The sequence below is a fragment of the Pseudomonas sp. GWSMS-1 genome (assembly GCF_049847425.1).
Lineage (GTDB): Bacteria > Pseudomonadota > Gammaproteobacteria > Pseudomonadales > Pseudomonadaceae > Aquipseudomonas.
Genome location: NZ_JBMHHV010000005.1, coordinates 2,166,009 through 2,393,335, shown reverse-complemented (window position 1 = coordinate 2,393,335; position 227,327 = coordinate 2,166,009). Strand labels below are relative to the sequence as shown.

The 227,327-nt window shown below is 58.9% G+C and carries 197 protein-coding genes, 5 tRNA genes and 19 pseudogenes (1 of these 221 only partly in view); 134 read left to right on the top strand and 87 right to left on the bottom strand.

Annotated elements, in window-relative coordinates; translation table 11 throughout:
* The 3 genes from ACEPAJ_RS14860 to ACEPAJ_RS14850 all read left to right on the top strand — a co-directional run.
* A protein-coding gene (locus ACEPAJ_RS14860; RefSeq protein WP_322948561.1) for a sigma-54 dependent transcriptional regulator crosses the window boundary here: on the top strand, positions 1-692 show its 3' portion. 781 nt of this gene lie to the left of the window's left edge; only the last 692 of its 1,473 coding nucleotides appear in the window; its start codon lies off the left edge, out of view; it ends in the stop codon at positions 690-692.
* Between the two features lie 183 nt (positions 693-875).
* On the top strand, positions 876-2,087 hold the full coding sequence (locus ACEPAJ_RS14855; protein WP_425915728.1) for a sensor histidine kinase: 1,212 nt from the start codon (positions 876-878) through the stop codon (positions 2,085-2,087).
* 5 nt (positions 2,088-2,092) lie between these two features.
* Positions 2,093-3,499: a sigma-54-dependent transcriptional regulator gene (locus ACEPAJ_RS14850; protein WP_425915726.1), complete on the top strand. Its 1,407-nt coding sequence runs from the start codon at positions 2,093-2,095 to the stop codon at positions 3,497-3,499.
* Positions 3,500-3,719: 220 nt separating this feature from the next.
* Here the strand turns inward: ACEPAJ_RS14850 and lapD are convergent, their stop codons facing one another.
* The 4 genes from lapD to ACEPAJ_RS14830 form a co-directional block, all read right to left on the bottom strand.
* On the bottom strand, positions 3,720-5,669 hold the full coding sequence (lapD, locus tag ACEPAJ_RS14845; RefSeq protein WP_425915724.1) for a cyclic di-GMP receptor LapD: 1,950 nt from the start codon (positions 5,667-5,669) through the stop codon (positions 3,720-3,722).
* A 10-nt stretch (positions 5,670-5,679) separates the two neighbouring features.
* Positions 5,680-6,372, bottom strand: a complete 693-nt coding sequence (gene lapG / locus ACEPAJ_RS14840; RefSeq protein ID WP_425915722.1) for a cysteine protease LapG — start codon at positions 6,370-6,372, stop codon at positions 5,680-5,682.
* 95 nt (positions 6,373-6,467) lie between these two features.
* Positions 6,468-6,866 carry a YbaN family protein gene (locus tag ACEPAJ_RS14835; RefSeq protein ID WP_425915720.1) on the bottom strand — a complete coding sequence of 133 codons (399 nt, stop codon included), beginning with the start codon at positions 6,864-6,866 and terminating at the stop codon, positions 6,468-6,470.
* A 9-nt stretch (positions 6,867-6,875) separates the two neighbouring features.
* A complete protein-coding gene (locus ACEPAJ_RS14830) occupies positions 6,876-7,460 on the bottom strand; it encodes a UPF0149 family protein (protein WP_425915718.1) in 585 nt (194 codons plus the stop codon).
* 168 nt (positions 7,461-7,628) lie between these two features.
* Here ACEPAJ_RS14830 and recQ point away from each other — a divergent pair, with 168 nt between their 5' ends.
* The 6 genes from recQ (at position 7,629) to ACEPAJ_RS14800 (ending at position 15,510) form a co-directional block, all read left to right on the top strand.
* Positions 7,629-9,755 carry a DNA helicase RecQ gene (gene recQ / locus ACEPAJ_RS14825; protein ID WP_425915716.1) on the top strand — a complete coding sequence of 709 codons (2,127 nt, stop codon included), beginning with the start codon at positions 7,629-7,631 and terminating at the stop codon, positions 9,753-9,755.
* 129 nt (positions 9,756-9,884) lie between these two features.
* Positions 9,885-10,901 (top strand): DUF2804 domain-containing protein, encoded by a 1,017-nt coding sequence (locus tag ACEPAJ_RS14820; protein ID WP_425915714.1) that lies wholly within the window; start codon positions 9,885-9,887, stop codon positions 10,899-10,901.
* An 82-nt stretch (positions 10,902-10,983) separates the two neighbouring features.
* Entirely contained in the window at positions 10,984-11,418 is a 435-nt protein-coding gene (locus ACEPAJ_RS14815; protein ID WP_425915712.1) for a MarR family transcriptional regulator, read from the top strand.
* Entirely contained in the window at positions 11,418-12,821 is a 1,404-nt protein-coding gene (locus tag ACEPAJ_RS14810; RefSeq protein WP_425915710.1) for a DHA2 family efflux MFS transporter permease subunit, read from the top strand. Before ACEPAJ_RS14815 ends, ACEPAJ_RS14810 begins: the two co-directional genes overlap by 1 nt.
* A 263-nt stretch (positions 12,822-13,084) precedes the next feature.
* The gene (locus ACEPAJ_RS14805) at positions 13,085-15,115 is read left to right on the top strand and encodes a FimV/HubP family polar landmark protein (RefSeq protein WP_425915708.1); all 2,031 of its coding nucleotides are present in this window, start codon (positions 13,085-13,087) and stop codon (positions 15,113-15,115) included.
* 113 nt (positions 15,116-15,228) lie between these two features.
* A complete protein-coding gene (locus ACEPAJ_RS14800; protein WP_425915706.1) occupies positions 15,229-15,510 on the top strand; it encodes a SelT/SelW/SelH family protein in 282 nt (93 codons plus the stop codon).
* 22 nt (positions 15,511-15,532) lie between these two features.
* On the opposite strand, the gene ACEPAJ_RS14795 is transcribed toward ACEPAJ_RS14800, so the two are convergent.
* From ACEPAJ_RS14795 to ACEPAJ_RS14785, 3 genes are all read right to left on the bottom strand, one after another.
* A complete protein-coding gene (locus tag ACEPAJ_RS14795) occupies positions 15,533-16,384 on the bottom strand; it encodes a DMT family transporter (protein ID WP_425915704.1) in 852 nt (283 codons plus the stop codon).
* Positions 16,381-16,716: a tRNA-binding protein gene (locus tag ACEPAJ_RS14790; protein ID WP_425915702.1), complete on the bottom strand. Its 336-nt coding sequence runs from the start codon at positions 16,714-16,716 to the stop codon at positions 16,381-16,383. The genes ACEPAJ_RS14795 and ACEPAJ_RS14790 overlap by 4 nt, the downstream gene beginning before the upstream one ends.
* An 82-nt stretch (positions 16,717-16,798) precedes the next feature.
* Positions 16,799-17,551, bottom strand: a complete 753-nt coding sequence (locus ACEPAJ_RS14785) for an AraC family transcriptional regulator (protein ID WP_425915700.1) — start codon at positions 17,549-17,551, stop codon at positions 16,799-16,801.
* Positions 17,552-17,683: 132 nt separating this feature from the next.
* Between ACEPAJ_RS14785 and ACEPAJ_RS14780 the strand changes: the two genes are divergently transcribed.
* Entirely contained in the window at positions 17,684-18,502 is an 819-nt protein-coding gene (locus ACEPAJ_RS14780; RefSeq protein ID WP_425915698.1) for a UDP-2,3-diacylglucosamine diphosphatase, read from the top strand.
* Entirely contained in the window at positions 18,499-19,542 is a 1,044-nt protein-coding gene (locus tag ACEPAJ_RS14775; protein WP_425915696.1) for a glycosyltransferase family 4 protein, read from the top strand. Before ACEPAJ_RS14780 ends, ACEPAJ_RS14775 begins: the two co-directional genes overlap by 4 nt.
* 8 nt (positions 19,543-19,550) lie before the next feature.
* On the opposite strand, the gene ACEPAJ_RS14770 is transcribed toward ACEPAJ_RS14775, so the two are convergent.
* Positions 19,551-20,939 carry an adenylate/guanylate cyclase domain-containing protein gene (locus ACEPAJ_RS14770; protein WP_425915694.1) on the bottom strand — a complete coding sequence of 463 codons (1,389 nt, stop codon included), beginning with the start codon at positions 20,937-20,939 and terminating at the stop codon, positions 19,551-19,553.
* 245 nt (positions 20,940-21,184) lie between these two features.
* Positions 21,185-21,511, bottom strand: coding sequence for an Mpo1-like protein (locus ACEPAJ_RS14765; protein WP_425915692.1), 327 nt, complete (start codon positions 21,509-21,511; stop codon positions 21,185-21,187).
* A gap of 150 nt (positions 21,512-21,661) precedes the next feature.
* Here ACEPAJ_RS14765 and ACEPAJ_RS14760 point away from each other — a divergent pair, with 150 nt between their 5' ends.
* Positions 21,662-22,663: an AraC family transcriptional regulator gene (locus ACEPAJ_RS14760; protein ID WP_425915690.1), complete on the top strand. Its 1,002-nt coding sequence runs from the start codon at positions 21,662-21,664 to the stop codon at positions 22,661-22,663.
* 16 nt (positions 22,664-22,679) lie between these two features.
* On the opposite strand, the gene ACEPAJ_RS14755 is transcribed toward ACEPAJ_RS14760, so the two are convergent.
* Together ACEPAJ_RS14755 and ACEPAJ_RS14750 are read right to left on the bottom strand one after the other, a co-directional pair.
* Positions 22,680-24,134, bottom strand: coding sequence for a TrkH family potassium uptake protein (locus ACEPAJ_RS14755; protein ID WP_425915688.1), 1,455 nt, complete (start codon positions 24,132-24,134; stop codon positions 22,680-22,682).
* An 83-nt stretch (positions 24,135-24,217) separates the two neighbouring features.
* Entirely contained in the window at positions 24,218-25,672 is a 1,455-nt protein-coding gene (locus ACEPAJ_RS14750; RefSeq protein WP_425915686.1) for a TrkH family potassium uptake protein, read from the bottom strand.
* A 154-nt stretch (positions 25,673-25,826) separates the two neighbouring features.
* Here ACEPAJ_RS14750 and ACEPAJ_RS14745 point away from each other — a divergent pair.
* Positions 25,827-26,197, top strand: a pseudogene (locus ACEPAJ_RS14745) (YkgJ family cysteine cluster protein).
* 76 nt (positions 26,198-26,273) lie between these two features.
* On the top strand, positions 26,274-26,840 hold the full coding sequence (locus ACEPAJ_RS14740) for a nitroreductase family protein (RefSeq protein ID WP_425915684.1): 567 nt from the start codon (positions 26,274-26,276) through the stop codon (positions 26,838-26,840).
* On the opposite strand, the gene ACEPAJ_RS14735 is transcribed toward ACEPAJ_RS14740, so the two are convergent.
* The 5 genes from ACEPAJ_RS14735 to ACEPAJ_RS14715 all read right to left on the bottom strand — a co-directional run bounded on the left by ACEPAJ_RS14735 (position 26,806) and on the right by ACEPAJ_RS14715 (position 30,271).
* Positions 26,806-28,149, bottom strand: coding sequence for an ATP-binding protein (locus ACEPAJ_RS14735; protein WP_425915682.1), 1,344 nt, complete (start codon positions 28,147-28,149; stop codon positions 26,806-26,808). The two genes, ACEPAJ_RS14740 and ACEPAJ_RS14735, sit on opposite strands and share 35 nt — an antisense overlap.
* Positions 28,150-28,220: 71 nt before the next feature.
* A complete protein-coding gene (locus ACEPAJ_RS14730) occupies positions 28,221-28,631 on the bottom strand; it encodes a Spy/CpxP family protein refolding chaperone (RefSeq protein WP_425915680.1) in 411 nt (136 codons plus the stop codon).
* 195 nt (positions 28,632-28,826) lie between these two features.
* Positions 28,827-29,504 carry a response regulator transcription factor gene (locus tag ACEPAJ_RS14725; RefSeq protein ID WP_425915678.1) on the bottom strand — a complete coding sequence of 226 codons (678 nt, stop codon included), beginning with the start codon at positions 29,502-29,504 and terminating at the stop codon, positions 28,827-28,829.
* Positions 29,505-29,507: 3 nt separating this feature from the next.
* Positions 29,508-29,918 carry a translation initiation factor 2 gene (locus ACEPAJ_RS14720; protein ID WP_425915676.1) on the bottom strand — a complete coding sequence of 137 codons (411 nt, stop codon included), beginning with the start codon at positions 29,916-29,918 and terminating at the stop codon, positions 29,508-29,510.
* A 53-nt stretch (positions 29,919-29,971) separates the two neighbouring features.
* Entirely contained in the window at positions 29,972-30,271 is a 300-nt protein-coding gene (locus ACEPAJ_RS14715; RefSeq protein WP_274088339.1) for a YciI family protein, read from the bottom strand.
* A gap of 152 nt (positions 30,272-30,423) precedes the next feature.
* Between ACEPAJ_RS14715 and ACEPAJ_RS14710 the strand changes: the two genes are divergently transcribed.
* The 7 genes from ACEPAJ_RS14710 (at position 30,424) to rluB (ending at position 36,389) form a co-directional block, all read left to right on the top strand.
* On the top strand, positions 30,424-31,287 hold the full coding sequence (locus tag ACEPAJ_RS14710) for a PHP domain-containing protein (RefSeq protein ID WP_425915673.1): 864 nt from the start codon (positions 30,424-30,426) through the stop codon (positions 31,285-31,287).
* Between the two features lie 13 nt (positions 31,288-31,300).
* Entirely contained in the window at positions 31,301-31,930 is a 630-nt protein-coding gene (locus ACEPAJ_RS14705) for an L-threonylcarbamoyladenylate synthase (RefSeq protein ID WP_425915671.1), read from the top strand.
* 48 nt (positions 31,931-31,978) lie between these two features.
* Entirely contained in the window at positions 31,979-33,193 is a 1,215-nt protein-coding gene (locus tag ACEPAJ_RS14700; RefSeq protein ID WP_425915669.1) for a tryptophan--tRNA ligase, read from the top strand.
* Positions 33,194-33,342: 149 nt separating this feature from the next.
* On the top strand, positions 33,343-34,041 hold the full coding sequence (locus ACEPAJ_RS14695) for a segregation and condensation protein A (protein WP_425918053.1): 699 nt from the start codon (positions 33,343-33,345) through the stop codon (positions 34,039-34,041).
* A 2-nt stretch (positions 34,042-34,043) separates the two neighbouring features.
* Positions 34,044-34,835 (top strand): SMC-Scp complex subunit ScpB, encoded by a 792-nt coding sequence (gene scpB / locus ACEPAJ_RS14690; protein WP_425915667.1) that lies wholly within the window; start codon positions 34,044-34,046, stop codon positions 34,833-34,835.
* A gap of 42 nt (positions 34,836-34,877) precedes the next feature.
* The gene (locus ACEPAJ_RS14685; RefSeq protein WP_411912029.1) at positions 34,878-35,057 is read left to right on the top strand and encodes a DUF1289 domain-containing protein; all 180 of its coding nucleotides are present in this window, start codon (positions 34,878-34,880) and stop codon (positions 35,055-35,057) included.
* Between the two features lie 132 nt (positions 35,058-35,189).
* Complete coding sequence (rluB, locus tag ACEPAJ_RS14680) at positions 35,190-36,389, top strand: 23S rRNA pseudouridine(2605) synthase RluB (RefSeq protein ID WP_425915665.1); 1,200 nt, start codon at positions 35,190-35,192, stop codon at positions 36,387-36,389.
* Between the two features lie 133 nt (positions 36,390-36,522).
* On the opposite strand, the gene ACEPAJ_RS14675 is transcribed toward rluB, so the two are convergent.
* From ACEPAJ_RS14675 to ACEPAJ_RS14655, 5 genes and pseudogenes are all read right to left on the bottom strand, one after another.
* The gene (locus ACEPAJ_RS14675; RefSeq protein ID WP_425915663.1) at positions 36,523-37,449 is read right to left on the bottom strand and encodes a GGDEF domain-containing protein; all 927 of its coding nucleotides are present in this window, start codon (positions 37,447-37,449) and stop codon (positions 36,523-36,525) included.
* A gap of 217 nt (positions 37,450-37,666) precedes the next feature.
* Positions 37,667-38,406 (bottom strand): annotated as a pseudogene (locus ACEPAJ_RS14670) (YciK family oxidoreductase).
* A 59-nt stretch (positions 38,407-38,465) separates the two neighbouring features.
* Positions 38,466-39,137 (bottom strand): N-acetylmuramic acid 6-phosphate phosphatase MupP, encoded by a 672-nt coding sequence (gene mupP / locus ACEPAJ_RS14665; RefSeq protein WP_425915661.1) that lies wholly within the window; start codon positions 39,135-39,137, stop codon positions 38,466-38,468.
* 5 nt (positions 39,138-39,142) lie between these two features.
* Complete coding sequence (gene ubiG, locus ACEPAJ_RS14660; RefSeq protein ID WP_425915659.1) at positions 39,143-39,841, bottom strand: bifunctional 2-polyprenyl-6-hydroxyphenol methylase/3-demethylubiquinol 3-O-methyltransferase UbiG; 699 nt, start codon at positions 39,839-39,841, stop codon at positions 39,143-39,145.
* 171 nt (positions 39,842-40,012) lie between these two features.
* A complete protein-coding gene (locus ACEPAJ_RS14655; protein WP_425915657.1) occupies positions 40,013-41,332 on the bottom strand; it encodes a TRZ/ATZ family hydrolase in 1,320 nt (439 codons plus the stop codon).
* Positions 41,333-41,456: 124 nt separating this feature from the next.
* Between ACEPAJ_RS14655 and mtnA the strand changes: the two genes are divergently transcribed.
* From mtnA to ACEPAJ_RS14575, 16 genes and pseudogenes are all read left to right on the top strand, one after another.
* Complete coding sequence (gene mtnA, locus ACEPAJ_RS14650; protein WP_425915655.1) at positions 41,457-42,533, top strand: S-methyl-5-thioribose-1-phosphate isomerase; 1,077 nt, start codon at positions 41,457-41,459, stop codon at positions 42,531-42,533.
* A gap of 243 nt (positions 42,534-42,776) precedes the next feature.
* Positions 42,777-45,544 (top strand): annotated as a pseudogene (gyrA, locus tag ACEPAJ_RS14645) (DNA gyrase subunit A).
* A 196-nt stretch (positions 45,545-45,740) separates the two neighbouring features.
* Complete coding sequence (gene serC, locus ACEPAJ_RS14640; protein ID WP_425915653.1) at positions 45,741-46,826, top strand: 3-phosphoserine/phosphohydroxythreonine transaminase; 1,086 nt, start codon at positions 45,741-45,743, stop codon at positions 46,824-46,826.
* Entirely contained in the window at positions 46,826-47,932 is a 1,107-nt protein-coding gene (gene pheA / locus ACEPAJ_RS14635) for a prephenate dehydratase (RefSeq protein ID WP_322948598.1), read from the top strand. Before serC ends, pheA begins: the two co-directional genes overlap by 1 nt.
* Positions 47,933-48,023: 91 nt before the next feature.
* Complete coding sequence (gene hisC, locus ACEPAJ_RS14630) at positions 48,024-49,130, top strand: histidinol-phosphate transaminase (RefSeq protein WP_425915651.1); 1,107 nt, start codon at positions 48,024-48,026, stop codon at positions 49,128-49,130.
* Positions 49,131-49,156: 26 nt separating this feature from the next.
* Positions 49,157-51,381 (top strand): annotated as a pseudogene (locus ACEPAJ_RS14625) (bifunctional prephenate dehydrogenase/3-phosphoshikimate 1-carboxyvinyltransferase).
* Entirely contained in the window at positions 51,378-52,064 is a 687-nt protein-coding gene (gene cmk, locus ACEPAJ_RS14620) for a (d)CMP kinase (RefSeq protein ID WP_425915649.1), read from the top strand. The pseudogene ACEPAJ_RS14625 and the gene cmk overlap by 4 nt, the downstream one beginning before the upstream one ends.
* A 152-nt stretch (positions 52,065-52,216) precedes the next feature.
* Positions 52,217-53,911: a 30S ribosomal protein S1 gene (rpsA, locus tag ACEPAJ_RS14615; protein ID WP_136666183.1), complete on the top strand. Its 1,695-nt coding sequence runs from the start codon at positions 52,217-52,219 to the stop codon at positions 53,909-53,911.
* A gap of 152 nt (positions 53,912-54,063) precedes the next feature.
* Positions 54,064-54,348: an integration host factor subunit beta gene (ihfB, locus tag ACEPAJ_RS14610; protein WP_090238453.1), complete on the top strand. Its 285-nt coding sequence runs from the start codon at positions 54,064-54,066 to the stop codon at positions 54,346-54,348.
* 786 nt (positions 54,349-55,134) lie between these two features.
* Positions 55,135-56,097, top strand: a complete 963-nt coding sequence (locus ACEPAJ_RS14605; protein ID WP_425915647.1) for a UDP-glucose 4-epimerase family protein — start codon at positions 55,135-55,137, stop codon at positions 56,095-56,097.
* Positions 56,094-57,112: pseudogene (locus ACEPAJ_RS14600) on the top strand (MraY family glycosyltransferase). Before ACEPAJ_RS14605 ends, ACEPAJ_RS14600 begins: the two are co-directional and overlap by 4 nt.
* 140 nt (positions 57,113-57,252) lie before the next feature.
* Positions 57,253-59,237, top strand: a pseudogene (locus ACEPAJ_RS14595) (polysaccharide biosynthesis protein).
* 272 nt (positions 59,238-59,509) lie between these two features.
* Positions 59,510-59,833: a ComEA family DNA-binding protein gene (locus tag ACEPAJ_RS14590; RefSeq protein WP_425915645.1), complete on the top strand. Its 324-nt coding sequence runs from the start codon at positions 59,510-59,512 to the stop codon at positions 59,831-59,833.
* 198 nt (positions 59,834-60,031) lie between these two features.
* Complete coding sequence (locus tag ACEPAJ_RS14585) at positions 60,032-60,838, top strand: SDR family oxidoreductase (RefSeq protein WP_425915643.1); 807 nt, start codon at positions 60,032-60,034, stop codon at positions 60,836-60,838.
* A 120-nt stretch (positions 60,839-60,958) separates the two neighbouring features.
* Positions 60,959-62,121: pseudogene (locus ACEPAJ_RS14580) on the top strand (CynX/NimT family MFS transporter).
* 109 nt (positions 62,122-62,230) lie between these two features.
* Positions 62,231-62,659: a hypothetical protein gene (locus tag ACEPAJ_RS14575; RefSeq protein ID WP_425915641.1), complete on the top strand. Its 429-nt coding sequence runs from the start codon at positions 62,231-62,233 to the stop codon at positions 62,657-62,659.
* An 18-nt stretch (positions 62,660-62,677) separates the two neighbouring features.
* Here ACEPAJ_RS14575 and ACEPAJ_RS14570 read toward each other — a convergent pair whose 3' ends face one another.
* The 5 genes from ACEPAJ_RS14570 to ACEPAJ_RS14550 form a co-directional block, all read right to left on the bottom strand.
* Entirely contained in the window at positions 62,678-62,917 is a 240-nt protein-coding gene (locus tag ACEPAJ_RS14570) for a YheU family protein (protein WP_274088666.1), read from the bottom strand.
* 68 nt (positions 62,918-62,985) lie between these two features.
* On the bottom strand, positions 62,986-65,739 hold the full coding sequence (locus ACEPAJ_RS14565; protein ID WP_425915639.1) for a 7TM diverse intracellular signaling domain-containing protein: 2,754 nt from the start codon (positions 65,737-65,739) through the stop codon (positions 62,986-62,988).
* A gap of 79 nt (positions 65,740-65,818) precedes the next feature.
* Positions 65,819-67,009: an osmoprotectant NAGGN system M42 family peptidase gene (locus ACEPAJ_RS14560; protein WP_425915637.1), complete on the bottom strand. Its 1,191-nt coding sequence runs from the start codon at positions 67,007-67,009 to the stop codon at positions 65,819-65,821.
* Between the two features lie 110 nt (positions 67,010-67,119).
* The gene (ngg, locus tag ACEPAJ_RS14555) at positions 67,120-68,856 is read right to left on the bottom strand and encodes an N-acetylglutaminylglutamine synthetase (RefSeq protein ID WP_425915635.1); all 1,737 of its coding nucleotides are present in this window, start codon (positions 68,854-68,856) and stop codon (positions 67,120-67,122) included.
* A 73-nt stretch (positions 68,857-68,929) separates the two neighbouring features.
* A complete protein-coding gene (locus ACEPAJ_RS14550) occupies positions 68,930-70,699 on the bottom strand; it encodes an N-acetylglutaminylglutamine amidotransferase (RefSeq protein ID WP_425915633.1) in 1,770 nt (589 codons plus the stop codon).
* Positions 70,700-70,811: 112 nt separating this feature from the next.
* On the opposite strand from ACEPAJ_RS14550, the gene ACEPAJ_RS14545 reads away from it, so the two are divergent.
* Positions 70,812-71,285 (top strand): MarR family winged helix-turn-helix transcriptional regulator, encoded by a 474-nt coding sequence (locus ACEPAJ_RS14545; protein ID WP_425915632.1) that lies wholly within the window; start codon positions 70,812-70,814, stop codon positions 71,283-71,285.
* Positions 71,286-71,325: 40 nt separating this feature from the next.
* Here the strand turns inward: ACEPAJ_RS14545 and dacB are convergent, their stop codons facing one another.
* Positions 71,326-72,774, bottom strand: coding sequence for a D-alanyl-D-alanine carboxypeptidase/D-alanyl-D-alanine endopeptidase (gene dacB / locus ACEPAJ_RS14540; protein ID WP_425915630.1), 1,449 nt, complete (start codon positions 72,772-72,774; stop codon positions 71,326-71,328).
* Between the two features lie 237 nt (positions 72,775-73,011).
* Here dacB and ACEPAJ_RS14535 point away from each other — a divergent pair, with 237 nt between their 5' ends.
* On the top strand, positions 73,012-73,353 hold the full coding sequence (locus ACEPAJ_RS14535) for a YggL family protein (RefSeq protein WP_274088659.1): 342 nt from the start codon (positions 73,012-73,014) through the stop codon (positions 73,351-73,353).
* A 66-nt stretch (positions 73,354-73,419) separates the two neighbouring features.
* On the opposite strand, the gene ACEPAJ_RS14530 is transcribed toward ACEPAJ_RS14535, so the two are convergent.
* The 7 genes and pseudogenes from ACEPAJ_RS14530 to ACEPAJ_RS14500 form a co-directional block, all read right to left on the bottom strand.
* A complete protein-coding gene (locus tag ACEPAJ_RS14530; protein WP_425915628.1) occupies positions 73,420-76,377 on the bottom strand; it encodes an HD domain-containing phosphohydrolase in 2,958 nt (985 codons plus the stop codon).
* A 78-nt stretch (positions 76,378-76,455) separates the two neighbouring features.
* Positions 76,456-77,532, bottom strand: a complete 1,077-nt coding sequence (locus tag ACEPAJ_RS14525) for an FUSC family protein (protein WP_425915626.1) — start codon at positions 77,530-77,532, stop codon at positions 76,456-76,458.
* Between the two features lie 3 nt (positions 77,533-77,535).
* The gene (locus ACEPAJ_RS14520; RefSeq protein ID WP_425915625.1) at positions 77,536-78,867 is read right to left on the bottom strand and encodes a deoxyguanosinetriphosphate triphosphohydrolase; all 1,332 of its coding nucleotides are present in this window, start codon (positions 78,865-78,867) and stop codon (positions 77,536-77,538) included.
* A 94-nt stretch (positions 78,868-78,961) separates the two neighbouring features.
* The gene (locus tag ACEPAJ_RS14515) at positions 78,962-80,125 is read right to left on the bottom strand and encodes an EAL domain-containing protein (RefSeq protein WP_425915623.1); all 1,164 of its coding nucleotides are present in this window, start codon (positions 80,123-80,125) and stop codon (positions 78,962-78,964) included.
* A gap of 74 nt (positions 80,126-80,199) precedes the next feature.
* Positions 80,200-80,556 carry a hypothetical protein gene (locus ACEPAJ_RS14510; protein WP_425915621.1) on the bottom strand — a complete coding sequence of 119 codons (357 nt, stop codon included), beginning with the start codon at positions 80,554-80,556 and terminating at the stop codon, positions 80,200-80,202.
* A complete protein-coding gene (locus ACEPAJ_RS14505; RefSeq protein ID WP_425915619.1) occupies positions 80,553-80,936 on the bottom strand; it encodes a phage holin family protein in 384 nt (127 codons plus the stop codon). Before ACEPAJ_RS14505 ends, ACEPAJ_RS14510 begins: the two co-directional genes overlap by 4 nt.
* 11 nt (positions 80,937-80,947) lie before the next feature.
* Positions 80,948-81,229, bottom strand: a pseudogene (locus ACEPAJ_RS14500) (DUF883 family protein); the annotation flags it as partial.
* 407 nt (positions 81,230-81,636) lie between these two features.
* Here ACEPAJ_RS14500 and ACEPAJ_RS14495 point away from each other — a divergent pair.
* A complete protein-coding gene (locus ACEPAJ_RS14495; RefSeq protein ID WP_425918051.1) occupies positions 81,637-82,845 on the top strand; it encodes an ammonium transporter in 1,209 nt (402 codons plus the stop codon).
* Positions 82,846-82,915: 70 nt separating this feature from the next.
* On the opposite strand, the gene ACEPAJ_RS14490 is transcribed toward ACEPAJ_RS14495, so the two are convergent.
* Positions 82,916-84,169, bottom strand: coding sequence for an OprD family porin (locus ACEPAJ_RS14490; RefSeq protein WP_425915617.1), 1,254 nt, complete (start codon positions 84,167-84,169; stop codon positions 82,916-82,918).
* A gap of 257 nt (positions 84,170-84,426) precedes the next feature.
* Between ACEPAJ_RS14490 and ACEPAJ_RS14485 the strand changes: the two are divergent.
* The 3 genes and pseudogenes from ACEPAJ_RS14485 to ACEPAJ_RS14475 all read left to right on the top strand — a co-directional run bounded on the left by ACEPAJ_RS14485 (position 84,427) and on the right by ACEPAJ_RS14475 (position 86,800).
* Positions 84,427-85,580, top strand: a pseudogene (locus ACEPAJ_RS14485) (DUF5610 domain-containing protein).
* Between the two features lie 47 nt (positions 85,581-85,627).
* Positions 85,628-85,869, top strand: a pseudogene (locus ACEPAJ_RS14480) (glutaredoxin family protein).
* A gap of 49 nt (positions 85,870-85,918) precedes the next feature.
* Positions 85,919-86,800 carry a chemotaxis protein CheV gene (locus ACEPAJ_RS14475; RefSeq protein ID WP_425915615.1) on the top strand — a complete coding sequence of 294 codons (882 nt, stop codon included), beginning with the start codon at positions 85,919-85,921 and terminating at the stop codon, positions 86,798-86,800.
* Positions 86,801-86,890: 90 nt separating this feature from the next.
* Here ACEPAJ_RS14475 and ACEPAJ_RS14470 read toward each other — a convergent pair.
* From ACEPAJ_RS14470 to mobA, 3 genes are all read right to left on the bottom strand, one after another.
* A tRNA-Pro gene (locus ACEPAJ_RS14470) sits at positions 86,891-86,967 on the bottom strand.
* A gap of 141 nt (positions 86,968-87,108) precedes the next feature.
* Positions 87,109-87,330: a YgdI/YgdR family lipoprotein gene (locus tag ACEPAJ_RS14465; RefSeq protein ID WP_322948949.1), complete on the bottom strand. Its 222-nt coding sequence runs from the start codon at positions 87,328-87,330 to the stop codon at positions 87,109-87,111.
* A gap of 10 nt (positions 87,331-87,340) precedes the next feature.
* Positions 87,341-87,988: a molybdenum cofactor guanylyltransferase MobA gene (gene mobA / locus ACEPAJ_RS14460; protein ID WP_425915612.1), complete on the bottom strand. Its 648-nt coding sequence runs from the start codon at positions 87,986-87,988 to the stop codon at positions 87,341-87,343.
* 67 nt (positions 87,989-88,055) lie between these two features.
* Here mobA and moaB point away from each other — a divergent pair, with 67 nt between their 5' ends.
* Positions 88,056-88,595: a molybdenum cofactor biosynthesis protein B gene (moaB, locus tag ACEPAJ_RS14455; protein WP_274088643.1), complete on the top strand. Its 540-nt coding sequence runs from the start codon at positions 88,056-88,058 to the stop codon at positions 88,593-88,595.
* Positions 88,592-89,806, top strand: a complete 1,215-nt coding sequence (gene glp / locus ACEPAJ_RS14450; protein WP_425915610.1) for a gephyrin-like molybdotransferase Glp — start codon at positions 88,592-88,594, stop codon at positions 89,804-89,806. The genes moaB and glp overlap by 4 nt, the downstream gene beginning before the upstream one ends.
* A 5-nt stretch (positions 89,807-89,811) precedes the next feature.
* Here the strand turns inward: glp and ACEPAJ_RS14445 are convergent, their stop codons facing one another.
* A complete protein-coding gene (locus ACEPAJ_RS14445; RefSeq protein WP_425915608.1) occupies positions 89,812-90,837 on the bottom strand; it encodes an AraC family transcriptional regulator in 1,026 nt (341 codons plus the stop codon).
* Positions 90,838-90,957: 120 nt separating this feature from the next.
* Here ACEPAJ_RS14445 and ACEPAJ_RS14440 point away from each other — a divergent pair, with 120 nt between their 5' ends.
* The 3 genes from ACEPAJ_RS14440 to ACEPAJ_RS14430 all read left to right on the top strand — a co-directional run bounded on the left by ACEPAJ_RS14440 (position 90,958) and on the right by ACEPAJ_RS14430 (position 95,762).
* Positions 90,958-92,553: an FAD-binding oxidoreductase gene (locus tag ACEPAJ_RS14440; RefSeq protein WP_425915606.1), complete on the top strand. Its 1,596-nt coding sequence runs from the start codon at positions 90,958-90,960 to the stop codon at positions 92,551-92,553.
* Between the two features lie 2 nt (positions 92,554-92,555).
* Complete coding sequence (locus ACEPAJ_RS14435) at positions 92,556-94,139, top strand: FAD-dependent oxidoreductase (protein ID WP_425915604.1); 1,584 nt, start codon at positions 92,556-92,558, stop codon at positions 94,137-94,139.
* A 63-nt stretch (positions 94,140-94,202) separates the two neighbouring features.
* Entirely contained in the window at positions 94,203-95,762 is a 1,560-nt protein-coding gene (locus ACEPAJ_RS14430) for an FGGY-family carbohydrate kinase (protein WP_425915602.1), read from the top strand.
* 50 nt (positions 95,763-95,812) lie between these two features.
* Here ACEPAJ_RS14430 and ACEPAJ_RS14425 read toward each other — a convergent pair whose 3' ends face one another.
* Complete coding sequence (locus ACEPAJ_RS14425) at positions 95,813-96,511, bottom strand: pirin family protein (protein ID WP_425915600.1); 699 nt, start codon at positions 96,509-96,511, stop codon at positions 95,813-95,815.
* 218 nt (positions 96,512-96,729) lie between these two features.
* Between ACEPAJ_RS14425 and yegS the strand changes: the two genes are divergently transcribed.
* Positions 96,730-97,626, top strand: a complete 897-nt coding sequence (gene yegS, locus ACEPAJ_RS14420; RefSeq protein WP_425915598.1) for a lipid kinase YegS — start codon at positions 96,730-96,732, stop codon at positions 97,624-97,626.
* Positions 97,627-97,766: 140 nt separating this feature from the next.
* Entirely contained in the window at positions 97,767-98,702 is a 936-nt protein-coding gene (locus ACEPAJ_RS14415) for a chemotaxis protein CheV (RefSeq protein ID WP_425915596.1), read from the top strand.
* Positions 98,703-98,727: 25 nt separating this feature from the next.
* Here ACEPAJ_RS14415 and ACEPAJ_RS14410 read toward each other — a convergent pair whose 3' ends face one another.
* Both ACEPAJ_RS14410 and ACEPAJ_RS14405 read right to left on the bottom strand, forming a co-directional pair.
* Complete coding sequence (locus ACEPAJ_RS14410) at positions 98,728-98,814, bottom strand: DUF1499 domain-containing protein (protein WP_425918049.1); 87 nt, start codon at positions 98,812-98,814, stop codon at positions 98,728-98,730.
* A gap of 29 nt (positions 98,815-98,843) precedes the next feature.
* A pseudogene (locus tag ACEPAJ_RS14405) lies at positions 98,844-99,206 on the bottom strand (DUF1499 domain-containing protein); the annotation flags it as partial.
* Here ACEPAJ_RS14405 and ACEPAJ_RS14400 point away from each other — a divergent pair.
* Entirely contained in the window at positions 99,205-100,011 is an 807-nt protein-coding gene (locus ACEPAJ_RS14400; protein ID WP_425915594.1) for an MOSC domain-containing protein, read from the top strand. The pseudogene ACEPAJ_RS14405 and the gene ACEPAJ_RS14400 sit on opposite strands and share 2 nt — an antisense overlap.
* 49 nt (positions 100,012-100,060) lie before the next feature.
* Here ACEPAJ_RS14400 and ACEPAJ_RS14395 read toward each other — a convergent pair whose 3' ends face one another.
* Complete coding sequence (locus tag ACEPAJ_RS14395) at positions 100,061-101,986, bottom strand: transglycosylase SLT domain-containing protein (protein ID WP_425915592.1); 1,926 nt, start codon at positions 101,984-101,986, stop codon at positions 100,061-100,063.
* Between the two features lie 370 nt (positions 101,987-102,356).
* Between ACEPAJ_RS14395 and ACEPAJ_RS14390 the strand changes: the two genes are divergently transcribed.
* Both ACEPAJ_RS14390 and ACEPAJ_RS14385 read left to right on the top strand, forming a co-directional pair.
* Positions 102,357-104,270, top strand: coding sequence for an ATP-binding cassette domain-containing protein (locus ACEPAJ_RS14390; RefSeq protein ID WP_425915590.1), 1,914 nt, complete (start codon positions 102,357-102,359; stop codon positions 104,268-104,270).
* 64 nt (positions 104,271-104,334) lie between these two features.
* The gene (locus ACEPAJ_RS14385; RefSeq protein ID WP_425915588.1) at positions 104,335-105,021 is read left to right on the top strand and encodes a DUF6901 family protein; all 687 of its coding nucleotides are present in this window, start codon (positions 104,335-104,337) and stop codon (positions 105,019-105,021) included.
* A gap of 38 nt (positions 105,022-105,059) precedes the next feature.
* Here ACEPAJ_RS14385 and ACEPAJ_RS14380 read toward each other — a convergent pair whose 3' ends face one another.
* A complete protein-coding gene (locus ACEPAJ_RS14380) occupies positions 105,060-105,500 on the bottom strand; it encodes a universal stress protein (protein WP_425915586.1) in 441 nt (146 codons plus the stop codon).
* 84 nt (positions 105,501-105,584) lie between these two features.
* Between ACEPAJ_RS14380 and ACEPAJ_RS14375 the strand changes: the two genes are divergently transcribed.
* The gene (locus ACEPAJ_RS14375) at positions 105,585-106,022 is read left to right on the top strand and encodes a hypothetical protein (RefSeq protein WP_425915584.1); all 438 of its coding nucleotides are present in this window, start codon (positions 105,585-105,587) and stop codon (positions 106,020-106,022) included.
* Positions 106,023-106,105: 83 nt separating this feature from the next.
* Here ACEPAJ_RS14375 and ACEPAJ_RS14370 read toward each other — a convergent pair whose 3' ends face one another.
* Positions 106,106-106,924: a hypothetical protein gene (locus ACEPAJ_RS14370; protein ID WP_425915582.1), complete on the bottom strand. Its 819-nt coding sequence runs from the start codon at positions 106,922-106,924 to the stop codon at positions 106,106-106,108.
* 483 nt (positions 106,925-107,407) lie between these two features.
* Between ACEPAJ_RS14370 and fadB the strand changes: the two genes are divergently transcribed.
* From fadB to ACEPAJ_RS14340, 6 genes are all read left to right on the top strand, one after another.
* On the top strand, positions 107,408-109,555 hold the full coding sequence (gene fadB / locus ACEPAJ_RS14365; protein WP_274088626.1) for a fatty acid oxidation complex subunit alpha FadB: 2,148 nt from the start codon (positions 107,408-107,410) through the stop codon (positions 109,553-109,555).
* A gap of 30 nt (positions 109,556-109,585) precedes the next feature.
* Complete coding sequence (gene fadA, locus ACEPAJ_RS14360) at positions 109,586-110,761, top strand: acetyl-CoA C-acyltransferase FadA (protein WP_274088625.1); 1,176 nt, start codon at positions 109,586-109,588, stop codon at positions 110,759-110,761.
* Positions 110,762-110,845: 84 nt separating this feature from the next.
* Positions 110,846-111,082, top strand: a complete 237-nt coding sequence (locus tag ACEPAJ_RS14355; RefSeq protein WP_425915579.1) for a DUF1653 domain-containing protein — start codon at positions 110,846-110,848, stop codon at positions 111,080-111,082.
* Positions 111,083-111,207: 125 nt separating this feature from the next.
* Complete coding sequence (topA, locus tag ACEPAJ_RS14350; protein ID WP_274088623.1) at positions 111,208-113,817, top strand: type I DNA topoisomerase; 2,610 nt, start codon at positions 111,208-111,210, stop codon at positions 113,815-113,817.
* A 71-nt stretch (positions 113,818-113,888) separates the two neighbouring features.
* The gene (locus tag ACEPAJ_RS14345; protein WP_425915577.1) at positions 113,889-114,407 is read left to right on the top strand and encodes a DUF6586 family protein; all 519 of its coding nucleotides are present in this window, start codon (positions 113,889-113,891) and stop codon (positions 114,405-114,407) included.
* Between the two features lie 78 nt (positions 114,408-114,485).
* A complete protein-coding gene (locus tag ACEPAJ_RS14340; protein ID WP_090238248.1) occupies positions 114,486-114,719 on the top strand; it encodes a hypothetical protein in 234 nt (77 codons plus the stop codon).
* A 111-nt stretch (positions 114,720-114,830) separates the two neighbouring features.
* On the opposite strand, the gene sulA is transcribed toward ACEPAJ_RS14340, so the two are convergent.
* Together sulA and lexA are read right to left on the bottom strand one after the other, a co-directional pair.
* The gene (gene sulA, locus ACEPAJ_RS14335) at positions 114,831-115,307 is read right to left on the bottom strand and encodes an SOS-induced cell division inhibitor SulA (RefSeq protein ID WP_274088622.1); all 477 of its coding nucleotides are present in this window, start codon (positions 115,305-115,307) and stop codon (positions 114,831-114,833) included.
* Positions 115,308-115,381: 74 nt separating this feature from the next.
* A complete protein-coding gene (gene lexA, locus ACEPAJ_RS14330) occupies positions 115,382-115,993 on the bottom strand; it encodes a transcriptional repressor LexA (RefSeq protein WP_425915574.1) in 612 nt (203 codons plus the stop codon).
* A gap of 270 nt (positions 115,994-116,263) precedes the next feature.
* Between lexA and ACEPAJ_RS14325 the strand changes: the two genes are divergently transcribed.
* The 4 genes and pseudogenes from ACEPAJ_RS14325 (at position 116,264) to ACEPAJ_RS14310 (ending at position 119,310) form a co-directional block, all read left to right on the top strand.
* On the top strand, positions 116,264-116,971 hold the full coding sequence (locus tag ACEPAJ_RS14325) for a TetR/AcrR family transcriptional regulator (protein WP_274088667.1): 708 nt from the start codon (positions 116,264-116,266) through the stop codon (positions 116,969-116,971).
* Positions 116,972-117,018: 47 nt separating this feature from the next.
* Entirely contained in the window at positions 117,019-117,543 is a 525-nt protein-coding gene (locus ACEPAJ_RS14320) for a L,D-transpeptidase family protein (protein WP_425915572.1), read from the top strand.
* Between the two features lie 21 nt (positions 117,544-117,564).
* Complete coding sequence (gene nagZ, locus ACEPAJ_RS14315) at positions 117,565-118,563, top strand: beta-N-acetylhexosaminidase (protein ID WP_425915570.1); 999 nt, start codon at positions 117,565-117,567, stop codon at positions 118,561-118,563.
* A 10-nt stretch (positions 118,564-118,573) separates the two neighbouring features.
* Positions 118,574-119,310: pseudogene (locus ACEPAJ_RS14310) on the top strand (S-methyl-5'-thioinosine phosphorylase).
* Positions 119,311-119,369: 59 nt separating this feature from the next.
* Here ACEPAJ_RS14310 and ACEPAJ_RS14305 read toward each other — a convergent pair.
* Together ACEPAJ_RS14305 and mfd are read right to left on the bottom strand one after the other, a co-directional pair.
* Positions 119,370-119,909 carry a CsiV family protein gene (locus ACEPAJ_RS14305; RefSeq protein ID WP_425915568.1) on the bottom strand — a complete coding sequence of 180 codons (540 nt, stop codon included), beginning with the start codon at positions 119,907-119,909 and terminating at the stop codon, positions 119,370-119,372.
* 11 nt (positions 119,910-119,920) lie between these two features.
* The gene (gene mfd, locus ACEPAJ_RS14300) at positions 119,921-123,367 is read right to left on the bottom strand and encodes a transcription-repair coupling factor (protein WP_425915567.1); all 3,447 of its coding nucleotides are present in this window, start codon (positions 123,365-123,367) and stop codon (positions 119,921-119,923) included.
* A 131-nt stretch (positions 123,368-123,498) separates the two neighbouring features.
* On the opposite strand from mfd, the gene ACEPAJ_RS14295 reads away from it, so the two are divergent.
* Positions 123,499-124,965 carry a glyceraldehyde-3-phosphate dehydrogenase gene (locus ACEPAJ_RS14295; protein ID WP_425915565.1) on the top strand — a complete coding sequence of 489 codons (1,467 nt, stop codon included), beginning with the start codon at positions 123,499-123,501 and terminating at the stop codon, positions 124,963-124,965.
* 120 nt (positions 124,966-125,085) lie between these two features.
* Here the strand turns inward: ACEPAJ_RS14295 and ACEPAJ_RS14290 are convergent, their stop codons facing one another.
* Positions 125,086-125,646, bottom strand: a complete 561-nt coding sequence (locus ACEPAJ_RS14290; RefSeq protein WP_425915563.1) for a chalcone isomerase family protein — start codon at positions 125,644-125,646, stop codon at positions 125,086-125,088.
* Between the two features lie 270 nt (positions 125,647-125,916).
* On the opposite strand from ACEPAJ_RS14290, the pseudogene ACEPAJ_RS14285 reads away from it, so the two are divergent.
* The 9 genes and pseudogenes from ACEPAJ_RS14285 (at position 125,917) to sthA (ending at position 134,541) form a co-directional block, all read left to right on the top strand.
* Positions 125,917-127,253 (top strand): annotated as a pseudogene (locus ACEPAJ_RS14285) (Na(+)-translocating NADH-quinone reductase subunit A).
* Between the two features lie 3 nt (positions 127,254-127,256).
* A pseudogene (locus tag ACEPAJ_RS14280) lies at positions 127,257-128,467 on the top strand (NADH:ubiquinone reductase (Na(+)-transporting) subunit B).
* Positions 128,460-129,248 (top strand): Na(+)-translocating NADH-quinone reductase subunit C, encoded by a 789-nt coding sequence (locus tag ACEPAJ_RS14275; protein ID WP_425915561.1) that lies wholly within the window; start codon positions 128,460-128,462, stop codon positions 129,246-129,248. The pseudogene ACEPAJ_RS14280 and the gene ACEPAJ_RS14275 overlap by 8 nt, the downstream one beginning before the upstream one ends.
* A 2-nt stretch (positions 129,249-129,250) precedes the next feature.
* Positions 129,251-129,919 (top strand): NADH:ubiquinone reductase (Na(+)-transporting) subunit D, encoded by a 669-nt coding sequence (locus ACEPAJ_RS14270; protein ID WP_274089555.1) that lies wholly within the window; start codon positions 129,251-129,253, stop codon positions 129,917-129,919.
* On the top strand, positions 129,919-130,527 hold the full coding sequence (gene nqrE / locus ACEPAJ_RS14265; RefSeq protein ID WP_090238197.1) for an NADH:ubiquinone reductase (Na(+)-transporting) subunit E: 609 nt from the start codon (positions 129,919-129,921) through the stop codon (positions 130,525-130,527). Before ACEPAJ_RS14270 ends, nqrE begins: the two co-directional genes overlap by 1 nt.
* Before the next feature lie 15 nt (positions 130,528-130,542).
* Positions 130,543-131,769, top strand: a complete 1,227-nt coding sequence (gene nqrF / locus ACEPAJ_RS14260; RefSeq protein WP_425915558.1) for an NADH:ubiquinone reductase (Na(+)-transporting) subunit F — start codon at positions 130,543-130,545, stop codon at positions 131,767-131,769.
* A 104-nt stretch (positions 131,770-131,873) separates the two neighbouring features.
* Entirely contained in the window at positions 131,874-132,797 is a 924-nt protein-coding gene (locus tag ACEPAJ_RS14255; protein WP_425915556.1) for an FAD:protein FMN transferase, read from the top strand.
* On the top strand, positions 132,794-133,021 hold the full coding sequence (gene nqrM, locus ACEPAJ_RS14250) for a (Na+)-NQR maturation NqrM (RefSeq protein ID WP_274089552.1): 228 nt from the start codon (positions 132,794-132,796) through the stop codon (positions 133,019-133,021). The genes ACEPAJ_RS14255 and nqrM overlap by 4 nt, the downstream gene beginning before the upstream one ends.
* 125 nt (positions 133,022-133,146) lie before the next feature.
* On the top strand, positions 133,147-134,541 hold the full coding sequence (gene sthA, locus ACEPAJ_RS14245) for a Si-specific NAD(P)(+) transhydrogenase (RefSeq protein WP_425915554.1): 1,395 nt from the start codon (positions 133,147-133,149) through the stop codon (positions 134,539-134,541).
* 153 nt (positions 134,542-134,694) lie between these two features.
* Here sthA and ACEPAJ_RS14240 read toward each other — a convergent pair whose 3' ends face one another.
* From ACEPAJ_RS14240 to ACEPAJ_RS14230, 3 genes are read right to left on the bottom strand one after another with little or no spacing between them, the layout of a single operon-like run.
* Positions 134,695-135,411: a glycerophosphodiester phosphodiesterase gene (locus ACEPAJ_RS14240; protein ID WP_425915552.1), complete on the bottom strand. Its 717-nt coding sequence runs from the start codon at positions 135,409-135,411 to the stop codon at positions 134,695-134,697.
* Positions 135,408-135,710 carry a phosphodiesterase gene (locus tag ACEPAJ_RS14235; RefSeq protein WP_425915550.1) on the bottom strand — a complete coding sequence of 101 codons (303 nt, stop codon included), beginning with the start codon at positions 135,708-135,710 and terminating at the stop codon, positions 135,408-135,410. Before ACEPAJ_RS14235 ends, ACEPAJ_RS14240 begins: the two co-directional genes overlap by 4 nt.
* Before the next feature lie 12 nt (positions 135,711-135,722).
* Positions 135,723-136,304 (bottom strand): PilZ domain-containing protein, encoded by a 582-nt coding sequence (locus ACEPAJ_RS14230; RefSeq protein ID WP_425915548.1) that lies wholly within the window; start codon positions 136,302-136,304, stop codon positions 135,723-135,725.
* A 94-nt stretch (positions 136,305-136,398) separates the two neighbouring features.
* On the opposite strand from ACEPAJ_RS14230, the gene ACEPAJ_RS14225 reads away from it, so the two are divergent.
* From ACEPAJ_RS14225 to ACEPAJ_RS14215, 3 genes are read left to right on the top strand one after another with little or no spacing between them, the layout of a single operon-like run.
* Positions 136,399-137,649, top strand: coding sequence for a lipoprotein-releasing ABC transporter permease subunit (locus tag ACEPAJ_RS14225; RefSeq protein ID WP_425915546.1), 1,251 nt, complete (start codon positions 136,399-136,401; stop codon positions 137,647-137,649).
* A 22-nt stretch (positions 137,650-137,671) separates the two neighbouring features.
* Complete coding sequence (gene lolD, locus ACEPAJ_RS14220; RefSeq protein WP_425918047.1) at positions 137,672-138,355, top strand: lipoprotein-releasing ABC transporter ATP-binding protein LolD; 684 nt, start codon at positions 137,672-137,674, stop codon at positions 138,353-138,355.
* Complete coding sequence (locus ACEPAJ_RS14215) at positions 138,355-139,599, top strand: lipoprotein-releasing ABC transporter permease subunit (RefSeq protein WP_425915544.1); 1,245 nt, start codon at positions 138,355-138,357, stop codon at positions 139,597-139,599. The genes lolD and ACEPAJ_RS14215 overlap by 1 nt, the downstream gene beginning before the upstream one ends.
* A 58-nt stretch (positions 139,600-139,657) precedes the next feature.
* Here the strand turns inward: ACEPAJ_RS14215 and ACEPAJ_RS14210 are convergent, their stop codons facing one another.
* Positions 139,658-140,185 carry a DUF2062 domain-containing protein gene (locus tag ACEPAJ_RS14210; RefSeq protein WP_425915542.1) on the bottom strand — a complete coding sequence of 176 codons (528 nt, stop codon included), beginning with the start codon at positions 140,183-140,185 and terminating at the stop codon, positions 139,658-139,660.
* 134 nt (positions 140,186-140,319) lie between these two features.
* Here ACEPAJ_RS14210 and ACEPAJ_RS14205 point away from each other — a divergent pair, with 134 nt between their 5' ends.
* From ACEPAJ_RS14205 to murB, 8 genes and pseudogenes are all read left to right on the top strand, one after another.
* Positions 140,320-142,542, top strand: coding sequence for a DNA internalization-related competence protein ComEC/Rec2 (locus ACEPAJ_RS14205; protein WP_425915540.1), 2,223 nt, complete (start codon positions 140,320-140,322; stop codon positions 142,540-142,542).
* A gap of 72 nt (positions 142,543-142,614) precedes the next feature.
* Entirely contained in the window at positions 142,615-143,247 is a 633-nt protein-coding gene (locus ACEPAJ_RS14200) for a MotA/TolQ/ExbB proton channel family protein (protein WP_090238163.1), read from the top strand.
* Positions 143,244-143,672, top strand: coding sequence for an ExbD/TolR family protein (locus ACEPAJ_RS14195; protein WP_425915537.1), 429 nt, complete (start codon positions 143,244-143,246; stop codon positions 143,670-143,672). Before ACEPAJ_RS14200 ends, ACEPAJ_RS14195 begins: the two co-directional genes overlap by 4 nt.
* A 13-nt stretch (positions 143,673-143,685) precedes the next feature.
* Positions 143,686-144,686: pseudogene (lpxK, locus tag ACEPAJ_RS14190) on the top strand (tetraacyldisaccharide 4'-kinase).
* Between the two features lie 61 nt (positions 144,687-144,747).
* Complete coding sequence (locus ACEPAJ_RS14185; RefSeq protein ID WP_090238153.1) at positions 144,748-144,933, top strand: Trm112 family protein; 186 nt, start codon at positions 144,748-144,750, stop codon at positions 144,931-144,933.
* On the top strand, positions 144,934-145,698 hold the full coding sequence (kdsB, locus tag ACEPAJ_RS14180; protein ID WP_425915535.1) for a 3-deoxy-manno-octulosonate cytidylyltransferase: 765 nt from the start codon (positions 144,934-144,936) through the stop codon (positions 145,696-145,698).
* Positions 145,698-146,162: a low molecular weight protein-tyrosine-phosphatase gene (locus ACEPAJ_RS14175; RefSeq protein WP_425915533.1), complete on the top strand. Its 465-nt coding sequence runs from the start codon at positions 145,698-145,700 to the stop codon at positions 146,160-146,162. The genes kdsB and ACEPAJ_RS14175 overlap by 1 nt, the downstream gene beginning before the upstream one ends.
* Entirely contained in the window at positions 146,159-147,178 is a 1,020-nt protein-coding gene (gene murB / locus ACEPAJ_RS14170; protein WP_425915531.1) for a UDP-N-acetylmuramate dehydrogenase, read from the top strand. Before ACEPAJ_RS14175 ends, murB begins: the two co-directional genes overlap by 4 nt.
* A gap of 93 nt (positions 147,179-147,271) precedes the next feature.
* Here the strand turns inward: murB and rne are convergent, their stop codons facing one another.
* On the bottom strand, positions 147,272-150,358 hold the full coding sequence (gene rne / locus ACEPAJ_RS14165; RefSeq protein ID WP_425915529.1) for a ribonuclease E: 3,087 nt from the start codon (positions 150,356-150,358) through the stop codon (positions 147,272-147,274).
* 580 nt (positions 150,359-150,938) lie between these two features.
* Between rne and rluC the strand changes: the two genes are divergently transcribed.
* Genes rluC through ACEPAJ_RS14150 form a run of 3 tightly spaced genes read left to right on the top strand, consistent with a single transcriptional unit; the run spans position 150,939 to position 153,547 of the window.
* Positions 150,939-151,892, top strand: coding sequence for a 23S rRNA pseudouridine(955/2504/2580) synthase RluC (rluC, locus tag ACEPAJ_RS14160; RefSeq protein ID WP_425915527.1), 954 nt, complete (start codon positions 150,939-150,941; stop codon positions 151,890-151,892).
* Positions 151,885-152,580 (top strand): HAD-IA family hydrolase, encoded by a 696-nt coding sequence (locus ACEPAJ_RS14155; protein ID WP_425915525.1) that lies wholly within the window; start codon positions 151,885-151,887, stop codon positions 152,578-152,580. The genes rluC and ACEPAJ_RS14155 overlap by 8 nt, the downstream gene beginning before the upstream one ends.
* On the top strand, positions 152,570-153,547 hold the full coding sequence (locus ACEPAJ_RS14150) for a S49 family peptidase (protein ID WP_425915523.1): 978 nt from the start codon (positions 152,570-152,572) through the stop codon (positions 153,545-153,547). Before ACEPAJ_RS14155 ends, ACEPAJ_RS14150 begins: the two co-directional genes overlap by 11 nt.
* 49 nt (positions 153,548-153,596) lie before the next feature.
* Here ACEPAJ_RS14150 and ACEPAJ_RS14145 read toward each other — a convergent pair whose 3' ends face one another.
* The gene (locus ACEPAJ_RS14145; RefSeq protein WP_425915521.1) at positions 153,597-154,175 is read right to left on the bottom strand and encodes a Maf family protein; all 579 of its coding nucleotides are present in this window, start codon (positions 154,173-154,175) and stop codon (positions 153,597-153,599) included.
* 116 nt (positions 154,176-154,291) lie between these two features.
* Here ACEPAJ_RS14145 and ACEPAJ_RS14140 point away from each other — a divergent pair, with 116 nt between their 5' ends.
* From ACEPAJ_RS14140 to ACEPAJ_RS14080, 13 genes and pseudogenes are all read left to right on the top strand, one after another.
* Positions 154,292-154,819 carry a YceD family protein gene (locus ACEPAJ_RS14140; RefSeq protein ID WP_425915519.1) on the top strand — a complete coding sequence of 176 codons (528 nt, stop codon included), beginning with the start codon at positions 154,292-154,294 and terminating at the stop codon, positions 154,817-154,819.
* A gap of 13 nt (positions 154,820-154,832) precedes the next feature.
* Positions 154,833-155,015, top strand: coding sequence for a 50S ribosomal protein L32 (gene rpmF, locus ACEPAJ_RS14135; RefSeq protein ID WP_090238127.1), 183 nt, complete (start codon positions 154,833-154,835; stop codon positions 155,013-155,015).
* 3 nt (positions 155,016-155,018) lie between these two features.
* Positions 155,019-156,029 carry a phosphate acyltransferase PlsX gene (plsX, locus tag ACEPAJ_RS14130; protein ID WP_425915516.1) on the top strand — a complete coding sequence of 337 codons (1,011 nt, stop codon included), beginning with the start codon at positions 155,019-155,021 and terminating at the stop codon, positions 156,027-156,029.
* Positions 156,030-156,133: 104 nt separating this feature from the next.
* Positions 156,134-157,072, top strand: coding sequence for an ACP S-malonyltransferase (fabD, locus tag ACEPAJ_RS14125; protein ID WP_425915514.1), 939 nt, complete (start codon positions 156,134-156,136; stop codon positions 157,070-157,072).
* Positions 157,073-157,087: 15 nt separating this feature from the next.
* Positions 157,088-157,831: a 3-oxoacyl-ACP reductase FabG gene (fabG, locus tag ACEPAJ_RS14120; protein WP_425915512.1), complete on the top strand. Its 744-nt coding sequence runs from the start codon at positions 157,088-157,090 to the stop codon at positions 157,829-157,831.
* Between the two features lie 195 nt (positions 157,832-158,026).
* Positions 158,027-158,260: an acyl carrier protein gene (acpP, locus tag ACEPAJ_RS14115; protein WP_058066290.1), complete on the top strand. Its 234-nt coding sequence runs from the start codon at positions 158,027-158,029 to the stop codon at positions 158,258-158,260.
* 107 nt (positions 158,261-158,367) lie between these two features.
* Positions 158,368-159,612, top strand: coding sequence for a beta-ketoacyl-ACP synthase II (fabF, locus tag ACEPAJ_RS14110; protein WP_425915510.1), 1,245 nt, complete (start codon positions 158,368-158,370; stop codon positions 159,610-159,612).
* Positions 159,612-160,425, top strand: a pseudogene (gene pabC / locus ACEPAJ_RS14105) (aminodeoxychorismate lyase). The gene fabF and the pseudogene pabC overlap by 1 nt, the downstream one beginning before the upstream one ends.
* Positions 160,426-160,428: 3 nt before the next feature.
* Positions 160,429-161,481 carry an endolytic transglycosylase MltG gene (gene mltG, locus ACEPAJ_RS14100; protein ID WP_425915508.1) on the top strand — a complete coding sequence of 351 codons (1,053 nt, stop codon included), beginning with the start codon at positions 160,429-160,431 and terminating at the stop codon, positions 161,479-161,481.
* A gap of 9 nt (positions 161,482-161,490) precedes the next feature.
* Positions 161,491-162,120: a dTMP kinase gene (tmk, locus tag ACEPAJ_RS14095; RefSeq protein WP_425915506.1), complete on the top strand. Its 630-nt coding sequence runs from the start codon at positions 161,491-161,493 to the stop codon at positions 162,118-162,120.
* The gene (locus tag ACEPAJ_RS14090; protein ID WP_425915504.1) at positions 162,113-163,099 is read left to right on the top strand and encodes a DNA polymerase III subunit delta'; all 987 of its coding nucleotides are present in this window, start codon (positions 162,113-162,115) and stop codon (positions 163,097-163,099) included. Before tmk ends, ACEPAJ_RS14090 begins: the two co-directional genes overlap by 8 nt.
* 36 nt (positions 163,100-163,135) lie before the next feature.
* Entirely contained in the window at positions 163,136-163,492 is a 357-nt protein-coding gene (locus ACEPAJ_RS14085) for a PilZ domain-containing protein (protein ID WP_090238100.1), read from the top strand.
* 63 nt (positions 163,493-163,555) lie between these two features.
* Positions 163,556-164,338: a TatD family hydrolase gene (locus ACEPAJ_RS14080; RefSeq protein ID WP_425915501.1), complete on the top strand. Its 783-nt coding sequence runs from the start codon at positions 163,556-163,558 to the stop codon at positions 164,336-164,338.
* Positions 164,339-164,772: 434 nt separating this feature from the next.
* Here ACEPAJ_RS14080 and ACEPAJ_RS14075 read toward each other — a convergent pair.
* Together ACEPAJ_RS14075 and ACEPAJ_RS14070 are read right to left on the bottom strand one after the other, a co-directional pair.
* Positions 164,773-165,831, bottom strand: a pseudogene (locus ACEPAJ_RS14075) (aminotransferase class V-fold PLP-dependent enzyme); the annotation flags it as partial.
* Between the two features lie 158 nt (positions 165,832-165,989).
* On the bottom strand, positions 165,990-167,420 hold the full coding sequence (locus tag ACEPAJ_RS14070; protein WP_425915499.1) for an IS1182 family transposase: 1,431 nt from the start codon (positions 167,418-167,420) through the stop codon (positions 165,990-165,992).
* Between the two features lie 222 nt (positions 167,421-167,642).
* Between ACEPAJ_RS14070 and ACEPAJ_RS14065 the strand changes: the two genes are divergently transcribed.
* The 5 genes from ACEPAJ_RS14065 (at position 167,643) to ACEPAJ_RS14045 (ending at position 171,504) form a co-directional block, all read left to right on the top strand.
* Entirely contained in the window at positions 167,643-168,281 is a 639-nt protein-coding gene (locus tag ACEPAJ_RS14065) for a TetR/AcrR family transcriptional regulator (protein WP_296126342.1), read from the top strand.
* Between the two features lie 79 nt (positions 168,282-168,360).
* A complete protein-coding gene (locus ACEPAJ_RS14060; protein WP_425915496.1) occupies positions 168,361-169,329 on the top strand; it encodes a GTP 3',8-cyclase MoaA in 969 nt (322 codons plus the stop codon).
* Between the two features lie 27 nt (positions 169,330-169,356).
* A complete protein-coding gene (locus tag ACEPAJ_RS14055) occupies positions 169,357-170,247 on the top strand; it encodes a radical SAM protein (protein WP_425915494.1) in 891 nt (296 codons plus the stop codon).
* 75 nt (positions 170,248-170,322) lie between these two features.
* Complete coding sequence (locus ACEPAJ_RS14050) at positions 170,323-170,925, top strand: DUF4823 domain-containing protein (RefSeq protein WP_425915492.1); 603 nt, start codon at positions 170,323-170,325, stop codon at positions 170,923-170,925.
* 9 nt (positions 170,926-170,934) lie between these two features.
* Positions 170,935-171,504: a DUF1285 domain-containing protein gene (locus ACEPAJ_RS14045; protein WP_425915490.1), complete on the top strand. Its 570-nt coding sequence runs from the start codon at positions 170,935-170,937 to the stop codon at positions 171,502-171,504.
* A 60-nt stretch (positions 171,505-171,564) separates the two neighbouring features.
* Here ACEPAJ_RS14045 and ACEPAJ_RS14040 read toward each other — a convergent pair whose 3' ends face one another.
* Positions 171,565-173,229, bottom strand: coding sequence for an electron transfer flavoprotein-ubiquinone oxidoreductase (locus ACEPAJ_RS14040; RefSeq protein WP_425915488.1), 1,665 nt, complete (start codon positions 173,227-173,229; stop codon positions 171,565-171,567).
* Between the two features lie 320 nt (positions 173,230-173,549).
* Between ACEPAJ_RS14040 and ACEPAJ_RS14035 the strand changes: the two genes are divergently transcribed.
* Both ACEPAJ_RS14035 and ACEPAJ_RS14030 read left to right on the top strand, forming a co-directional pair.
* Positions 173,550-174,299: an electron transfer flavoprotein subunit beta/FixA family protein gene (locus ACEPAJ_RS14035; RefSeq protein ID WP_425915486.1), complete on the top strand. Its 750-nt coding sequence runs from the start codon at positions 173,550-173,552 to the stop codon at positions 174,297-174,299.
* A complete protein-coding gene (locus tag ACEPAJ_RS14030; protein ID WP_425915484.1) occupies positions 174,300-175,229 on the top strand; it encodes an electron transfer flavoprotein subunit alpha/FixB family protein in 930 nt (309 codons plus the stop codon). It begins immediately after the preceding gene.
* 118 nt (positions 175,230-175,347) lie between these two features.
* On the opposite strand, the gene ACEPAJ_RS14025 is transcribed toward ACEPAJ_RS14030, so the two are convergent.
* The gene (locus ACEPAJ_RS14025; RefSeq protein ID WP_425915482.1) at positions 175,348-176,277 is read right to left on the bottom strand and encodes an alpha/beta fold hydrolase; all 930 of its coding nucleotides are present in this window, start codon (positions 176,275-176,277) and stop codon (positions 175,348-175,350) included.
* Positions 176,278-176,387: 110 nt separating this feature from the next.
* On the opposite strand from ACEPAJ_RS14025, the gene ACEPAJ_RS14020 reads away from it, so the two are divergent.
* The 8 genes from ACEPAJ_RS14020 (at position 176,388) to ACEPAJ_RS13985 (ending at position 183,866) form a co-directional block, all read left to right on the top strand.
* The gene (locus ACEPAJ_RS14020) at positions 176,388-177,215 is read left to right on the top strand and encodes a substrate-binding periplasmic protein (protein WP_425915480.1); all 828 of its coding nucleotides are present in this window, start codon (positions 176,388-176,390) and stop codon (positions 177,213-177,215) included.
* Between the two features lie 47 nt (positions 177,216-177,262).
* On the top strand, positions 177,263-177,580 hold the full coding sequence (locus tag ACEPAJ_RS14015; RefSeq protein ID WP_425918045.1) for a DUF4398 domain-containing protein: 318 nt from the start codon (positions 177,263-177,265) through the stop codon (positions 177,578-177,580).
* Positions 177,577-178,389 carry an OmpA family protein gene (locus ACEPAJ_RS14010; RefSeq protein ID WP_425915478.1) on the top strand — a complete coding sequence of 271 codons (813 nt, stop codon included), beginning with the start codon at positions 177,577-177,579 and terminating at the stop codon, positions 178,387-178,389. The genes ACEPAJ_RS14015 and ACEPAJ_RS14010 overlap by 4 nt, the downstream gene beginning before the upstream one ends.
* Positions 178,390-178,619: 230 nt before the next feature.
* Complete coding sequence (locus tag ACEPAJ_RS14005) at positions 178,620-180,059, top strand: PLP-dependent aminotransferase family protein (protein ID WP_425915476.1); 1,440 nt, start codon at positions 178,620-178,622, stop codon at positions 180,057-180,059.
* A 79-nt stretch (positions 180,060-180,138) separates the two neighbouring features.
* The gene (locus tag ACEPAJ_RS14000) at positions 180,139-181,881 is read left to right on the top strand and encodes a vWA domain-containing protein (RefSeq protein ID WP_425915474.1); all 1,743 of its coding nucleotides are present in this window, start codon (positions 180,139-180,141) and stop codon (positions 181,879-181,881) included.
* Complete coding sequence (locus ACEPAJ_RS13995; protein ID WP_425915472.1) at positions 181,878-182,459, top strand: RNA polymerase sigma factor; 582 nt, start codon at positions 181,878-181,880, stop codon at positions 182,457-182,459. Before ACEPAJ_RS14000 ends, ACEPAJ_RS13995 begins: the two co-directional genes overlap by 4 nt.
* A complete protein-coding gene (locus ACEPAJ_RS13990; protein ID WP_425915470.1) occupies positions 182,456-183,232 on the top strand; it encodes a hypothetical protein in 777 nt (258 codons plus the stop codon). Before ACEPAJ_RS13995 ends, ACEPAJ_RS13990 begins: the two co-directional genes overlap by 4 nt.
* Positions 183,233-183,566: 334 nt before the next feature.
* Positions 183,567-183,866, top strand: a complete 300-nt coding sequence (locus tag ACEPAJ_RS13985; protein WP_425915468.1) for a hypothetical protein — start codon at positions 183,567-183,569, stop codon at positions 183,864-183,866.
* A 292-nt stretch (positions 183,867-184,158) separates the two neighbouring features.
* Here ACEPAJ_RS13985 and ACEPAJ_RS13980 read toward each other — a convergent pair whose 3' ends face one another.
* The 7 genes from ACEPAJ_RS13980 to ACEPAJ_RS13950 all read right to left on the bottom strand — a co-directional run bounded on the left by ACEPAJ_RS13980 (position 184,159) and on the right by ACEPAJ_RS13950 (position 193,788).
* Positions 184,159-184,983, bottom strand: a complete 825-nt coding sequence (locus ACEPAJ_RS13980; RefSeq protein ID WP_425915466.1) for an SDR family oxidoreductase — start codon at positions 184,981-184,983, stop codon at positions 184,159-184,161.
* A gap of 169 nt (positions 184,984-185,152) precedes the next feature.
* A complete protein-coding gene (locus ACEPAJ_RS13975) occupies positions 185,153-187,141 on the bottom strand; it encodes an acetyl/propionyl/methylcrotonyl-CoA carboxylase subunit alpha (protein ID WP_425915464.1) in 1,989 nt (662 codons plus the stop codon).
* A 172-nt stretch (positions 187,142-187,313) separates the two neighbouring features.
* On the bottom strand, positions 187,314-188,111 hold the full coding sequence (locus tag ACEPAJ_RS13970) for an enoyl-CoA hydratase/isomerase family protein (RefSeq protein ID WP_425915462.1): 798 nt from the start codon (positions 188,109-188,111) through the stop codon (positions 187,314-187,316).
* Positions 188,112-188,246: 135 nt separating this feature from the next.
* Positions 188,247-189,407 carry a citronellyl-CoA dehydrogenase gene (gene atuD / locus ACEPAJ_RS13965; RefSeq protein ID WP_425915460.1) on the bottom strand — a complete coding sequence of 387 codons (1,161 nt, stop codon included), beginning with the start codon at positions 189,405-189,407 and terminating at the stop codon, positions 188,247-188,249.
* Between the two features lie 18 nt (positions 189,408-189,425).
* Complete coding sequence (atuC, locus tag ACEPAJ_RS13960; RefSeq protein ID WP_425915458.1) at positions 189,426-191,042, bottom strand: geranyl-CoA carboxylase subunit beta; 1,617 nt, start codon at positions 191,040-191,042, stop codon at positions 189,426-189,428.
* Between the two features lie 4 nt (positions 191,043-191,046).
* Complete coding sequence (locus ACEPAJ_RS13955; RefSeq protein ID WP_425915456.1) at positions 191,047-191,916, bottom strand: SDR family oxidoreductase; 870 nt, start codon at positions 191,914-191,916, stop codon at positions 191,047-191,049.
* Between the two features lie 84 nt (positions 191,917-192,000).
* The gene (locus ACEPAJ_RS13950; protein WP_425915454.1) at positions 192,001-193,788 is read right to left on the bottom strand and encodes an acyclic terpene utilization AtuA family protein; all 1,788 of its coding nucleotides are present in this window, start codon (positions 193,786-193,788) and stop codon (positions 192,001-192,003) included.
* Between the two features lie 243 nt (positions 193,789-194,031).
* Between ACEPAJ_RS13950 and ACEPAJ_RS13945 the strand changes: the two genes are divergently transcribed.
* From ACEPAJ_RS13945 to ACEPAJ_RS13935, 3 genes are all read left to right on the top strand, one after another.
* Positions 194,032-194,655 carry a TetR/AcrR family transcriptional regulator gene (locus ACEPAJ_RS13945; RefSeq protein ID WP_425915452.1) on the top strand — a complete coding sequence of 208 codons (624 nt, stop codon included), beginning with the start codon at positions 194,032-194,034 and terminating at the stop codon, positions 194,653-194,655.
* 118 nt (positions 194,656-194,773) lie between these two features.
* The gene (locus ACEPAJ_RS13940) at positions 194,774-195,544 is read left to right on the top strand and encodes a substrate-binding periplasmic protein (protein ID WP_425918043.1); all 771 of its coding nucleotides are present in this window, start codon (positions 194,774-194,776) and stop codon (positions 195,542-195,544) included.
* Positions 195,545-195,666: 122 nt separating this feature from the next.
* Positions 195,667-196,443, top strand: coding sequence for an amino acid ABC transporter substrate-binding protein (locus ACEPAJ_RS13935; RefSeq protein ID WP_425918041.1), 777 nt, complete (start codon positions 195,667-195,669; stop codon positions 196,441-196,443).
* A gap of 57 nt (positions 196,444-196,500) precedes the next feature.
* Here the strand turns inward: ACEPAJ_RS13935 and ACEPAJ_RS13930 are convergent, their stop codons facing one another.
* The 7 genes from ACEPAJ_RS13930 to ACEPAJ_RS13900 form a co-directional block, all read right to left on the bottom strand.
* Entirely contained in the window at positions 196,501-196,668 is a 168-nt protein-coding gene (locus tag ACEPAJ_RS13930) for a DUF2897 family protein (RefSeq protein WP_425915450.1), read from the bottom strand.
* Between the two features lie 75 nt (positions 196,669-196,743).
* Entirely contained in the window at positions 196,744-198,090 is a 1,347-nt protein-coding gene (locus tag ACEPAJ_RS13925; RefSeq protein WP_274089414.1) for a class II 3-deoxy-7-phosphoheptulonate synthase, read from the bottom strand.
* A gap of 133 nt (positions 198,091-198,223) precedes the next feature.
* Positions 198,224-199,978: an N-acyl-D-amino-acid deacylase family protein gene (locus ACEPAJ_RS13920; RefSeq protein WP_425915448.1), complete on the bottom strand. Its 1,755-nt coding sequence runs from the start codon at positions 199,976-199,978 to the stop codon at positions 198,224-198,226.
* 176 nt (positions 199,979-200,154) lie between these two features.
* Complete coding sequence (locus ACEPAJ_RS13915) at positions 200,155-200,886, bottom strand: sulfite exporter TauE/SafE family protein (protein ID WP_425915446.1); 732 nt, start codon at positions 200,884-200,886, stop codon at positions 200,155-200,157.
* Positions 200,886-201,668, bottom strand: a complete 783-nt coding sequence (locus tag ACEPAJ_RS13910) for an SDR family NAD(P)-dependent oxidoreductase (RefSeq protein ID WP_425915444.1) — start codon at positions 201,666-201,668, stop codon at positions 200,886-200,888. Before ACEPAJ_RS13910 ends, ACEPAJ_RS13915 begins: the two co-directional genes overlap by 1 nt.
* The gene (locus ACEPAJ_RS13905) at positions 201,668-202,603 is read right to left on the bottom strand and encodes a bile acid:sodium symporter family protein (RefSeq protein WP_425915443.1); all 936 of its coding nucleotides are present in this window, start codon (positions 202,601-202,603) and stop codon (positions 201,668-201,670) included. The genes ACEPAJ_RS13910 and ACEPAJ_RS13905 overlap by 1 nt, the downstream gene beginning before the upstream one ends.
* Positions 202,603-203,940, bottom strand: coding sequence for a flavin-containing monooxygenase (locus ACEPAJ_RS13900; RefSeq protein ID WP_425915441.1), 1,338 nt, complete (start codon positions 203,938-203,940; stop codon positions 202,603-202,605). The genes ACEPAJ_RS13905 and ACEPAJ_RS13900 overlap by 1 nt, the downstream gene beginning before the upstream one ends.
* A 161-nt stretch (positions 203,941-204,101) precedes the next feature.
* Here ACEPAJ_RS13900 and ACEPAJ_RS13895 point away from each other — a divergent pair, with 161 nt between their 5' ends.
* Positions 204,102-204,875, top strand: a complete 774-nt coding sequence (locus ACEPAJ_RS13895; RefSeq protein WP_425915440.1) for a spermidine synthase — start codon at positions 204,102-204,104, stop codon at positions 204,873-204,875.
* Positions 204,876-204,896: 21 nt separating this feature from the next.
* Here the strand turns inward: ACEPAJ_RS13895 and ACEPAJ_RS13890 are convergent, their stop codons facing one another.
* A complete protein-coding gene (locus ACEPAJ_RS13890; RefSeq protein ID WP_425915438.1) occupies positions 204,897-205,688 on the bottom strand; it encodes a crotonase/enoyl-CoA hydratase family protein in 792 nt (263 codons plus the stop codon).
* A gap of 354 nt (positions 205,689-206,042) precedes the next feature.
* Here ACEPAJ_RS13890 and ACEPAJ_RS13885 point away from each other — a divergent pair, with 354 nt between their 5' ends.
* Both ACEPAJ_RS13885 and ACEPAJ_RS13880 read left to right on the top strand, forming a co-directional pair.
* Positions 206,043-207,764 (top strand): DEAD/DEAH box helicase, encoded by a 1,722-nt coding sequence (locus ACEPAJ_RS13885; RefSeq protein WP_425915436.1) that lies wholly within the window; start codon positions 206,043-206,045, stop codon positions 207,762-207,764.
* Between the two features lie 249 nt (positions 207,765-208,013).
* Positions 208,014-208,670 carry a thiopurine S-methyltransferase gene (locus ACEPAJ_RS13880; RefSeq protein WP_425915434.1) on the top strand — a complete coding sequence of 219 codons (657 nt, stop codon included), beginning with the start codon at positions 208,014-208,016 and terminating at the stop codon, positions 208,668-208,670.
* A 59-nt stretch (positions 208,671-208,729) separates the two neighbouring features.
* Here ACEPAJ_RS13880 and ACEPAJ_RS13875 read toward each other — a convergent pair whose 3' ends face one another.
* From ACEPAJ_RS13875 to ACEPAJ_RS13860, 4 genes are all read right to left on the bottom strand, one after another.
* The gene (locus ACEPAJ_RS13875; RefSeq protein ID WP_425915432.1) at positions 208,730-209,116 is read right to left on the bottom strand and encodes a transcriptional regulator; all 387 of its coding nucleotides are present in this window, start codon (positions 209,114-209,116) and stop codon (positions 208,730-208,732) included.
* Between the two features lie 185 nt (positions 209,117-209,301).
* Positions 209,302-210,177: a protease HtpX gene (gene htpX / locus ACEPAJ_RS13870; protein WP_425915430.1), complete on the bottom strand. Its 876-nt coding sequence runs from the start codon at positions 210,175-210,177 to the stop codon at positions 209,302-209,304.
* Positions 210,178-210,325: 148 nt separating this feature from the next.
* Positions 210,326-210,778: a hypothetical protein gene (locus ACEPAJ_RS13865; RefSeq protein ID WP_274089514.1), complete on the bottom strand. Its 453-nt coding sequence runs from the start codon at positions 210,776-210,778 to the stop codon at positions 210,326-210,328.
* A 4-nt stretch (positions 210,779-210,782) separates the two neighbouring features.
* Entirely contained in the window at positions 210,783-211,994 is a 1,212-nt protein-coding gene (locus ACEPAJ_RS13860) for a pyridoxal phosphate-dependent aminotransferase (RefSeq protein ID WP_425915428.1), read from the bottom strand.
* A 400-nt stretch (positions 211,995-212,394) separates the two neighbouring features.
* Here ACEPAJ_RS13860 and msrB point away from each other — a divergent pair, with 400 nt between their 5' ends.
* The 3 genes and pseudogenes from msrB to ACEPAJ_RS13845 all read left to right on the top strand — a co-directional run bounded on the left by msrB (position 212,395) and on the right by ACEPAJ_RS13845 (position 213,876).
* A complete protein-coding gene (gene msrB / locus ACEPAJ_RS13855) occupies positions 212,395-212,796 on the top strand; it encodes a peptide-methionine (R)-S-oxide reductase MsrB (protein WP_425915426.1) in 402 nt (133 codons plus the stop codon).
* Positions 212,797-212,921: 125 nt separating this feature from the next.
* Positions 212,922-213,406: pseudogene (locus tag ACEPAJ_RS13850) on the top strand (glutathione peroxidase).
* Positions 213,403-213,876, top strand: coding sequence for a MarR family winged helix-turn-helix transcriptional regulator (locus ACEPAJ_RS13845; RefSeq protein ID WP_425915424.1), 474 nt, complete (start codon positions 213,403-213,405; stop codon positions 213,874-213,876). The pseudogene ACEPAJ_RS13850 and the gene ACEPAJ_RS13845 overlap by 4 nt, the downstream one beginning before the upstream one ends.
* Here the strand turns inward: ACEPAJ_RS13845 and ACEPAJ_RS13840 are convergent.
* Complete coding sequence (locus ACEPAJ_RS13840) at positions 213,852-216,164, bottom strand: response regulator (protein WP_425915422.1); 2,313 nt, start codon at positions 216,162-216,164, stop codon at positions 213,852-213,854. The genes ACEPAJ_RS13845 and ACEPAJ_RS13840 overlap by 25 nt on opposite strands.
* A gap of 98 nt (positions 216,165-216,262) precedes the next feature.
* Between ACEPAJ_RS13840 and ACEPAJ_RS13835 the strand changes: the two genes are divergently transcribed.
* Positions 216,263-217,156 carry an ATP-binding protein gene (locus tag ACEPAJ_RS13835; RefSeq protein ID WP_425915420.1) on the top strand — a complete coding sequence of 298 codons (894 nt, stop codon included), beginning with the start codon at positions 216,263-216,265 and terminating at the stop codon, positions 217,154-217,156.
* A complete protein-coding gene (locus ACEPAJ_RS13830; RefSeq protein ID WP_322950010.1) occupies positions 217,149-217,631 on the top strand; it encodes a GAF domain-containing protein in 483 nt (160 codons plus the stop codon). The genes ACEPAJ_RS13835 and ACEPAJ_RS13830 overlap by 8 nt, the downstream gene beginning before the upstream one ends.
* Positions 217,632-217,689: 58 nt before the next feature.
* On the opposite strand, the gene ACEPAJ_RS13825 is transcribed toward ACEPAJ_RS13830, so the two are convergent.
* Together ACEPAJ_RS13825 and ACEPAJ_RS13820 are read right to left on the bottom strand one after the other, a co-directional pair.
* On the bottom strand, positions 217,690-218,352 hold the full coding sequence (locus ACEPAJ_RS13825; protein ID WP_322950013.1) for a glutathione S-transferase family protein: 663 nt from the start codon (positions 218,350-218,352) through the stop codon (positions 217,690-217,692).
* Between the two features lie 52 nt (positions 218,353-218,404).
* Positions 218,405-219,172, bottom strand: a complete 768-nt coding sequence (locus ACEPAJ_RS13820) for a hypothetical protein (RefSeq protein WP_274089523.1) — start codon at positions 219,170-219,172, stop codon at positions 218,405-218,407.
* 222 nt (positions 219,173-219,394) lie between these two features.
* On the opposite strand from ACEPAJ_RS13820, the gene ACEPAJ_RS13815 reads away from it, so the two are divergent.
* The 4 genes from ACEPAJ_RS13815 (at position 219,395) to ACEPAJ_RS13800 (ending at position 219,805) form a co-directional block, all read left to right on the top strand.
* Positions 219,395-219,470: transfer RNA gene (locus tag ACEPAJ_RS13815), tRNA-Glu, on the top strand.
* Positions 219,471-219,508: 38 nt separating this feature from the next.
* A tRNA-Gly gene (locus ACEPAJ_RS13810) sits at positions 219,509-219,584 on the top strand.
* A 42-nt stretch (positions 219,585-219,626) separates the two neighbouring features.
* Positions 219,627-219,702: transfer RNA gene (locus ACEPAJ_RS13805), tRNA-Glu, on the top strand.
* A gap of 27 nt (positions 219,703-219,729) precedes the next feature.
* Positions 219,730-219,805: transfer RNA gene (locus tag ACEPAJ_RS13800), tRNA-Gly, on the top strand.
* A gap of 110 nt (positions 219,806-219,915) precedes the next feature.
* Here the strand turns inward: ACEPAJ_RS13800 and ACEPAJ_RS13795 are convergent.
* Positions 219,916-220,326: a PA2817 family protein gene (locus ACEPAJ_RS13795; RefSeq protein WP_322950016.1), complete on the bottom strand. Its 411-nt coding sequence runs from the start codon at positions 220,324-220,326 to the stop codon at positions 219,916-219,918.
* A gap of 75 nt (positions 220,327-220,401) precedes the next feature.
* Positions 220,402-222,849, bottom strand: coding sequence for an acyl-CoA dehydrogenase (locus tag ACEPAJ_RS13790; protein WP_425915417.1), 2,448 nt, complete (start codon positions 222,847-222,849; stop codon positions 220,402-220,404).
* 152 nt (positions 222,850-223,001) lie between these two features.
* On the opposite strand from ACEPAJ_RS13790, the pseudogene ACEPAJ_RS13785 reads away from it, so the two are divergent.
* Positions 223,002-223,502, top strand: a pseudogene (locus ACEPAJ_RS13785) (transglutaminase-like domain-containing protein); the annotation flags it as partial.
* An 87-nt stretch (positions 223,503-223,589) separates the two neighbouring features.
* Positions 223,590-223,796 (top strand): carbon storage regulator, encoded by a 207-nt coding sequence (locus ACEPAJ_RS13780; protein ID WP_425915415.1) that lies wholly within the window; start codon positions 223,590-223,592, stop codon positions 223,794-223,796.
* A 1,446-nt stretch (positions 223,797-225,242) separates the two neighbouring features.
* On the opposite strand, the gene ACEPAJ_RS13775 is transcribed toward ACEPAJ_RS13780, so the two are convergent.
* From ACEPAJ_RS13775 to ACEPAJ_RS13765, 3 genes are all read right to left on the bottom strand, one after another.
* On the bottom strand, positions 225,243-225,464 hold the full coding sequence (locus ACEPAJ_RS13775) for a hypothetical protein (RefSeq protein WP_425915414.1): 222 nt from the start codon (positions 225,462-225,464) through the stop codon (positions 225,243-225,245).
* Positions 225,465-225,545: 81 nt separating this feature from the next.
* Positions 225,546-226,172, bottom strand: coding sequence for a recombinase family protein (locus ACEPAJ_RS13770; protein WP_425915412.1), 627 nt, complete (start codon positions 226,170-226,172; stop codon positions 225,546-225,548).
* 179 nt (positions 226,173-226,351) lie between these two features.
* The gene (locus tag ACEPAJ_RS13765) at positions 226,352-226,570 is read right to left on the bottom strand and encodes a helix-turn-helix domain-containing protein (protein ID WP_425915410.1); all 219 of its coding nucleotides are present in this window, start codon (positions 226,568-226,570) and stop codon (positions 226,352-226,354) included.
* A gap of 77 nt (positions 226,571-226,647) precedes the next feature.
* On the opposite strand from ACEPAJ_RS13765, the gene ACEPAJ_RS13760 reads away from it, so the two are divergent.
* Complete coding sequence (locus ACEPAJ_RS13760) at positions 226,648-227,241, top strand: zinc ribbon domain-containing protein (protein WP_425915408.1); 594 nt, start codon at positions 226,648-226,650, stop codon at positions 227,239-227,241.
* The last annotated feature ends 86 nt before the right edge of the window (positions 227,242-227,327 follow it).

The window sequence follows — 227,327 nt, the reverse complement described above, 5'->3', positions numbered from 1 at the left end:
TATTGCAGGAGCGTACCTTTGAGCGAGTGGGCAGCAATAAAACCCAGAATGCCGATGTGCGGATCATTGCCGCTACACACAAGAACCTTGAGCAGATGATCGAGGCCGGCAGCTTCCGTGAGGATCTGTATTACCGCCTCAACGTGTTCCCGATCGAGATGGCCCCGTTGCGTGAGCGCATCGAGGACATTCCCTTGCTGATGAATGAATTGATTTCACGCATGGAGTTCGAGAAACGCGGCTCCATTCGGTTTAACTCGGCGGCCATCATGTCGCTGTGTCAGCATGACTGGGCGGGCAACGTCCGCGAGCTGGCCAACCTGGTCGAGCGCATGGCAATCATGCATCCCTACGGCGTGATTGGCGTGGGTGAGCTGCCGAAGAAGTTCCGTCATGTCGATGATGAAGACGAGCACATGGTTGCCAGCCTGCGCGATGACATTGATGAGCGCGCCACGCTGATCTCAGGTCTGCCGGGTGTGAGTTCTACGGCGATGCTGCCGCCAGAAGGCCTGGACCTAAAGGATTACTTGGGCAACCTGGAGCAGGGCCTGATCCAGCAAGCTTTGGATGATGCCAATGGAGTGGTTGCACGTGCCGCGGAGCGCTTGCGTATTCGCCGCACCACCCTGGTCGAGAAGATGCGTAAATACGGCATGAGCCGGCGTGATGACGAGGGGCAGGACGACTGAGGGCTTTTGCCCGCGTTCGTCAGTGACTTGGCGTTTGCTCAACCAATAAAGCCGAAGGTTTGACGCAACTTTCGGCTTTGTTTTTTAAGGCTGTGATTTTGATAGATATTTTTTCCGGCACGGGTATTGCTAACTCTCTTGCAACTGACTGTCTTATGACGGCTCGCTGCGCGAGAGAGACCCATGAACACCAACCTGCAACGCCCCCAAAATGCTGACGAGCCCGCCGCATCTGTTGAACAGGCCAGCCGTGCCGGCCTCGAACAGACGTTTGCCTTGTTTAACCAGATGTCGACCCAGCTCAACGCCTCCTACAGCATGTTGGAAGCGCGGGTAACCGAGCTTAAAGGTCAGCTGGCGTTGGTCAGTGCCCAGCGCATGCAGGAGTTGGCCGAGAAGGAGCGACTGGCTAACCGTTTGCAGAGCTTGCTGGATTTATTGCCCGGCGGCGTGATCGTGATCGATGGGCAGGGCGTGGTGCGTGAGGCCAATCCGGTGGCGCGTAACCTGTTGGGCCGGCCGTTGGTTGGCATGTTGTGGCGCGAAGTCATCGCCCGCAACTTTGCCCCGCGTAAAGACGATGGTCATGAAATTTCCCTTAAAGATGGCCGGCGCTTGTCGATTGCCACCCGCTCATTGCACGCCGAGCCGGGTCAGCTGGTGTTGCTCACCGACCTGACAGAAACCCGGCGCTTGCAGGATCAACTGTCCCGCCATGAGCGCTTGTCTGCCTTGGGGCGCATGGTGGCATCGCTGGCGCATCAGATTCGCACGCCGCTTTCTGCTGCCTTGCTTTATGCCAGCCACCTCACCGAGCAGGTGCTGCCGGCTGAACAGCAGCAGCGCTTTGCCGGTCGCCTGAAAGAGCGCCTGCACGAGCTGGAACACCAGGTGCGTGACATGCTGGTCTTCGCCCGTGGCGAATTACCATTACCGGATCGCTTGGCGCCCACCGCGCTGTTTGATGCGCTGCGTCGCGCTGCCGAGCCACATGTTCTGGGTATGCAGGTGCGCTGGCAGTGCGACAGCCGTGTCGGTGAGTTGCTGTGCAACCGCGACACCCTGGTCGGCACGGTGCTCAACCTGATCGAGAATGCGATTCAAGCGGGCGGCCGTGAAGCACAGTTGAAAGTTCATCTGTATCAGCGCGGCGAGACTGTGCGGCTGTGCATCAGCGATAACGGCCCAGGCATCGACAGCGCGACGCTTGCCCGGCTTGGCGAACCCTTTTTCACCACTAAAACCACCGGTACTGGGCTTGGCTTGGCTGTGGTCAAGGCCGTGGCGCGTGCCCATCAGGGCGACGTACAGCTGCGTTCGCGGCCGGGGCGCGGTACCTGCGCCATTATTACCTTGCCGCTACTCGGTGCTGTGCACCCTTTGATTCAGGAGTAACCCCCATGGCGAGCAAAATTCTGTTGGTCGAGGATGACCGCTCATTGCGCGAGGCATTGGCCGATACTCTGGCGTTGGGCGGGCATGATTACCGCGCGGTCGATTGCGCCGAAACAGCATTGCTGGCGATTGCCGAGGAGTCCTTTGGCCTGGTAGTGAGTGACGTCAACATGCCCGGCATGGATGGCCACCAGTTGCTGGCGCAAATTCGTCAGCGTCAGCCGCAATTGCCGGTGCTACTGATGACTGCGTTCGGCGCGGTTGAGCGCGCGGTGGATGCCATGCGCCAAGGCGCGGCGGATTATCTGGTCAAGCCGTTTGAGCCCAAGGCTTTGTTGAGCCTGGTGGACCGGCATGCTTTGGGGCGAGTCGCAGCCAGCGAGCAGGATGGCCCGGTCGCTGTAGAGCCTGCCAGCGTGCAACTGCTGGCCTTGGCCACGCGCGTGGCGCAGAGCGATTCCACGGTGTTGATCACCGGTGAGTCGGGTACCGGTAAAGAGGTGCTGGCGCGCTTTATTCATCAGCAGTCGCCACGTGCGAATAAACCCTTTATCGCCATCAACTGCGCGGCAATCCCGGACAACATGCTCGAAGCCACGCTATTTGGGCATGAAAAGGGCGCGTTTACCGGGGCGATTGCCAGCGCACCGGGTAAGTTCGAGTTGGCCGAGGGCGGCACCATTTTGCTCGACGAAATCTCGGAAATGCCGCTGGGCTTGCAAGCCAAGCTGCTACGCGTGCTGCAGGAACGCGAGGTGGAGCGGGTGGGCGCGCGTAAGCCGATCACTCTGGATATCCGTGTGTTGGCCACCAGCAACCGTGACCTGGCTGCAGAGGTGGCGGCGGGGCGCTTCCGAGAGGACCTTTACTATCGCTTGTCGGTGTTCCCACTGGCTTGGCAGCCGCTGCGTGAGCGCCCGGCGGACATCGTACCGTTGGCAGAACGGTTACTGGCCAAGTACGTGAAGAAAATGAATCACGCGCCGATTCGTCTTTCCCCTCAAGCGCAGATGAGCCTGACCAGCTACGGCTGGCCGGGTAACGTGCGTGAATTGGATAACGCCATTCAGCGCGCGTTGATCCTGCAACAAGGTGGCTTGATTCAGCCGCAGGATCTCTGCCTGCAGGCGCCAATCGGTTCTGCGCCAGTACCGAGTGCGCCGCCGCTGTTTGCAGTGCCAAGTGAGCACGCGCCGGTGTCGTTCGAGGCGCCAGCGGCAGATTCCGGTGCCTTGGGTGATGACCTGCGGCGCCATGAATTCCAGATGATCATCGACACCCTGCGTGCCGAGCGTGGCCGGCGCAAAGAAGCGGCTGAGCGCCTGGGCATCAGCCCACGGACGCTGCGCTACAAGCTGGCGCAGATGCGCGATGCAGGGATGGATGTGGAAGGCTACCTGTTTGCCAGTTGAGTCAGCTGAAACCTGATACGGATCAGTAGTCCGGCTGCAGGCTGAAATGCAGGCGCTGTAGGGTGGATGACGCTTTTTTCATCCACCCTAAGGTCGCTGTTGGTGGATGGGTAAAGCGTCATCCACCCTACGCCTGATCGCGAGTGCTCGTGTAGCCCGGATGCAATCCGGGGATGACCCTCGACATTCCCCCCGGATTACATCCGGGCTACGACGTTGATTACTCCTTCCACGGCATCGGTGCGCCAAGTAGGCGTCCCATCGCACCGTATAGCCCCAGCTCCTTGAGCACCGCAAGCTCGCCTTCGGTTTCCACCATTTCGGCAATCAACGGCAGGTCGATGCTGTTTGTGGCGCGGAATACCGCTTCGATAAACATGCGCTTGTCGCTTTCTTGGTCGATCGCGCGAATATAGGTGCCATCCAGTTTCAGGTAGGCCAGGCCCAGGTGGGTGAGGTTGCCGATCAGGCTGAAGCGCCCCCCGAAATGCTGCAGACCCAAACTGAAACCGCTGTCGCGGATGGCCTGGCTGAGGGCTTCCAGTTCGGCTGCCGGTGGCAGGTGGCGTTCGTCCATTTCAAAGGTCAGTAGGCTGGCTTGCTGCGGATGCTGCTTGAGAATTTCAATGATGCGCTTGAGTGTGGCGCTGTCGTGTAGGGTGGCTGCTGACAGGCTCAGCGCCAGTGGCGCGGCATGCTGGCTCAGGTGCGCCAGGCTGTGTTCGAGCATCGCCAGGTCAAAGCGTGCGGTCCAGCCGAGACGCTCAATCCAGGGCAGAAAACGTCCCGCGGCAATCGCCTCTCCCTGCGGGTCAAGCAGGCGCGCCAGCACCTTGTGGTGCAGCAGCTGGTTACGGTCAGCGCATTGCACGACGGGTTGAAAGTACAACTGCAACTTGCGCTGGTTCAGCGCATCGTCTATCCAGGTGCGCCAGTCATGCAGGCTCTGAGTCGCTTGGGCCTGGTAATCATCCAGGCGTACCCAATGGCGGCTTGGGTCATTTTGCGTTTGTGCCAGGGCCTGGTCGGCACGGCTGATGACCTGGCTGGCTTCTTCACCGGGGCGAAAGGCGCCAATGCCAATGTGCGCCACCGGTGTGCAGTCACTGGCGCCAGTCTGGCGCAGGTTCTCCAGGCCGCTGTGCAGTTCGCCGGCGAGCAGTTCGGCTTCTTCACTGCCAATGCCTGGGATCAGCAGGCTGAATTCGCCGCCTCGGCTGCGTGAGGCCAGCCAGTCTGCACGGCTGTTTTGCTCAAGCAGGCGCTTGAGCAACTCGCCGATGGCGGCAATCAGCGCGTCAGTTTTCTGGCCGCCTAAGCGCTGATTGAGCCCGGCCAGATCATTGACCCGTAGCAGGAACAAATAGCCTTCAGCATTTTGTTCGTGGAGCGCCAGTTGGTTGGCCAGGCGGATGTCGAATAAGCGGCGGTTGGCCAAGCCGGTGATGCTGTCTTGGTAGGCTTCTGTGCGCAGTTTTTCGCTGCGTGCGGCTTCTTCGGCGAACAGGGTTTTCAGTTTCTCCACCATCTGGTTCATCGCCGTGACTACACGCTTGAGTTCCGGCGTGCGCGGTATAGTGGGTAGGGTGAGGAACTCGCGGCGGGTGATGGCTTGGGCTTGTTGCACCATGTTGTCCAGCGGGCGCAATTGCGTGCGCAACAGCCAGCCGCCGAGCACCGCGCTGACCAAGCCACAAATCAGCAGCCAGATCAGGCTGCCAATGGCGCTGTCCCAGAGTTTGGCCAAGGCGAATTGTGGGTTACTGAGCACTTCAACCCGTGCGGCTTGTTCCCAGCCGCGCATGATCAAGGCATCGCCGCCCTGGGGCTGCAGGTCGACCAGTTGGCTGAACCAGGCGGGTACGCTCTCGGCGGTGGAGTCGCTGCTGCGCCGCTCAACAATGACTTCGTCACCCGGGATGCGCACCACGCGGATGCTATTGAAGTAGCCGCTGTCGAAAATCGAGCTGACCATCAGTTCGATCATCGCCGGGTCGTCCGCGTGCGGTGTCATCGACAGCCCCAGCGCCGTCGCAGCGTCCTGGGCGTGTGAGCGCAACTGGCTGAGCTGTTGCTCGCGCGAGCTTTCCACGCTGGCGATAAAGCTGCCCGTAAAGGCCACAACCAGAAACAGACAGATGGCAAGAAATAGCTGCTTGAGTAGAGACATAAGGTTCCTCCTAGCCTTCGCCTATGGCGAAGCCCTCCGTGCGCATTTTTTTCAACAGATCCTGCCAGCGCGAGAGTCTTTTTGAATCGCTCTTCTTGCTGTTAGAACCGGGGAGATAGAGCCCTTCGGCATTGAATGCATAGACCGGCAGTAGGTCTTTGCGCTGCGAGGCGGGCTTTATTTGGTTGATCAAGTTGTCCAGTACCAGCGGCTCGGCGCCGGGGCTGGCGTAGTACGTCAGCACCATGTGTGCCTGGTTGTAGTTGAGCGCTTTGACGTAGGTGATACGCAGTTTTTCGCTGGGGATGCCGAGGCGGCGCAGGGTGAAATACTTGGCGATGGAATAGTCTTCGCAGTCCCCCTTACCCTTGACCAGCATCTCCACGGGGGTGGCCCAGTAGTCGTTCTGTTTCCAGACTTTTATGTCATCGGTAAAGCGAATCTGCCGATTAAAGAAGCGATTAATCTCGCTGAGCTTGACCATCTCGCTGCTGGTGCTGCTGGCCGTAATTTGCGCTTCCCAGGCCAGGATGCGCGCTTTGGCTGGCCCGAGATTGCCGTAGCGGCTTTCAGCTTTTTGCAGGATTACGCCGAAGTCCCAGTTGGCCAGAGCGCTGGCCAGGCTGATCAGCAGGATGCAGCCGCCCAGCAACGCCCGGTTGAGGCGCTTGAACCATCCATAAGTTAGCTGACGGAGAGGCATGTGCCACGCCTTGGCCGGAGATTTGGGGAGTTTAGGTGCTGCTGCCGATATTTGCCGCGCCAAATACCTCCAATGTCGCCAGGTTTGACCGCTGACTAACGCTTGCTCAGGGTTTTCTGCCTAAGGATATACAGGCTGACCAGCACCGCACTGGTGAGCATAAAGGCCCTGGCCCAGAACAGCGGTACCAGGTAGCACGACAGGCCAATGCTCAGCCACATCAGACTGATGGCGTAGACTTTGCCTTTGAGCGGAATGCCCTGGCCTTCAAGGTAATCAACAATCCAGGGGCCCAGCTGGCGGTGGTTGACCAGCCACGTGTAGAAACGCTTCGAGCTGCGCATAAAGCAGGCCGCCGCCAGCAGCAGAAACGGCGTAGTGGGCAGCACTGGGAGAAAGATACCGATCACTCCCAGTGCCACGCTCAACCAGCCGATAGCCAGCAGTGCGTAGCGAATGGCCGGGTTGCGCTGTAGCTGGATGTCACGCGCCATGGCGCGTGCTTAGTGCTGGCGAGGTTTTAGCAGAGCCGGCTTTTCTTCGGGGGCGTTGCACAGCAGGAAGAGGGCGGTCAGCAGCTCAGGGATCTGCTCGACCATGCTGTCAACCAGGTCGCGATCGCTGGCGATTTCTTCGAACTCGGGCTGTTCATCGAACAGGCCGGAACCGACCATGATCGGCAGCAGCAGTTCGCTGACTTCATCTTCATCGTCAAACCACACCGCTTCACGCAGGAATACGCCTTCCATAAAGCCAATGCACCAGCCGCGCAGGTCGGAGTCGTCCGGCTCATCGCCGAGGTCCAATTCGCACGGTACGTCGGGCTCATCATCGCTGGCCAGTTGGCGGGCAATATGGCTTTGCAGCTGGATCAGGGTGGCTTCGATCTCTTCGCGCTCGGCGTCACTGCGGTAATGCGGCGGCTCGGAGAACAGGGCGTCAATCCATTCGCGCTCAGGCACTTTTTCTGGGCAAATCGACAGGGCAGTCAGGTAGCCGTGGGCGGCGATGTAGTCCAGGGCCTCATCATGCAGCTCATCAGCATCGAGGAAGGCTTGCAGGCGGGAGAGTTGCTCGGCGAAGGACATCGGGGGGCTACCTTGAAGGAGTAAACGACGTTGGATTCTAGTCTAGAGCGACCCGAGCGGCCATAGGTGTCGGTCAACGGCAGGTGAAAATCAGTACAAACTCGGTCACGGCTGCGCGTGCCCATCCGGCACTTGCGTATAATGCGCAGCTTGTTTCGGAGACCCTTCATGCTCGAGCACGCACAACGCATCCTTAAAGACGTATTCGGTTACGACAGCTTCCGTGGCCGCCAGGGTGCGATTATCGAACGCGTGGCCAGTGGCGGCGATGCCTTGGTGCTGATGCCCACCGGCGGTGGCAAGTCGCTGTGCTTTCAGGTGCCGGCGTTGCTGCGTGAGGGGCTGGCGGTGGTGGTGTCGCCACTGATTGCCTTGATGGATGATCAGGTCGCGACTCTCGACGAGCTGGGCGTGGCCGCGGTAGCGCTGAATTCGACCTTGAGCAACGACGAGCAGCGCGAGATTGCCGAGCGGATCAAGCGCGGCGAAATCAAGATGCTCTACCTCGCGCCCGAGCGGCTGGTGCAGCCGCGCATGCTGAGTTTCTTGCAGAGTCTTGAAATCGCCCTGTTCGCCATCGACGAGGCGCATTGCGTGTCGCAGTGGGGGCATGACTTCCGCCCGGAATACCTGCAGCTGGGCCAGCTGGCCGAACTCTTCCCCAATGTGCCGCGCATTGCTCTGACTGCGACGGCAGATATGCGCACCCGCGAGGAAATCGTCCAGCGTCTGCACCTGCAGAATGCCGAGCGTTTTCTGTCGAGCTTCGACCGGCCGAATATCTTCTACCGCATCGTGCCCAAGGAGCAGCCGCGCAAGCAGTTGCTGAACTTCCTCGCGGCACGCAAGGGTGACGCCGGCATCGTTTACTGCCTGTCGCGTAAGAAAGTCGAGGAGGTGGCTTCTTTCCTGTCTGAGCAGGGCTACCCGGCGTTGCCGTATCACGCTGGTTTGGCTAACGAGCTGCGCGCCTACCACCAAAAGCGTTTTCTCAATGAGGAAGGGCTGATTATGGTGGCGACCATCGCCTTCGGCATGGGCATCGACAAACCCAACGTGCGTTTCGTCGCCCATCTTGATCTGCCGAAATCGCTGGAAGCCTATTACCAGGAAACCGGCCGCGCCGGCCGTGATGGCCTGCCGGCGGATGCCTGGATGGCCTACGGCCTGCAGGATGTGATTTTCCTCAAGCAGATGCTCAACAACTCCGAGGGTGACGAGCGGCATAAGCGCGTCGAACAGCACAAGCTCGACGCCATGCTGGCGTTGTGCGAGGAAACCCGCTGCCGCCGTCAGTCGCTGCTGGCCTACTTCGATGAAGACATGCCGCAACCTTGCGGGCACTGCGACAACTGCATGGACGGCGTACAGACCTGGGACGCCACCGAGCCGGCGCGCCAGGCGCTGTCGGCGATCTACCGCACCGGCCAACGTTATGGCGTGGGGCACTTGGTTGATGTGTTGCTTGGCCGTGACAACGATAAAATCCGCACGGTCGGCCATCAGCATCTGGCGGTGTTTGGCATTGGTAAAGCATTTGCCGAAGGCGAGTGGCGTTCGTTGTTCCGCCAGCTGGTAGCGCGCGGGTTGGCGGATGTCGACCTTGAGGGTTTCGGCGGCCTGCGTCTTTCTGACAGTTGCCGGCCTTTGCTCAAAGGCGAGGTCAGCCTGCAGCTGCGCCGCGACCTGAAACCGCAACAAAGCGCCAAGGCGTCCAGCAGTGCCGCCAGCCAATTGGTGCGTGGTGAGGAGCGCGGTCAGTGGGACGCCCTGCGTGCCCTGCGGCGCAAGTTGGCGGAAGAACATGGCGTGCCGCCGTATGTGATTTTCCCGGATGCCACTTTGCTGGAAATGCTGCGCAGCAAGCCCAGCACCCTGGCCGAGATGGCGCGGGTCAGTGGCGTCGGTGCGCGTAAGCTGGAGCGCTATGGCGAGGCGTTCCTGGCTGTGCTCGGTGCGGGTGATGACGCGCCGCGTGCAGTGGTCGATCTGCGTCACGAGTTAGTCAGCCTGGCGCGTGCTGGCATGACCCCGGCGCAGATCGCCAGCCAGCTCAGTTGCAGCGAAAAGAATGTCTACGGCCTCTTGGCTGAAGCGATTGGCCGTCAGCAATTGTCGCTGGAGCAGGCGCTGGATGTGCCCGAGGCCTTGCTCAGCGAGATTCAGGACGCCTTTCTCGACGGCGAGGGCGAGTTACCGCCGGTAGCCGCCATCAGCGAGCAGTTTGCCGGCCGTGTTGAACTGGGCATCCTGCACTGCGTGCGTGCGGCCTTGCAGGCGGAATTCGAAGCCTAAAGCGCGAACATAATCGTGCGGGCTCTGCTCAACTGGCCGATTTTGCCGCTGCGCGTGGCGCGTGGGGTGAATGCGTGTGTACCGGCCCTGGTGCTAGCATCATCGGATCTCCCTTGCATGAATTGCCCCATGGACCGACTGATTCAGGCCAACGGCCAGCCGCACTACGGCATTTTTCCCGCCGCGCCGGGGCTGATCAATTACCGCGACTTTGACTTTCGCTCGCCCATGGGGCGCAAGCTCGGTGCTTTGGCCAAGTGGCGGCGCTTCCATCAATTTCAGTATTTTGGCCTGATCAGTGGTGAGCTGATTGGCGGTTGTGCCCTGGCCAACCTCAGCCTGCTGGGGGTGGGTTTTGTTTACCTGTTTCACCCCGCCAGCGGGCGGATGATCGAGCGTCAGTTCAAGCTGCCGCTGGGGTTTGGCAGCCAGTTCTCGCAGAGCCCTGATCAGGGTGTTTGCGAGTTGCGCAGCGGCGGCAACCGACTCCGTTTTGAGAACACCTCGACACCCAGAGAAAAGCGCCTGCTGGTGGAACTGAATGACGGCACGCGGATCGACGCCTGCTTTTCCGACGCGCAGCCAGCGTTTCAGCCGCTGTGTATCAATACGCCGACGGGCGTCAATGGCTGGGTCTATGCGCAGAAGGTCGCCGGGGTACGCTGCACGGGGCAGGTGCGCAGCGCTTTGGGTGATTTTGACCTGGCGCAGATTGGCGCGTTTGCACACCACGACTGGTCAGCCGGCTACATGCGCCCTGAAACCCACTGGAACTGGGCCTGTTTATCCGCTCAGGCGGGTGAGCAGCGGGTTGGGCTGAATCTGTCCTGCGGGGTTAATGAAACCAGCTTTACCGAAAACTGTTTTTGGCTCGATGGTGAACTGCATAAGGTGGATACGGTGCGGTTTGCCTTTGATCGCGACCAGCCGTTGCAGCCCTGGTTGATTCACTCCCATGACGGTCAGGTTGAGCTGCGTTTCGAAGGCCGTGGTTTGCACAAAGAGCGGCTGAACGTAGGGCTGCTGGCGAGTAACTTCAAGCAGATATTCGGTCAGTTCAGCGGCGTATTACGTCCGCCTGGAAAGCCCGACGTGCGCATCGATAAGCGCTGGGGTTTTGTCGAGGATCAGTACGTAAAGTGGTGAAACCCTTTGCAGGCTTGCCTCGTTAAAAGGGTTATGGTTAGCTGGCTAATAATTAGTTTTTTATAGTTAAGAGCCGTTAGCCATGTCACTTACCGATCAACACCGCTTTGCCATGCAAGTTGCTCAACTCTCTCGCGCCTGGCGCGCTGAACTGGATCGTCGCTTGGTCGGCCTTGGGCTTTCTCAGGCGCGTTGGTTGGTGCTGCTGCACCTGGGGCGCTTTGCCGAATTGCCGACCCAGCGCGAATTGGCGCAGAGCGTTGGCGTCGAAGGGCCCACGCTGGCGCGTCTGCTTGACAGCTTGGAAGCCCAAGGTTTGGTCAGCCGCCAGGCCGTGCCCGAAGACCGGCGGGCGAAGAAAATTGCCCTCAGCCCGCAAGCCCGCCCGCTGATTGAGAAGATCGAAGCGATCTCCGCAAATCTGCGCCAGGAAGTGTTCGCGGGTATCGATGAAGACGAGTTGCGCCGTTGCCAGAAGGTTCATGCCCAGGTGCTGAGTAATCTGGAAAAGCGCTGATGCGTGATGACCTGCAGGCGCTGCAGCAACGTTTCGGTCCGCGTTACCCGCAGTGGCTGCTGGCGTTGTTGATGGTCGGCAGCATGGCCATGGTGTTGGCCTCCACCAGTATCAACGTCGCCTTGCCTGCCATCATGGCGGACTTCTCTATAGGTCGGCCGCTGGCGCAGTGGTTGTCCACTGGGTTTCTCGCGGCCATGACGGCTGGCCTGTTGTTAGCTGCCTGGGCCCAGGCGCGCTTTGGTGCACGGCGTACGGCGCAGTTCGGCCTGCTGCTGTTTATCATCAGCTCGCTGTTGGCACTGGTGGCTCACGCCGCTTGGCAGCTGATTGCCCTGCGCATTGTGCAGGGGCTGTGCGCCGGGATTGTGCAGCCGTTGGCCATGGTGCTGATCTTTCGTGTGTTTGCCGACGGCGGCCGCGGTATGGCATTGGGTCTGTATGGCTTGGGGGTGATGCTGGCGCCGTCATTGGGGCCTGGGATCGGCGGTTATTTGGTCGATCATTTCGGCTGGGCGGCGATCTTCTGGATGCCGTTGCCGCTGTGCTTGCTGGTCATGCTGGCCGGCCAATGGTTGTTGCCCAGTGTGCGTGAGCGCACTACACCGCGCCTGGATATCCAAGCCTTTGCCTGGTTGAGTGTGGCGATATTCGCCGCGCTGGGGTTTCTTGCTGAAGCGCAGCGTTTTGCCTGGGACGTTCCCCGCGTCTGGTTACCCGGCACTCTGGCGCTGCTGGCCGGCTTGGTGTTTATCCAGCGCAGCCGACGTGCGGCTCAGCCTCTACTGCCGCTGGCGTTGTGGCGGCATGCGGTTTTTCGTAGCGCCAGTTGGGTCGCGCTGACCCTGGGGCTGGGTTTGTATGGCTCGACCTACTTGATCCCGCTGTACCTGCAAACCGTTGAAGGTTTCAGCGCCGGCCGTGCTGGCATGTTGCTGTTGCCGGCCGGGCTATTAATGGGCATGGCGTCTTTTCTCGGTGGTTGGCTCAGTGATCGACTGTCTGCGGCGCTGCTGCTGAGTGCTGGCCTGCTGATTTTTGCCGTGTCGGCGGCAGGGTTGGCCTGGGTCGAGCAGGGCGCTTCATTCCTTGTACTGTGTTTCTGGGCTAGCGTGGGGCGGATCGGTCTGGGGATATTGCTGCCGGCGTTGAGTACCGGCTCGCTGGATATTCTCAGCCCTGAAGAGCTGGCTCAGGGGGCGGGGGCCATTACCTTCGTCCGTCAATTGGGTGGCGCGTTTGGGGTGAATCTGCTGACGTTCTTCCTGGAGTGGCGGCACAGCGCCGAAGGCGGCGATCAATGGGCTGAGATGCTGGCCTTTAAACAGAGCTTCTGGCTGGTGGCGGGGGTGTTCGCCGTCACGGTACTGGCGGCCTGGGGCGTCAAATCGAGCAGGCGCTGAGCGCTGGGCGTTAGTGTGACGGAGTTGTCGTTTTCTTGACAGTTAGCCTATGCTTGCACCTGTGCTGGCTTTTTGCCAAATAACTGTTGGCTTTTCAGCAGTCAGTCCTTCGTTATTACCGCCATGCACCAGCCGGGTTAAACACGGAATGTATTTCCCCGCGCAGCATTTGCCGACCTCTGTACGTTCGTAAGCGCTGGACGCGCACGCCTTCAATGGGGAGCGGCGAGGGCACAGAGACGGATTCACCTGGAGCGTTTTTTATGGCAAAGGTTCGTCAATTACTGATTGGTTTGGCCTCCGGCTCAGCCCTCTATTCGGGACTGGTCCCAGCACTGGGGCTGGGTGAAATTACTCTGCATTCGGCGCTTAGTCAGCCGTTGGATGCTGAAATCGAATTGTTTGATGTGGGCGATCTAAGTGACGCCGACATGCGCGTGCGCCTAGCACCCGCTGATGTGTTCAGCCGTTCCGGCGTTGAACGCTTGTATTTCTTCAATAGCCTGCGCTTCACCCCACTGCTGCGTGGCGGTAAAAGCGTGATTCGTGTGGTATCGACCCAAGTGGTGCGCGAGCCTTATCTGAACTTTATCGTTGAGGTGGCGCGCCCCAGTGGCAAGTTGTACCGCGAGTACACCGTACTGCTAGACCCACCCAGCTCCGCTGCCTATAGCCGTTTGCCCGAACCTTCTACGGTGCCTGCCGCGCCGCGAGCTGCAGTTAGCGAACGCGCCCAGCCGAAGGTCTTGCCGGCTGCGCAACAGGGCAACAGCTACCGCGTGGTCAGTGGCGATAGCTTATGGAAGATTGCCACGCGCTTGACCGCTGGTACTGGCCAGGCGCCCCAGGCGCTGATGGACGATATCCAGGCCCTTAACCCTCAAGCCTTTATCGAGGGTGATGTCAGCCGCCTGCGTGCCGGCGCGCAATTGTTATTGCCTGATCGCATCGCCAGCGCGCCGTCTAGCGCAGTCGAGCCCGCTGTTGCAGAAGGGTTTTTACAAGTTGTTGAGGACGCCGAGGCTGCGCCCGCGCCCGCACCAGTAGTCAGCGCTGACCTGCCGGCTGAGGTGCTGATCCAGGAGCAAGCCCGCGTCGAGCAGGAGCTGGCCATCCAAACCGCTGAGACGTTGCAATTGCAGCAGAGTCTGCTGCAGCTGGGCCAGCAGGTGCAGCAGTTGCAGGAACAGATGAACACCCGTGATCAGCAGATTGCCGATCTCCAGGCTGAGTTGGCTGCCGGTCGTGCGAGTGCCGCGGCTGCTGTTGCACCTGCCGTGGTCGCGGTCAATCCACCGGAGGCGCCTGAGTCAGGCAACAACTGGCTGGGGATCATCGCGGGGCTGCTGGTGCTGTTGCTCGCAGGTGTTGCGGGTCTGTTCTGGCGTGCTAGAAAGCCGCTAGAACCCGCGCCCCTGCCTCTCATGCCTGCGGTCATGCCTGATGCACCCAAGGCGCCGCGTGTTGTGCCGGCCGAACCCGCTGTTGCGGTTTCGCCAAGCCCTCGCGACGTTACGCGTGCCGGCCCGGTATGGCCCGCGGCGGGTGAGGATGCCTTGCAAAGCGCCAATGTGTATATCGCCTATGGCCGCTTAAGTGAGGCCGCCAGTACCTTGGAAAGTGCCTGGGAAGCGCAGCCGCAACGCAGTGATATTGGCTTTCGTCTGCTCGAAGTACTGGCGTTGTTGGGCGATGCTCAGGGCTTTAATGCGCAGGAATTACGGCTACGTGAATCTGGCTTTAATCCGGTTCGTATTGACGAGCTGAAAGCGCGGCACGCTGAGCTGTTAGATGCACCTTCGCCCAGCCAGATTGATGACATGGTGCTGCAACTCGATGAAGTCGAGGCCGCGCCCGTTGAGCCGTTCGCGAATGACGTTCAGCTCAATCTCGATGAGATGTCCCTGGATGCCGACTGGGACCTGGTCAGCCCCTTTGCCCCCGCGGCGAAGAATAAGGCGCCGAACAAGCCAGGGAGTGCTGCTGAGCAGCGCAAGGGTTCGGATATTTTTGAGCCCTCAGCACGAGATGCGCGTAGCCCGTTTGCAGAGTCGATGTTGGTGGAGGAGAGCCCACACGACAGTTGGGAGATCGACGAGCTTAACGTGGCCTTTTTGGATGATTTCGATGAGCTGGCGGGCAGTAACGATAACGTCTCAAAACTGAACACTGCGCTGGCTTATATCGAGCAGGGTAGCTTGGACAGTGCCTGCCAAATCCTCAATGAAGTGATTAACGAGGGTGACGAACAGCAGAAGCAGGAAGCACGACAGCTATTGGCTAAGATCGCCTGATTAAAGGCGCTGCTGACTAACGCCCGCGTGCCCCTGGTATGCGGGCGTTTTGTTATGTCGAGCGTGAGTGGGCGCGCGCTATCATCCACTTTTCATCCGTTGTGAGCCTGCCAATGTCCATCCCCAAAGCCGAAGTGGTGATCACCTATTGCAGCCAATGCCAGTGGCTATTGCGCGCAGCCTGGTTAGCCCAGGAACTGCTGTCGAGTTTTACTGATGATCTGTCCCGGGTCAGCCTCGAACCCGCCACTGGCGGCGTGTTCCGGATTACCTGTGATGGCGTGCAGATATGGGAGCGCAAGGCCGATGGCGGCTTTCCCGAGGCCAAGGTGCTCAAGCAGCGCCTGCGTGACCAGATCGCCCCCGCTCGTGATCTGGGTCATAACGACCGTTGAGCACCGTCAGTCTGGCTTGAGATTACTTGGCCATGCGTGCCGAGAGAAAGATGGCACTGACAATCAGCAGGCCGCCGGCAAGCATGCGCAGGGTGGGTTGTTCGTTGAACAGCAGCCAGGCGAAGGCAATGCCATAGACTGGCTCGAGGGCGAAAATAACGGCGGTGGTGCGAGCCTTGAGCACCCTTAGGCTGGCCACAAATAGGCTATGCGCAAGGCCCGTACAGAAGATCCCGAGCATGGCCATCCACAGCCAATCCTGTGTCTGAACGCTGGGTAGGCTTGGCCAGGCCAGCGGCATAAAGAGCAGTAACACCGTCAGGTTCTGGTACAGCGCCGCCTGCACGGGGTCGATGCCGCGGGTGCTGGCGCGATTGAGCAGCGACAGCAGAGCGAACAGCAAACCCGACAGGACTGCCCAGAGCAACCCTGTGGTCGCCTGGCTGGCTAGATCGAAGTTCGGCGTAACCAGCACCAAGCCTAGGCACACCAGCGCCACCATGGCGTATTCGATTCGCTGCGTGCGCTCACGAAACAGCAGCCCTTCGAGCAGCACGGTGAAAGCTGGAAAGCTGGCGAAACCCAGGGTGGCAATGGCCACACCAGAAATCTGCACCGCCTCAAAGAAGCTCCACCAATGCCCACCGAGTAACGCACCGCCAAGGGCCAGTTGGCTCAGCTGTTTTAGGCTGAGGCGCACCAGCCGTGCATTGCTGATCAGCTTGGCAAAGAGCAGCAGCGCCACCACAGCGAATAGCGCGCGGCCGGCAGAGATCATCTGCGGGGTGGTGTTAGCCAGCTTGCCAAAAATGCCCGACAGGCCGAATAGCAGGGCGCCAAGATGGATAGCCCACAGCGCGTTACGTGGGTTCATAGCAGGCGTGCACCGTTTGCTACAGGTTTGTCGAAGCTGGTCAGCACCACCTTGTTGTCGGCGTCATATACGCCGGTCACCAGCACCTCGGAGCGCACGCCGGCAATCCGTTTGGCGGCAAAGTTGCACGCGCAGAGCACTTGGCGGCCGAGTAACTGTTCGCATTGATAGTGAGCTGTCAGCTGGGCGCTGGATTGTTTGATACCCAACTCGCCGAGGTCGACCTGCAACACATAGGCGGGCTTCAGGGCTTTTTCGTTGAGCGCCGCAGACAGCACGGTACCGACGCGCAGTTCTACCCGTTGAAAATCTTCCCACTCGATCTGTTGCATGCCGCGGCTCCTCAGACTAAGCAGCGGAGTCTAGGGGGGCGCCGGGTAAAAGTCTGTCGCAGAACTTGCGGCGTTTGTCGCATTACTCGCGTTGTACACGTAAGGCGCGCGCAGAAAGCCCAAATTGCCGGGAGAGGGCCGCGGTAAAGGCGCTTTGTGAGGTGTAACCAACGCGTGCGGCGATTTCACCAATGGCCAGGGCGCTGCTTTGCAAGAGTTGACGCGCCAGCTGTAGGCGGCGGCTGCGCACATAATCCATAGGCGTTTGCCCGGTCTCACTGAGAAAACGCACATGAAAGCGTGCCGCTGACAGGCCTGCCAGGCGCGCCAGATCCGCCACCTGCAGTGGGTGTGCGGCATGTTGATCGATATGCGCATCCAGCGCAGCCAGTGGCAGGGCGTTGCTCTCGTGGGGCGGCGTATCGGCGTGGGTCAGGCTGGCCAGCAACAATGCGGCGCCTTGCTGGGCAATCACCGGGTCATTGATCGCACTGGCCGCCAGCCAATTGACCAATTGGCTTTGCGCGGGGGTGAGGCTGACCGCCGCCGGTTTTTCCAGCAGCCGGCGAGTGGCATCAAAGTGGCTGCCCAGTTGCTGCTGTAACCAGTGCTCGCAAGGCACGTCGAGTACCAGGCAATGGCTGCCTCGCTTGCTACCGCAGGCGTGCAGGGCATCACTGGGCACTACAGCTAGCGTCTGTCGGTTTACTTGGCTGCCCTGCCCGGCAACTTCGAACTCCAGTATGCCGCTCAGGCCAAAGACCAGCTGCGCGTGGTCATGGCTGTGGCTGAGTAGTTCATGGCTGTAATGACGCAACGACAGCGGCGAGGACATGCTGGACTCCTTTTCAGGCGATAAGTCTACCCGCAGATCAGCCTAACGGTCTGTCATTCAACTGCCATGCGCTTGTCATGGCTGCTTCACTGGCGCTACGCAGACTCGAGCAAACCCAGCCGGAGGTCGTCTATGACCAGCGCTCAGCTCGCCAAGCCCAGCCGCAAGCAACGTGTCCGCACTCTGTGGATTTCCGATGTTCACCTGGGGACTCGGGACTGCCAAGCCGAACACCTGGCAGCGTTTCTCAAACGCTATCAAACCGACAAAATCTACCTGGTCGGCGACATTATCGACGGTTGGAAGCTGCGCCGCGGCGTGTACTGGCCGCAGGCACATAGCAACGTGATCCGCCGCCTGCTGACCATGAGCAAGCGTGGCACCGAGGTGATTTACGTCACGGGCAACCATGACGAATTCCTGCGGCGCTATTCGAGCCTGATGCTCGGCAATCTCCAGTTGGTCGACGAGGCTGAACACATCACCGCCGATGGTCGCCGGCTGTTGGTGATTCACGGCGATCAGTTTGATGTGATCACCCGCTATCACCGTTGGCTGGCCTTTCTTGGTGACTCGGCCTATGAGCTCACCCTGACCCTCAACCGCTGGCTGAATTACTGGCGCTACCGCTATGGCTACGGCTACTGGTCGCTGTCGGCTTACCTCAAGCACAAGGTTAAGACCGCGGTGAGCTTTATCAGCGATTTTGAACAAGCCATCGTTCATGAGTGCGCCAAGCGTGGTTTTAATGGCGTGATTTGCGGGCACATTCACCATGCCGAAATTCGCTCGATGGGTGAGGTGGAGTACATGAATTGCGGGGATTGGGTGGAGTCCTGCACGGCGCTGATCGAACACCTGGATGGCAGTATCGAGCTGTATCGCCTGGCCGATGACCAGGTGCATCAGCTCCAGGCGGCTTCAGTAGCTACCGGAGAGCCGGCGCTGTGAGGATGCTGATCGTCTCCGACGCCTGGTCGCCGCAGGTCAATGGCGTTGTCACCAGCTTGCAGGCGCTGATTAGCGAGCTGCGCGGCCTGGGGCATCAGGTCAAGTTGTTATCGCCGGCGGATTTTCGTGCGCTACCGTGCCCCAGTTATCCAGAGATTGCCCTGGCGTGGGATCTCTGGCGGGTGGGCGCAGCAATTAGAGACTTTCAGCCGGATTGCGTGCACTTGGCCACCGAAGGCCCACTGGGTTGGGCCGCGCGGCGTTGGTTGGTCAAGCGTGGCTTGGCATTCTCCAGCGCCATCCATACGCGCTTTCCGGAATACGTGCACACCCGTTGGCCCTGGGTTCCGCTGAGCTGGGGGTATGCGTTTTTACGGGCGTTTCACCGACCTAGTCAGGCGGTATTGGTCACCACCGAGCGCATGCGCGAGGTGTTTGCCAGCGGGGGGGTTAAGCGCCTGCTGCTGTGGCGCAAGGGCGTTAATACGCAGCTGTTCCAGCCGTCGGTCAGGCCGCAGCGGGCGGCAGAACCGGTGTTTTTGTATGTCGGGCGGATTGCCCCAGAGAAAAATATTGAGGCGTTTCTGGCCCTCGACCTGCCGGGAGAGCAGCGTGTGGTCGGTGATGGCCCGCAGCGTGAGGCGCTGCAGGCGGCTTATCCGCAGGTGCGCTTTCTCGGTTACCAGCATGGCCAGGCGCTGGCCGAAGCCTTTCAGAGCGCCAGCGTATTGGTGTTCCCCTCGCGCACCGATACCTATGGTTTGGTGATGCTTGAGGCTTTGGCCTGTGGCACGCCGGTGGCGGCCTTTCCGGTGGCCGGGCCGCTGGATGTGTTGCAGGCGGGGGTTAGCGGGGTCATGGATGAGGACTTGCGCGCGGCCTGTGTGGCGGCCTTGAGCCTGGATCGCGCATGTTGCGCCGAGTTGGCCGCGCGGCAATCCTGGCGGGCTTCGGCGCTGGAGTTTCTAGCGCAACAGCCGCTGCTAGACGGTGAGCTGTGCAGGCCGGTTTGTGCAGAACTTACCCGAAGTAGGGCGTGATCAGGCGCTTACATGATCACCTTGTCACGCAGCTTATCGGCTGCCTGACTGAGGGCCTGGATGACCTTTTCCTTGTCGAAGTTCTGGATGCCGTTGGTGTCCAGGTACATGGAAAAACCCGGCAGCTCATGCTCGACGTAGCTGGAGGTGGCGCCCAGGTCGCGGCGGAAATCCACCACCTGATAAATCTGCACCGGGCGAGTAAAGCCCTTGACGGTGATCTGGCCCTTATCGCGGCACATGATCACGTCCTTGATCAGCGAGTAGGTCTCGTGGGAAATCAGGATTTCCCCCGAATCAGCGGCGCTTTCTAGGCGGCTGGCGAGGTTCACGTCGCGACCGATGATGGTGTAGTCCATGCGCGTGTCCGCGCCGAAGTTGCCCACCGTGCAGTAGCCAGTGTTCAGCCCCATGCGGATTTCCAGCGGCTTGGTGATGCCCTGGGCGCGCCACTGCTGGCGTAGGACCTTCATGTGTTTGCGCATGGCGATGGCCATGGACACGGCATTCACCGCATCTTTCTTCGCGCCTTTGCTGTTTGGGTCGCCGAAGAACACCATCACGCAGTCGCCGACGAACTTGTCGATGGTGCCGCCGTATTTCAGGCAGATCTTCGACATCTCGTTGAGGTAGGTGTTGAGCAGGTCAGTCAGGGCCTCGGCTTCCAGCTCTTCGGCCAGTTCTGTAAAGCCCTTGATGTCCGAGAAGAACACCGTGAGCTTCTTGCGCTGAGTTTCCAGGCGCACGCTTTTTTTGCCGGTAAAAATCGACTCCCATACCTGTGGCGAGAGGTATTTGGCAAGGTTGCGTGCCAGCCGTGCGGCTTTTTCTTGCTCGCGGCTGATGTCGCTGCGTACCTGGGTTAGGCGTAGGCCCTGCTGGTGCACGAAGTAGGCCGTGATGCAGATATACAGGGTGGTAAAGGCAATGCTGACCAGCGCCACCAGTACCGGGGACTGGAAGTTCGCGGTGACGTCGGTTAGGGCAAAGATAAGAATTGCGCTGCTAAAGGCGATGAGCGCGGCCAGCCCAAGGTAGCGCAGGCCGCCGATGACTAAGGCGCTGAAGGCCATGATCAGCAGCGCCATCATCGAGGGCACCACCGAAAAGCCCAGCAGCGTAAGCACTCCGCCACAGTGCACCGCATCCAGGAAAAGCAGGCTGAGGGTGGTGCGCTGAGGGTACGCCCGCTTGAAACGCAGGCTCAGGTGGTGCGCCAAATGTGGGTAGAGCAGGGCGTAGGGCACCATCCAGAGAATGTCATAGCCGAAATGCTGGACATAAGTCCCCGCGGCAATACTGGCGGCAATGGCGATATAAGCCAGAACGCGTGAGTAATACTCGCGCAGCGGTGGTGACGGTAAGGTGGGAAGTCGAGGGGCGCTTTTGACATTCATGCGATAGAACAATCCCTGCTGCTCGTCTGGTACCTCTGTCGGGCACCTGGGTGGCGCACCGAGTTGGCTGCGCAAAATAGCCAAGGATCATAACCAAGCCTACCGCCACCGCCAAGCGCACCCGTCGAAAGGCTGCGCGGGCTGTGACAGGCGTCTGCGTACGGGCACTTAATGCACCGCTAAGGCGCTGGCTTGAGCGCGGCCGCGGTGGTTCGTGTGGCGAAGTCAGAGGGGCGTTCTGTGGCTTAAAAAGCGACCCGCCCAGTGAGCATGTCCTTAAACATGACAAAGTCGCCCATCAGCGACCAGCGCGGGTAACGGAAGGTGGCAGGCTTGTTGTGCTCAAAGAAGAAGTGGCCGACCCAGGCGAATCCGTAGCCTACAAAGGGCAAGGCGATAAGCAGGCCGAGAGCGCCTGTGACCACTACATAGGCCAGAAGCGTGAGCACTAGCGTGGTGCCGATGAAGTGCAGCCGTCTGCAGGTGCTGTTGCTGTGTTCTTGCAGGTAGTAGGGGTAGAACTCGGCGAAGCTGGTGAAATGCTCGTGGGTTTCGTGGGTTTCGTGGGTCATCCGGGGGCTCCTCTTATTGTTCGGGTAGCCGTCAGGGTTGCAGCGGCAGCGGCTTGCTAGCAGTCTAGGTTGCCTGGCGTACCGGGCCACTGACATTCAGTGCCAGTTTAGTATCCTTCTGCGTCTTCCTGACCCTAATAAGAATAAGTGATGAGCGAACGAACCACTTCATCCAGCTGGGCTTCGGGCATTGTGGCGGCCTTGGAGCTGGGCGGCGTTGATTGCCATCGCCTGTTTGCCCAGCTCGGTCTCGACTATGCCGCGTTGAGTGACCCCGACGCGCGTTTTGCTCAGGATGCGATGACCCGTCTCTGGCACCTGGCGGTGCAGGCTTCCGGTAACCCGGCCATTGGCCTGAATATGGCGAAGATCCAGCGGCCCTCGGCGTTTAATGTGGTGGGCTATGCGGTGATGAGCAGCCGCAATCTGCAAGAGGGCTTTGCCCGTTTGGTGCGTTATCAGCGGATTATTGCTGAGGGCGCAGATCTCAGTTTTCACCCGACGCCTGAAGGTTATGAAATGCTCCTGGCGATCCATGGTGATCGCCTGCCGTCGGCCCGGCAGAGCGCGGAAGCTTCGCTGGCGCACTCATTGGCCTTTTGTCGGTGGCTGACGGGCAAAACCCTGCGTCCGCGGCGGGTCAGTTTGATGGGGCCGGCTCCGCAGAATCAGCAGCCCTATGAGGAGGTGTTTCAGTGCCCACTGAAATTCAACGCTGAGCACTATGCATTGCTGTTTGAACGGGCCGATCTGGATGCACCGCTGCCCTCGGCTAATGAGGCATTGGCGCAGTTGCATGACCGTTTTGCCGGTGATTACCTGGCGCGGTTTACCGGCTCGCGGGTCACCCATCAAGTGCGTCAGGTGTTATGCCGCCTGCTGCCCCAGGGTGAGCCCAAGCGTGAAGCGGTGGCGCAGGCGCTGTTGTTGTCTGAGCGCACCTTGCAGCGGCGTTTGCAGGATGAAGGCACCAGCTACCAGCACTTGCTTGATGACACCCGCCGCGAACTGGCAGGGCAGTACCTGGGGCAGGCTAATCTGACCCTGCTGGAAATTTCCTACCTGCTGGGGTTTTCTGATCCGAGTAACTTCTTTCGGGCATTTCGCCGCTGGTTTGACACCACACCAGGCGAATACCGCGCGCGCCTGTAGCGGCGCGCATTCATCCTCAGTGTCGCCAGAACGCCGGCAACATCAACACCAACACGGTGAGGATTTCCAAACGGCCGAGCAGCATGCCGAAGGTCAGCAGCCATTTGGCCACGTCCGGGAGGCTGGAGAAGTTGCCCGCCGGGCCGATGATCGGGCCCATGCCGGGGCCGACACCGGACACCGTACTGGCCGCGCCACTGAGGGCGGTGATCCAGTCCAGGCCGCAGAGCGTCAAGCCCAGGGCTAGCACGGCAATCGTGATGGTGAAAAAGAACGAGAACGTCAGGATCGAACGGACGATATCTTCATCCAGGTGATGGCGGTTGTACTGCTGCTTGATCACCGCACGCGGATGAATCAGCTGCAGCAGGTTGGCCCTGAGCAGTACATAGGCCACCTGGAAGCGGAAAATCTTCAAACCGCCGGCAGTCGAGCCCGAGCAGCCACCGATAAAGCCCAGGTAGAAGAACAACATGCCGGCAAAGCCGCCCCACAGCGTGTAATCACCGAGGGCAAAGCCGGTGGTGGTCATAATCGAGGTGGTGTTGAACGCCACATGGCGAATGGCTTCGAGCCAGTGCAGTTCGGTGCTCAGGTAGTACCAGGTGCCCAATAGCAGCCAGGTACTGAGCAAAATCGCCAGGAAACCGCGCACCTGCTGGTCTCTGATCAAGGCTTTGTAGTTGCCGCGCAGCATTGAGGCAAACAGCACAAAGGGCAAACTGCCGAGAATCATCAGCACGATGGTGACCCAGTGCACAGCAGGTTCGGTCCATTTGCCAACTGACTGGTCGGAGGTGGAGAACCCGCCGGTGGCGATCGCCGACATGGTGTGGTTGATCGCATCAAACACGCCCATGCCGGCAATCCACAGCGCCAGGCAGCCGAGCAAGCTGATGCCGACGTAGGCGGCGACCATGTATTTGGCGACCATGTGCGAACGCGGCATGATTTTTTCTGAGCGGTCCGAGGACTCGGTCTGGAACAGGCGCATGCCACCGATACGCAGCATTGGCAGAATCGCCACGGCCATGGCGATAAAGCCGATACCGCCGAGCCAGTGCAGCAGTGAGCGCCAGATCAGAATGCCTGGCGACATGCTGTCCAGCCCGGTCAAGACCGTGGCTCCGGTGGCAGTGATGCCTGACATGCTTTCAAACACCGCGTCGGTGATGCCCACGCGCAGAGAAAACATAAAGGGCAGGGCAGCAAAGAGGCCCACCAGCACCCAGCTGGAGACCGTCAGCAGGTACATGTCGCGTGGGCGCAGCTGGATATCCTTGGGCCGTCCCTGGGCGATCATCGCGATGCCCACGACAAAGGTGATCAGGCTCGACCAGAGAAAGGCATTGAGCTCGTCAGGTCGCTCAAACAGCAGCAGCGTCAGCATGGGCACGGCCATGCCGATGGCCAGCGTCAGGAGAAAGATGCCATTGATAAACGCGATGATCCGTAAGGTTGGCCAAGCCATTTAAGCGTGTTCCATTGCAGTAATAGCGAGATTCTAGAGACTGTCGCCGCGCTTGGTCAGTTAATCATCCGGCAGGTGCTCATTTAATGCCGCCAGAATGCCTTAGTGACCAGCACCAGTACGGTCAGAATTTCCAAGCGGCCCAGCAGCATGCCAATAGTTAACAGCCATTTGGCGGCATCTGGCAGGCTGGAGAAGTTGCCAGCAGGGCCAATGATCGGGCCCAAGCCAGGACCCACGTTGCACACCGCCGTCGCGGCCCCGGTGAGTGCGGTTACCCAATCCAGGCCGAGTAAGGTCAGGCCCAGGGCAATCACGCCAATGGTGATGGTGAAGAAAAATGAAAAGGTGATCAGCGAGCGGACAATCTCTTCATCGAGGTTGTGGTTGTTGTATTGCTGCTTGATCACCGCGCGCGGATGCACCAGCTGTTGCAAGTTGGCCCTGAGCAATACGTAGGCCACCTGAAAGCGGAAGATCTTCAGCCCGCCGGAGGTGGAGCCCGAACAGCCACCAACAAAGGTCAGGTAGAAGAACAGCAGCACGGCGAAGCTGCCCCAGGTGGTGTAATCGCCCAGGGCGAAGCCGGTGGTGGTGACCACTGAGGTGACATTCACCGCGACAATCCGGAAAGCATCCCACCAGCTGTTGTCTGAGTGCAGCCACAGCCAGGTGCCGAAAACCAGCCAGGTGGCCAGCAGGAAACCGAGAAAGCCTCGTACCTGGTGGTCTTTAAACAGCGCTTTACGGTTGCCGCGCAACGTCGCGACATACAGGGTAAAGGGCAGTCCGCCGCAAATCATCAGCAGCACCGCCACCCAGTGCACGGCGGGTTGGCTCCAGTTGGCCAGCGATGAGTCTGAAGTCGAATAGCCGCCAGTGGAAATGGAGGCCATCGCGTGGTTGATCGCATCAAACGGCGTCATGCCGGCCAGCCAGAAGCCAATGAAGCCGCCGAGGGTCAGCGTCAGGTAGATAAACAGGATGTACTTGGCGGCCATGTGCGAGCGCGGCATGACCTTTTCGCCCCAGTCCGATGACTCGGTCTGGAACAGGCGCATACCACCGACCCGCAAGAGCGGCAGAATGGCCACGGCCATGCCGATAAAGCCGATGCCGCCCAGCCACTGCAGCATCGAGCGCCAAATCAGCAGCCCAGGTGAGGCGTGATCCAGGCCCGAGAGCACCGTCGAACCCGTAGTGGTAACGCCGGACATGGTCTCGAAGAAGGCATCGGTGTAGCTGATGTGGTGGATCAGCACCATCGGCAGGGCGGCAAAGATGCACACCACCAGCCAGCTGCCAGTGGTCAGCAGGTACATGTCACGCGGGCGCAGCTGCGCATCCTTGGGCCGGCCCGGAATGACCATGGCAATGCCCGCCGCAGCCGTGACCAGGCTGGACCAGAGAAAGGCGCTGAGGTCATCGGAGCGCGAATACAGCAGCAGCGTCAGCATCGGGATCAGCATGCTGGCCGCTAGGGTGATCAGGAATATGCCGAGGATAAAAGCAATGATGCGCAGTGTCGGCAATGACATGGGGTCGGCTCGGTAACTGGGGGCAAAGGGGCGCTATTCTACGCGCGCTGTGGCGGCTGTACAGCGCTTGCATTAGGCGCTTTACAAGCGCTTGGCGCAGCATAGAATAGCCGCCCGGTGCCGGCCCTCTGCCGGTTTCTGAGTCCTCAAAATCATGTCTGATAGCAATCCTTGCTTGAGCTGTGGCGCGTGCTGCGCGCACTTTCGTGTGTCTTTTTTCTGGGGTGAGTGCCAGTCGGCCGGTGGTCTGATGCCGGACGATCAGGTGGTGTTGATCACCCCCAGCGTGTTGCCATGCGCGGCACGGACAGTAAACCGACGCGTTGTAATGCCTTGATGGGGGATGTCGGCCAGGGCGTGCGCTGCACGCTCTACAAAGAGCGCTCCAGCACCTGCCGTGAATTCGAGGCCTCCTGGGTTAACGGCGAGCACAACCCGCAGTGTGATGCGGCGCGCAGTGCGCACGGATTGCCGCCGTTGATGCCACCGGTATCGCCCAGTGTTTCGCCTGAGCGGGTGGCCTAGAACCTGCTCATGGGATTGCCCGCGCGTGCTCCGCAGGCACTAGAATGGCCAATTGATTGAATTGCCGAGGTGACTGATGGACGCTCTTGATGCGTTGCTAAACCGTGTTTCTGCGCCGCGCTTGGTGGCGCCGGCACCCGATGCCGCGCAGCGCGAACTGTTGTTTCGCGCGGCTTTACGTGCGCCTGATCATGGTCAGTTGCGCCCCTGGCGTTTTCTGACGGTTGAGGGGGAAGCGCTGACGCAGCTGGGTGAACTGTTTGCCGGTGCATTACCAGCCGATGCCAGCCCGGAGGCGGTGAGCAAAGCCCGCGCGATGCCGTTACGTGCGCCGTTGCTGGTGTTGGTGATTGCCCGCGTGCAGGCCGATTCCAAAGTCCCTGCCCAGGAGCAGGTGCTGGCCGCCGGCTGCGCCGCCCACAGCATTTTATTGGCGGCTCACGCTCAGGGGATCGGTGCGGTCTGGCGCACGGGTGATATGGCCTACAGCCCACACGTTACTGCCGGTTTGGGCCTGGGTGCAGATGAGCAGCTGATTGCCTACCTCTACCTGGGCACGCCTGCGCGCGAATTGCGCGCGGTGCCGGCGGTACAGGTGAGTGATTTTGTCAGCACTTGGCCGGCGTCTGATTCGGCGGAGTAAGCGGCACGCGCAGGGTGGCGACAAAGCCACCTTGTGCATGGTTACTCAGTTCCAGCTGGCCTCCATGGCGCTCGGTCGCACGCCGGGCGATGGCCAGCCCCAGGCCATGACCACTGCTGGTTTGCCCCGGGGCGCGGTAAAAGGGTTCGCCAAGGCGCGCCAACTGCTCAGGAGGTACGCCGGGGCCATGGTCGCGCACGCTCAGGCATAGTTGCTCGGCGTTTTTGCTGGCCGTCAGCTCGATGGCTTGCCCGGCAGGATTGAAGCGCAAGGCATTGCGCAGCAGGTTGTCCAGCGCGCGTTGCAGCATATCCGTCCAGCCGTTGAGCTGCAGGCCGGGCTCCAGCTGAATATTGATCTGTTGCTGCGGTGCGTCTAGGCGCGCCTCTTCGCGCAGGGTGTTTAGCAGCTCCGCGAGGTCGATTGGCTGCGCTGCGCCCGGTTCCGCATCGAGGCGGGCGAGGGCGAGGATTTCACTGATCAGTGCTTCCAGGCGGTCGCATTCCTGACTCAGGCGTGGCCAGTATTTCTCTCGCTCGACGGCATCTGCACGCTCGGTCAAGGCCAGCGCTATACGCAGGCGTGCCAGTGGTGAGCGCAGTTCGTGGGACACATCGCGCAGCAATTGGCGTTGGCTGCTGATCAAGCCTTGCACGCGTTCGCCCATGCGGTTGAAGTCAGCCGCCAGCACGCCGAGTTCATCGCGTCGCTCGGCCAGTTTGGCCAGGCTGCTCTGTTGATAAGCGGTTTGTCCCAGATCGTGAACGGCGCCGCGCAGGCGATTCAACGGGCGGGTGATCGACAGGGTGAGCCAGAGGCTAAACAGCGTCAGTACCAGCATGGCAATCGCCAGCGCACTGAGCGGCCAGAGCAAGCTGTCGCGTTGCCAGGCCGCAACTTCGGGGATCGGAATGCGGTAGATAAACAGGTAGGTTTCGCCACTGCTCGGGCTGGTGTAGTCGACACTCAGGCGGCGCCAGGGTAGGCGCTTCTCATTGCGGTGGCGCGCTTCAAAGGCGGCAGCGCGGGCCGGGAAGGTGCCTTTAACCACCGGCTGGCCGCTGTTATCAAGCACCTGTACATCGATGCGAAAGCTGCGCTTACGCTGTTCCAGCAGGGCTTGGGCGGCAGCTGGGCCTTGTTCTTCGTAGCGTTGGGTCCAGGTCTCGGCGAGGTCATCCATGCCGGGGTGCTGGCTGAGCAGCCATGCATCCTGGTTGAGCATGCGCCCAAGCAGCATGGACAACCCGGCAACCAGGGCAATGGCCAGCCAAAAGCTGGCAAAGATGCGCCAGAACAGTGATCGCACGGTAGCTCCTTGGGTAACAGAAACGCCCATCAAGGCTTGTGGCCTGATGGGCGCAGATCTAGGGGATGCGTTTAGCTTTTGTTCGCCTGCTCAGCTTGCCAGGCCTTGAAGGCTTTATGCTCGGCGCGGCGTTCTTGCATGTTTTTCTGGTGTTCGTCGAAGGCCTTCTGCTGCTCAGGCTTGAGCAGCGCGCGGATGGCGTTGTGTTGTTCATCCTTGGCTGCTTGCAGTTCAGCCTGCATGGCTTTTTGCTCTGCGGCTGGGAGTTTCTCCAGGTAGCGTTGGGTGATCGCGTGGCGGCCTTTCATCTGCTCGCCCATCAATTTACGGATTTCGCGGTGTTGCTCTTTGCTCAAATCGAGCTCTTTGAACATGCGGGCGCCGTGCTCGCCACCGTTATGCCGTGGGCCGCTTTCAGGCATGGCCATCGCCAGGGTTGGCAGGGTCATGGCGAGCAGTACTGCAGTCAGGGTCTTGCGCATGGTGTGTCTCCTTGTCTGAAACCGGTCGATGCCGGATGAGCCCAGTTTAGGGCGTTCAAGGTCAAGGGCCGTCAGGGCAAGGTAAAGCTTAGGTAAAGGACACGGCGCAGCTGATTGACTTAAATCTGTTCGGGGTTTGCGAGCCCGTGCAGCTAAGGCCAAGCAGGGCCAGGCGCAGTAGGCGTTGAGCAGCTTTCAAACGTTGTAGTAATAGCCGCGGCTGCGCAGCGCCAGAATGCGTTGGCGGCCATCGGCATGCGGGCCGAGTTTTTTGCGCAGGTTGCTGACGTGCATGTCCAGGCTGCGGTCATACAGGGTCAGTTTGCGACCGAGGGCCAGTTGCGCCAGCGCTTGTTTATCCACCGGCTCGCCGGGGTGTTGCAGCAGAGCTTCGAGAATGCGGCTTTCCGAGAGGGTCAGCGTGACCTCCTGCTCGCCTAGCGTCACCGTGCCGCGGGCCTGGCTGTAATGTAAATCGCCGAGGTCGAGCGGATTACCGGGCGTGGCCGCTAGGCTGCGGCGCAATACCGCGCGCAAACGTGCGGTGAGTTCGCGTGGGTCGCAGGGCTTGGCCAGGTAGTCGTCGGCACCCAATTCCAGGCCGAGGATCCGGTCCAGTGGTTCGCCCCGGGCCGATAGCATCAGCACCGGCAGGTCCGGGTGGTCGCTGCGTAATTGCTTGAGCAGTTCCAGGCCGCTGCCGTCGGGCAGCATTACATCCAGCACCACGGCATCCGGGTTGTGCGTGGCAAGGGCGTTGCGGGCGCTATTGCCGTCATGGCAGGCGCTGACCTGAAAGCCTTCCTGGGTCAGCCAGCTGGTTAGCAGTTCGCAGAGTTGGACATCGTCGTCGATAAGCAGCAGGTCATTCATGGCTCAGTTGAGCCACTCGCGGCGTGCGCGGCGTGCGCGGCGTCCACCGCGTAACAAAGCGCCGATCAGTACCCCCAGCAACCCCGCCCCAGCACCCGTGGCAAACCACATTTGCTGTTCGCTGATCAGCGGCTTCGGGGCGCTGGCCTGGTTTTTTTTCAGTTCGAGTTTGAGGCGCTGGTTGTCCTGGCGCAGGCGCTGCAGTTGCACTGTTTCATGTTCGTTGCTGGCGCTTTGCAGCTCCGCGTTAAGGGCTTGGCGTTGTTCTTCGCTGATGGCCAGGCGCTGTTCCAAATCGTCGATTTGCGCCTGCGCCGAGGTGGCTTCAGCCAATGGCTGCGGCGGGCTTTCTTCGGCCTGAGTAACGGCCGGCAAGCACAGGGTCAAGAGTAGAAACAGCGGGCCTGGACGCATCGGAACTCCTCGCGTGTCATTGTTGTTATGGGCTGTTCAGCGCAACGATGGCTTTAAGGCAAAACCAGCTTGAAAGGTTTGACCAGGACAGAGGCATACACCCCGGCGGCGCGGTAAGGGTCGGCGTCGGCCCACTGTTGCGCGGCCAGCAGCGATTCAAACTCTGCGACGACCAGGCTGCCGGAAAAGCCTGCTGGGCCTGGGTCATTGCTGTCGACGGCTGGGTGCGGGCCGGCGAGGATCAAGCGGCCTTCAGTTTTCAGCTGCTCCAGGCGAGCAAGGTGCGCCGGGCGAGCATTCAGGCGGTTTTCCAGAGAGTTTTCCACATCGGTGGCAATGATTGCGTAGAGCATCTTGATCCTTAATAGAAGTCGTTAGCGGTGGCCGCAGCCGTGAGAGAAAAACAGTCTGTTCAGGCAATGTCGAGGAAATAGTGGCGCAAGCCAGCAAGAATCCACATCTGCCGGCATAATAACAAACATAAATGACTCGGAAAGCGCCCCTTATGGAAGTTGATTTGCATTGCCATAGCACCGCATCAGACGGCGCACTTGCGCCGGCTGCGGTGGTGGCGCGGGCGTTTGAGCGTGGTGTGCGGGTGCTGGCGTTAACCGACCACGACACCCTGGATGGCCTCGATGAAGCCGGCGTGGCGGCGCAAGCCTTGGGCATGCAGCTGGTCAACGGCATCGAGTTGTCCTGTCTTTGGGGTGGCGCGACCATCCATGTGTTGGGTTATGCCTTCAACCGTGAAGCGCCGGCTTTGCAGCAGGCGATTGCCGAGTTGCATGAGGGGCGCTGGTTGCGCGCGGCGGAAATCTCCAAGCGTTTGGACGCTAAAGGCATGCCAGGTGCGCTGGACGGCGCGCGGGCCATTCAGCAGGAATTGGGCGACAGTGGTAATGCCCCGGCGCGTCCGCATTTCGCCGATTTTCTGGTGCGCGGCGGTTATGTCAAAGACCGTGCTGAGGCGTTTCGCAAATGGCTGGGCTCGGGCAAGCTGGGTGATGTCAAACAGCATTGGCCGGAGCTGGCGCAGACGGTCGACACCCTGCGCCGTGCGGGTGCCTGGGTCAGCCTGGCGCATCCCTGGCAGTACGACTTTACTCGCAGTAAGCGCCGCAAGTTGATTGCCGATTTTGTCGGTGCTGGCGGGCATTCGTTGGAAGTGGTCAACGGTATGCAGCCGGCCGACCAGGTAGGCAGCCTGGCAATTCTGGCGCGCGAGTTCGGTATGTTTGTCACGGCGGGCAGTGATTTTCACGCGCCAGGCCAGTGGTCTGAGTTGGGGGTTTATCGCCCAGTTCCCGAGGATCTACCGCCCCTGTGGGCACGGTTTAAGCATGTCCAGCAGCCTACTGCAATCTGATCAGGATTCGAGAGTGAGCCAATTCTTCCAGATTCATCCGGAAAACCCGCAAGCGCGTCTGATCAAACAGGCCGTGGAGATTATCCGCAACGGTGGGGTGGTGATCTATCCGACCGACTCATCCTATGCCGTGGGTTGCCATATTGGTGACAAGACGGCTATCGAGCGTATCCGCCGCATGCGCCAGCTGGATGACAAGCACAACTTCACCTTGGTGTGCCGTGATCTGTCAGAGCTGAGCACCTTTGCCAAAGTGGATACTGCGGCGTTCCGTTTGCTCAAGGCCCATACCCCCGGGCCTTACACCTTTATCCTCAACGCCACCCGCGAAGTGCCACGCATGTTGTTGCATGCCAAGCGCCGTACCATTGGCCTGCGGGTACCCAGCCATCCGATTGCCATGGCGCTACTGGAAGAACTCAACGAGCCGTTGATGAGTGTGAGTTTGATCCTGCCGGGTGAAACAGTGCCGATGAGCGACCCTTACGAAATGCGCCAGACCCTTGAGCGCCAGGTTGATCTGATCATCGATGGCGGTTTCGGTGGGCTTGAGGCCTCCACTGTGGTCAGCCTGCTCGAGGATGAGCCTGAAGTGTTTCGGGTGGGCTGCGGTGATCCGTCGCCTTTTACGGATGATCTTTGAGCCCGCCTCTATATAATCGAGCTCCTTCGTTTTTACAGGTAATCCGTTTTGAGTCTTGCTGACGCCGAACGTCGCGTGTTCTCTGGCATGCGCCCGAGTGGTTTGTTGCACCTGGGGCACTATCAGGGGGTGCTGAAGAACTGGATCAAGCTGCAACACAGCTATGAATGCTTCTTCTGCATTGTTGACCTGCATGCATTGACCACTGATTACGATGATGTCGGCCCCTTGTCCCAGCGGGTCATGGACATGGCTGTGGACTGGCTGGCTGCCGGCGTGAGCCCCAGTTCCGCGACGTTGTTTATTCAGTCGCAAGTCCCCGAACATGCCGAGCTGCACCTGCTGCTGTCGATGATTTGCCCGCTCAGCTGGCTGGAGCGCGTGCCGTCCTACAAAGAGCAGCAAGAACAGCTGCACGGCAAGGACCTCAGCACCTTCGGCTTTCTCGGCTATCCCTTGCTGCAAGCGGCCGACATTCTGCTGTACCGCGCCGGTGTGGTGCCGGTGGGTAGCGATCAGCTGGCGCATATCGAATTTGCCCGTGATGTGGCGCGGCGCTTCAACCATTTGTATGGCCGTGAGCAGGGCTTTGAGGAAAAGGCCGAAGCCGCGATTATCAAACTCGGCAAGAAGACTGCCAAGCTCTACAACAGCCTGCGCAAGGCTTATCAGGAGCAAGGTGATGGTGAGGCGCTGGAAACCGCCCGCGCCCTACTCAAAGATCAGCAAAGCATTACCCTGGGTGATAAAGAACGCCTGTATGGCTACCTGGAAGGCGGCGGCAAGATTCTTCTGGCTGAACCGCAGGCTTTGCTGGGGGAGTCGCCCAAGTTGCTCGGGCTGGATGGCAGCAAAATGTCCAAGTCCAACAACAATGCGATCTTCCTGCGCGACACCGCGCCGGCGATCGAGGAAAAAATCCGCCGCATGCCGACCGATCCGGCGCGGGTGCACCGTGATGATCCCGGCAACCCGGCCCACTGTCCGGTGTGGTCGTTGCACCAGCTCTATTCCAATACGCCAACCTGCGAATGGGTCCAGCAGGGCTGCCGCAGCGCCGGTATCGGTTGCCTGGAATGTAAAGCGCCTTTGATTGAAGCGGTGCAGCTTGAGTTGCAGCCGTTGCAGGCACGGGCGGCCGACTACCAGGACAGCCCTGATCTGGTTCGGCAGATTCTTGCCGATGGCGCCGAACGTGCACGTTCAGAAGCACGGGAAACCCTTAGCGAAGTCCGCCTGGCCCTTGGCCTGAATTACCGCTGAACCTACTGTCGAGAATGACCATGTCCAGCGTGCCGCCCGAGGAACACCCCGATAGCCAGGCCAATGCCCAGCAGGAGCTGCCATTCGCCTTGGTGTATGGCCAGGCGGTCACCGAAATGCCGCTGGATTTATACATTCCGCCGGATGCCCTGGAGGTGTTTCTCGAAGCCTTCGAGGGCCCGTTGGACCTGCTGCTGTACCTGATCCGCAAGCAGAACATCGACGTGCTGGATATCCCCGTGGCGGAAATTACCCGCCAGTACATGGGGTATGTCGAGTTGATGCAGTCGGTGCGTCTGGAGCTGGCCGCTGAGTACTTGGTGATGGCCGCCATGCTCGCCGAGATCAAGTCGCGCATGCTGTTGCCGCGCTCCAGCGAAGTGGAAGCCGAAGAAGACGATCCGCGTGCCGAGTTGATCCGGCGTTTGCAGGAATACGAGCGTTACAAGGCGGCGGCAGAAGGTATCGACGGGCTTAGCCGGGTTGGCCGTGACCTTACCGTGCCACGCCTGGATGCGCCCGAAGCGCGGGCACGCAAGTTGTTGCCGGATGTCAGCCTGGAAGAGGTGCTGCTGTCGATGGCAGAGGTTTTGCGCCGCGCTGACATGTTTGAAAGTCATCAAATCACCCGTGAAACGCTGTCGACCCGCGAGCGCATGAGTGATGTGCTTGAACGGCTTAAAGGTGGCGCTTTCGTGCCATTTGTCAGCCTGTTTAGTGCTGAAGAGGGCAAGCTCGGCGTGGTGGTGACCTTTATGGCCGTGCTGGAGTTGATCAAGGAATCCCTGGTCGAACTGGTGCAAAACGAGGCTTTTGGGCCAATCCATGTGCGCGCACGGGCGGAATAAGCATGAACCTTAATGAACCGCGTGAACTGGCCAGCCTGCTTGAAGCCTTTCTCTTGGCGTCCGGCAAACCGCAATCCTTGGAGCGTTTGTTCGAGTTGTTTGAAGAAGCCGAGCGGCCGCAACCGAGCGTATTCAAGAAGGCCTTGGCGCACCTGGGGAAATCCTGTGAGGGGCGGGCTTTTGAGCTGGTTGAAGTGGCGACGGGTTATCGCCTGCAAGTGCGCGAGAAGTACGCGCCTTGGGTCGGCCGCCTGTGGGAAGAACGACCGCAGCGTTACTCGCGTGCCATGCTCGAAACCCTGGCGCTGATTGCCTATCGCCAGCCGATCACCCGCGGCGAGATCGAAGACGTACGCGGCGTGGCGGTCAACAGCCATATCGTCAAAACCTTGTTGGAGCGCGAGTGGATCCGTGTGGTGGGCCACCGCGATGTGCCGGGTAAACCGGCGATGTTCGCCACCACCAAGACTTTTCTCGATCACTTCAACCTGAAAAGCCTCGACGAACTACCGCCACTGGCCGCCTTGCGTGAGCTGGAGCCTGAGCCCGTGCTGGCCTTTGAGGATGACCCCGAGGCCCCGCAAAGCCTGCAGGCGCGCGCCGATTTGGCCTTGGATGATGAGCCGGCAGTGGCAGCAGGCGAGGAAACCAGCTTCAGCAGCCTGCTGGCTGAACTCGACTCGATGGAACAGGGGCTGAAGACCGACTTCGACGATTTAGCCGAGCAGGACGATGAGCATGAAGAGGCTGATGAATCCCACGAAACCCTGGATAAAGAACAGTTACCTGACTGAGGTCTGCGGGGTGACTGGCGCATTGCTGGCGGTATTGATCCGGTGAAAGATCCCTGCATCAAGCTATGTAAGTTCGAGCGTGATACCTGCCGTGGTTGCGGGCGCACTAAGGCCGAGATCAAAGCGTGGAAGAAACTCGGCAAAGTGGCCCAGCGTGCTGTTTTGGCTGAGGCCGATCTGCGCTTGCTGAGCTTGGCCGCCGTGGGGCGGAAGAAACGCTGACGGCCACCGATCAGATCGCGCACCTCAACCCGTGCGTAAGCGCCGCGTTTCGCGTATGCTCCGCGCCCCTTCGACGAATAGGCCCAGCCTAGATCGTCCGAATCACTAGCGATAACACCGGGAGGTGCCCAGATGAGTGAAATCGAAGAATACAGCCCCGCAGGCGAAAAACTACAGAAAGTCATGGCGCGTATGGGCCTGGCTTCACGCCGCGAAATCGAAGCCTGGATCAGTGCTGGCCGCGTTAAGGTCAATGGCGCTGTCGCCAGCCTCGGCGTGCGTGTCGACCTGCACGACGCTATTGCCGTCGATGGCAAAGTGATCCGCCGCGAAGAAGCCGCCGAAAGCGTGCGCCGCGTGATCATCTACAACAAACCCGAAGGCGAGATCTGCACCCGTGACGACCCAGAAGGCCGTCCGACCGTGTTTGACCGTCTGCCACGGCCGAAAGATGGCCGCTGGATCAACATCGGTCGTCTCGACATCAACACCACCGGTTTGCTGATGTTCACCACCGATGGTGAGCTGGCTAACCGCTTGATGCACCCGTCTTATCAGATGGACCGCGAGTACGCCGTGCGCGTGCGTGGCGAAGTCGATGAAGAGATGATCGAGCGCCTGAAAGCTGGCGTGATGCTCGAAGATGGCCCGGCCAAGTTCACCGACATCAAAGAAGCCCCGGGTGGCGAAGGTTTCAACCACTGGTACCACTGCGTGGTAATGGAAGGTCGCAACCGTGAAGTGCGCCGGCTGTGGGAATCCCAGGGTCTGGTGGTCAGCCGTCTGAAGCGCGTGCGTTTCGGGCCGGTATTTATCACGTCGGACCTGACCATGGGCCGCTGGCGTGAAATGGGCCAGCGCGAAGTGGATATCCTCAGTGAAGAAGTCGGCCTCAAGTCGGTGGCTTTGCCGGATATGAAGGAAAAAGCCCGCGACAAGATCGACCGTCTGCAGCGTAAATCGGCCAAGCCGGTTGGGCGTGCCGCGCGTCCGGAGCGGACTCTGCGTCCAGCCCATGGCGGCGGCCCTGCAGCGGGCAGTGATCAGGGTCGTTCGCGCCCTGCGCGTGGCGAAGGTGCTGAGCGTGGCGAGCGTCCGGCGCGCACCCCGCGTGCACCGCGTGATGATCAAAGCAAAGGCACGCCGGTTGCCGAGCGCCCGCGTGACGTCAACAAGAAGTATTCGGGTAAGCCCGGTGGTGCGCAGCGTCCAGGTGTTGAGTTGGCCGATCGTCCGGCGCGCAAGCCCGCTGGCGCGCCGGTTAAGCGTCGCAGCCAGCCGACCCGTGAAGGTCAGCGCCCAGGCTTCGGTCGTGGTCCAAAGCCGGAGTAATTCGCGCGAGCGGATATGAAAAAGGCGACCTTCGGGTCGCCTTTTTTTATGGCCTGCCAGCCATGGTGTTCATCTGATGCGTCGTCGCTGGGCGGCGTTAGGCATGTTTCCCGCCATTTTCTGGTCGTTGCGTTTAACCGGCCATCGACAGGCGGTTGCGGCCATCGCGCTTGGAAACAAACAGTGCGTTGTCGGCGCGGCGCAGCAGGCTGTCCATCGACTCGCCTGGCAGCAGGGTGGCGCAGCCGAGGCTGACTGACAGCTCGATGGCTTGGTTCTCGACCAAGTACTGGATGCCCATTACGGCCATGCGCAGGCGCTCGCCGACCATTGAGGCCGCTTCGCGGCTGGTGCTGGAGAGCAGCACCATAAATTCTTCACCGCCGTAGCGGAACACCATGTCGACATTGCGCAGGCTGTCTTTCAGGGCGTTGGCCACGGCTTTGAGTGCCTGGTCGCCGACGATGTGTCCGTGGTCATCGTTAACGCGCTTGAAGTGATCGATGTCGACCATTAGCACCGACAAGGGCTGCAACGTGCGACGGGCAATGTCCACTTCGCGCTTAAGTGTCTGTTCCATGGCGATGCGGTTGCCGGTTTCGGTCAGCGGGTCGCGCAATGCGCTTTGCAGGGCGGCGCGGTAGAGCAAGGCGTTGCGCAGCGGAAACAGCAGGCTGGCGAGCAGTGATTCGAGCTGGCCCAGCTCATCTTCACTGAAGCGCTGGTTGCGCCGGAAGGTCAGCTCGCCGAGGTACTCGCCTTCATGATTCAGGCGGTAGCCGGCCGAGTGGTTGGCACGTTCGCCCAAGTCTAGGCGCAGGTCGCAGGACGCCAGCTGGTAGCTCAGGGCGCCAAGGGGCACCAGGCGCTGCACCTCACTGAAGAACAGTTCGAGAATACGCTCGACTTCCAGGGAGGTTTGCAGGCGCAGGCTTAATTGCTGGCGTAGTTGCGCCAGACTAACCGGCTTGAGGGTTTTCTGCAGGCGAGTGGCGTAGCCAAGACGCTGTAATTTGGCAGCATCGAAATCGATGGTGTTGGACTGATTGTGCGGGGCCATGAAGCTCTACCTCTAGCGCTGTTCGCGACGACTAGTGGCTGTAGAGCGAATTCCGTGCCAATCCCATATTTTTAATAAAAGGGCTTTTATTTCAGTGGGTTATTGGTTGCTTGTGGCGGGGTGCGGCAAGGGTTTGCCGGTTAACTGACGAGGCTGATGGCAATTTGCTGCCAGTTAAATGGCCGCCCGCCGGAAAACCGGCGGGCGGTGCTAGGGGTTATTGCGCGTCAAAGGCCTGGCCATTGACGCCCGTGCTGTCTGGCCCATCAGGTACAAATAGACCGGCATGATCGCTTCGGGCAGCGGGTTGTTTGCCGGGTTTTCCGCCGGGTAGGCCTGGGCCCGCATATTGGTGCGGGTGGCGCCGGGATTAATGCTGTTGGCGCGCACGTGGCTGACGCCATCGACCTCATCGGCCAGTACCTGCATCAAGCCCTCGGTGGCGAACTTCGACACGGCGTATGCACCCCAATAAGCGCGGCCTTTGCGCCCGACACTGCTGGAGGTGAATGCCACCGAGGCGTCCTGCGAAAGTTTTAGCAATGGCAGCAGGGTGCTGGTGAGCATAAACATGGCGTTGACGTTGACCTGCATAACGCGCATGAAGTTATCGCCGGAGAGCTGCTCCAGCGGCGTGCGCGGGCCGATGATCGAGGCGTTGTGCAGCAGGCCGTCGAGCTTGCCGAATTCCGCTTCGATCATCGCGGCCAGTTCGTCGTATTGGTGCGGCAGGGCGGTTTCCAGGTTAAACGGGATCACCGCAGCCTGAGGGTGGCCGGCGGCTTCGATGGCGTCGTAGACCTGGCTGAGGTTTGCTTCGGTTTTGCCCAGCAGCAGCACCGTTGCGCCGTGTGCGGCAAAGGTTTTGGCGGCGGTAGCGCCAACGCCACGGCCAGCGCCGGTCACTAGAATCACACGGCCCTTGAGCAGGTCGGGGCGGGCGGAGTAGTCAAACATCAATAAAACCTCATTTCTTTAGGAGCGGGCGGCTTCAGCGCGCGCCCAGCGAGCAGTCTTCAGCAGCTGCACAGTGCTCGGTCGAGTACGGCGCGCAATTCCAGCGGATGATCAACCACCACATCGGCGCCCCAGTTGCGGGGGTTGTCCTGCGGGTGGATATAGCCGTAGGTCACGGCGGCGGTCTTGCAGCCTGCAGCGCGACCGGCTTCGATGTCGCGTTCGTCGTCACCGACAAACAGGGTGGCGGCCGGTTCTACGCCCATTTGGGCGCAGGCCAGCAGGATCATCTCCGGGTCGGGCTTGCTGCGGCTGACGTGGTCCGGGCAAACCAGTGCTGCTGAGCGCAGCGCCAGACCCAGTTGCTGCATGATCGGTTCTGCGTAGCACACCGGTTTGTTGGTGGCCACGCCCCAGACCAGCTTGGCCTGTTCGATATCATTAAGCAGTTCAGCCATGCCCTCGAAAGGCTGGGTCAGGACCGCGCAATGCTCTTGGTAGCGCTCGAGAAACTCCAGGCGTAGCGCCTCAAAGCCTTCGGCCTCTGGGTCCATGGCGAAGTTGGCGGCCACCATGGCGCGCGCACCGCCGGAGATCTGGTCGCGAATCAGCTTGTCGGCAATCGCGGGTAGGCCACGCTCGCTGCGCATGGCCTGACAGATGGCAATAAAGTCCGGAGCGCTGTCGAGTAGGGTGCCGTCCATGTCAAATAGAACTGCTCGTAAACGCATGCCTATCATTCCTCGCGCAGGGTCTGGATCATGTAGTTGACGTCAACGTCGGCTTCCAGCTTGTAGCGTTTGGTCAGCGGGTTGTAGGTCAGGCCGATGATGTCTTTAACCTGCAGGCCTGCGTCACGGCTCCAGGCGCCCAGTTCGGAGGGGCGGATAAACTTCTTGAAGTCGTGGGTGCCGCGCGGCAGCAACTTCATGATGTATTCGGCGCCGATGATGGCGAACAGGTATGCCTTGGGGTTGCGGTTGATGGTGGAGAAGAACACCTGGCCGCCGGGTTTAACCATGTGGTAGCAGGCGCGGATCACCGAAGCCGGGTCAGGCACATGCTCAAGCATTTCCAGGCAGGTGACCACGTCGAACTGCTCGGGCATCTCGATGGCCAGGGCTTCGGCGGTGATCTGCCGGTACTCAACGCTGACGCCGGATTCCAGCTGGTGCAATTGGGCCACGGCCAGGGGGGCTTCACCCATGTCGATGCCGGTGACGGTCGCACCGCGTTGGGCCATGGATTCGCTGAGGATGCCGCCCCCGCAGCCGACATCCAACACCTTCTTGCCGGCTAGGCTGACGCGCTCGTCGATCCAGTTGACGCGCAGCGGGTTGATGTCATGCAGCGGTTTGAATTCGCTCTCGCGGTCCCACCAGCGGTGGGCAAGGGCTTCGAATTTGGCGATTTCGGCGTGGTCGACGTTGCTCATATAAATCCCTACAAATCAGGCTGCGGCGAGAGTGGGAGCGCAAGGTGCTCATGGTGCCAGTTTCGCCGGGTGGAGTGGCTGCCACTTGGGCGGCCAATGTATGTCAGTTTGTCGCAGTGTGGGCTGTTGGTCGCGGCTAAAGCGCCTCCCGCAAGCCCTGCAGGGCCATGCTTAGCGCCCAGCGATCTTTGCGCCCCAGGCGCGGGCGTTGGCGATGATGCGTTGTTCGTCCAGACGGGTCAGTTGGCCGGCGTCCAGCAGTTGTTTGCCGCCGACCCACAGGTGCTCGACACAGGCGCGTCCGCCGGCATAGAGCAGCTGCGATACCGGGTCATAGACTGGTTGCTGGGCCATGCCGGAGAGGTCAAATGCCACCAAGTCGGCGGCCTTGCCCAGCTCCAGTGAGCCAATGTGCTCATCCAGGCCGAGGGCGCGCGCGCCGTTGAGGGTGGCCATGCGCAGCGCGCGGTGAGCGTCGAGGGCGGTGGCAGAGCCAGCGACGGCTTTGGCCAGCAGGGCGGCGGTACGGGTTTCGCCGAGTAAATCGAGATCGTTATTGCTGGCTGCGCCATCGGTGCCGATGGCGACGTTGACCCCAGCCTGCCAGAGCTTCTCCACTGGGCAAAAGCCGCTGGCTAGCTTGAGATTAGATTCCGGGCAATGGATCACGCTGGTATTGCTTTGCACCAGCAAGGCCAGGTCATCATCGTCGATCTGGGTCATGTGCACGGCCTGAAAGCGCGGGCCGAGCAGCCCTAGGCGAGCCAGGCGGGCCAGTGGGCGTTCGCCGCGTTGTTCCAGACTCTGCTGAACTTCAAAAGCGGTTTCGTGCACGTGCATGTGGATGCCGGCGTCCAACTCGGCAGCCAGCATGCAGATGTTTTCCAGCTTGTCGTCGCTCACGGTGTAGGGCGCGTGCGGGCCGAAGGCGACTTTAATGCGCGGATGATACTTGAGGTCGCCGTACAGGCTCAGGCCCTTACGCAGCGCCTCATCAGCGTCGCGCGCGCCGGGGATGGGGAAGTCCAGTACGGGGATGGTGATTTGTGCGCGGATGCCGCTGCTGTGCACCAGCTGGCTGGCGGTTTCCGGGAAAAAGTACATGTCAGAGAAGCAGCTGATGCCGCCCTTGAGCTGTTCGGCAATCGCCAGCTCGGTGCCGTCCTGTACGAACTGCTCGTTGACCCATTTGGCCTCTGCCGGCCAGATGTGCTGCTCCAGCCAGGTCATCAGCGGCAAATCATCGGCGAGGCCGCGGAACAGGGTCATGGCGGCGTGCCCGTGGGCGTTGACCAGGCCTGGGGTGAGCAGGCGGTCCGGCAGTTCCAGTACGCGCAGTGCGCTGTGCTTGAGTGCTTCGGCGCGTGGTGCGATCAGTGCAATGCGGCCGTCGCGAATGCCCAGGCCGTGGTTTACCAGCACGACGCCGGCAGGTTCGACCGGGACCAGCCAGGTAGGCAGGAGCAGAAGGTCGAGCGGGGCTTGGGGCATGTTGGCGCTTCCGGCAGTCAGTAGTGCTGCGAGTTTATAGGGGAACGCCTTGGGCTTGAAGCGGCTGCCGCCGATCTGGCGCGCTGTGCGTATAATGGCCGGCTTTTTTCGGTGGAGGTGTGTGATGCGCGAGCAATTGCTAGCGGCAGAGAAGGTCAAGGCCATTGAGTGGCGTGACGGTGTTCTGCATCTGCTCGATCAGCGCGCGTTGCCCTTCGAGGAAATCTGGCTCAGCTACCACTCGGCCGCGGATGTGGCTGAGGCGATCCGTAGCATGGTGGTGCGTGGCGCGCCGGCTATCGGCATCAGTGCGGCCTATGCCATTGTTCTGGCGCTGCGCACGCGCTTGCAGGCTGGGGGTGACTGGCGTGCTGCGCTGGGCGCGGACTTTCAGCTATTGGCCGACTCGCGGCCGACGGCAGTTAATCTGTTCTGGGCGCTCAAGTGCATGCGCGATCGGCTCGATCGGCTTAAAAACACGGATGATCCGCTGGCCCTGCTTGAGGCTTGCGCCGTGGGGATTCACCAGGGTGATCGCGAAGCCAACCTGACCATGGCCGAGCTGGGGGTTGATTTGATTCGCCGCCACCAGGGCAATCAGCAGAACCTACTGACCCACTGCAACGCCGGGGCGCTGGCCACCGGTGGCTTTGGTACGGCCTTGGGGGTGATTCGCGCGGCCTTCCACGATGGCTTGCTGGAGCGCGTGTATGCCGACGAAACCCGCCCCTGGCTGCAAGGCTCGCGCCTGACGGCTTGGGAGCTGGCGGCGGACGGTATTCCAGTAACGGTGAATGCCGACTCGGCCGCTGCGCACCTGATGAAGACCCGCGGTATTACCTGGGTCATCGTTGGGGCTGACCGCATCGCCGCCAATGGCGATGTGGCCAACAAGATTGGCACCTACCAGTTGGCCGTCAATGCCATGCACCACGGCGTGCGCTTTATGGTGGTGGCGCCCAGCTCGACCATCGATATGGCCACCGAGCATGGCGACGACATCGTGCTGGAAGAGCGTGATGCCAGTGAGTTGCTGGAGTTGGGTGGCAAGCGTATCGCCGGTGAAATAGACGCGCTCAATCCAGTGTTTGATGTCACTCCGGCCGACCTGATCGACTTTATCGTCACCGAAAAGGGTGTGGTTGATCGTCCGGATGCCGAAAAAATGGCGCAATTGATGTGCCGCAAGCGTCTGCATTGAGTTTTGTCCAGTGCGCGCGCACCCAGTCGCCAGGCTGGCGCTGGGGATAGGTGCGTCGCGGCGATTGTGGTAAGCTCCGGCGGTTTTCGGGGGTGCCCATTAGGGGGCTCCTACCTGCGCAGATACATGGCATAACTTATTGATTTGTCGTGAGTCGCTATGAGCCTCAGGCTCGGCGACAGGCTCCACACCACTCAGGACGAGCGGCGCGGAGTTTCACCAGAAAAAGGAACAAGGCTACTCATGGGCGAACTGGCCAAAGAAATCCTCCCGGTCAATATTGAAGACGAACTCAAGCAGTCTTACCTCGACTACGCGATGAGCGTAATTGTCGGGCGCGCACTGCCGGATGCACGTGATGGCTTGAAGCCCGTGCACCGCCGTGTGCTGTTTGCCATGAGTGAGTTGGGTAACGACTGGAACAAGGCATACAAGAAGTCCGCCCGTGTGGTCGGTGACGTAATCGGTAAGTATCACCCGCACGGTGATACCGCGGTGTACGACACCATCGTACGGATGGCGCAGCCATTCTCCCTGCGTTACCTGCTGGTCGATGGCCAGGGTAACTTCGGTTCGGTGGACGGCGATAACGCCGCCGCCATGCGTTACACCGAAGTGCGCATGACCAAGCTGGCCCATGAGCTGCTGGCTGACCTGCACAAAGAAACCGTGGACTGGGTGCCGAACTACGACGGCACCGAAATGATCCCAGCGGTCATGCCAACCAAGGTGCCTAACCTGTTGGTTAACGGCTCCAGCGGTATTGCCGTGGGCATGGCCACCAATATTCCCCGCACAACCTCACGGAAGTGATCAACGGCTGTCTGGCCCTGATCGACAACGGCGAGCTGACGGTCGATGAACTGATGCAGTACATCCCGGGCCCGGACTTCCCAACGGCGGCGATCATCAACGGTCGCGCCGGCATCATCGAGGCCTACCGTACTGGCCGTGGGCGCATCTATATGCGTGCTCGCGCGATTATCGAAGACATCGATAAAGTCGGCGGTCGCCAGCAGATCATTGTCAGCGAGCTGCCGTATCAGCTGAACAAAGCGCGCTTGATCGAGAAGATCGCCGAGCTGGTCAAAGAGAAGAAGCTCGAAGGCATCACTGAGCTGCGCGATGAGTCTGACAAAGACGGCATGCGTATCGTCATTGAGCTGCGTCGTGGTGAAGTGCCGGAAGTGGTGCTGAACAACCTCTACGCCCAGACCCAGATGCAGAGCGTTTTCGGCATCAACGTGGTGGCGCTGATCGACGGTCAGCCGAAAGTCCTGAATCTCAAGGACATGCTCGAAGCCTTTATTCTGCACCGCCGTGAAGTGGTCACCCGCCGTACGGTGTTTGAGCTGCGTAAAGCCCGTGAGCGTGGACACATCCTTGAAGGCCAGGCGGTAGCACTGTCCAACATCGACCCGGTTATCGCACTGATCAAAGCTTCGCCGACGCCGGCAGAAGCCAAGATCGCGCTGATTGCCAAGGCGTGGGAATCCACTGCCGTTGAGGCGATGGTTGAGCGTGCTGGGGCTGATTCTTGCCGTCCGGATGACCTCGATCCGCAGTACGGTCTGCGCGACGGCAAGTACTACCTGTCGCCCGAGCAGGCTCAGGCCATCCTTGAGCTGCGTTTGCACCGTTTGACCGGTCTCGAGCATGAAAAACTGCTGGCCGAGTACCAGGAGATTCTCACCCAGATCGGCGAGCTGATCCGCATCCTCACCAGCTCCGTGCGCCTGATGGAAGTGATCCGCGAAGAACTGGAAGCGATCAAGGCCGAGTTCGGCGACGCCCGTCGTACCGAAATCCTCGACAACCGCTTGGACCTGACCCTGGCTGACCTGATCACTGAAGAGGAGCGGGTGGTCACCATCTCCCACAGTGGTTATGCCAAATCGCAGCCGTTGACGGCCTACCAGGCGCAGCGCCGTGGTGGTAAGGGCAAGTCAGCGACTGGCGTTAAGGATGAGGACTATATCGAGCACCTGCTGGTCGCCAACAGCCACGCCACGCTGTTGTTGTTCTCCAGCAAGGGCAAAGTGTATTGGCTGAAAACCTACGAAATTCCGGAAGCGTCCCGCGCTGCCCGCGGTCGTCCGCTGGTTAACCTGTTGCCGCTGGGCGAGGGTGAACACATCACCGCCATGCTGCAGATCGATCTGGAAGCGCTGCGTCAGCAGGCGCCAGAAGGCGATGAAGCAGACGACATCGAAGGCGTGCTGGTTGAGGCTGAAGAGGTTGAAGAACTGGTCGAAGGCGATGACGCCGACGACGAAACCCCGGATGAGCCGACCGGTGCCTACATCTTTATGGCTACGGCCAAAGGCACGGTGAAGAAGACCCCGCTGGTGCAGTTCAGCCGTCCGCGCAGCTCGGGTTTGATCGCCCTCAAGCTGGATGAAGATGACACCCTGATCTCCGCTGCCGTGACTGACGGTGCGCGCGAAGTGATGATGTTCTCCGACGGCGGTAAGGTGATTCGCTTCAAAGAAAGCAAAGTGCGCACCATGGGCCGTACCGCTCGCGGTGTGCGCGGTATGCGTCTGCCGGAAGGGCAGGAGATTATCTCCATGCTGATTCCGGAAGCGGATGCGCAGATTCTGACGGCCTCCGAGCGCGGTTACGGCAAGCGCACGGCGATGGACGAGTTCCCACGTCGCGGTCGTGGCGGTCAGGGCGTTATCGCCATGGTCAGCAACGAGCGTAACGGCAAGCTGGTCGGTGCGGTGCAGGTGCTTGAAGGTGAAGAAATCATGCTGATTTCTGACCAAGGCACGCTGGTGCGTACTCGCGTCAGTGAGGTCTCCAGCCTGGGCCGTAACACTCAGGGCGTGACCCTGATCAAGCTGGCCAAGGATGAAACCCTGGTCGGTCTTGAGCGTGTGCAGGAGCCCTCGGCGGAAGACGACGAAGAGCTGCTGGACGGTGAAGAAGCTGTTGAAGGCGTGGTCGAGGATGCAGATGCTGCACCCGAGGCCGCTGCTGACGAAAGCTCAGCCAGCGAAGAGTGATCGGTGTGAGCCGTAGGGTGGGCATCGCTCAGCGATACTCATCCTGCGCTTAGGGCTTGCCGCTCATCCTGGGTTCGACAGGAGTTCGCTCAATGGGTTATGCCTTCGGCTAACCCATCCTGCGGAGCGGGGCTAAAAGCAGTGGATGCGTCATCGCGAAGGGCGTGGCGCTCGGTGAATCTGAGAGAGAGTGGATGTGAGCAAGCGAGCCTTTAACTTCTGCGCCGGCCCAGCCGCGCTTCCTGAAGCTGTTCTGCAGCGCGCCCAGGCGGAACTCCTCGATTGGCAAGGCAAAGGCCTGTCGGTGATGGAGATGAGTCACCGCAGTGAGGAATACACCGCCATCGCGGAAAAGGCCGAGCAAGACTTGCGCGACCTGATGGCTATTCCGTCCGATTACAAGGTGCTGTTCCTGCAGGGTGGTGCCAGTCAGCAGTTTGCTGAAATTCCGCTCAACCTGCTGCCCGAAGACGGTGTTGCCGACTATATCGACACCGGCATCTGGTCGAAAAAAAGCATCGAAGAAGCCAGCCGCTACGGCAATATTAATGTTGCCGCCAGTGCCAAGGCCTATGACTACTTCGCCATTCCTGGGCAGAACGACTGGCAGCTGTCGAAAGACGCCGCCTACCTGCATTACGCCAGCAACGAAACCATCGGCGGCCTGCAGTTCGACTGGATCCCCGAGGTGGGTGACGTGCCGCTGGTGGCGGACATGTCTTCCGACATCCTCTCGCGGCCGATCGATGTGTCGAAATTCGGCCTGATCTACGCCGGCGCGCAGAAGAACATCGGCCCTAGCGGCTTGGTGGTGACCATTGTGCGTGAAGACCTGCTCGGCCGTGCCCGCAGCGTCTGCCCGACTATGCTCAACTACAAAGTCGCCGCCGATAATGGCTCGATGTACAACACCCCGGCGACCTTCTCCTGGTACCTCTCTGGCCTGGTGTTCGAATGGCTGAAAGAGCAGGGCGGTGTAGCCGCTATGGAACGCATCAACCGCGCCAAGAAAGACCTGCTGTACAAAGCTATTGATACCAGCGACTTCTACAGCAACCCGATTGCCGTTAATGCGCGCTCCTGGATGAATGTGCCGTTCCGTCTGGCTGACGAGAAGCTCGACAAGGCCTTCCTTGCCGGCGCCGATGCCCGTGGCTTGCTCAACCTCAAAGGGCATCGCTCGGTGGGTGGCATGCGCGCCTCGATTTATAACGCGGTGGGCCTGGATGCTGTAGAGGCGCTGGTCGCTTATATGGCTGACTTCGAAAAGGAGCACGGCTGATGACCGATGTAGTGTCCGAGCAGGAATTGCAGGCCCTGCGCCTGCGCATCGATAACCTCGATGAAAAGATTCTCGCGCTGATCAGTGATCGCGCCAGCTGCGCCGAAGAAGTGGCGCGGGTCAAAATGAAGGCGCTGCCGGAAGGCGAGAAGCCGGTGTTCTACCGCCCTGAGCGTGAAGCTCAGGTACTCAAGCGCATCATGGAGCGTAATAAGGGCCCACTGGGTAACGAAGAAATGGCGCGGTTGTTCCGTGAAATCATGTCTTCCTGCCTGGCGCTGGAAAATCCGCTCAAGGTCGCCTACCTCGGCCCGGAAGGTACCTTCTCCCAGGCTGCGGCGATGAAGCACTTTGGTCACGCAGTGATCAGCGTGCCGATGGCGGCCATCGATGAAGTCTTCCGTGAAGTCGCTGCCGGTGCGGTGAACTTCGGTGTGGTGCCGGTGGAGAACTCCACCGAAGGTGCAATCAACCACACGCTCGACAGCTTCCTTGAGCACGACATGGTCATCTGTGGTGAGGTCGAGCTGCGTATTCACCACCATCTGCTGGTCGGCGAAACCACCAAAACCGACAAAATCACTCGTATCTATTCCCATGCTCAGTCGCTGGCGCAGTGCCGCAAGTGGCTCGACGCGCATTACCCCAACGTTGAGCGCGTAGCCGTATCGAGCAACGCTGATGCCGCCAAGCGGGTGAAAAGCGAGTGGAACAGCGCGGCGATTGCCGGCGATATGGCGGCCAGTCTGTACGGCCTAAGCAAAATTGCCGAGAAGATTGAGGACCGCCCGGACAACTCCACGCGCTTCTTGATCATAGGTAGCCAGGAAGTACCGCCGACCGGTGACGACAAAACCTCGGTGATTATTTCCATGAGCAACAAGCCGGGCGCGCTGCATGAGTTGCTGGTGCCGTTCCACAACAACGGCATCGACCTGACGCGCATCGAAACCCGTCCGTCGCGCAGCGGCAAGTGGACCTACGTGTTCTTTATCGACTTCGTCGGCCATCACCGCGACCCGTTGATCAAGGACGTGTTGGAAAAGATCAATCAGGAAGCCGTGGCGCTCAAGGTCCTTGGTTCCTACCCCAAAGCGGTACTTTAAAACTGCTGCGGCAGGTCTCGGGTTTCAAGCTACACGCGCATCGACGCCGGGCTGTACTTGGGGCTTGCGGCTTTAAGCGTGAGGCTTTGTTATGACCGATTTCCTCGCCTTGGCCCAGCCAGGCGTTCAGCAGTTGTCGCCCTATGTGCCAGGCAAGCCGGTGGATGAGCTGGCCCGTGAGTTGGATCTGGATCCGGCCAGCATCGTCAAGCTTGCCAGTAACGAGAACCCGCTCGGCCCTAGCCCTAAAGTGCTGGAGGCGATCCGCGCTGAGTTGGCTGAGCTGACCCGTTACCCCGATGGCAACGGCTTCGAGCTGAAAAGCCGTCTGGCTGCGCGTTGCGCCGTGCAGGTTAGTCAGGTCACCCTGGGTAACGGATCCAACGATATTCTCGACCTGGTCGCACGTGCCTACCTGGCGCCGGGTCTGAATGCGGTGTTCAGCCAATACGCCTTTGCCGTCTACCCGATTGCCACCCAGGCTGTTGGTGCGCAGGGCAAAGTGGTGCCGGCGCAGGACTACGGCCACGACCTTGAGGCCATGCTCGCCGCGATTGATGAAAACACCCGTGTGGTGTTTATCGCCAACCCAAACAACCCAACGGGCACTTGGTTCGGCCCTGATGCGCTGGAGCGCTTCCTCGCGCGGGTGCCCAGCAATGTGCTGGTGGTGCTGGATGAGGCTTATATCGAGTATGCCGAGGGTGATGAGCTGCCGGACGGCCTAAAGTACCTGGCGCGCTATGACAATCTGCTGGTCTCACGCACCTTCTCAAAGGCCTATGGTCTGGCGGCGCTGCGCGTTGGCTACGCGCTCAGCTCGGCGCAGATCGCTGATGTGCTGAATCGTGTACGCCAGCCGTTCAACGTAAACAGCCTGGCCTTGGCGGCAGCGTGTGCTGCGCTGGATGATGGCGATTACATGACGCAAAGCCGTCAGCTCAACGATGCCGGCATGGCGCAGCTTGAGGCTGGGCTGAGTGCGTTGGGGTTAAGCTGGATTCCGTCCAAGGGCAACTTTATTGCCGTGGATTTTGCCCGTGATACCGCGGCGATCAATCAGGCGCTACTGCGCGCGGGCGTCATCGTGCGGCCAGTGGCCGGTTATGGCATGCCGAACTTCTTGCGGGTATCGATTGGTTTGCCCGCGGAGAACGCCCGCTTCCTTGAGGCGCTGGCTGAGGTGTTGCGCGCGTGAGTGATTTAAACGCGGCTGACACTGCACTGCCATCTGCCGTGCCTAAGCTCGGGCGCCTGGTGGTTATCGGGCTGGGGTTGATTGGTGGCTCCTTTGCCAAGGGCCTGCGCGAGCGCGGCCTGTTCAGTGAGGTGGTGGGGGTCGATTTGGATCCCGAGTCGCAGCGTATGGCAGTCGACTTGGGTGTGGTTGATCGCTGTGAAACCGACCTGGCGGCGGCTTGTCAGGGTGCGGCGGTGATTCAGCTGGCCGTGCCGATTTTGGCCATGGAGAAGCTCCTGGGCGAGTTGGCGAAGCTTGATCTGGGCACTGCGGTGCTGACTGATGTCGGCAGCGCCAAGGGCAATGTAGTGCGCGCTGCGCGCCTGGCCTTTGCGGGTCGGGCTGTACGCTTTGTACCGGGTCATCCGATAGCCGGCTCCGAGCAAAGTGGTGTGGAGGCCGCGAATGTTGAGCTGTTTCGTCGGCATAAGGTGATCCTGACGCCGAGCGAGCAGAGTGATGCGGCCGCGTTGGCGTTAGTCGATGGCTTGTGGCGCGAGCTCGGCGCGGATGTCGAGCATATGGAAGTCGAGCATCATGATCAGGTGCTCGCTGCGACCAGTCACCTGCCGCACCTGCTGGCCTTTACGCTGGTGGACTCGCTGGCCAAGCGCAGTGAGAACCTGGAGATTTTTCGATACGCTGCCGGCGGTTTTCGCGACTTCACGCGCATTGCCGGCAGTGATCCAGTCATGTGGCATGACATCTTTCTCGCCAATCGCGAGGCGGTGCTGCGCACGCTGGACGTATTTCGCGACGACCTCGACGCCTTGCGCGACGCGGTTGACGCTGGGGACGGGCACCAATTGCTGGGCGTATTTACACGCGCCCGCGTGGCCCGTGAGCATTTCGGCAAAATTCTCGCCCGTAGGGCCTATGTGGACGCTATGCACTCGAACGATCTGATTTTTCTGGCTAACCCTGGCGGCAAACTCTCTGGGCGAATTCGTGTGCCGGGTGATAAATCCATCTCGCACCGCTCGATCATGCTCGGTTCACTGGCTGAAGGGGTGACTGAGGTTGAGGGCTTCCTTGAGGGTGAGGATGCGCTGGCAACCATTCAGGCGTTCCGCGATATGGGCGTGGTCATTGAAGGGCCGCACCATGGTCGCGTCACCGTGCACGGTGTTGGTTTGCATGGTTTGAAGGCACCGCCTGGGCCGATCTACCTGGGTAACTCAGGCACCTCGATGCGCCTGTTGGCGGGCCTGCTGGCGGCGCAGTCATTCGATACCACCCTGACTGGTGATGCCTCGCTGTCCAAGCGCCCTATGAATCGCGTGGCCAAGCCATTGCGCGCCATGGGTGCGATTATTGAAACCGGGCCTGAGGGGCGTCCGCCGCTGACGATTCGTGCGGGTGCGCGCCTGGGCGGCATGACCTATGAAATGCCGATGGCCAGTGCGCAAGTCAAATCCTGCATGTTGTTGGCAGGTCTGTATGCGGCGGGTTCGACCACGGTGATCGAGCCGGCACCGACCCGTGACCATACCGAGCGCATGCTGCGTGGCTTCGGCTATCCGGTCATGGTTGAGGGCAATACTGCCACTGTTGAGTCCGGCCACAAGCTGACCGCGACCCATATTGAAGTGCCGGCGGATATCTCTTCGGCCGCGTTCTTCCTGGTGGCCGGCAGCATCGCCGAAGACTCCGAGCTGGTGCTTGAGCATGTCGGCATCAACCCGACCCGTACCGGCGTAATCGATATCCTCAAGCTGATGGGGGCGACATTACCCTGGAAAACCAGCGTGAAGTCGGTGGTGAGCCGGTAGCGGACATTCGTGTGCGCAGCGCCAAGCTCAAAGGTATTGATATCCCGGAAGACCTGGTACCTCTGGCTATCGACGAATTCCCAGTACTGTTTGTTGCTGCTGCGGTGGCCGAAGGACGTACCGTGCTGCGTGGCGCTGAAGAACTACGCGTCAAAGAGTCTGACCGTATTCAGGTTATGGCTGATGGTTTGGCGGCGCTGGGTGTCAAGGTTGAGCCTACGTCGGATGGCATCATTATCGACGGCGGCAGTATCGGTGGAGGTGAGGTCTGGGCGCACGGTGATCACCGTATCGCCATGTCGTTTAGCGTGGCGTCACTGCGCGCGACGGCGCCAATCCGCATTCACGACTGCGCCAACGTAGCCACCTCGTTTCCTAACTTCCTGGCGCTGTCGGCTCAGGTGGGTATCCGTGTGGCCGAGGAGGGTAAGGCATGATTGTCGCACCGGTTATCACCATCGATGGGCCGAGCGGTTCTGGCAAAGGTACGGTTGCTGGCTTGCTGGCTAAACAGTTGGGCTGGAATCTGCTGGATTCGGGCGCGCTCTATCGTTTGTTGGCATTCGCGGCGGGTAATCACGGCGTCGACCTGACCAATGAAGAAGCCATGAAGCTGCTTGCCGCTCATCTGGATGTGCAATTTATTGCTGCCGGTGATGGGCGCGGTCAGCGCATTATTCTTGAAGGCGACGAGGTCACCGATCTGATTCGTAATGAACAAGTCGGCGCTGGCGCGTCACTGGTTGCCTCCTTGCCTGCTGTGCGTGATGCGCTACTGCAGCGGCAGCAAGCGTTTCAGGAGATGCCCGGGCTAATCGCCGATGGTCGCGACATGGGCACCGTAGTGTTCCCCGATGCGTCGCTAAAGGTTTTTCTCACCGCCAGCGCCGAGGAACGTGCCCGTCGCCGTTACCTGCAGTTGAAGGCCAAAGGCGATGATGTTAATCTCGCGAGTCTTCTTGATGAGATCCAGGCGCGCGATGAGCGCGATACTCAGCGTGCAGTGGCCCCACTCAAGCCGGCGGCCGATGCAATTCAGCTGGATTCCACTGAACTCTCGATTGAACAAGTGCTTGAACGAATACTCAGCGAAGTCGCCACGCGTGACCTCGCTGGATGACCAGAGCCACAGCTGCTTAAGCTGACCGGCTCGCCAAGGAAGCTTACGGGAACCCAGTCCTAGACCCGTCTGCTTCTTTTTACATAAACGTACCCACATTGTCTGGAGTGTGGTTTGGGCGGATTCCCCGCCCTGAATCAACAGGAATTAAAATGAGCGAAAGCTTTGCTGAACTGTTTGAAGAAAGCCTAAAAACCCTGAACCTTCAGGCTGGCTCAATCATCACCGCTATCATCGTCGACATCGATTACCAAGCTGGTTGGGTAACCGTTCACGCTGGTTTGAAGTCTGAAGGCCTCATCCCGCTGGAACAGTTCCACAACGACGCTGGCGAGTTGACCATCAAAGTCGGTGACGAAGTTCACGTAGCGCTGGACGCGGTTGAAGATGGCTTTGGTGAAACCAAGCTGTCCCGTGAAAAAGCCAAGCGTGCCGAGTGCTGGATCGTTCTGGAAGCAGCTTTCGCCGCTGAGGAAGTGGTTACGGGCGTTATCAACGGTAAGGTTAAGGGCGGCTTCACTGTCGACGTTAACGGCATCCGTGCGTTCCTGCCAGGTTCCTTGGTCGATGTCCGTCCTGTGCGTGATACCACTCACCTGGAAGGCAAAGAACTCGAATTCAAAGTCATCAAGCTGGACCAGAAGCGCAACAACGTTGTCGTTTCCCGTCGCAGCGTCCTCGAAGCAGAGAACTCCGCAGAGCGCGAAGCGCTGCTGGAATCCCTGCAGGAAGGTCAGCAGGTTAAAGGTATCGTCAAGAACCTCACCGACTACGGCGCGTTCGTGGATCTGGGTGGCGTCGACGGCCTGCTGCACATCACCGACATGGCTTGGAAGCGTATCAAGCATCCGTCGGAAATCGTCAACGTTGGCGATGAAATCGACGTCAAAATCCTTAAGTACGATCGCGAGCGCAACCGCGTTTCCCTCGGCCTTAAGCAGCTGGGCGAAGATCCATGGGTTGCCATCAAGGCACGTTACCCGCAGGACACCCGTGTCACTGCGCGCGTAACCAACCTGACCGACTACGGCTGCTTCGCAGAGCTGGAAGAAGGCGTGGAAGGCTTGGTGCACGTATCCGAAATGGATTGGACCAACAAAAATATCCATCCTTCGAAAGTCGTTAACGTCGGCGACGAAGTGGAAGTTATGGTTCTGGATATCGACGAAGAGCGTCGTCGTATCTCCCTGGGTATCAAGCAGTGCAAAACTAACCCGTGGGAAGATTTCTCCGGTCAGTTCAACAAGGGCGACAAGATCTCCGGCACCATCAAGTCGATCACCGATTTCGGTATCTTCATTGGTCTGGATGGTGGCATCGACGGCCTCGTTCACTTGTCCGACATCTCCTGGAACGAAGTAGGCGAAGAAGCTGTACGCCGCTTCAAGAAGGGCGACGAGCTGGAAACCGTTATCCTCTCCGTTGATCCGGAGCGTGAGCGCATTTCCCTCGGCATCAAGCAGCTGGAAGAAGATCCGTTCTCCGACTACGTTGCTGTTAACGATAAAGGCACCATCGTGCGCGGCATCGTTAAAGAAGTTGACGCTAAGGGCGCTATCATCACCCTGGCCGATGGCATCGAAGCCACACTGAAAGCCTCCGAAATCAGCCGTGACCGCGTTGAAGACGCGCGCAACGTTCTGAAAGAAGGCGAAGAAGTAGAAGCTAAGATCATCAGCGTTGACCGTAAGAGCCGCGTAATCAGCTTGTCGGTCAAGTCGAAAGACGTTGAAGACGAAAAAGAAGCAATCCAGAGCCTGCGCGACAAGCCAGCTACCTCTGACATTGCTGCGGGCCCGACCACCCTTGGTGATCTGCTCCGCGCGCAAATGGAAAAGCAGAACTAAGTTCAGCTAGTCCAGAAAAAGGGCGACTTCGGTCGCCCTTTTTTGTACCTGAAAATCGCTAAGGTATTGTTTTATAGGCTGTTCAAATCCAATCAGGCATGCTAAAACCGTTCTATCTAGTGATCTAGCCGCTTGAAAAAGAAGGGAAAACCATGACCAAGTCGGAGTTGATCGAGCGCATCGTCACCCACCAGGGGCAGCTCTCATCAAAGGATGTCGAGTTAGCGATCAAGACCATGCTTGAACAAATGTCGCAGGCCCTGTCGACGGGTGACCGTATCGAGATTCGCGGCTTTGGTAGCTTTTCCCTTCACTACCGTGCTCCGCGGGTAGGGCGCAACCCCAAGACGGGGGATTCCGTGAGTTTGGACGGCAAGTTTGTGCCGCATTTCAAACCGGGCAAAGAGCTGCGTGATCGGGTGAATGAAGACGAATAAGGTCTTTGGGTTTTACTCAGTCATTAACCGGCGGCTACGCCGAAGCAATATCTAGGTCTAGGTCTAAGCCCTTGGTTCTGGCCTTTCCAAAAATCGAAGTCTCTAAGGTGTAAGGGCGTTTCAATCATCTTGTAAATATCGTATGCCGGTATGGCAACCCCAGGCCGGTTGGGGTGTCTTAGCTCGAGCTGTCCTTTATACTTTGGTCGCTTGCACAGCAATCCCTCAATTCATGCAGTTTGCCGTCGCAACTGGGCGCCACATTGCTCATCTGAAATTCGTTCGCGTACTACCTCCTTGTTCAAGCGCTGTCGAAAAAATATATGCAGCTGTTAGCGGGTATGTAGCTTTTCTACCTTTTATGCCGTGGCCGCGCAGTAGCTTAGCCTCGTTATGGCCGGTGGATGAATATCAAGCTATTCAGTATGGGGGCGCTAAGGAATGGAAAAATGCCTGCTTGAATTTGCTGCAAGCTGATTGGCCTCTGTGTTGGGCGATATCTAGTCGAAATCATGTTGATTTTTTGTTGCGCATGATTATCATTATACAGAATAAATATTCTGCCCATACAAATTGATATCTCAGCACCAATTGCGATCGAATCGAATTTTCTGCGCTACTAATAAATAAATTTTGTGGTTTTATAGTTCTGAGTATTTCAAGTCTTGAAGTTTTAGGTTTGGTCGGATGCCTGCTAATTCGGCAATTTTATCAGTAAACGTTCTTTTGAAGTTTCATTCAAAACTCGTTTAATTTTTTAAAAAAACCAACCGATGGTTCAATGTAATGCGCATATTTTTGACGGGTACTACCGGATTTGTAGGTAACGCGCTGCTTCAACAGATTACGGCAGAAGGGCACTATGACCCGGTTGTTGCAATCCGTCGTCAAGTAGTTGGACTGCCATATGGCGTACAAGTGATGCGAGTTGGTGGTCTGCAACCTGAGACTCAGTGGAGTAAAGTGCTAGAAGGTTGTGAGGTGGTTGTTCACTCAGCAGCAAGAGTCCATGTCATGCACGATACGTCGTCCGACCCGCTAGCCGAGTTCCGCATGATCAATGTTGAAGGCACGTTGAGTCTCGCCCGCCAGGCCGCGGCAGCGAGTGTACGCCGCTTTATCTTTATAAGTTCAATTAAGGTCAATGGCGAGGGTACACCTGTAAATATGCCTTACCTTGCTGGTGCTCAAGCGGCACCAGCGGATTCGTACGGCATTTCTAAGATGGAGGCCGAACATGGTTTACGCGCATTGGCTGGCGAGACCGGCATGGAAGTAGTGATTATTCGTCCGACCCTAGTCTATGGGCCGGGGGTGAAGGCTAATTTCCTCAATATGATGCGCTGGTTGCACAAGGGTGTGCCGTTGCCGTTTGGGGCTATCCATAACCGACGCAGCTTGGTTGCGCTGGACAATCTGGTCGATCTGATCGTGACCTGTGTCGAGCACCCCGCTGCCGCTAATCAGACCTTTTTGGTTGGAGATGGCGAAGACCTTTCAACCACCGAATTATTGCGCAGAATGGGCGTGGCATTGGGCAAGCCAGCGCGCCTGTTACCTGTGCCGAGTCGTTTGCTCGAAGTAGGTGCCAAACTCTTAGGTAAGCAGGCGCTTGCCCACCGGTTGTGTGGCTCGTTGCAGGTCGATATCAGCAAAACACGTGAGCTACTCAACTGGACGCCGCCGGTCAGCGTCGATGAGGCGTTGCGTAAGACGGCGAAGCATTTTCTGGAACAACAAAACAAATGAGCATCTGGTTGTTATTACCGGTTGTGGCCGGCTTTGCGCTTTTTACGACTGGCGCGTTGCGCCGTTATGCCTTGTCTCGCAGACTGATGGATATCCCCAACGCGCGGAGTTCGCACTCAGTGCCGATGCCGCGCGGCGGTGGCCTGGCGATAGTTCTGAGCTTTCTGCTGGCCTTGCCGTTGTTGGCCGTTATGGGCCTGGTCGCCTGGCCTTTGGTTTGGGCGCTGTTGGGTTCAGGTGCTGGAGTTGCTGTATTGGGGTTTCTCGATGACCATGGCCATATCGCCGCGAGTTGGCGTCTGCTCGGGCATTTTTCGGCGGCTGTCTGGGCACTGATCTGGCTAAACGGTCTACCACCAATTAATGCTTTCGGTTTCGGCCTCGAGTTGGGCTGGTTGGGTCATGTGATGGCTGCGGTGTATCTGGTCTGGCTGCTCAATTTGTACAATTTTATGGATGGCATCGATGGAATTGCCAGTGTCGAAGCTATTTGTGTTTGTTTGGGCGGAGCCTTGTTGGGCATCGCCGGCTCAAACCAGCCTTCGGAGTTCGTCGTCCCTTTAATATTGGCGGCTTCGGTCGTGGGGTTTCTGTTTTGGAACCTCCCCCCGGCACGAATCTTTATGGGCGATGCGGGTAGCGGCTTTCTTGGTGTTACCTTGGGCATATTGTCACTGCAGGCTGCTTGGGTCGCGCCGCAGTTTTTGTGGAGTTGGTTGATCCTGCTTGGGTGTTCATCGTCGATGCGACCTTCACCTTGCTGCGCCGTCTGATTCGAGGCGATAAGGTGTATGAGGCTCATCGCAGCCATGCTTATCAGTATGCTTCTCGGCGGCTTGGCGGGCACTTACCGGTAACGCAGGCAGTTGCAGCGCTTAATTTGTTCTGGTTGCTGCCTATTGCGCTCTGGGTTGGATGGGGTGGGATGGATGGTTTGGTTGGTCTTGTCGTCGCCTATGCCCCGTTGATCGGCTTAGCGGTGAAGTTCAAGGCGGGCGAGCAGGGGGCGCATTAAGCGTTCTTCCTTTGGCTGTTTATAGACACTGATTGGTTTATATAACTGAGTTTGGCAGTCATAGCACCTCAGGATGTAGTCATTGGTTCTTGGCCAGTTTGAGAGATTGAGGAAATGTTGTGTTAAGACTTGCTGAAAAGTTGCGCGGTCGTCTGGTTAGTTTGCCACGACGCCAGAAGCGACTGATTCAGGTTGCCATAGACGTGGTGCTTGTCTGGAGTGCACTTTGGTTGGCTTTTTTGGTGCGCTTGGGCGATAGCAAAGCTGTTGAACCCTTTGCAGGGCACGCCTGGTTATTTGCGTTGGCGCCGGCCATCGCCATTCCTCTGTTTGTTCGCTTCGGTATGTACCGCGCTGTGATGCGCTATTTCGGTAACGATGCACTGCTGGCCATTGGCAAGGCCGTTACGCTGTCGGCGTTAATACTGGCTCTGGCGGTTTATTGGTATCAGGGTGCACCCAAGCTCGTGCCGCGCTCAATGGTGCTCAACTATTGGTGGTTGAGTCTGGTATTGCTCGGTGGGCTGCGCTTGGTGATGCGCCAGTATTTTATGGGCGATTGGTTTTCCGCCGAGAACCCCAGCCGACTGCAGGGACGTGAGCACGGTTTGCCTAAAGTGGCCATTTATGGCGCTGGCGCGGCGGGTAACCAACTTATTGCGGCCTTGCGTCTTGGGCGTGCCATGCGCCCGGTGGCTTTTATTGATGATGATCCAGGTATCGCTAATCGCACCATCGCCGGGCTGCGGGTTTACACCTCCAAGCACATCCAGCAGATGATCAACGAAACGGGCGCCGATGAAATCCTCTTGGCCATGCCTTCGGCTTCGCGTGGGCGGCGGCGGCAGATTCTTGAGGCGTTGGAGCACTTTCCTCTGCATGTGCGCAGCATTCCCGGTTTTATGGATTTGGCCAGTGGCCGCGTGAAAGTCGAGGATGTGCAGGAGGTCGATATCGCCGACTTGCTCGGGCGCGATGCGGTGCCGCCGCAACAGGTTCTATTTGAGCGTTGTATCCGTAATCAGGTAGTGATGGTCACCGGCGCTGGCGGCTCGATTGGCGCCGAGCTATGCCGGCAAATCCTGCTTAATGAACCTACAACGCTGCTGATGTTCGAGCACAGCGAGTTCAACCTGTACAGCATTCACAGCGAGTTGGAGGCGCGCATCAAACGTGAGTCGTTGCCACTTCGCTTGGTGCCGATTTTGGGCTCGATTCGTAATGCAGATAAGCTGCGCGATGTGATGCAGACTTGGAAGGTTGATACCGTTTATCACGCTGCGGCTTATAAGCATGTGCCGATGGTGGAGCACAATATTGCAGAAGGCGTGCTGAATAATCTGCTCGGTACGCTGAATACCGCACAGGCGGCGATCAGGGCGGGGTGAGCAACTTTGTCCTGATCTCAACTGACAAAGCGGTGCGCCCCACCAATGTTATGGGCAGTACTAAGCGTTTAGCCGAGATGGTGTTGCAGGCGCTTAGCCGTGAAGCGGCGCCTGTGTTGTTTGAGGATGACAAGGCGCTGCGCCAGTTAAATAAAACGCGTTTTACCATGGTGCGTTTTGGCAATGTATTGGGCTCATCGGGCTCGGTAATCCCTCTGTTCCACGAGCAGATTCGTAAGGGCGGGCCGGTTACGGTCACCCATCCGAATATCACCCGCTACTTTATGACCATCCCGGAAGCGGCACAGTTGGTCATCCAGGCGGGAGCCATGGGGGAGGTCGGTGATGTATTCGTGCTGGACATGGGTGAGCCGGTCAAAATTGCCGATTTGGCGGAAAAGATGATTCATCTCAGTGGCTTGAGCGTTCGCTCTAAAAAGAGTCCGCAGGGCGATATTGCCATCGAGTTTTCCGGTTTGCGCCCTGGCGAGAAGCTTTACGAAGAGTTGCTGATTGGCGATAACGTCAGCCCGACTGAGCACCCAATGATCATGCGGGCCAATGAAGAACATCTGCCCTGGGAGGTGTTCAAAGTACGTTTGAGCGAGTTGCTCGGTGCCGTTGAGCGCGATGACTATGATCGGGTGCGCCAGCTATTGCGTGAAACGGTGAGTGGCTACAAACCCGAAGGTGAAATTGTCGACTGGATTTATCAGCAGCGCCGAATAGAGCCATAAGTGGGGCTAAGCCAGAGGCTTGCTCTTTAGGTACAGCCTTGGCCGCGATCAATGGTTGATGCGTCCTTGATCTTGACGATTTCAGCAGCCCTTAAGTTCGCGTTATGTGCCTGCTCATGCAGCAAGTGGATGCTGCTTGAGCGCGTCATGAGCCGCAAAGTAAACAATTTTTGTCAGTGTAGTTTGACAGTTGTGTAACAACGTCTAGTTTTGAGAAAGCATGGAGCTGGATTGCCATGCGCTTCTATTAAACTAACGAAAGGATGCACACGATGCTTAACGCTAAACTCTCGTCTCTGTTGTTTGCCTTTTTAGCTTCTTTCTCGCTGATGGTATCGGCGGCGGAAGTACCCAGCCCATCTGGCGCTGAAGTACCGAGCGCTGAAGTAGCTGCCGTCACCAAGGTCAATCTGAATGCTGCCGATGCGGCCACCCTGCAACGCGAACTGTTGGGGATTGGTGAAGTTAAAGCGCTGGCGATTGTTGCTTATCGTGATGAGCATGGTGACTTTGCTTCGGTGGATGAGTTGCTGGAAGTTAAAGGGATTGGCGAAGCAACGCTTGAGAAGAATCGCGATAAGTTGAGTATTAACTGACGGGCAAAAGTTGTTGCGAAAAACGAAGCCGGTTATCTACCGGCTTTTTTATGCGTGCAACTTTTTCGCCTGGGTGCTCAGGTGACGTCCGTGACTTGAGCTTAGGCTGCCTTATTCAGAAAGATGATGGTATGCAGGCTGGATAATTTCCGCGGCTACACTGGCGCCATCAATCACAGCAGCAAAGGCAGCTTTCCTATGCAAAATCGCATGATGATCACCGGCGCAGGTTCGGGTTTGGGGCGTGAGATTGCCCTGCGTTGGGCGCGTGAGGGTTGGCAGTTGGCGCTGTCGGATGTTAACGAGCCGGGTCTGACAGAAACCCTGCAGATGGTGCGCGATGCCGGCGGTGATGGATTCACCCAACGCTGTGATGTACGTGACTACAGTCAGTTGACCGCGTTTGCTCAGGCCTGTGAGGAAAAGCTTGGCGGTATTGATGTAATCGTCAATAACGCAGGCGTTGCTTCGGGTGGCTTCTTCAGTGAATTGTCATTGGAGGATTGGGATTGGCAGATTGCGATCAACCTGATGGGCGTGGTTAAGGGCTGTAAAGCGTTCCTGCCGCTGCTGGAAAAAAGCAAAGGCAAGATCGTCAATATCGCTTCCATGGCGGCGTTGATGCAGGGCCCCGCAATGAGCAACTATAACGTGGCTAAAGCCGGTGTTGTGGCGCTGTCGGAAAGCCTGTTGATTGAGCTGAAGCTTCACGAAATTGCTGTGCATGTGGTCTGCCCCTCCTTTTTCCAGACCAACCTGCTGGATTCCTTCCGCGGTCCTACACCGGCGATGAAAGCGCAGGTCGGCAAATTGCTGGAGAGCTCGCCGATCAGTGCGGCAGATATTGCTGATTACATTTATCAAGAGATTGGCAAAGGCGAGTTTATGATTCTACCCCATGAGCAGGGCCGCATGGCTTGGGCCTTGAAGCAGAAAAATCCGCAGTTGCTGTACAACGAAATGACCACCATGGCCGATAAGATGCGTGCGCCACGCAGCAAGTGAGTCGATGTGGTTTTGTTGATTTAACGGTCAACATAATCCTGCTTAGGGCTTGTCTGCTATGAGCTTGCGCTCTAAGGTTTGCGGTCATGCCGGCATGGCCGCGAAACTGATGGATGTTCTGTGAAACCTTTCCCCCGGGCCATGCTGTTGCTGGCCCTCGTTCTGGCTGCAATCAACTTACGCCCGGCATTACCTCTCTGGCCCCGCTGATCGAGCGGATTGCCACTGAGCTGGCCTTGAGTCGCAGCCTGATCAGCCTGACCACCGCGCTACCCGTGTTATGCATGGGCCTGCTGGCGCCTTTCGCGCCACGCTTGGCGCTGCGTCTCGGGCTGGAACGCACCATTGCTCTGTGTATGGCGCTGATTGCGCTGGCGTTGCTGCTACGCGTGATGGCCCATGCCAGTGTGATTTTGATTGGCAGTGCGGTGCTGTTGGGCGCTGCTATTGCGGTCGCCGGGCCGTTGCTTTCGGGCTTTATCAAACGCCATTTTGCCGGGCGCATGGGTAGTGTGGTGGGCTGGTATTCGCTGAGCATGGCGATTGGCGGGGCCGGTGGTGCGGTGCTGACGGTGCCGGCTACGCAGTGGTTGGGCGATGACTGGACCCGTGGTCTGGCATTTTGGGCGTTACCGGCGTTAGTCGGGTTGTTGTTGTGGCTGTGCCTGCCCAATCGCGTTGAGGCTGACACCGGAGCAGCGGAGGGCTTGCCCTGGGGGCAGCCACGTGCCTGGCTAATCAGTGCGTTTTTCGCCCTTCAGGCCGGGTTGTTTTACGCCCTGGCTACATGGGCGGTGGCGCGGTATCACGAAGCCGGGCTGAGTCTAATCCACAGTAATAGCCTCTTCAGTGTGTCGATGCTGATGGGGTTGCCCAGCTCGTTCCTGTTGCCCTGGCTGGCGCAACGCTTCCAGAATCGCTATGCGTTGCTGATGGGCTGCGGCTTGTTGTCGTCTATCAGCCTGATGATGATCACCTTTCAGCCCACCGTGCTGCCCGAGTTGTGGGCGGTCACTGTTGGTTTTGGTTTGGGTGGCTCCTTTGCGCTGTCATTGGTATTGCCGCTGTACGAGTCGGCTTCGCCCATGGCGGTTAGCCGCTGGACTGCGATGATGCTGTGCATGGGTTACAGTCTGGCCTGCCTGACGCCAGTATTAACGGGGTTGGCGCGGGATCTGGCCGGTAACTATCAGCTGCCGTTTATGGTGCTGACAGCGCTGGCGCTGGTAATGACCGTGCTGGCTTGGGTGATGGGGCATGGGCGCGCACGTACGCCTAACTGAGGTCAGTTAGGCACGGTTTTTCAGGGCGATAACGCTTTTTAGCCGCCGTTCCTTCCTTGGCTTTTGCGGCTGTGATAGAAGGCAACCCTTGATTTGCTGGAGTGCCCGCGTGGAGTCCGAATCCATCGTTTATGGTTGTATCCGAGACTGTCCGTCGGACAGTCCTGCGGAAAGCCGTTTGCGCCGTGAAATCAATCGGCAGGTGCTGGCCGAGCTGCCAGTGGGCGATGCCTGGAGCTTGCTTGGCCGGGAGATGTTCGCTTTTAGCGAGCTGCCGGGCGATGGCGTGTATCAGACTCAGGTGATCCACTTTGGCGCCAGCTACCGTACGGTCGAGTACGAGTGGAGCCTGTGGATCAAGCAGTTCGAAGCCCTGCTCAAGCGCCTGTACTGGGCCAGCGCAGTGGTGCACCTGGAAACCGAGTTGAACGGTACGCACACCTTTCGCTGGGAGTCGGACAACGGTTTTCACAGCCCGCAGGAAGGTGAGTTGCGCGTGCGCTGTGCGTGGGAGCGTGAGGGTGGTTTGCGCGGCTAACCCAAGGGTTTAACGCGACTATTGCTCTAGCGCATCCAACCATTCTTTCGGCACGTCGCGTTTCAGCGCCAGTTGGCATTGTTGGCTTTCTGCATCGAAAACAATCACCGCCTGGCCTTTGCTCAGCGCGTGGCGTACGCGTTCAATACGCGTGTGCAGCGGTGTTTCGTCGCCGTTGTCGGTGCCGTCGCGGGTGACGAAATCTTCGATCAGGCGAGTCAGGGTGTCAGCTTCGAGCAGGTGATAGGGGATCAGCACGGTATGGCCTCCAGAGCGCAGCGGCGATGCTAACGCGCACAGGCCTGTCTGGCCATGTTTGCTTCAGGCTATTGGCTGGCTGGAACGGTTGGCTGCAGGTAGGTTTCCAGGGTGCTGTAGAGCTTGCTGCTGTCCAGCGGCTTACCGAGGAAGTCATTCATTCCGGACTCGGCGCCATGCTGGCGGTGTTCTTCGAGGATGTGTGCGGTGAGCGCGATGATCGGCACCGCTGGCAGCTTGCATTTGCGCTCCAGGCGGCGAATCTGTCGAGTGGCTTCGAAGCCATCCATTTCTGGCATTTCGCAGTCCATCAGGATCAGTTGTGTGGCACTCGGGTCGCGCCGGTACTCATTCAGGGCAGCCAAACCGTTGGCCACCACGCGCACGTTATAACCGCGCTTCTTCAAGAAGCCCTGTACCACCAACTGATTCACCGGGTTGTCTTCAGCCACCAAGATGCACGGTGTGCTGGCGGAATCGCAGCGTGGTGTGATGGGTAGCGTGATTTCGTTTATGCGGGGTTCTTCGTACAGTTCCAGTAGCGCAGCGCGTAAGGCGTTGATGGCCAGCGGTTGCGTCAGGCCATATAGGCGTAGGCCCGGGGCGTAGGGTAGTTGCTGCTTCTGATCTGGCGCGCACAGCAGCAGGACGCGCTGGCCTGGCTTTAGCAGCGGTTGAAGAGAGTCCAGCCAGTGCTGGCTACTGCCAGGCCAGGGTGACATCAGTACCAGCAACGGAGGCGCCGCAAAATCCTCCAGGTAGCCGAGCAGGTTTTCGGGATTTTGGCAGCGCTCGGTGCGCATACCCCAGCGCCCAAGCAGGCGGCTTAGCGCATCCAGGCCAAGGCCGTCGAGGGAGGTGAGCAGTGCTGTGCGGCCCTTGAGCAGTTCGTGCAGAGGGTCAATGGTGGGTATGTCATCGGGTAGCGGAATATCGAAGGCGAAGCGGGTGCCTTGACCTGGCGTACTCTGCACTTCGATGCGTCCGCCCATCATCTCTACCAACTCTTTACTAATGACCAGGCCCAGGCCGCTGCCGCCGTAACGGCGAGTGGTGCTGGAGTCACCCTGGGCAAATGACTCGAACAACTGGGTCAATGCCTGGTCAGTGATGCCGATGCCGCTGTCACTGATAGCAAACACCAGGTGTGGGTTGCCTTGGGAGTCATTACGTAGGCAAACATTCAGCGCCACGTGGCCTTCGGCGGTAAATTTCAGTGCATTGCTGAGCAGGTTCATCAGCACTTGCTTGAGGCGGGTCGGGTCGCCATTGAGACGACGCGGCACGCCATTTTCCAGGCTTACATAGAGACGTAGACGCTTATCCAGCGCCTGTCCGGTAAACAGGCTCAGGGTGTCGGAAATGAGGTCTTCCAGGTCGAACTCGATATGTTCCAGGCTGAGTTTGCCGGATTCGATGCGCGCGTAATCGAGTATGTCGTTGATCACGGCCATCAGTGAGCTGCCGGAGCTGGCGATGGTGTCGACATAGAACCGCTGACTGCGGTCTAACGAGGTTTCCTTGAGCAGTTGCAGCATGCCCAATACGCCATTAAGCGGGGTGCGGATCTCGTGGCTCATTTTGGCCAGGAAGCGGCTTTTGGCCTGGTTTTCGATTTCGGCTTGCTCGGCGGCGCGGCGTGACTGGAAGCCTTCCTCCTTGAGCATATTGATACGGTCTGCCAGACCGATGGACAGAGTAATCAGCTCAATGGTCACGCCGATCTTGACCACCGTCGCACCATACAAGCCAAACAGTTCAACACCCAGCGAACCCGTGGTGGCGATGATGAACGAGGCCAGCAAGATGCTCCAGGCGAGGATGTAATAAGAGCCATAGCGCAGCCCCTGGCGCCACACATACGCACCGCAGAGCAGCAGCACCAGCGATACCGCCAGTACGGTCAGGCTGGCGAGGATGTTCCAGGCTTGCAGGCCAATCAACGGCACCGACACCAGGCAGCCGCCGACTAGCAACATAAATAGACGCAGGCCGAGGTCTAGGCGCGGAAAGTATTGTGCGGTGTGCAGGAAGTGGCGGCTGAACTGGGTGGCCGTCAGGCAGTGGATGTACATGAGGATGTAGATGCTCACCGACTGCAGGCCGACATGCTCGGGTAACAGCTTGAACAGCATGCCGTCGAAGCTGGCGGCAAACAGGCCAATATTCAGGTTGTACACCAGGTACCAGAAATAGGCTGACTCGCGCAGCGAGATAAAAAGGAACAGGTTGTAGCAGAACATCGCAAACAGCACGCCGTAGAAGGCACCACTGATGCCCATGAGATTTTCCTGGGCGGCGGCACTGGCTTGGTAGGTGCTGAAGAGCAGCGGAATAAAGATCGTACTGGTGGTTTCAACGCGCAGCAGCAAGGTGCTTTCGCCGGGTGCCAGTTCTAGTGGAAACCAAAAGTTACGCACCTGCACCGGGCGCTGGGAGAAGGCATAGCGGTCACCGCTTTCCTGCATGTACCGCTGGCCATCGGGGGCTATCAAAAAGATCTGCAGGTGATCGAGCAGCGGGTAGTTGACTTCTAAGTAGCCGGGCAGGTTTTGCGCCAGCTGATTATCCAGCCGTACCTTGAACCACCAGGCCGAAGCATTTTTACCGAGGTTGGCGTGCGGGCCCTTTACCGCAGTAAAGTTTTCGTCGGCCAGGGCACTGACCTGCTCGCTGCTCAGCTCGCCCTTGGGGTCTTCCAGATAGGCCATAGATGGCCCCAGTGACAGGCGTAGGTCGTGGCTGTCTAGCACTGCAGGCAGCAGTGCCCACGCCGGCCCACAGAGCCAGAAGAGCACCACCGCCAGCCATATACGAGGCATCCACTGTCCTCATTATTATTATCGGGGCCTGGTTCGGCTCCGTGTCGTGCCATCACTTTGCCCGTATGCGCGTCGCCCTTCAAGTATCCTGATCGCGAGGGCGCCAGAGGCTGTCGACAGTCGGCAAACGGGTGTCACTTTCCATCTGCGCGTCGTGTTCCAGTTGGTGGCTGAAGCGCTCAAGCGACCCCTGCGCCGGCTGGGCATCGCTGGCAAATACCGGTGGGCTGAGCAGGTAGGCGGCGAGTAGGCGGCTAAGGGCCTTGAGGCTGTCGATATGCGTGCGCTCGTAGCCGTGAGTGGCGTCGCAGCCAAAGGCCAGTAGCGCGGTGCGGATATCGTGGCCGGCGGTAACCGCTGATTGCGCATCGCTGTGGTAGTAACGGAACAGGTCACGGCGCACCGGCACCTCATTTTCCTCGGCCAGGCGCAGTAATTGCCGCGACAGGTGATAGTCATACGGTCCGCCGGAATCCTGCATCGCCACGCTGACGGTGTGCTCGCTGGACTGCTGGCCCGGCGCGACCGGGGCGATATCGATGCCAACAAACTCGCTGACATCCCAGGGCAGGGCGGCGGCGGCTCCCGAGCCGACTTCCTCGGTGATGGTGAATAGCGGGTGACAGTCGATTTCTGGCTCGATGCCACTTTCCTTAATGGCCTTGAGCGCGGTGAGCAGGGCGGCGACGCCGGCTTTGTCATCCAAGTGGCGAGCGCTGATATGGCCGCTTTCGGTGAACTCCGGCAGCGGGTCGAAGGCGACGAAATCACCCACCGAGATACCCAGCGACTCACAGTCAGCGCGGGTGCTGCAGTAAGCATCCAGACGCAACTCGACATGGTCCCAGCTGATCGGCAGTTGGTCCACGGCGGTGTTGAAGGCGTGCCCGGAGGCCATCAGCGGCAGCACGCTGCCGCGAATCACGCCGTGATCGGTAAACACGCTGACGCGGCTGCCCTCGGCAAAACGGCTGGACCAGCAGCCGACCGCCGCTAAGCCCAGGCGGCCGTTGTCTTGCAGTTCGCGGACGATCGCGCCAATGGTGTCCAGGTGCGCTGATACGGCGCGGTCAGGGCTGCTCTGTTTGCCTTTGAGGGTGCCGCGGATGGTGCCGCGCCGGGTCATCTCGAACGGAATGCCGATCTCTTCTAGGCGCTCGGCGACGTAACGCACGATAGTGTCGGTAAAGCCGGTGGGGCTGGGAATGGCGAGCATTTCCAGCAGCACCTTTTGCAGGTAATCGAGGTCGGGTTCGGGGAGCTGTTGCATACAAGGTCTCCTAGCGAAAATTGTCTGGGCGGCCAGTCCGGCGTAATCCTTGGCGCAACCGGGCTAGTCGTGACCCGGATTGCGCCGTACATCGCGGTTTTGATGGGGGTTTAACCCACCTGGCTGAGGGGAAATAACAGGTCGATAAAGCGCTCGGCGGTGGGCTGTGGCTGATGATTGGCCAGGCCGGCGCGCTCGTTGGCTTCGATAAACACGTAGTCGGGTTGATCGGCGGCCGGCACCAGCAGGTCAAGACCCACCACGGGGATGTCCAGTGCGCGGGCTGCTCGTACCGCTGCATCGGCCAGCACCGGATGAAGGATCTGGGTGACGTCCTCCAGGCTGCCGCCGGTGTGCAGATTGGCGGTCTTGCGTACGGCCAGGCGCTGGCCCGCCGGTAGCACGCTGTCGTAATCGACCCCCGCGGCATGCAGGGTGCGCAGGGTTTCGGCATCCCTGGGGATGCGGCTTTCGCCTTCGGTGGCAGCTTGTCGGCGGCGGCTTTGCGCATCGATCAGCGCGCCGATGCTGTGTTGACCATCGCCGACCACTTCGGCCGGCCGGCGAATAGCGGCGGCCACCACAGCAAAGCCGATCACCAGAATGCGCAGGTCGCAGCCTGGGTGAAAGCTTTCCAGCAGCACGCGGCTGTCGAAGGTACTGGCGCGCTCGATCGCATCCTGCACGTCCAGTGGCGTACGCAGGTCTACTGCAACGCCCTGGCCCTGTTCACCATCCACCGGCTTGACCACCACACTGCCATGCTCGGCGAGGAACGCGGCGTTCTCTTCGGCGTTACCGGCCAGGCGCTGGGCCGGCAGGTGCAGCCCGGCTTGGGCCAGGGCGCGGTGAGTCAGGCGTTTGTCCTGGCAGAGGGTCATGCTGACGGCGCTGGTCAGGTCGGTCAGTGATTCGCGGCAGCGAATGCGCCGGCCGCCGTGGCTCAGTGTGAACAAACCCGCATCGGCGTCGTCCACCTGCACGTCGATACCGCGGCGCAGGGCTTCATCGACAATGATCCGGGCGTAGGGATTCATCGGCGTATGCGGGCCAGGGCCGATAAATAGCGCTTCGTTGATGCCGTTTTTGCGCTTGATGCTGAAGGTCTGCAACTCGCGAAAACCCAGCTTGGCGTAAAGCCCTTTGGCCTGGTCGTTGTCGTGTAGTACGGACAGGTCCAGGTGGCTCAGGCCGCGGCTCATAAAGTGTTCAACCAGATGGCGCACCAGTACCTCACCGACACCGGGCCGGCTGCAGCGTGGGTCGACTGCCAGGCACCACAGGCTGCTGCCGTTGTCTGGGTCTTGGTAGGCCTTGTGGTGATTGAGGCCCATCACGCTGCCGATCACGGCGCCGCTGTCTTCATCTTCGGCCAGCCAGTACACCGGCCCACCCAGATGGCGCGGGGTGAGTTTTACCGGGTCGATTGGCAGCATGCCGCGCAATTGGTACAGGGTGTTGATTGCCTGCCAGTCGTTGGCATTTTGCGCGCGGCGAATGCGAAAGCCGCGAAAGCGCCGGCGTGCCTGGCGGTAGTCGCTAAACCAGAGGCGCAGGGTATCCGAGGGATCAAGAAATAACTGCTGCTGAGCCTGCGCCAGAACCTGGTGAGGGGCGGCGACATACAAGGCGATATCGCGCTCGCCAGGCTGTTCGGTCAGCAAGTCGCCGGCCAGGGCGGCGGCGTCCGGGTAGGTGTGGCCGATCAGCAGGCGGCCCCAGCCACAGTGCACAGCTTTCGGTTGGCCCATCTCGCTGTCGGGTTCTTCGGCGAAACGCGCCTGCAGGCGTTCGTAAGACGGTGTCTGACCGCGGAGCAGGCGTTGGTTAAAGGCAGTGGCACGCATTGGAAGGCATCCTTTGCTGGCTACGCACCCAGCACCGGCCGGGGTATTCAGGGAAACGGGCGAATGAGCAGCCTTACAGGCCGTGCTCATTCAGCCAGAGGTTGAGCGCGGCCATCTGCCACAACTTGGAGCCGCGCAGCGGGGTCAGCTGGCCGTGCGGGTCCGTCAGCAGACGGTCGAGCATGGCGGGGTTAAACAGGCCGCGATCCTGGCTGGGGTCCAGCAGCAGGTCGCGCACCCAACCGAGGGTGGCGCCCTCCAGATGCTTGAGGCCCGGTACCGGAAAGTAGCCTTTAGGCCGGTCGATGACCTCGCTGGGGATCACCTGGCGTGCAGCTTCCTTGAGTACATGTTTGCCGCCATCGGGCAGCTTGAAGCGCCCTGGAATTCGCGCGGAGAGCTCTGCCAGGCGGTAATCGAGGAACGGTGTGCGGGCTTCGAGGCCCCAGGCCATGGTCATGTTGTCGACGCGTTTGACCGGGTCATCGACCAGCATCACCGTGCTGTCGAGGCGCAGGGCTTTGTCCACTGCAGCGATTGCGCCGGGTTGGGCGAAGTGTTCGCGAACGAAGTCGCCCGCCGCATCACCGGTTAGCCAGGCCGGCTGCACGCAGGCGGCGTATTCGTCGTAGTCGCGGTCGAAGAAGGCGGCGCGGTAAGCGGCAAACGCATCCTCAGCTTGATCCACCTGCGGGTACCAGTGGTAGCCGGCGAACAGTTCATCGGCACCCTGGCCGCTTTGCACCACCTTGCAGTGCTTGGCCACTTCACGCGACAGCAGGTAGAAGGCGATGCAGTCGTGACTGACCATCGGCTCGCTCATGGCGCGGAAAGCGGCGGGCAGCTGGTCGAGAATCTCGTGCTCACCGATGCGCAGCTGATGGTGTTGAGTATTGAAGCGTTCGGCGATCAGGTCGGAATACTGGAATTCGTCGCCACGCTCTCCGCCGGCATCTTGAAAACCGATGGAGAAGGTCGAGAGGTTTTCCACCCCAGCCTCACGCAGCAGGCCGACCAGCATGCTTGAATCAACCCCGCCCGACAGCAGCACGCCGACATCCACAGCGGCGCGTTGACGAATCGACACCGCTTCACGCATGCCGTCGAGCACGCACTCTTTCCACTCGTCCAAGCCAAAGCTGATTTCATCACGCTGCGGGCCGAACGTTAGGTTCCACCAGGTGTGCTGCTCGCAGTTACCTTCGGCGTCGATGCGCATCCAGGTGGCGGGCGGCAGCTTCTCTACGCCTGCGAGCAGGGTGCGCGGCGCAGGCACTACGGCGTGGAAGTTCAGGTAATGGTTGAGCGCGATGGGGTCGAGAGTTTTGCCGATATCACCACCGGCCATAAGTGCCGGTAGGCTGGAGGCGAAACGCAGGCGCTGGCTGGTGCGCGACAAATACAGCGGCTTTACCCCGAGACGGTCGCGGGCAATAAACAGTTGCTGGGTGTCTCGTTCCCAAATCGCAAAGGCGAACATGCCATTGAGCTTGGGCAGCAGGTCTGTGCCCCAGGCGTGATAGCCCTTGAGCAGCACCTCGGTGTCACCGCCGGAGAAGAAGCGATAGCCCAGCGCTTTCAGCTCGTCACGCAGTTCCGGGTAGTTGTAGATGGCACCGTTGAAGACCATGGACAGGCCCAGATCGCTGTCGATCATCGGTTGGCCTGAGGCTTCGGCGAGATCCATGATCTTCAGCCGACGATGGCCAAGGGCAATCGGCCCTTGGCTGTGGAAGCCATGCGCGTCGGGACCGCGCGGGGCTAAGTGATGGGTGATCCGCTCGACTGCAGCCAGGTCGGCTGGTCGTTGATCAAAGCGTAATTCTCCAGCTATTCCGCACATAGTTTTCCTTACCGGTATTGCCGTTGGGGAGTGGTTTGGCTCAGCAAACCTTTTACACCAAAACAAAATAATGCTTTGATGTCAAAGTTTTATATCGAATTAAAAGGCGTGTATGGCGGATAAAAAGGTTTCTACTGAAATAGGTTTGTCATCTACTTCTGCGTTTGAATTACCCCTTTTTCAGGCGCTGCGGCGCTTGCAGCAGGCGGGTGAAGTGCACGCCAAGCGTCTCAGCCGTTTTGGTGGGCTGACGCCAATGCAATTGATGATTTTGCAGGTCTTGGCAGGCGAGAAGCGCCTGACGGCCAGCGACCTCAGTGGCCGCGTCAGCCTGACGGCGGCGACCTTGTCGGGCATGCTCGATCGGCTGGAGGAACGCGGGTTGTTGCAGCGTCAACGTGATGATCAGGACCGGCGCAAGCAGTGGTTACTGCTCAGCGAGCCCGGCCGTGCGTTGCTGCAACAAGCGCCGAGCTTGCTGCCACCGGAGTTCGTCGAGCGTTTTGCTGGGCTGCAGGAATGGGAGCGTCACAGCCTGACAGCCGCGCTGTTACGCGCGGCACAGCTGTGTGAGGAGATGGAGTAGCCACGGCGCGCGGCAACAGATGCGCGCGGCCTTGAGCGGCTTAGCGTTTGGCGCTGATCTTGGGTTGCTTGTACAAATCCAGCAGCACCTGGTCGAGTATCGACGAAGCGCCCCACGGCCGGGGGTCGTTGAGAATCGCCACCACCGCCCAGCTGTTGCCGTTGCTGTCGCGGCTAAAGCCCGCAATGGCGCGCACGTTGTTCAGCGTACCGGTCTTGATTCGTGCCTCGCCTACGAGTGGCGTGCGGTGCAGGCGTTTACGCATGGTGCCGTCCAGGGCGACCAGGGGCAACGAAGCCATGAATTCAGCTGCATAAGGGCTCTTCCAAGCGGCCTGTAGCAGGGTGGCCATTTCCCGCGCGCTGACCCGCTCGGCGCGAGAAAGCCCGGAGCCATTCTCCATTACCAGGTGCGGTGCCGTGATGCCTTTGCGCGCCAGCCAACTACGGATGACCCGCTGTGCCGCCTTGCTGTCGTCCTCGTCGGCGGCGTTGCGGAACTGCGCGCCCAGGCTGAGGAACAGTTGCCGGGCCATGGTGTTGTTACTGTACTTGTTGATGTCGCGGATGATCTCGGTCAAGTCCGGTGAGTAAGCGCGGGCCAGTAGGCGGGCTTTCTCCGGCACCGGGGCGAGGCGGTCCTTGCCCATGATGCTGCCGCCCAGTTCTTGCCAGATGGCGCGGATCGCGCCGGCGGCGTAGCTCGGGTGGTCGAGCAGCGACAGGTAGGTCTGCGAGCTGCAGCCTTCGGCCAGCTTGCCGCTGACAATCACCGTGGTGCCGTCGAACTCGGTCACGGGGTTGTAACGCACATCCGGCCAGCCCGGGCATTTGCCGGCGGGCAGGGCTTTGACTTGGTTGTCGATACGGATATCGGCAATAGGTGGCTCGGCGGCGATATGCACCTTGCCGCCTTCGGTGCGGGCGATAAAGCGCAGCGCTTTAAGGTTGACCAGCAGTGAGTCAGGCGTCACCAGGAAGGGCTTGTAGGCGTCGCCGCCGTCGTCATTAAAGCTGGGCAGCTGCGGTTGCACGAAGTGGCTGCGGTCGAGCACCAGGTCTCCGTTGACTTGATGCACGCCGTTGGCACGCAGGTCGCGCAGCAGTAGCCAGAGCTTTTCCATGTTGAGCTTGGGGTCACCGCCGCCCTTGAGGTACAGGTTGCCGTTAAGCACGCCATTTTTCAGTTGGCCGTCGGTGAAGAATTCGGTTTTCCATTGATGGGTCGGGCCGAGCAGTTCGAGCGCCGCGTAGGTGGTCACCAGCTTCATGGTCGAGGCCGGGTTAACGGAAATATCGGCATTGATAAAGCTGCTGCTGCCGGGACCATTGAGTGGAATGGTCACTACGGACAGGGATTGGCTGCTGATTTTGTTAACTTTTAACGACTGTTGAACCTTGTTTGATAAGCCGTTGTTGGCGGCTGCAAACGGTAGGCAAACAGGCAGTAGCAGGCCGGCGATGGCCAGGCGACGCAGGGTTTTGATCATGGGCGGCTACCCTCCAGCTGAGGGAAAAAAAGATGGCGCGAGAGATGTAAAGAGGTCCCAGCGCGGGTTGGGATAAAGTTGGCAATTATGCCTCAAGAGCAGGCCTACGCAGTGGCAGTAATTGCGGCGGCAGGGGGCTTTTCTGCAGGTCGCTTGATGACCTGTCGTCTTTGAGGCGGGCGTGCAGGCGGCGAAACTGCTAGAGTGCCGCGCGTTATCACTTTTGAGGATTGTTCCATGGCTACTAACCGTTCCCGCCGTCTGCGCAAAAAACTCTGCGTGGATGAATTCCAGGAGCTGGGTTTTGAGCTGAACCTGACCTTCAAGGAAGATCTGGCTGATGCAGCCATCGATACTTTCCTTGAAGATTTTCTGCGTGACGCCATGACCGCTAATGGTCTTGGCTATGTCGGTGGCGATGACTTCGGTCTGGTCTGCCTGGCCAAGCGTGGCTCGGTCAACGAAGAGCAGCGCGCTGCCGTTGAAGCCTGGCTCAAAGGCCGTGACGAGCTGGTGGAGTTCACTGTCAGCCCGCTGCTTGATGTCTGGTACCCAGACAATCAGCTGAATCAGGCCTGATGCTCTAAGCGGGGTATGCCTCACGCATGCCCCGCTGCTGTTCTCGTTTTCTACGCAAGACTTCCGCTAGCCGTCCAGGCCAGCCTTGGCCAGCAAAGCGGCCTCATCGATCGGGTCAATTTGTTCGCGCCGCACAAAGCGCTCGGCGTACTTCAAGTAGACTTTTTCCCGCACAAATAGGCTGAACAGTTCAGCGTCGATGTGCGCGGCCGTACACATACCCGCCATGATGTTCAGTGACTCAGACAACAACTTGCCTTTCTTGTAGGGCCGGTCGGCTGCCGTCAGGGCTTCAAAAATATCGGCAATCGCCATCATCCTCGCGGGCAGGCTCATGTCTTCGCGCTTCAGGCGTTTGGGGTAGCCGGTGCCGTCCATTTTCTCGTGGTGACCGCCGGCAATTTCGGCGACGTTGGCCAGGTGCGCGGGGAAGGGCAGGTGGTTGAGCATGCGAATGGTCTGCACCATATGGCCGTTGATGATGAAGCGTTCCTCGGCGGTCAGCGTGCCACGGCCGATGCTCAGGTTGTAAAGCTCACCACGGTTATGTTTATACGTCGGAACGTCGAGCTTGAACCCCAGGGGGTTATCGTCGGCAATCCGCTCGCTGTGCGGGCGCTCAAACAGGTGCTCAGGCTTGTCGCTTAGTAATGCTTCTTGCACGGGCAACTCGGGCGCCGGGGTGCGTGACTGGCGCTGGTTTTCTTCCCAAGAAACCCCCAAACGATCATCCAGTGTGCGCATCCAGGTGCGCGTGGCAATGCGGCGTAAACGCTCCAGGTCGGCCTCGGCCATTGCCTCGCCCCCCAGGTTGCAGTGGGCAATAAAGGCGAACTCATCATCCAGCGTGGCCAGCAGTTCATCGCGTACCAGCCCCAGAGCGTGCGCATCGCCGCCCTGGCTCAGGTTTTGCCAGTAGCTGATCCAAGCGTCACGTTTGAGCACTTCGAAGCGCATGCGCACTTCATGGAGGCGGTCACACAGGGTTTCCAGTTTGGTGGCTTTGTCCACCACGTACTCGGGGATGGTGACTTTGCCGCAGTCATGCAACCAGGCAGCGATATGCAGGGCTTCCCATTCTTCCTCATTGGGCTGGTAGTCACGAAACGCGGCCTCATCGCTGGCTGCCGCCGCGCGGGCGAGCATCAGGGTGATTTCCGGAACGCGTTGGCAGTGGCCGCCGGTGTAGGGACTCTTGGCGTCGATGGCGCCGGCGATCAGCTGAATAAAGGCGTCGAGGAGTTTTTTCTGTTGATCCAGCAGGCGCTGGCTCTCAATACACAGGGCGGCGACGCCGGATACGGCTTCGACATAGGCAATGCGCTCCGGGCGCAGCATGGCCAGGTCGGCTTCGTCGCCGCTGTCGCGGTGCAGCAGCACAAGTACCCCGAGGGTCTGGCCCTGGCGGTTATGCAGGCCGGTGCAGACCAAGTGCACACGCGGGCTATCGAGGCGGTGCAGCAGGCTCTGGAAGCCCTGAGCCTGTTCGAAACCGAGCGCCACGATAACGCTGGGGCCACCCGCTGCCGTCTGGGCGAGCCAGTCGGGTACGTTCGGGTCGTCCTGTGCAAAGGCGGCTATGTGGTAGGTATCGAGGCTGTGGTGCTGCCCATCAAGAATCAAATGATGGGGCTCCAGGCGCCCGCTATGGCTGTCGCACAGATAAAGCAGGCCGCCACTGGCGTCACTGAGCTTGACGGTTTCACGCAACACGCGGCGCAGTAGGGCATCGAAGCGGGTTTCCGCTGACAGTGTGGCGGTAATTTCAAGGAAGCTGGAAATGGTCTCCTTCATGCTCGCCATCGACACGGCCAGTTGGTTGACTTCCTTGACCATGGAACGAGCACTGGCCGGGTAGGTGAAGTTGAAACTGCGGATGGCTTCTGCTTCATCCACCAGCAGACGCAGCGGTTTGACCAGAATAGTGGAGAGCAGCCAGCCAATTGGAATACACAGCAGTAGGATGCCGAGCGTCAGTATCGCGCCCTGCCAGCGGATCCGGTAAGCATCAGCCAGCAGTTCGTTTTCCGGTACCAGCAAAGCCAGACGCAAGCCTTGTGGGCCACCTTCATCGAACTGACTGTAGGCGACTTGCCAGCGCTGCTCGCCCAGTTGCACGCTACCTTGGCGACCTTGAGCCAGGCCCAAGCTGAGAAATTCGGCCAGCACCGGGCTGAGATCCTTAACCTGAACCAGCTGCAGTGTGTCCCCAGGCACGATCAGGCGTGAGCTGTCTGGGTAGGCGACGGCGCTGCCGTCGGGGCTGTACAGCACCACCTCGGTGGAGGGCGTTATTTGGTGCGAGGCCAGCGTGGCGGAAAGGTCGGCGAGGGTTAGGTCGGCCGCCACGACTGTGCTCTCGCTGCTCTTGCGGGCGATGGTGGTGCCGATCTCTCCGGTGGAGAAGAAGGCGTAGGGCGCCGTGCTGTAATGCTCCTGACTCTGCATGGCGCCCTGGTACCAAGGACGGCTGCGCGGGTCGAAGGTTTCCTTGAGGTTTTGCCGCCGGCTGATGGGTTGCAGCTGCGCATCGAAGAACAGGTATACGGACTCCAGCCGTTGCTCGCTGATGCGGTCAATGCTCCACACCTGGTAAGCCGCATTAGTCGGGGCGTAGAAGATTTTCCGCAGTTTTTCACTGCGCAGCGGCCGCACCATGAAATAAGCGCCGTCGCCATAGCCCACATAGATCGATGCCAGTTTCGGATTGTCACGCAGCGCCTGGGCGAAGATTGGCAGCATGATCATGCGTTCATGACGATCACGACCGTTGACCTGCTCATTACGCGCCAGCAGGTTGATCATGAATTGAATCGGTTGGTAGGTATTGCGCAAATCCGCTTGCACTTCTTTGCGCATCTGGCTGAACAGCTGATCACTGCTGCTGAGAATGATGTTGCTGGTTTGCTGATAGTTGAAAACCCCCAGCACGGCCCCTGAGCTCAGCAGCAGCAGGCTGAACAGCACGCTGATATGAAAATGCAGCGGAAAGCGGCGTTCTTTGAGGCGTGGCGTCTGCTGCATGTCACACGTCCTTAAATGCATAACCAAGGGGCAAAGCATAGTGAACGCAGGCGGGCTTTGCCTGGCCCATCGGCGGCCTTAGGTCGTTGTGCTAGAGCCCTCGGTGCGGGTCTTTTTAAGCAGCTGTCGATGCTCTAACCAGCGCTCCAGGCCGTACACCATTAACGCCACCAGCAAAGCCAGCACCACGCCGATCAGGCTGTTGAATAAGCGCACCTGCGGCAGTTGCCAGTCGTGTGCCAGGCTTTCTGCCAGCAGCACAAAACATACGCTGGTCTGCAGCACAAACAGCCCGTAGTGATTGGCTTGCAGCGCGCGGCTGAGGGCGATTAGCGGCAGCAGTGTGGCAACCATCAGTGCTGGGTTTTGTAGGCTATGGCCGAGCAGTATCAGCAGTGCCGCGGCACCCAGGCTGGCCAGAATCGATTGCACGGCGCGCACCAGGCTGCCCTGAAAACTCAGCTGCAAGGTGGTGACCACCGTGAGCGTCAGCCAGTAGCCACGGTGCAGTTGCGCCAGGTTGACGATCAGTCCGGACAGGGCAAATGCCAGGGTGCAGCCCAGCGCATGCAGCCGCCATTTCTGTTTCGGCAGGCGTTTAGCGTGACGTTTGAGTACTTTGAAAATGCTGATAAAGCGCGGCATATACGGCCACATGCGCAGGCCATGCATGCCGCGCAGGCCAAAGGCCAAGAGCATCACCCAGAGGCCGCCTAGGATAAACAGCATGGCGATGGCGTAGGGGTTATTCAGCGTACCGAGGCCCTGTTGACCTTGCCCCAGACACAAGCAGATGGCCAGGCCGATGCCCAGCTTGCCGGCTTCACTGCCAAAGCGTTGCAGCCAGGCCAGGAGAAAACCGAATAACGCGAAGATCAGAAAGCTGGTGTAAGGATGATCGGCCGACCAAAAGCCTAATCCGGCACTGGCCGCACCCAGGCCGCAGAGCATCAACATGCGCAGCATCCCGAGGCGATGCAGGGGGTTGGCCTGAGCGGCCTGAAACGCGCCCACTGAGGCCCAGAGAAACCCCGGGTGCGCGCTGAACAGCCCGAGCAGCAAAGGCAGCGCGCAGCCAAAGCCCGCCACCATCGCCGGGCCCCAGGCAGGCGGACCGGCATGCCAGCTAAAGGTTTGTCGTAATAGGCTATTCATGGCTTATACCGGACTGGAGCGGCCCGTCATCTCGCGGGCCATTTCTGTAGCGTAGCTATCAGTCATGCCCGCAATAAAGTCGATCATGCGCAGAAATGATTTGTACAACGGCCAGTGCGGGTCAGGTGCGTTATTGCCCAGTAGGTCGAGAATGCGGCGGTTCTTGAACGACGGCGTGCGCCCGCCATGCTGTTCAAGGGCCGCGCCACAGAAAGCGTTCAAGAGGATTTCCAGCGTGGTGTAAGCGCCGATTTCATGCAGGGTCTTGCGCTTGTCCTGAAAGATTTTTTGCCGTGCCATGTCTTTGGCGCTTTGCACGCAACGTTTAGCCGTGCCGTGCATGTGCTCGACCAGGTCGCCTTGCAGCGTGCCGGCAAGCAGGGCGTCTTGCTGCTCGACAAAGGCTTCGGCGGCGGCGTTGGTCAGGTGCTCGATGGCTTTGCCGCGCAAAATCGCCAGCTTGCGCCGTTTGGAGTCATCGGGGCCGAGCTGACGGTAGGTTTCCGGCAGGTCATCGCCCACCAGATCGAGCAGCAGCGCTTCAACTTCGCTGTACTCAAGCAACTCCATTTCCAGGCCATCTTCCAGGTCGATCAGGCCGTAGCAGATGTCGTCCGCCGCCTCCATCAGGTACACCAGCGGATGACGTGCCCAGCGTTGTTCGTCCAATTGCGGCAGGCCTAGCTTGCCGGCGATTTGCTCCAGCAGTGGCAGCTCGCTCTGGTAACAGCCGAACTTGTGCTTTTTGTAGCCCAGGGCTTCGGCGTGGCGTGCGGTCCAGGGGTATTTCAGGTAGGTGCCCAGCGTTGCGTAGGTCAACCGGGTGCCGCCGTCGAACTGGTGGTATTCCAGTTGAGTGAGTACGCGAAAACCCTGAGCGTTGCCCTCGAAGCTGAGAAAGTCGCCGCGTTCGCTGGCCGTCATATCGTCCAGCCAGCCGCGCCCTGCGGCCTGCTGAAACCAGTGGCGAATGGCGTCCTCGCCGGAGTGGCCGAAAGGCGGATTACCGATGTCGTGGGCCAGGCAGGCGGACTGCACAACCATGCCCAAATCACTCGGTTCACACCAACCGGGCAATGCATCGCGGATCATTTCACCGACGCGCATACCCAGCGAGCGACCGACGCAGCTGACTTCCAGTGAATGGGTCAGGCGGGTGTGGATGTGGTCATTACTGGACACCGGGTGCACCTGGGTCTTGCGGCCCAAACGACGGAAAGCGCCGGAGAAGATGATGCGGTCATGGTCTTTATGGAAGGGCGTGCGGCCCAATTCATCGGCACTGTGCGTGGGTTTGCCGAGTCGTTCGCGGTTGAGCAGGGTTTGCCAATCCAAGGTATGTCCTCGCCGTTACCTGGCTTTTGTCCGCTAGCTTCGGGGTTCTGTGCGCATCATGCAAGGCGCAGCGCTTTGACTGTGCGTTGTGAAGTCAAAAGCCAGCGGCATCAATATCAATCAGCAGCAGCCGTTTGCCGTTGTCGATAAATTGCCCTGCGGTCAGGCAGTACTGGTTGGTGGTGGCGTCGCGGTAGGTGCTAGAGAGAATCAGCCGACGCTCATCCCAGCCTTCGGCAAGCAGCTGATAGAAATACGGTCGCCATGACCAGTTATGCCCGACATAGCGCGCGTCGCTGCGCCAGTGCGGTTCATGCCACTCTAGGTTGGCCGTAAGCTGGGTGCCGTGGCGGTCGCACTGGAAGATGCGCAGCAGCCAAGGGTAGGCGTGCGGTTGTGGTAAGTGATCTGGGGACGAGCCGCCTTCGATCCAGCTTTTAAAACTGTTCATCAGCTCGCCCAGTTGCTGGCGCAGGCTCATCAGGCGCGCACGCTCGGCGAGTTTTTGCTGCACATAATGGTCGCGCAAGTGGGCAAAGCGTTTCACGAAGGCATTGCTGCTGAAAAAAGCTTCTTCGGGTTTGGCAAACAGATAACCCTGCACATAGCGCGCTCCGCACTCTAGGGCAAAGTCCAGCTCAGCTTCGGTTTCCACGCCTTCGGCAATGATCCAGCAACCGGTTTTTTCCGCCATCTGCGCTAGCGCTTTAACCACTTCGCTGCTCGGCCCGCCACGCGCAGCCTGTTGGAACAGTCGCATGTCTAACTTGAGAATGTCGGGTTGCAGGGCCAGTACGCGGTCGAGCTGCGAGTAGCCGGCGCCGAAGTCGTCAATGGCGATCCGCGCACCGGCTTGCCGGTAGCGCTCGACCACGCCAGGTAGGCGTGCGCTGGCGCCGCCTAACTCAGTAATCTCGAAGACGATGCGCGCGGGGTCGATACCGCTGCGCTCCAGTTGTTTCAGGCTGGGCAAGGCTTGCTCGGGGCGCAGCCGGCTGATCCAGCGTGGCGAAATATTCAGGCTGAGGAACCAGTCCTGCGGGGCTTCGTGGAAGCGTGTGAGCGCTTGTTGGCGCACCTCACGGTCGAGGCGGCGCAGGGCGGCCGGCGGGGTTTTCGGGTCGCTAAACAAGGGACCAGCTGAGTGCAGTTGGCCATAGTCAGTGCGCAGGCGCGCCAAGGCTTCGACGCCGGCGATACGCCCGGTGGCGGTATCGATAAAAGGTTGGAAAACAGCAAGCGGTTGACCGTTGAACACTGCGCAGTTCCTTAGCCAGGCAAGACGCCCCAGTGGGCGTTATAGCCGGGTGACTAAGCAAGATTGTGGCCAGATTAATCCTCTGTGCAGCTATCTTTAGTCGCGTTCGCCGTCTTGTCAGTGTGGCGTGGCGGGTTACGCCTGAGCAGCGGGAAGGCGATCAGAGCGATGCGCAGCCAGCGTCGCCAATGGCCTCGGCGAATGCCAACGGTGGCCATTAGCAGCGCACTGCCTGCGACCCAAAAGGGTGCATTGCTGTTGCCCAACTCTTCGCGCCAATGCTTGCGCAAATATTGTGCTTGGCGCAGCGGTTGCAGCATGACCAGGCTTTCGTGGCGCAGCTCCTGGCGATGCATTTCCAGGCGCATACGCAGCAGGGTTTTACGCAGTTCACGGCGCGAGGCTTTGGCGGGTGGCTCGGGCATATTCATGGCAGCAGTTGCTCACGGTCGCGGGCCAGCTCTTCAAGGCTGGCGCTGAAGGGCGCAGGCGCATTACGGACCCGCTGCAGCAGTGTGATCAACGCGCTCAGTAGCCCTAGCGCATAAAAAGCACACAGGCCACTGATGACCAGCAGGCGATGACTTTCCCAGAAGGTTATTAACAGCGCGGCAGACAGGCCAATGAGCAGCAGTAGACCAAAGAACAGGCTCAGGCAGGTTAGCACCAGCAGGTTCAACGTATGGCTTTGCTGCTCTTTGAACTCTTCAGCAAACAGCGCGATGTGGCCCTGCAATAACCCCAGCAAGGCACGGCCAAATCGCTGTGGCGAAGTGCCGCGACTTGTCGGGGTAGGCGGTGTTGCATCCATTGCGATTCTCTTTAGCGGCGGGAGATCAGCATACCCAGTAATAAGCCGATAGCGGCTGCAACGCCGAGGGTCTGCCAAGGGTGAGTCTGCACATAGCCTTCAGTGGCATCAAGGGCCGCTTTGCTGCGTGCATGCAGCGCGTCTTCGGCGTTGTGCAGGGTGCCGCGCGCGCGACCTAGGCTACTACGGATTTGCTCGCGCAGTTCCTCTGCCTGCTCGCCTGCGAGGCTGGCGGAGTGTTGCAACAGGCTTTCGGTGTCGCGTACCAGTGCCTGAAATTCTTCGAGTAACTGATCCTGGCTGGACGCTGCGGGGTCTTACGGGCCATAAATGTCTCTCCTTTTGACGAACAGTGTAGGGGTTCGAGTCCTGAGAGTAGCAGGGGTTCCTTTTTTCTTCGGTGAGCGGCGTCGGAATGCGGTAATGGCTGGTACAACGTTTGCATTGCGCTGGTGCGTACTCTTGCGAGAGCGCCCTCTTATAGGGCTGCAAGGGGGTTGGCTGGGACGCCGTGGTGCATCTATAACTTACTAATAACTATGGAATAAGTACTTTGAAGTCGGGTTGGTACAGCACTCGCTTGGTGCTGTACCAACCCGGCGTCGACAAAGTGGAAGGGGGCAATTGCTGCTATCTGGTGCACATTTGTCGGCTAGTGATCCGCTTTGGTGCTTTTCCCGCGACGGAGTTTTCTTTGCAGATGGAAAACATCAACAGTGCTGTGGAAACCCTGATTCACGGCTCCAATACCTTATTTATCCTGCTCGGCGCCGTGATGGTGCTGGCCATGCACGCCGGTTTTGCCTTTCTCGAGGTGGGCACGGTCAGGCAGAAAAACCAGGTCAACGCCTTGTCGAAGATCATTTCTGACTTTGCCGTGTCGGCCTTGGCCTATTTCTTCGTCGGTTATTGGATTGCCTACGGCGTGACCTTCCTTGAGCCGGCCAGTGTGCTGACTGAAGGTAACGGCTATGCCTTGGTGAAGTTCTTCTTTCTACTGACTTTTGCCGCGGCTATCCCGGCGATTATCTCCGGTGGTATCGCTGAACGCGCCAAGTTTGGCCCGCAGCTGTGTGCCACGGTGTTGATCGTGGCGTTTATCTATCCTTTTTTCGAGGGCATGATCTGGAATGGTAACTATGGTGTGCAGGCCTGGCTGGAGGCGCGGTTTGGCGTAGCGTTTCATGACTTTGCTGGTTCGGTGGTGGTGCATGCCGTGGGCGGGTGGCTGGCCTTCGGGGCGGTGATCCTGCTGGGGCGCCGCAATGGCCGTTACCGTGAGGGGCGTCTGGTGGCCTTTGCACCGTCGAATATTCCGTTTCTTGCGCTGGGCTCGTGGATTCTGATCATCGGCTGGTTTGGCTTCAACGTGATGAGTGCGCAAACCCTCGGCAGCGTCAGCGGCCTGGTGGCGGTCAATACATTGATGGCGATGGTCGGCGGCACCGTAGCGGCGTTGTTTGTCGGCCGTAATGACCCGGGCTTCCTGCACAACGGCCCATTGGCCGGGCTGGTGGCGGTGTGTGCCGGCTCTGACTTGATGCACCCGGTAGGCGCCTTGGTTACCGGGGCGATTGCCGGTGCGTTGTTCGTCTGGGCGTTTACCGCAACCCAGGTGAAATGGAAGATCGACGATGTGCTTGGTGTCTGGCCGCTGCATGGCCTGTGCGGCGTGTGGGGCGGTATTGCCTGTGGCATCTTCGGCCAGCAGGCGCTGGGCGGTTTGGGCGGTGTTAGTTTAGCCAGCCAACTTATCGGCACCGGGTTGGGCGTGACAGTGGCCTTGCTTGGCGGGCTGCTGGTCTATGGTGTTCTGAAGCTCAGCGTAGGTATTCGCCTGAGCCAGGAGCAGGAGTACTACGGTGCCGACCTCTCGGTGCATAAGATTGGCTCAACCAGCCAGGATTAATGGCTAAGCACTCATGCAAAAGGCCCGGGCAAATGCCCGGGCCGTTTTATTACAACTGCAGAAGAGATGCTTAGAGCAGTGGCAGGGTGTAGCTGACGATCAGGCGGTTCTCGTCGAGATCACCACCGGTTGCCGCTGCGTTGCTGCGTACCATTGCGTTGCGCCAGCGGAAGGCCAGGTTTTTGAACGTGCCTTGCTGAATGGTGTAGCTGACATCAACATCACGTTCCCACTCTTTGCCATCGCGACCGAGGGATCCATCGAACCCATCGCCGGTGACATAGCGCACAAAAGCGCTCAAGCCAGGTACACCATAGGTGGCGAAGTTGACGTCATAGCGTGCCTGCCAGGATTTCTCATCTTTGCGGGTGAAGTCGAGAATTTGCAGGTAGTTGACGATGTAGGGGTCGGTTTCAGTGAGGAATGGAAAGGCGTTGTCGCCGCCGACCTTCTGGTAGCCAAGTCGGAAGGTGTGGGCGCCGGTACCGGCCCACAGGTTGACCGAGGTCAGGTCGTTATCCAGTTTTCCGCCGAGTTTGCTGCCATTGTCCTGAGAATCGAAGTAGGCCAGGTTGGCGCCCAGCTTCCAGTCACCGATGGGTTGTATATGGATCAGGTTGTACATTTTTTGGTCGTAAATATCCTCTAGTTCGCCATACCACAGGCCAACAGTGGTGTTGCCAGCATTGAACTTGTAGTCACCACCGGCGAAGTTGTAGCGGTCACTCTTACCGCCAACGTTGCTGGCCGTAATGTCTTGGCTGTCGGTGGAGTTGCGGAAGTTCACCTCGCGCAATTGCCCGCCGTTGAGTGTCAGTCCGTCAATTTCCTGGGAAGTGACCATCCCGCCAGTGAATACTTGAGGAAGCAGGCGTGAGTCACCGGAAGATACGATAGGCAATTTAGGCATCAGTCCGCCGACCTTACCTACAGTTTTAGAAATGCGAACTTTAGCCGCTGCAGTGGCTTCGGAGTATTCCCCCGGCCCCTCATTACCAAAGCCGTTCGGCAGCAGGTTGGTGCCGGCGCGCTCATCAGATGAGTCGAGCTTCAGCCCTAGCCCTGCATAGGCATCCAAGCCAAAACCTACTGTACCTTCGGTGAAACCGGACTCAGCCTTGAAGAGAAAACCTTGAGCCCATTCTTCGCGCTTGGATTGCTGCGCCGCAGTACTGTTGCGCAAGTCGCGGTTCAAATAAAAGTTGCGCAGCTCGAGGCTCGCTTTGCTGTCCTTGATAAATTCTGCCTGAGCCAGCGATGGCAAGGTGAGGCAGGAGCCCAGTGTGGCGAGTGCCACAGCGCGGGCGAGGGGGGTTGTGCTCATTATTATTAGCTCCTCGTGTATGCGGGTCGGCGTGTGCCCGATCTATTCCAGCGAGACGCAATAAAACATGGACGTCTGTCCTTAGCTTTTAGACTTTGGTCGGTTATGCGTCATTGAATAGGGCTGCGGAGCAGTGTGCGGTCGTTGCAGGCGCTCTAGCACGAGCATGGCGCCGTTGATCGGATTGCCCAGGGTCAGGTTAAAGTTTCATCGTGTTTGGCCGCCAACCTATTAATACACCGCCTAGGTACTTTGCCATGAACCCTCTGGCTGCAAACTTATCTTCCGCCACGCGCCCGTCTTCCGTCACTGCTCAGCCGGTTGTGCGTAATGCTGCTGACGCGCAGGCAACGCTGGCCAATCGTCTGGCCGAACGTCTCGGCCTTGAGCCAGGTGCTCTGGCCGGCAAGGCCAATGACTACAGCCCGGAAAAAGTCGCCGGGCGCATTCTTGGGTTTATCGAGCAGCGCTTGCAAAGCGAGCAAGCGGCCGGCGCTGATACCGGCAAACTGCAAAAGCTTCTCGACCAAGCCCGTGAGGGGTTGAGAAAGGCTTTGGCGAAGCGCGCAAGATTCTCGACGGCATGGGTGTGCTGCAAGGCAAGGTGGCGAGCGATATTGACGACACTTACCAAAAGATTCAGGACGGGTTCAGTGACCTGAGCAAGCGTTTTAGCCCCGATGCGGCATTAGTTGAGGGCTCAAGCAGCATTGCGGCCTACAGCGAGCGCTTTGCCGCCCAGGCAGAAACCTTCGAGATGTCGGTGACTACCCGTGATGGTGACCGCCTGCGTATTTCCATCGCCCAGGCATCGGCCAACTGGTCGCAAAGTGGCGTTGTCGCGAGCAGTAATGGCAATGGCAGCTCTATGGTCGCCAGCAGTCAATCGGGCAGCCTGCAGATTGGTGGCTGGCAGGTCAGTGTTGAAGGCGAGCTGGATGATCAGGAGCGTGCCGCACTGGAAAAACTTTTCGGTCAGGTGCAGGAACTCTCCAACAAATTCTATTCCGGTGATCTAAACGGTGCCTTCGATCGCGCCATGGCGCTGGAGATGGACGGTGAGCAGTTGGCGTCGATGTCTCTGCGTCTGACGCAAACCACCGTACGCCAAGCGACCGATGCCTACAGTGCCGTCGCGCAAGACGCAGGGCAGGCCGCCAGCGCAGTTAACAATTCGCTAATCGACTACGCCCAGGGCCTGCTCGAAGCGCTGCGTAACGTCAATCAGGTGGTTGAAGAGGGCGCCGGTAAGAGCAGCCTGCTGGATCTGCTTAAAGGCGGTTTCTCGCTGGACGAGCGTTTTGACAGCGGTCGGCTGGACAAGGCCGCGCAGCTCAATAGTCGCTTGCTCGATGGTTTGCAAAACCTAGGTATCCTGGGCCTGGACAGCGCCAAGGGCACCGACGTCTGAGTCATGCGCAGTGCTAAACTGCACGTCCAGTCGTCGGAGGTGCGTAGATGCTCCCGGAATGCCAACTGTTTGGAACGCTCGGCTGCCACCTTTGTGAGGTGGCGGAAGCCTTATTGATGCCATTTGTCGAGCATGGTCTGTTGGTCGAGTTGGTCGATATTACTGAGCATGAATACTTGGTCGAGGATTACGCGCTGCGTATCCCGGTGTTACGTCGCTGCGATACCGGGCCGAGTTGAACTGGCCATTCGAAGCTGAACACATTGTCGAATTTCTACGCAGCGCCTGATATATGTGCGCTGCGTGCTGGTCACTGATTTATTCAAGGAAAAATATTGATGAGCATGGTGCATGGCGACGCCTTGTCGCTGCTGCTGTTCCGATTGCACAGCGGCCGTTTGCTGGGGATCAACCTGCTCAAGGTTCAGGAAATTATTCCATGCCCCGCGCTGACCAAGTTGCCCAGCCGCCACCCGCATGTGCGTGGTGTCACCACCCTGCGCGGGTCTGCGTTGACGGTAATCGACCTGGCCAAGGCCATCGGCGAGCAAGGGGTTCCTGGGAGCAATGACGGTTGTCTGATCGTTACTGAACTCAGCCGTTCACGGCAGGGCCTGCATGTGCAGAGCGTGGAACGCATTGTTCAGTGTTCCACCCGCGATGTGCGTCCACCGCCGGCAGGTTCCGGCAGCAAGGCGTTTATCACTGGGGTGACGCAGATCGACGGCAAGATTGTGCAGATTCTAGATATCGAAAAAGTGCTGCATGAGCTTGCACCGATGATTGTCGAGGAGTTGGACGAGCAACTGTTGTCAGAGCGTGAGCGCGCACTGCTCAAGGGCCGTCGCGTGCTAGTCGTGGATGACTCCCACGTCGCGTTGCACCAGACCATGATTACCCTGCGCAAACTGGAGCTGGATTGCCAGATGGTCCGCAGCGCTGCCGACGCGCTTGAACTGCTGCAGAAGCAGTTTGATGCTGGGGAGCCCATCGAGGTGTTGGTTTCAGATATCGAAATGCCAGAAATGGACGGCTACGACCTGGTTCGTACCCTGCGTAAAAAACCAGATATCGGGCAGATCTATGTGCTGCTGCACACCTCGCTCGACAGCACAATGAACACTGAAAAAGCCAAGGCAGTCGGTGCCAATGACGTGCTGACCAAGTTCTCCATCGTCGATCTGAGTAAGGCCTTGGTGCGCGCGTTCGATAGCCTGTAATAGGCTTTTCGATACCCATAAAAAAGCCCGCATTGAGCGGGCTTTTTTATGGGTTTTATCTGCGCTGATCAGGGCAGTAAAACCAGAATTTGGTCGGAGAGACAGGATTCGAACCTGCGACCTTCTCGTCCCGAACGAGACGCGCTACCAAGCTGCGCTACACTCCGATTGGGCAAGATTTTACTGAAAAAGTTCTACCGCACAAGGGCTTAGGTTTTAATTTTTTCTATCGTTCAGCGCTCTTTAGCTGCGCCTGAAACAATCCAGGCGTCGGGTAATAAATTTCTGACGACGCCTGGGGTATTAACTTACAGCTCTTTGACGGTGCGCACTTGGTCCTTGTTGACCTTGGCGCGTTTGCCGTCGAGTTGTTCGAACTCATAGAAGCCCGAATCCTCGTCAAAACTCGGCTCATCGATGGTCTGGATTTCACGGCCATCGTTGAGGGTAATCACGGTGGGGGATGCGCAGCCTGTCAGCGCGACCAGGCCCAAGGTAAGCAGCATTGCTGGAATAATCCGCTGGGTCATGGAGATCTCCTTAATTGATAGATGTTTTACCCAGCTTGTGACGAGACTTCGCCAGGCAAGTTCCCTTCTTCCGGTAAGAGCGCGCCACGCTGAGTAATTCTGGCGTATTGAAGTTGGCCAGACGCGGGTCGCCCTGCGGGAGTTCTAAGGTCAGGGGATCAAGGCTGCGCAGCCAGCGCTGCGGGCTGCGCTCACCGGCTTGCCAGGCCAACTCCAGGCTAGGGTGAAGCGCGGTGGGAATGACGCTGAATAGCGGCTCAAGAAAATCACCCTGGCGGATCACCACGGCGCGCTCGCCAGCCTGGCGCAAGAGCTTAACCAGCAGCGGCCTGTCGAGTTGCGGGGCATCGCACGGCAGGATCAGCAGGTGCGGATGCAAGGCTACGCGCAGGCCGGCTCTGATGCCCGCCAGGGGACCCTGGAAGTCAGCCTGATCATCGGCCACCAGGCGATCTGCGAAATGTGCGTATTGCTCGCTGTTGCGATTGCAGGAAATGATCAGATCGTCGGTCAGGGGGCGAACCAGTTCGTGCAGCCAGGCAATCAGCGGCCGGCCTTGCCAGTCGAGCAGCCCCTTGTCCTGGCCGCCCATACGTTGCCCGCGCCCGCCCGAGAGCAGCAGCACAGAGCAGGCAGGTAGGGTGTTAGCGGTGGGCATATGACGTCTCCGGAAACGGGCCTGTGATATAACGGCGAGCATTATTGCCCATAACTGGAAGCCTGCCATGAACCACAAGGCCGAGGCACATTTCGTGCCCTTGAATATCGCTGTGTTGACCGTCAGTGACACCCGCAGCCTGGACACCGACACCTCCGGCCAGCTGTTTGTTGACCGCCTGCAGGCTGCCGGCCACCAGCTCGCCGCACGGGTTCTGCTCAAGGACGATCTGTACAAAATTCGCGCACAAGTGGCGACCTGGATTGCTGAAGATCAGGTGCAGGTGGTGCTGATTACCGGCGGCACCGGCTTCACCGGCCGCGACAGCACCCCGGAGGCCGTGAGCTGTTTGCTGGACAAACAGGTCGATGGATTTGGTGAGCTGTTTCGGCAAATTTCTGTGCCTGATATTGGTACGTCGACCATTCAGTCCCGCGCTCTTGCTGGTCTGGCCAACGGCACGTTGGTGTGCTGTCTGCCGGGCTCGACCAACGCCTGCCGTACTGCCTGGGACGGCATCCTCGGCGAGCAGCTGGATAACCGTCACCGCCCATGCAATTTCGTCCCGCATCTCAAGTCGGTGGCCGCTTGCGAGAGCCGTGGATGAGCGGCTGTGACAAGCCGGGCCTGATGCCCGTCGAAGCGGCGCTGGCGCGTTTGCTGGCGCAGGCTGAGGCCAGTGCGATTGTTGAAACTGAACAGGTCAATCTGAGCGATGCTGCTGGTCGGGTATTGGCCGAGCCACTGCTGGCTGAGCTGGATCTGCCGCCTTGGGACAACAGCGCCATGGACGGTTACGCCCTGCGCCTGGCCGACTTGAATGGCGAGCCCCTGGTCGTCAGCCAACGTATCCAGGCCGGTAGCGCACCTGCGCCTTTGCAGCCGGGAACCTGCGCACGAATCTTTACCGGGGCGCCTCTACCAGCCGGCGCCGATACCGTGGAGATGCAGGAAAACGCCGTGCCCGGCGAGGATGGTCGCGTTGCCTTTAGCGCGCCGCTGAAGCTCGGGCAGAACGTGCGCGCCCAGGGTCAGGAAACACGTATCGGCGATTGTGTGCTGCCGGCAGGGACTCGCCTGGGGCCTATCGAGCTGGGGCTTGCGGCGTCGCTAGGCTGCGCCGAATTGACCGTGCGCCGGCGGCCGCGTGTGGCTGTGTTGTCTACCGGTGATGAGCTGGTCGAGCCGGGTCAGCCGCTCGGCCCTGGGCAGATCTACAACAGCAATCGACGTTTACTGATCGCCTGGCTGCAGCGTCTGGGCTGCGAGGTGGTGGACGGCGGCATTCTGCTCGATGACCTGGAGTTGACCCGTGCGGCGCTGGGTGCGCTGAGTGATGTCGACCTGATTCTCTCTACCGGCGGCGTGTCGGTGGGCGAGGCGGATTTTCTCGGTATGGCGCTGCGTGAAGAGGGTGAGCTGGCGCTGTGGAAACTGGCGATCAAACCGGGCAAACCGCTGACCTGCGGGCAGTTCCGGGGTGTGCCGGTGATTGGTCTGCCGGGCAATCCGGCGTCGACTTTGGTGACCTTTGGTTTGCTCGCACGGCCTTATCTGTTGCGCCGCTTGGGTATGCAGCGGGTCGAGCCGCTTGGCTTTCCGATGCCGGCCGGCTTTACCTGGGGCAAGCCAGGCAAGCGCCGCGAATACTTGCGTGCGCGACTGGAAAATGGCCGGGTGGTGCCTTACCCGAACCAGAGTTCCGGGGTGCTGCGCAGCGCCGCCTGGGCTGAGGGGTTTGCTGAAGTGCTGGAGAACACCACCTTGGGCGAGGGCGATAGCCTGCGGTTTATTCCGCTTAGCGAGATTCTCGGCTAGCGCCGTTAGGCTTTGCGCTGGCTCTCGCGAAATTCGCCTGGGGTCTGCCCGGTCCAGCCTTTGAAGCTGCGGTGGAACGAGCGCGATTCAGTAAAACCCAGGTAGCTGGCGATATCCTGAATCGCCAGCTCGCTGCGCAGCAGGTAGTGTTCGGCCAGTTCCTGGCGCAACTCATCGAGAATCTGCTGGTAACTGGTGCCGGCCAGTTGCAAATGACGCTGCAGAGTGCGCACCGTCATATTGAATTTCTCGGCCACCCGTTCCTTGCGCGGCAGACCATCTTTGAGCAGCAACCTGAGCGCGTTTTTCACCCGCTGCGGCAGCGGTTCGTTGCCGTCCAGCCCGGCCATCAACGTCAGTGCATGTTCTTCCAGGGTACGCAGCAGGTTGGCGTCGGCCTGGCGCAGCGGCACCGCTAAGTACTCCAGTGGCACGATCAACGCGTTGCAGCTTTGCTCGAAGCGGATCGGACAGCCGAAGATCGTTTGGTATTCGGTAATGTCGACACCCTCAGGCAGGGCATGCTCGAACCACACCTCACGCGGCGAACTGTCCGATTCGGAGATCCAGCGTGCATACAGCAGCCATGACGCCAGGACGTTCTCTACCAGGTGGCGGCGAATCGGTTCGGCTTGATGACGACAGGCCCAGATCAGCTTGACGTGGTCGCTAGCGGGCTCGACCCGGCTGACGCCCATATCGCCCACCAGTTTTTCATAGGGCACGATGCGACCCATGGCCTCACCGAGGGTCGCGCAATTCATGGTGATGTAACCCAATACGCTCCAGGAGCCTGGCTGCACAAAGCGCGCGCAATGTAGACCAAACAACGGGTCGTTCGAGGCCGTGAGCAGGTGTGCGAGCAAGCGCTCATGGGTTTCGCTGGGGATACGTTTGCCGTTATCGGCCAGGTTTTCGGCTTTGATGCCGGCTGCTGCGAGCGCCTGATCGACATCCAGCTCCAGGTGTTCGGCATGGCGCAGGTATTTGAGTAAGGCGGGGACTGAGGTGTAGCCGAGATTGTCGGTCATCTTCTTATTCTGAATGTCTTGATTGGCGATAGCGCCTGGCTTGATTCGACAGTGACGCGCTTGAGCGGCCGGCTAGTATAGGCAGCCATAGAGGGTGACTGAAATATCCGGGAGACACAGATGCGACGTTGGAACGGCTGGGGTGATGAAGCAACAGTGGTGGAGCTGCCGAGCCATGGTGAGGCTTTTCTTGCTGAACTGGTCGGCCCTGGCCAGTTGCTTGCCGATGCCAGCCTGGAGCAGGTGTTGGCCCAGGTACCGACTTCGCGTCTACAGGCTCACCCGCTGATCTGTCTGAATGCCGAAGACCGTGTGCGCCATGCCCGCGGCCAGAGCCTGCCGGATTGGCTGGCGATGCGTTCGGGTGATTTTGGCGTGTTCCCCGATGGCGTGGCCTATCCAGAGAGCGCCGCACAGATTCGTGAGTTGCTGGCTTGGGCCAGCCAGCAGGACCTGATCGTGATTCCCTACGGTGGCGGCACCTCGGTGGCTGGGCATATCAATCCTCAAGCTGGCAGCAAACCGGTGCTGACCCTGTCGCTTGAGCGCATGGGCAAACTGATCGAAATTGATCACGACAGCCTGATCGCTACCTTCGGCCCCGGCGCCAATGGCCCGCAAGTGGAAAGCCAGTTGCGCGCCCAGGGCTACACCCTTGGCCATTTTCCGCAGTCCTGGGAGCTGTCGACCCTCGGCGGCTGGGTCGCCAGTCGTTCCAGTGGTCAGCAGTCATTGCGTTATGGGCGTATCGAGCAATTGTTTGCCGGCGGTAAGGTCGAGACTTTCGCCGGCACCCTAGAAATACCAACCTTTCCGGCATCTGCGGCCGGGCCTGACCTGCGGGAAGTGCTGATGGGCTCGGAAGGGCGCTTCGGCATCATTTCTGAGGTCAAGGTGCGCATCACCCGCCTGGCCGAGCAGGAGAATTTCTATGCGGTATTTTTGCCCAACTGGCAGCTGGCACTGAGCGCCATTCGCAGCCTGGCTCAGGCTCGGGTGCCGCTGTCGATGCTGCGCCTGTCCAACGCCATCGAGACCAAAACCCAGCTGGCCCTGGCCGGTCATCCGCAACAGATCGCCTGGCTGGAGAAGTACCTGGCCCTGCGCGGCGCAAGGGATGGCAAGTGCATGCTGACCTTCGGCGTGACCGGCAGCCGCACGCAGAATGCCGCTTCGCTGAAACAGGCGAAGAAACTGCTGAAGGGTTTCGGTGGCATCTTTACCGGCACTCTGCTGGGCAAGAAGTGGGCAGAAAATCGCTTCCGTTTCCCCTACCTGCGCCATGGCCTGTGGGCCGCCGGTTACGCGGTGGACACCCTGGAAACCGCCACCGACTGGAGCAATGTCGATAACCTGCTGAACAAGGTTGAGGCCAGCTTGCGCAACGGCTTGAGCGAAGAGGGCGAACAGGTGCATGTGTTTACTCACCTGTCCCACGTCTACAACCAAGGCTCGAGTATCTACACGACTTACGTGTTCCGCCCTGGCAGTGACTACGCCGAGGCCATGGCGCGCTGGCAAAAGCTCAAGCATGCCGCTTGCCTGACCATCGCCGAGAACCGCGGCACCATCAGCCATCAGCACGGTGTGGGTCGTGATCACGCGCCGTACCTGCCGGTGGAGAAGGGCGAGTTGGGCATGGCCGCGCTCAAGAGTCTGGCCGTGCACTTCGACCCTGAACAGCGCCTGGCTCCTGGCGTGCTGATTCAGGATTGATGATGACTCAGTGGAACGCCGCCTGGCGTGAACAGGCACTGCCTGAGCTGGCTGCTCGCGACTGGGACCTGATCGTGGTCGGTGGCGGCATCAGCGGCGCCGGGATCCTGCGTGAAGCCGCGCGGCGTGGCTGGAAATGCCTGCTGCTGGAACAGCGCGATTTCGCCTGGGGCACCTCTAGTCGCTCGTCGAAGATGGTGCATGGCGGCCTGCGTTATATCGCCAAGGGCCAGTTTGGCCTGACCCGTGACTCGGTGCGTGAGCGCCAGCGTTTGCTGCAAGAAGCGCCGGGTCTGGTCGATCCCTTGAGTTTTATCATGGCGCATTACCAGGGCGGCTTTCCTGGGCCCAAAGTATTTGGCTGCCTGCTGGCGGTGTATGATGCTCTGGCTGGCAAGCGCAACCACCTGTATTACCCGCTGCAGCAGCTGCGCTACCTGGCACCTGGCATCAAGGAAGGCGACTTGCTTGGCGGCACACGATTTTTCGATGCCGTGACCGACGATGCACGCTTGGTGCAGCGTGTGCTTGGTGAGGCCCGTGCCGAAGGGGCGGAAGCGCTCAACGGCATGCGTGTGGTTGAACTGCAGCGTGAGAATGGGCGGGTCACCGGCCTGATCGCCGAAGACAGCGAAACAGGCTTGCGCTACAGCTTTAAGACCCGTGCTGTGGCGCAGGCCACCGGGGCTTGGGCCGATCAACTACGCAGTAAAACGGGTCTGGAACATATCCGCCCACTGCGCGGCAGCCACCTGCTGCTGCCGGCCTGGCGCTTACCGGTGGCGCATGCCTTTAGCTTCATGCACGCGTCTGATAAGCGCCCGGTATTTGTCTTCCCTTGGGAAGGCGCAACGGTGATTGGCACCACTGATCTGGATCACCCGGCCCCCCTGGCTGAAGAAGCACGGATCAGCCCGGACGAAGTCACTTATCTGCTCGATGCCTGCGCTCAGCAGTTTCCCGCAGCCGGGATAGGTGCGGCCGATGTGCTGTCGACCTGGGCCGGCGTGCGCCCGGTGGTCAGCGATGGTGAGCCGGGACGCAAACCCTCGGATGAAAAGCGCGAACACGCGCTCTGGGTTGAACCCGGCTGCGTGACCCTGGCTGGCGGCAAGCTGACCACCTTCCGCCTGCTGGCACTGGAGGTGCTGCAGGCTTGCGCGCCGATGGTTGGCCGCACGGTCGACGACCATGGCGCGGCGACCTTTGCAGCGCTGTCCAGCCTGCCGATGCCTACGCTAAGCCCGGCTCAGCAGAAGCGCCTAATCGGTCGTTATGGTCGGGCGCTGCCGCAATTGCTGGCGCTGATCGACGAGCTAGGTGTTGAGCAGGTAGTCGGTACGGACACCTTATGGGCCGAACTGGCTTGGGCCGCCGAGCAGGAGTTGGTGCTGCATCTGGATGATCTGCTGCTGCGCCGTACCCGTTTGGGCCTGCTGTTGGCCCAGGGGGCTGCCGCCGAACTGCCGCGTATCCGTGCGTTGTGCCAGGCGCGGTTGGACTGGGATGACGCGCGCTGGCAGCAGGAAGAAACGGATTATCTGGCGCTCTGGCAGCGCTGCTACAGCTTGCCCATAGACGACTGATTAACAGCCAGTAGCCCGGATGCAATCCGGGCTACTGCGTGTATTTACAGAAAGGGTTGTGCCTTGAGCGATAAAAACTACCTACTGGCCATCGACAATGGCACCCAAAGTATCCGGGCGCTGTTGTTCGATCTTCAGGGCAACCTGCTCGCCAAGGGCAAGGTGGAGCTTGAGGCCTATTACTCCAAGCAGCCTGGTTGGGCCGAGCAGGACCCCGAGTATTACTGGGCCAGCCTGGGCCAGGCCTGTGCGCAGCTGTGGCAGCAGGTGGATATCGACCGCAGCTTGATCAAGGGCGTGTCGCTGACCACCCAGCGCGGCACCCTGATCAATGTTGACGCGCAGGGCCAGCCGCTGCGCCCGGCAATGCTCTGGCTCGATCAGCGCCAGGCCAAGGTCGAAGGGCGGATCACCGGACCCTGGGGCTGGCTGTTCAAACTCGCGGGTTTGCAGGCTACGGTGGATTACTTTCGCGCCCAAGCCGAGGTCAACTGGATCGCGCAGAACCAGCCGGAAATCTGGGCCAATACCCACAAGGTGCTGCTGCTCTCGGGGTTTCTTACTCACCGGCTGTGCGGCAAGTTTGTCGATTCGCTGACCAGCTGTGTGGCCTACCTGCCGTTCGACTACAAGCGTTTGCAGTGGGCCAAGCCCGGCGACTGGAAATGGCAGGCCATGCCGGTGCGCCGCGAGCAGTTGCCGGAGCTGTGCAAGCCTGGCGAGTTGCTCGGCCATATCAACGCGGCAGCCAGCCGCCATACCGGGATTCCCGAAGGCCTGCCGCTGATTGCCGCTGGCGCCGACAAGGCCTGTGAGGTGCTTGGTGCCGGCGGTGTCGAGGCGAGCACGGCCTGTCTGTCCTATGGCACTACGGCGACCATCAACACCACGCGCAGCCAGTACCTGGAAACCATTCCGCTGATTCCGCCATACCCCTCGGCGATTCCCGATCACTTCAATACCGAGGTGATGATTTATCGCGGCTTCTGGATGGTCAGCTGGTTTAAGCAGGAATTTGGCCTGCGTGAAATGCAGCGGGCTAAGGAGCTGGGCGTTGAGCCTGAGGCGCTGTTCGATGAGCTGGTCAATAGCGTGCCCGCCGGTTCCATGGGCCTGATGCTGCAACCCTACTGGTCGCCGGGCATCCGCGAGCCGGGGCTGGAGGCCAAAGGCTCAATCATCGGTTTTGGCGACGTACACACCCGTGCGCATATCTACCGGGCGATTCTGGAAGGGCTGGCGTATGCCCTGCGTCAGGGCAAGGAGAAGATCGAGAAGCGTTCGGGTACCCGCATCACCTGCCTGCGCGTCTCAGGTGGCGGTTCGCAGAGCGATGCGGCGATGCAGCTGACGGCCGATATCTTCGGCCTACCTGCCGAGCGTCCGCATTTGTATGAAACCAGTGGTCTGGGCGCGGCGATCAATTGTGCGGTGGGTCTGGGGCTGCATCCCGATTACCCGACAGCGATCAAAGCCATGACTCGGGTCGGCCAGGTGTTTACGCCCAATCCAGAAGCGCAGCGCACCTATCAGCAGCTGTACACGCAGGTTTATCAGCGCATGTACAAGCAGCTCAAACCGCTCTACCAAACTATCCGTAAAATCACCGGTTATCCCGCGTAAAGCGGCTTAGCGGCGCGCAGGTTTGCTGCGCTGCTAAGCCATCACTGCAGTCAGGCCACATCCACCAGGATGATTTCGCTATCTTCGATAGCCGTCACCCGGATCACTTCTACATCGCTAACCGCCACGCCATCGCGGGCCTGGGCGCTGACGCCGTTGACCTCGATGCTGCCGCTGGCGGCCACCAGATAAGCCCTGCGCGCAGCGCCAATCGGGTACTCGGTGCTCTGCCCGGCTTGCAGGGTAGCGGCGACCATCCGTGCATTGGTACGGATCGACAGGGCGTCCTGGTCTTCGGCAAAGCCGCTGGCCAGGGTGACGAAGGTGCCGGCGCGCTCACCTTTGGGGAACGGCTTTGCGCCCCAGGACGGCGGCAGGCCCGACTGGTTGGGCTGAATCCAGATCTGGAAGATCTTGGTGGTGGTGTCTTCCAGGTTGTATTCGCTGTGGGCAATCCCGGTGCCGGCGCTCATTACCTGCACATCACCGGCTTCGGTACGACCATGGTTACCCAGGTTGTCCTTGTGGGTGATGGCACCTTGGCGTACATAGGTGATGATTTCCATATCGCGGTGCGGATGGGTCGGAAAGCCGGTGTGCGGCGCGATTTCATCATCGTTCCAGACCCGCAGTGGTCCCCAGCTCATGCGCGCCGGGTCATAGTATTCGGCAAAGGAAAAGTGATGACGGGCATTCAGCCAGCCATGATGGGCACCGCCGAGTTCGGCGAAGGGGCGTACTTCGATCATCTGCATATCCTCATTGAAAACACCGGCTTTCAGCCGCGGTGTTCGTGGGCAATGGATAGATGATCCAATAAATCAATACGATTAAAAATGCTTAATTGTTGAGCTTAATGATCGTTATTTTTGATGTTTTTGTAATCTCCGGTTTGCCACAACCTGGCGGATCCAGTATCAAATGGCGGTGCTGAGTATTTGTCTAGGGCGTGAAAAGGAAGCCGCTGATGCAGGAACGTAAAGCGCTGTTAATTCTGCATGGCAAGCAAGCGCTCAATGCCGAAGTGAGGGCGGCCGTGCAGGTGCGCCGCCAAGAGGGTTGGCAGCTGGATGTGCGCGTCACCTGGGAGGCCGGTGATGCGCAGCGCATGGTGCGCGAAGCGTTACAGGCGGGTTACCCGACGCTGATCGCCGGTGGTGGTGACGGCACCCTGCGTGATGTGGCCGAAGCCATGGCGCACGCTAAAACCAACGCCAGTCTGGTGTTACTGCCATTGGGCACCGCCAATGATTTTGCTCATGCCGCCGGTGTACCGCTGACGCCCATGGCCGCGCTGGCCTTGCTGGATGAGCCGGCGCAGCCGATTGATCTGGGTGAGGTCGACGGTCAGGTGTTCCTCAATATGGCCACGGGTGGTTTTGGTTCCAGTGTCACGGCCAACACCTCGGAAGAGCTTAAGCGTGTCCTGGGTGGGGCCGCTTACTTGCTGACAGGGCTGAGCCGCTTTGCTGAGGTGGAGTCGGCGTTTGGTCGCTTTTCCGGGCCGGATTTTCAGTGGCAAGGCGAATTTCTCGCCCTTGGTATTGGCAATGGCCGGCAAGCCGGCGGTGGGCATGTGTTGTGTCCGCAGGCGCGGGTGAATGATGGCCTGCTGGAGGTGTGCATTGTGCCGGCGGCAGATGATGTGGTCGGCACCCTGGGCACGCTCTTGTCGGGCGGCATCAATGGTTTACAGAGTGTGGCCGTCAGTGCGCGGCTGCCTTGGCTCGAGGTGGAGGCCCCGCAAGGCCTTGATCTCAATCTGGATGGGGAACCGGTGGTAAGTCGTCAATTACGCTTTGTGGCCCTGCCGGCTGCTTTGCGCGTGCATTTACCAGCAGGTTCGCCGCTATTGCAGGCTTAGCTTGTCCCTGATGGGCCTTTGTAAGGCTCTTGTCGCACGGGGCGCTTCGTTATCGGCCTTTAGATGGGCGGCCTGTAGCCGATACACTAGGGCATGGCCATTTGAACTAGGCTAATTCGATCAGTGAACAGGAGCGCATGATGGCCGGTATTCTCGACTCAGTGAACCAACGTACCCAGCTGGTGGGCGAGAATCGCCTGGAAATTCTGATGTTCCGTCTGGTTGGCCGGCAACTGTTTGCAATCAACGTGTTCAAGGTGCAGGAAGTCCTGCAGATGCCCAAGCTGACGCTGATGCCGCAGCGTCATCGATTTGTTTGCGGGGTGGTGAACTTGCGTGGGCAAACCCTGCCGGTGATCGATTTGTCCCAGGCCATCGGCATGCGTCCCATCGTGCCGGATGAGCGCAGCACCATTATCGTCACCGAGTACAACCGCTCGGTGCAGGCGTTTCTGGTCGGTGGGGTCGAGCGCATCCTGAACCTCAACTGGGAGTCCATTCTGCCGCCGCCGGGCGGGGCCGGTCGTCAGCATTACCTGACAGCCATCACCAAGGTCGAAGATCAGATTGTCGAGGTCATCGACGTGGAGAAGGTGCTGGCGGAAATCACCCCGATGAGCGCCAAGGTCTCCCCGGAAAAACTCGCCGACCCGCTGCTGGAACACGCTAAGGGGCGCGAAGTGCTGCTGGTGGACGACTCCACCGTTGCCATAAGTCAGCTCAAGGGCACCATGGCGCAGCTGGATATCCGCTGCCATTGCGCCAGCGATGGCCTGCGCGCCTTGAACCTGCTGAAGAGTTGGGCGGATGAGGGCATTGATGTGCACGAAAAGCTACTGATGGTGATTACCGATGCGGAAATGCCGGAGATGGATGGTTACCGCCTGACCACGGAAATCCGCAACGACCCGCGCCTGAAGAATTTGTACGTGGCGTTGCACACCTCGTTGTCCGGCAGCTTCAATGAGGCCATGGTGAAGAAGGTGGGCTGCGACAACTTCCTGTCTAAATTCCAGCCGGACAAGTTGGTGGATGTGGTGTGCGACCGCTTGGCGCTTCTGCACTCGGCTAATTAGGCCGTGTGTTTGCGTCAGACCGGGGCTATTCGCTCAGGCGCTGGCGCAGTTGCTCGATGCGCTCGCGGTTGACGTCAAAGTCTGCATAGCCCAGGCGCGACGCCGAGCGCACATCCACCGCGTCGCGCCGATCATAAACTCCACATCATCGACAAAACGCATCAGCTTGCTGCTGAACTCCGCGCGTAAATACCCAGGTGCTTCATCCACCAGAAGCGCGCGCGGCTCATTGCTGATCAGGGCTTTGAGGCGTGCCTGGGTTTGCTCAGGTGAGCCTTGCAGGGGCAGTGGTTTGATGGCGTGTTGGGCATCGCTGGCCTGGCTGTTTACGCAGTTCGGTGAGTCTGGGCAGGCGGCCAAGCGACCATTGTGGATGCCCAAGTTGTCCGGCGGACTGCCGCTGCAGGCGCTTAGCAACGTGGCAAATGACAGCACTAGCGCAGGCTTGTAGGTGCGGCGGCTTACTCGTATAAGTGCATTTTGCCAAAAGGAAGTTGGGTTCATGTTGCATCTCTCCGGGTTGTACCGCTATCCACTGAAATCAGCGATGGGCGAAGCCCTGCGCGAAACGGTGCTGGACACCTTGGGCGTGCAGGGTGACCGACGCTGGATGGTAGTCGATACGCAAACGGGGCGCTTTCTTACCCAGCGTTTGCTGGCGCAGATGACGCAGCTTCAGGCGCGTTGGCTGGGTAGCACGCAGCTGCAGCTGAGTGCGCCAGGTATGAGCGATCTACAGGTGGCGGTGCCGGACGAGCAGGCGCCGCTGCGCGCGGTGACGATTTGGCGTGACAGCCTGCAGGTGCCAGATGCTGGTGATGCGGCTGCACAGTGGCTGAGCCAGTGGTTGGGGCGTGCCTGCCGGCTGGTGCAAGTGTCAGAGCCGCGTGCGCGGCAGGTTGATACGGCTTATGCCGAGGCGGGTGACAAGGTGGCGTTTGCCGATGGCTTTCCTCTGCTGCTGATCGGCCAAGCGTCGCTGGATGACCTGTCGGCGAGGGTTGGCCGGCCGTTACCGATGCTGCGTTTTCGTCCCAACCTTGTAGTCAGTGGCAGCGCGGCTTATGCCGAGGACAGCTGGAAGCGGATTCGTATTGGCGAGCTGGATTTTCGCGTGGTCAAGGGCTGTTCACGCTGCATCATGACCACCCTCGACCCACAAACCGGCGAGCGCAGCGCAGACCGTGAGCCGCTGACCACGCTGAAAACCTACCGTGAGCGCAATGATGAGGTGTTTTTCGGGCAGAACCTGATCGCCTGCGGCGAGGGCTATTTGCAGTTGGATATGCCGGTTCAGGTGTTGGAGTAGGGCGGCAATGCACGCTCAACAGGTGCTGTTGAGCGTGCAGCATGAGCCTTTACTGGTCGAAGTAACGCTCGTGCCAGGCCACCAAGGGCTGCGGCGCGTTGAGTTTGTCGCCATAGATCACTGAGTAAGACAGCACGTTCTGCACATATTGGCGGGTTTCATCAAACGGGATGTTCTCGATCCACACGTCATACGACAGGTGATCGGCCCCGCGCAGCCACTGACGAACACGGCCTGGGCCAGCGTTGTAGGCCGCGGAGGCGAGCACGCGGTTACCGTTGAACTGGCCGTATATCTGGCTCAGATAGGCCGCGCCCAGTTGAATATTGACCTCCGGGCGGTAAGCCAGCTGCGGCGATGACAGCGGAATACCGAAGCGTTTGGCGGTTTCCTTGGCCGTGGCGGGCATCAGCTGCATCAAACCCATCGCCCCAACCCCGGACTTGGCGTCGGACATAAAGCCACTTTCCTGACGGGTGATGGCAAATACCCAGCTGGAGTGAATATCGCGGTTGCGTGCCTCGCGCACCAGTTGCTCACGGTGGGCCATTGGGAAGCGCACATCCAGGTCGTCCCAATACTGCGCTTGGCTGATGGTGCGAATGGCGGGGAAGTACCAGCCCATCTCGTAGGCCAGGCGCGCCTGGGCGACCATTTCATCGCGGCTAAACAAACGCGTGACGTTGTACCACTCGCGCCGCCCATCGGCGACCTGACCGCGGGCGTGGAACTCCAGGGCGCGACGAATCGCCGCCGAGTTACGCACTTTGTTGATGGTTTGCGGGCTCAGGGCCAGCGGCTTGTTTCTCAGCTGATAGGGCGCCTGTACTTGGTCGGCGGCCATAAAGCCATAGAAGTCACGTTCCTTGGCCAGCGACTGGTACAGCGCTTTGGGCGCCTGGCTGTTGGGCTGCGCGAGTTGCAAGGTGCGCGCCTGCCAGTAACGCCAGCGGTTGGTGTTGCCGAGCTCGGCGGGCATTCTGTGGGTTAGCTGGTTGGCTTCCTCCCAGCGGCCCAGGCGCAGCAGCAGGCGCGCGCGCCACTCACTGACGGTGTTATCACGCAGCTCTGGGTCATATTTGGCCATGACTTGCAGGGCGCGGGCATCGAACCGCTTGGCCAGGGTCAGGCCGATTTCGCGGGCGATGGCGACTTGTTCCGTGTTGGAGAACTTCATGCGCTGGGCATAGCTGTCGAGCAGTTTCAGTGCGCTTTCCGGGTCCTGGCGGGCCAGGCGGCGCAGGCCCAGGCCGACGATGTCAGCGCTGGCCGGATCGGTCTGAGTGAAGCGACTGGTTTGTTTCAGCAGCTCAGGCTTTTGCGCAACCTCCAGCAGGTTTTTGCCCTGGTTACCCAGCGTCGGCAGGCTCTTGATCAGGTGGCTGAGCAGGCCATAGTTGCGCGACTCGGCTGCCAGCTTGGCGCGCTGCCAGCGTTTCTGTTCAGTGAGCTGGCCTTCTGCAGCCCAGCGCTCGAATAGCGGGTCGCAGGCATTGGGCTGCGATTTGCCCACTAGCCAGAGTTTTTCGGCGGTGGCATTACCTTCAGCGCGCATGCCATGGCTCAGTTGGTACTGGCCATACAGGCAATCGAGTTCGGTGAAGTTCAGTGCCGGGTCGTAGTGGTTGATAAAGGTCTGCCATTCACCGCGCTCGGCCAGCCAACGCAACCAACGCAGTTTCATCCAGTTGATTTGCGGCAGGTCACCGTGTTCGGCGAGGAATTTCTCGATCTCGTCATTGCTCGCCCATTTCAGCCGCGCCGTCAGCTCGTCATAGGCCAGGTAAGGCTCCAGCGGGTAGTCGCGCAGGGCATCGGCATAACGCTGGTAAGGCTCTTTGTCACCTTTGGCCAGTGCCGCTTTGGCCTGGTCGTAATACTGGCGTTGTTGCGTCAGGGTGGCGGCCTGCGCCGCAGATAACCCGAAGGAGGACAGCAATAGGCAGGACAACAGGTTGAGCAGGGGACCGCGCATGACACTTCCAGGCAAATAGTGCGTATGGCCCTAGCTTAGTCCTTTGCCTGGGGAGGGTGAAGGCTCAAAGCGTTGCAGCGCGTAATTGCTGCGATGCGGCTTCGCTTAATGGTCGATTAGGCGTGCTAGAGCGCTTGCCGTCAGGGTTGTGTGGTGCGGCGGCGGGGGTAACCTCGGCCGCTGGCGAAATTGCCTGCTCGGCCTACGCGCTTCTCGGTTAGAATGCGCGCCCTGTTTTGCGGCTGCTTTGGGCATCTGCAGATGATTTTCTGGGTGTTTCAGGTTACCGCTGTACGTTTGATGCAACGAAGTGCGTTGCTCAGCCCCCGGTTGACCGGCTTTCACCCGTCGTTTTTTGTTGAGGCGTGCCATGACCCTGCTCAAGTTCACCGATATTTCCCTGGCCTACGGCGCAATGCCGCTATTGGACAAGGTGTCTTGGCAGATCGCCCGTGGCGAGCGGGTGTGCATCATCGGCCGCAACGGCACCGGCAAGTCGAGCATGATGAAGCTGGTCAAGGGCGACCAAAAAGCCGATGACGGTGCCGTTTGGCGCGCGCCAGGGTTGAAGATCGGTGAGTTGCCGCAAGAGCTGCCGGTAGCCGATGACCGTACGGTGTTTGATGTGGTCGCCCAGGGTTTGGACGGTGTAGGCGAACTGCTTGCGCAGTACCATCACCTGGCGCAGAACTGCGTCACCGAAGACGACCTGAATAAGCTGATGCACGTGCAGCAGGACCTTGAGGCCCGTGACGGCTGGCGCTTGCAGCAACTGGTCGACAGCACCCTGAGCCGCTTGCAGTTGCCGGCTGACAAGACTCTGGCTGAGCTCTCCGGTGGCTGGCGTCGTCGCGTGCTGCTGGCTCAGGCGCTGGTCTCCGAACCCGATTTGCTGCTGCTCGACGAGCCGACCAACCACTTGGACATCGGTGCGATTGCTTGGCTGGAAGAAGCCCTGACCGATTTCCAGGGCGCGGTGCTGTTTATTACCCACGACCGTTCCTTCTTGCAGAACCTGGCCACGCGCATCCTCGAACTGGACCGTGGCGGCCTGATCGACTGGAATGGCGACTACGCCAGCTTCCTAGTGCACAAAGAGGCCACGCTGGCCGCTGAAGAAACCGCCAACGCGTTATTTGACAAAAAATTGGCCCAGGAAGAAGTGTGGATTCGTCAGGGCATCAAGGCTCGCCGCACCCGTAACGAAGGCCGTGTGCGTGCTCTCAAGGCCCTGCGCGTTGAGCGTAGCGAGCGCCGTGAGCGTACCGGCAAGGCCAATATCATGCTGGAAACAGCAGAGAAATCCGGCAAGCAGGTGATGGTCCTGGAAAACGTCAGCTTCGCCCACCCAGGCGGACAGTTCCTGATCAAAGACTTTTCCATGGTGCTGCAGCGTGGCGACCGTATTGGCCTGCTCGGTGCCAACGGTACTGGCAAGACCACGTTGCTCAAGCTGATGCTGGGTGGCTTACAGCCCACCAGCGGTGAGGTGGCCGAAGGTACGCGCATCGATGTTGCGTATTTCGACCAATTGCGTCACCAGCTTGATCTGGAAAAGACCGTGATCGACAACGTTGCCGAAGGCCGCGACTTTATCGAAATCGACGGGCAGAACCGCCATGTGTTGAGCTACCTGGGCGACTTCCTGTTCAGCCCGCAGCGTGCGCGCACGCCGGTTAAGGCGTTGTCCGGCGGTGAGCGTGCTCGCCTGTTGCTGGCCAAGCTATTCAGCAAACCGGCCAACCTGCTGGTGCTGGACGAACCGACCAACGACCTCGATGTGGAAACCCTTGAGCTGCTCGAGGAGGTGCTACTGACCTTCCCGGGGACCGTGTTGATGGTCAGTCACGACCGGGCCTTCCTCGACAACGTCGTGACCAGCACCCTGGTCTTCGAGGGTGAAGGCAAAGTGCGTGAATACGTCGGTGGTTACCAGGACTGGCTGCGCCAGGGTGGTTCACCGCGTTTGCTCGGCGTTGGCGAAAGCAAAGCCGGTAAACCTGAACTGGCCACCGCGGTGGTTCCGGCGCCGGTTGAGGCCGCGCCTGTGGCTACAGATGCGAGCAAGAAAAAGCTCAGCTACAAATTACAGCGTGAACTGGAAGCCATTCCTGGGCAGATCGATGTGCTTGAAGCGCAGGTTGCCAGCTTGCAGGAGCAGATCGGCTCGCCGGCTTTCTATCAGCAACCAGCGGAAAAAACCGCTGAAGTACTGGCTAAGTTGCAGGCTGTGCAGCACGAGTTGGAACAATTGGTTGAGCGTTGGGCCGAGCTGGAAGGCTAATCCCGCGCTCTAGTAAATAAGTAGCGCGCTCAAATAGCATTCGGGCTTCTGGCGGAGACAGTCGATGGCCATCGAGTACAGCATTACTCTCGACGACGATCACCAGTTCAGTTATAGGATTGAGCTGGACCGGGTGTATGCAGCAGAGGCTGCGCAAAGTGCGCCAGCCTGGACGCGTCTGGAATATCAGCAGTGCAGTAATTGTCCGCTGAGCAAGGACAATTTCAGCCATTGCCCCGCAGCGGTTGATTTGCACCGGGTGATTGAGGATTTCCACGGCCTTCCGGCGTTCAAGAAGGCTGCTGTTTGGGTGCGTACGCCGGAGCGTGAGTACAACAAACAGGTTGGCTTGGACGAAGGGTTGCGCGCGCTGCTTGGGGTGATCATGGCAACCAGTGCTTGCCCGTTGCTGGGCAAGCTAAAGCCCATGGCACAGCAACATTTGCCGTTCGCCAATAACCAGGAATTCATTCTGCGGGCTGTGTCGCTCTACCTCACTCAGCAGTATTTCAACCTGCGCGAGGGGCATGCCGCTGACTGGCAACTGAAGGGGTTGGTAGAGACTTTCCAGCAATTGCAGCTGGTTAATCAGGCGTTCTGGCAGCGCATTCATGCAACGTGTGACGGTGACTCGAACCTCAAGGCGTTTTTGACGTTCTTTTCTATGGCCTCAAGCATGACCTATTCGCTGGAGACTCAGTTGCAGAAAATCCGCCCATTGGTCATGGGGGCGCGCGACGCTAACGAATAACGCAGCGCGGTTAGCGTTGCGTTATTCGTGCGCGGAGTTTATTCGGCTTTCTTCAGCCGCACTGCCAGGACGTCACAGGGGGCGCCGTGCAGGACATCGTTAGCGGTCGAGCCAAGTAGCAGGGCTAGGCCGTGGCGGCCGTGGCTGCCGACGATGATCAGGTCGCACTGCTGTTCTTCGGCGAGGCGATGGATTTCCTGGCGCGGCTGACCATAAGCCAGGTGGCGATGTTCGGCGCTAAGAGCGGGGTACTTGTCGGCAAATTTATCCAGACGCTCGCGTGCTTGGTCGAACTGCTGTTGTTGCAGCATCGACAAGTCCATCGGCACGTCGCCGCCAAAGGCCATGGCCATGGGCTCGACGATATGCACCACGGATAATTTGGCGCCGCTGCTGGCTGCTAATTTCTGCGCTCGGTGCATAACCGGGTCGCATTCCTCGGTAAGGTCGACAGCGACCAGAATGTGCAGATAGGGCATGGATAGCTCCTTACATGTGGTTCGATGGTTTAAGTATGGCCTTATTGAATGCATATAACAGGCTTTTGCCTGTGAGAGAACGATATGAGTCCTTGGTTTCTGGTTTTACTGCTGGCGGTCATGTTAAGCCCTTTGGCATGGCTGGCTCCGTCACGCCGTCAGCGTGGGCAGATGGATGTGCGCCTGCAGGCTCGGCGTATGGGCGTGGCCATGCAGTTGTCGCCGCAGGAGTGGCCGTACTGGTTGTTGCGTGAGCCACCGGGGTCGTGCCCGCAATATCACCAGGCACGCCGGCGCGGTCAGGTCGATCGCTGGTGCTACTGGCAACTGGAGCCTGGGCAGTGGGTCAATAAATGGCGCGAGCCCTGCGCCGATGAGGTCTTGTTGACCGAGTTGCAGGCATTGCCGGCGGATGCGTTCAAGGTTGAAGCGACTGATCAGATGCTCTCGATATGCTGGGGCGAGCGGGGCGCTGGCGCGGCACTGGAAAAGGTTGTTGGCTTTCTCAAAGCCAGAGCCTGAGTCTAACAAGGGCCTTTGCAAGCACCGCGCTTGCCTGTGACCAGGCAAGCCGCTGGAGCGAGTGCTGAGTGCGCCCGACGCGATCAGAGATCGGTGGCTGCGTACTGGGTGGAAATCTGTTCGATGCCCTGAATAATGGTGTTGGAATACTTGCTGACCAGGAAGGGCACGCTGTTTTCGTTGTAGTTAATCAACGATTTTTCAATGTAGCGCCACTTGGTCGCGACCTCGCCCCAGGACTGCTTGAGTTGCGGGGTGTTTTGCGGGGCTTTCTGCAGTGTCGCCATCTTGCTGGCGAACTCGCTGACCATGTCCTCAATCGGCCGTGCATCACCGCCGCCCATAAAGGTCGCGCCCACCGAGGCGCTGCGTGAGGCGTAATCCACAGCGATGCCTTGCATCAGCAGGCTTTGCTCGCGGCTATGCTGGGTCAGTGTGGGTACGCTGTAGCTGCCTTCTTGCTGAATCTTGCTGTAAAGCTCCTGGCTTAGGCTCATGAGCTGTTGGTTGCGCGCGGCCAGGTCGGCCACCGGCTGCAAATCTGTATAGCCCTGGGTTTTTAGTGCATTAATCAGGTTGTTGAGATCGCTCTGGTAGCCTTTCCATTGCTGGTCCAGTTGTGAGCGTAGGGCGTTCGAGCCCTCGCCAGGCATGTCTCTCAGCGCGCTTAGCTGGGTGTTCACCTCGCTGAGCGACTCATTGATCATTCGCGCATAGCGTTGATCGCCTTCCATACCGTTAAACATATAAAAATCGCCCAGCGTTTTTTGCGCGGCAAGGCGTAGCTGGTGCAGGTTACGTAGGCTGGTGGCGGTTTCAGCAGCTTGGCTTGCGGCGCTGAACAGGGGGAGTGTGATTGCCAGTAGGGTGCTCAAAGCAATGGCAAGCGTGCGCCTCGACATAAGGAAACTCCGTGCGCCCTTGGTCGGGCTTTAATTGTTTTTGTTTTAGTTACGGGTGTCATAAACACGGCCGTATTGAAACGACTGTACCTGTAGCTAAAATATTTTACTAGGTCGTCGCTGGTGCGCTTTTTTGCGTGGTTTGCTCGATAAGTAGCGCTATATCGCAGCGAATAGCTGCTTTTTCGAGGCGAAGCTATCGGGGCGCCTGTGCGCGTTTGAGCGTAACTTTTTGTACGTTATTGCCGCCGTTACGGGCCAATTGACAAGTCATGGCTTTTCCTTGAAGGTGTGCACACCCAAATCAAACGGGCGTATGAATTGAGCGTTTGCTTACTTAATCCATCGCCTTTACAACCCGAATATCGCGTCGGTGGGTGTGCCAGGCTGATTGGGGTTACTCTGATGCGGTCATGCCGTGGAGTAACTTGCTGGTTGGCTCCGATGTGTACTGTTCAGCTTCCATACCGTGGAGATCAGTTGATGATTTACGAAGGTAAAGCCATCACGGTTAAGGCTCTTGAGAGCGGCATCGTCGAATTGAAATTCGACCTCAAGGGTGAATCCGTCAACAAATTCAACCGTCTTACCCTCAATGAGCTGCGTCAATCCGTTGATGCGATTAAGGCTGATGGTTCGATCAAAGGCGTGATTGTCACCAGTGGCAAAGACGTATTTATCGTCGGCGCCGACATCACCGAGTTCGTCGACAACTTCAAGTTGCCGGACGAAGAGCTGGTGGCTGGCAACCTCGAAGCCAACAAGATCTTCAGTGATTTTGAAGACCTCAATGTTCCGACTGTGGTCGCGATCAATGGCATCGCCTTGGGCGGTGGTTTTGAAATGTGCCTGGCTGCGGATTATCGCGTCATGGCCGAAAGCGCCAAAGTGGGTCTGCCAGAAGTCAAACTGGGCATCTACCCAGGTTTCGGCGGTACTGTGCGTCTGCCACGTGTTATCGGTGCCGATAACGCTGTTGAGTGGATTGCCAGCGGTAAAGAGAACAAAGCCGCTGATGCCCTGAAAATGGGTGCAGTGGATGCCGTGGTTGCTGCTGACAAGCTGCAAGCCGCTGCACTTGACCTGATTTCGCGCGCCATCTCTGGCGAGTTGGACTACAAGGCCAAGCGTCAGCCGAAGCTGGAAAAGCTCAAGCTCAACGCGATCGAGCAAATGATGTGCTTTGAAACCGCCAAAGGTTTCGTGGCCGGACAGGCTGGCCCGAACTACCCAGCGCCAGTTGAAGCCATCAAGACCATCCAGAAAGCGGCCAACATGGGGCGCGATAAGGCCTTGGAAGTTGAAGCTGCCGGCTTCGTTAAACTGGCTAAAACGCCAGTGGCTGCCAGCTTGATCGGCCTGTTCCTGAATGATCAGGATCTTAAGAAAAAAGCCAAACAGCACGACGAAATCGCTAAAGACGTGAAGCTGGCTGCCGTGCTCGGTGCTGGCATCATGGGTGGCGGTATTGCCTACCAGTCCGCGTCCAAGGGCACTCCGATCCTGATGAAGGATATCCGTGAAGAGGGTATCCAGATGGGCTTGGCCGAGGCGTCCAAGCTGCTCGGTGGTCGTGTTGCTAAAGGTCGTATGACCCCGGCGAAGATGGCTGAAGCCCTCACCGCCATTCGTCCGACCATGTCCTATGGCGATTTCGGCGCTGTCGACATTGTTGTCGAAGCGGTCGTCGAAAACCCTAAGGTCAAGCAGATCGTGCTGGCTGAAGTGGAAGGCATGGTACGCGAGGATGCAATCCTGGCGTCGAATACCTCGACTATCTCCATCAGCTTGCTGGCCAAGGCGCTCAAGCGTCCGGAAAACTTCGTCGGCATGCACTTCTTCAACCCTGTGCACATGATGCCGCTGGTTGAAGTTATTCGTGGCGAGAAATCCAGCGACGTAGCTGTGGCTACAACCGTCGCTTACGCCAAGAAAATGGGCAAGACCCCGGTTGTGGTCAATGACTGCCCAGGCTTCCTGGTCAACCGCGTGCTGTTCCCCTACTTCGGTGGTTTCGCCAAGCTGGTCAGCGCGGGCGTCGACTTTGTGCGCATCGATAAGGTGATGGAGAAGTTCGGCTGGCCAATGGGCCCGGCGTACCTGATGGACGTGGTCGGCATCGACACCGGTCATCACGGTCGCGACGTAATGGCCGAAGGCTTCCCAGACCGCATGAAAGACGATCGTCGCTCGGCAGTCGATGCACTGTACGAAGCTGATCGCCTGGGTCAGAAGAACGGTAAAGGCTTCTACGCCTACGAGCTGGATAAGCGCGGCAAGCAGAAGAAAGTTGCTGACCCGGCTGTTCTCGAAGTGCTCAAGCCCATCATCTTTGAGCAGCGTGAAGTAACCGACGAAGACATCATCAACTGGATGATGATCCCGTTGTGCATGGAAACTGTTCGTTGCCTGGAAGATGGCATCGTCGAGACCGCTGCCGAGGCCGATATGGGGCTTGTTTACGGCATCGGCTTCCCGCCCTTCCGCGGTGGTGCGCTTCGTTACATCGATACCGTCGGTGTGGCTGAGTTCGTTGCCCTGGCCGACAAATATGCCGAGCTGGGCGCGCTGTACACCCCGACCGCCAAGCTTCGCGAAATGGCCGCTAAGGGCCAGAAGTTTTTCGGTTAATCGCGGACAGACTAGAGCGAGAGTAAATTTATGAGCCTGAATCCTAGAGATGCAGTCATTGTCGACTTCGGTCGTACCCCAATGGGTCGTTCCAAGGGCGGCATGCATCGCAATACCCGTGCCGAGACTATGTCGGCCAACCTGATCAGTGGCGTGCTGGCACGTAACACCAAGGTCGATCCGTCTGAAGTGGAAGACGTAATCTGGGGCTGCGTTAACCAGACCCTGGAGCAGGGCTGGAACATCGCACGCATGGCGTCGCTGATGACCCAGATCCCTCACACCGCTGCTGGCCAGACTGTGAGCCGCCTGTGCGGTTCGTCCATGAGCGCGCTGCACACTGCTGTGCAGGCGATCCAAACCGGTAACGGCGATGTGTTCGTTGTCGGCGGTGTGGAGCACATGGGCCACGTTGGCATGATGCACGGCGTTGATCCAAACCCGCACTTGTCGCTGTATGCGGCCAAAGCCTCGGGCATGATGGGTCTGACGGCTGAAATGCTCGGCAAAATGCATGGCATTAGCCGTGAGCAGCAAGATGCATTCGGTGAGCGTTCGCACCGTCTGGCTCAGAAAGCTACCGTTGAAGGCAAGTTCAAGGATGAAATCATCCCGATGCAAGGCTACGACGAGAATGGCTTCCTGAAGGTCTTCGACTACGACGAAACCATTCGTCCGGAAACCACCCTGGCAAGCCTGGCTGCACTGAAGCCAGCGTTCAACCCGAAGGGCGGCACCGTGACTGCAGGTACGTCCTCGCAGATCACTGACGGCGCTTCCTGCATGATCGTCATGAGTGCTCAGCGCGCTCAGGACCTCGGCATCCAGCCAATGGCAGTGGTTCGTGCCATGGCAGTTGCCGGTGTTGATCCAGCGATCATGGGTTACGGTCCAGTACCGTCGACTCATAAAGCCCTTAAGCGTGCGGGTCTGACCATCAATGACATCGACTTCTTCGAGCTCAACGAAGCCTTCGCTGCCCAGGCCCTGCCTGTGCTGAAGGACTTGAAAGTGCTCGATAAGATGGAAGAGAAGGTCAACCTGCACGGCGGCGCAATCGCTCTGGGTCACCCGTTCGGTTGTTCCGGTGCGCGTATCTCCGGTACCCTGCTCAACGTGATGAAGCAGAATGGCGGCACCTTCGGTGTGTCGACCATGTGCGTAGGTCTCGGCCAAGGCATCACCACCGTCTTCGAACGCATCTAAGTTGTAGTCGATGTAGAAGGTGGAAAACCGGGGCCAAGTGCCCCGGTTTTTGTTTTTAGTAGAAAATCTTTAAGGAATTCATCCATGCAGTTACAGCCTGGCCTCTATCGTCACTACAAAGGCCCGGAATACCGGGTATTTGGCGTGGCGCAGCATTCTGAAACGCAGCAGCTGGAGGTGGTCTATCAGGCGCTGTACGGCGAGTTTGGCCTTTGGGTGAGACCGCTTGAGATGTTCTGTGAGAGCGTTGAGGTGGACGGCGAGACGGTTCCACGCTTTGCTTTGATTCAGGCTGAAACAGCATTGTTTACTCGGCCTTGAGCTGACATCGGGCCACCGCTGCGCTTGACCTTAGCCGGACCGCCACTATATATAGCGGTGCCGCGCTAGCAGGCAGTCACCGCGCCTCCCGCATTTATTTACCGAATTCAGGAAATTTCCAATCCATGGGCAAATCGCTGGTCATCGTGGAATCCCCGGCCAAGGCCAAGACCATCAACAAGTACTTGGGCAACGAGTACGTGGTGAAGTCGAGCATCGGCCACATCCGTGACCTACCCACCAGTGGTTCGGCGAGCACCGCCAAAGAGCCGGCCAAGCGTGGCAAAGCCGCTGCAGGTGAAGTACCTGCGCTGTCGCCCAAGGAAAAAGCCAAGCGCCAGCTGATCGCGCGCATGGGGGTTGATCCCGAGCATGGCTGGAAAGCCAAGTACGAGATCCTTCCGGGCAAAGAGAAGGTGGTCGAGGAATTGCGCCGTTTGGCCAAGGATGCCGACACTATCTATCTCGCAACCGACTTGGACCGCGAGGGGGAAGCCATTGCCTGGCACCTGCGCGAATCCATTGGCGGTGACGACAGCCGCTATAAGCGCGTGGTGTTCAACGAAATTACTAAAAAGGCCATCCAAGACGCGTTTTCCAAGCCCGGTGAGCTTGATATCAACCGGGTTAACGCCCAGCAAGCGCGGCGCTTTCTCGATCGCGTAGTGGGCTACATGGTCTCGCCATTGCTGTGGGCCAAGATTGCCCGTGGTCTGTCTGCCGGCCGCGTGCAATCTGTAGCGGTAAAGCTGGTGGTCGAACGTGAAAAAGAGATTCGCGCGTTCGTCCCCGAAGAATATTGGGAAGTGCATGCCGATCTAGGCACGGCCAAAGGCGCGAATGTGCGCTTCGAAGTGGCGCGCGAGAACGGCGCTGCCTTCAAACCGCTGAGCGAGGCCCAGGCCATGGCGGCCTTGGCTACGCTGAAAGCGTCTAGCTACACCGTCAGCAAGCGTGAAGACAAGCCGACCAGCAGCAAGCCGTCTGCTCCCTTTATTACCTCCACCCTGCAACAGGCTGCCAGTAACCGCCTGGGCTTTGGGGTGAAGAAGACCATGATGATGGCTCAGCGTCTTTATGAGGCCGGCTACATCACCTATATGCGTACCGACTCGACCAACCTCTCGGCTGACGCCGTGAGCATGGTGCGTGACTTTATCGAAGGCGAGTTTGGCAAGAAGTACCTACCAGCCAACCCGATTGCCTACAGCAGCAAAGAAGGCGCACAAGAGGCGCACGAAGCGATTCGTCCTTCTGACGTGAACCTCAAGCCGACCCAGTTGTCAGGCATGGAGCGTGACGCCGAGCGCCTGTATGAGCTGATCTGGCGTCAGTTCGTGGCCTGTCAGATGCCGCCGGCGGAATACCTGTCGACCACTGTGACGGTGACGGCTGCGCAGTTCGAACTGCGCGCTAAGGGGCGTATTCTCAAGTTCGACGGTTATACCCGTGCGCTGCCGCAGCTAAGCAAGCCGGGCGATGACGATGTGTTGCCGGAAATGGATCAGGGCGAAGTGCTCAAGCTGGTCAAGCTCGACCCGAGCCAGCACTTCACCAAGCCGCCGGCGCGCTACTCGGAAGCGAGCCTTGTTAAAGAGATGGAAAAGCGTGGCATCGGCCGTCCCTCGACCTATGCAGCGATCATCGGCACCATCCAGGATCGTGGTTATGTGGCATTGCACAACCGCCGTTTCTACTCTGAAAAAATGGGTGACATCGTCACCGAGCGTCTGTCTGAAAGCTTCTCCAATCTGATGGATTACGGCTTTACAGCCGGTATGGAAGAAAATCTGGACGATGTGGCTCACGGCGAGCGCGAGTGGAAAAATGTACTCGACGAGTTCTACGGTGACTTCAAGAAGAAGCTTGAAGTTGCAAGCGACAGCGTTAACGGCATGCGTGCCAATACACCTACGCTGACGGATATCGCCTGCCGCGACTGTGCGCGACCAATGACCATTCGCACGGCCTCTACCGGTGTGTTCCTTGGTTGTTCGGGGTATGCGTTGCCGCCTAAAGAGCGTTGCAAGGCCACCGTCAATCTGGTGCCGGGTGATGAAATTGCCGCTGACGATGAAGGTGAGTCTGAGTCGCGCGTGTTGCTCGGCAAGCACCGTTGTCCGATCTGTTCGACGGCTATGGATGCCTATCTGCTCGATGAAACCCGCAAACTGCACATCTGCGGTAATAACCCAGATTGCGTGGGTTATGAGGTTGAACAGGGCCAGTACCGTATTAAGGGCTATGAAGGGCCGAGCCTGGACTGCGACAAGTGTGGCAGCCAGATGCAGCTCAAGACCGGGCGCTTTGGCAAATTCTTCGGCTGTACCAATAGCGAATGTAAGAACACCCGCAAACTGCTGAAAAGCGGTGAAGCGGCGCCGCCGAAAATGGACCCGGTGAAAATGCCGGAGCTCAAGTGCGAGAAGGTCAACGACACTTACATCTTGCGTGACGGTGCCTCTGGTTTGTTCTTGGCCGCTAGCCAGTTTCCAAAGAACCGTGAAACCCGCGCTCCGCTGGTGTTGGAGTTGATTCCACACCGCGATGAAATCGATCCAAAGTATCACTTCCTTTGTGATGCGCCGAAGAAGGACCCTCAAGGTCGTGCTGCGGTGATTCGTTTCAGTCGCAAAACCAAGGAGCAGTACGTGCAGACCGAGGTCGATGGCAAGCCGACCGGCTGGCGTGCATTCTTCGATGGTGGTAAGTGGAAAGTCGAAGATAAGAGCTGATCTAGCTGTACGCGCGCTCGCCGTGGGCGAGTGCGCGTATGCTTATCCAATCCGTAATGGAGGGCGCCGCAATGGCTAATGAGCTCTATACCCGTACTAATCAGAAAATCTTCTATGCAGGCCTGGCGCTAGACTCCTGGCGTAACGCCGAGCAAGCCCAGAGCATGAATGCGCTGGCTTTGATCCAGGCTGAGCGTGAAGCTGCGCTGTTTCATCTTTATGGGGCCCTGCTAGGGCTGTGCCATGAGATTGCTGGCTATTACCGCTTGCCTGATAGTTCCGCTCCGCAGGCTGAGCGCTTTCTCACGCCGGCTGTGTTGCAAGCCGCGCCGAGCCAGGAGCTGGGCGAGTTGGTTGAGTTGGCGCAATCAGCTGATAGCTGGGTTGCTGAGTTGCTGAAAGCGTATGCCGCGCTATTTCAGCCGCCTCAAGCGGGTAAGAAGGTCAAAGTAGACCCTGGTACGCCGCTGATAACGGCGGTTAGCTTGGATGATGAAGTCGAGCCCCTGACTCATCAGGCGCTGGAGGCGTGGCGGCAACAATTGAAAGCTCTGGCGCAGCGCTTTCGCGAAACATTGAGCGAATGGTGACAGGCTGATTTGCCCGGTGGGCTAGGGCGGGCTCAGGTCGGCTGTTACAATGCCGGTCTTTCGTGGAGAGCTAACCCAATGCCTACATCCTTCCTGGAAATTGTCGAACTGCCTGACGGACGCATTGCGCTGCGCCGTGCAGAGGATGAAGAATCGTTGGTCGTGCTGGATTTTTCTGCCGACGCCAAAGCGTTTCTGCAGGGGCAGCATGTTGAAGTGGCCAAAGCCATGCTCAATGTTGGTGTGCAAATGGCTGGGCGCTTAGCTGAAAATAACTTTCAGCATGAAGAAGGGCCGCGGGTACTGCATTGAAAGTAGGGCTTTTTCAGCGCTGACTTAGCGTGCTCTGTCAGTTGCAGGTGGCCCTTTTAGCAAGGACCTAGTGGCTAAACATGCACATTCCTTGTGCGTTGCACTGGTCGATCATCCCAGGCTGATATTTAGGCTCTGTGCCTTACCTTGGTGGGCCGCCTGAACAAGGCGTTGGCGTGCCTGGCGCTCAAGAGGGTGAAGCCAACTGACGACGGTATGGCTCCGGCCTAGCTTCAAGGCCTGTTGGGCCAGCTCTAATGGACTTTGCTCTCCGCGTGGGTGGAGCAGCAGGATGCGTTCGCGGTTAAGGCCTGCCTCACGTAGCCACGCTTGGGTCAAGCTTGATGGTGGGGCGATCAGGGTCAACCAGCGTTCGTCATGGTTCTCGCTGAGTTGGCGCAATACCGGTGCGAGTAAATTTAGGCAGTGTCCTGCTGCGCCGCGCAACGACAGTTCACTGAATGCTTCGCCCTCATCATCCTGCCAAGGCAGTTCGCCGCTCTCGGCAAACAAGGGTGGCGTGGTTGAGGCTAGAAAAGCATCGAACAGCGGTAGTTGTGTACGGTTCAGTGATTGTGGGAACTGCATAGATCCTCCACTCGCAGGTGTTAGCAAATTGCCTGCATTGTCGGTACTGCGTTAGAAAGGCCTCACTTGTCGCTTCACCGGCGGATAACGCCGACGCTCAGGCCTTCAATAATCAGATCCTGTTCTGCCAGATCCACTTCGATTGGCTCGAACTCCGGGTTTTCGGCAATCAGCCAGACTTTGTTGCCTTCACGCTTGAAGCGTTTGACCGTAACTTCATCATCGAGGCGTGCCACGACTACCTGGCCATTACGCACTTCACGGGTCGTGTGTACGGCCAGTAGGTCACCATCGAGGATGCCGATATCCTTCATGCTCATGCCGCGTACGCGCAGCAGATAATCGGCTTTGGGATGGAAAAATTCTGGGTTAATGCGGCACGATTCTTCAATGTGTTGCTGCGCGAGGATGGGTGCGCCGGCGGCTACACGGCCGATTACCGGCAAGCCTGGCTCTTCCTCAGCATTGGGTTCAAAGCCTGGGATGCGAATGCCCCGCGAAGCCCCGGGGGTCATTTCGATGGCGCCTTTGCGGGCAAGCGCCTTGAGGTGTTCTTCCGCTGCGTTGGGTGATTTGAAACCCAGTTTTAAGGCAATTTCTGCGCGGGTGGGCGGGTAGCCGTTGTCTTCAAGACATTGCTTGATGAAGGCGAGAATTTCAGCTTGGCGCGGCGTCAGTTTAAGCATGATCGACTCTGTCTTTTTGTACAGTGACTGGGATTATATACAGTGATTGCAGGTTGGCAATCCTTACGTTCTGATCTGTACTTTATTCATCCCTATATCGTCACTCGCGTGGCGCTACTATTCAGGTGTTACAGGGTGGCTAGCCAGGGTCGGGATTCGGGGTTGCTGGGCGATGTGTGACCAGTCGGCCACAAGATGGTCGGCCCCGCTTGACAAGGCGGGTAGGTGAAACGTATGTTTCAAACAAGTGTTTGTTCAGATGAAAAAGTCATGGCGCAGTCGGAAACCGTTGAACGCATTCTCGATGCGGCAGAGCAGCTTTTTGCGGAGAAGGGTTTCGCAGAAACGTCTCTGCGTTTGATCACCAGTAAGGCTGGGGTGAACTTGGCCGCGGTGAACTATCACTTCGGCTCGAAGAAAGCCCTGATTCAGGCGGTTTTTTCACGCTTCCTTGGGCCTTTCTGCGCAAGCCTGGAGCGCGAGCTGGATCGTCGTCAGGCTAAGCCCGATGCCAAGGTCAGTCTAGAAGAGCTGCTTGAGCTGTTGGTCGAGCAGGCGCTGGCCGTCAAGCCGCGCAGTGGTAACGATCTTTCAATATTTATGCGTTTGCTTGGTTTGGCGTTTAGTCAAAGTCAGGGGCATCTGCGTAAGTATCTGGAAGAGGTGTATGGCAAGGTCTTCCGTCGTTATATGCAGCTGGTGCATGAAGCCGCTCCGCGCATTCCGCCATTGGAACTGTTTTGGCGCGTGCACTTTATGCTTGGCGCGGCAGCGTTCAGCATGTCCGGGATCAAAGCCTTGCGGGCCATGTCGGAAACTGATTTTGGGGTTAATACCTCGATTGAGCAGGTCATGCGCTTGATGGTGCCATTTCTGGCTGCCGGCATGCGTTCGGAAACCGGCTTGACCGATGAGGCACTGGCCAGCGCCCAGCTTAAACCGCGCACCAAGACTCCCGCGGTCCCCAGCAAAGTTTGACCTCGGCGGGTGGGCTTGGTGGATGCTATCCGCTAAGCTAGCCGCCCATGGTAGCTCTCGATTTTCTGCATATTTCCCTCGCCGATCAGTGCCTGTATGGCTTTGCCAATGGGCAGCTGCACCTGCGCCTGAGTGTTTCCACCGCGCTCAATGGCGCAGGTGAGCGCAATGGTTCCGGCTGTACGCCTCGCGGCTTGCACCGGGTACGGGCGAAGATTGGTGCTGGCTTGCCCAGTGGTGCCGTGTTGCGCGGGCGCCGCTGGACGGGCGAGGTCTGGTCGCCTGAGTTACATGTTCAATTCGCCGGTCGTGACTGGATTCTCACGCGCATTTTCTGGCTCAGCGGCTGTGAGCCTGGGCGCAATCGGTTGGGCGCTGTCGATACTTTTCGCCGCTATATCTACATACACGGTACGCCGGACAGCGAGCCCATGGGTGTAGCGTTGTCCCATGGCTGTGTGCGCATGCGTAACAGTGATTTGCTGACGCTGTTTGCGCGGGTGCCGGCCGGCTGTGCGGTTCAGATTGACGAGGCGGCTTGCCCCGATTGGGCGACCGCGCCTCTTATTTAAGGATGACTTGTGAGTTCACCCATGCACGGTTCATTAATGCTGGATATCGCCGGCACCTGGCTGACGGCTGAGGATCGACAGCTCCTGCGCCAGCCGCAGGTAGCAGGGTTGATTCTGTTCGCGCGCAACATCGAAGATCCGCGTCAGGTGCGCGAACTGTCTGCGGCTATTCGCGCTGTGCGACCTGATTTGTTGTTGGCGGTCGATCAAGAAGGCGGCCGCGTGCAGCGTCTGCGTCAGGGGTTTGTGCGCTTGCCGGCCATGCGTGCGCTGGCCGATAAAGATAATGCCGAGCACTTGGCTGAGCAGTGTGGCTGGGTGATGGCCACTGAAGTGCTGGCTGCTGGCTTGGACCTGAGTTTTGCGCCGGTGCTGGATCTCGATCATCAGCGCAGTGCGGTGGTTGGCAGTCGTGCTTTTGAAGGTGATGCGCAGCGCGCAACACAGCTTGCCGGCGCGTTTATCCGCGGCATGAATGCTGCCGGTATGGCTGCTTGCGGCAAGCATTTCCCTGGGCATGGTTGGGCTGAGGCGGATTCTCACGTGGCTATTCCGGTCGATGAGCGCAGCCTGGATGACATTCGAGCCAAGGACCTGCTGCCGTTTCGTCAATTAAGTCAGCAGCTGGCAGCGGTAATGCCCGCTCATGTCATCTATCCGCAGGTGGATGACAGCCCGGCCGGCTTCTCGCGGCGCTGGTTGCAGGACATTCTGCGCGGTGAGTTAGGTTTTGAGGGCGTGATCTTCAGTGACGATCTTTCCATGGCCGGCGCCCATGTAGTGGGTGACGCGGCGTGCCGTATCGAGGCGGCGCTGTCGGCGGGGTGTGACATGGGTTTGGTGTGCAATGACCGGGCAGCAGCCGAGCTGGCTTTAGCTGCCTTGCAGCGGCTCAATGTTCTACCGCCCACGGGGCTTGCGCGCATGCGTCGCAGGGCTTTCCCAGGTGTTGAATATCGGCAGGATCCGCGTTGGCTTGCTGCGCTTGGCAGTTTGCGTGATGCGCAATTAATCGACTGAGGACGAATGGATGACGGTTTACGCGATTATCGGTGGCACCGGCCTGACCAAGTTGGACGGTTTGACCATTAAGGCCGCGCTGCACATTGATACGCCTTATGGCGCGCCTTCTGCTGCGGTGCTGAGGGGCGATTATGCTGGGCGTGAGGTGTTGTTCCTGGCGCGTCATGGGCACCCACACCGTATCCCGCCGCATCAGGTGAATTACCGCGCCAACCTCTGGGCGTTACGTGAGGCGGGTGCCAAGGCGGTGATTGCAGTGAATGCAGTGGGGGGATTCATACGGCCATGGGGACCGGACACTTCTGCTTACCACATCAAATCATCGATTACAGCTACGGCCGTGAGCACACCTATTTTGAGGGTGAGCTGGAGCATGTTACCCACGTTGATTTCAGCCATCCCTACGATGCAGGGCTACGCAGCAAGCTGAGCAATGCGCTGACCGCCGAGCACTGCGCATTTAGCAGCCATGGTGTTTACGGCTGTACTCAGGGGCCGCGCCTGGAAACGGTGGCTGAAATCGCACGGATGGAGCGTGATGGCTGCGATATTGTCGGTATGACCGGGATGCCAGAAGCCGTATTGGCGCGTGAGCTGGCGTTGCCCTATGCCTGCTTGGCGCTGGTGGTGAACCCGGCTGCTGGCAAGTCACGCGCCCTGATCACCATGGCGGAAATTGAGCGTGCGCTGGACGAAGGCATGGATACGGTTAAGGCTGTATTGGCGCGCGTGCTAAGCAGTTGAGTCCGTGTTGATGCAGGTAGAAAGGGTCGCGCGATGCGGCCCTTTTTTATGTTGGGGTTTTACAGCGGGCTGACACGAATCAGCAGGCCTGTGCTGCCGTTATCGACAAAGGTCAGTTCAGCGCTTTTCAGGCGGCTGCTTTGTTTGATGCGTTCGCTGTCGCTAAGGCTGCCGTTGGCATCGAGCTGGTTTATCCATATGTCGCTCTGCAGTTCAATCAGGCGACCGGCCTTAAGCTCGAGGGTGCCTTCGACGGGGTAGTGGCCGAACTGCTCGTTGCCGGTGCTGATGGCTACATGGCTGCTTGAGTCGCCCAGGCTCATTGACCAGGCTTGGTGCAGTAAGACTTGATAGCCATTGGCGGGGTTTAGCTTGCTGGCTTCGGCATTCAGTGCGGTGTCGCGGCTGTTGCTGCCATCCACCGGCAGCGCGTTTTGTGCCCAGTTGTCGGGCGGCAGCTGGCCGGCAGAAATCGCTTCGCCTGCTTGGCGAAATACGATCACTTCAACCTGGTACAGGTTTTCGGCTAAGGCGCTTGTGCTGCTGAGCATGCATAGCAGAATAAGCGGCAGCAGAGCGAGGGTGCGGAGGGCGCGCATGGGTCGGTCCTTTAAGTAGAAGGGGTCAGGCGCTCGAACAGCGCTTCCAAGGTGTTGAATCGTTCTTCCGGGCGCTCCATGGGCACCTGGAATTTAAACAGCGTTGCACCTTCGAATTTGTAACGGTTGGGTGCGCCTTGGATTAGCTTGATTAGGGTCAGTGGGTCGACGCAGGTGTCGGCGGCAAACTCGATGCGGCCACCTTGCGGGCCTGCGTCGACTTTTTTGATCCCGAGTTTTTCTGCCTGCAGTTTCAGCAGGGTGATGCGCACCAGATTCTTGCTTGGCTCAGGGAGCAGGCCGAAGCGGTCGATCATTTCCACTTGTAGGTCTTTCAGGCCTTCCTCGTCGCTGGCGTTGGCGATGCGTTTGTACATGATCAGGCGTGCGTGCACGTCTGGCAGGTAATCGTCGGGGATCAGTGCCGGCACGCGCAGATTGATCTCCGGGCCGCCACCTAGAGGTTGGTCGAGATTGGGTTGTTCGCCCTTGCGGATCGATTTAACCGCGCGCTCGAGCATTTCCATATAGAGGGTGAAGCCCACCGCCTGAATTTGCCCGCTCTGGCCGTCGCCGAGCAGTTCGCCGGCGCCGCGGATTTCCAGGTCGTGGGTGGCGAGCAAAAAGCCGGCCCCCAAGTCTTGGGCGTTGGAGATGGCTTCGAGGCGCTTTTGCGCATCGTCGGTCATTTGCTTGCGCGGCGGCGTCAGCAGGTAGGCGTACGCTTGGTGGTGGCTGCGGCCGACACGGCCACGCAGTTGGTGCAGTTGCGCCAGGCCGAACTTGTCGGCGCGTTCGATGATGATGGTGTTAGCGCTCGGTACATCGATACCGGTTTCGATAATGGTCGAGGCGGTCAGTACGTTGAAACGCTTGTGATAGAAATCGCCCATCACCTGTTCCAACTCGCGCTCACGCATCTGCCCGTGGCCGATACCGATGCGTGCTTCCGGCACCAGTTCGGCGAGGTCGGTGGCGCATTTCTCGATGGTTTTCACATCGTTGTGCAGGTAATACACCTGGCCGCCGCGTAGCAGTTCGCGCAATAACGCTTCCTTGATCGTCGGGTTGTTCTGTTCCATGACGAAAGTGCGTACTGACAAACGCCGCGCCGGTGGCGTGGCGATGATCGACAAATCGCGCATGCCGGCAACGGCCATGTTCAGGGTGCGCGGAATTGGCGTGGCGGTCAGGGTGAGGATGTCGACTTCGCTGCGCAGGGTCTTTAGTTGTTCTTTCTGGCGCACACCGAAGCGGTGTTCTTCGTCGATGATCACCAGGCCCAGGTTGTTGAATTTAACGTCGTCCTGCAGCAGCTTGTGGGTGCCGATGACGATATCCACCTTGCCTTCGGCCAGTTGTTGCATGGCCTCGTTGACTTCCTTGGCGCTCTTGAAGCGACTCATCACCTCGACCTTTACCGGCCAATCGGCGAAGCGGTCGCGGAAACTGTTGTAGTGCTGTTGGGCGAGCAGGGTAGTGGGCACCAGTACTGCTACCTGCTTGCCGCCATGCACGGCGATAAAAGCGGCGCGCATGGCCACTTCGGTTTTGCCGAAGCCAACATCGCCACACACCAGGCGGTCCATCGGTTTGGCGGAGAGCATGTCGCTGTACACCGCCTCAATGGCAGCTTGCTGGTCCGGGGTTTCCTCAAAGGGGAAGCCGGCGCTGAAGGTGCTGTAGTCGGCCTTTGGGTCGGCAAAGGCATAGCCCTCACGAGCGGCGCGCCGTGCATAGACGTCGAGCAGTTCGGCGGCGACATCGCGCACCTGTTCGGCAGCCTTGCGTTTGGCTTTCTGCCAGATTTCCGAGCCAAGCCGGTGCAGCGGCGCGAGGGCATCATCGCTGCCGGTGTAACGGGCGATCAGGTGCAGGCTGGCGACCGGTACATACAATTTGGCTTCTTCGGCATACATCAGCGCGAGGAATTCAGCGGCCTGGCCGTCGAACTCCATGGTCACCAGGCCCAGGTAGCGCCCCACACCATGGTCGATGTGCACCACTGGCGCGCCTTCACGCAGCTCGGTGAGGTTCTTGATGGCATTGTCGCCACCGTCACGGGATTTCTCGCGGCGCCGACGCTGCATGACGCGTTGGCCGAACAGCGGGCTTTCCGCCACCAGGGCGAGGTCTTCGAGCAGCAGGCCGTCATCCAGTGGGGCGATGCAGATGCCCAAGCGTTGCTTGCTGGCGGTGAAGGCCGGCCAGCTGTCGAACTCCTTAGGTTTGAGCTTGAGGCGGGCGAGCAACTCCAGAAGCACTTCGCGGCGGCCGGCGGATTCCGCGCAGAACAGCACGCGGCCAGGGTATTCCTCAAGGAAACGCCGCAGTGCCGCCAGCGGCTCGCCGGCTTTGGCCTGGATGGCCAAGTCGGGCAGGGGCTTGGCGTTAAATCGCAGGCGGCCGACGCCTTCTTCGATGTCGTCCTGGCTGACTACCACGCGCGGCCAGTTTTTCAGGCGGGCGAAACAGTCTTCTACCGGCAGAAAAATATCGGCGGGTGGCAGCAGTGGGCGTTCCGGGTCAACCCGGCGATCTTCGTAGCGGCTGCGTGCGTCTACCCAAAATTGCTCAGCGGCTTTCTCGATGCCCGGCAGGGAAAATACCTGGGTGTCGGCGGGCAGGTAGTCGAAGAGGGTGGCGGTTTCTTCAAAGAACAGCGGCAGGTAGTACTCAATCCCTGCTGGCGTGATGCCCGTGCTGAGGTCCTGGTAAATCGGGCAGCGGCGGAAGTCCACGTCGAAACGTTCGCGAAAGCGCCCGCGGAAATCAGTAACGGCTTTCTTTTCCAGCGGGAATTCGCGGGCCGGCAGTAGTTTGATCGAGTCGACTTTGTCGATGGAACGCTGGGTTTCTGGGTCGAAGGTGCGCAGTGTTTCGATCTCGTCATCGAACAAGTCGATGCGATACGGCTGGCTGCTACCCATCGGGAACAGGTCGATCAGTGCGCCGCGCACGGCGAACTCGCCATGTTCATACACCGTGTCAACGCAGCGGTAGCCGGCGGCTTCCAGGTTGCCACGCATCTGATTGACGTCGAGCTGTTGGCCCACCTGCATAACCAGGCTGCTGCCAAGCAGAAAACGCTTGGGTGCCAGGCGGTGTAGGGCTGTGGTGATTGGGACTACCAATACGCCATGTTTCAGCTCAGGCAGGCGATAAAGTGCGGCAATGCGCTGGGAAATGATGTCCTGATGCGGCGAAAACAGGTCGTAGGGCAGGGTTTCCCAATCGGGGAAATGCAACACCGGCAAATCCGGCGTGAAGAAACTCAGCTCCTCCTGCAGGCGTTCAGCGCTCTGGCTGTCGGCAGTCAGCAACAGAGTGAAACGTTTGGCATTGCTGGCGGCTTCGGCAATTGCCAAGCTCAGCGCGGCACCGGGCAGGTTGCCCCAGTGTTGTTTGCCAGCAGTGGCCGGCAGGGACGGTAGGCGAAGTACGGACGCAGTCGGCACAGGCAGCTCACGGTCAAATCACAAGGTCGTCGATTGTAACGGGCGTTTACCTGCGGTGTCAGTTAAGACAGTCGTGCATTGCTCATGCTAGCGTGCACCGTCATAATGTAGCCCCTTTTTTTAGCCCCTACATGTGGAAGGTACTGCCCGTGACTCAGAAGCCCGACCAGTGTCTCGGTGAGTGGATCGATCGAGAAGCCCTTGCGGAAGCGATGATTCCGATGATTGGCCAACTCTACCGTAACAACAACGTGGTCACCTCGATCTACGGCCGTGGTTTGATCAACCGTTCGGTTATCGACATTCTCAAAGCCCACCGCTTCGCGCGTCACCGTCTGGTTGACGGCAGCGAATTGTCGGTGCACGAGACCTTCCCAATTCTCAAGGTCATGAGCGAGCTGAAACTGGGCGCCGCCTCGGTGGACCTGGGCAAGATGGTCAGCAAGTTTAAGGCTGACGGTCAGGGCCGTAGCATCGAGCAGTTCGTCAAAGACGAGCTGGTTGAAGTGGCTGGCAAGCAGAACGGCGAAGCCCGCGAGGGCACCGATGTAGTGCTGTATGGTTTTGGTCGTATTGGCCGCCTGTTGGCGCGCATCCTGATCGAGAAAACCGGCGGTGGTGATGGCCTGCGTCTGCGCGCCATTGTTGTGCGCAAGGGTGCGACCAATGACCTGTCCAAGCGCGCCAGCCTGCTGCGTCGCGATTCGGTACATGGTTCGTTCGACGGCACCATCACTATCGATGAGGCCAGCAATACCATCACCGCCAATGGCAACCTGATTCAGGTGATTTACGCCAAAGACCCGAAAGAAGTCGACTACACCCAATACGGCATCAAGAACGCACTGCTGGTGGATAACACCGGTGTATGGCGTGACGCTGAGGGCTTGGGCCAGCACCTGGCCTGTCCGGGCATTGACCGCGTAGTGCTGACTGCACCTGGCAAAGGCGCGCTGAAGAACATTGTGCACGGCGTTAACCATGCCGAGATCACCGCAGATGACCAGATCATCTCGGCTGCATCCTGCACCACCAACGCCATTGTGCCTGTGCTCAAGGCGATCAATGATCAGTACGGCATTGCTAATGGTCACGTTGAAACGGTGCACTCGTACACCAACGACCAGAACCTGATCGACAACTTCCACAAGGGTGATCGCCGTGGTCGTTCGGCGCCGTTGAACATGGTGATCAGCGAAACCGGTGCAGCCACTGCAGCGGCCAAAGCATTGCCTGTGTTGAAGGGCAAGCTGACCGGTAACGCCATTCGCGTGCCGACGCCTAACGTGTCGATGGCCATTCTCAACCTCAACCTTGAGAAAGCCACCAGTCGTGATGAGGTCAACGAGTACCTGCGCCAGATGGCCATGCACTCCGACCTGCAGAAGCAGATCGACTTCGTGCAGTCGCAGGAAGTGGTATCGACGGACTTCGTAGGCTCGCGCCATGCCGGTGTGGTCGACGCTGAAGCCACTATCTGCAACGAAAACCGCGTGATCCTGTACGTCTGGTACGACAACGAGTTCGGCTACAGCTGCCAGGTGATCCGCGTGATGGAAGACATGGCTGGGGTTAACCCGCCTGCTTTCCCACGCTAAGCGTCAGGTTGCAATGAAAACGGGAGCTTCGGCTCCCGTTTTTTATGGCTTGCCATCCTTGCCGCAGCCCGTCGTTGTGCGCCGATAAAAATGATGGCTGGTCTTTTTTATTGTCTGCAATTACTCGGCTAAAAGACGGGTGCGCAATTTATCCGACAGCCCGTTGGGTGCTAACCAGATCCCCAGGTAAGCCTTGGCCAGTTCTGGATTTTGGCTGGTGAAGGTGGTCTTGCCATTCAGTTCTAAGCTCAGTCCGCTGTCCGGGTTGAAGTTCAGGGCGTAGCGGTCCCCGGGGTTGATGTTGCGAAAGGTTGCGTGCAGGGCGTCTATTCCTGGGCGCAGGCGTTCTAGGGTGGCGGCATCTTGCTGGCGTTCTAAGGCAACCCAGGCCGCCTTGATCACGTCCTGCCTATCGATCTCGCGGAAGTAGTAAAGCTCCAGGCGCTGCGTGAGTGGTGTAGCGACTGCCTGGCGCGCGCTAGCCCGGGCGGGGGCATAAAAGGCAGCGGCATACACATCGACCCAGAGGTACGTCAGCACGCTTTGGTTCTTGCGCTCTAGGTTGTTCTGCCCCAGTTCGTGACTGGTGGCGAAGCCTGCTTCTTGCAGGCGTTCGCGATCATTGGCCAATAGCTCGCCGCTTATAAGCAGTAGGGTGGTAAGTAGCAGAAATAAGCGCATGACAGGGCTCCAGTTGGTCGCGTGAGTGCTATGTCTCGCGCCCAGCGCTTACAGTCAAGTCGCGATCTGTTGCCTTCTGTTACGTTTAACCGGATAAAAGCAAGCGCTTGGGTGGCCAGTGGTGGAGCGTGCGCTTTATAATCAGCCAGATTTTTTCCCGCGACCGACATCCTGCCCAGTGCCTGATTTGTTTTGGTACTGCGCCGCATCTTTATGCGTTGGTGTCGCCCGTATTCTGAAAAGCATATAAATCAGTGGTTAGACAAACCTATGATCAAAATAAAACATGGGCTTGATTTGCCCATAGCAGGCGTGCCGGCGCAGCGCATTGAGGCTGCAAGGCCCGTGCGTAGCGTCGCTGTCATAGGCTTCGATTATCACGGTATGAAGCCTTCGATGGAGGTTCAGGTCGGTGATCGGGTCAAGCTTGGTCAGGTGCTGTTCTCGGACAAAAAGTCCCCAGGCGTGCAGTTCACCGCTCCGGCCGCAGGCGTAATCAGCGCGATTCACCGTGGTGAAAAGCGTGTGCTGCAGTCGGTGGTGATCGACGTTGAAGGCGATGAGCAGGTTACCTTTGATCAGGTAGCAGTGAACCAGCTGGCGACTGTCGGCGGCGCAAAAGTGCGTGAGGTCCTGCTGCAATCGGGCCTGTGGACTGCACTGCGCGCGCGCCCGTTCAGCAAGGTGCCGGCAGCAGATGCGCAGCCTAGCTCGATTTTCGTCACCGCGATGGACACTCAGCCGCTTGCAGCCGATCCGACCGTGGTGATTGCCGAGTACGCCGCCGACTTTGAAAATGGTCTGCAGGTGTTGAGCAATCTGGCCAAGGTGTTCCTCTGTAAAGCTGAGGCGCATCGCTGCCCGGTGAGCAGCTGAGCAAGGTGCAGACTGAAGCCTTTGCTGGTCCGCATCCGGCAGGCTTGCCGGGTACGCATATCCACTTCCTTGATCCGGTCAATGCCACCAAGAGCGTTTGGTCGATCAACTATCAGGACGTGATTGCCATCGGCAAACTGTTCACCACAGGCCAACTGTGGACCGAGCGCGTTGTGGCGCTGGCCGGTCCTGTGGTCGAGCAGCCGCGTCTGGTGCGCACCCGTTTGGGCGCAAACCTCAGCGAGCTGACCGCCGGTGAACTGCAGCCGGGCTCCAATCGAGTTGTTTCTGGCTCGGTGTTGGGTGGCCGTACTGCGCAGGGCGCTTTTGCTTTCCTCGGCCGTTACCACTTGCAGGTGTCTTGCCTGACTGAGGGCAACGAACGTGAGCTGATGCATTACCTGCGTGCTGGGGTAAACAAGCATTCGGTGATGAATATCTTCGTTTCCAAGTTAATGGCGGCGAAGAAGTTTGCCTTCTCCACCTCCACCAATGGCAGCCCGCGCGCCATGGTGCCGGTAGGTAACTACGAAGCCGTGATGCCGCTGGATATCCTGCCAACGCAACTGCTGCGCTACCTGATCGTTGGTGATACCGAGATGGCGCAGAAATTGGGCTGCCTGGAACTCGACGAAGAAGACCTGGCGCTGTGCACCTATGTGTGTGCTGGCAAGTACGAATACGGCCCGATCCTGCGCGACAACCTCGCGCGCATTGAGAAGGAGGGTTAAGTCATGGGTATCCGTGCATTCCTCGATAAAATCGAGCACAACTTTGAAAAAGGCGGCAAATACGAGAACTGGTATGCCCTCTATGAGGCCATCGACACGTTCTTTTACCGCCCGGTAGCGTAACCAAGACCACTGCTCACGTGCGTGACGGCATTGACCTCAAACGCATGATGATCACCGTGTGGTTGTGTACCTTCCCGATGATGTTTTTCGGCATGTGGAACACCGGTTACCAGGCCAACCTGATCTTTGCTAACAGCCCTGAACTGCTGGCTGCTCAGGAAGGCTGGCGCTTCGCCTTGATCGGCTCACTGGCCGGGTTTGACCCAAGCAGCCTGTGGGATAACTTCATCCAGGGCGCTGCGTACTTCCTGCCGGTGTATGCGACAGCCTTTATCGTCGGCGGCTTCTGGGAAGTACTCTTTGCCTCGATCCGCAAGCACGAAGTTAACGAAGGTTTCTTCGTGACCTCGGTGCTGTTTGCCCTGATTCTGCCGCCCAGCATCCCGCTGTGGCAGGTGGCGCTGGGTATCAGCTTCGGCGTGGTAATCGGCAAGGAGGTGTTTGGCGGTACCGGTAAGAACTTCCTCAACCCAGCGTTGGCCGGTCGTGCTTTCCTGTTCTTCGCCTACCCGGCGCAGATGTCCGGTGATGCGGTGTGGACGGCCGTTGATGGTTTTGCCGGCGCAACCTCGTTGAGCCTGGCCGCTGCCGGTGGTGTGGAAAACATCATCGGTAACGGTATTACCTGGTCCAGCGCGTTTGTTGGCACCATCCAGGGTTCAATTGGTGAGACCAGCACCCTGGCGATCCTGATCGGCGGCGGTGTGTTGCTGATTACCAAGATTGCGGCGTGGCGCATCGTGTCGGGCGTGATGCTGGGCATGATCGGTTTCAGCCTGCTGTTGAATATGTTGGGCTCTGACACTAATCCGATGTTCGCCATGCCGTGGTATTGGCACTTGGTGGTGGGCGGTTTTGCCTTTGGTATGTTCTTTATGGCCACCGACCCGGTGTCCTCGTCCATGACCAACACGGGCAAGTGGATTTTCGGTGCGCTGATCGGTGTGATGGTGGTGTTGATCCGTGTGGTCAACCCGGCGTTCCCGGAAGGCATGATGCTGGCGATCCTGTTCGCCAACCTGTTCGCACCGCTGATCGACCACTTCGTCGTTCAAGCCAATATCAAGCGGAGGCTGGCACGCAATGTCTAGTCAAAAAGAATCCACCGTCCGCACCTTGGTGGTGGCCCTGTTGGTGTGCCTGGTGTGCTCGGTGTTTGTGGCCGGCGCGGCCATTGCGTTGAAGCCGACTCAGGTTGAAAACCGTCAGCTGGACAAGCAGCGCAGCATTCTGGCTATTGCCGGGCTGGGCGAGCCGAATATGTCTGCCGCGCAAGTTAAAGACATGTTCAACGGCACCATTACCGCCAAGCTGGTTGATCTGCAAACGGGCACGTTCTCCGATGCCAAGGACCCGATGACCTTCGATCCGTTGAAGGCTGCAAAAGATCCGAAGCTGTCGAGCGTGCTTAGCGGTGATGACGATATTGCCTCGATCAAGCGTCTTGAGCGTTACACCACGGTTTATGTGGTGGAGAAAGACGGTCAGATGGATACCTTGATCATGCCGGTACGCGGCTATGGCTTGTGGTCCACCCTGTATGGCTTTATCGCCATCAAGGGCGATCTGAATACGGTTGCGGGCATGGGCTTTTACCAGCATGCCGAGACTCCGGGCTTGGGTGGTGAGGTCGATAATCCGAAATGGAAAGCGCAGTGGCTGGGCAAAACCCTGTTTGATGAAAACGGCAAGCTGTCAGTTGCCGTGGTCAAGGGTGGTGTCGATCCGCAGAGCCCCAACGCTGTCCATCAGGTTGATGCATTGGCTGGGGCCACACTGACCAGCAAAGGCGTCGATAACCTGCTGAATTTCTGGCTGGGTCAGAACGGTTTTGGTCCGTTTATCGCTAACCTGCGCGCAGGGGAGGCTTAATCATGTCGCAGCCGACTATTAAAGAAGTCCTGCTCAACCCCATCTTCAACAACAACCCGATTGGTTTGCAGATTCTGGGTATTTGCTCTGCTCTGGCAGTGACCTCGAACCTGAAAACCGCGCTGGTGATGTCCATCGCGCTGACCCTGGTAACCGGGTTTTCCAACCTGTTTATCTCGATGATCCGCAGCCAGATCCCCAGCTCGATCCGCATGATCGTGCAGATGGTGATCATCGCTTCTCTGGTGATCGTGGTGGATCAGGTGCTTAAGGCGTATGCCTTTAGCCTGTCCAAGCAGTTGTCGGTGTTCGTCGGACTGATCATCACCAACTGCATCGTGATGGGCCGTGCTGAAGCCTTTGCCATGCAGAATCCGCCGGTGCTGTCGTTCTTTGACGGTATTGGTAACGGCCTGGGTTACAGTGCATTCCTCGTCGCACTGGGCATCATTCGTGAGCTGTTCGGTGCAGGCAAGCTGATGGGTTACGAGATCATCCCGGTGATCAACGACGGTGGCTGGTACCAGCCTAACGGCATGCTGTTGCTGCCGCCTTCGGCGTTCTTCCTGATTGGTCTGTTCATCTGGGCGATCCGCAGCTGGAAAAAAGACCAGCTGGAGAAGCCAAGCTTCAAGATGGCCTCGCAAGTGTCGAATAAGGAGGCTTACTAATGGAGCATTACCTCAGCTTGCTGGCCAAGGCGGTGTTCGTTGAGAACATGGCATTGGCCTTCTTCCTCGGCATGTGCACCTTTATCGCCATCTCGAAGAAAGTCGAGACGGCGATTGGCCTGGGTATCGCGGTTATCGTGGTGCAGGTCATCACCGTGCCGGCGAACAACCTGATCTACACCTACCTGCTGAAAGATGGCGCGCTGGCCTGGGCCGGTTTGCCAGAAGTGGACCTGAGCTTCCTGGGCTTGCTCAGCTACATCGGGGTGATCGCGGCCATCGTACAGATCCTCGAAATGCTCTTGGATAAGTACGTACCGAGCCTGTACAACGCCCTTGGCGTGTTCCTGCCACTGATCACGGTGAACTGCGCCATCATGGGCGGCACCCTGTTTATGGTCGAGCGCGACTACAACCTGGCGGAAAGTACTGTATATGGCTTCGGTTCCGGTCTGTCGTGGGCCTTGGCGATTGCCGCGCTGGCGGGGATTCGCGAGAAGCTCAAGTACAGCGACGTACCGGCAGGCTTGCAGGGGCTGGGCATCACCTTTATTACCATCGGTCTGATGTCGCTGGGCTTCATGTCCTTCTCCGGCGTGCAGTTGTAAGGAAGGGATGAATAGATGATCAATTTAGAGATTTTCATCGCTATCGGCATGTTCACCGGCATTGTGCTGGCGTTGGTGCTGATCATTCTCGCAGCGCGCGCCAAGCTGGTTTCCAGCGGTGACGTGAGCATCGAGATCAACGGCGAAAAAACTATTGTGGTGCCCGCGGGTGGCAAGTTGCTGCAAACCCTGGCGGCCAACAATATCTTCTTGTCTTCGGCTTGCGGCGGCGGCGGTACCTGCGCCCAGTGCAAGTGCGTGGTTGAGCACGGCGGCGGTGAAATGCTGCCGACCGAAGAGGCTGCCTTCACCCGTCGCGAAGCCAAGGCTGGCTGGCGCTTGTCCTGCCAGACTCCGGTCAAGCAGGATATGAAGATCGAAGTGCCGGAAGAAGTCTTCGGCGTGAAGAAGTGGGAATGCACCGTTGAGTCCAACCCTAACGTGGCGACCTTCATCAAAGAGTTGACGTTGAAACTGCCGGAAGGCGAGAGCGTTGACTTCCGCGCCGGCGGTTATGTTCAGCTTGAGTGCCCGCCGCACGAAGTGCATTACAAAGACTTCGATATTCAGCCTGAGTATCGTGGTGACTGGGACAAGTTCAACCAGTGGAAGTACGTGTCCAAAGTCGAAGAGACCGTGATCCGTGCTTACTCCATGGCTAACTACCCGGAAGAAGTGGGCTTGGTGAAGTTCAATATTCGTATTGCTTCGCCGCCACCCGGCAAGGACGATCTGCCACCAGGCAAGATGAGTTCGTGGGTGTTCAGCCTTAAGCCGGGCGACAAGGTTACCGTGTACGGTCCATTTGGCGAGTTCTTCGCCAAGGATACCGATGCAGAGATGGTGTTTATCGGTGGTGGTGCGGGCATGGCACCAATGCGTTCGCACATCTTTGACCAGCTCAAGCGTTTGAAGTCCACCCGCAAGATCAGCTTCTGGTACGGCGCACGCTCCATGCGTGAGGCGTTCTACAACGAAGAGTACGATCAGCTGCAGGCCGAGAACCCGAACTTCAAGTGGCATCTGGCACTGTCTGACCCGCAACCGGAAGACAATTGGACAGGCCTCAAGGGGTTTATCCATAACGTGCTCTATGAAAACTACCTGAAGGATCACCCCGCTCCTGAAGAGTGCGAGTTCTACATGTGCGGTCCGCCCATGATGAACGCAGCAGTGATCAAGATGCTGGTCGATTTGGGTGTGGAGGAGGAGAACATCCTGCTCGACGACTTCGGCGGCTAATCATGGTTTATGCGGTACTTCGGCCCGTTATTGCAGCCAGCTTGCTGGTCGCTCTAACGGGCTGCTGGTTTTCAGCGCATGTAGAAGAGTTTGGTGGCCCGACGATGGGCAGCACCTACTCCATCAAATACGTGCGCAAGCAGAATTCACCCAGCCCGGATCTGCTCAAGCGTGAGGCGGATGCGATCCTGGCTGAGATCGACAAGCAGATGTCGACCTACCGAGATGACTCCTTTATCGAACAATTCAACCAGGCGCCTGCCGGTAGCTGTCAGAGCATGCCGGGTCCTGTGTTGGCGTTGATTGAGGAAGGGCGCGTGCTCAATGCGCAAAGCCAGGGGGCGTTTGATCTGACCCTTGAACCATTGCTTAACCTGTGGGGGTTTGGCCCCAAGGCGCGCGCGGAGAAAGTGCCTACGCCTGAGCAACTGTCAGCCGCACGTGAGCGCATTGGTATGCAACATGTGCGGCAGGTCGGTGAGCAGTTGTGCAAGGACGTCGATGTTCAAGTGGATTTCAACAGCATTGCTGCCGGCTATGCGGTGGATCGGGTGGTGCAACGCCTCGTCGAGCTGGGCGTCGACAGCTACCTGGTGGAAATAACCGGTGAGCTAAAAGCGGCGGGTCGAAAGCCGGATGGCCAGCACTGGCGCATTGGCCTTGAGGCGCCACAAGAGGGCGAGCGTGTTGCTCAGCGTGTATTGGCGCTTGAAGGTTACGGCGTTTCTACCTCGGGTGATTACCGCAATTACTTTGAGGAAAACGGGCAGCGTTATTCGCACACCTTAGATCCGTTGACCGGTGCGCCGATCACGCACAAGCTGGCAGCAGTGACCGTTGTCGATAAATCGACCTTGCGCGCCGATGGTTTGTCTACAGTGCTGATGGTAATGGGCACTGAGCCCGGCTTGGCATTTGCTGAGCGTATGGGCATCGCCGCGTTTTTCGTGACCCGTGAAGGTGACGCCTTCGTCACACAGACAACTCAGGCTTTCGAGCAGCTATTTGCTGCAGGAGACGAGCAATGACTTTTGTAGTGGTTTTTTTGGTCATGCTGCTGGTAGTGGGCATGATGGCTGTAGGGGTGATCATGGGCCGTAAGCCCATTGCAGGTTCTTGCGGGGGCATCGCTAACCTGGGGATCGAGAAAGAATGCTCGATCTGTGGGGGTAGCCGTGAGAAGTGTGAAGAGATCAACAGTGATTCGCCAGTTGATGCTGACGCGCTGGCCTACGACGCGACAAAGCGCTAATCGCTCTGCGGCCGGCCAAGGGCTAGGCTGCAGCTGATGTATTGATTGTCAGGCTGTGTACAACGCGGCGCTGACCCTGCCGAGAGTACGGTACAAGTGCTCCGGTGTGATGTGAAGGAGTAAACATGGCGGTCTACAACTACGACGTAGTGGTGTTGGGTTCTGGCCCTGCGGGTGAGGGCGCGGCAATGAACGCGGCCAAAGCCGGGCGCAAGGTGGCTGTGGTTGATAGTCGCCGCGAAGTCGGCGGTAACTGCACCCACCTGGGCACCATTCCTTCCAAAGCGTTGCGCCACTCGGTGCGACAGATCATGCAATTTAATACCAACCCGATTTTCCGTCAGATCGGCGAGCCGCGTTGGTTCTCCTTTCCCGATGTGCTGAAAAGCGCTGAGCGGGTGATCGCCAAGCAGGTCACTTCGCGCACCGGCTTTTACGCGCGTAACCGCATCGACTTGTTTTTCGGCACCGGCAGCTTCGCCGACGAGCACACCGTCGAAGTGGTCTGCTCTAACGGGGTCGTCGAAAAGCTTGTGGCCAAGCAGATTGTAATCGCCACCGGCTCGCGGCCTTACCGTCCGGTGGACGTGGACTTCCACCACCCGCGTATCTATGACAGCGACACCATCCTCAGCCTTGGGCACACCCCGCGGCGGATCATCATCTATGGCGCCGGCGTGATCGGTTCCGAATACGCTTCGATCTTCAGTGGCCTGGGTGTGCTGGTCGATCTGATCGACAACCGTGATCAGTTGCTGAGTTTCCTCGATGCGGAAATCTCCGATGCGCTGAGTTATCACCTGCGCAACAACAATGTGCTGATTCGTCATAACGAAGAGTATGAGCGCGTTGAGGGTGTAGAAAACGGCGTGGTGCTGCACCTCAAGTCCGGTAAGAAAATTAAGGCTGATGCCTTTCTCTGGTGTAACGGCCGTACCGGCAACACCGATCAGCTGGGGTTGGAGAATATTGGCATCAAGGTCAACAGCCGTGGCCAGATTGAGGTCGACCAGGCCTACTGCACGCCTGTGCCGAGTGTTTACGCAGCGGGCGATGTGATCGGCTGGCCGAGCTTGGCCAGTGCCGCCGCTGACCAAGGCCGCTCGGCTGCCGGTAGCATCGTCGACAATGGCAGCTGGCGTTTTGTTGATGATGTGCCGACGGGTATTTACACCATCCCCGAGATTAGTTCGATCGGTAAGAACGAGCGTGAGTTGACTCAGGCCAAGATCCCTTACGAAGTCGGTAAGGCATTCTTCAAGGGCATGGCGCGGGCACAGATTTCACAAGAGCCGGTGGGCATGCTGAAAATTCTGTTCCACCGCGAAACGCTGGAAGTGCTGGGTGTGCACTGCTTCGGTTACCAGGCCTCGGAGATCGTGCATATCGGCCAGGCGATCATGAACCAGAAGGGCGAGGCGAACAGCATCAAGTACTTCGTCAACACCACGTTCAACTACCCGACCATGGCCGAAGCCTACCGGGTCGCGGCGTTCGACGGCCTCAATCGGCTTTTTTGAGCGGCTCCGGCCGGTGGCCTGAGCCGGCCGGGGAGAACCCGTTCAGTGACTCCTGCGACTGGCGTTGGCCCAATCGCGAAAGTTTCTGATTAGGCTTAATAAAAAACCGGCCCAAGTGGCCGGTTTTTTATGCGTGATCTTTGGCTTAGGTGCTCAACCCAACGTCTGTACAGCGAGCCCTGGGAAATCGGTGATGATGCTGTCCACCCCAAAATCGGCCAGGCGACGCATCAGCGCCGGCTCGTTGACTGTCCATACGGAGACATGCAGGCCGGCTTTTTGTGCTTTTAGCAGGCGCTCCGGGGTGCACAGTGTCCAGTTCAAGACCAGTAAATGGCAGCCGTAATGCTTGGCGACTTTAAGTGGGTCAAGCCAGGCGTATTCGGCGACCAGGCCACGTTGCAAATGCGGTGTCAGGCGTTGCAGGGCGCCGAGTACCTCGCGTGAGCTGGACGTGACAGTGACTTTGTCAGTCAGCTTGTAGCGCTCAGCCAGATCGCTAATGGCCTCAACCATGCGCGCCGCGCGGACCTTTGAGGCGCTTTTGACTTCCAGCTGCCAGTGCTCGAAGTCGCACTGTTGGAACAGTTCTTCCAAGCGTGGGATGGGGCAGGGCGACACGGCGTCTGGCCCAGCTTTGCGCGCGTCGTAACCCACCAGTTCAGCGGCGTCATGTTCGACCACCTTGCCGCGGCGGCCGGTGGTGCGCTTGAGCGTGGGGTCATGAATTACCATCAGCTCGCCATCGCGCGATAGATGCAGGTCCAGCTCGCAGCGGCGTACGCCATGCTTAAGGCATTGCTGGAAGCTGGCTAGGGTGTTTTCCGGCACCTCGCCCTTGGCGCCGCGATGTCCATAGATAACTGTCACTGTGGCTCCTTGTTGTGCCGGGTTGTGCCGGGCTGATGATGGCGGACGCTGCTGATTACGTGCGTGTTCTCAAAATAGACACTGAACTCGCGGTAATCCCAGCGGGTAATCGGTGGGTTGCCAACGCTGGGGTGTTCTTCATCGGCCAGGCCGAAACGTTCCAGTACGGCGCGTTGTGACTCACCCAGCTGCGGTAGCGAAACCCCACTGGCTCCTTGCTGGCCCAGAGGGATTTGCAGGGTGTCGGCGAACGCACTGAAGGGTAGCAGCAGGGCAATAAGCAGAAACAGGCGTGGCATATCGGCTCGCTATCAGGGTTGTGGTGGCTGCTCGCGGGCCTGGCGACGTTCCAGTGCTTGGCGCTGCAGGATATGCCGGGCGAGGAGTTGGCGTTGGGCATCGCTGAGAGCTTCGAATTCCGCCCCAATCTCAAATTGCTGCGACGCTAATGCCTGGCAATGCACCACCTTGGCTCGTAACAGCAGGCCCAGGGCTTGCGGCATCAGCACCATCTTCAGTGCCAGGTGCGCCCCCTCGGCCACTGGCTGATTATTATTGAAGCTGACGCCCCCTTCGGAGAGGCTGACCCGGCGCGGTGTGCCGATGTCGCGCAGCAGGCTTTGCGCGACGGCCTGGCCGAGCAGGTCGATGCGCTTGTTCATGACCTTGAGGTAATTGGCCAAGGTACGATCGCGTTCGGAAATATGCCGCAGCAAATGCTGCGACTCGAAGTCCATCAAATGCAGGTCGCTGAGTAGGTTGAACAGCGGCGAGTTGTCGTGAAGTTCGTCACTGGCCAGGGCCTCAGCGCCCGAGAGTAGGGTGAATTCCAGTGCGATCGTATCGTCGATACGATAGTATTCGCGGCGATCATTTTCATCTTGAGTCGGCATGGCGAACCCATGGCAGCAGTAGTGGTCAGAGTGTAAGGCTGCTCGCCAACCCCCGCCACAAGGACGTTTCTTTTTCCCTCAAGTCAGCCTCGAAATGTACAGACCCCTGTTCGTATTTATCGGCACGCGCTACACGCGGGCCAAGCGCCGTAACCACTTCGTTTCGTTTATTTCCCTGACCTCGATGATCGGGCTGGCACTGGGTGTGCTGGTGATGATTCTGGTGCTGTCAGTGATGAACGGTTTCGACCATGAGATGCGCACCCGCGTGCTCGGCATGGTGCCGCACGCCACGGTGGAAAGTACCACGCCGATCAACGATTGGCGCCGCCTGGCTGAGCAAGCGCAAAGCAACCCGCAGGTGCTGGCCGTGGCACCGTTCAGCCAGATGCAGGGCTTGCTGACCAACGCTGGCAAGGTGCAGAAAGTGCTGATCAATGCCGTTGATCCGCTCGAAGAGACCAAGGTCTCGATCATTGACAATTTTTTTCAGCAGGGCCGTTTGCAGGCGCTGCAGCCCGGCGAGTTCGGCATGGTGCTGGGTGACAAAGCCGCCGCCAAACTGGGCGTCGGTATGGGCGATAAGGTCACTTTCGTAGCGCCTGAGGTTACGGTGACGCCGGCTGGCATGTTCCCACGGCTTAAGCGTTTTACCGTGGTTGGCATCTTCCATGTGGGCGCCGGCGAAATTGACGGCCACCTGGCCCTGACCCACGTGCAGGATCTGGCGCGCTTGCAGCGTTGGCAGCCCGATCAAGTGCAGGGCATTCGCCTGAAATTTGCTGATCTGTTCGAAGCTCCCCGCACCGCCTGGGCGCTGGCGCAGACCCTCGGTGAGGGCGACTACTATGCCCGCGACTGGACCCGCACCCACGGCAACCTGTACCAGGCGATCCGCATGGAGAAGGCGATGATTGGCCTGCTGTTGCTGCTGATCGTCGCAGTCGCGGCATTCAACATCATCTCCACCCTGGTGATGGTGGTCACCGACAAGAAGGGCGATATCGCCATTCTGCGTACCTTGGGCGCGACGCCACGGCAGATCATGGCGATCTTTATGGTGCAAGGCACGGTGATCGGCGTATTCGGCACAGCCATCGGTGCAGTGCTGGGTTGTCTCGCTGCCTTGAATATCAGCAGTGCCATTGCTGCGCTGGAAGGCGTGTTGGGAATCAAATTCCTCAATGCGGATGTGTACTTCATTGACTACCTTCCGTCGCAGCTGATGCTGGCGGACGTGCTGCTGGTCTGCGGTGCGGCCCTGGTTCTAAGTTTTTTCGCCACCCTGTATCCGGCCTGGCGCGCGGCGCGTACCCAGCCCGCGGAGGCCCTGCGTTATGAATGATCAGGTTATGAGTGATTCGGTTATGCAAGATCGTGCAGTGTTGAGTTGTCGCAACCTCGGTAAAAGCTACGACGAGGGCCCGCAATCGGTTGTCGTGCTGCAAGACTTGCAGCTGGAGCTGCACCCTGGCGAGCGCGTGGCGATTGTCGGTAGCTCCGGCTCGGGCAAAAGTACCTTGCTGAATATGCTCGGCGGCCTCGATACGCCGAGCACTGGCAGCGTCTGGCTGGCCGGCGAGGAGTTATCCGCGCTGAATGAAAAACAACGCGGCCTGTTGCGTAACCGCGCATTGGGTTTTGTTTACCAGTTTCACCATCTGCTGCCGGAATTCACCGCGCTGGAAAACGTCTGTATGCCTTTGCTGATTGGCCGTACGTCAATCACTGAGGCACGCCAGCGCGCTACCGCGCTGCTGGAGCGAGTCGGTCTCGGTCATCGCCTGGCGCACAAACCCTCGGAGTTGTCCGGTGGTGAGCGTCAGAGGGTGGCGATTGCCCGCGCCCTGGTTAATCAGCCTGGGCTGGTATTGCTCGATGAGCCTACCGGCAACCTGGATCATCACACTGCGCAAGGCATTCAGGACCTGATGAAGGAGCTGAGCACGTCCTCGCAGACCGCCTTCCTGGTCGTGACCCACGACATGGAGTTGGCCCAACAAATGGATCGTATTTTGCGTCTCGAAGACGGCAAGCTGGTGGCCGCCTGATGTTTCGTCCGCTGAGTATCTTTATCGGTATCCGCTATACCGGGGCCAAGCGGCGTAATCACTTTATTTCCTTTATCTCGATGACCTCGATGATCGGCCTGGCGCTAGGTGTGCTGGCGATGATCGTGGTCCTGTCGGTGATGAACGGCTTCCAGAAGGAAATGAGCACGCGCATCCTCGGCATGGTGCCGCACGCCAGCATTGCCGGGGTTAAGCCGCTGGATGACTGGCACGTTGTGGCAGCTGCTGCGCGGCTCAACCCGCAGGTGCAAGCAGCGGTGCCCTTTGCAGAGCTGGAAGGCATGCTTTCGGTGCGCGGGGCTATGCAGCCGATACAGCTGCACGGCATTGATCCGGCGCTGGAGCCACAGGTCTCGATCATCGATAAGCATATGCAGCAAGGGCGCCTTAGCGATCTGCGTGAGGGTGAGTTTGGTGTGGTGCTCGGCGAGATCACCGCGAGGCGTTTCCAACTGCGTATTGGCGATAAGTTGGCGCTGATTGTGCCGGAGCTAAGCAGTGTACCGGGCGGTATCAGCCCACGTATGCAGCGCCTGAATGTGGTGGGTATCTTCAAGGTGGGTGCTGAGCTGGACAGCTCGCTGGCGCTGATTCACGTCGCCGATGCCGCGCACATTCAGCGCATGCAGCCAGGCCAGGTGCAAAGTGTGCGCCTGAAACTGCAGGATCTGTATCAAGCGCCACAGGTGGCTGCGCAGATTGTCCGTGGCCTGGGCGCGGGTTACACCTCCAGCGACTGGACCCTGACCCAGGGCAGCCTGTTCAGTGCGATGAAGATGGAAAAAACCATGATCGGGCTGTTGTTGCTGCTGATCGTCGCCGTGGCGGCCTTCAATATCATTGCCACGTTGATCATGGTGGTGGCGGATAAGGGCGCGGATATCGCCATTCTGCGTACCCTCGGCGCGACGCCAGGGCAGATCATGGGCATCTTTATGGTCCAGGGTACGGTGATTGGTGTGATCGGTACGGTGATCGGCGCGGTGCTGGGTGTGCTCGCTGCGCTGAATGTCAGCCAGCTGGTGGGCTGGGTCGAGCGCTTGAGCGGCCAGCAGGTGATGAGCTCGGATGTCTACTTCATCAGCAACCTGCCATCGGAGCTGCTGCTGTCGGATGTCCTGCTGATCTGTGGTGCAGCCTTTACCCTGAGTTTTTTGGCCACCGTCTACCCGTCTTGGCGTGCGGCGCGTATCCAGCCAGCCGATGCATTGCGCTACGAATAAGCTAGGCTGAGCAAAACAAAAAAAGCCGTTACTCAGTAACGGCTTTTTTGTTTCGGTGTTACGCGTCGTGTTGCTGGCGTTTTTCTTGGCGCTTGCGCCAGTTGTGCTGCACCCACCAGCGCCAGTAGGCATTGGTGCCGAAATAACCAATCAGGCCGAGCACCAAGCCAATCACCAGCGAGCCTAGGTAAAGCGGCTGCCAGTGGGTTTGCAAGACATGACCGACCCAGCTGATGGTGATGTGATCCGGCATTTGCAGGGTCGGTGTGTTCATCAGCCAGGCGCCGAATTTATAGCTGCAGTAGAACACCGGCGGCATGGTAATCGGATTGGTCAGCCAGACTAGGCCAATCGAGATCGGAAGATTAGCCCGGCCGGTTATTGCACTTGCTGCGGCAGCCAGCATTTGCAATGGCATGGGGATCATCGCCCAGAACAGGCCGATAGCCATGGCGCGCGAAACGGAATGGCGGTTCAGGTGCCAGAGGTTGGGGTCATGAATTAGGCTGCCCAGAAAACGCAGGGATTTATTGTCCTTGATGCGGTCTGGGTGAGGCATGTAGCGCTTAAATAAACGACGCGGCATGAAGGCTCTCTGGCAGGTAAAAGCGCCGTCATTATGCACCCATTGCGCGCTGCCTGCTTTCACACTTTGTGACAGCAAATAAGCAAGCGAGGGTCTTCAGGCTAAGTATTCTCCCTGACTCAAGGAGTGAGTCTATGCGCAGCGGCATATTAGCGTTGGTGGCCGGGCTACTGACGCTGCGTTTTCTTCCAGCCTTGCCGCCGTTCTGGTTGCTGGCTTTCCTGCCAATTGTGGGGTTGATGCTGTTGCCGTTCCGCAGCTATCCCATTGCCTTGTTTTTGTTCGGCTTTACGTGGGCCTGCGTCTCGGCGCAGTGGGCGCTGGATGATCGTCTGGCACCGTCATTGGATGCGCGCACGCTGTGGTTGCAGGGGCGGGTGGTCGGCCTGCCCGAGGTCAGTGAGGGGGTGGTGCGCTTCCAGTTAGAGCAGGCGGTTTCGCGCCGCGGGGCGTTGCCCGAACGTTTACGCCTGTCTTGGTATGGCGGCCCGGCGCTGCATGCGGGGGAGACCTGGCGCCTAGCGGTTCGCCTCAAACGCCCCCATGGTTTGGTCAACCCGCAGGCATTTGATTATGAGGCCTGGCTGCTGGCACAACGTATTGGGGCTACCGGCACAGTGAAAACGGGCGAGCTGATATATCCAGCCAGTGGCGCCGGGGCGTGGCGTGACCGCTTGCGGCAACATCTATTGGCAACTCCAGCACATGGCCGTGAAGGAGCCTTGGCCGCGTTGGTGCTGGGTGATGGGTCCGGGCTGTCGACGGCAGATTGGCAGGTGCTACAGGCCACCGGCACGGTGCATCTGATGGTGATCTCAGGCCAGCATATAGGTCTGTTAGCAACGCTTTTGTATGGCCTGGTCGCAGGGTTGGCGCGTCTGGGGTTGTGGCCGCGGCGCTGGCCCTGGTTGCCCTGCGCCTGTGTGCTGGCTTTAACGGGCGCTCTAGCTTATGGCGTGTTGGCGGGGTTTGAGGTGCCGGTACAGCGCGCCTGTGTGATGGTCGCTCTGGTGCTGTTATGGCGCTGGCGCTTTCGTCACCTGGGTGTGGGGTTGCCTGTGTTGCTGGCTTTGCTGGCGGTGTTGCTATTGGAGCCGCTGGCCAGCTTGCAGCCTGGGTTCTGGTTATCCTTTAGCGCGGTGATGCTGTTGATTCTGATCTTTAGCGGCAGGCTGGGTGCCTGGCCTTGGTGGGGCACGCTGCTACGCGCGCAGTGGGCTATGGCGATTGGCTTGCTGCCCTTCTTGCTAGCGCTTGGTTTGCCCGTGAGTGCCAGCGGGCCCTTGGCCAATCTGGTGGCGGTGCCTGTAGTGGGCCTGCTGGTAGTGCCGCTGGCCTTGCTCGGTACGCTATTGCTGCCCTTGCCTGGGTTGGGGGCAGCGTTGCTCGGCGTTGCCGGTTGGGTGCTGGATTGGCTATTCGGCTTGCTTGCGCAGTTGGCCCTGTGGATGCCTGCCTGGTTACCCAGTGCGTTGCCATTCTGGGCCTGGCTGCTGGTGGCGTTGGGTGCGTTGGTGCTGTTATTGCCGGCCGCCCTGCCAGTGCGCAGTCTTGGGGTGTTAATGCTGCTGCCGTTGTTGTTCACCGCGCAGCCGCGGCCTGAGCACGGTAGGGCTGAGGTGTGGATGCTGGACGTTGGCCAGGGGCTGGCGGTGCTGGTGCGCACTCAAAAACATGATGTGCTGTATGACGCCGGGCCGCGCTTTGGCGAGTTCGATACCGGCGAACGGGTGGTGCTGCCCTCCCTGCGGGCACTGGATGTGCGTGGGCTTGATCTGCTGTTACTCAGTCATGCCGATAGCGATCATGCTGGCGGTGCTGTTGCCATTAAGCGTGGGCTGTCGGTTGGGCGAGTCATCAGTGGTGAGCCATACAAGCTGGCGCGCACACTTCAAGCAGAGGCCTGTGTCACAGAGCGCTGGCAGTGGGACGGCGTGCACTTCAGTACCTGGCAATGGGCGGATGCGGCCGATGGTAATCAGGCGTCTTGTGTGTTGCGCATCGAGGCCAGTGGTGAGCGCCTATGGCTGACCGGTGATATCGATAGTCAGGCTGAGCGCGCGCTGCTCAATAGCGGTTTGGCGATGCCGGCACATTGGCTGCTGGCCCCTCACCATGGCAGCCGCAGCTCTTCGTCTGCAGCATTGCTGGCGGCGGTTAAGCCGGACACTGTGTTGATTTCACGGGGTGCACACAATGCTTTTGGTCATCCGCATGCTGAGGTTATGGCGCGTTATCAGGCGATTGCGGCGCAGCCTTATGACACCGCTCGGCATGGCGCGGTACGGATTCGCCTTGGTGCATTCGAGCCGGCGCAAGGTTTGCGTGATCACGCACGTTTTTGGCGGGAAAAATGAGAACGGCAGCGGTCGGCGAGGCCGCGACCCTATGCTAGAGTGGCGCCACTTTTGTGAAGGGGATCTGCCACCGTGTGGGAACTGGTAAAAGCTGGCGGCTGGATGATGCTGCCGATCATTCTGTGTTCTATCGCTGCGGCCGGCATTATTGCCGAGCGCCTGTGGACACTGCGGCCGAGCCGCATCACCCCACCCAATCTGCTTGGTCAGGTATGGAAGTGGATCAAAGAAAAGAAACTGAATAACCAGAAGCTCAAGGAGCTGCGCGCCAATTCGCCGCTCGGGCAGATCCTCGCTGCCGGGCTGGCCAACTCCAAGCATGGTCGCGAGATCATGAAAGAGTGCATTCAAGAAGCCGCCGCTCGGGTGATTCACGACCTGGAGCGCTACTTAAATGCCCTGGGTACCATCGCCGGCATCGCGCCGCTACTGGGCTTGCTCGGCACGGTGCTGGGCATGATTGAAATCTTTAGCTCGTTTATGGGCTCGGGCATGGCCAATGCAGCATTGCTTGCTGGCGGTATTTCCACGGCGCTGATCACCACGGCTGCGGGCCTGATGGTGGCGATTCCGGCCCTGTTCTTCCACCGCTACCTGCAGCGCCGGATCGATGAGCTGGTAGTTGGCATGGAGCAGGAAGCGATTCGTCTGGTGGAAGTGGTACAAGGCGACCGCGATGTTGATATGGGCGAGGGCAAGGCGTGAAGTTCCGGCGTAAACCGCGGGAAAACGTTGAGATCAACCTGGCCTCGTTGATCGACGTGGTATTTATCCTGCTGCTGTTCTTTGTGGTGACCACGACCTTTACTCGGGAAACCCAGCTTAAGGTCGATCTGCCGGAAGCCGTCACGGGTACTCCGCCAGAACAGACTGAGCTGAAGCAGCTGGAAATCCTGATTGCCGCCGATGGCAGCTATTCGCTGAATGCCAAGCAGTTGCTGAAAAGTGATCTGCCCAGCCTGATGGCAGCGCTGCAGAAAGAGTCGGAAGGCGATAACAGTCTGCCGCTGATCATCAGCGCCGATGCTAAGACGCAGCATCAGGCGGTGATTACGGCCATGGATGCCGCCGGCAAACTGGGCTTTGCCCACCTGCGCATGACCACCATTGAGGCGCAAGCCGCGCCTTGAGGCTTGCCCGTCGATGAGTATGGCTGACCGCATTACGGCTGCCTGGTACGCTGGTCATCCGGCGCTTGTCCTTCTGCGTCCGCTGGAGTGGTTATATCGCGCAGTGGTGCAGCGCAAGCGTGCGCGCTTTCTCGCGGGTGAGGGCGAGATCTACCGCGCACCGGTACCGGTTGTGGTGGTGGGTAATATCACCGTCGGCGGCACCGGCAAGACCCCGATGATTCTCTGGTTGATCGAGCACTGTCGTAGCCAAGGGCTGCGTGTCGGTGTGGTTAGCCGCGGCTACGGTGCGCAGCCGCCACAGTTACCCTGGCGGGTGCAGGCTGATCAGGCTGCCAGCATGGCCGGTGATGAGCCTCTATTGATCGTGCAGCGCAGTGGTGTGCCACTGATGATCGATCCGGACCGCAGTCGAGCCGTGGCGGCCTTGCTGGCTGAGCAGCCGCTTGACCTGATTCTCAGTGACGACGGTTTGCAACACTACCGTTTGGCCCGTGATCTGGAATTGGTGCTGATCGATGCGGCGCGCGGCCTGGGTAATCGCCATTGCCTGCCTGCCGGTCCGCTGCGTGAGCCGGTCGAGCGTCTACAGAGTGTCGATGCATTGCTCTATAACGGCGCATCAAGCGATCCGCAGGGCGGCTATGGGTTTACGTTGCGGCCGCATACCCTGGTCAATCTGCGCAGCGGTGAACAGCGCCCGCTGAGCCATTTCCCCCCGGTCAGGCCCTGCATGCGGTTGCCGGTATTGGCAACCCACAGCGTTTCTTCAACACCCTCGAAGGGCTACACTGGCGGCCTGTCGCGCACGCCTTTGCCGACCATGCGCCGTACAGCGCCGAGCTGCTGAATTTCAGCCCGGTGCTGCCGCTGGTGATGACGGAAAAGGATGCGGTCAAGTGCCGTGCCTTTGCGGCTGACGATTGGTGGTACCTGGCGGTGGATGCCGAGCCCTCGGCTGCGTTTGTCGCTTGGTTTGATCAGCAATTGCAGCGCCTTGTGCCGCGCACCTGATTGTTCTGATCATTCGGCGGTTTCGTCCGCCTCAGCAACTGCTTCCTCTCAAGGATCTCCCATGGACCCGAAACTACTCGATATTCTCGCCTGCCCACTGTGTAAGGGGCCGTTGAAGCTCGTGGCTGATAAAAGCGAGCTGATCTGTAAGGCCGACGCGCTGGCCTTTCCCGTGCGCGATGGCATCCCCGTGATGCTGGAAACCGAAGCGCGCACCCTCAACGTTGACGAGCGTCTGGACAAGTAAATGAGCACTGCTTTTACCGTTGTGATTCCGGCGCGCTTCGCTTCCAGTCGTCTACCGGGCAAGCCGCTGCAGGATATTGCCGGCAAACCGATGATTCAGCATGTCTGGGAGCAAGCCTGCCAGAGCAGTGCCCAGCACGTAGTGGTGGCCACCGATGATGCGCGGATCGTCGAGGTGTGCCGTGGTTTTGGTGCGCAGGTGGTATTGACTCGCGTCGACCATAACTCAGGCACCGACCGCTTGGCTGAAGTGGCCGCGGCTCTGGGCCTGGCAGGCGATGCCATTGTGGTCAATGTGCAGGGTGACGAACCGCTGATTCCGCCGGCGATCATCGATCAGGTGGCGGCCAACCTGGCTGCCAATCCGCAGGCGGTCATCGCCACCCTGGCTGAGCCGATTGAGGATGTGCAGGCGCTGTTCAATCCCAATGTGGTCAAAGTGGTCAGCGACAAGACCGGTCTGGCCCTTACCTTTAGTCGTGCGCCGCTGGCCTGGGCGCGGGATGCCTTTGCCAAGAGTCGTGATGAGCTGCCTGCAGGTGTGCCATACCGCCGGCATATCGGCATCTACGCCTACCGTGCGCAGTTTCTGCATGATTTTGTCAGCTGGGGGCCGTGCTGGCTGGAAGACACCGAGTGCCTGGAGCAGTTGCGTGCGCTCTGGCATGGCGTGCGTATTCATGTTGCCGATGCCCTCGAAGCACCGCCGGCGGGTGTTGATACCGCAGAAGATCTGGAGCGGGTTCGTCGCCTGCTGGGGGCCTGATGCGCGTTCTGTTTGTGTGCTTGGGCAACATCTGCCGCTCGCCCACGGCGGAAGGCGTTTTGCGCCACAAGCTGCGTGAGGCTGGGCTGGCAGGGCGCATTGAGGTTGATTCGGCAGGCACGGGCGATTGGCATGTCGGCAAGGCTGCCGACGTGCGCACCCGTGAAGCCGCGCAGCAGCGCGGCTATGATTTGTCCGCTCTGCGTGGGCGGCAGGTCAAGGCCGCAGATTTTCATGCCTTTGACCTGGTGTTGGCGATGGACGCCAGCAATCTGCATGACTTGCAGCAACTCCGTCCAAGCAGTGCCGCAGCCGAGTTGGATCTGTTCTTGCGCCGTTATCAGTTGGCGCTTGATGAGGTGCCTGATCCTTATTACGGTGGTGAAGCCGGTTTTGCCCAAGTGTTGGACTTGATCGAGCAGGCCTGTGATGCCTTGGTACTTGAGCTTAAGGAGCGTGTATGAGCCTGCAAGTGAGCACTCAGGTATCGCTGAAGCCCTATAACAGCTTTGCCGTTGAGTCCCAGGCCAGCCATTTTGCCGAGGCTGAGAATGATCAGCAGGTGCGCGAGGCGTTGAGTTACGCGCATGCGAAGCAGTTGCCGTTACTGTTGCTGGGCGGCGGCAGCAATCTGCTGCTCACTGCTGATGTTGAGGCGTTGGTGTTGCGCATGGCCAGTCGCGGTATTCGCCTGCTTGCGGATGACGGCGAGCGCGTACTGATTGAGGCGGAGGCGGGTGAGCCTTGGCATGCCTTTGTGCAGTGGACCCTGGCCCAGGGCTTTGCCGGGCTGGAAAACCTCAGCCTGATTCCCGGCACCGTGGGTGCTGCGCCGGTGCAGAACATCGGTGCTTATGGGGTTGAGCTGAAGGATCTGTTTGCGGGTTTAACGGCCCTGGATCGATACACTGGCCAGCTGCGCGAATTTTCTCTGCAGGACTGCGCCTTTGCCTACCGCGATAGCCTCTTCAAGCGCGAAAGTGGGCGTTGGGTCATTCTGCGTGTGCGTTTTGCCTTGAGCCGCGCGGCTGCACTGCATCTGGATTACGGTCCGGTGCGCCAGCGTTTGACGGAGCAGGGCATCAGTGTTCCGACGGCGCGGGATGTCAGCCAGGCTATCTGCGCTATTCGCAGTGAAAAACTGCCTGATCCAGCTGTGCTGGGCAATGCCGGCAGCTTCTTTAAAAATCCCTTGGTATCGGCTGAGTTGGCGCAGCGTTTGCGCGATGAATATGCGGATCTGGTGGCCTATCCGCAGGCCGACGGGCAGGTCAAGTTGGCTGCTGGCTGGCTGATCGAACGGGCGGGCTGGAAGGGTTTTCGCGAGGGTGATGCGGGTGTGAATCGCTTGCAGGCGCTAGTGTTGGTCAACTATGGCGCGGCCACAGGTGCGCAGCTGTTGGGGTTGGCGCGGCATATTCAGGCTGATGTTGCACAGCGTTTTGCGGTTGAGCTGGAGATTGAGCCTAACGTGCTGTAAGGCACGGCCAATAGACTCGCGAGCGATGATGTGCGCGGGTAATAACGCAAAAGGGGATGCCGAAGCATCCCCTTTTTTATTGCCTGTAGCGGATTAGATTTGCGGTTTGGCCACTTCTTTATCCTGTGCGTCAGTCTCTGCTTCAGTAAACAACGAGCTTTGCGGCTCTTGCTTTGCTTCAGCTTCTGCTGGCGCTACGGCGGGTGTTTCTGCTTCAGCTGCAGCATCAGTGACCTGCTCAGCGGCAGGTGCTGCCGGGGCAGTAGCTGGAGCTTCTGCGGCTGCACGAGCCAGGCGCTCGGCCTCGCGCTTACGACGGCGCACTTCACGCGGATCGTTAGGTGCGCGACCGCTGCTGCTGGCGACTACTGCAGGTGCGGCCTCAGCGGCTGCCACTTCGGCAACCGGCTCAGGAGCAACAACTGCGGCGGCTTCTTCAACAGCCTGTGCCGGTGCCTCAACAACAGCAGGCGCTGGTGCAGCTTCGCTGGCTTCAACGGTTTGAGCGGCTTCAACCGGCGCTTCGATGGTCTCTGCGACAGGGCTGCTTACGGCTTCAATAGCCGCTGTTTCAGCGACCTGTTCAACTGCTGCTTCAACAACTGCATCAGCCGTTACTTCAGTAGTCGCTTCAACGGGCGCGGTTGGCGCTTCAGCTGTGGCCGCTTCAGGTGCTTGCTCCTGCTTGGCAACAACAACCGGCGCAGGCTCCACTGCCGCTGGTGCTGCTTCATCTGCAGTTGCAGTAACAGCGCTAGTGGCTGCCGCTGTTGCGATTAATGCAGTGTCTGCATCGCTGGTTGTTTCTGTTGCCTCTTCGCTGCCCTCAATCGGGTTGCCGTTGGCATCGCTCTGGCGCTCGCGACGATTGCTGCGACGACGCTGGCCGCGGGAGCGGCGACGTGGGCGATCACCGCCTTCGCTACCGTCCTGCTCCTCATCTTGCAGTGCTTCTTCGGCATTCAACGCTTCTTCTTCAGCAGCGGCGGGCGCTTGCTCGGCGCGCGGCTTGCGCTCTTCGCGTGGTGGTCGCGGCTGGCGCGGTTCACGTTGTGGACGCTCTGCCTGAGCTTCATCGCTCACGGTGGTGCTGTTGTTTTCTGCGGCGTCCAGTGGCTCACGCAGTTCGCGGGTCTGACGCTCTTCACGTGGCTTGCGGTCGCGCGGTTGGCGCTCTTCGCGTGGCGGACGCGACTGGCGGACTTCCTGCGGCTCGCGAACCTCTACGACATCACGTGGGCTACGTTCCTCGCGAGGTGCACGCTCTTCGCGTGGCGCGCGCTCTTCACGTGCGACGCGGGGCTGGCGCTCTTCGCGTGGTGCGCGCTCCTCGCGTGGTGCGCGTTCTTCACGTGGCTTGCGATCTTCGTTGTTGCGACCGCCACGGTTGCGGTTCTGCTGGCGACCGTTACGACGCTCATCGCTACGCTGTGGGCGTTCGCTGGCTTTCTTCTCGACTACCGCTGGCTTTTCTTCTTCCTTGCCGGCGAACAGGCTGACCAGGGATTTGACCAGGCCCTTGAACAGGCTCGGCTCGGCTGCAGCAACAGGCTGAGCGACAACGGCTTCAACCGGGGTTGGCGCGGTGCGCTGCGGCGCGGTCTTGATTGCAGCTTCTTGGCGAACCAGGGTGCGAGTTGCCGCAGCCTGCTTCTCTTCTTCCACTTCAATGGTTGCCATTTCATAGCTGGATTGAGTGGACTGCGCTTCCGGGCTGTCGTCACGGATACGGGTGACTTCGAAGTGCGGGGTTTCCAGGTGGTCGTTTGGCACGATCACAATGCGTGCCCGAGTGCGCAGTTCGGTCTTGGTGATCGAATTGCGTTTCTCGTTGAGCAGGAAGGCCGCAACGGTAATTGGCACCTGTGCACGCACTTCGGCAGTGCGGTCTTTCAGGGCTTCTTCTTCGATCAGGCGCAGGATAGCCAGCGACAGCGATTCGACGTCACGGATGATGCCTTGGCCGTTGCAGCGCGGGCAGACGATGCCGCTGCTTTCGCCGAGCGATGGGCGCAGGCGCTGGCGCGACATTTCCAGCAAGCCGAAGCGTGAGATGCGGCCCACTTGTACGCGGGCGCGGTCAGCTTCGAGGCTTTCGCGGACTTTTTCTTCCACGGCGCGTTGGTTCTTCGCCGGCGTCATGTCGATAAAGTCGATAACAATCAGGCCGCCGATATCACGCAGGCGCAGCTGGCGGGCGATTTCTTCGGCCGCTTCCAGGTTGGTCTGCAGGGCAGTTTCTTCGATGTCGCTGCCTTTGGTGGCGCGCGCCGAGTTGATGTCGATAGACACCAGGGCTTCGGTCGGGTCGATGACCAGGGAGCCGCCCGATGGCAACTTCACTTCGCGCTGGAAGGCGGTTTCGATCTGGCTTTCAATCTGGAAACGGTTGAACAGCGGCACGCTGTCTTCGTACAGTTTGATCTTGCTGGCGTACTGCGGCATCACCTGGTTGATAAAGCTCAGGGCTTCCTGCTGCGCTTCGATGCTGTCGATCAGTACCTCACCGATATCCTGGCGTAGGTAGTCGCGGATGGCGCGAATGATTACATTGCTTTCTTGATAGATCAGGAACGGTGCGGCGCGATCAAGTGAGGCTTCCTTGATGGCGGTCCAGAGCTGCAGCAGGTAGTCGAGGTCCCACTGCATTTCTTCGCTGGAGCGACCCAGGCCGGCTGTGCGTACGATCAAACCCATGTCGCTTGGTGCGACCAGGCCGTTCAACGCTTCACGCAACTCGTTACGCTCTTCGCCTTCAATGCGGCGCGAGATGCCACCGGCGCGCGGGTTGTTCGGCATCAGTACTAAGTAGCGGCCAGCGAGGCTGATAAAGGTAGTCAGGGCTGCGCCCTTGTTGCCACGCTCTTCTTTCTCGACCTGAACGATGACTTCCTGGCCTTCCTTGAGCACGTCTTTAATGTTGACGCGGCCTTCTGGGGCCTTGCTGAAGTATTCGCGGGAGATTTCTTTGAGCGGGAGAAAACCGTGGCGTTCAGAGCCGAAGTCGACGAAAGCGGCTTCGAGGCTAGGTTCTACGCGGGTAATTTTGCCTTTGTAGATGTTGGATTTTTTCTGCTCACGAGCGCCGGACTCGATGTCCAGGTCATATAGCTTTTGCCCATCTACTAGGGCGACACGCAGCTCTTCGGGTTGAGTTGCGTTAATCAGCATTCTTTTCATGTAATACCGTCGGTTTCCGGTGCTGGCGGAAGCGGCGTTCGGCACACACGACTTCAGGGGTCGGTGTTAGGTGCGTCAGGAACGGTCGTAAAGCGTTCCAGTGTCTAGCGGCGATCAGCTTGTTGTGCTGGGCCGCGACGGACGTCTCCTGCTCGCTGTAACTAACAGAAAGCACTAAGTCAGGAGGAGGAATCAGCTGTTGGTAGCGGACGAGATGAAGCGTCTTGGTAAAGCGAGCTGCTACGCGGACCAACAGTTGTACGTCTCCACCCTACACGTATCGCTGAAACTCGGGTGCCGCTCGCGAAAATCCGCAGCGGGTTAACTATTATCGCAACTGTCCAGAGGGGCAGGTTGCGCATCATGGCTTAAAGGCTTTGTTTCCGAGTTATTCAAAGCCTAAGTGGCTTTATTTCAATCGAATAACCCGTTGGACGGCCTTGCGTCCCAAATGAATTGCGTTAGCAGGGGGTGGCAGTTTTGACGAGCACCCGCAAACTAGGCCGCTTTTGGCGGCGTTCCCGACTATAGCAGCAATGATTAAGTGCTTCAATTCCATAAAAATTGTTATGATTGCGCGATGACAAATCCTTCCCCTCCAACCTCCGGCGTTCAGCTGCTCGAGGTTGCGCCGGAACTTGCCGGCCAGCGCATCGATAACTTTCTCCGCACCCAGCTGAAGGGTGTTCCTAAAACGTTGATTTACCGGATTTTGCGTAAAGGCGAAGTGCGCGTGAATAAAGGTCGGGTCAAGCCCGAGTACAAGCTGCAGGCCGGCGACATCATTCGTGTGCCGCCACTGCGTTTGGCTGAGCGTGATGAGCCTGAGCCGCTTGCGCAGGGGCTTCTTCAACGCCTTGAAGCGGCGATTGTCTATGAAGATAAAGCGCTAATCGTGCTGAATAAGCCGGCGGGCATTGCGGTGCATGGCGGTAGCGGATTGAACTACGGGGTGATAGAAGCCTTCCGTCAGTTGCGCCCGGATGCCAAGGATATTGAGTTGGTTCACCGTCTGGATCGCGACACCTCGGGTCTGCTAATGATTGCCAAGAAGCGCAGCATGCTGCGTCACTTGCACGAGGCGTTGCGTGGTGATGGCGTGGACAAGCGTTACATGGCGTTGGTGCGTGGCAATTGGGCTGCAGCCAAGAAGCAGGTCAATGCGCCGTTGCTAAAGAGCAATTTGCGCTCCGGTGAGCGCATGGTTGAAGTTAATCCTGAGGGTAAGGAGGCTTTGACGATGTTCCGTGTGCTGCGCCGCTTTGGTGAGTTTGCCACGTTGATCGAGGCCAAGCCTGTTACCGGGCGTACCCATCAGATCCGTGTGCATGCGCAGCATGCCGGGCATTGCATTGCCGGTGACAGCAAGTACGGTGATGACGACTTCACCAAGGAGATACGTGGCCTGGGCGGTAAGCGCTTGTTTTTGCATGCGTACGAGTTAATCGTGCCGTTGCCCGATGGCGGCAAGCTCAAGTTGGAGGCGCCGGTTGATGAAATGTGGGCGCGAACCCTGGAGCGGCTAAGTGCGTGATTATCAGCTGCTGATTTTCGATTGGGACGGCACCTTGGTCGATTCCATTGGGCGGATTGTTGCCGCCATGCACATGGCGGCGGATGCCTGTGAGTTGCCGCGCTGCACGGATGAGCAGGTGCGCGGCATTATTGGCCTGGGTTTGCCTGAGGCAATTCGTTGTCTTTACCCCGATATGCAGAGTGCGGCCTTGGCGCAACACGTGCGTAAGAGCTACAGCGAGAATTATCTGGCGTTAGAGTCTGAGCCTTCATCGCTGTTTCACGGCGTGGCGGAGAGTTTGGAGGCGTTTCGTGCCGAGGGCTATCGTCTGGCTGTGGCCACTGGCAAAGGTCGGCATGGTCTGCAGCGTGTGTTAGCGGACCGAGGCTGGCTGGATTATTTCGACTACAGTCGCTGCGCCGATGAAACGGCGAGTAAGCCTGACCCGCTTATGCTGCACGAAATTCTTGCGCAAAGCGGTGTTACGGCCAGTCAGGCGTTGATGGTGGGCGATTCGTCCTTCGATTTGTTGATGGCGCACCGCGCTGGTATGGATTGTGTGGCGGTCGGCTATGGTGCGCAGTCGCTGCAGGCGTTGCGTGAGTGTCAACCGACGTTGGCTATAGAGTGTTTTACCGAGTTGCGCGCTTGGCTGGGTCAGCGTGCGTCTAATCAGTCAGTTGAGGTGGTATTGCATGGCAGATGAATGGAAAGCGTCGGCAGCAGCTGATGGTGATGAGAAGAGCTGGAAGTTGCTGGAGAAAACCCTGCTGGCTGGTGTGCAGGAGCAGCGCCGGTCGCGGCGCTGGGGGATTTTCTTCAAGTTGCTGACTTTTATCTATATTTTTGCCGCGCTGGCGCTCTTCTCGCCGATATTGGCGATGAAAAAGGGTGCGACTACAGGCAGTCACACTGCTCTGATTGAGGTGCGCGGGATGATTGCCGATCAGGAGGCCGCCAGTGCTGACAATATCGTCAGCAGTTTGCGGGCGGCGTTTGAGGACACCAATACCAAAGGTGTGATCCTGCGGATCAATAGCCCGGGCGGCAGCCCAGTGCAGTCGGGTTATATCTATGATGAGATACGTCGCCTGCGTGCCGAATACCCGGCAATCAAGGTGTATGCCGTGATTACTGATCTGGGTGCGTCGGGTGCCTATTACATAGCCAGTGCTGCCGATCAGATTTATGCCGATAAGGCCAGTCTGGTGGGGTCTATTGGTGTGACGGCGGCAACCTTTGGTTTTGTTGGGGTGATGGAAAAGTTGGGGATTGATCGTCGGGTTTATACCTCTGGCGAGCACAAGGCTTTTCTGGATCCGTTTCAGCCGCAAAAAGCTGAGGAAACCGAGTTTTGGCAAGGTGTGCTGAAAGCGACCCATCAGCAGTTTATTGCCAGTGTTAAGCAGGGTCGTGGTGAGCGTTTGAAGGATGCCGAGCATCCTGAGTTGTTCTCCGGTCTGGTTTGGTCGGGTGAGCAAGCTTTGCCATTGGGCTTAATTGATGCGCTGGGTAATACCAGCTATGTGGCGCGCGAAGTAATTGGTGAGAAAGAATTAGTCGACTTCACCGTGCAGGAGTCGCCGTTTGATCGTTTCGCCAAAACCATAGGGGCCAGCATGGCTGAGCGCATTGCGCTGTGGATGGGCTTTCAGGGGCCAGTGCTGCGTTAACAAGTGAGTCAGATCAAAGCGAGCCCGGTCATTGACCGGGCTTGTTACTTTATGGGAGTTCGATGCCGTTGGCGTGCAGCATATCCACAAGGCGGATCAGTGGAAGACCGATCAGGCTGTTGCTGTCGCTGCCTTCAGTGCTGCGAAACAAGCTGATACCCAGGCCTTCGGCTTTGAAGCTACCTGCGCAGTCGAAGGGTTGCTCGGCTGTCAGGTAACGCGTGATTTGCGCTTCGCTGAGTGGGCGGAAATGCACGGTGAACGGGATGCAGTCTGTTTGTTGTTGGCCGGTCGCGCTATTAAGGAGTGTAAGTCCAGTCAGGAAGGTCACGCTGTTGTCGCTCGCAGCCAGCAGTTGTTCGCGGGCGCGCTCCAGTGAGTGAGGCTTGCCGAGGATTTGTGCGCCTAATACTGCGACCTGGTCCGAGCCGATAATCAGGTGTTGTGGGTAGGTTGCGCTCAAAGCGTGAGCTTTTTCCTGTGATAGTCGGCGTACGAGGGCTTCTGCGCCTTCATTGGCGTGCCTTGATTCGTCGATATCCGGTGCGCTCCAGGTGAATGGCAGGCGCAGGCGGGCGAGGAGTTCACGTCGGTAGGGTGAGCTTGAAGCGAGCACCAAGGGCAGCACGGCGATTTCCTGTATGGGTTGTCTGGCGAGTGGTGGATTCTATCCATCGCCTCAAATGCTGGACAGGCCGAATTTCCTTTGACAGGGGTGGGTTGCATCCCTAGAATGCGCCGCCTATGTCAAATGACCCGATTCCACCTCACGTTGATCCGCGCAAATTAGCCGACCGCAGCGCTACCCTTGAAGGTAAGCTGCAGCTTGCAGATTTGCAGCGCCTCTGCGGCCCGCTTGCCGATAACCAAGGCATGGTGCGTACGAAGTTCTCTTTCGAGCGCGACGAGCGCAATGCTGTGGTTTTTCACAGCGAGCTCGAGGTTGAGGTCAAGATGGTTTGCCAACGTTGTCTGGAACTAGTCACTTTGCCGATCCATAGCGAGTGTGATTACGCTGTGGTGAAAGTAGGTGGGAATACCCAGTCAGTGCCGCAAGGCTATGACGTTATTGAGTTGGATGAAGACCCATTGGATCTGCTGGCGTTGGTTGAAGAGGAGCTCTTGCTCGCTTTGCCCATTGTCCCGGCTCATGACCCTAAAGATTGCCAGCAGCCGGCCGGCCTCGTAGAGCCCGAGTCGAGCGAGGACGAGGTAACGCGGTCCAACCCGTTCAGTGTATTGGCGCAGTTAAAGCGTGACCCAAACGTTTAGGAGTTAATTAGTTATGGCTGTTCAGCAGAACAAAAAATCCCGTTCCGCCCGTGACATGCGTCGTTCGCACGATGCTCTCACTGCAAGCACCTTGTCGGTTGAGAAAACCACCGGTGAAATGCATCTGCGTCACCACGTATCGCCAGAAGGCGTTTACCGTGGCCGCAAAGTGATTGATAAGGGCGCTGACGAGTAAATCTTGTCTGCTCCAATCATCGCGATTGATGCAATGGGTGGGGACTTCGGTCCCCACTGCATTGTTCCAGCCTGCATCTCCTGCTTGGCTGAGTACCCTTCGTTGCACCTGGTCCTTGTCGGCCAATCTGAACTTATTGAATCGTTGATTGCACGCCATGCTGGTGTCGATCGCGCGCGCCTGCGTGTTGAGCATGCCGATGAGGTCATTGGCATGAGTGACCAGCCTGCTCAGGCCTTGCGTGGCAAGCCCGGTTCGTCGATGCGCATCAGTCTTGAGTTGGTTCGCGATGGTGTGGCGCAAGCCTGTGTCAGTGCCGGTAATACCGGGGCGCTGATGGCTTTGTCGCGCCATGTGCTGAAAACGCTGCCCGGTATTGATCGTCCGGCCATGGTCGCGGCCGTTCCGACGCAGGCGGGTTTCTGTCATTTGCTTGACCTGGGTGCCAATGTCGATTGCAGTGCCGAGCACCTCTATCAATTTGCGGTGATGGGTTCGGTGGCGGCAGAGGTGTTAGGTGCGGCGCGCCCGCGTGTGGCGTTGCTGAATGTGGGCACCGAGGACATCAAAGGGAATCAGCAGGTTAAGTTGGCGGCCAGCTTGCTGCAGCAGGCCGAGGGTTTGAATTACATCGGCTTTGTGGAGGGGGACGGGCTTTACCGGGGCGAGGCTGATGTGGTGGTGTGTGATGGCTTTGTTGGTAATGTCCTGCTTAAGTCGAGTGAAGGCCTGGCAGTGATGATTGCTGGGCGGATTGAGGCGTTGTTCAAGTCCAGCCTGGCTGCGCGAATGGTTGGGCTGTTGGCGTTACCGCTGTTGCGTCGCTTGCGGGGTGAGTTGACCCCCGCTAAACACAATGGTGCGAGCTTGGTTGGGCTGCAGGGTATTGTGCTGAAAAGCCATGGTGCTGCCGGTCCGGAGGGCTTTAAAAGCGCCATTCGCCGAGCCTTGCGGGAGATTGAAGAAGATTTGCCGCGGCGTTTGCAGGGGCGACTGGGCAGGCACCTGCTTTAGAATGTGACCGCAGCGGGCAGCCTGTCATCCAACTGTCAGTTTCCTGCGCTTGGCTAAGCTGGGCGCGTATTACCGACGATCACGAACATTAGGAACAGGTTTCCATGTCTGCATCTCTCGCATTCGTCTTTCCAGGTCAGGGCTCCCAGTCTTTGACTATGCTCGCCGAGCATGGTGCACAGCGGCCGCTGATTCTTGATACGTTCGCCGAGGCTTCCGAAGCCCTTGGCTATGACCTCTGGGCGCTCACTCAGCAGGGCCCTGAAGAGCAACTCAATCAAACCGATAAAACCCAGCCGGCAATTCTGACGGCCTCTGTGGCGTTGTGGCGTGCGTGGCTGGCTGAGAGTGCAGCGCGTCCGGCGTTTGTCGCCGGCCATAGCCTGGGTGAGTATTCAGCTCTGGTTGCCGCCGATAGCCTATCGTTGGGTGCTGCGGTCAAGCTGGTTGAGCATCGCGGCCAGTTGATGCAGCAGGCCGTTCCAGCTGGGCAGGGCGGTATGGCGGCGATTCTCAGTTTGGACGATGCTGACGTACTGGCTGCCTGCGCCGAAGCGGCGCAGGGTGAGGTGGTCAGCGCGGTAAACTTCAATGCGCCGGGTCAGGTGGTGATTGCGGGTGGTAGGGCTGCTGTTGAGCGGGCCATTGAGGCCTGCAAGGCGCGTGGCGCCAAGCGCGCCATGCCGTTGCCGGTCAGCGTGCCATCGCACTGCGCACTCATGCGACCAGCGGCTGAGCGCTTTGCTGAAGCGGTGGCGGCGATTGACTGGCAGACGCCGCAAATTGCTTTGGTGCAGAACGTCAGCGCGGCAGCAGTGACTGATCTGGACGGGCTCAAGCGTGATTTGCTGGCTCAGCTCTACAGCCCAGTGCGTTGGGTTGAGTCAATCGTTTGCCTGTCTGCGCAAGGTGTGACTGATTTGGTTGAGTGTGGGCCGGGAAAAGTGTTGTCTGGTTTGAATAAGCGCTGCGTCAAAGGCATCAATACCCACAACCTAGACACCCCAGACGCCTTCGCTGCAGCGATTGCAGCTCTGGTCTGATTAAGGAGAAACGTTATGAGCCTGCAAGGTAAGGTTGCATTAGTCACCGGCGCGAGCCGTGGCATTGGCCAGGCGATTGCCCTGGAATTGGGTCGTCAAGGTGCTGTGGTGATTGGCACTGCCACGTCGGCCTCGGGTGCTGAGCGTATAGCGGAAACACTCAAGGCGAACGGTATTGAAGGTGCCGGTCTGGTGCTGGATGTCAGCGACAGTGAATCAGTTACCAGCACCCTCGAACATATTCAGCAACACCATGGTCAGCCGTTGATCCTGGTCAACAACGCCGGCATCACCCGCGATAATCTGATGCTGCGGATGAAAGACGACGAATGGTTCGATGTGATCAACACTAACTTGAGCAGCCTTTATCGGATGACCAAGGCAGTGCTGCGCGGTATGACCAAAGCGCGTTACGGGCGCATCATCAATATTGGTTCGGTGGTGGGTGCCATGGGCAACGGCGGGCAGGTTAACTACGCGGCTGCCAAGGCTGGTCTTGAGGGTTTTGGTCGCGCCTTGGCGCGTGAAGTGGGCTCGCGAGCGATTACCGTGAATGCGGTGGCGCCTGGTTTTATCGACACCGATATGACCCGCGAATTGCCTGAAGCGCAGCGTGATGCGCTGCTCACTCAGATTCCGCTGGGCCGTTTGGGGCAGGCAGAAGAGATCGCAAAAGTGGTCGCTTTCCTCGCTTCTGATGGCGCAGCTTACGTCACAGGCGCTACTATCCCTGTGAACGGTGGAATGTACATGAGCTGAATGTGACGGATGGCTTCAGAAAACTGTCATAGATGCTGTCTAAAATCCGTTATAAAGCTGTAATAGATTTATAGGCAGATCGTTGAAGTGTTCGTGGGGCTCCCCGGCATTCAGCTTGAAATGCTAAAAACCCTTTCTATACACTTGGCTGCTGAACAGTGGCCTGGATTGTCCCATTAGGAGTGAGAACAACGTATGAGCACCATCGAAGAGCGCGTCAAGAAAATCGTTGCTGAGCAACTGGGCGTTAAAGAAGAGGAAGTAACCAACAGCGCTTCCTTCGTTGAAGACCTGGGTGCTGACTCTCTTGACACCGTTGAGCTGGTGATGGCTCTCGAGGAAGAATTCGAGACCGAGATCCCGGACGAGCAAGCCGAGAAGATCACCACCGTTCAGGAAGCGATCGACTACGTTACCGCTCACGCGTAAAACGTAATCGTCGGTTCCCGACTCGGAAAAGCCGCACGCCCTTGATCAGGCGTGCGGCTTTTCTTTAAGCGCATTCCAAGCGTTGAAAACTAGAAAAGGAGATTGCTGTGTCGCGTAGACGCGTCGTGGTTACCGGTATGGGCATGCTGTCGCCATTGGGTAACGATGTGCCGAGTAGCTGGCAGGGCATTTTGGCCGGGCGCAGTGGCATCGGTCTGCTTGAGCATATGGACCTTTCCGCTTACTCCACTCGTTTCGGTGGGGCGGTTAAGAATTTTAATGTTGAAGAGTATTTGTCCGCCAAAGAGGCGCGCAAACTCGATTTGTTTATCCAGTACGGCCTCGGCGCCAGTTTCCAGGCGATGCGCAACTCCGGTTTGGAAGTCACCGACGCCAACCGTGAACGCATAGGTGTGGCCATGGGCTCCGGTATCGGTGGCCTGACCAATATCGAGAACAACTGTAAATCGTTGCATGAGCAGGGGCCGCGGCGCATTTCGCCGTTCTTCGTGCCCGGCTCCATTATCAATATGATTTCCGGCTTCCTGTCGATCCATTGGGGGCTGCAGGGGCCGAACTACGCCATTGCCACGGCCTGTACCACGGGCACCCACTGCATCGGCATGGCGGCGCGCAATATTGTCTACGGCGAAGCTGACGTGATGGTTGCCGGCGGTGCCGAGATGGCGGCCTGTGGCTTAGGCATGGGCGGCTTTGGTGCGGCGCGTGCGTTGTCTACCCGTAATGATGATCCTGCTAAGGCCAGTCGTCCGTGGGACAAAGACCGTGATGGCTTTGTGTTGTCCGATGGTGCCGGTGCGTTGGTGCTTGAAGAGTTGGAGCACGCCAAGGCGCGTGGGGCGACCATCCACGCCGAGCTGATTGGTTTTGGTATGAGCGGCGATGCGTACCACATGACCTCACCACCGGAAGACGGTGCAGGCGCGGCGCGCTGCATGACCAATGCGCTGCGCGATGCGGGTGTGAACCCTGAGCAGGTGCAATACATCAATGCCCATGGCACCTCGACTTCGGCGGGGGATAAGGCCGAAGTGGCGGCTGTGAAGTCGGTGTTTGGCGATCATGCCTATAAGCTGGCCGTCAGTTCGACCAAATCCATGACCGGTCACCTGCTCGGCGCTGCCGGTGCGGTGGAGGCGATCTTCAGCATCCTGGCGCTACGCGATCAGGTAGCGCCGCCGACCATCAACCTGGATAACCCGGACGAAGGTTGCGATCTGGACTTCGTCGCGCACCAGGCCAAGGCCATGGCGCTGGACGTAGTGCTGTCCAACTCCTTTGGTTTTGGTGGTACCAACGGCTCGCTGGTGTTCCGCCGGTTCGCCGGTTGATGCTGAGTTGGATTGATGGCCAACCGGCCCAGCTGCTGTCCGTCAAGGATCGTGGCTTGGCCTACGGCGATGGGCTGTTTGAGACCATCGCCGTAAAGGCCGGGCAACCGCTGTTGCTAGATCGGCACCTGGGCGTTTAGCTGAAGGTTGTGCGCGGCTGAGAATGCCTGCCGAACTGCCTGTTGTGCGCGCCCAGGTATTGGCATTCAGTCAGCAGCTGGGTGAGGGCGTGGTCAAGCTGATCCTCACGCGCGGTGAGGGGCAGCGCGGCTATGCAGTGCCGCAGCCTGCAAAACCTCGGTTGATTTTGCAGGCGAGCGCTAAGCCCGTTTACCCGGCTGCCTATGCCGAGCAAGGCGTGCGTCTTTTCCCCTGCGTTACCCGCCTTGCCGAGCAGCCTTTGCTGGCGGGCTTGAAACACCTCAATCGGCTTGAGCAAGTGCTGGCGCGCAGTGAGTGGCACGACACCGAGCATGCAGAGGGGTTGATGCTGGATACCAGCGGTCGGGTGATTGAGGGGTATACAGCAACCTTCTGTTTGTGAGTGCCGGTGTGCTGATGACCGCCGATCTATCGCGCTGCGGTGTGGCCGGCGTGATGCGAGCGGAGCTGCTGGCCCAAGCTGCGGCGCAGGGCATCGAGTGCCAGGTGCGTGATATCCATTACGCCGAGTTGCTGGCTGCTGACGAGGTGATGCTGTGTAACAGCGTCTACGGCGTCTGGCCCGTGCGCGCTTTACTTGCGCACGACTGGCCGGTCGGGCCGCTCACCCGTAAACTGCAGGCCATTGCCCGCGATCTACTGGACTGCTGATTCGTGATACGCAAATTTTTGCTGCTGCTGGAAGGTGGTGTGCTGCTGGTTGGCGTGCTGGTTGCGTTTGCTGCCTGGCAACAACACGCAGCGTTGCACCAGCCCCTGAAACTTACTGATGAATACTTGGTTGACGTGCCCGCTGGCGCGACGCCAGGTGGTGTGCTCAATCGTCTTGAGGCCGATGGCGTCCTCGATCAGGCCTTCTGGTTGCGCCTCTACTGGCGCTTCAATCTGCGCAATCAACCGCTGCACAGTGGTGAATACCGCCTGGTGCCGGGTGCCACCGCGAGCGATATGCTCGATCTATGGCGTCGCGGTGAGGTGTTGCAGTACAGCTTGACGCTGGTCGAGGGCTGGAATTTCCGTCAGGTGCGAGCCGCACTGGCGCGTGAGAAACGTCTTGAGTTGACCCTGGGTGAGCTGAGCGATGCCGAGTTGATGAAGAAACTTGGCCTGCCGGGTCTCAATCCAGAAGGCCGTTTCTTTCCTGACACCTACAGTTTTGTCCGCGGCATGAGTGACCTTGAGTTGCTTAAGCAGGCGCAGGTGCGGCTGGAGAAAGTATTGGCCGAAGAGTGGGCGCAGCGCGCCAAGGATTTGCCTTATAAAGAGCCCTACGACGCGCTGATCATGGCTTCGATGATCGAGAAGGAAACCGGCATGCCGCAAGAACGTGGCGAAATTGCCGGGGTGTTCGTGCGGCGTTTGCGTATCGGTATGCGCCTGCAGACTGACCCGACCGTCATCTACGGTATGGGCGAGCGTTACAATGGCCGCATTACCCGTAACGATCTGCGTCAGCCCACGCCCTACAACACCTACACCATCGACGGCATGCCGCCGACGCCCATCGCACTGGTCGGGCGTGAGGCGATTCATGCCGCGTTGAACCCAGTGGCGGGCAAAAGTCTGTATTTTGTTGCGCGGGGCGATGGCAGCCACGTGTTTTCCAATAGCCTTGAGCAACACAACCGCGCGGTGCGCGAGTATCAGCTCAAGCGCCGTGCGGATTACCGATCGAGCCCAGCGCCTGCCACACCCAATAATCAATAAGGACAACCTGTGAGCTTGTTTATCACCCTGGAAGGCCCAGAGGGTGCCGGTAAAAGCACCAATCGTGACTACCTGGCCGAGCGCTTGCGTGAGCAGGGTGTTGATGTGTTGCTGACCCGTGAGCCGGGTGGTACGCCCTTGGCCGAGCGCGTGCGTGAGCTGTTGCTGGCGCCCAGTGATGAGCCGATGGCTGCTGATACCGAGTTGCTATTGGTGTTTGCGGCGCGGGCTCAGCATCTGGCGCAGGTCATTCGTCCAGCCTTGGCGCGTGGTTGTGTCGTGCTGTGTGATCGCTTTACTGACGCGACGTATGCCTATCAGGGCGGCGGCCGTGGCTTGTCTGAAACGCGCATTGCGTTGCTGGAGGAGTTTGTTCAAGGCCCGTTACGTCCGGATTTGACCCTGATATTCGATTTGCCGATTGAGGTGGGCCTGGCCCGCGCAGCCGCACGTGGCAGGTTGGATCGTTTTGAGCAGGAAGGTCGGCAGTTTTTTGATGCGGTGCGCCATACCTATCTACGGCGTGCGGCCGAGCAACCGCAGCGTTATCGAATTCTCGATGCTGGGCAATCCTTGAGTGACGTTCAGCTGGTGTTGGATAAGCTAGTGCCGCAGTTGTTGGAGCTGCAGCGTGGCTGATGCCTACCCCTGGCAAGACTCGCTCTGGCAGCAGCTAGCTGGGCGCAGTCAGCATGCCCATGCTTATTTGCTGCACGGGCCGGCCGGTATTGGTAAGCGCGCACTGGCAGAGCGCTTGATGGCGAGCCTGCTGTGCCAGCACCCCAAAGGGTTGAATGCCTGTGGTCAGTGCAAGTCCTGTCACCTTTTAGCCGCCGGCACTCACCCGGATAATTATATTCTCGAGCCGGAAGAAGCCGACAAGGCGATCAAGGTTGATCAGGTGCGTGAGTTGGTCAGCTTCGTCGTGCAAACCGCACAGTTGGCTGGGCGCAAGGTGGTGCTGGTTGAACCGGCCGAGTCGATGAACATCAATGCCGCCAACGCATTGTTGAAAAGTCTGGAAGAGCCGTCCGGCAATACCGTGCTGCTGCTGATCAGCCACCAACCCAGTCGTCTTCTGCCTACGGTGAAAAGCCGCTGCGTGCAGCAGGCATGCCCATTGCCAAGCGAGGCGATGAGCTTGGCATGGTTGCAGCAGGCATTACCGGGCTGCAGTGCCGAAGAGCATCAAGAGTTGTTGTTCCTTGCTGCGGGTTCACCCTTGGTGGCGGCCAAGATGCATGAGCAGGGCGTAATCGCTCAGCGTGCTCAGGTGGTGGATGGCGTAAAGAAACTACTCAAGCAGCAGATTTCACCCAGCCAGCTCGCTGAAAGCTGGAATACGGTATCCCTGCAATTGTTGTTCGATTGGTTCTGTCAGTGGTCGCAGTTGATGCTGCGTTACCAGCTGGCGCGCGATGAAGGCGGGCTGGGTCAAGCCGATATGCGCAAAGTGGTGCAATACTTGGCGGATAAAGCCCCGCAGCCGAAAGTGCTGAACATGCAGGATTGGGTGCTGGCGCAGCGTCAAAAAGTTATCGGTAAGGCTAACCTTAACCGTGTCTTGCTTCTCGAAGCCTTGCTGGTGCAGTGGGCAAGCTTGCCCGGACCGGGCTAGAATCGGCCATTAAGTGAATAAAATCAGGAATGCCGCATGAGTCTGCCTCCTAACTTGGGCCCGCGTAACGGAATTTTGTCGCTGACAATCAAAGACAAATCCGTGCTTTATGCCGCTTATATGCCCTTTATCAAGAACGGCGGCCTGTTTATTCCAACTAACAAAAGCTACAAGCTCGGCGATGAAGTATTCATGCTGCTCAACCTGATGGATGAACCGGAGAAAATTCCGGTCGCCGGCAAAGTGGTTTGGATCACACCCAAAGGCGCCCAGGGCAATCGCGCCGCCGGTGTGGGCGTGCAGTTCAATGATGGTGACAACACGGCGCGTAACAAAATAGAAACCTACCTGGCTGGTGCGCTCACCTCAGATCGTCCGACACACACCATGTAAGTGTTCTCTCATCCGTCCCTCGTGCCGTATTTAGCGGCACCGATTCTCAAGTGATTGTTCCCCATGCTAGTTGATTCCCACTGCCACCTTGATCGTCTCGATTTGGCCGCCTATGACGGCTCACTGGATGCGGCGCTGGATGCTGCGCGCGCGCGCGGAGTAGGTCACTTTCTCTGTATCGGCGTCAGTGCTGACAATGCTGCGGCAGTTAAAAGCCTGGCCGAGCGTTATGCCGATGTTGATTGCTCGGTCGGTGTACACCCGCTCGACCTTGAGCCGGGCGCTGCGCCAGCGCTGGATTGGTTGCTCGGCGAGTTGAATCATCCGCAGGTGGTGGCCATTGGCGAAACGGGGCTCGATTACCACTATGAGCCGGAAGCGGCCGAGTTGCAGCAGCAGGCGTTTCGTTTGCACCTGCAGGCGGCGCAAGTCACCGCTAAGCCGGTGATTGTGCATACCCGCGAGGCCCGTGCCGATACGTTGACCCTACTGCGCGAAGCCGCGCTGCCACAGGGCGGTGTGTTGCATTGCTTTACCGAAGACTGGGAGATGGCCAAGGCGGCGTTAGATATCGGTTTCTATATTTCGCTGTCCGGCATTGTCACCTTCCGCAATGCTGACGCGCTGCGTGAAGTGGCGCGTCAGGTGCCGGCTGATCGCCTGCTGGTGGAAACTGACTCACCTTACCTGGCGCCCATCCCGCACCGCGGCAAACCGAATCTGCCTGAGTATGTCCGGGATGTGGCTGAGTACCTGGCGGTATTGCGTGGCGTCAGCTTCGAACAGCTGGCTGAACAGACCACGGCAAACTTCAAACGCCTGTTTCCTTTAGCCCGAGTGAATTGAGCCCAGGGCAAAAATGCCCGGAGCAATTGTTAACCTCGCGCAGCGACTGCCCAAGGGCGGCTTTCAAGCGCTGAGGTCATAAAGCATTGCCTGTAGCAATTATCAACCTCGTGCAGCAACTGCCCCAAGGGTGGCTGTTAGGAGTTGCAGGCCATAAAAAATTGTCTGGAGCAATTTTTAACGTCGCGTAGCGACGGCCCGGAGGGTGGCAGCCATGGATGGCGGCCATAAAAAAACCCGGACTCTGGGGGGAAGCCGGGTTAAGACCATTAGGAGTAAATCAAGGTACGCGGTCCACGGTACCTTGCCTGGTGGAGCGCTTGGGGGTACGCCGCACACCAGTACTCATCAGTATTGATGAAGATTGCCGATCGTCCAGGCCGTTCGCCGCCATTCTTAAACGTATTTGGAATACAGGTTGTGCTGTTGAGCGCTTAACCAGTCGCCAGCTGCTGTAACAGTTGCAGCGTTTCCTCGATTACTTGCGGTGTGGTGTAGAAGTGCGGTGACAAGCGGATCCCGGCACCGCGCTGTGCGCAGATCACCTGCTGCTGTTTTAAGCGCGCGAACAAGGCTGGCTGCTGCCAACCATCAAGACTGAAGTTCACAATGCCGGCGCGCTGCTGGCGGGCCAGTGGGCTGTGAAATCGTATGCCTGAGAGCTTTTGCAGGTCGTCGATCAACCATTGCATGCGCGCCTGCAAGGCTTGCTCGACCTGCGCCATGCCGACGTCTTCCAGCAGTGACAGGCTGGCCTCAAGTGCCATGGCGCCGAGCATGTTGGGGCTGCCGCATTCAAAGCGGCGGGCGCTGCGCGCCGGCTCCCAGTCGTGGCGTTGGTAGTCACCGGCATGTTCCAGCATGTGCCAGCCGTATTCATGCAGTTTCAGCTGCGCACGCAGGTCGCTGCGGCAATAGAACACCCCGAGCCCTTCCGGCCCGAGCAACCATTTGTGCCCGTCGGCCATGGCGAACGCGCATTGGCTGGCCTGAGTGTCGAAGGGCAGGGCGCCGAGTTGTTGGATGGCATCGACACACAGCAGCACGCCGCGTGTTTGGCAGCCGTGACCCAGGCGCGGCAGGTCTAGGCGCAGGCCGCTGACGTACTGTACGGCGCTGATCGCCATCAGACGGGTGCGTGGGCCACAAGCGGTCAGCAAGGCTGCCTCCGGATCACCGGCATGCAGGTTGACCTGCACCACCTCGACGCCCTGCGGGGCGAGGGCTTCCCAGACAACCCGGTTGGATGGGAATTCTTCATCGCTGATCACCACCTGATCGCCTGGCCGCCAATCCAAGCCAAAGGCGACAAAGGACAACGCCTCGGAGGTGTTCTTGATCAGGGCGATATCGGCGCAGGTTGGTGCGTTCAGCAGGCGCTGCAAGCGTTCACGCAGACGTCGCTCGACTTGTAGCCAGGTCGGGTAGTCGCGGGCACCGGTTCTGGCGTTCTCGACGGCGAAACGGCTGACTGCATCGACGGCCCGTTGCGGCCCAGAGTGTGTAAAAACACTTTCTTATCGTGCGTGCTTCAGCCCATTGCTCCTGGACGTGGTGATTTCCCGATTATTGACCACGATCAGCGCCGGTAACGCGTCAGAGCGCGTATGAAACGCTGTGGCACCTCCTGGAGCAGCAAAAGCTGGGGCTTTTACGCCGTCATCGCCTTCAACAAGCCTTCGGTGCCGATGATTTTCATCACCCGCTTCAAGTTGTAGGCGAGCACATTCAAGCTCATTTCTGCGCTCACCCCGTTCAGTTTTCGAGTCAGGAAGTGCGTTGCCCCCATCCATTGTTTGAGCGTCCCGAAGGGATGCTCAACAGTCCGTTTTCGAACCCGCATCATCTCTGGTGCTTGGTTCAACCGACGCTGCATTTCCTCCAGCACAGCTTCATGCTCCCAGCGCCTTACTCGACGATTTGTACTTGGCGTGCATTGGGTTTTCAGCGTGCAACTCTGGCACTTTGAACTCCAATAGCAGTGCATATTCATGCCTTTCTCAACGCTGGAGAATCGCCAGATCAGTGCCTCTCCCGCCGGGCAGGTGTATTCGTTTTTCGTCGGGTCATACACGAAGGCATCTTTGTTGAATCTGCCATCAGCCTTGGCGCTTGAAGTCATTGGCTTAGGCACGTAGGCCGTGATGTTTGCGTCGTGACAGGCAAGGATCTCTTCGCCCTTGAAGTAGCCTCGGTCAGCCACCACGGACAGCGTTTCTGCGCCGATGGCTTCACGAGCCTGCTTCGCCATTGAACTGAGTTGGTCACGGTCGGAACCGCTGTTGGTGATCTTGTGAGCAACTATTAAATGGTGCTGCGTATCGACAGCCGTCTGCACGTTGTAGCCGACGATACCGCTGCCGCGCGTCATCATCGAACGGGCATCCGGGTCGGTCAGCGAAACCTGTTTGTCAGGGGAATCGTTGAGCTGAGTTTCGATCCCCTGAAGCTCTTTCATCTGCGCTTTGAGCTTGGCAATTTTATCTTTCAGACTGGCAGTGTCCGGCGCGGAGGCGCTAGGAATCTGTCGATCAGCCGCATCGAGCGCAGCCAAATAACGGTTGATTCCCGCCTCGATTTCTTCCATGCGCCGCTTCAGTTTGGCGCTTGTGAAGTTGCGGTCGCGGTTATTCACCGCCTTGAATTTGCTGCCGTCGATAGCGACCAGGTTGTCGCTAAACAACCCCAACTGCTGGCAGAGCAAAACGAACTGACGGCAGACGCCGCGAATGGCTTTGCTGTTGTCTTTTCGAAAGTTGGCGATGGTCTTGAAATCGGGCATCAAACGCCCGGTTAGCCACATGAGTTCGACGTTGCGCTGGGCTTCTCGCTCAAGACGTCGGCTCGATTGAATGCGGTTTAGGTAACCGTAGATGTAGATCTTCAGCAGGATCGCTGGGTGGTAGGCAGGTCTGCCGGTTTCGGCTGGAATGACGCCATCAAAACCTAGCGAGGCCAGGTCGAGTTCATCGACGAAAACGTCGACCACGCGCACTGGATTGGTATCGCTGACGTAGTCGTCGAGGCTTTCGGGAAGTAAGGTGCTTTGACCTCGGTGTTCACCTTGGATAAACCGTTTCATGGGTTTCCCTTGCGATGAAATTATCAGAAATCATAGCAAGGGTTTGTCCGGACGTTTTTACACACTCTGGGTCATGGGGAGACAGCTGCGTGGTTCAAATAGCGCAGGCCGGGAAGTTGCGGAAACTCGTCATGAACTGCGTACATGGTCGGATGATCCGTGCAATTTGCCGTTAGTTAGGCATAATACGCGCCTTCGATTTTTTGACCCCCTAGTCCTTTTATGCATAAAGAACCCCGCAAGGTCCGTGAGTTTCGCCGCCGCGAACAGGAAATTCTCGACACAGCACTGAAGCTTTTCCTTGAACAGGGCGAAGACAGCGTGACTGTGGAGATGATTGCCGACACGGTTGGTATCGGTAAAGGCACCATCTATAAGCACTTTAAGTCCAAGGCCGAGATTTACCTGCGCCTGATGCTCGATTACGAGCGAGACTTGAATGAGTTGCTGCATTCGGCTGACGTCGACCGCGATAAAGAAGCCCTCTCGCGTGCCTATTTTGAATTCCGCATGCGTGATCCTCAGCGCTACCGTTTGTTTGACCGTCTGGAAGAGAAGGTGGTCAAGGGCAATCAGGTGCCAGAGATGGTTGAGCAGCTGCACAAAATTCGCGCCTCCAACTTCGAGCGCCTAACCCAGTTGATTAAAGGTCGCATCGCCGAAGGCAAGCTGGAAGACGTGCCGCCGTACTTCCATTACTGCGCCGCCTGGGCGCTGGTGCATGGCGCTGTGGCGCTGTATCACTCGCCGTTCTGGAGCAATGTGCTGGAAGATCAGGAAGGCTTCTTCCAGTTCCTCATGGATATTGGCGTGCGCATGGGCAACAAGCGCAAGCGCGAGGGTGACACGCCGGCTAGCTGAGGTATTCAGCGCGTCGATAAACGCTCAGCTGCGCGGGCGGCGCCCCTATACTCGACGCCTTACTTTGCTGGAGTCGAGCATGATCGTTGACCGCCAGGGCAGACGCTTTCGCAATTTGCGTGTCAGCCTGACCGCCGCCTGCAACTATGCCTGTACCTACTGTGTACCCGACGGCAAGCGTTTGGTGGCCGCGCAGGACGAGTTGTCTGCTGATGCGATGCTGCGCGGCGTGGCCTATTTGATCGAGGCGGCTGGTATTGAGCGTGTGCGCATTACCGGTGGCGAGCCGCTGGTCAGCCCCAAACTAGACGCCTTTTTACGCGGTGTTAGCCAATTGGGTTTGGCCGATATCAGCCTGACCAGCAACGCTCAGTTGCTGGCGCGTAAGTTACCGTTGCTGCTTGAGTGCGGTATCCGCCGTTTGAATATTTCCCTCGACACCCTGGATGCGGCGGCATTTCGCAGCATCGCCCGTGGTGGTGATCTGGCTACTGTGCTCGACGGCTTGCAGCAAGCCAGAGCTGCGGGGCTGCAGCTCAAGGTCAATATGGTGCCGTTGCGCGGCCAGAACCTCGACCAAGTACTGCCGATGCTCGATTACTGCTTGGTCAATGGATTTGAGCTGCGCTTTATCGAGTTGATGCGTATGGGGCATCTGGCACGCGACCCTAACGCGTTTCAGCGTCAGTTTGTCGGCATGCCTGAGTTGCTGACGATGATTGGTCAGCGTTATGCCTACAGTCAGGCCGTCGCCCCCTTGGATGCCACGGCACTGCGCTATGAAATCCCAGGGCAGGGTTTTTTTGGCGTAATCGCCAATGAGAGCGTGCCGTTCTGTCGCACCTGCTCGCGGCTGCGTTTGTCATCAAGTGGCTGGCTGCACGGTTGCCTGTCATCGAGCAATCGCCACTATGTAGGGGATTTGCTCGACAAGCCACGCCATCAAGCGTTACCAGCGCTACAAGGCATGTTGGTCAAGGCGTTGGCTGACAAACAAGACGTCGCGTTCACCGGCGGTGCCACCGTGATGAAGATTATTGGCGGCTGAAACGGCCGCCAGCATTGAGTAAAGACCATGCAAGATTTCCCCATCAGCTACATCGAGCCGGTATTCCGGCCGCCCAGCGAAGCCCATTCGTTGATCTTGCCGGTGACCAATGGCTGCTCTTGGAATCAGTGTACGTTTTGCGAAATGTACACCCAGGAGCAGAAGAAATTTCGCGCCCGTGACGAGGCTCAGGTGCTTGAAGAAATTCGCCTGACCGGCGAGCGAATGATCGTCCAGCGGGTATTCCTGGCGGACGGTGATGCGCTGGTCATGCCTACGCGCCGCTTGCTGACCATCCTGGCGGCAATTCGTGAGCACATGCCCGAGGTTTCGCGGGTGTCGAGCTACTGCCTGCCGCGCAACTTGCGCAAGAAATCGGTGGAAGAGCTCAAGGAGCTGGCTGATGCCGGGCTGGGTATGGCGTATGTCGGCTGTGAGTCGGGCGATGACGAAGTGCTGACGCGGGTGAACAAAGGCGAGACCTATGCGTCCAGCCTAAGCGCATTGGATAAGCTCGGCCAGGCGGGTATCACCCGCTCGGTGATGATCCTCAACGGTTTGGGCGGCACGGTGTTGAGTGATCAGCATGCTGATAATTCGGCGCGCTTGATGAACGAGGCTCAGCCAGAGTTTCTCTCGACCCTGGTGGTGAGCTTCCCTCAGGGTGAGGCGCGCTTCCGAGAAAACTTTGCTGATTTCCAAGCGCTGAATCAGCAGCAGCTGTTTGTCGAGGTGGAGCGCTTGCTGCAGGGGCTTGAGCTGCGCGATACGGTCTTTCGCAGTGACCATGCCTCTAACTATCTGGTGCTCAAGGGCACGCTCGGTGCAGATAAGCAGCGCTTGCTGGCACAAGTGCGAGAAGCCATAGAAAAGCCGCAGCAGGCCCATTTGCGTCAGGAGTGGCAGCGCGGTCTTTAAGCGGCAGGGCTGGCGTGAAACCTGCATCTAGGCCCTATCTGCCGGTTTTCCGTCGCCGGCTGCAGGAGAAGTATGATGCGTAGCCTGTTCTTAATTGTGGGTGTGTTGCTGCTGGGCGGTTGCATGAAGGTCAGTGATCTGGCCGATGGCGCGATTTATCAGCTGCGCGATGTCGGTGTGCTCGACCACAGTCAGACCCGCCGTGCCAGCCCCTGGCGCCTTCAAGCGGACTCGTTCATCTACATTGCTCAGGGTCACTTTGTGCCGCCGGGCGGCGCTTATCCGCGGCCCAATGTGGTGGCTGAGGAGGCCTATAAAGGCTTCGTTGAGTATTTCCCGATGGTGCGTCGTGCCAAGTCGCCGCTGGGGCTTGAAGAGGCGATGGCCGAGGCGCGCGAGGCTGGTGCCCATTATCTGCTGTACAGCCGCTTTGCTTTTGCCGATGACCGCATCGGCACCGTGGAGGAGTGGGAGGACCAGGAAGCGCTGGATCGTTTGGGCATCGATCGCGGGGTGATTCAGCTGATGTTGATCGAAACCAATACCCGCTATTTGGTCGATACGACCCGCATTCGTAGCCGCGGAGGGTTATTGACGCTTTATGATGCCAAACCAGAAGACTTGATCGGGCCGGCGCTGCAGGACTATGCGCGGCGCTTGTTGGGTTTGGGCTACTGAGGAGGGCTGATGACTGACACAGACAAAGCTGGCAATTTGCTGGCGCAAATACCTAAAGGTGAGGGCAAAGCGCCGCCGCCAGTGCATCTGTGGAACCCGGATTTCTGCGGCGATATCGATATGCGCATCGCCCGTGATGGCACCTGGTATTACATGGGTACACCGATTGGCCGTAAGCCGATGGTGAAGCTGTTCTCCACCATTATTCGCCGCGACGGCGATAAGTATGTGCTGGTAACGCCGGTGGAAATGGTCGGCATCCAGGTTGATGACGCGCCTTTTGTGGCAGTCAGCCTGCAGGTTGAAGGTGCGGGTGAGGCGCAGGTGCTGCGCTTTATCACCAATGTCGAGGATGAGGTGGTGGCAGGTCGCGAGCACCCGTTGCGGGTCGAGTTGGACGCGCTGACTGAAGAGCCTGCGCCGTACCTGCTTGTGCGAACCAATCTGGAGGCGCTGGTGCACCGCAATGTGTTCTACCAATTGGTCGAGCTGGCGGTTGTGCGGGAAATTGACGGTAAAGCGTGGTTGGGTGTGTGGAGCAGTGGTGAATTTTTCCCGATTGGTCCGCAGCCAGACTGACTGTTCGTGTGCTTTTAAGCCCACATAAAAAAGGCTCCCGAGGGAGCCTTTTTTAGTGCCTTACATGTTGGGGTAATTAGGCCCGCCTGTGCCTTCAGGGGCCACCCAGTTGATGTTCTGGGCGGGGTCCTTGATGTCACAGGTTTTGCAGTGCACGCAGTTCTGCGCGTTGATCTGGAACTTCTTCTCGCCGTCTTCCTGCGTGACAATTTCATAAACGCCAGCAGGGCAGTAGCGCTGCGCCGGCTCGTCATACATCGGCAGGTTTTTGCTCAGCGGAATGCTCGGGTCGGTGAGCTTCAGGTGGCAGGGTTGTTCCTCTTCATGGTTGGTATTGGAGAGGAATACCGAGCTGAGCTTGTCGAAGCTGAGCTTGCCGTCGGGTTTCGGGTAGCTGATTTTCTCGCAGTCAGCCGCCAGTTTCAGGCAAGCGTAATCCGGCTTGGTGTCGTGCAGGGTGAAGGGCATCTTGCCGCCGAAGATGTTCTGGTCAACCCAGTTGAAACCACCGCCGAGTAGCGGGCCGAACTTATGGATGGCCGGACCGAAGTTGCGGCTACTGAACAGTTCGTCATACAGCCAGCTGGCCTTGAAGCCGTCAACATAACCGGTCAGCTGATCGCCACCTTCGCTGCCGGCAAACAGCGCATCCGCTACTGCGTCGGCTGCGAGCATGCCGGACTTCATGGCGGTGTGGCTGCCCTTGATCTTGGCGAAGTTGAGGGTGCCGAGGTCGCAACCGATCAGCGCGCCACCATTGAAGACCATTTTCGGCAGGGAGTTGAGGCCGCCTTTAGCGATTGCGCGAGCGCCATAAGCGACACGCTTGCCGCCTTCCAGATACTGGGCAACCACTGGGTGGTGCTTGTAGCGCTGGAACTCATCGAATGGCGACAGGTGCGGATTGCTGTACGACAGGTCAACGATCAGGCCAACGACTACCTGATTGTTTTCCAGGTGATAGAGGAACGAGCCACCGGTGTTTTCGGTGCCAGCGATATCCAGCGGCCAGCCTGCGGTGTGCACCACCAGGCCTTGCTCGTGCTTGGCTGGGTCGATGTCCCAGATCTCCTTGATGCCAATGCCGTAGTGCTGAGCATCGGCTTCGGAGTCGAGGTTGAATTGCTTGATCAGCTGCTTACCAATGTGGCCGCGGCAGCCTTCGGCGAACAGGGTGTACTTGGCACGCAGTTCCATACCTGGGGTGTAGTAACCCTCTTTCGGGTTGCCTTCGCGGTCAACGCCGAGGTCGCCGGTCAGAATCCCGTAAACCGAGCCGTTCTCGTTGATCAGCGCTTCTTGGGCAGCAAAGCCTGGGTAGATTTCTACGCCGAGGTTCTCTGCCTGCTGCGCCAGCCAGCGGCACAGGTTGCCGAGAGAAATAATGTAGTTGCCATGGTTGTGCATGGTCTTGGGAACGAACAGATCGGGCACGCGAGTGGATTTATCTGCACCGGTCAGTACGTAGATGTCATCACGCTTGACGGGCGTGTTGAGCGGCGCACCAAGCTCTTTCCAGTCAGGGAACAGCTCGTTCAGGGCGCGGGGCTCAAATACGGCACCGGAAAGAATGTGCGCGCCGACTTCGGAGCCTTTTTCGACCACGCAGACGCTGATTTCTTTACCGGCTTCGGCTGCTTTCTGCTTCAGTCGGCAGGCGGCGGACAAACCAGCAGGGCCGGCGCCGACGATGACGACGTCGAATTCCATAAACTCGCGTTCCACAGGCTATCTCCTTCTCAAGGCACTCTAATTTTATTTGGTGATCGAGCTCGTTCCATGAGCGATGCTGGCGCATTATATGCGCAGCATCCCGATGCTCCAATACAAACGTTTGTTTGAATTTTCTGTAGGGTTGTTAGAATCTTACTACATCGCTTGCGATTGGCTGCTTCGTTGTATTGACCCGCCTAGGTCGTGCGTTCAAGATACGAGCGGTTTTCTGTCTGCCGTTACTGGTCGACTCCCGGTTCCGGCCGGTTTGCAGTTCCCGCCATGTTCGCTTCTGGCGACATTCTTATTCACCGGAGAGTAACGAGGAATCCATGAAGGTTCTTGTAGCTGTCAAACGAGTGGTCGACTACAACGTCAAAGTTCGCGTCAAAGCGGACAACAGCGGCGTTGATCTTGCCAACGTCAAGATGTCGATGAACCCTTTCTGCGAAATCGCCGTGGAAGAAGCTGTACGCTTGAAAGAGAAGGGCGTAGCGAGCGAAATCGTTGTTGTAACCATCGGCCCGACCACTGCTCAAGAGCAGCTGCGTACCGCGCTGGCGCTGGGTGCTGACCGTGCCATTCTGGTTGAATCGGCGGATGAGCTGAACTCCCTGGCCGTTGCCAAACTGTTGAAAGCGGTTGTCGATAAAGAGCAGCCGCAGCTGGTCATCATGGGCAAGCAGGCCATCGACAGCGACAACAACCAGACCGGCCAAATGCTGGGCGCTCTGACGGGTTTCGCTCAAGGCACCTTCGCTTCCAAAGTGGAAGTGGCGGGCGACAAGGTCAACGTAACCCGTGAAATCGACGGCGGTCTGCAGACTGTTGCGTTGAGCCTGCCGGCCATCGTGACCACCGACCTGCGCCTCAATGAGCCGCGTTACGCGTCGCTGCCGAACATCATGAAAGCCAAGAAGAAGCCGCTGGAAACTGTAACCCCGACTGATCTGGGTGTTTCCACCGCTTCCACCGTGAAAACCCTGAAAGTCGAAGCGCCTGCTACCCGCAGCGCTGGCATCAAGGTCAAGTCCGTGGCTGAACTGGTCGAGAAATTGAAGAACGAGGCGAAGGTAATCTAAATGACTATCCTGGTTATCGCTGAACACACCAATGCCGCCCTGGCGCCTGCCACGCTGAACACTGTTGCAGCTGCAGCGAAGATCGGTGGTGACATCCACGTGCTGGTAGCCGGTGCCGCTTGCGGCGCAGCTGCCGAAGCCGCCGCCAAAATTGCTGGCGTGGCTAAGGTGCTGGTTGCTGACGACGCTGCTTTCGCGCACCAGCTGCCGGAAAACGTTGCGCCGCTGGTGGCTGAGCTGGGTAAGGGCTACAGCCACATCCTGGCTGCTGCCACCAGCAACGGTAAAAACATCCTGCCGCGCGTTGCCGCTGCACTGGACGTTGATCAGATCTCGGAAATCATCGCGGTTGAAAGCGCTGATACCTTCAAGCGTCCGATCTACGCCGGTAACGCTATTGCCACTGTGCAATCGTCCGCTGCCGTTAAAGTCATCACCGTTCGCGCCACCGGTTTCGACCCGGTAGCGGCTGAAGGCGGTAGTGCCGCTGTTGAAGCCGTTAGCGGTGCAGCGGATGCAGGCAAATCGACGTTCGTCGGTGAAGAACTGGCCAAGTCCGATCGTCCGGAACTGACCGCTGCCAAGATCGTCGTTTCCGGCGGCCGTGGCATGCAGAACGGTGACAACTTCAAGCACCTGTATGCCTTGGCTGACAAGCTGGGCGCTGCGGTGGGTGCTTCGCGCGCCGCTGTTGACGCCGGTTTCGTACCAAACGATATGCAGGTCGGTCAGACCGGCAAGATCGTTGCGCCACAGCTGTACATCGCCGTTGGTATTTCCGGCGCGATCCAGCATCTGGCCGGCATGAAAGACTCCAAAGTGATCGTTGCGATCAACAAGGACGAAGAAGCGCCGATCTTCCAGGTGGCTGATTACGGCCTGGTAGCTGATCTGTTCGACGCAGTACCTGAGCTGGAACAGCTGGTTTAACCCAGCCTTTACCAGTTAACAAAAAACCCGCTCACTGAGCGGGTTTTTTGTTTCCGATGATCGCTTGTTCGAGCTTGCTCTTGTGGCCAGCCAGTCAGGCGTTATTGGTCCGCTTACTCTACTTATCAAGATCCTTGAGAAAAGCGCGGAGGTGCTGAGCGGTCAACTCCGGTTGTTCAATCATCGGCGCATTGCCGGTATTGGGCATGATCACCACACGGGGTTTATGCAGGAGTGGCTGCATGACTTCGACGCTGGATACGTCTAGTACTCGGTCTTCGGCTCCCCAGATAATCAGCGTGGGTGCCTGAATCTTGCTTAGTTCAGGTTCTAGCGGGATGTAGCGTTCGACCAAGTGGGCAAATATCTGCTCGTAATGCGCACTGTTGAGGGCGGCCTGCTCAGCGAAATAGCCTTTTAGCGATTCAGGCAGGTAGGGCGGCTTGACGAAGATGAACGCCAGCAAGCGTTGAAAGTCCTCGGGGCTCTTGACTACTAATGGATTGGCTTCACCGCGACTTAGGCGCAGGCGTAGTTCACTGGGTTGCGGTGAGGTGATACCTGCGTTGTCGAGTAATGTCAGCGAGCGTATTCGCGTTGGATAGCGTGCGGCGTACAGCGCACTGATGTGGCCACCCATGGAGTTACCCATGAGGTGCAACTGATCCAGCCCCAGTGCGTCGATGATGTCAGCCAGGCGTTCAGTCTGCGTGCCGATATCGTAGCTGCCAGCGGGCTTACTGCTTGCGCCAAAGCCCGGCAAGTCGAGGGCAATGACGCGGTAGTCCTGTGTGAGGTGGCGGGCGAAGCGCAGCCAGTTGTCTTTGTTAGCGGCAAAACCATGCACCATCAGGATGGTTTGTGCGTCGCTTGGGCCGCCTTCGTAGTAATGAATGTTAAGATCGTGCACGCTGATTTGCTTGAGGTTCAGCCCTGCGCGTTGTCTCTCTATAAATTGCATGCTGGCTAGCAAGGTGGCCGGCGACAGATAGAGCAGAGTGGCGCCGCCCATGAGCACGAGAACCAGGCCAGCGATTAGTTTTTTCATGGCAGCTCTTTATCGCGAATTAATATGAATGCGTATTAAGCTAGCATGAAGACGACACCCTCTAGTTTGCATTTGCCCCTACCTACCCAGGTAAAGTCGAGAAGTCGCTAATGTTTGAGCGTGGTTTATATAAATCGATTTTTCTGCTGCTCGGCATGCTGCTTGTGCCGATCACTGCCCTTGCCGCCGGTAAATGCGAGCGGTTGGTGGCCACCGGTAATCCGGAGTACCCGCCTTATTTGTGGCGCGACCCACAGAACCCACAGAAGCTCATCGGTGCTAATGCCGACTTACTGCAACACCTGGCCAAGGAGCTGGGCGTCACGGTAGATATCATTTACACCGGGCCTTGGTCGCGGGCGCAGGATGAAGTCAGAAAGGGCCGTGTCGACTTGCTTGTCGGGGCTTTTCTCACGCTGCCGCGTTTGGAGGTGATGGACTATATCCATCCGGCCTTCTACATAACGCCGAGCGTGGTGTGGGTACACCGTGGCGCTGAATTTCCTTATGCCGGCTGGGAAGACTTGCGTGAGCGCACAGGCGGTACATTGGTCAACAATAGTTTTGGCCAGCAGTTTGATGCCTACAGCAAGAGCAACCTCACCGTTGAAGGTGTATCCAGTTTGCCCCAGGCATTTCAGAAGCTTTTGCTGGGACGCACCGATTATGTCTTGTACGAGCGTTACCCCGGCCAGGCGCTGGCCGATAGCTTAGGCATTCAAGATGACCTGCTGGTGCTTGACCCGCCAATTTCCAGTGAGGGTTTGCACCTGACCTTGTCGCATAATTCGTCCTGTAATGACCCTTGGTTACGCGGCATGCTTGCGAAGAAAATGACCGAAGCCGTTGCCAGCGATTTGCCTGAAGCCCTGTTGCAGCAAAATCTGCAGCGTTGGGCCGATCAACAGCCCGCCCTCGCTGGCGAGGCCATAGAGTAGGAAATTCCGTGATCAATCGATTTATCTGTGCGGGCTTGCTACCGCTTATGCTCAGTGCCTGTGTGACTGACCCAGCCCCTCATGAGCAGTTACGTTTAACTGAACAAGCGCTCAGCCAAGCTGCAGCGCTGGGCCTGTCTGCAGAGCAATCGCCAGCGCTGCAGCTGGCCGAAGACAAGTTCGCGTTGGCGCAAGCGGCCATGCAAGAGGAAGACTACAAGCAGGCGCGGGTGTATGCGGAGCAGGCAGAGCTGGACGCCCGCCTGGCTGAAGCGCAATACCTGAGTGCAAAGAGCCAGCAACAGCTGGGCGCATTGAACAATGCCATTAACCGCCTGCGTACACAGTTGGGGGGCATGCAATGAAGCGCTTTCAAACGGTTCTGAGTGCTGCAGTGGGCGCATTGTTGTTGAGCGGTTGCGCCTCATCACTGCGCTCCAGTGATCAGTCGCTGGAGGCCGCCCAGGCGGCTTATCAGCAGGTCAAGGAAGAAGCGGATGTACTGCGCAGCGCGCCCAAGGACCTGATCCGCGCCGGTGAGTCGCTGGCCAAAGCAGAGCGTTTGTCGAGCTATTGGGGCAGCGCTGATGATGTGGTGCACTATGCCTATCTGAGCCAGCAGTACAGTGCGATTGCTGGGCAGAAGAGCAACCTCAATCTGAACCAGGAGCGCGCGGCCAAACTAGAGCTTGATCGACAGCGTCTGCAGTTGGCACTGCGTGAAGCCAAGCTGCTGAGCATTCAGGATCAGAACAGCTGGCTAGAGGAGCAGATGATCAGCCTGGCCACCGCCCAGAGCGAGCGTGGCTTGGTGATGACCCTGGGTGATGTGCTGTTCGATGCCGGGCAGAGTGATTTGAACGTTTCAGCCAACCGCACCGTATTAAAGCTGGTGCAGTTTCTGCAGTTAAACCCACGCCGTGTCGTACGGATCGAGGGCTATACCGATAGCCGCGGTGATGCCCAAGAAAACCTCGAACTCTCCCGTACGCGTGCGCAAGCCGTAGCTGATGCGCTGATCGATTTGGGCGTGGATGCCAAGCGCATCGAGGTGCAGGGGCATGGTGAGAGCTTCCCGGTGACCGAGAATGCATCGGCTAAAGGCCGCGCACAGAATCGGCGGGTCGAGATCGTTTTCTCTGACGAGCAAGGGCAACTCGGTTCATCACGTTGAGCCTGTCTCAGTCAAAAAAGCCCCGGTTTTCCGGGGCTTTTTTATGCTTGGCACTAGGGCGTTGTCTGCTGTCCTTGTGCGGCCAAGGCGCACAGTCTGTCTACCTGCTTGATTGAATCGATACTGTCTTGGCAGATGGCCGCTGTATCACCCACAATTCAGTAATCTGTACCGGTGCAATTTAGATAGACCGGTTTACTGTTACGGTTCAGTCAAGCAGGAACGCGGTTATGACCAATCTGTTGCTTTATCAGCGCATTGCCCAGCAACTGGCGGAAGATATTCGTCGCGGCGTTTACCAGCCCGGTGAGCGAGTGCCTTCGGTGCGCAAGATGAGTGCGCAGCTCAATGTCAGCCATGCGACCGTGCTGCAGGCGTACGCCAACCTGGAAGACCAGGGCCTGATTCGCGCCCGCCCGCAGTCTGGTTTCTATGTGCACCAGACGCCAGCCCTGACTGCACCCACTCCGGATATTGCGCGGGTCGAGCGCCCGGGCCTGGTGACGCGCAGCAGCATTATCAATCAGGTACTCGCCGAATCACGCCGCGAGGGGGTTTTCCCCTTGGGCGCAGCGGTGCCGCATGTGGATTACCTGCCGGTGCGCGCGTTGCACCAGCAGTTGGCCAAGGTCACGCGTTTTCACAGTGCGCGGGCCTTCAGCTATATGTTCAGCCCCGGTTTTGAGCCGCTGCGCCGCCAAGTGGCGATCCGCATGCGCGACGCTGGCGTAGTGGTCGACCCGAGCGAGGTGGTGATCACCCACGGCTGTGTGGATGCCTTGCAGATGAGCCTGCGGGTACTGACCAAGCCGGGAGACCTGATCGCCACCGAATCGCCCACTTACTATGGCTTGTTGCAGTTGGCTGACTTACTTGGCCTGAAGGTCATCGAAATTCCCAGCGACCCAACCACCGGCATCAGCCTGGAAGCCCTGCAGTTGGCGGCGAATCAGTGGCCGATCAAGGCGCTGGTGCTGACTGCGCGGTTGAGTAATCCGTTGGGTGGCACCATTCCCGAGGAGCGTCAGCGGCAGTTGCTGCGCCTGGCCAGTGATTACGATATTCAGATTATTGAAGACGATATCTACGGCGAACTGATGTTCGAGCAGGGCCCGACCAAGGCGCTCAAGTCGCATGATCGCGAAGGCAGGGTGGTGTATTGCTCAAGCTTCTCGAAAACCCTTTCACCCGGGGTGCGCATCGGCTGGATTGTCGCCGGCAAGTACCAAGATGAAATCCAGCGCTTGCAGACCTTCAGCACCCACTCGGCGTGCAGCGTGACGCAGATGGCCGTCGCGGCTTATTTGGAGAACGGGGGTTATGACCGCCATCTGCGGTTTATCCGGCAGGAATACCGCAAGAACCTCAGCGCTTTCCAGTTGGCGGTGCAGCAGTATTTCCCCGAAGGCACGCAGATGACGCGCCCCAAGGGCGGCTTTATTCTCTGGGTCAGCCTGCCTGCGCGGGTCAATACCAAGGACCTGCACGTTAGTGCTTTGCAGCAGGGCATCAGCATTGCGCCTGGGCTGATTTTCAGTAATACCGAGCAGTTCAACCACTGCATTCGTCTGAACTGCGGCATCCCGTGGAACCGTGAGGCCGAGCGCGCCTTGATGACTTTGGGCATGTTGGCCGGGCAGCTGTGTCAGGAAGCCGTTACTGGTTTTTAGATCGGGTTTAACCCGGGTCAGCCCAAGGCAGCGTCTACCTGAGCGAATGGTTTGTTCCGATCGCTCAGGAGATGCGCTCATGTCTACTTACCCCGTATTGCTTAGTCGTCCTCTGCTTGCCGGATTTACCGCTGGCGTACTGATCAGCCTCGGCGCATGCAGCGCCGCCAACCCTGATGCGCCGAATAAGGTGACTACTGCTGCCACGCTGAGCGATCAGGCTCGTGATCGTGCCGAACTGCATGAGCAACCGGCCGCTGCCCCGGCGGAACTGCAACGCAAAAGCCAGGTGGCGGGCAGAGCCGTTATGCCCAGCGTGGCGTATGCGCCAATGCCAATGTCCTTACAGGCTGATGCCTTGCCGCCGGGCTACCGTGATGAGAACCGCGAGCAGTACCAGAAACTAGCCGACAACCCCGTGCACGCCGTCGCCGACACGCCGGTATCGACCTTTAGCATCGATGTGGACACCGGCAGCTACGCCAATGTGCGGCGCTTTCTTAATGGCGGGCAATTTCCGCCGCAGAGTGCGGTGCGTCTGGAGGAGCTGGTCAACTACTTCCCCTACACCTACCCGCTGCCGTCTGGTGATGCACCGTTCGGCATCCATACCGAGCTGGCAGCTACGCCGTGGAACCCGCAGAGCCGCCTGATGCGTATCGCCATCAAGGCCTCGGATCTGCGCGTAGACGAGTTGCCGCCGGCCAACTTGGTGTTTCTGGTGGATGTCTCCGGCTCGATGGACCGCCGTGATGGCCTGCCCATGGTGCAAAGCACCTTAAAGCTGCTGGTTGAGCAACTGCGCGCTGAGGACAAGGTATCGCTGGTGGTGTATGCCGGCTCATCCAGCGTGGTGCTGGAGCCCACTGCTGGCAACGAGAAAGTTAAGATTCGCGCCGCGATCGATCAGCTTACAGCGGGCGGCTCCACAGCCGGTGAGTCGGGTATTCAGCTGGCCTATCAGCAGGCGCAGCAGGGCTTTATCGACGGTGGTATCAACCGCATTCTGTTGGCCACTGATGGTGACTTCAACGTCGGTGTCAGCGATTTCGAAACCCTCAAACAACTGGCAGCCGACAAGCGCAAGACGGGCGTCTCTCTGACCACCCTGGGCTTTGGTACTGATAACTACAACGAGCAGCTGATGGAGCAGTTGGCTGATGCCGGCGATGGTAACTACGCCTATATCGACAACCTGCGCGAGGCGCGCAAGGTGCTGGTTGATCAGCTCAGCTCGACCCTGGCGACCGTGGCTAGCGATGTGAAGATTCAGGTCGAGTTCAACCCGGCGCAGGTTAGTGAAAATCGCCTGCTGGGTTACGAAAACCGTGCGCTTAAGCGTGAATACTTCAGCAATGACAAGATCGATGCCGGCGAAATTGGCGCAGGCCATACCGTGACCGCGCTGTATGAAGTGGTGCCGGTGGGCGGGAATGGCTGGTTGGCGCCGCTGCGCTATCAGGCCGCTGCAAAAACCGACCGTAAAGCGGGTGAACTGGCCTGGCTGCGCATTCGTTACAAGGCGCCAGGACAGGATGTCAGCAAACTGCTTGAGCAACCGATTCACACCAGCGCTGCCGAGGCCATTAGTCAGGCCAGTGAAGACCTACGCTTTGCCGCTGCCGTGGCCGCTTTTGCCCAGCAGCTGAAGGGCGAAAAATACACTGGGCGCTTCAGCCTAGCTGATAGCGCTGAGCTGGCGCGAAATGCCAAGGGTAATGATCGCTTTGGCCTGCGTGCCGAGTTTGTGCAGCTGGTGGAACTGGCGCAGAGCCTGCAAACTGGCGATTCCAGTACCAATAGCGCACGAGTACAGCAGTGAATCGACCCCTCACGGATGACGACGCCGCCTTGTTGCGGCGTTACCGCCGCGGTGATGCGGCGGCTTTCGCCGAGTTATACCAGCGTCACCGGCTCGGCTTGTTTCGCTTTCTACTTGGCCTGTGCGGTGATCACGCGCTGGCCGAGGAGGTGTTTCAGGACACCTGGATGAGCCTGATCCGCAGTCAGAGCGAGCAGCGAGAGGCTGTTCAGTTCAAGACCTGGCTGTACCAGATTGGCCGCAACCGGCTGATTGATCATTGGCGCAAGCACGGTCGGCATCAGGCGGGGCATGCTGAATATGATGAACAACAACATGCCCCGCACGACCCGCAACCGAACCCCGAACAACAGCTCAGCCTGAGCCGCGATCAGCAGCGTTTGCAGGCCGCTTTGGCCGACTTGCCGGCGGAACAGCGCGAGGTGTTTCTATTGCGCACCCACGCTGAAATGCAACTGGCCGAGATCGCCGAGTTGACCCAGATTCCCGCAGAAACGCTGAAAAGCCGTTTGCGCTATGCCTTGCAGAAGTTACGTCGGTTGCTGGCTGACCCGGCCGCCGAGGAGTTGTCCGTATGAAGCATGATCAACACATGGCTGATGAGCAGGAACGGCAGATGCTCGAACACTTCCGTCAGCACACCAGCGGCGAACCCAGTGCGCAGCTGGATGCACAGATTCTCGCGGCTGCCAGTGCTGTAGCGCGCAGCGCGGGCACAACCGAGGCCAAACTGGGCTGGAGCGCGCGCCTGCACAGCTGGCTGTTCGACGCTGGCGGCCGGCAACGCTGGTCGGTGGCGTTGGCGGGGGTCGCCTGCCTGGGGATTGGCGTGAGCCTGACCTGGCGCACCTTCGAGCAAGCGCCGGATGCCTTTGATGCCGTGCCCAGCGGCGCAGCGATGGCGCCGGCTGCTGCCAGGATGGCGCCACAATCCGCGCCGGTGCCTGCATCACAGGCGGAATCTGCTGCGCTTGCTGATGAGCCGCAGCCTTCGCGGGCGATGCGGTCGGCACCGCAGATTCAGGGCTACGGTGCTGATGCCGCATCGGCTGAGAAGAAGCTCTCGGCCGATGTGTCCAATCAGCTGCTGCGTGAAGAGTCTTCGGCTGATGCGTTGCATGAGCAACTGCCACAAGCAGCCCGTGCGCCGACCGAGCAAGCATTGAGTAAAGCGGCTGAGCCGGCGGGCAATCAAGCCCAGCAGCAATTGCACAGTGAGTTGCAGCGGTTACTCAAGCTGCGCCGCGATGGTTGGACGGAGGAGGCCGATGCCTTGTTGTTGCAGCTGATGCGTAACTATCCAGAACTGGATGTCGACGCGCAGTTGCAACAACTGCAGCAGGTTGACTGAGGTCATTGGGCCTTTTGTGGTTGATGCGGTGAATGGCAGCAGTTGGTTTGCGCTGCTATTCACCCAGTTGTTACCTGCGGTACAGATTACAGGCTTGCCAGAGGCCTTAGCCTAAGGCGAGCATAGCGGCCTGTATCTCTGTCTTTGTGTTTACCATGACCTCTATTCGAAGCCTCGCGCTGCTGATGACACTGTTGTCTCTGGCAGCCTGCGAGCAGTCCGCTAATCCCCCAACACAGCCCAAAACGCCGGTCGCCGAGGTACAAGCCGCTAAACCGCCTGCCGATAAGCCACCTAGCGAAAAGCCCCCGCAGTGGTCATCCGCAGTGCCGCTATGCCTGAGCCTGCAGCGGTTGATAAGCCGCCGCGCACCGTGCCAGACAAACCGTCTGCGCCAAGGCCTGAGCCAGCAGCTGCGCTGGACTTGAGCCTGCACCCGAACGTGTTTGATCCATTGCAGCCACTCGAGCCGATTAATGACTTGTCGACGCCATTATTGCCGCCCTTGTTTGGCGAGACAGTGCAGCCTGAGAGCCCCTTTCAGCTCAATGGCAAGCTGATCACCAATGAGCGTGATGAGGATTACTGGCAGTCAGTCGAAGGTGCGCAGCTGCAGTTCGAGTTCAAGCACTAAGCGTGCAGCACGCCAGTGCGCTCAGTGGTAAAGGCGGTGGTTAAGCCCTTATCACTGCGCGGAGGGTGATTTTCGCCATACCAAAGCTCTACGCCCAGTCCGGTAGTGCATGTGTCATTTAGATGGTGTGGGCCGGTTCATCTGTTTGAGCGCGAAGTCATGCACCGTCCTGAGTAAGCCGGCGCTCAGGAGTAAATCACTGTGTTGTGGCCATATCGGGTAGAACTTAAACCAGTGCTTTCCCCCGGCTAGTGCGTTTTGCCAGTAGTCGGGAGAAGCGTCAGTAGCTTGTTTAGTCGACAAACAGGTCGGGGATCAGTGCGCCGCCTTGTGGGTCGAAGCGGTAGTGCTCGAACTCAGTCGCACCCTGTTCGCGGAGGATGTCCTCGTCGATCAGCAAGCGCCCGCTGATACTGCGTCCTTGGCTGCTGAGGATGGCGTGAGCCGCATCGGCCATGATCGCGGGCGTGCGTGCGCGCTTGAAGGCATCGCGGCTGCCCAGTTCGAACTCGATAGCGGCGGTGGCGATCATGGTTTTCGGCCACAGTGAGTTGACACTGATGGCGTATTTCTTGAACTCCTCACTCATGCCTATGGTGAGCATGCTCATGCCGTACTTGGTGACCGTGTAGGGGCCGTGTTGTGCAAACCATTTGCTGTCCATATTCAGCGGCGGCGACAGGTTGAGGATGTGGCCATTGCTGCTCTGCTTAAGGAACGGCAGGGCGGCCTGGCTACACACCATGACTGCGCGGGTGTTGATCTGGAACATCAGATCAAAGCGCTTGGGTTCGAGCGTTTCCACGCCGACCAGCTTGATCGCGCCGGCGTTGTTGATCAGCACATCGATGCCGCCGAAGTGCTCGGCAGCCTGGGCCATGGCCGTTTTTACCGCGCTCTCGTCACGCACATCGACTTGCAGGGCCAGTGCTTTACCACCTGCGGCCTCAACCTCGGCGGCCACCGAGTGGATGGTGCCGGGCAGCTTGGCATGGGGCTCAGCGCTTTTTGCCGCGATCACGATATTGGCCCCGTCACGCGCGGCGCGCAGGGCGATTTCACGACCGATGCCACGGCTGGCACCGGTGATAAACAGGGTTTTACCTTGCAGTGACATAGGCGTGCTCCGTGATTTGTTGTTATTCGTCTGGTCGCATTTGTAGGGTGGGTTGAGTCAGGCGATAACTGCTCTTTATGAAACGGACATGAGCTCGTAGGGTGGGTGGCGCTCTTTCATCCACCAAGGCGGCGTTGCGGTGGATGGGTGAAGCGCCATCCACCCTACGTCAGGCTTCAGCGGCTTCGATTTCCACTAACAGCTGACGGTTTTTCACCTGATCGCCGCGGCTGACGCCAATCCGGCGTACCACGCCGTCGATGCTGGCCTTGAGTGGGTGTTCCATCTTCATCGCTTCCAGCACCACCAGCAGCTGACCCTTGCTGACGCTGCTGCCTTCTTCGACCAGCACCTCGACGATCGCGCCGTCCATCGGCGCCTTGACGCTGCCCGATCCAGCACCAGCAGCACTGCTGACAGGCTGGTGAGTGATGTCGCTCAGCTGCAGATTGCCGTTTTGACCGTACAGCCAGAGGGTGTCACCAGCCAGGTGATAAGCCAGGCGCTGGCGAATGCCGTCCAGCTCCAAGGTGGCCCAGCGGCCGTCACTGGCCAGCAGCGTGAGGTTGACCTGCTGCTCGCCAAACGTGGCTAGCAGGCTGGGTTGTGGGCCGTCGGCAATCACTTGCAGTGCCACGTTGAAGTTTTGCTCGCCGTGTTTAAGGACAAAGCGCCACGGCGCGCTGCCGGCATTGCGCCAGCCAGCCAGACCGCCTTGATGCGCCCGGGCATTGGCTGATTGCTGGAACAGCAGGGCGGCTGCGGCCGCCAGTTCGCTAACTGTGGGCGGCTGCAGGCTCAGGCTCGGGTCGCTGGCGAAATGCTCGGCGATAAACGCGGTGGTGGCGTTACCAGCAGCGAACTCGGGATGGCTGAGTAGGTTGGCGAGAAATCGCTGGTTGCCATTCACGCCCAGCAACACGCAATCCTCGACTGCCCGTACTAGCTTGCGCCGTGCTTCTTCGCGGGTCGCACCGTAGGCGATGATTTTGGCCAGCATTGGGTCGTAGAACGGGCTAATAACCTGGCCTTCAACAAGGCCATGGTCAATACGGATGCCGTCACGCAGCGCCGGCTCCCAGCGCAGCGCGGTGCCGGTTTGCGGCAGGAAGTTCTGTGTCGCATCTTCGGCGTACAAGCGCACTTCCATGGCATGGCCGGTTAGACGAATGTCGTCCTGCTTGAGCGGCAGCGGTTGGCCTTCGGCCACGCGAATCTGCCAGGCGACCAAGTCCTGCCCGGTGATCAGTTCGGTGACCGGATGCTCGACCTGCAGGCGGGTGTTCATCTCCAGGAAAAAGAACTCGCCGCTCTGATCGAGCAGAAACTCTACAGTGCCAGCGCCGACGTAGTTCACGGAGGCGGCCGCTTTCACCGCCGCTTCGCCCATGGCTTGGCGCAGTTCTGGCGACATCACCGGGCAGGGCGCTTCCTCGACCACTTTCTGGTGGCGACGTTGTACCGAGCAGTCGCGCTCACCGAGGTAAACGATGCTGCCCTGGCTATCGCCAAATACCTGGATTTCCACGTGACGCGGTTGGATCACTGCGCGTTCGAGAATCAGCTCGCCAGAGCCAAAGGCGTTTTGCGCTTCCGAGCGGGCGGTACGGATTTGCTCGGCCAGTTCACTGGCTTGGTGGACCAGGCGCATGCCCCGACCACCGCCGCCGGCGCTGGCTTTGATCATCAATGGGTAGCCAATACGGCCGGCTTCGCCGATCAGGGTTTGTTCATCCTGGGCCGCCCCTTCATAGCCGGGAATACACGGCACGCCGGCTTCGAGCATGGCGATCTTCGACAGGCGTTTGCTGCCCATCAGGTGGATGGCTTCGACGGTGGGGCCGATAAATACGATGCCGACGGCTTCGCAGGCACGGGCGAAGTCGGCGTTTTCCGAGAGAAAGCCGTAGCCGGGGTGTATCGCATCGGCCCCGGTTTGCTGCGCCGCTTTGATGATGTTGTCGATCACCAGGTACGACTGATTGACCTGCGCTGGGCCGATGCACACGGCCTCATCGGCTTGCTGCACGTGACGTGCGTCGGCGTCGGCTTGCGAGTAAACGGCGACGGTGCGGTAGCCCAGGTCTTGGGCGGTGCGCATCACCCGGCAGGCAATTTCCCCACGGTTGGCGATCAGAATTTTGTTAAAGGCGGGCATCTGTGTGCTCCTGTGAGTCGATTCCCGGATTTCATCCGGGCTACAGTCTCGGGTTACGTAGGGTGGATCGCGCTTTATCGATCCACCGCTTGGGGGCCTTGATTACATTGGTGGATGTAAAAAGCGACATCCACCCTACGGGTTTGGTCGTAGTGTCAGTTCGTCCAATCCATCATTGAGCCCACTTCGGCGCGCGCTTTTGCATAAAAGCCATGGTGCCCTCGATGCCTTCGGCTCCTGTTACTGCTGCAGAGAACTGTTCTGCAGCGCTGTCTAGCAAATGGCCAAGCGCTTCATTTTCTGTCGCCAGCAGTAGGGCTTTGGTCTGGGCGTTGGCTTGTGGTGCACAGCTGCGGACTTGCGCCAATACTTGCTGCAAACGGGCGGCGATCTCGTCCGTATTGGGCTCGCTAAAGTGCACCAAGCCCAGGCGTTCGGCCTCACTGCCATTGAAGCGTGCGGCGGTCAGGGCCAGGCGACGCGTCTGGGTCAGGCCGATGCGCTTAACCACGAAGGGCGCGATCTGCGCCGGCAGGATGCCCAGAGTGGTTTCCGGCAAGCCGAACTTGGCATCCTGATGGCTGATGGCAATATCGGAAACGCAGGCCAAACCAAAACCACCACCGAGCACGGCACCTTCGAGTACGGCAATCAGCACCTGTGGGGTGGCCTGGGCTTCTTCCAACAGGCTGCCGAAGGCGCGATTAAGGTTGCGGTAGGCATCGCCACCGGCAGACCTGGCGCCGGCCATGTCCTTGATATCGCCACCCGCGCAGAAGTGTCCGCCGGCACCGCGCAGCACGATGGCGCGCACGCTCAGATCGTGTCGCAGGCTTTCCAGCACCGCGCGCAGTTCGTTAACCATGGTAAGGCTCATGGCATTGCGGTTGTCCGGACGGTTGAGGGTGAGGTGCAGTACACCGCCCTCAAGGTTTAGCAGCAGGGTTTCGCAGTTAGGTAGGTCGGCCATGGCAGGTTCCTTGATGTATTGGCAAAGAGGGCGGACGTAGGGTGGATGGCCACCCCGTGGATCGCGCGTTATCGACCCACCGAGCGGTGCCACGGTGGACGTAAAAGGCGACGTCCACCCTATGTGTGTCTGCTCTTAGCCCTTCTTTTTGCCCGGCAGAATGCCCATCAGCTTGCAGATGATGCCCAGCATGATTTCGTCGGCGCCGCCGCCAATCGACACCAGGCGCACGTCGCGGTAAGCGCGCGATACCGGGTTGTCCCACATAAAGCCCATACCGCCCCAGTACTGCAGGCAGCTGTCGGTCACTTCACGGCCCAGGCGGCCGGCCTTGAGCTTGGCCATCGAGGCCAGGTTGGTCACATCCTTGCCGCGCACGTACTGCTCGGTGGCCTGGTAGACCAGGGCGCGCAGGCATTCGATTTCGGTCTGCAGCTCGGCCATGCGGAAGTGAATGACCTGGTTGTCGATCAGCGCGTTGCCAAAAGTTTTGCGCTCTTTGCAGTAGTCGATGGTGGCGTTAATGCAGTGCTCCAGGCCCTTGATCATGTTGGCGGCACCGAACAGGCGTTCTTCCTGGAATTGCAGCATCTGCATCATAAAACCCGCGCCTTCATGGCCGATGCGGTTGCGCTGCGGCACGCGCACGTTGTCAAAGAACACCTGGGCGGTCTCCGAGCTGCGCATGCCGAGTTTGTCCAAGTGCGGGCTGAGGGTAATGCCCGGGGTGTTCATCGGCACCATGATCAGCGACTTGTTGACGTGTGGTTTGTCGTCGCTGGTATTGGCCAATAGGCAGATAAAGTCAGCAGAGGGGGAGTTGGTGATCCACATCTTGCTGCCGTTGATCACATAGTCGCTGCCGTCTTTCTTGGCGGTGGTTTTCAGCCCAGCCACATCGGAGCCAGCACCCACTTCGGAGACGCCGATGCAGCCAACCATCTCGCCGGCAATCGCGGGCTTGAGGAACTCTTCACGCAGCTCATCGGAGCCGAAGCGCGCCAGCGCTGGGGTGCACATATCGGTCTGTACGCCGATGGACATCGGAATACCGCCGCAGATGATGGTGCCGAACTCTTCGGCCGCGACGATCGAGTAGCTGTAATCCAGGCCCATGCCGCCGAATTTCTCCGGCTTGGAGATGCCTAGCAGGCCCAGATCACCAGCCATTTTGAAAATCTCGTGGATTGGGAAGCGACCGTCTTTTTCCCACTGCTCAACGTGCGGGTTGATTTCCTTGTCGACGAAATTACGAACCGTGCGGCGTAGCTCTTCGTGTTCTTGGGTAAAGATCATTTCTTATGCTCCGAATGATTACAGGCGGGCTACGCCGAACGAGTTTGATTTAAGTGGGCGCACAGCGGCTTCTGCACAGATATCCAGCAGGTAGCCGAGCAGTTTGCGCGTGTCGCGCGGGTCGATCAGGCCGTCGTCCCACAGACTGGCGGTGCCGTACAGCGCGGTGGACTGGCTGTCGAGCTTCTGTGCGGTGACTGTTTCCAGCATGTCGAGCATCTTTGGATCAGCTTCCTTGCCTTCCTTGGCGTGCTTGTCCTCGGTGACGATGCGCAGCACCTTGCCGGCTTGCGCGCCGCCCATGACCGCGGTTTTGCTGTTAGGCCAGGCGAAGATAAAGCGCGGGTCCAAACCACGGCCGCACATGGCGTAGTTGCCCGCGCCGTAGGAGCCACCGACGACGATGGTCAGTTTGGGCACTGTGCAATTAGCCACGGCCTGGATCATTTTCGAACCGTATTTGATCACGCCCTGTTGTTCCGACTCGGTACCGACCATAAAACCGGTGGTGTTATGGAAGAACAGAATCGGCGTGTTGCTCTGCTCGCACAGTTGGATGAACTGCGCGGCCTTGGCTGCACCTTGCGGGGTGATCGGGCCGTTGTTGCCGATAAAACCGCAGGGCTGTCCCTCGATCTGCAAGTGGCCGCAGACGGTCTGGTTATCGAACTCATTTTTGAAGTCGAGGAAGGCCGAGCCGTCGGCGATGCGCGCGATGATCTCGCGCACGTCATAGGGCTTCTTGGCATCTGCTGGCACCAGACCGAGCAGCTCTTCGACCGGGTACAGCGGCTCGCGATAAGCCTTGGTCGGGCGCGCGGGCAGCTGCGCATTCCACGGCAGCATGCCAACAATGTCTCGCGCGGTGCGCACTGCGTCGGCATCGTTCTCAGCCAGGTACTCGGCGGTACCGGCGACCTGGGCGTGCATTTCGGCTCCGCCCAATTGCTCATCGGTGGCGATTTCACCGGTAGCAGCTTTCAGCAGCGGTGGGCCGGCGAGGAACATCTTGGCCTTGCCGCGCACCACCACCACATAATCTGACAGCCCCGGCTGGTAAGCCCCGCCAGCGGTGCTAGAACCGTGCACCACGGTGATTTGCGGCAGGCCCATGGCCGACATACGTGCCTGATTGGCAAAGCCGCGCGCACCTTCGACGAAAATATCGGCAGCGTAGTTAAGGTTGGCGCCGCCGCTCTCGGCCAAGGTGACCACCGGCAGTTTGTTTTCGAAGGCGATCTGCTGCAGGCGCAGGGTCTTTTTCAGCCCGGTGGGGGAGATGGTTCCGCCCTTGATTGCACTGTTGCTGGCGGTTACCAGGCAGCGCACGCCAGCGATATAGCCGATGCCGGAAATGATCCCGCCACCTGCCTGCGTGCCGTCTTTGTCATCGTGCAGCTTGTAGCCGGCCAACGACGACAGCTCAAGAAACGGCGCGCCGGGGTCGAGCAGCAGATTGAGGCGCTCGCGTGGTAACAGCTGACCACGCTTGTCGAATTTTTCCTTGGCAGCGGCGGCCTTGTTCAGGCAGTTCTGCTCGATGTCGCGGAAGCTGGCCACAGCGGCAAGCATGGCCTCGCGGTTTTTCGCGAAGTCCTCGCCGTGCACGTCGATCTCGGATTGGATAACCGGCATAGCGTTACTCCTCGCCCTTGAGCACGTCAGGCACGTAGGCCCGATGAAAGCCGTTATAGGACTCGCTGTTTTTCGCCTTGCCCAGCGTCCATGCACGCGTGCCCTGACTCGCTGCGCCGTCGATGCGGATGGTATTGCCGCTGATAAAGTTGGCCCCCGGGGTGAGCAAGAAGACGATAGCCGCTGCCACCTCTGATTCGCTGCCGATGCGTTGCAGCGGCACATGGTCTTTGAGGTTGCGGATCATGGTTTTCATCGACTCGGGGTAGGTGTCCATACCGCTGGAGGCGATCCAGCCCGGCGCCACGGCGTTCACCCGCACGCCAGCGTGGCCCCATTCATAGGCTGCAGTCTTGGTGAAGTTCTCCATACCGGCGCGCGCTGCGCCCGAGTGGCCCATGCCAGGCATGCCGCCCCACATATCGGCGAGCATGTTGACGATGCTGCCGCCGTGTTTGCTCATGCTCTGAAGGAACACTTCCTTGGCGATCAGAAAACCGCCGACCAGGTTGGTGCGCACCACGGTCTCGAAGCCTTTCTGATTGATGCCGATCAGTGGCGCGGGGAACTGGCCGCCAGCGTTGTTGACCAGGTGATGGATCTGCCCGCGCTCGGCGACCACGGTTTTGACCATGGCTTTGACTGCTTCCTCATCACGGATATCGCATACCTGCAAGCTGGCGCTGCCGCCGTCTTCGATAATTTCGCCGCAGGTGGTTTCCAGTTTTTCCAGCTTGCGTCCCACCAGCACCACATGGGCACCCAGGTGCGCCAGTTCATGGGCAGTGCAACGGCCGATGCCGCTGCCGCCACCGGTGACCATGATGGTCTGGCCGCTAAACAGGCCAGGTTTAAATACCGAGTCGTATGCCATTGTTGTTATCGTCCTCGTCGTAGGGTGGACAACCGCGAAGCGTTGTCCACCAAGAGTTGGTGGATGGGTAAAGCGCCATCCACCCTACAGAGCCTTAGCCAATGCACTGGGCACTGGTATCGGGAATTCCAGCAATTGCTGAGCGAAGGCCTTGCCTTGCGGGTCGATGCGCAGGGAGGCAACGCCGCCACCGCCCAGGGCGTTCTCCAGCAGGAAGTTCAGGCTGTGGCTGCCGGGTAAATACCAGCGGCTGACCTTGCCGGTTTGCGGGTCAATTGCGTGCTGCATCCATTCGGCCACGGCGCCTTCTGTTAGCGCAGCAGCGATCCAGGCCAAGTACTCGGGCTTTCTGGCCATTACGCCGATATTGCTGTGGTTGCCCTTGTCGCCGGAGCGCGCCACGGCCAGCTTGATCAGCGGCACGCTAACCTCGGCCTGAGCGTTTGGCAGTGGGGCGGCGATGTCGGTGGCGATCTGCGAACTATCCAGCGCCGCGATCTGCGGTAGGGCGACAGACGTACGTTCGCCGTCGATTTCGACCTGCAGCTGGCAGGCGGATTTGTCGGCCAGGAAGCTGAACAGACGGATGACCGGGTAAACAGTCGGGCGGCCGCCGACGATGCCGGTCAGGCCCGGGGCCATGCCCGTCGCGGCTTGTGCGATCTCGCGGGAGAACAGGATCAGCGCTTCTTTCTTGGCGTGGCGCACGGCGATCTTGATCACTATTTCGCGGGTGTCGGCACGCTGGCCGCGTGGGCCGTAGGTCGCCTCGGAGCCCAGCAGTTCGATGCTGACTTCCTTGTAAGGTCCCCAGCCGCGTTCGGCGAACAGCTCCTCGGTTTTGTTGATGATGGCCTGGCTGACGCGCTTGGCTTTTTTTACCGCATCAATACCGGCCATCAGGCAACTGGCCGTGCAACGGAAACCATCCGGGTGGGTGGCGCTGACTTTGTATTGAGCGGTCGGCGGCAGGCCGCGAGCGCCTTTCAGTTCAACGCGATTCTCGCCAACCTGGCTGAGTTGTACCTGGGTGAAGTCGCAGAGCACATCGGGCAGGTAGTACGCCCGTGGGTCGCCAATTTCATAGAGCATCTGCTCGCCTACAGTAAAAGGCGTGACCAAACCGCCGGAACCTTCCGGCTTGGTCACGACAAAACTGCCATCGGCCGCCACTTCCACCACCGGGAAGCCGATATGCTCAAAATCCGGCACGCTTTCCCAGTCGGTGAAATTGCCGCCGGTGCACTGCGCGCCACATTCGATGATGTGCCCAGCCAATGCTGCTTGAGCGAGCTGGTCGTAGTCGCTCCAGGCCCAGTTGAATTCATGCACCAGGGCCGCGCTAACCACGGCGCTATCGACTACGCGGCCGGTGATGACGATATCTGCACCCAGCTTCAAAGCTTCGACGATACCCGGCGCGCCGAGGTAGGCGTTGACCGAGACACAGAAGGGCGGCAGCGCAGCGCCAGTAAACATCTCCACCGTGCCGGCTTTGGCCAGCTCGCCGAGTTTGGGTTGCAGGTTGTCGCCATGCAGCACGGCGATCTTCAGCTGCACGCCAGCCTGTTCGCAAGCAGCCGCCAATGCCGCAGCGCAGGCACTGGGGTTGACCCCGCCGGCGTTGCTGATTACGCGGATGTTCTTCTGGGCGATGTCGGCCAGCAGCGGCGCGAGGGTTTCCACAAAGTCGGTGGCGTAGCCGGCGTCCGGCTTCTTCATGCGCGCACCGGCCATGATCGACATGGTGACTTCGGCCAGGTAGTCGAATACCAGGTAATCCAGCTCGGAGCCTTTTACTAGCTGGGCGGCGGCGGTGCTGGTGTCGCCCCAAAAGGCGGAAGCGCAGCCGATGCGTACGGTTTTAGTCATTGGAATAGGTCCGCAACACATGAATAAGGTGACTCGAAGGCTACCAAGCAAGCGCTTGGTTGAAAAGCCCCGCGGCGAATCTTTCTAACCTAAAGTGCGGCCAAGCGCTTGCTTGGGTGGCCGGTGCAGCATAAATTTCACTAATAACGACAAGCACTTGGGTAAACCTGCTGAGAATAAGCGTGCGATTGCAGGCTTGGGTGGGTTGGCTTGAGGCATAAAGAGAGTTGGAGAGTACTTAGCGTGGATGATCAACAAGCTCAGGTGGTGATGCGCGATCTGGTGGCCAGTGGGCAAGTCACTGATCCGGAGAGTGCACGTGGCAAGCTGCTGCAAACCGCCGCACACCTGTTTCGCAGTAAGGGTTATGAGCGCACTACGGTGCGAGACTTGGCCAGCGCCGTAGGCATTCAGTCCGGCAGCATCTTTCATCACTTCAAGAGCAAGGACGAGATCCTGCGTTCGGTGATGGAGGAGACTATTCGCTACAACACCGCGCTGATGCAGGCCTCGCTGGCCGAGGCGAGCGACCTGCGCGGTCGCGTACTGGCGCTGATTCGCTGCGAACTGCAGTCGATCATGGGCGGCACCGGCGAAGCCATGGCGGTGCTGGTGTATGAGTGGCGCTCGCTTTCGGAGCCAGGCCAGGCGTTTATCCTTGAGCTGCGCGATAGCTACGAGCAGCTGTGGCTTGAGGTGCTGGGTGAGGCCAAGGCGGCCGGTTACTTCAAGGCCGACCCCTTCATCATGCGTCGTCTACTCACAGGGGCGCTGAGTTGGACCAATACCTGGTTCCGTCCCGAGGGGGCCATTTCCCTTGATCAGTTGGCCGAAGAAGCATTGTCACTGGTTATTAAGGAAACCTGAGTAGATTGAGCTTCGCTGTATGGCACTTTGATAGTATTTTGGCGCCAATGGACTTCGAGTCATTGAGTCCGCTCACTACGTTGCCGCGCGTTGTTTGTATTGAGGTTCCCACTTGGCCATGTTGTTAAAAGCGTTGCTACTTGGCTTGATTCTTTCTCTGGCCTGCGTTGCGCAGGCCGCAGTAGAAGTGCGAGTGGGGGCCTACCATTTCCCGCCTTATGTGATTAAACCGGACAGTGAGCGCGTAGGCGGTCTATTGCCCGAGTTGCTGCACGCGCTTAATCAACAGCAGAACGAGTATCGCTTTACGCTGGTTGCCACCTCGACCATGCGCCGTTACCGCGACTTACAAAGCGGCCGCTTCGATGTGATGCTCTTCGAGTCACCGGCCTGGGGCTGGCAGGGCATTGCCCACACGGCTCTGAATCTGCAGATCGAGGATGCCGAACTCTATGTCGCGCGCATGCAGGCGGGACGCGACGAGCACTATTTCGATGACCTCAAGGGCAAGCGCATGGCCCTGTACAGCGGCTATCACTATGGCTTTGCCGGGTTCAATGCGGACAAGCAGTTTCTCGCCGATCAATTCAACGCGGTTCTGACTTACTCCCACGACAGTAATTTGATCATGCTGCTGCGCGGGCGCGCGGATGTGGCGGTGGTGACGCGGTCTTATCTGCACGCCTACCAGCAGCACTACCCCGAACAAAGCAGCGCGCTGTTGATTTCCCAGCGGGTTGATCAGGTCTATCAGCATCAGGCGTTGTTTCGCCCGCAGTCGGCCATCTCACCGCCCGTATTTGCCGACCTGCTCAAACAGCTCCACCGCAATCAGCAGTTGGATAAATTGCTCAGTCGCTACCATTTACGTGACCTTTCCGTCCCATAAGTGACCTAAAACGCACTGTTCGGTCAGGTTTTCCTGGAGTAGGCTGCGTACATTGATTAATAAGGATGTTCGCTGCTATGGGCTTTATCAGGCGCTGGTTAAGTCGAGTGGGCGGTGCGTGCATGGCGCTGCTGCTCGCCGGGCCGCTACTCGCTGCACAGGATGTGCGGGTTGCTGCGGTGTATTTTCCGCCCTATGTATTCAAGGCCGAGCAAGTGGGGGCGCAGTCGCCTGGCTTACTCAGCGAGCTGCTCACAGCGCTTAACCAAGCTCAGAGTGACTATCGTTTTGTCATGGTGCCAACGGCCATAAAGCGCCGGTTTGCTGACTTTGAGCAAGGGCGCCTCGACCTGGCGATTTTCGAAAATCCGAACTGGGGCTGGCAGCATGTTCAGCATGTTGCGCTGGATATGCGTCTGGAGGACTCGGAGGTATTCGTTGCACGCGCTGAGCCGGGACGTGATCAAGGTTATTTCGATACGTTAAGCGGTAAGCGTTTGGCGCTTTACCATGGTTACAACTATGCCTTTGCCAACTTTAATCCGGATCCTGAGTACCTGAGCAAAACCTTCAACGCCACCTTGAATCATTCCCATGACAGCAGCCTGCTGATGGTCTTGCGCCAGCGTGCCGACATTGCGCTGGTCACGCGTTCTTATTTGGGCGACTTTCTTGAGCGTAACCGCCAATACGCAGGGCAGTTGCTGATTTACGAGCGCATGGATCAGCGTTATCGCCATCATGTGCTGTTACGCCCGGGGGCGCCCATCGAGCCTGAGCAGTTTATGGCGATCTTTGAGTCGTTGCGTGACAACGGCCAGCTGTTGAAGATTTTCAGCCGTTATCAGATCCGCGTCTTACCGCGTGATGGCCAGGTTAAGCTGGCGACAGAGCGCTAGCCATCAGCCGTAGGTTCACCTCAGGTGGTGATAGAGGCGCTGGCGTGGCACTTAGCCTTAGTTTTCGCCGGCGTCCTTGGCTTCCTGCTCACGTTCGCGTTGATGGATCTTTGTCAGTTGCTCGTCGCTTAATGGCAACGGTTTAGCCGTGCGCAGCAACACCATCAGGCCGCCGACGATGGAGCCCAGCACCAGAACAATAAACAGCCAGATATACCAGGTCATGAGGGATTACTCCTTTGGCGAGTCTTCACCATACCTGTCGGCGGCGGATCTGTCCGATCAGCCGCCGACAAGGACCTAGCGGCGGACTTGCTTTAGGGTTTCAGCAATCAGGAACGCCAGTTCCAGCGACTGGTCGGCGTTCATCCGTGGGTCGCAGTGGGTGTGGTAGCGATCCGACAGGCCGTCTTCGGTAATCGGCCGCGCGCCGCCGATGCATTCGGTAACGTTCTGCCCGGTCATCTCGATATGGATACCGCCGGCGTAGCTGCCTTCGGCCTGGTGCACGGCGAAGAACTGCTTCACTTCGGCCAGGATCTGCGCAAAGTCGCGGGTCTTGTAGCCGCTGCTGGCCTTGATGGTGTTGCCGTGCATCGGGTCGCTGCTCCACAGCACCTGGCGGCCTTCACGCTGCACGGTCTGGATCAGGCGCGGCAGGCCGGCTTCGACCTTGTCGGCGCCCATGCGCACGATCAGGTTGAGGCGGCCGGGATCGTTATCCGGGTTGAGGATGTCGATCAGGCGGATCAGGTCTTCGCTGTCCATGCTCGGGCCGACTTTTACCCCGATCGGGTTGCCGACGCCACGCAGGAATTCGACATGCGCGCCGTCCAGCTGACGGGTGCGGTCGCCGATCCACAGCATATGCGCGGAGCAGTCGTACCAGCCGCCGGTGAGGCTGTCTTTGCGCACGAAGGCTTGCTCGTAATTCAGCAATAGTGCTTCGTGGGCGGTGAAGAAGCTGGTTTCGCGTACTTGCGTGGCGCCGTCCATGCCGCAGGCGCGCATAAAGGCCAGGGTTTCGTCGATGCGCCCAGCCAGTTGGCTGTACTTCTCGCCAAGGTCCGAGTTGGCGATAAAGTCGAGGTTCCACTGGTGTACTTGATGCAGGTCGGCAAAGCCGCCTTGGGCAAAGGCGCGCAGCAGGTTCAGCGACGCGGTGGACTGATGGTAGGCCTGCAGCAGGCGCTCCGGGTCCGGCACGCGGCTTTTCTCGTCGAAGCCGATGCCGTTGACGATGTCGCCGCGGTAGGCGGGCAGGGTTACGCCGTCGATGGTTTCATCATTGGCCGAGCGCGGTTTGGCGAACTGACCGGCCATGCGACCGACTTTGACCACCGGGCAGCCGGCGGCGAAGGTCATGACGATGGCCATCTGCAGCAGCACTTTGAACGTGTCGCGGATTTTCAGGGTGGAGAACTCGGCAAAGCTCTCGGCGCAATCGCCGCCCTGTAGCAAAAACGCGCGGCCCTGGGTCACCTCAGCAAACTGGCGGCGCAGTTCGCGGGCCTCACCGGCAAATACCAACGGCGGATAACTGGCGAGCTTTTGCTCAACGGCCAGTAGGTGCGCGGCATTCGGGTATTGCGGTTGTTGCTGGATCGGCTTGGCTCTCCAGCTTTCAGGGCTCCAGGGTTGCGACATTGCGGCTCTCGGCTTAAGTCAATTCAGGCGGACGGGCATGGTAACCGATAAGCCATGGCCGGCAAGCCGATAGGCGCAATAGAGCCGCTGCATGATGCTGTTGCTTCCTTTTATGCGGGATAGCGCGAAGTAATCAGCGTGGCAGCACATCGCACCCTGGCAAAAAACACCCGAAGCCTTGCTGTTTGCCCAACCCTTCGGCGAACTCGCTGCCACGGCGGTAGGCGATGCGGCCGTTGATCAGCGTTGCATCCACCGCCGCATCGTTGCGTTTGACCACGCGCTCCAGGCCGAGCACTTCCATTGGCGCTTCATGGATGTCATCCAGTTCATCGGTCAGCCCGGCGGGATTCACGATCACCACATCCGCACGATCACCCACGCGGATAGTGCCGGCATCCACGCCAATAAAGTCAGCCAGTTCACCGCTCAGGCGATGGATGGCGCGGCCGGTGTCCATAAACGGTGTGCCGGCCAGTTCGGCGTCACGCACGTATTTGAGGAAGCGCAGCGGGAAGTTGTATTGGGCAATGGAGCGCAGGTGCGCGCCAGAGTCGGCGAAGCCTGGCTGGGTCCAGGGACTCGCCAGCAGCTTGTACATCACCGGTTCGCGCTGGTTGCCGTAGCAGGTGGTCCACTTCAGCGCCTCGCGGTACTGGCAGGCCAGCTCGAAATAGGCATCTACCGGGTCCAGGCCACGGGCGGCGCCGAGCTGTTTGAAGTTCTTGCCGACCAGGCTGGCGTCCGGGCATTCGGTTACCCAGCAGTCGGAGAAATCGCGGTGCCACAAACCTTTGGTCAGCACGGCTTTGACCTGCTTTTTGAACAGGGCACGGAACTCCGGCTCCAGCACCTTGGCATAGAGCTCGTCCGGGTCCTTGATATTGCGCAGAATCTCGCCAGCGCCGAACTCTTCGAAGGCGTTCACGTTGAGCCCTTCAAGGCGCAGGGTGAACGGCGCTGGCAGGGTTTGCCAGCGGAAGTGGCCACGCAGCACGGTGTTCGCCAGCCAGCCGGAAAGGCGGGTAAATCGGTGCAGCAGCGGCTGCGACTTGAGGTCCAGCGCGGTGAGCATTGAGCATTTCAGCGGCTTACGGAACCAGCCGTGGGCCTGATAAAGGAAGGCGAACACGTTGACCTTGGTCACCGCATTTGGCGCGCCCTGCATCACCGCGCCACGCCGACGGAGGATGGCGAACAGGCGGGAGAACTCCTTCCAACTGGCGAAGGTCGATGGCAGTGGGCTGGACCAGGCGCGGTCGCCGTCCATCTTGTCCAGACGCGTGGTCATCACCGATAGACCGATGCAGCCAGCGTCCAGGGCTTCTTCGAGCAATTGCTCCATGCGTTGCAGTTCTTCCTCGGTTGGGGTGACCTTCGAGGTGGCGCGTTCCAGCCCCATCACCGCTACGCGCAGTTCGGAGTGACCGAGGAAGGAGCTGACGTTCGGCCCCAATGGCTGCTGATCGTAGAAGGCGCGATAGCCGGCGGCGTCGCGCCAGGTCTTCTTCTCCTGCAGGATTGGCAGCACGTACTCACGCGGCACCGCCTCGACGCGGGTGAACAGGTCGGAGCAGTCCTCGGCATCGGCCAGCACCATGCTGATCGAGCAGGAGCCGATGGTCACGCTGGTGACGCCATGGCGCACCGACTCCTTCAACGCGGGCGCGGCGATCACTTCGGCGTCGTAGTGTGAGTGAATTTCCAGAAAGCCTGGGCTCACCCATTTACCGCTGGCGTCCAGTACCTCGGGGCAGCCGTTTTCATCCAGTGCACTGAGGCTTAGCACATCAATGCGTCCATCCTTGATGCCGACATGGCGCAATTGTCCGGGTTGGTCGCTGCCGTCGAAATACAGGCCGTTCTTGATGATGACGTCGTAGCTCATAACAAACTCCAAGGCGCTGTAGGCCGTCGAGAAACTACCTGCGTTGCCATCGCGGCGTTAAAAACAGGCTCAAAATGCTCATTTACAGCTCGTGAACTCCGCTTTTTCGCCTGTTTTGACCAGCCGGAGGCTGTTACTAACGTAGCGCCTTGCGCTGGCTGCCTCGCCAACATTTCTCAATGGACTACAAGCAGCAGGCAGCCGGTAACCAGCAGCAACAGGTAAATGGCGATGCGGAAGTGTTGTTCGTTGAAGCGTTGGTGCAGGCGTTCGCCAAGCCATACGCCTACCAGCAGCAGTGGTGCGTAGCACGCCACTTGCGGCAGCGCGGGAAGCAGGCGGCCATCAAGCAGGAAGGCGATGGTCAGCAGGCTGTTGAGGGTGAACCACACCGTGACCAGGGTGGCGCGCAGGCGTGCCTTGTTCAGCTGGGTGCCGGCCAGGGCGAACACCAGCAACGGCCCGCCTGAGGCAAACAGGCCATGACTGATTCCGGCGCACAGGCTGAGCAGGCGGCTGAGCCACAGTGGGCGGACGGGTTGCGCGGCAGCATGACGCAAACGCCACAACTCGCGGGCGGCAAACCACAGCACCAGAGCGCCAAACAGGCGCTTGGCCAATGCGGCGTCCAGAAAGGGCAGCAGGGCATAGCCGATAACCGTGCCGAGCAGCATGCCGGGCAGGATCATGCCCAGTAACAGGCGGCGGTCGATCATCTGCCGGTGCCGCCAGGCCAGGTAGCCGGTCATGCAGATATTCAGCGGCACCAGCACGGGTAGCAACTGGTCGATGGTTAGCAGCAAGGCGCCCAGCGACAGGGCGATGACGATGCTGCCGAAGCCGGTGATCGCCTCCAGGGTGTAGGCCAGTAGGATAAAACCCGCCAGCGCCAGCCAGGCCAATTCCATCAGTCCATCTCCGCGGCGAAACGCGCGCTCATCTTGTTGTAGTAAAACCCCGGCGCGATGCGCCAGAGCAGGCTGGCCAGCCAACTGCCGCGATCCGGGAACAGGCGCTGACGACCTTGCTGTTGTGCCTGGATGATCTGTGCAGCCATCCAGTCGGCGCCACGCACGTTGCCGATAGTCGAGCGGCCGTGTTGCGCCGGCAGACCATTACCACCGAGGGCGTTCTGGTCAATGGGCGTGTCGAGAAAGCTTGGGTAAACCAGCAACATGCGGATGCCATCGCGCGTGGCCTCGGCACGCAGCACTTCAAAGAACTGACCGAGGGCGCTTTTCGCGGCGCAATAACCGGCGCGACCGAGCACCGGCATCCAGCCGGCCATGGAACCGATGGCGATGATCTGCCCACGGCTCTGGTGCAGCAGCGTCAGGGCACTCAGCGTCAGCTCTACGGGGGCTTGGTAATCGACAGCCATGACCTTGCGCAGCACCGCCGGGTCTGTCTGCATGGCCGGCGAGCGGTGGGTGATACCGGCGTTATTGATCAGCACATCGAGGCCGCCGAAGCGCTCAACACAGGCTTGCAGCAACTGCTGGTGCAGGAGCTGATCGGTGATGTCGCCAGCCAGCCCGATTACCCGCTCTGCGCCGAGCTCATTGACCCTTGCGCTCAGGCCGCCTGCGTTGATATCGGTGAGCAGCAGATTGCAGCCCTGGCCGTGATAGGCGCGCGCAAGCTGCCAGCCGAGGCCGCTGGCGGCTCCGGTGATCAAGATGGTGGGCATTATTTTTCTCCGAGTGTCGCCAGAATCGGACTGGACGGCGCATCTTCATGCGGCGGCTTGCGTGACCAGAAATAGGCCAGTGCCATGCCCGAGACCAAGTGCCAGCAGCCCCAGAAAGCGGCAATCAACAGCATGCCGGTGACCTGCGGGAAGAAGGTAAAGATGATCACCAGGCCCAGTGCCGAGTTCTGGATGCCCACTTCGAGGGTGATGGCGCGGCGTTCAGCCTCTGGCAGGCGGCTTAATCGGGCGCAGCCGTAGCCAATGCTTAAGGCCATGGCGTTGTGCGCGACCACCAGCCAGAAGAACAAATGGAAGTGACTTAAGAATTGCTCGACGTTTTTGCCGAAGGCGAGGGCGACAAAGCCCAGCATCACCGCGAGGGCGAACACGCGCAGGGGCTTTTCCACCTTGCGTGACAAACCGGGGAAGCGTCGACCGATCAGCATGCCCAGCGCCAGTGGCACGCCGAGTACAAGAATCACCATCAGCAGCAGGCTTAGTGGGTCCATGGCGATTTCGCTTAGCAGCGGTCGGGTGTAAGGGTTGAGCCAGGCGTACAGGCCGAAGTTGAGCGGGGTCAGCACACTGGCCGCCACGCTGGACACGGCGGTCATGCTCACCGACACGGCGACGCTGCCGCGCGCCATCCAGGTCATGATGTTGGAGAAGCTGCCGCCGGGGCAGGCCGCAATCAAGGTCATGCCCAGCGCCAGTTGCGGATCGATGCGCAGCGCCCAGCACGCCAGGCAGGTGAGTGCTGGCAGCAGCAGAAACTGGGCTATCAGGCCAATCACCGGCGCTTTGGGCGCGAGCAGAATGCGTTTGAAATCCTCACCCCTCAGGTCGAGGGAAACGCCGAACATCATCACTGCGACGATGATATTGATCAGCACCAGGCTGCTGGGGTCGAACTGAATATGCACCGCTTCCATTACACGCTCCCTGCCGTGACGCGGCTGGCGGCAGGCGCAGCGGCTAGGCCCGAGCGCAAACGTTGGCTGTGCTGCGCGATGCGCTGCCGATAGCTGTCTTTGTGCACGTAGTAGGCCATGCGCTCCAGTTGCAGGTACTGGTAACCGCCATCCAGGCGAATGCTCGCCCGCTCACGTTTGACCGTCTGAAGGTCTTTGGCGGCAGCCGTGTCGGCGTGCAGGTTTTTGATATACAGCGCCACCAGTTCGGCCTGCTCGTCGCGGCCCTGCCAGCCCAGGCCGGACGCCTCGACCATTCCCATCATGAACAGGTCGTCGTATTCCGGGTGGAAGACATTGAGATACAGCTGCGGCGCGCCGGCGTGAGTGGGCCAGTTGAGGTGCGCGCGGTCGATAAAGGGGTAGTCGAGTTTATAACCGGTACCTTGCAGGATCAGGTCGTACTCGGCCTGTTCACCATCGCTGAACGTCACCTGCAGGCCTTCGATCTTGGCGATGTCGCGGCGCGCCTTGATATCGCCATGACCGAGGTAGTGCAGCACCAATGAGTTCATCACCGGGTGTGACTCATAGAGTTTGTAATCGGGGTCGGGCAAACCGAACTGCGACGGTTTGCCGACGAGTGCACGCACCAGCAGGCCGTCGAGAAATTGTTTGAGCGGTCGTGGCAGCTTGATCGCGCCACCCAGGGTGTCGGTGGGCCGGCCGAGGGTGAACTTGGGTAGGAAGTAATAACCGCGCCGCACCGACAGGTCCACCGAGGCCGCGCGGTGCACGGCGTCCACAGCAATGTCGCAGGCGGAATTGCCGCAGCCGATCACCAGCACGCGCTTACCCTCGAACGCAGCGGCCGAGCGGTAGGCGCTGGAGTGCATCAACTCGCCCGTAAACTCGCCGGGTAGGGCCGGCTGGTTGGGCGTGTGTAGGGTGCCGTTGGCGATTAATACGCCGTCAAATCGCCATTCACGTTGCACGCCAGCCTGCTCGCTTATCAGCTTCCAGCCCTTGTCCAGGCGCTGAATGTCGACCACACGGGTGTTGAATTGGTAATGCGCATACAGGCCGAAGTGCTCGGCATAGTCGCGGAAGTAACGGCGCATTTCATGGTGGTGAGGGTAAGCCGCCACCTCATCGCGCATCGGAAATTCGCTGAACTGGGTGGTGCCCTTGGAGGAAATCAGGTGCGCTGAGTCGTACATGGTGCTGTGTGGGTTATCGATATCCCACAGGCCGCCGACATCCGCGTGCAGCTCGAAACCGACAAAGTCGATGCCGTGTTTGTCCAGTTGACGGGCTGTGCACAGCCCCATGGGACCGGCACCAATAATGGCGTACATGGCAAACCTCAATGCTTTCTTATAGTTGTAGTTGTTCAGCGTCTACGGCACTGAACTGCAAGGTGGTTAATTATTGCGTGACCCAGGCGGTGCACCTCAATGACAATTAGCGCCTTTCCTCTGGCCGAAATGGTCGGGGATGTCACGGTGGAGAGTGGTGGATGCCAGGTTTACCCCCGGTTGGTCAGATGCCCGACCCGTTGTTGATCGCCGAAGTACACGACGCCTTTGGGGTTATTCAAGTGGTCGAAATGGGCGCTTACCGTTTTCTTGAGTTCGGTGAGGCGATCGAGCAGAGCTGCGTCTACATGCCCGACCCAAGCTGGCTGGAGTACGACTACACCCGCGCGATGCTGCTCGGCGCGTTGTGCCATGAGCATCCGGAAACTGCGCTGTTTCTTGGTCTGGGTGCCGGCAACCTGACCCAGGCGTGCCTGAAGTTTTTGCCGCTGGATGATGTTGAGGTGATTGAGCTGCGCGCCGATGTGCCGCGCCTGGCCATGGAGCACATGGGCCTGGAGGACGATCCGCGGCTGACGATTCGCATTGGTGATGCCCTGGAATTGCTGGAAAGCGCGGAAAAGACCGACCTGCTGTTCGTCGACCTGTATACAGATCACGGTCCGGCGACTGGGCATTTGGCTTGGCGTTTTCTGGAAAACTGCCAGAAGCAACTCAACCCCGGTGGTTGGCTGATCATCAATCAGTGGGCTGGCAACGACGGTAAGCCGTTGGGCGCACCGCTGCTGCGCGGCCTCTATCATCGGCATTACTGGGAGTGCCCGGTGAAGGAGGGCAACGTGGTGTTGCTGGTGCCGGCCGATATTGATCAGCAGATAGACGTTGGCGAGTTGCTGCGCCGCAATGCATTGCTGGCGCCGCAGTTTGGTTATTCGCTGGAATCGTTGATTAAGGCCGTGCGTCCTGCGACCTGATCGGACCAGTGGATACCTGGGTTAGCGCCCCTTAAAGTCGCCCGGGCGGCGCTCCAGCATGGCGTTTACGCCTTCCTGGGCATCCTCGCTGGCCATCAGCCGAGTCACAGTCGGGTGCAAGCTGGCGGTCGCGGCGGCCGGACCTTCAACCACCGCCTGGCGTGCTGACGCCAGAGTGGCTTGCACGCCCAGCGGTGCTTGAGCGGCAATGCGTTCGGCGAGCCCTAACGCTTTGGGCAGCAATTCCTCACTGGCCACCACCTCTTGAATCAGCCCTAGCCGATAGGCTTCATGGGCATCGAATTCATCACCCGTCAGCAGCCAACGCATCGCGTTACCCCAGCCAGCTGTTTGGTGCATGCGCAGGGTCGCACCACCAAACGGGAAGATGCCGCGTTGCACTTCCATTTGCGCAAAGCGGGTGTTGCTCGCGCACAGGTTAATGTCCGAGGCCAGCATCAGCTCGATGCCGATGGTGAAGCAGTAGCCTTGCGCGGCGACGATCACCGGTTTGCTCACCCGTGGCCCGCCGAACACGCCCCAAGGGTCGCAGCCGCCTTCAGGGATCTTCCAGCCGGCGGCAAACTGCGCCGCCACATTGGCCAGGTCCAGACCGGCGGTGAAGTGCTCGCCGTGGGCAAAGACCAGCGCTACCCGCGCCTCGCTATCGCGCTCGAACTCACCATAAGCCCGGCACATGTCGTCGAGCATGGGCAGGTCAAAGGCATTACGTTTGCTCGCTCGGTCCAGGCCAATCAACATGATTTGGCCGCGTTTTTCACGGCTGACACGGCCGCCGGTGCTTGAAGTCATGATCGGGAGTCCTTGTGCGCAGGGTGAGTGGGCTGATGCTTGAGGTTGTTGCAGCGTTGCTGTTTGAGGCTATCAGAGGATGGCTGAATGGCACGTTATAGGCGTTATGTATGCTTTTTTTATGGTTGGGCTGATGAAAAACAGGCACATCGGCCAGGTTTTCCGGTATAGTACGCGCCGGTCAATTCTTGGCCACGTTCAGGTAGTACAGCTCGCCCGGAGGTTAACTTCGGCAGTTAGTCCGTTTTGCGGACTATCCTTGACGATTCATTTATCACACGTTTTCGCAAATCCCCGCCGACATGGCTGCCAGGGTGACCTTCGGGTCTTACACGGCATGCGTAGCTTTGGAATATGGGTCTTTGCGGATGCACTAGAGGCAGACCCATGACCCAGGAAATCGGCGGCTTCGCCGCTCTCGATCTACATCCCAATGTTCTCGCTGCTGTAATTGCTACTGGCTATGAAGAGCCTTCGGCTATTCAGATTCAAGCGATTCCAGTAATCCTCGCCGGCCACGACATGATCGGCCAGGCGCAGACTGGTACCGGTAAAACTGCTGCCTTCGCCCTGCCAATCCTCAGCCGTATCGACCCGGCCAAGCGTCAGCCACAAGCGCTGATCCTCGCGCCGACCCGTGAGCTGGCCTTGCAGGTTGCCACTGCGTTTGAAACCTACGCCAAGCAAATGCCAGGCGTTAATGTCATCGCCGTTTACGGCGGTGCACCGATGGGCCCGCAGCTGAAAGCTATCCGTAATGGCGCACAGATCGTTGTCGCCACACCGGGTCGTCTGGTTGACCACCTGCGTCGTGACGAGAAAGTGCTGTCGACTATTCAGCACTTGGTTCTCGACGAAGCCGATGAGATGCTCAAGCTGGGCTTTATGGATGACCTCGAAGTCATCTTCAAGGCCATGCCGGAAAGCCGTCAGAGCGTGCTGTTCTCCGCTACGCTGCCGCACTCGATCCGTGCCATCGCTGAAAAGCACCTGCGTGACCCTAAGCACGTCAAGATCGAAACCAAAACTCAGACCGTAACTGCCATTGAGCAGGTGCATCTGATGGTTCACGCCGACCAGAAGCACGCTGCCGTACTGCGTCTGCTGGAAGTCGAAGAATTCGACGCGCTGATCGGTTTTGTGCGCACCAAGCAAGCCACCCTGGATCTGGCAGCAGCGCTGGAAGCCAAGGGTTACAAGGCTGCTGCCCTGAACGGCGACATCGCGCAGAACCAGCGTGAGCGTGTTATCGAGTCGCTGAAAGATGGCCGTCTGGACATCGTGATTGCCACCGACGTTGCTGCTCGTGGCCTCGACGTGCCGCGCATCACTCACGTGATGAACGTGGACATGCCGTACGACCCAGAGTCCTATGTGCACCGTATCGGCCGTACTGGCCGTGCTGGCCGTACCGGTCGTGCGCTGCTGCTGGTGACTCCACGTGAGCGCCGCATGCTGCAGGTAATTGAGCGTGTAACTGGCCAGAAGGTCGGTGAAGTCAAGTTGCCGGACGCCCAGCAAGTGCTGGACGCCCGCATCAAGAAGCTGACTAATAGCCTCGCGCCGTTAGTGGCTGATGCTGAAGCTAGCCACGGTGACCTGTTGGATCGCCTGACTGCCGACATCGGTTGCAGCCCGCGTGCGCTGGCCGCGGCCCTGCTGCGCAAGGCTACAAACGGTCAGGCGCTGACCTTGGCTGAAGTTCAGCGTGATCAGCCGTTGGTACCAGGTAGCGGTGGCGCTCCACGTGAGCGCAGCGAGCGCAGTGACCGTGGTGGTGATCGTCCTGAGCGCGAAGGCGGCCGTGAGCGTCGTGCCCCAGTACCGTTGAGTGAAGGCAAAGCGCGTTGCCGTACTGCGCTGGGTGCGCGCGACGGTATCGCCGCGAAGAACCTGCTCGGTGCCATCCTTAATGAAGGCGACTTGGCCCGTGAAGACATCGGCCGCATTCAGGTGCGCGAGAGCTTCAGCTTGGTCGAGTTGCCGGAAGAAGGTCTCGATCGTCTGCTGGGCAAGCTGAAAGACACGCGTGTCGGTGGCAAGCCGCTCAAGCTGCGTCGTTATCGCGAAGATTAATGCTTCGTTGATTTAAAAAGCCCCGCCTAGTGCGGGGCTTTTTTATGCCTATGGATTTTAGTGTCTGGCTGACCATCAGCTGTGCCGCGAGTGGCTGGTTAGGTCCTGTGCGGTTTTGCCCGTGAATGGTGTTTTAAGGGTTTTGTCTGGCTTTGGCTGCCTTAATAACACCCGGGTGCGCTGTTTGCCGCTTGGTCTTTTTGGTCGCTTTGCGGCAGGATCAACCGTTGAATACTTATAGGGGGCGGTATGCACGCAGAGTTCTGGCAGGCGCGTTGGTCGCGCAGTGAAATCGGCTTCCACTTATCTGAGGTCAATCCCTATCTGCAGCGTTATTGGTCGGCGCTGGGTTTGGTTGAGGGCGCTCGGGTGCTGGTGCCGTTGTGTGGCAAGAGCCTGGATTTGGCCTGGTTGGCCGGGCAGGGTTATCAGGTTACGGGGGTTGAGCTGGCGCAGCGTGCGGTCGAGGACTTCTTCGCGGAGCATGAGCTGCAGCCCGTGGTGAGTGAAGTGGGGGGCTTCAGGCATTACCAAGCCGGTAATGTGGAGATTTATTGTGGTGATTTCTTTGCTCTGACGGCGCAGCAGCTTGCTGGCTGCGCTGCCCTTTACGATCGCGCCGCATTAATCGCCCTGCCTGAACCGATGCGCGAGCGCTATGTGACGCACTTGACGCAAATCCTCCCCGCCGGCTGTCAGGGCCTGTTGGTCACGCTGGACTATGATCAGGCGCACATGGATGGCCCGCCCTTTGCGGTGGCGGATGACGAGGTGCAACGCTTGTTTGCGGCCAATTGGCAGCTGCAGAGCTTAGCCAGCGCCGATGTGCTGGGCGAGAACTGGAGGTTTCTCAAGCGCGGCTTGGAGCGCTTAGATGAGCGGGTGTATCGACTGTCGCGCCAGTAAACCGTGTGCCTAAGGCGCAGCTGAGTCGCTTTGCTGGCGGCTCAGCGACTGCCATCAAGTCAGACGGTATCGACAGCGATTGTGTCGAATACCTCCGGCGTCAATGCCGCCAAGCCATGGCTGTTGAGCACCTCGCGAGGATGTTGCTCGCCGGGGAAGCTGCTGTCGATCATGCTCAGGAGTTGTAGGCCGCGGTCGGTCAGTACAAAGTTTTCGCCGTTACCGCCTTCACTCTCCGGACGCGAGGCGATGAAGCCAGCCTTGAGTAATTGTGCTTCGTACTTCGTGGCCTCTACTTTGAACTCATCCAGATCCGCTACAGGATGTCCGGCTTGATCGGACTCAGTGGCTAAGTCTTCGGCATACATGCGTGGGACAAAAGGCTCATTGGCAGAGTTTTGTACTTCATGCAGTAGGCGTTCGATAAGATCCCAGTCGTATTTCATGTGGTTTTCTCCCGTTATTTTGACCTGGGTGCCAACCTAGGTCTGACCAATCTTTGGGGTTACCTTGTTTAAAGTCCGACTCGGGGTGCTGGGTAAAGTTCGCTTTAGCTGCACGAGCTGCCGTAAGGGGCGATGAGTCATTAAAAAAGGCGACCCGAGGGTCGCCTTTTTCATTGCTGCTGAACTTAGCCGCGCTGGCGCAGGGCTTCGATGCGGTCTTCCAGCGGCGGGTGGGTCATCAGCAGGCCCGCCAGGCCGTGCTTGAGGCCACCGTTGATGCCAAAGGCCATCATGCTGTTCGGCATATTGACCGGCACTTCCTGTTCGGCGCGCAGGCGCTGCAGGGCGGCGATCATTGCGCCAGTGCCAGCCAGGCGTGCGCCGGCGTCGTCAGCCTTGAATTCGCGCTTACGCGAGAACCACATGACGATGATGCTGGCCAGAATGCCGAGTACCAGTTCAGCGAAGATGGTCGCGACGAAGTAGCCAATGCCCGGGCCGTCGTCTTCGTTTTTCAGGATCACTTTATCGACGAAATTGCCGAAGATCCGTGCAAAGAACATCACAAAGGTGTTCACCACGCCCTGGATCAACGCCAGGGTGACCATGTCACCGTTGGCTACGTGACCAATTTCGTGGGCCAGTACGGCGCGCACTTCGTCGGGCGAGAAGCGCTCCAGTAGGCCTTGGCTGACCGCTACCAGCGCATCATTCTTGTTCCAGCCGGTGGCAAAGGCGTTGGATTCGAAGGCAGGGAAAATGCCGACTTCCGGCATCTTGATCCCGGCTTCGCGGGACAGCTCTTCCACGGTCTGCAACAGCCATTGTTCATGACGGGTACGTGGTTGGGTGATGATTTCGGTCTTGGTGCTCATCTTCGCCATCCATTTGGACAGGAAGAGCGAAACCAACGAGCCGGCAAAACCGAATACACCGCAGAAAATCAGCAAGCTGCCGTAATTCTGCCCGGTAAAGCGGTCAACCCCGAGTAATTTCAAGGTGATACTGGCAATGATCAACACCGCAATGTTGGTGGCCAGGAACAGCATAATGCGCATCATGGTGTATTGAGACTCCTCACGGGAAATACCTATTGGGCCGCTGGAAAACCTTGTTTTGGCTGCTTTGCCTGGTTTTTCAACGACCTGCTAATTAGTTATGTCGGCTATATAAGGGCGCGCCCCCTGCCACTTCAACCCAGCGACTATTTCAAACTATGTCGCTTGCGCCGTTAAGCGTGCTTTCGAACAGCAGGCGGGTGAGGCGGGCGACGCGTTCGCCGTGGCGTTGCTCCAGCGCTTCACGCAGTTGAAACGCCAGTGTGGCATGCACGCGGCGCACGCTCGGTGGCAGAGCGTCGCCTGCTGGCAGTGCATGGGGCACGCCGCGTGTTAGGCGTAAAAAGCCCTTTTCGCTGAGTACGGCCTGGTCCAAGGCATCGTAGCCAATGGTTGAGTCGAAGCGGATGTAGCCTTCTTCAGCCAACCACAGCAGCGCGCCCAGGCAGCTTTGATGGCGCGGTGTGGGCAGGCCGAATTCGTCGGGTTCTTCACGGCCGATCAGGTCTTCGACATACAGCGCGGCTTTGCTCGGAAACGCCTGGTACAGAGTCAGCATGCCTGCGGCAGCATCCTTGTAAAAGTCGTCGATCTGCAGGTCCATGGGCTTACTGCTGGTAGGTTTTAAGGAAGTTGCCGATCCGGCCAATGGCCATTTCCAGCTCGTCCACGCGCGGCAGGGTCACTACGCGGAAGTGATCCGGCCACGGCCAGTTGAACGCGGTGCCTTGGACGATTAGCAGTTTTTCCGAGAGCAGCAGGTCGAGAACGAATTTCTCATCGTTATGGATCGGGCAGATTTTTGGGTCAATCTTCGGGAAGGCATACAGCGCGCCCATCGGTTTGACGCAGCTGACGCCTGGGATGTCGTTGAGCAGTTCCCAGGTGCGGTTGCGCTGCTCCAGCAGGCGGCCTTGTGGCAGTACCAGGTCGTTGATGCTCTGGTAGCCGCCCAGAGCGGTCTGGATCGCATGCTGGCTCGGCACGTTGGCGCACAGGCGCATGTTGGCGAGGATGTCGATGCCTTCGATGTAGCTCTGTGCGCGGTGCTTAGGCCCGGAGATCGCCACCCAGCCAGAGCGGAAGCCGGCTACGCGGTAGGACTTCGACAAGCCGTTGAAGGTCAGGCAGAGCACGTCTGGGGCCAGCGAGGCGGTGGAGATGTGCTGGGCTTCATCGTAGAGGATCTTGTCGTAGATCTCGTCGGAGAAGAGCACCAGGTTGTGCTGGCGCGCCAGTTCGACGATGTCCATCAGCACTTCTTTGGAGTACACCGCGCCGGTGGGGTTGTTCGGGTTGATCAGCACCAGAGCCTTGGTGTTCGGGGTGATCTTGGTCTTCATGTCGGCGATGTCGGGGAACCAGCCCGCTTGTTCGTCGCATAGGTAATGCACCGGCTTGCCGCCAGCCAGGGCCACGGCGGCGGTCCACAGCGGGTAATCCGGTGCCGGGATCAGCACCTCGTCGCCGTTGTTCAGCAGCGCCTGCATGGCCATGACGATCAGCTCAGAGACGCCGTTGCCGAGGTAGATGTCCTCGATGCCAACGCCTTCTACCTGTTTTTGCTGGTAGTACTGCATCACCGCCTTGCGCGCACTGAACAGGCCTTTGGAGTCGCTGTAGCCTTGCGCGGTCGGCAGGTTGCGGATTACGTCCTGCAAGATTTCCTCAGGCGCTTCGAAACCGAACGGCGCCGGGTTACCGATGTTCAGCTTGAGGATGCGATGGCCTTCCTCCTCCAGGCGTTTGGCGTGCTTGAGCACCGGCCCGCGGATGTCGTAGCAGACGTTGGCGAGCTTGTTGGATTTGCTGAACTGCATATTAAGTGATCCCGAATGGTGGAACGCCGCTGAGAGGGTGTTTACAAATTACTGCGCTCGGCTATGCAGCGTTGAAATCAGCCCGGGACGCGTCGTCTCAAAATGCTCATGTACAGCTTGTACACTCCGCTTTTTCGGCTGCTTTCGCCTTGCCTCGCCATCGCTCGTTAGTTTTGTAAAGACCCTCTGAATTACCCTGCAAAAAAGACGCGATTTGATGCGCCTTGGCAGGCTGTAACGCCGGTGACAGACTGGGGTCGAATGATACGTGCCAGCCCGACCTTGGCAAAGGTACTGGTCGGGCTTTTTTATGGCCTTTGAGCCATGACGGCCTGCCTTTGGCCGTTGTGATACGACGTTAAAAATCGCTCCCGGCGATTTTCTATTGAGGAGAGCTGCTGTGGACAAGCTAGAAAAACCCCTGGAAGACTGGCGTGAAACGCTTTCCGAAGAGCAGTTTCACGTCTGCCGCCTAGGCGGCACTGAGCGCGCCTTTAGCGGCCAGTACCATGACAGCAAGGTGCCGGGTATTTACCACTGCGCCTGCTGCCAGGCTGAACTGTTTGATTCGGATGCCAAATACGACTCTGGCAGCGGTTGGCCCAGTTATTTTCAGCCGGTCAGCAGTGAAGCGATCACAAGCCTGGATGATTTCAATCACGGCATGCACCGCATTGAGGTCAAGTGTGCCAAGTGCGATGCGCACCTCGGGCATGTTTTCCCGGATGGGCCGGCACCTACGGGGCTGCGCTATTGCATCAATTCGGCATCGCTCAAACTGGTCGCTAATACCGACGCCTGATCATCCTGCAGATAAACGATGCAGCTATGGCCCGCTATCAGCGGGCCTTATTTTGAGCAATTAAATTGCATGCAATCTAATTGCTCGCTACCTTGCTTGCACACCCACTCATCAGGACGACCCGCATGAGCAACGCACTCTTCGATATTCCCGTTACCACCATCAAAGGCGAGCAAAAGACCCTGGCTGATTTCGGCGGCAAGGCCGTGCTGGTGGTCAATACCGCCAGCAAGTGCGGTTTCACCCCGCAGTACAAGGGCCTGGAAAATGTTTGGCAGCAGTACAAGGATCAGGGTTTGGTGGTGCTGGGCTTCCCCTGCAACCAGTTCGGCAAGCAGGAGCCGGGCGATGAGGGCGCAATCAGCGAGTTCTGCGAGCTGAACTTCGGTGTGAGCTTCCCGCTGTTCAAAAAGGTCGACGTCAATGGCAGTGATGCCCACCCCTTGTTCGTCAACCTGAAGAAGAGTGCCCCGGGACTGCTCGGCAGCCAGGGCATCAAATGGAACTTCACCAAGTTCCTGTTGAGTGCCGACGGTCAAGTGATCAAGCGCTTTGCCCCACCACCAAGCCTGAAGACCTAACTGCCGAGATCGAGGCGCTGCTGAAATGACATCGCTCAGCCTGCACGCAGAGGAAGGCTTGCAGTTGGATAACCAGCTGTGCTTCAAGCTCTACGCGGCGTCGCGGGCGGTGATTCGCGCCTACAAACCGATGCTCGACCAGCTCGGCCTGACCTATCCGCAGTATTTGGCCATGCTGGTGTTGTGGGAATGGCAGCAGCAGCCACCCGCGTTGCCAACGGTCAAGGCGCTGGGTGAGCGCCTGCTGCTTGACTCTGGCACGCTCACGCCGCTGCTCAAGCGCCTGGAGCTGCAAGGCTTGGTGCAACGCAAGCGTTCGGTCAGTGATGAGCGTGAGGTGCACCTGGCGTTGACGCCCGCCGGCTGCAGCTTGCGTGAGCAGGTGCTGCCGCTGAAAAGCCAGCTGCTGTGCGAGCGTGGCGTCGACCTTGATGCGCTCGCCGCGCTGCGTAGCCAGGTGGGTGTGTTGCTCGATCAGTTTATGGCGCTTAACCACTGATCGAGCAGGGCTGCTAACTCATCTTTGCGGAAGGGTTTGGCCAGGTAGTCGTCCATGCCAGCCGCGCGGCAACGCTCGCGCTCATCGGACAGTGCGTTAGCCGTCAGGGCGATGATGGGCAGGTCCGTGAGTTCGGCTTTCTGGCGAATCCTGCGGGTGGTTTCATAGCCATCCATAACCGGCATGTTGCAGTCCATCAGGATCAAATCGACCGTCTGGGTTTCCAATAGGCTCAGGGCTTCTGCGCCATGATGGGCCAGCAGTACGTCGTAACCCAGTTTGCCCAGCATGCCCTTGGCCACCAGTTGATTGACCGGGTTATCTTCCACCAGCAATACGCGGGCCTGGTGGTTGCGATGCGGCTCGCTGGGTTGTTCGCGGGTATGCGCTTCGCCTTGCCCGAGCGTACGAAGTAAGGCCTGCAGCAGTGCCTGGCGTGACAAGGGGCGCGCGAGCTGTTCGATGGGGGCGAGTGCGGCCACCTGTTCGTTACTGAGAAAGTTGCCATAGGCGCTGACCAGCAGAATCGGCAGGCTGGAGTGTGCGCGCAGCTCACTCAGGCGCTGCGGGCAATCGCTGATAAACAGGTCAGCATCAAGCCTGTCCAAGGCGGCGTCGGCGTCCAGATGTTGATACTGCAGCCCCCAGCTGGGCAACACGCTTGCCAGTTGCTCGCTGAGTCCGGAGCTGGCTGGGCTGAGCCCGAGAATGCGTCCGTGCAGTTTTGGTAGCGTGACGGTGCTGCTTTGGGTGGGCAGCGGCAGCTCGACGCAGAACGTACTGCCAAAGCCTTCCTGGGTTTCCAGGCTGAGGCGGCCGTGCATGGCTTCGCACAGGCGACGTGTCAGGGCCAGGCCGAGGCCGGTGCCACCAAATTGTCGAGTGATGCCTACTTCGGCCTGGGCAAACGGATGGAAGATCCGAGTCTGGGCGTCTTCGGCGATACCGATGCCGGTGTCGCGCACAATGATCCTTACGCCGTCGGCCTGCGCCTTGACGCTAATGTCGACGCGGCCAAAACGGGTAAATTTCAGGGCGTTGGAGAGCAAGTTGCTGACGATCTGCCTAACCCGGGTCGGGTCGCCCAATACCTGGTTAGGCAGTTTGGGGTCGATCAGGCAGGTCAGCTCAACACCCGGCGCGGCATTCTGCGAAAGCAGGTTGGCGGTTTCTTCGACCATGCTGCCGAGATCAAAGGGAATGTGTTCGAGCTCCAGCTGGCCAGCCTCAAATTTCGACAGATCGAGAATGTCGTTGAGCAACTCGACCAGCACCTTGCCGGAGTTGTGGGCGATCGTCAGCTGCTGACGCTGTTCGTTGTTCAGTGGGCCATCCAGAGACAGCGCTAGCATGCCCAATAGGCCGTTGAGTGGGGTGCGAATCTCATGGCTCATATTGGCCAGGAAGGCCGAGCGCGCCTGCGCCATGTCCAGTGCCGTACGTTTGGCTGCTTCGAGCTCGCTATTGGAGTCGAGCAGGCGTCTGTTGGCGTCTTCCAGCTGCTTGGTGCGCGCCGAGACCGTGTCTTCCAGCTCTGCCAGGTAGCGGGTCAGGCGGTCTTCGGCGTGTTGACGTTGTTCTATTTCGCTGGCGATGCTAGCCAGTTGCCGATTGGTTACGTCGACCAGTACGCCAATTTCATCGCGCTCGTGGCCGGGTGGGTAGGGCAGTTTGCTGTGATGGGGGCTGCGCAAGTCACGCTCGCTGAGTGCGCGGATAAAACCGGTCAGCGGCTTGGTCAGCATGAAATAGAACAGCACCAGGAGGATCAGTGACAGCAGCAGGCTGCGGGCGAACCCGGTAAGCAGAGTCAGCAGTGAGCGGCGCAGGAAGTGGCTGCCGAATGCATAGGTGTCCACTTCAAGGCTCAGTATCCCCAGCGCCTCGGTGGGCGAGTGGCTGACGAATAGCGCCGTCTCGAAGTGTCGGCGTGGGCCGAAGATAAAGTCACTGAGTACCCGGTAGCGGCTTTCCATCGCAGGCCGGCTGACGCGGGCTAGGGTCAGTTGGTTGTTGTCGATGATTTGCGCGCTGATTACCGCGGGTGAGCGCAGCAGGCCCAGCACCAGCTCTTGGGCCAGCTCGGCGTCTATGTTGTAGGCGATGCGTGCCGCTGGGTTATGGCTGATTTCCATCAGCGCATTAATCTCGCGGTTGATGGAGGCGTCTTCGCTGGCATAATCGATACCCACTTGGAACAAGCTGAGCGTCGTGCCGAGGATAAAGGCTACCAACACGGTCAAGCCGGCCTGTTTGAATGACAGGCGTTGGGTTAGCGCTATATCCATATGAGCCGGTTGTCTCGTGTTGAGTTGCTTGCCAAGCATAGCCCATCTGCTTTGCCAGTCGGCAGTGGTTAAGCCGCTCGAAAACCCAGGAGTGTGTTGTGGATTCGCGATTAAGTGATTTTTTAGTGCGCGCCGATGCGGTGTTGGCGCGGCTGGAGCCTATATTGCCGGCGCAGCGGCCGGTGATCGATTGGCAGCAGAGTTTGGCCGCACGTTGGCAGCACGACGGGCGCAGCGGCTTTCTAGCGCCGCTCAAGGTCAATCTGGATGTGCGCCTGGATGATTTGATCGGGGTGGATCGCCAGCGTGCTCAATTAGCGCGCAACACCCAGCAGTTTATTCAGGGGCTACCAGCCAACCATGCGTTGCTCTGGGGCGCCCGAGGCACCGGCAAGTCATCGTTGGTTCGCGCGCTGTTGGCTGAGCATGCGGCAGCAGGGCTGCGCTTGATTGAGATCGAACGTGATCATCTGGCTGACCTGCCGCGTATCGTCGAGCAGTTGAGCGAGTTGCCGCAGCGTTTTGTGCTGTTCTGCGATGATCTGTCATTCGAGGCGGGTGAGGGCGATTACCGCATGCTGAAAACCGTGCTCGACGGCTCCCTGGAGCGTGCGCCGGACAATGTGTTGCTGTACGCGACCTCCAACCGTCGGCATCTGGTACCGGAAAACCAGAGTGATAACGAAAACTGGCAGCGGGTGGATGGCGAGTTGCACCCCAATGAGGCCGTGGAGGACAAGATCGCATTGTCCGATCGCTTCGGGCTGTGGCTGTCCTTCTATCCATTTACTCAGGAGCACTTCCTTGACGTCGTGCGCCACTGGGTTGAGGTGCACGCTGCCCATGCTGGCCTGAGCTGGCAGTGGGATGAAGCGCTAGAGAAGGCAGCGATTCGCTGGGCACTGGGCCGCGGTAACCGCAACGGCCGCTGCGCTTATCAATTTGCCCGTGACTGGGTAGGACTGCAATTACTGAGTAAGACTGATGATTGAGCTACAACCAAGCGAGCAGGGGCTCGATGACTACCCGTTTCTTGCTGCGCAGCTACAGGCTCTACTGGCCGGTGAGCGTGACTTTATTGCCAATGCGGCGCAATTTTCTGCGTTTTTGTTCCAGCAAATTGGCGACCTGAATTGGGCCGGCTTCTACCTGGTGCGGGGCGAGGAACTGGTGCTCGGGCCTTTCCAGGGTAACGTGGCTTGCGTACGGATCCCCTTTGGTCGCGGTGTCTGCGGCGTCGCAGCGGCGAGCGGGAACACGCAGCGGGTCGACGATGTACATGCCTTTGCCGGGCATATCGCCTGCGACAGCGCCTCCAATAGCGAGTTGGTGGTACCGCTGTTCAAGGGCGAGCGGTTGTTTGCTGTGCTGGATCTCGACAGCCCATCGCTGGCGCGCTTTAGTGCGGCGGATCAGGCGGGTATCGAGCGCTTGGCAGAGGTATTTGTCGAACTCACCGATTGTTGAGTCGGCGCAAGTAAAAAAGCCCGGCTTGGCCGGGCTTTTTGCTGTCTGAGGCTGGCGTTTAGGCTTTTACGGTCATCTTGGCGAGCATCTTCTGTTCGCTCGGCAAGACGCCCTGCACCGAGGCGCGCGCCTTGATTCGCGCGTAATGCGCGCTCAGGTTGGGCCAGCGTTCGGCGTCGAGCTGCTCACCACCGTGTTGCATGTTAATGAGTTGGCAGGTGAGGGCCAGGTCGGCCAGGGTTAGGCTGTCGCCGGCTAGGTATTCGGCTGCCCCGAGGGTTTTCTCTAGGTAGTCGAAATGAGGCGGGAGCTGCTCATGCATTGCTTTGTGGACGGCGGCCTCGTCGCTGCTCTTGCCCATGCTTGGCTTCAAGACCCGATTGCGAAATACGGTGAAGGTGCATAGCGGTGCCAGCTCGTAATCGGCATATTTTTCCAGCCAGCGTACCTGGGCGCGTTGTGCGGCATTTTCCCCGAGCAGGCTTGGGCGTTCTGGATGTTTCTCGTCGAGGTATTGGCAAATGACGCTGGAGTCAGCGAGGGTCTGTTCGCCGTCTTTGAGTGCAGGAATGCGCGCCAGTGGGTTCAGGTCTTTAAACCAGTCGGGTTGAGCGAACGGCAGGACGATTTCAAGTTGATAGTCCAAGGCCTTTTCAGCGAGCAGCAGGCGGACTTTGCGGACGTAGGGCGACAGGGGGGCACCGTAAACAGTCAGGCTCATGTGTGGCTCTCGTTAGCAGGGCGTTAGCGCTCAGGCTGCGCGCCGGAGTGGGTTAATCGTAGATGTTGTTCTTCTTCCATTCGTTCTCGCCCAGCGACTCCAAACCGGCGTCTAGTTCGCTGGGCTGCTCGGCAGCAGGTGTGCTGGTTTCCAGCACCATGGCATTGGCGCGGTCGAGCTGTTCTTGGAATTTCTTCAGGGTGGCTTGGTAAGGGGCTGGGTCAGGTTGTTTGCGCAGGTACTGTACGCCCCGCTCAAATGCTAGGCGTGCCTGGCCGGGCTGGTTCTTTTGCAAGGCTTGTTGGCCAAGGTTGCCAAAAAACTCGATATGCACCTGGGTCAGCATGTGCCGTACTTCTTTCAGCCAGTGCTTAGCATCGTTGCTGGGGATAATGCCGTCTTTGGCGCAACGGGTGAGCTGGCCATGCAGGTTCTCCAGCTGGAAACGCACATCCTTGGCCTTGGCTTCATTAATGATGGGTTGCGGCGGGTTGTTGACGGGAATCGACTCGCCCTGGGCGATCAGCTTACGCAGCTCTTCAGTGCGCGCTTTGAGGGTGCTATTGCCTTTCTCCAGCTGCAGCATGCGTTCACTGAAGTGCAGTTGCAGGCGGCTCAGCAGTAACTTCAGTGCGGGCGTCATCAGCTGGCCTGGGAGGGTTTCAGCGAGGTCGGTGCTGCGGCGCAAGCGATCATTGAGGTCGGCCTTGATGCGCGCCTTCTCCAGTTTGTTGTTCTCGACCATATGATTGATGTAGGCAATGATGATCAACAGACCGATGCCAGAAACAATCAATATGGTAATCACGAGTGGGGACATGGGTGCAGTCTCTCGATTACCGGTATTGGCCGAGTGTAGTGCCTTAGCGGTGAGGCTCATAGAGCAGCGGTGTTTTTGCAGCTGAAGTCTTTGATTTATAAAATTTTTTACATTGAGGTTGACGGGCCTGCAAAGGCTCAATAGAATGCGCGCCACTTCATAGCGCAATGCCAAACAGCAAAGCGTTTAGAAGCCGGATAGAAGTTGTAGTTTCCGGGCTGCGTCCCCTTCGTCTAGTGGCCTAGGACACCGCCCTTTCACGGCGGTAACAGGGGTTCGAGTCCCCTAGGGGACGCCACTTCTTTAAGAGGTGTGCTGCTTAAAACCAAGTTGTATGCGGGAATAGCTCAGTTGGTAGAGCACGACCTTGCCAAGGTCGGGGTCGCGAGTTCGAGTCTCGTTTCCCGCTCCAAATTAAGAAATTCTGCTCAGGCAGGGTTTCGAAAAGTTCCAGGTCCCCTTCGTCTAGTGGCCTAGGACACCGCCCTTTCACGGCGGTAACAGGGGTTCGAGTCCCCTAGGGGACGCCATTTTTGTTGTTGCTACATGCTGTAATTGCGGGAATAGCTCAGTTGGTAGAGCACGACCTTGCCAAGGTCGGGGTCGCGAGTTCGAGTCTCGTTTCCCGCTCCAAATAAACGAAAAAGCCGCTCACTGAGCGGCTTTTTTGTGTCTGTTATTTTTGCTGCGTATAAAAAAGCCCGCCGGTGATGCCGTACGGGCTTTTTGTTGCTGGTAGCGGCTTAGTGCGTGCCGCCCTGGGCAGGCATCGCTAGCAACTGCTTTTCCTGGTTCCAGTCGAAGGGCTCGTCGTTTTCTGCGGCGTAGAAGCGGCGCTCTTCAAGCGTCTGGTACATCTCGATTTCTTCATCTGGCATAAAGTGCAAGCAGTCACCGCCAAAGAACCACAGCAGGTCGCGGGGCACCAAGTGGGCGATTTGCGGGTAGCGCTGGAAGATCTGGCTGATCAGGTCCTGGCCGAGGTAGAGGCTGGCTTCGGGGTCTTCAGGTAGATCGCTGAGCAACTCATCGTAGCGCTCTAGGTACATGGCGTGGCTGTCATCGAGAATTTGCTCGGCTTCGCCCAGGGCCACCAGGATGGTGCGCAGGTGCTGGAGCAGGGCGAGGTGGTGGTCGATGTGAACGTTGGCCATGAGGCAATCCTGTAGGTAAAACGGGCGGCGCAGTATAAGCCCGGCGCCGCCCGCTGTCCTGATTGAGGTGTATCCCTAGCGCACCTTGCCAGGGCTGAGGGTCAACTCGTCCTTGGCAAAGTCATCGACATCGATCACCACACGGCGCGCCGCTTCTGCTTGTTGCAGGCTGTGTGCCTCCTCTGGGCTGAGAACGCCAGCGGCCAGCGCTGCATCAATCAGGCTTTGCCCGGGCTGCTCTTGCACCTGGCCTGCCTTGACGGCTTTGTGCAGCTTCTTCTGCAGGGGTTGTGTGTCCTGCAGCAGGTTCATCGCATATTGCAGAGCCCCCACTGGGTCCTGCTCGGCGTGTGGGCGATAGCAGCCTTCGAGCAATTCCTCGAGTGCCGGGTCACCGCTGTTGCGACCGGTAATGGCGGCGACTTGCGCATCCAGTTCGTCACTTGGGCCTTTGTGGCGACGTCCCAGCGGCAATACCAATAGGCGCAGCGTGCAGCCGAGCAGCTTGTTGGGGAAATTACTGAGCAGTGCTTCCAGTGCCTGTTCGGCCTTGCTCAGGCTTTCTTCCATGGCCCAGCGCAGCATCGGTTGCGAATGCTCTGGGTAGCCGAGGTCGTGGTAGCGCTTGAGCGCTGCTGAAGCCATATAGAGGTGACTGAGTACATCACCCAAGCGCGCAGACAGGCGCTCGCGGCGTTTTAGTTCACCGCCGAGGATCATCATGCTGGTGTCTGCGAGCAGGGCAAACGATGCGGCCAGGCGATTGAGTGCGCGGAAGTAGGGGCGGCTGACGCTATCCCCAGGCACTTGGCTGAAGACGCCAAAACCCAGGCTGAGTAGCAGGCTGCTGGCGGCGTTGCTGACGGCAAAGCCGATATGTTGCAGCAGCAGACCATCAAACTCGTGCAAGGCCTGATCTTGATCCTCATGGTTGGCCAGGGCCATTTCCTTGAGTACGTAGGGGTGGCAGCGAATCGCGCCTTGGCCAAAGATCATCAAGTTGCGCGAGAGAATATTCGCGCCCTCTACGGTGATAAAGATCGGCGCACCTTGCCAGGAGCGCGCCAGGTAGTTGTTCGGGCCCATGATGATGCCCTTACCGCCGTGCACATCCATGGCGTGGCTGATGCATTCGCGGCCGCGTTCGGTCAGGTGGTATTTGAGGATGGCCGAAAGCACAGAGGGCTTCTCGCCAAGGTCTACCGCGTTGGCGGTGAGGATGCGTGCGCTGTCCATCAACCAGGCGTTACCGCCGATACGCGCCAATGCTTCCTGGATGCCTTCGAAGGCGGCCAGCGGCACGTTGAACTGCTCGCGGATCTGGCTGTACTGGCCGGTGGTCAGGCTGGTGAACTTGGCCGCACCGGTACCGACTGCGGGGAGCGAGATGGAGCGGCCGACGGACAGGCAGTTCATCAGCATCATCCAGCCCTTGCCGAGCATCTCCTGGCCACCGATCAGGTAATCCAGCGGGATAAATACATCCTTGCCGGCGTTCGGGCCATTCATAAAGGCGGCGCCGAGCGGCAGGTGGCGACGGCCGATCTCAACGCCGGGCGTTTCAGTGGGCACCAGGGCCAGGGTGATGCCCAGGTCTTCCTCTTCACCCAGCAGGTGCTCGGGGTCATAGGCTTTGAATGCCAGGCCGAGCAGGGTCGCGACTGGGCCGAGGGTGATGTAGCGCTTTTCCCAATTCAGGCGCAGGCCGATGACTTCCTCACCTTGCCATTGGCCTTTGCAAATGATCCCGGTGTCCGGCATCGCACCGGCGTCGGAGCCTGCCAGTGGGCCGGTCAGGGCAAAGCAGGGGATGTCTTCGCCGCTGGCTAGGCGCGGCAGGTAGTGGTCACGCTGGGCGTCGGTGCCGTAGTGCAGCAGCAGTTCGGCTGGGCCGAGCGAATTGGGCACCATCACGGTGGAGGCCAGGTCGCCGGAACGGGTGGCCAATTTCATCGCCACTTGCGAGTGGGCGTAGGCGGAGAAGCCTTTGCCGCCATATTGCTTAGGGATGATCAGGGCAAAAAAGCCGTGTTGCTTGATATGCGCCCAGGCCTCGGCAGGTAGGTCCATTTGCTGGCCGATCTGCCAGTCACTGACCATGGCGCAGAGTTCTTCGGTCGGGCCGTCGATAAAGGCCTGTTCTTCTTCAGTGAGTTGCGCTTTGGGGTAGGCGAGCAGGGTGTCCCAATCTGGGCGGCCGCTAAACAGCTCGCCATCCCACCACACCGTACCGGCTTCGATGGCGTCGCGTTCGGTGGCCGACATCGGCGGCAGGGTTTGCTTGAACCACGTGAACAGTGGCGCGCTGAGTAGGCTGCGGCGTTGCTGCGGTAGCAGCAGGGGTACGGCGGCGGCGAGCAGTAACAGCCACAACACAACCATCAGCCAGGTTGGTGCGTGGCTGAAGAGCCCCATCACCAGCAGAAAACCTGACGTTATGCCCAGTGCAGGCAATGGCGCACAGCGGCGGTGAGCGAGAAAAGCCGTGCCAATAAGCAGGGCGAGCAACCAGAGAGCGAGCATGCAGAATCCTCCGTGATGATGATGTAGTTCAAGCACCATCATGAGCATAGTCGCCATAGATGGCGACAAGAGCGGTGAGCTTGGCCGAATCGTCGTGACATTGGCCGGTCTCGCGTCGCTAGACTGGTTCCTCAGTCATGGAGAAACCCCCGATGCGTGAATACCTCGACCCCGGCCGCTTCATCGATAGTGACCACCCAGCGCTGGTGGAGTTCGCAGAAAAGTTCCGTGGGGCCAGTCGCGACCCGCGCGAGCAGGCCGTCAGCCTGTACTACGCCGTGCGCGATGAGGTGCGTTACAACCCCTATGTGTTCAGTCGTGACCCTGAAACTCTAAAAGCCAGCAGCGCACTGCTGGCGCGGGAAAGTTACTGCGTGCCCAAGGCCGCCTTGCTTGCCGCCTGCGCGCGGCATTGTGGTATCCCTGCACGGATTGGCCTGGCCGATGTGCGCAACCATCTGGCGACTGAGCGCCTGCTGGAAATGCTGCGCAGTGACGTATTCGCCATGCATGGTTATACGGAGCTGTACTTGGATGGTCGCTGGGTCAAGGCCACGCCGGCGTTCAATCAGGCGCTGTGCCAGCTGTTTAATGTGGCGACGCTGGAGTTTGATGGCCGCACTGATAGCGTGTTCCACTCGTTTAACCAGCAGAAAGCGGCGTAAAGAATATGGGGTTCTGGCGTCCTGCCTGAATACGGCTAACCTCTTTCCTGATCACCACAAATCAAGGAGAGAACCGTGGGTAGACTCATGCTGACAAGGAAGGCAGAACAGGGGCTTCGACTCACCATCAAGCCCGAGCATCTAGACAACATTAGTGACCTGATCCGCAAGGGCATCACCGTCACCATTTCCGAAGTCACCAGAGAGGGAAAAGTCAGGATTGCCATAGAAGCACCTGACAGCGTTCTTATCCTGCGTGACGAGTTGGAGTTTCTGACCTAACCCCCGCTGAGAAAACAGAGCGTGTTTTGCAGGCATAGTCGTCCATTGCTCTGTAGGTAGTTACGGGTCAACTCGGCCAGTTGCTGATCTTATTCGACAATAAGAATGTGCCACGACCAATGCAGCACAGCGGGCTACTCGCAGAGTTAAAACGGTTGGCCACATCAAGGTCATAGAGACAGCAATACGCATGCTGCATCTCGGACATACCACTAGATGTAGTAGTTCTGCTAGTGAGACCGGCCACACTTGCAAAACAGGCGGAAAAAGCACGTTCAACACCGACGAACGGTTTATCAGGGACAGCACCAGCAACTACGGGGGCTTGCGAAAGTTACCCCAAAGTAACCCATAGTCTTATCCACAGGCGCGAATAATTTATCGGCTTGCCTTCACCCCTACACCGCACTATCTTGTATCCCCAGCGCGATAAACACCTACATATTGGGTTTTAGCACCAAGAATCACACTAAATATGGGATTTTTAGTTTGCTACTACAGCTTGTCGGGAGTGTTTGCGGGCTGTGCTCTGCTGGCTCTTTTTTGGCTGATATTTGCTGTTACTATGCGTTAACCGCCGTATGTCACCAAGCCTTAAAGCTAAGACCTATTTAGTTGTGTTGGCGGTTTAACGGCGTCAAAACACCGTTTAGCTATACAGGGCAAGGAGCCTTAGAACCTGCAAGGAATGCAGAGAGAATTCTTATGGCAGCTATTCAAGGGCCAAAAGAAAACCCTGCCCCGTAAAGGGCAGGGCATCACGTCGACTCGGAGCTAGTCCCTGGAAGTTCTGGACTCTGAGACGACACGTTAACCACCGCCAGAGGCATAAGGTTAAGCGGTCTGAAGTATAGGTTCACACCATAACGTAATACAACATCGTGTTTTAAAACGGTGATGATCAGTGTGTACCGGCCTTATGCCATGGCAATTTCCGAAAGGAATGCACCGTGCGTAAACCACACAGCAACACCCGCCGTACCCGTCGTAGCAGCCCGCACAGCCTTAGAATTGTGCACGTTGATCCCTACACCCGTTTCCGTTTTGGGCGGTGGGAAAGCGTTTGTGAGCACTGGAGAAGTATGCCAAGGCAGCTTGCCTTCGACTTCTAGGGTAGTGTGACAATGGGGCATGGATGCCCCGCTTCTACATCCTGAGGCTACCTGATGGTGGCCTTTCTTGTTTTCTGGATATGGAAATATGGCAAGCATTCTGGTGCTTACACCTGCGTGATAGCAGACCTTTTAAGCCTAGGTAGATATGAGATAAATTCTCATCTACCAAATAATAAAATATCTAGCCCTAGTGCTGGTGCTGCCCCGTAGACACACCCTCAAACCATGCTTTGAGTGGGGCTGTACTGCTCTATTTGAGGCATTGTGCCTTGCTTGGTGAGCTGTAAAGGGTAAACAGCCCCAATTAAAGGGGGCTTTCATATTGGCTTGCTCACTTTATTTTGCGGGGCTTTCCCTGATCTTCCATCAGTTCAGCAAACTGAGTCCATGTGAGGGAGTGTTTGTTCACATGGTTTCCTGACGGTACCCATTCAATATTGCCCTTGCTTATGAGGATGGTGCCAAGCTTGCCGCCATCCTTCTTCACTTCTATTTCTACATCCTGGTGCTGCACCAGCTTGGATTGAAGATTGATTTTTACTTCGTGAGCCATAGCGCTTTCCCTTGCGGATTTAATGTCATCCGATCCTACCTCCCATGATGGCATTTAGGAAGTACGCCAAGGGTGCGGACATCAGGAGCTTGAGGGGATAGATTCTCGTTTGACTCGATACACTGTCGCGACACCTACACCACACAGCTTGGCCACTTGATCCATGGTTAAGGTGGGGTTGCCTAGATGCTTCTGAATCTCATCCCACTTCTTATGGTTCTTGGTTTTGCCACCGACCTTCTCGCCACGAGCTTTCTTCTTTTCTAAGCCCTGCTTGATACGTTCAACGCGCTTCTCTTGGTCAAGGCGTGCCATGGTGGCCATGAGGTCAATCAGCATGCTGTTGATCACTCGCATGATCTGGCCAGTTATTCCTTCATCATCAATGAGCTGGTGAGAGGTTGGTAAATCTGCCACTACAAGCTTTAAGCCCTTTGCTTCGATGATCGCCTTGAGCTTTGCCCAATCAGCTTGAGATAGGCGAGACAGGCGGTCTACAGACTCAACTAGAAGCACCTCACCGGCCTGAGCAGCATCAAGCAAAGCATTTAGAGCTGGGCGGTCTAGTTTGGTGCCGCTGATGTTCTCGGTGAACGTGCTCTTAACAGAAAGGCTGTGATCCTGGGCAAACTGCTGAAGGGATACTAGGGCGCGTTCTGCATCCTGATCCTTGGTAGATGCTCTCAGGTAGAGGTGGGCTATCTGCATAATCCGCAATCCTATCGTTTATGACTGTTATCGATAGTCCAATGATAATCTATCATTTAGCTTTCTGCGATTAATCAATGATAGGAGGCGACAGACGGTTATCAGTCTACTGAATAGCTAGAGCTAAACGATAGGTATCAGTCCACGTGCTGGGTGGAAGCGGGATGCTGAAGAAAGAGCTATAAACCTTCGAACAAAGTAGACAGCTCAATACCCAAGGCATCAGCGAGAGCCTTGATTGCATCCAGGCTGGGGTTAGCGCCACCTGTCTCTATCCGAGACATGTAGGTGCGGGCAAATCCGCAATGATCTGCGAAAGCTTCTTGTGTCATGCCGGTGGCAAGACGAAGCTCACGAATGCGAGTACCAAAGCGTTTGCGTAGTGAGGGGGAGGACATACCCCCATGCTCTAGTGATGTGATCTAATCGTGAACACACTAATCGTGACATTACTGGATTGAAGGAGAGTGCCTGGATGGCTCTAATTGACTGCTATGAGTGCGGTAAAAAGATCAGCAGCACGGCACCAGCATGCCCAAGCTGCGGGGCACCATCCAAGGCGGACAACCCCAAAGGCCGTGGTGAGCGTATTCCTGCAAACCTCAACCCTGTTAAGAAGCTATTCGTCATTGTGTTCTGGTGTGTCGTTGGCCTTGTAGTACTGGGCCTTATTGCCAGCAAAGGGAAGCACACGCCCAAAGAGAAGACCCTCGAAGAGCAAGGCATTTATCTTGATAGCTCAGCCAGCTATGCCGCTGTAGATGCTCAGGTGGGTTGCAGTAGCAATTTCAGCGATGACAAGAAAGAGGATTTATTCAATTCCAACTACCGTAACCGGTGGATGGAGTGGCAAGGCGAAATCACATTGCTTGAAGCTGGTGAAATGTCCCTGAACGTAGACGGGAAAGGCACTCAAGACCTGTCTGTGAAATTTGATGACCCGTCTGCTGGTTACGATCTAAAGAAAGGCAGTCTAGTGACCGTAAAGTTTCTGATGACAAGAGCCGGGGGCTGCTTTCTTCCGTTCTCTGGTGAGCGTGCAAGGGTAGTTAATTGGCCTAAAAGTTAAGGGCATTGCACAACTCGCTGACGGGGCTGCCGATTACAGATAACCGACTCAAGTCTGATCAAACGTATGTGGTGCTCTTGCTTGAG

Coding starts and splice junctions, on each gene's coding strand:
- moaB (WP_274088643.1), top strand. CDS start 88,056: ATGAACCACAAGGCCGAGGCACATTTCGTGCCCTTGAATATCGCTGTG.
- ACEPAJ_RS14475 (WP_425915615.1), top strand. CDS start 85,919: ATGAGCATGGTGCATGGCGACGCCTTGTCGCTGCTGCTGTTCCGATTG.
- ACEPAJ_RS13930 (WP_425915450.1), bottom strand. CDS start 196,668: ATGACCTGGTATATCTGGCTGTTTATTGTTCTGGTGCTGGGCTCCATC.
- ACEPAJ_RS14510 (WP_425915621.1), bottom strand. CDS start 80,556: ATGAATATGCCCGAGCCACCCGCCAAAGCCTCGCGCCGTGAACTGCGT.
- rluC (WP_425915527.1), top strand. CDS start 150,939: ATGACAAATCCTTCCCCTCCAACCTCCGGCGTTCAGCTGCTCGAGGTT.
- atuC (WP_425915458.1), bottom strand. CDS start 191,042: ATGCCGGTTATCCAATCCGAGATCGACGTGCACGGCGAGGACTTCGCG.
- ACEPAJ_RS13955 (WP_425915456.1), bottom strand. CDS start 191,916: ATGGCATACGACTCGGTATTTAAACCTGGCCTGTTTAGCGGCCAGACC.
- ACEPAJ_RS14790 (WP_425915702.1), bottom strand. CDS start 16,716: ATGCAACAGATCGAGTGGGAAGATTTTCAACGGGTAGAACTGCGCGTC.
- fadB (WP_274088626.1), top strand. CDS start 107,408: ATGATTTACGAAGGTAAAGCCATCACGGTTAAGGCTCTTGAGAGCGGC.
- mtnA (WP_425915655.1), top strand. CDS start 41,457: ATGCGCGAGCAATTGCTAGCGGCAGAGAAGGTCAAGGCCATTGAGTGG.
- ACEPAJ_RS13760 (WP_425915408.1), top strand. CDS start 226,648: ATGGCTCTAATTGACTGCTATGAGTGCGGTAAAAAGATCAGCAGCACG.
- ACEPAJ_RS14270 (WP_274089555.1), top strand. CDS start 129,251: ATGTCGCAGCCGACTATTAAAGAAGTCCTGCTCAACCCCATCTTCAAC.
- ACEPAJ_RS14055 (WP_425915494.1), top strand. CDS start 169,357: ATGCAAGATTTCCCCATCAGCTACATCGAGCCGGTATTCCGGCCGCCC.
- ACEPAJ_RS14815 (WP_425915712.1), top strand. CDS start 10,984: ATGTCACTTACCGATCAACACCGCTTTGCCATGCAAGTTGCTCAACTC.
- ACEPAJ_RS13880 (WP_425915434.1), top strand. CDS start 208,014: ATGCACGCAGAGTTCTGGCAGGCGCGTTGGTCGCGCAGTGAAATCGGC.
- ACEPAJ_RS14440 (WP_425915606.1), top strand. CDS start 90,958: ATGCGACGTTGGAACGGCTGGGGTGATGAAGCAACAGTGGTGGAGCTG.
- ACEPAJ_RS14590 (WP_425915645.1), top strand. CDS start 59,510: ATGCTTAACGCTAAACTCTCGTCTCTGTTGTTTGCCTTTTTAGCTTCT.
- ACEPAJ_RS14835 (WP_425915720.1), bottom strand. CDS start 6,866: ATGGCGCGTGACATCCAGCTACAGCGCAACCCGGCCATTCGCTACGCA.
- ACEPAJ_RS14325 (WP_274088667.1), top strand. CDS start 116,264: ATGGCGCAGTCGGAAACCGTTGAACGCATTCTCGATGCGGCAGAGCAG.
- murB (WP_425915531.1), top strand. CDS start 146,159: ATGAGCCTGCAAGTGAGCACTCAGGTATCGCTGAAGCCCTATAACAGC.
- ACEPAJ_RS14230 (WP_425915548.1), bottom strand. CDS start 136,304: ATGCCGACTCAAGATGAAAATGATCGCCGCGAATACTATCGTATCGAC.
- recQ (WP_425915716.1), top strand. CDS start 7,629: ATGCTCGAGCACGCACAACGCATCCTTAAAGACGTATTCGGTTACGAC.
- ACEPAJ_RS14750 (WP_425915686.1), bottom strand. CDS start 25,672: ATGTCATTGCCGACACTGCGCATCATTGCTTTTATCCTCGGCATATTC.
- ACEPAJ_RS14755 (WP_425915688.1), bottom strand. CDS start 24,134: ATGGCTTGGCCAACCTTACGGATCATCGCGTTTATCAATGGCATCTTT.
- ACEPAJ_RS14320 (WP_425915572.1), top strand. CDS start 117,019: ATGGTAGCTCTCGATTTTCTGCATATTTCCCTCGCCGATCAGTGCCTG.
- ACEPAJ_RS13970 (WP_425915462.1), bottom strand. CDS start 188,111: ATGGCCGACCTACCTAACTGCGAAACCCTGCTGCTAAACCTTGAGGGC.
- ACEPAJ_RS14810 (WP_425915710.1), top strand. CDS start 11,418: ATGCGTGATGACCTGCAGGCGCTGCAGCAACGTTTCGGTCCGCGTTAC.
- ACEPAJ_RS14560 (WP_425915637.1), bottom strand. CDS start 67,009: ATGCAACAGCTCCCCGAACCCGACCTCGATTACCTGCAAAAGGTGCTG.
- ACEPAJ_RS13790 (WP_425915417.1), bottom strand. CDS start 222,849: ATGCTCGCTCTCTGGTTGCTCGCCCTGCTTATTGGCACGGCTTTTCTC.
- ACEPAJ_RS14370 (WP_425915582.1), bottom strand. CDS start 106,924: ATGTCGAGGCGCACGCTTGCCATTGCTTTGAGCACCCTACTGGCAATC.
- dacB (WP_425915630.1), bottom strand. CDS start 72,774: ATGATCAAAACCCTGCGTCGCCTGGCCATCGCCGGCCTGCTACTGCCT.
- ACEPAJ_RS14020 (WP_425915480.1), top strand. CDS start 176,388: ATGTTTGAGCGTGGTTTATATAAATCGATTTTTCTGCTGCTCGGCATG.
- ACEPAJ_RS14295 (WP_425915565.1), top strand. CDS start 123,499: ATGTGGAAGGTACTGCCCGTGACTCAGAAGCCCGACCAGTGTCTCGGT.
- ACEPAJ_RS13915 (WP_425915446.1), bottom strand. CDS start 200,886: ATGGAATTGGCCTGGCTGGCGCTGGCGGGTTTTATCCTACTGGCCTAC.
- ACEPAJ_RS14765 (WP_425915692.1), bottom strand. CDS start 21,511: ATGACCCACGAAACCCACGAAACCCACGAGCATTTCACCAGCTTCGCC.
- ACEPAJ_RS13940 (WP_425918043.1), top strand. CDS start 194,774: ATGTTGTTAAAAGCGTTGCTACTTGGCTTGATTCTTTCTCTGGCCTGC.
- ACEPAJ_RS14185 (WP_090238153.1), top strand. CDS start 144,748: ATGGACCCGAAACTACTCGATATTCTCGCCTGCCCACTGTGTAAGGGG.
- ACEPAJ_RS14415 (WP_425915596.1), top strand. CDS start 97,767: ATGGCCGGTATTCTCGACTCAGTGAACCAACGTACCCAGCTGGTGGGC.
- kdsB (WP_425915535.1), top strand. CDS start 144,934: ATGAGCACTGCTTTTACCGTTGTGATTCCGGCGCGCTTCGCTTCCAGT.
- ACEPAJ_RS14605 (WP_425915647.1), top strand. CDS start 55,135: ATGCGCATATTTTTGACGGGTACTACCGGATTTGTAGGTAACGCGCTG.
- ACEPAJ_RS14345 (WP_425915577.1), top strand. CDS start 113,889: ATGGCTAATGAGCTCTATACCCGTACTAATCAGAAAATCTTCTATGCA.
- ACEPAJ_RS14235 (WP_425915550.1), bottom strand. CDS start 135,710: ATGCCACGCCTGTTTCTGCTTATTGCCCTGCTGCTACCCTTCAGTGCG.
- ACEPAJ_RS14545 (WP_425915632.1), top strand. CDS start 70,812: ATGGCGGATAAAAAGGTTTCTACTGAAATAGGTTTGTCATCTACTTCT.
- ACEPAJ_RS13830 (WP_322950010.1), top strand. CDS start 217,149: ATGATTGAGCTACAACCAAGCGAGCAGGGGCTCGATGACTACCCGTTT.
- ACEPAJ_RS14015 (WP_425918045.1), top strand. CDS start 177,263: ATGCTCAGTGCCTGTGTGACTGACCCAGCCCCTCATGAGCAGTTACGT.
- ACEPAJ_RS13905 (WP_425915443.1), bottom strand. CDS start 202,603: ATGGAAGCGGTGCATATTCAGTTCGACCCCAGCAGCCTGGTGCTGATC.
- ACEPAJ_RS13775 (WP_425915414.1), bottom strand. CDS start 225,464: ATGGCTCACGAAGTAAAAATCAATCTTCAATCCAAGCTGGTGCAGCAC.
- ACEPAJ_RS13770 (WP_425915412.1), bottom strand. CDS start 226,172: ATGCAGATAGCCCACCTCTACCTGAGAGCATCTACCAAGGATCAGGAT.
- mupP (WP_425915661.1), bottom strand. CDS start 39,137: ATGCGTTTACGAGCAGTTCTATTTGACATGGACGGCACCCTACTCGAC.
- ACEPAJ_RS14800 (WP_425915706.1), top strand. CDS start 15,229: ATGTCCATCCCCAAAGCCGAAGTGGTGATCACCTATTGCAGCCAATGC.
- ACEPAJ_RS13820 (WP_274089523.1), bottom strand. CDS start 219,172: ATGTCCCCACTCGTGATTACCATATTGATTGTTTCTGGCATCGGTCTG.
- ACEPAJ_RS14675 (WP_425915663.1), bottom strand. CDS start 37,449: ATGGCCCCGCACAATCAGTCCAACACCATCGATTTCGATGCTGCCAAA.
- ACEPAJ_RS14740 (WP_425915684.1), top strand. CDS start 26,274: ATGGACGCTCTTGATGCGTTGCTAAACCGTGTTTCTGCGCCGCGCTTG.
- ACEPAJ_RS13825 (WP_322950013.1), bottom strand. CDS start 218,352: ATGAGCCTGACTGTTTACGGTGCCCCCCTGTCGCCCTACGTCCGCAAA.
- ACEPAJ_RS13935 (WP_425918041.1), top strand. CDS start 195,667: ATGGCGCTGCTGCTCGCCGGGCCGCTACTCGCTGCACAGGATGTGCGG.
- ACEPAJ_RS14140 (WP_425915519.1), top strand. CDS start 154,292: ATGTCAAATGACCCGATTCCACCTCACGTTGATCCGCGCAAATTAGCC.
- ACEPAJ_RS14255 (WP_425915556.1), top strand. CDS start 131,874: ATGGGCAGCACCTACTCCATCAAATACGTGCGCAAGCAGAATTCACCC.
- topA (WP_274088623.1), top strand. CDS start 111,208: ATGGGCAAATCGCTGGTCATCGTGGAATCCCCGGCCAAGGCCAAGACC.
- ACEPAJ_RS14150 (WP_425915523.1), top strand. CDS start 152,570: ATGGCAGATGAATGGAAAGCGTCGGCAGCAGCTGATGGTGATGAGAAG.
- fabG (WP_425915512.1), top strand. CDS start 157,088: ATGAGCCTGCAAGGTAAGGTTGCATTAGTCACCGGCGCGAGCCGTGGC.
- ACEPAJ_RS13860 (WP_425915428.1), bottom strand. CDS start 211,994: ATGCAGTTCAGCAAATCCAACAAGCTCGCCAACGTCTGCTACGACATC.
- ACEPAJ_RS14445 (WP_425915608.1), bottom strand. CDS start 90,837: ATGACCGACAATCTCGGCTACACCTCAGTCCCCGCCTTACTCAAATAC.
- htpX (WP_425915430.1), bottom strand. CDS start 210,177: ATGATGCGCATTATGCTGTTCCTGGCCACCAACATTGCGGTGTTGATC.
- mobA (WP_425915612.1), bottom strand. CDS start 87,988: ATGCCCACCGCTAACACCCTACCTGCCTGCTCTGTGCTGCTGCTCTCG.
- ACEPAJ_RS14385 (WP_425915588.1), top strand. CDS start 104,335: ATGGCCATCGAGTACAGCATTACTCTCGACGACGATCACCAGTTCAGT.
- ngg (WP_425915635.1), bottom strand. CDS start 68,856: ATGCGTGCCACTGCCTTTAACCAACGCCTGCTCCGCGGTCAGACACCG.
- ACEPAJ_RS13975 (WP_425915464.1), bottom strand. CDS start 187,141: ATGCCCGCCTTTAACAAAATTCTGATCGCCAACCGTGGGGAAATTGCC.
- ACEPAJ_RS14730 (WP_425915680.1), bottom strand. CDS start 28,631: ATGCGCAAGACCCTGACTGCAGTACTGCTCGCCATGACCCTGCCAACC.
- ACEPAJ_RS13910 (WP_425915444.1), bottom strand. CDS start 201,668: ATGCCCACCATCTTGATCACCGGAGCCGCCAGCGGCCTCGGCTGGCAG.
- cmk (WP_425915649.1), top strand. CDS start 51,378: ATGATTGTCGCACCGGTTATCACCATCGATGGGCCGAGCGGTTCTGGC.
- ACEPAJ_RS14025 (WP_425915482.1), bottom strand. CDS start 176,277: ATGAAAAAACTAATCGCTGGCCTGGTTCTCGTGCTCATGGGCGGCGCC.
- ACEPAJ_RS14720 (WP_425915676.1), bottom strand. CDS start 29,918: ATGCGTCCAGGCCCGCTGTTTCTACTCTTGACCCTGTGCTTGCCGGCC.
- ACEPAJ_RS14275 (WP_425915561.1), top strand. CDS start 128,460: ATGTCTAGTCAAAAAGAATCCACCGTCCGCACCTTGGTGGTGGCCCTG.
- ACEPAJ_RS14425 (WP_425915600.1), bottom strand. CDS start 96,511: ATGATCGAAGTACGCCCCTTCGCCGAACTCGGCGGTGCCCATCATGGC.
- atuD (WP_425915460.1), bottom strand. CDS start 189,407: ATGATCTTTACCCAAGAACACGAAGAGCTACGCCGCACGGTTCGTAAT.
- ACEPAJ_RS14340 (WP_090238248.1), top strand. CDS start 114,486: ATGCCTACATCCTTCCTGGAAATTGTCGAACTGCCTGACGGACGCATT.
- ACEPAJ_RS14855 (WP_425915728.1), top strand. CDS start 876: ATGAACACCAACCTGCAACGCCCCCAAAATGCTGACGAGCCCGCCGCA.
- ACEPAJ_RS14395 (WP_425915592.1), bottom strand. CDS start 101,986: ATGCGCGGTCCCCTGCTCAACCTGTTGTCCTGCCTATTGCTGTCCTCC.
- ACEPAJ_RS14585 (WP_425915643.1), top strand. CDS start 60,032: ATGCAAAATCGCATGATGATCACCGGCGCAGGTTCGGGTTTGGGGCGT.
- ACEPAJ_RS13890 (WP_425915438.1), bottom strand. CDS start 205,688: ATGACTTCAAGCACCGGCGGCCGTGTCAGCCGTGAAAAACGCGGCCAA.
- ACEPAJ_RS14525 (WP_425915626.1), bottom strand. CDS start 77,532: ATGAATAGCCTATTACGACAAACCTTTAGCTGGCATGCCGGTCCGCCT.
- ACEPAJ_RS14785 (WP_425915700.1), bottom strand. CDS start 17,551: ATGTCCTCGCCGCTGTCGTTGCGTCATTACAGCCATGAACTACTCAGC.
- ACEPAJ_RS13840 (WP_425915422.1), bottom strand. CDS start 216,164: ATGGATATAGCGCTAACCCAACGCCTGTCATTCAAACAGGCCGGCTTG.
- nqrE (WP_090238197.1), top strand. CDS start 129,919: ATGGAGCATTACCTCAGCTTGCTGGCCAAGGCGGTGTTCGTTGAGAAC.
- ACEPAJ_RS13950 (WP_425915454.1), bottom strand. CDS start 193,788: ATGACTAAAACCGTACGCATCGGCTGCGCTTCCGCCTTTTGGGGCGAC.
- ACEPAJ_RS14495 (WP_425918051.1), top strand. CDS start 81,637: ATGGAAAACATCAACAGTGCTGTGGAAACCCTGATTCACGGCTCCAAT.
- hisC (WP_425915651.1), top strand. CDS start 48,024: ATGACCGATTTCCTCGCCTTGGCCCAGCCAGGCGTTCAGCAGTTGTCG.
- ACEPAJ_RS14780 (WP_425915698.1), top strand. CDS start 17,684: ATGACCAGCGCTCAGCTCGCCAAGCCCAGCCGCAAGCAACGTGTCCGC.
- pheA (WP_322948598.1), top strand. CDS start 46,826: ATGACCGATGTAGTGTCCGAGCAGGAATTGCAGGCCCTGCGCCTGCGC.
- ACEPAJ_RS13900 (WP_425915441.1), bottom strand. CDS start 203,940: ATGTACGCCATTATTGGTGCCGGTCCCATGGGGCTGTGCACAGCCCGT.
- ACEPAJ_RS14215 (WP_425915544.1), top strand. CDS start 138,355: ATGTTTCGTCCGCTGAGTATCTTTATCGGTATCCGCTATACCGGGGCC.
- ACEPAJ_RS14490 (WP_425915617.1), bottom strand. CDS start 84,169: ATGAGCACAACCCCCCTCGCCCGCGCTGTGGCACTCGCCACACTGGGC.
- ACEPAJ_RS13985 (WP_425915468.1), top strand. CDS start 183,567: ATGCCTGAGCCTGCAGCGGTTGATAAGCCGCCGCGCACCGTGCCAGAC.
- rpmF (WP_090238127.1), top strand. CDS start 154,833: ATGGCTGTTCAGCAGAACAAAAAATCCCGTTCCGCCCGTGACATGCGT.
- ACEPAJ_RS13885 (WP_425915436.1), top strand. CDS start 206,043: ATGGGTCTTTGCGGATGCACTAGAGGCAGACCCATGACCCAGGAAATC.
- acpP (WP_058066290.1), top strand. CDS start 158,027: ATGAGCACCATCGAAGAGCGCGTCAAGAAAATCGTTGCTGAGCAACTG.
- ACEPAJ_RS14305 (WP_425915568.1), bottom strand. CDS start 119,909: ATGCGCGCCCTCCGCACCCTCGCTCTGCTGCCGCTTATTCTGCTATGC.
- ACEPAJ_RS14045 (WP_425915490.1), top strand. CDS start 170,935: ATGACTGACACAGACAAAGCTGGCAATTTGCTGGCGCAAATACCTAAA.
- nqrM (WP_274089552.1), top strand. CDS start 132,794: ATGACTTTTGTAGTGGTTTTTTTGGTCATGCTGCTGGTAGTGGGCATG.
- ACEPAJ_RS14065 (WP_296126342.1), top strand. CDS start 167,643: ATGCATAAAGAACCCCGCAAGGTCCGTGAGTTTCGCCGCCGCGAACAG.
- ACEPAJ_RS14205 (WP_425915540.1), top strand. CDS start 140,320: ATGCGCAGCGGCATATTAGCGTTGGTGGCCGGGCTACTGACGCTGCGT.
- scpB (WP_425915667.1), top strand. CDS start 34,044: ATGAACCTTAATGAACCGCGTGAACTGGCCAGCCTGCTTGAAGCCTTT.
- ACEPAJ_RS14400 (WP_425915594.1), top strand. CDS start 99,205: ATGTTGCATCTCTCCGGGTTGTACCGCTATCCACTGAAATCAGCGATG.
- ACEPAJ_RS14710 (WP_425915673.1), top strand. CDS start 30,424: ATGGAAGTTGATTTGCATTGCCATAGCACCGCATCAGACGGCGCACTT.
- ACEPAJ_RS14080 (WP_425915501.1), top strand. CDS start 163,556: ATGCTAGTTGATTCCCACTGCCACCTTGATCGTCTCGATTTGGCCGCC.
- ACEPAJ_RS14820 (WP_425915714.1), top strand. CDS start 9,885: ATGGACCGACTGATTCAGGCCAACGGCCAGCCGCACTACGGCATTTTT.
- ACEPAJ_RS14375 (WP_425915584.1), top strand. CDS start 105,585: ATGAGTCCTTGGTTTCTGGTTTTACTGCTGGCGGTCATGTTAAGCCCT.
- ACEPAJ_RS14005 (WP_425915476.1), top strand. CDS start 178,620: ATGACCAATCTGTTGCTTTATCAGCGCATTGCCCAGCAACTGGCGGAA.
- lapD (WP_425915724.1), bottom strand. CDS start 5,669: ATGTCTCTACTCAAGCAGCTATTTCTTGCCATCTGTCTGTTTCTGGTT.
- fabD (WP_425915514.1), top strand. CDS start 156,134: ATGTCTGCATCTCTCGCATTCGTCTTTCCAGGTCAGGGCTCCCAGTCT.
- ACEPAJ_RS14725 (WP_425915678.1), bottom strand. CDS start 29,504: ATGAATGACCTGCTGCTTATCGACGACGATGTCCAACTCTGCGAACTG.
- ACEPAJ_RS14010 (WP_425915478.1), top strand. CDS start 177,577: ATGAAGCGCTTTCAAACGGTTCTGAGTGCTGCAGTGGGCGCATTGTTG.
- ACEPAJ_RS13980 (WP_425915466.1), bottom strand. CDS start 184,983: ATGTCACTGCAAGGTAAAACCCTGTTTATCACCGGTGCCAGCCGTGGC.
- rne (WP_425915529.1), bottom strand. CDS start 150,358: ATGAAAAGAATGCTGATTAACGCAACTCAACCCGAAGAGCTGCGTGTC.
- ubiG (WP_425915659.1), bottom strand. CDS start 39,841: ATGAGCAACGTCGACCACGCCGAAATCGCCAAATTCGAAGCCCTTGCC.
- ACEPAJ_RS14565 (WP_425915639.1), bottom strand. CDS start 65,739: ATGCCTCGTATATGGCTGGCGGTGGTGCTCTTCTGGCTCTGTGGGCCG.
- ACEPAJ_RS13845 (WP_425915424.1), top strand. CDS start 213,403: ATGACATCGCTCAGCCTGCACGCAGAGGAAGGCTTGCAGTTGGATAAC.
- ihfB (WP_090238453.1), top strand. CDS start 54,064: ATGACCAAGTCGGAGTTGATCGAGCGCATCGTCACCCACCAGGGGCAG.
- fadA (WP_274088625.1), top strand. CDS start 109,586: ATGAGCCTGAATCCTAGAGATGCAGTCATTGTCGACTTCGGTCGTACC.
- ACEPAJ_RS14770 (WP_425915694.1), bottom strand. CDS start 20,939: ATGAATGTCAAAAGCGCCCCTCGACTTCCCACCTTACCGTCACCACCG.
- ACEPAJ_RS14290 (WP_425915563.1), bottom strand. CDS start 125,646: ATGCGCTTATTTCTGCTACTTACCACCCTACTGCTTATAAGCGGCGAG.
- ACEPAJ_RS14000 (WP_425915474.1), top strand. CDS start 180,139: ATGTCTACTTACCCCGTATTGCTTAGTCGTCCTCTGCTTGCCGGATTT.
- ACEPAJ_RS13765 (WP_425915410.1), bottom strand. CDS start 226,570: ATGTCCTCCCCCTCACTACGCAAACGCTTTGGTACTCGCATTCGTGAG.
- ACEPAJ_RS13875 (WP_425915432.1), bottom strand. CDS start 209,116: ATGAAATACGACTGGGATCTTATCGAACGCCTACTGCATGAAGTACAA.
- sthA (WP_425915554.1), top strand. CDS start 133,147: ATGGCGGTCTACAACTACGACGTAGTGGTGTTGGGTTCTGGCCCTGCG.
- ACEPAJ_RS14085 (WP_090238100.1), top strand. CDS start 163,136: ATGAGTCTGCCTCCTAACTTGGGCCCGCGTAACGGAATTTTGTCGCTG.
- lexA (WP_425915574.1), bottom strand. CDS start 115,993: ATGCTTAAACTGACGCCGCGCCAAGCTGAAATTCTCGCCTTCATCAAG.
- lapG (WP_425915722.1), bottom strand. CDS start 6,372: ATGCCTCTCCGTCAGCTAACTTATGGATGGTTCAAGCGCCTCAACCGG.
- ACEPAJ_RS14390 (WP_425915590.1), top strand. CDS start 102,357: ATGACCCTGCTCAAGTTCACCGATATTTCCCTGGCCTACGGCGCAATG.
- ACEPAJ_RS14380 (WP_425915586.1), bottom strand. CDS start 105,500: ATGCCCTATCTGCACATTCTGGTCGCTGTCGACCTTACCGAGGAATGC.
- ACEPAJ_RS14030 (WP_425915484.1), top strand. CDS start 174,300: ATGACTATCCTGGTTATCGCTGAACACACCAATGCCGCCCTGGCGCCT.
- ACEPAJ_RS13865 (WP_274089514.1), bottom strand. CDS start 210,778: ATGGACCTGCAGATCGACGACTTTTACAAGGATGCTGCCGCAGGCATG.
- ACEPAJ_RS13990 (WP_425915470.1), top strand. CDS start 182,456: ATGAAGCATGATCAACACATGGCTGATGAGCAGGAACGGCAGATGCTC.
- nqrF (WP_425915558.1), top strand. CDS start 130,543: ATGATCAATTTAGAGATTTTCATCGCTATCGGCATGTTCACCGGCATT.
- ACEPAJ_RS14655 (WP_425915657.1), bottom strand. CDS start 41,332: ATGCCCCAAGCCCCGCTCGACCTTCTGCTCCTGCCTACCTGGCTGGTC.
- ACEPAJ_RS14830 (WP_425915718.1), bottom strand. CDS start 7,460: ATGTCCTTCGCCGAGCAACTCTCCCGCCTGCAAGCCTTCCTCGATGCT.
- ACEPAJ_RS14435 (WP_425915604.1), top strand. CDS start 92,556: ATGACTCAGTGGAACGCCGCCTGGCGTGAACAGGCACTGCCTGAGCTG.
- ACEPAJ_RS13925 (WP_274089414.1), bottom strand. CDS start 198,090: ATGTCGCAACCCTGGAGCCCTGAAAGCTGGAGAGCCAAGCCGATCCAG.
- ACEPAJ_RS14505 (WP_425915619.1), bottom strand. CDS start 80,936: ATGGATGCAACACCGCCTACCCCGACAAGTCGCGGCACTTCGCCACAG.
- ACEPAJ_RS14805 (WP_425915708.1), top strand. CDS start 13,085: ATGGCAAAGGTTCGTCAATTACTGATTGGTTTGGCCTCCGGCTCAGCC.
- ACEPAJ_RS14060 (WP_425915496.1), top strand. CDS start 168,361: ATGATCGTTGACCGCCAGGGCAGACGCTTTCGCAATTTGCGTGTCAGC.
- sulA (WP_274088622.1), bottom strand. CDS start 115,307: ATGCAGTTCCCACAATCACTGAACCGTACACAACTACCGCTGTTCGAT.
- rpsA (WP_136666183.1), top strand. CDS start 52,217: ATGAGCGAAAGCTTTGCTGAACTGTTTGAAGAAAGCCTAAAAACCCTG.
- ACEPAJ_RS13920 (WP_425915448.1), bottom strand. CDS start 199,978: ATGAGCTACGACGTCATCATCAAGAACGGCCTGTATTTCGACGGCAGC.
- ACEPAJ_RS14715 (WP_274088339.1), bottom strand. CDS start 30,271: ATGCTCTACGCAATCATTGCCACCGATGTGGAAAACTCTCTGGAAAAC.
- nagZ (WP_425915570.1), top strand. CDS start 117,565: ATGCACGGTTCATTAATGCTGGATATCGCCGGCACCTGGCTGACGGCT.
- ACEPAJ_RS14210 (WP_425915542.1), bottom strand. CDS start 140,185: ATGCCGCGTCGTTTATTTAAGCGCTACATGCCTCACCCAGACCGCATC.
- ACEPAJ_RS14465 (WP_322948949.1), bottom strand. CDS start 87,330: ATGACCCAGCGGATTATTCCAGCAATGCTGCTTACCTTGGGCCTGGTC.
- ACEPAJ_RS13795 (WP_322950016.1), bottom strand. CDS start 220,326: ATGGCCAACGTTCACATCGACCACCACCTCGCCCTGCTCCAGCACCTG.
- ACEPAJ_RS14850 (WP_425915726.1), top strand. CDS start 2,093: ATGGCGAGCAAAATTCTGTTGGTCGAGGATGACCGCTCATTGCGCGAG.
- ACEPAJ_RS14760 (WP_425915690.1), top strand. CDS start 21,662: ATGAGCGAACGAACCACTTCATCCAGCTGGGCTTCGGGCATTGTGGCG.
- ACEPAJ_RS14535 (WP_274088659.1), top strand. CDS start 73,012: ATGGCTACTAACCGTTCCCGCCGTCTGCGCAAAAAACTCTGCGTGGAT.
- ACEPAJ_RS14070 (WP_425915499.1), bottom strand. CDS start 167,420: ATGAAACGGTTTATCCAAGGTGAACACCGAGGTCAAAGCACCTTACTT.
- ACEPAJ_RS14175 (WP_425915533.1), top strand. CDS start 145,698: ATGCGCGTTCTGTTTGTGTGCTTGGGCAACATCTGCCGCTCGCCCACG.
- ACEPAJ_RS14035 (WP_425915486.1), top strand. CDS start 173,550: ATGAAGGTTCTTGTAGCTGTCAAACGAGTGGTCGACTACAACGTCAAA.
- ACEPAJ_RS13895 (WP_425915440.1), top strand. CDS start 204,102: ATGCCAGGTTTACCCCCGGTTGGTCAGATGCCCGACCCGTTGTTGATC.
- ACEPAJ_RS14225 (WP_425915546.1), top strand. CDS start 136,399: ATGTACAGACCCCTGTTCGTATTTATCGGCACGCGCTACACGCGGGCC.
- ACEPAJ_RS14355 (WP_425915579.1), top strand. CDS start 110,846: ATGCAGTTACAGCCTGGCCTCTATCGTCACTACAAAGGCCCGGAATAC.
- glp (WP_425915610.1), top strand. CDS start 88,592: ATGAGCGGCTGTGACAAGCCGGGCCTGATGCCCGTCGAAGCGGCGCTG.
- ACEPAJ_RS14550 (WP_425915633.1), bottom strand. CDS start 70,699: ATGTGCGGAATAGCTGGAGAATTACGCTTTGATCAACGACCAGCCGAC.
- lolD (WP_425918047.1), top strand. CDS start 137,672: ATGCAAGATCGTGCAGTGTTGAGTTGTCGCAACCTCGGTAAAAGCTAC.
- ACEPAJ_RS14050 (WP_425915492.1), top strand. CDS start 170,323: ATGCGTAGCCTGTTCTTAATTGTGGGTGTGTTGCTGCTGGGCGGTTGC.
- yegS (WP_425915598.1), top strand. CDS start 96,730: ATGCAGGAACGTAAAGCGCTGTTAATTCTGCATGGCAAGCAAGCGCTC.
- ACEPAJ_RS14530 (WP_425915628.1), bottom strand. CDS start 76,377: ATGCAGCAGACGCCACGCCTCAAAGAACGCCGCTTTCCGCTGCATTTT.
- rluB (WP_425915665.1), top strand. CDS start 35,190: ATGAGTGAAATCGAAGAATACAGCCCCGCAGGCGAAAAACTACAGAAA.
- ACEPAJ_RS14795 (WP_425915704.1), bottom strand. CDS start 16,384: ATGAACCCACGTAACGCGCTGTGGGCTATCCATCTTGGCGCCCTGCTA.